The sequence below is a fragment of the Paenibacillus periandrae genome (assembly GCF_022458865.1).
Taxonomy (GTDB): domain Bacteria; phylum Bacillota; class Bacilli; order Paenibacillales; family NBRC-103111; genus Paenibacillus_S; species Paenibacillus_S periandrae.
On the sequence record NZ_JAJNMU010000011.1, the window covers coordinates 57,672 to 288,357 of the forward strand.

The window sequence follows — 230,686 nt, forward strand, 5'->3', positions numbered from 1 at the left end:
ATGTGCGCAATTACTTGATCATTCTACAGCACCGGATCGACCGTGAGTTTGAAATTGATGTCATTATCCCACCTTCGCTGCTGTTGGAAAAAATGGTCCGCTTAACCCTTCAGCCTGTTATCGAAAACTGCTTCCAGCATGCTTTTCCAAATGGGATTGAGGTTCATCACCGGATATCGATTGATGCCCGAAAGCAGCTGGGGCTGTTTCAAGTTATTGTTGAGGATAATGGGATTGGCATCCCGCCTGAAAGACTTCGGGAGCTGCAAGAGCAATTAAAGCTGAACCGGTTAGCGGAGCAGCAGACGGAATCAGGCTATTATCGCCGCGGCGGCATTGGGCTGATGAATGTGCATCGTCGCATTCAAATGGTATTTGGCGAGCAGTATGGGATGCAGATTGAAAGTGAATGGGGACAAGGAAGTCGAATTGTCTTATCGATGCCCGATATACCTAAACCTATAAAAATATAATACGGGATGATAGCAAAAACCCGTTGATAATCTGAGGAGGAAACACATAATGAACACACAGTTAAATGGGAAAATCGCTTTAGTTACCGGATCTAACGCAGGTATTGGACGCGCAACTGCTGTATTATTGGCAGCAAATGGGGCCAAGGTTGGTGTTAGCTATTTGAACAATAAAGAGCAGGGCGAAGAAACGGTAGCGATTATTCGCCAAGCGGGTGGACAGGCTGAGCTGTTTCAAGCAGACGTGACTGACGCTGCACAGATCGAAAGTCTGGTAAGCGGTGTGGAAAGTGCATTCGGCGGAACGATTGATATTCTGGTTAATAATGCAGGCCATATGGTACAACGTGTGCCGAATGTCGATATGACGGAAGAGATGTATGACAAGATTATGAATGTTAATCTGAAAAGCACGGTGTTTATGTGCAAACGCGTCATTCCGGGTATGAAAGCCAAGGGTGCAGGGCGTATCGTGAACATGGCTTCAGTTGCTGGACATAACGGAGGCGGTCCTGGAGCAAGTATATATGCAGCGAGTAAAGCCGCTATATCGGCCTACTCCAAGGGCTTGGCCAAAGAGATCGCAGGTGATGGAGTCACTGTGAATATCGTATCCCCTGGCTTCATTGGACAAACCGCGTTTCATTCTACATTTACGACCGATGCAGCACGTCAGGCTACAATTGGCGGCATCCCGTTAAAGCGTGAGGGAACGCCGGAGGATGTAGCAGGTGCAGTCTTGTATTTGACCTCAGAGCTGGGTGCCTATTTGACAGGTGAGACGATTGAAGTCAACGGCGGGATGTTCATGCGATGAGAATAGAACAGAAGCTGCAATCCACCTTATGGGCGAATGAAGCCCTGCAGAAGCTGAAGGAAGAGCTCGATGCTCTTCTTTCCAGCGATAGTCTCCATATTCCGAAAGAACCAGGCGGTTGGTGGCATCAATATGTGTGCCCAGAGCATCATGTCGAACTTCTGTTCGATCCTGCTGAGCGTGATGCTCATAGCTTCCAATGTCCGCATGGCTGCCGTATTGAAGGTGAGGCGTATCGCGGGGCATGGCTCGTGTTTAAGCACCAGTCCATGGCAAGGTACGCGCTGCAAGCAGCGGCCATATATGCAGGCATCAAAGAATCAAGCTACGCTGAGCTGGCCAAGCAAATTATTATTAATTATGCTGCACAATTTCCACAATATCCGGTGCATCCGGATGCTCAGCCCTGGATGTTGAAGGGGCGCGCCTTTCATCAGGCATTAACGGAGGCGATTTGGTCTACGACGATTTTGCGCGCCTATTTACTGCTTAAGGATGAAGGGGTTGGCTTTAACGAAACGGAAAAAGCGACACTGGATGTGTTTCTTTCCATGCTGGAAGAGAGTATGGTGCAATACCGCCATATCTTGATTCATGATCGTCAGAATGCGGAAAACAATTATACTGCGTGGCTAAATGCTTCACTTTCCTGCGTTTATGCCATTCGTGGACAGCAGGAGCTTCTACAAGGCTTGATTGATGGAGAAGGCGGTTGGAAGCACCATCTTTCCATTGGCGTAAAACCGGATCAATTCGAATTTGAAGGCAGCACTTATTATCATATTTTTGTATTGCGTGCGTACTTGATTTCAGCGGAGATGGCAGAACGGTTCGGTGTGGATTTATATCATATACAGGCGGAAGAGGGCCAATCCATGCGCGGGATGTTTGATGTGCTAGTAGGGCTGGCAGATGATCAAGGTATGCTTCCGGCACTGCATGATGGCCCGTTGGCGAGAGTTCCTTTTGCCAGAGAAATCGCGGAGATTATGGAAATTGGTCTTGCTTATTACGACAATGAGCTTTATGCTCCGTTGTTAGGTGAAGCCTATCGGCAAATGGATGGAGAGGCTCGTCGAATTTCATTGGAAGCACTTGTGTATGGAGTAGGTGATGCCACTCTCACAGATACTGGTCTATTAGCAGGAAGAAACACACTGCTGCTGAAGGATTCGGGATTTATTGTTGGACGGAAAGCGGGTAATCCCTTATCCTACCTTGCAGATTTTGGTCCACACGGTGGTTCACATGGGCATTATGATAAGCTGCATGTATCCATACAGTACGAAGGTGGGACATTTACACCGGATCTGGGTGTGGTTCCTTATGGATCTTCCCTGCGCAAGCAATGGTTTGCCGAGACGGTCAGTCATAATACGGTTTCGATTGATGGGCAATCCCAGGCTGAGCATTCAGGTCTATGCAAGCTGTTCACGGAGTCGGAGCAGGCTGTATATACTTGGCTGCAATCAGATGGAGCCTATGAGGGCTGTACATTAAACAGGCATCTGCTCTTAAGTGGAGAGTGGCTGGTCGATTGGTTTGAGGTTCAGCTGTCTGAAGAGCGTACGATCGATTGGTGGATGCATCCGCTCGTTAAGCCTCATGCTGCAGACGGAGCCTGGGTGAGAGACAGTGGGGACGATGATGGGTTTGGTGCATTGGGCTACGCTGGTCACGGATACGATCTGGTGAAGCTTACGGACTATTATGAAACAGAGGAAGGAGATTGCCTGGGGCTGGCGGAACAACTTGATTTGCTTCCGACTCCCAAGATTCTGACGCTCCAATATACGCCTGATAGCGATATAACGAAATTGCTGCATCAATCGATTGTTGCTTTTCCGGGAATGTCACTGCTGCGTGTAGAAACACCAGGGACCTCTATAGATCCGAGCCAAGCATTAAGTGGCTTGCTGCAGCGGCAGGTGGGCAAGCAAGCTAACTTTATACAGATTTATAAGCTGGGTCCAGCCGTTCATGTCAATTGGAAAGCAAGTGAAGCCACAAGTACCGTTGAAACGAATAACGAAGCTTCGACAATCGAACATGCACATGTAATCAGTATGAATTCTAGTAATGGACAACTGGTAATTAGCACTCAGTCGCAGGAAGCGGTTTGCGTGCTTGATCGTGAACAAGGGCTGGTTGTGACATGGAGGGACAAACATGAGTAAAGCATTATACCAACCTCAAAGCGGACTATTGACTGTACAATATGCACCAGATGAACAGACCGTTTTAATCGAGAATCCGCCGCGGTTTACTTGGATACCGGCTCAGCTTGAGCATGACCAGTATATACTGCAGTATTCAACATCCTCGCAATTTACATCAGAGGATACCGTAACGGTTCAACCGATTCCTTACAATTTGTATACACCTGATCATGTTTTCGCCGCAGGAACTTACTATTGGCGGTATGCGCTATTGCAGAGAGGAGAAGGACAACCTACAGAATGGAGCCACATTCGCAGCTTTACGGTACAGGAGGGTTTGCCGGAAACACCACTGCCGTCGCGTGGACACCGGTATACGGATATTTCCATGAAGCATCCCAGATTGTGGCTGCAAGCCGAAGAGCTGCCGGAATTTCGTCGCACGGTTCGTGAGCAGCCAACCCAATACGGTTGGGATGTATTCCTGGAACGCTCGGTACAACCATGGGCCGACCGTGAACTGATCGCTGAGCCCTTGCCATATCCAAACAATAAGCGTGTAGCCAACTTGTGGCGTCAAATGTATATCGATTGTCAGGAAGCTTTATACGCAGTGCGTCATCTTAGTGTTGCAGGCGTGATTCTTGAGGATGCCGATTTGATTGCACGGGCCAAAGTGTGGCTGCTGCACATTACCTCGTGGAATCCGGAGGGTACGACAAGCAGAGACTATAATGATGAGGCTTCCTTTCGTATTGCCGGAGCGCTTGCATGGGGCTATGATTGGCTCTATCAGGAGCTGACGGAGGAAGAACGCGAAGCAGTACGCACTAATTTGTTGGCTCGCACCCGCCAGGTTGCGTTCCATGTAATCGAACGTTCCAAAATCCACCATGTTCCTTTTGACAGTCATGCCGTTCGCTCTTTATCGTCGGTTATCGTTCCAAGCTGCATGGCTCTGCTTGGCGAGGCCGCAGTTGCAGAGGAATGGCTTGATTATACACTGGAGTATTATGCATGCTTGTATTCTCCATGGGGCGGGGTAGATGGAGGTTGGGCAGAAGGTCCAATGTATTGGACGACCGGGATGGCTTTTGTAACAGAAGCTATGAATTTGTTGAACAAATATACAGGAATTAACTTTTACCGTCGTCCTTTTTTCCAGCATACGGGTGATTTTCCGTTGTATTGCTTTAGCCCGGATACACTTCGTGCCAGCTTTGGCGATCAATCCACGCTTGGTGATCCGGTAAGCTTGAAAACAGGCTTCAATATTCGCCAATTTGCTGGGATTACCAACAATGGGTACCATCAATGGTATTATGAGCAGACTCGGGCGATCGATACGGATTCCGAGATGAAGTTTTACAATTATGGCTGGTGGGATTTCCGTTTTGACGAGATGATGTATATGCATGATTATCCGGCTGTGCAAGCCAAAGCACCTACAGACATTGAACCTGTAAAATGGTTCCGAGATATAGGCTGGGTAGCTTTTCACGCCCATATGGATCGTCCGGAAGACCATATCATGCTGTTGACCAAAAGTAGTCCTTACGGCTCAATCAGTCACAGCCATGGAGACCAGAACGGCTTCCTGCTGCATGCCTATGGGGAACCACTTGCGATTGAGAGCGGCTATTATGTTGCCTTCGGCAGCACGATGCACATGAATTGGCGCAAGCAGACAAGGTCTACCAATAATGTATTGATCGATGGTCTGGGACAATATGCAGGCACTAACAAAGTACTGAATATGTCGGCATCAGGCACGGTGGAAGCTGTCGAAACCCATAAGGGTTATACGTATTCCCGCTGTAATGCGACCCCAGCTTATCAGGAGCAGGTTCCTTACCTGGAGCGATATGTCAGAGAGCTGTATTTTTATGAGGATTCCTATATCGTAGTTGTAGATCAGATTGATCTGTCACAGCCGGGACGTGTCGATTGGCTGTTCCATACGCTGTATGAGATGGAACTGGATGGACAGTCCTTTAAGGTTCATGGGCAAAAGGCAGATATGGATGGGCGTTTTGTGTACAGCTCATCCGGCGATCTCTCGCTGTCACAGCATGACGAGTTTACAGAAGTAGACTCTGCAGAGATAGAAGGTCTGGACCGTCATTGGCATTTGACGGCTGCAACGCAATCAGCCCGTAGTCATCGCATTGCCACACTGCTGGTGCCACTCCGTAAGGATGAGCCCAAGTATGTATCCTACTTCATGGATGATCAAGGTCATGGTGTGCACATTTACTTTACGGAAGACGGCGTTACCCATAAGGTAGAGATTCCTAAGCCTTATTAAGCTGTTGAGAGAGAACGGCAGTTCATCCTTCGGGTTAGCTGCCGTTCAATTTTATGTGCTGATTAAGAGAAGTATCGGTACGATGAATGATTGACGGGTACACATTTTTTTTGTAAGATGGAAACTATAAAAACTATATCAGTTTCCTTGGTTTCAAGGTGGGGAGAGTATCATGGTGGATGAAGCTATGCGCATACGTATCCTACAGACAGCTGCCGATTTATTTCAAAAAAAAGGATATCGCTCTATGACTTTGAGTGAACTGTCGGCACAGCTTGGGATGAGCAAGAAAACCTTATACGTGTATTTCAATGGGAAGGAGCAGATTGCAGCAGGCGTGCTGGAGAACACGATGGCAGCGATCAGCGCCAGGATTGACGAATCGACGCGTCAGGAAGGAGATCCGCTTCATTTATTAAGAGACACACTTTATGGAGTCAAGCAAGAGCTTGTGAAGCTGAATCCGATGTTTCTGGAGGATATCCAGAAGTATATACCAGAGCTGTGGGAACGTATTGAAGCCTTTCGCGCCGGACAGCTTACTTTTATTGAGAAACTGCTGGTTCAGGCTCAACAGGCAGGATTGATTCGAGATGTCGATCCGCGAGTTGCTGCTGTTGTTATGTCAGAAAGTGTGCAGACCTTTTTGCGTCCGGATTTTGCCTCAAAGCATGGATTTACGACGATTGATGTAGCTGAAACCTTGCTTGTCATGTTTACAGAAGGTCTTCGAATCCATAACGATCATTGAGGAGTGTGTGTGATGAAAGGATACGTTCTTGACTTTGCACAGATCGATGAAACGAGTATATCCATTGTAGGTGGAAAAGGTGCGAATCTTGGCGTAATGACGAGAGCAGGCTTTCCGATACCTCCCGGATTTTGTGTAACGACTGGCGCTTACCGCGATTTTATCGGGCAAAGCAGTCTGATGGAAGCCTATTTTCACCAGCTGGATGGGATCAAGGCCGACCAATTGAATGCGATATCCGAGCTTGGCTTAAGTATCCGCAAGCATCTTGTCACGTTAGCCATTCCGGAAGCTATTACTGCTGAAATTATTGGCCGCTGGGAGCAATCAGCTAAAGATAATGCCTATGCGGTTCGTTCCAGCGCGACTGCTGAGGATCTTCCCTATGCCTCATTTGCCGGGCAGCAGGATACGTATTTGAATGTAAAAGGAAGCGAGCAGCTGCTGCTAGCCATCCGTCAATGCTGGGCATCACTGTTCACGGATCGAGCCATCTCCTACAGAGCCAAGAATGGATTCGATCACCGCTCGGTGCAGTTATCTGTGGTTGTCCAGCAGATGGTGTTTCCCGAAGTATCGGGTATTATGTTCACCGCTGATCCGATTAGTGGTCATCGGGGAATCCTTTCTATTGATGCCAGCTATGGACTAGGAGAGGCTCTCGTATCGGGTCTGGTCTCAGCGGATTTATATCAGGTGCATGCGGGAACGATTATTTCCAAGAAAATAGCCAAAAAGAAGCTTGCCATTTTCTCATTACCGGAAGGCGGTACTGTTACAAGGGAATTGCCAGAAGCTATGCAAGACAGACAGGCACTTGAAGATTCTCAAATTGAACAATTGGCATCTCTCGGTGCAAAAGTCAAGGATCATTATGGAACGGATCAGGATATCGAATGGTGTTACACAGGAGGTTCGATCTATATTGTCCAGAGCCGACCGATTACATCGTTATACCCGCTTCCCCAAGTGTGGACGGCAGCAGGAGAATCTCCCCGTATTCTGCTCTCGTTCGGGCACCAGCAGATGATGACAGATGCAATGAAGCCGATGGCGCTGTCGATCTGGCAGACGATGTTTCCCTTCGGGAAACCTGCCGTTCAAGTTGAAAGTAAGTTGACGTATCGTGCTGGCGGACGAATGTTTATTGATATCACCCCCATACTAACTCTTAAACCAGCAAGGAGCCTTGTACCCAAGGTTCTAAAAGGTGTTGACGAAATGATGGGCAGCGGTGTAGGTGAATACGTTCAACGGGATGTATTTATTCAAGGCATCAAGCGGCCTAAAGGACTTGCTATGCGGGTGGCACGATTTGTCTTTCCCTTGCTCGGGAGAGTCGTTAACAATCTGCTGTTTGCTGATACCTCACGGGCAGTTCACACCGTTAATACATGGCTAAGATCCTCGTTCCAATCGGGCAGGAATCAATTGACAGACGTGAGCGGAGCGAATAGGGTACTTGAAGTGCAGGAGCATGCCGGAAAGCTGCTGCGTTCCCTGTTTCAAGAATTGATGGCCTATCCGTTGTCGGGTGTTATTGCATCCAGACTAATTCAAGGACTTGCTGGAAGATGGTTGCATGACAATGAAGTCATTCACATTTTAAATAAATCGCTGATTGGCAACGTCACCAGTGAGATGGGACTGATGATCGGAGATTTGGCGGATATCGCCAGGCAGTATCCCGAGGTCACCGCGTTAATTCGTGAGGGCAGGGCATCAAGCTTTTGCGAGGATCTTTTGACGGTCGAAGGCGGTTCTGTCTTTTTACCCGCATGGGACCATTTTATTGAGTTGTATGGCATGCGCTGTGCAGGTGAAATCGATATTACGCGCCCGAGATGGAGAGAGGATGCCAGCTCGCTATTGCCCTCGATTGAAAGCCATATCAGAACGATGAGGCATAAGGAACACAGAGAGCGGTTTGCACAAGGCGCATTAGAGGCTCAAACGGCTGCTGACGACTTGTTGGATCGTCTCGGGAAGCTGCCCTTCGGATGGTTTAAAAAGAGATTAATGGGCCGCTTACTGCGAGTATTTCGCGATTTGATGTGCATTCGGGAGCATCCCAAATATTTGATGATGCAGCACTTCAGCTTGTTCCGGCAGGCTATTCTGAAGGAAGCGCAAAGTTTGGTGCAGCAAAGAGTATTGTCTGAAGAAGAGGATGCCTTTTACTTGACCTTGGATGAACTGCTGCACTTGACGCAAGGCAATTCGATCGAGCATCTCTCCCAAATAATAGTTGGTCGCAAACAGGAATATGAGCACTACAAGTCACTCACACCGCCGCGGCTGATGACAAGTGAAGGTGAGATGATTACGGGCCAACGCAGTCAGCAGGATGCACCAGAGCATGCACTGCTCGGAACCCCGGTGTCTGCAGGAATCGTAGAAGGGATTGCCCGCGTAGTATTACGTCCTGAGGATGCGAAGCTGAACAAAGGTGAAATCTTGATTGCCCCATTTACAGATCCGGGGTGGACGCCGCTGTTTCACTCGTGTGTAGGTCTGGTGATGGAAGTAGGCGGATTGATGACGCATGGTGCCGTCGTAGCGCGCGAATACGGGCTTCCAGCTGTAGTAGGCATAGATGACGCAACCAGGCTGATTCACGATGGTGACCTGATTCGTCTGGATGGTACGCGTGGATTTGTAGTAGTCTTGACTTCGAGTACGAGACCATAGTCAAAAGCCCTTCGAGGCATCACTTGGATGCTCAAAGGGCTTTTTTACTTCAAGCTTATTTGCCTGCTTTCACTTCATTTAACAGGGTTAAATCCACAAATTTGCTTAGATCAAGCTCTTCCTTTTTAACGTCTTTAATATAGCCAGCATCAATGGAAACCTTGGCCATTTCTTCAATGGCTTCCTTACTAACATCTGTGGTGAGGCTAAAACGGCCCAGGGAAGCTTTAATCAGGTTGATTTCCATTCCTTTGCCGCTCAAAGCTTTCAGACGATTGTTAATCAGCTCGTAGGATTTATCCGGGTTTTTCTTAATAAAGTCAACAGCCTCTGCATTGGCTTTAATCGCTTGCTTCGTCATTTCACGGTGATCCTTCAGGAACTTGTCGCTAACAGCCAGCAAGGTCAAAGGATAGTTACCATTATTAGGAGGGATTTTGTCCCAATCTACGATGATTTTGCCTACTCCTTCCTGTTCCATTTGTGTACCCCAAGGCTCTGGAACAAGGGTTGCATCAATTTCTTTTTGTCTCATGGCTACCATAGTGTCAGCAGGTGCACGTGCAATGATATTCACACCGGTTTTATCTGTAGTAATTTTCAAGTTATTTTGTTGAAGCAGCAGGCGCAAAGAAATTTCGTTTGTGCTGCCTTTTGTCGGGATCGCGACAGTTTTGCCAAGCAAATCCTTAGGGCTTGTAATTCCTGAATCCTTGGCTGCTACCAGGACAGCTCCACCATTGGTAGATCCACTAACGATCCGGAAATTTTTACTTTTAACGAATTGGTTGGTAGCGGGTCCAGGACCTGTGTACCCCAGATCAATCTGATCTGTAGCTAAAGCAGTAGAGAAATCGGAGCCGTTGTCAAAGCCGACAACCTCGATCTTAACTTTATCTCCCCATGCTTTTTGGAACAAGCCTTGTTCCAAAGCAACATAACCTGCTGCGTGCGTGACATTTTTGAATATACCTATGCGAACGGTTGATGCAGTTGGTGCTTGTGGAGCAGCTGCTCCGCCAGCGGCAGGTGCGGTAGTCTCTTCTTTTTTGCCGCATGCCGACAGTACCAATACGGTAACCAGCAGCAGGGCCAATAATAGTGATCCTTGTTTTTTCATCGTTTAACTCTCCCTTTTGTATAAAATGTCGCTATTTTTTATTTTTATTCTCGGCTAGGCCGTAGCGAATCAAAATCGTATCCTCCAACCGTTTGAAGCAAAAATGGTCGGAAAGAGTACCCAGAACAGCAATAATGATAACTACACACAGCATCAATGCGGTATCCGATAAGCTTCTCCCGTCCTGTAGAAGTTGACCCAGGCCAACGCCTTTGGCAATCAGCTCCCCTGATACTAATGCACGCCAGGCAAATGCCCAAGCTACACGAACTCCCGTGATCATATGAGGGAAGGCAGCGGGGACCATAACCTGATAAAACATTCGAAAGCCATTGCCTGTGCCCATCGTTCGTGCGGCCTTCAAATACAAAGGAGGAATATTCATAATACCGGTTCGGCTTGACATAGCCATAGTCCAGGTTGCCCCAAGTGTAGTGATAAATACGACAGAAAAGTCGTTCATTCCGAACCAGATGATAGCAAAAGGCAGCCAGGCGATGCTTGGGACGGTTTGCAAGGCTACGACCAGGAAGCCGATGGTATCGTCCAGAAAGCGGTATCTGGCGAATAAAAAGCCAAGTGTAACTCCAATCGATATGGCCAGCACAAAAGCTGTCAGCAGCCTGCGTATGCTCTGTAGCGTCGCTTCCAGCAGCTGTCCGTGCACAAAGCCATCATAGAATGCTTGCGCGGTCTGGACAACAGAGGGGAACTTCCAGCCCCAATCGAATATTCTAAATCCCGCTTCCCATGCTATTAGAACTACGATCAGAAAGAGTGTTCTTCTTAAGGCTGTACTCATCGCCCATCTCCTCCTTTACGACTTTTTCCAACTCATCGGCAAGAACTTCCATGATGTTGGTTTCCGTATGGTGAAGAAGGGGGTCAGATGCATCCCGCGGACGCTCTGCCTGAACGGGGAATTCTTTTTTTATGGTTCCAGGTCTCGTCGACATGACGAGAACACGGTCAGATAAAATGACGGCTTCACGTATATTGTGGGTGATGAAAAGAATCGTTTTCTTGGTCCGCATCCAGATTTCTTCCAGTTCTTTATGTAAAATAAGTCTGGTTTGTTCATCCAGTGCCGCAAATGGCTCATCCATCAACAGAATTTCAGGGTCCATCGCCAAAGCGCGGGCAATAGCCGCTCTCTGTTTCATCCCGCCTGATAGCTCATGCGGATAACGATCTGCAAATCTGCTTAAGTGAACGGATTTGATTTGCTCCATCGCAAGCTCCTCGCGTTCCTTTTTGCCCAAGCCTTTTTGCTTAAGCCCAAATGCTACATTGTCGAGCACGGTCAACCATGGAAACAAGGCGTGCTCCTGAAATACGACGACACGGTCGGGTCCAGGTGTGCTGCAGTCTTTACCGTTGACGGTTATAGTTCCCTGCTGCGCATGCTCAAGTCCTGCTACCAAATTTAAAAGCGTAGATTTGCCGCAGCCCGACGGTCCCAGCAAGGAGACAAATTCCCCTTTTTGAATGGTCAGTGACACGTTGTCAATTGCTGTGAATGTGCCGCCTGTACGCTGCTGGAATGTCTTGCTGATGTTCTTGATTTCAATCATGTGTTGCTCACTCCTTCATGAACTCCATACAAGTTAGTTTTCTTCTGAAAGATCATACTAAAAGTATATACCAACCTATTCTATCGGAATTAACATATTTGTCAATATAAACTTTATGAAGGAAAAAAGGGATATCGTGCCGAAGTAGTCTAACTCAAGGATTAACAGCTTTTCCCGATACCAACAATTCATGAACAAGAAAGGTTTGGATAGCGAATGAAACGATGGAAACGCGTGCTGATTACGGGGTCTCTATTGACAACTGCCTTCACGGCCGGCGTGTATGCTGAGGATGTGCTTCAACGGGTCGACGCCTATTTACGCCCTGATTTCAACGTGGTACTCGATGGTAAACAGATTCAATTGGAGAGTCCAACACTAGTGTATGCAGATAAAACCTACTTATCTTTGAAAGAGCTTGGCAATTTGTTGGGAGCTAGCGTTATTTGGAAAGATGTGAATAAGACGATCTACATCAACAGCCGGATTAATCCCGAGCAGCAGGTTGTCGAGAAGGATCAGTCGATAGAAGAATTCAAATTCCGCAACCCATATTCTATCAAGGTAAATTACCTTGGGGCTGAGTATCCATTGATGCTGGCCTATGCGGATGAAGGTACAGGTGTGAGAAATAATTTGATCTATTACCGTCTTTCCGATGTAAGGAAGATGGGGATTGATACGAACGGTTTGAAACAATCCAAAGAGAAGCTGACAGGAGCCTTATACATAAGCGAGCCTGAAATGAAAAAACGCCTGAAGCAAATGCCAACACCGATTTATAAAGGAAGTGAGCGGTATGTGGTATCTGGGGAAATTAATACGAATAAAATCAATGCTCTGCAAAATCATGTTAAAGAAAGTGCTAGTAATCGCACTGACGATATTCAATTCACCAACATACCAATTATGATTGAAAAGATAGGAACAGAGAACATGTATGAATATTTATTCTATCAAACCCGTACCTCTTCCAAATTTACGATTAGCCACTATGTCACAACCATGCTGATTTTAACTAAAATGGAGGAGAAATTAGTTGATGGTTCGGATGGTTATACCGTTAACAGTTATGGCTGGACAGATCTGGACGATAAATTAGAACGTGAAGTTACTCGTATAGAAGACGAAGCGAGAAAAGCCAAGGAAGAAGAAGCAATAAGACAGGCTTCCAAAAAATAAGGGAGTAGCCGCAACAAGGTCAGCTATAGTGAATCGTCTGGGCATGATCCTGGGCGATTTATTTATTTTCCAAAAAATAAATAACAATTAATTAATAAAGCAAGTTGCCAAAACATAGAATTCATAATAAAATAACAATAAGTAACTGAATCTTCTGACTATTTTATGGAAAATGAAGTCGTGGTGTTGTCATTGTTCGTGCATCATTCGTGCAGCAGCAAATTCACAGTGAGTGCCAAGCACATATTGGAGGGGATTGCCGTGAGTAAAAGTCATGAAGTTGAATACTGCAACCTTGAGTTACGATTTGACCGTCGGCTAATCCGTAATTTCATTAAGTCGCTTATCCAGGAAGGCTACTCATTGTATTGGAATGAAAGCGAGCAGCAATTTATCGTATCGATTCGAACCGGCAGAAAGCTCGTAAAGCTGAAATTCCAACGGCTGGGAGATCGTTATAAAATTGTTGGCAACTATTCCTTTAAGGATGAGAAGCTTGCTGAGCTGATGGAAAAAATGATCGGGGATACCCGTGGTCATGCAATCGTCAAACGCTTCAAGGACAGACAAATTTTGATCGAAAATATTATGTTTGGTGAAATTATCCGGATGGTAGAAATTTCGGGGGTGGAGCATAAGGTGCTATTCCAAAAGGAATCTGGAGTCACATTGGATGAAATGATGCAAGCTTTCCGATCGAAGCGTCTGGAAGAGCGTATCCCGGTTTTGCGAATGGAGCTCGATTACGAGCTGATGAGTCTACAGGATGCGCTTCAAGCCAAGGATACCGAAGCCATTCATACTAGCAAAGAAAGGTTGTTGGAGCTCAGGCATGAAATGTTGCAGCTGGAAATGTAAACATTTTGATTAAAATGGTCTGTGGAATTCTGCACAGGCCATTTTTCATGTATAGAAACAGCAAAAAGCGTGTATAGTGCGCAAAAATTGCTCGTTGTTAACGTGTGCAGCTATATGATATGATAAATTTTGAGGTGGTAGGATTGAGCGTTACAATCAAGGATATCGCCAAGCTGGCAGGCGTCTCTCATACAACGGTTTCCCGTGCTTTGAACGACAGTCCTTTAATCAACCAGGAAACAAAGGAAAAAATCAGACTGCTAGCGGCGCAAATGCATTATACACCAAATTATAACGCCAAAAGTCTTGTACTTGATCGATCTTATAATCTGGGCTTGTTTTTTTCAACTTTACACACGGGTACATCAGCGGGTTTTCTATATGAAGCCATTAAAGGTGTCAATGATGTGATTCAAGATCGATACAATCTGATAGTGCGTGGGATCGACGATTATACCAGCTTTCACAAGGTGAATCGCAAAAGCTATGATGGTATTATCGTCATGAGTCAAAGCGAAGCAGATCAACCATTTATTGAATATGCGGCTGGACTCGAGATTCCGCTTATTGTGCTGAACCGCCAGATTGAGCATGTTCAGGTTATGAATATGGTTCCAGATGACAAGCGCGGCGCTTATTTGATCGTGGAATATTTAATTTCCCAGGGACATCGGCAAATCGCGATAATAGAGGGGAAACAAAATTTCAAGTCGACACAAGCACGGCGCGAGGGTTATCAGGAAGCGATGGAAGCTTATCAGGTTCCGAAACGTCTGGATTATCAGCAGCAAGGGAATTATGATTTAGAAAGCGGTCATACTGCTATGAACCGACTGTTGGAGCTTGATAATCAACCGACTGCCGTTTTTTGCTGCAATGATGATATGGCGCTGGGTGCGATCAAAGCCATAACAGAAAAACAGCTGAGCGTTCCGGCGGACATCTCTGTGGTAGGCTTCGATGATCATATTTTTTCAGGCTTTATGACTCCGGCGCTGACGACGGTTCATCGGCCCATCGAACAAATCAGCAGAGAAGGCGCAGCCAAGCTGCTGTCTTTTATTGAGTCGAAGCAAGTAGAAAAAGAAACGATATTTTTTCATACGGAGCTTGTGATTCGGGATTCCGTGACCAACATATCAGGAGGTTTATAACGATGAGTATCTTAAGAGAAGTTCTCAAAGACATTCCGATTCCACAAATGGTGCGTATCCGTCAAAAGTTCGATGGCACCAAGCTCGACAATCTGGAGCAATCTCTGAAGCTTGAGCTGCAAAAGCCGGGCACGATCGACCGGATCAAGCCTGGACAGCAGGTGGCTGTTGCTGTTGGGAGTAGAGGCGTCGCCAACATCGATCTGTTTACGAAAATTACGATTGATGCCATTAAACAAGCAGGTGGTCATCCTTATATCGTTCCTTGTATGGGAAGTCATGGTGGAGCAACGGCTGAAGGGCAGAAGGATGTTCTGCATCATTTGGGCGTTACAGAGGAGTTGATGGGAGCCCCCATTCGCTCTTCGATGGAGGTCATTAAGCTTGATGAGCTTCCTAACGGATTGCCTGTTTATGTGGATCAAATCGCTTCGACAGCGGACGCGATTGTCGTAATTAATCGGGTGAAGCCCCATACGGCTTTTCGCGGGAGAATTGAAAGCGGGATTATGAAAATGATCGCGATTGGTCTGGGCAAACAAAAGGGGGCGGAAGCCTGCCATCAGCTCGGATTTAAATATATGGCTGAAAATGTGCCGGCTATGGCTACCATTATGATCGATAAGCTGCCGATTGTGTTCGGTGTTGCTCTTGTTGAGAATGCTTATGATCAAACCTGCCGCATTGAAGTGTTGCCTGCCGAACAAATCGAGGCACGTGAAGAAGAATTGCTTAAGGAAGCGAAGGATAGACTTCCTAAGATTTTATTTGATCAGGTCGATGTGCTGGTGATCGATTACATTGGCAAAAACATTAGTGGAGACGGTATGGACCCGAATGTAACAGGCAGGTATCCAACGCCTTATGCACATGGTGGCCCCGATGTTTCCAAAATGGTTGTATTGGATTTGACACCGGAAACCAAAGGGAATGCCAATGGGGTAGGAACGGCAGACTTTACGACGCAGCGTTTAGTCGATAAAATGGATTTGGCTGCAACTTTTGTTAATGGGCTGACTTCAACGGTATGTGCACCGACCAAAATTTCGACTACGCTCGATAACGACTTCTATGCAATCAAAGCCGCTGTCAAAACTTGTAATATTCTGGATTACACCAAATGTCGTCTTGTCCGCATTCAGGATACGCTGCACTTGGGTGAAATCGAAATTTCGGTGAACCTGCTGGAGGACGCTAAAAAGCATGCGGATATTGAGATTTTAAGCGAACCTTACGATCTCCAATTTGATAGTGAAGGGAATTTGGTACAATGAGTTTGTCGTCACAAAAGCCTTACATCATAGCGGCCGATCTCGGTACAACAAGCGCCAAGACGCTCGTTATTGACCGGGATGGCCGGGTGTTGGCTTCACATTCCGTAGAATATCCGATGTACACTCCGCGCCCGGATATGGCGGAGCAGGACCCGGATGAAATTTTTGCTGCGCTTTTAACCTCGGTCCAGGCTGTCATTGGCAAGTCAAGGATTTTGCCAAGTCAGATCTTGTGCGTTTCGTTCAGCTCGGCTATGCATAGCTTGATTGCGGTCGATAGTGAATTGAAACTTCTGACGCCTAACATTATTTGGGCTGATAATCGCAGTGTTGGCTATGTGAAGGTATTGAAAGAAGAGCTGGACGGTCATCAGATCTATATGAATACGGGTACGCCGATCCACCCGATGTCTCCACTGCTTAAGCTGATGTGGCTTCGGGACAATCAACCGGATGTTTTTGAGCATGCTCATAAATTTATCGGTATTAAGGAATATATATTTGCCAAGCTGTTCGGGCAGTATGTGATCGATTATTCGATAGCGAGTACGACCGGACTTTTCAATCTGCGAAAGCTGGATTGGGACGAGCAAGCTATGAAGGCCTGCGGGGTTCGCAGGGAGCAGCTGCCAGACCCGGTTTCAACGACGCATCATCTCGCAGGCATGAAGCAGCAGTACGCTCAGGCTATGGGACTTCACGCGGATACACCGTTTGTACTCGGTGCAGCTGATGGAGTTTTGGCAAACTTGGGTGTAGGCGCTTTTGAGGAGGGCATTTACGCGGTTACTATCGGTACGAGTGGTGCCGTTCGTGGTGTTGTGCGTGAGCCTATTACCGACCCAAAGGGGCGGCTGTTTTGCTATGCCCTCAAAGAAGACTTCTGGGTCGTTGGAGGAGCAATTAATAACGGCGGGATTATGTTCCGCTGGGTGCGCGATCAATTGGCTACAGCAGAAGCTGAGGAAGGTCGGCGTCGCGGGCTCGATCCTTACGACTATTTGACCTCTATTGCAGAGGAAGTTGCAGCAGGCTCTGACGGTCTTATTTTCCTGCCGCTGCTTGCCGGAGAACGGGCTCCTTATTGGAATGCCAACGCTCGAGGCGTATTTTTTGGACTGTCCTTGTATCACCAGAAAAAGCATATGATCCGTGCCGTTATGGAAGGGGTCATGTACCGGATACAATCCGTTCTTTCCGCGTTAGAGGAGCTATCAGGTCCTACGAAGGAAATACGCGCATCCGGCGGCTTTGCTCGGTCCAGCTTTTGGCTGCAAATGATGTCTGATGTAACAGGTAGCTCGGTTGTGGTGCCGAATACGATTGAAAGCTCGGGACTTGGCGCCGCTCAGCTCGGCTTACTTGCTATGGGCGAAATTAAAGATTTCTCGTTCGTTCACGACTGGATGCAGGTGCAACATAATTATTCAGCCAATCAGGAACATTTTGAGCTGTACAAGCAGCTGACCGGTATTTATGGTCGTGTCTACCATCAGCTGAAGGATGAGTTCGAATCGATCGCTGCTTTTCAACATGCGCATACGAAGTAATGAAAACTAATAATTTTTGACAAATTTGAGGAGGTTCATCATGAATTTATTTGATCTGACAGGAAAAACAGCAATAGTTATCGGTGGTAACAGTACTTTGGGCGGTGCTATGGCAGTAGCTCTAGGAGGACATGGAGCCAATGTTGCGATTGTCGGCCGTAATCAGGAAAAATCCGAAATCGTGAAACAAAGTATTTTGGAAGTTGGCGGCAAAGCAGAAATTTTTTCCGCAGACGCTACACTTGCTGAGGACTTACACAAAGTGCTGGCTGATGTGCTGGCATGGACAGGCCGTGTAGATATTTTGATGAATTGTCCTGGAAAGAACAGTCCAACGCCGTTTTTTGACTTGAAAATGGAAGAATGGGATTCGATCATGGACGTTAACCTGAAAAGTGTCGTACTAGCCAGTCAAGTATTTGGAAAGCATATGGTTGATAAAGGCGAGGGCGGCAGCATCATCAACATTTCGTCGGCTTCTTCACAGGTTCCTTTATCACGCGTGTTCACCTACTCGGCTTCCAAAGCAGCTGTTAACAGTGTAACCAAATTTCTTGCCCGTGAATTTGCACCTGCGAACGTTCGCGTGAATGCGATTATTCCTGGTTTCTTCCCGGCAGAACAAAACCGCAAGCTCTTGACTCCTGAGCGTACGGCGTCTATTATGGGCCATACACCGATGAATCGATTTGGGGAAGCGGAAGAGCTGCAGGGAGCGGCTGTATTTCTGGCTTCCGATAAGGCTTCGAGCTTCGTAACAGGCTCACTATTGACAGTTGATGGCGGCTTCACAGCAATGACAATCTAATAAAGGTTGTTAAAAAGTCGTCTTTTGATCACGAAGTCATACAGGAAGCTTACTCGGCATCGAATATTGCATTCAAGCTCGAAGTGTGGTGCTCATTTAGGTTTGCCTAAACTCCGCTCCTCCTTCTTCACAGCTTACGAAGTGAGTTTTCTAAGAAAACTTTAACTTCTCGGTGCTGAAAAGTCGACTTTTTGAACTCGTACTAATAATCTTTTGAAATTCATCGAGAAATGTTTATAATTACAAGTGAGTCGTAACGAAACTATATGCAGGAGAGGGAGAAAACAGATGTCTAAACAGCAAGTTGGCGTAATCGGATTAGCAGTTATGGGGAAAAACCTGGCATTGAACATTGAAAGCAGAGGATTTACTGTCTCTGTGTACAACCGTTCCCGTGAAAAAACGGATGCCCTGATTGAGGAAGCAGCAGGCAAAAACCTGGTTGGTACATACAGCATCGAAGAATTCGTAGCTTCTCTGGAAACGCCTCGTAAAGTACTGATCATGGTACAAGCAGGTGCTGGAACAGACGCAACAATCGATTCGCTTGTACCGCTTTTGGATAAAGGCGATATTATTATTGACGGCGGTAACGCATATTTCCCTGATACACAGCGCAGAAACAAAGACCTGCAAGCACACGGTCTTCGTTTTATCGGCACTGGGGTTTCCGGTGGTGAGGAAGGTGCTTTGAAAGGTCCTTCGATCATGCCAGGCGGCCAAAAAGACGCATATGAGCTGGTTGAACCTATCTTGACTGCAATTTCGGCCAAGGTTGGCGGCGATCCTTGCTGCACTTACATCGGACCTGATGGTGCTGGTCACTACGTGAAAATGGTTCACAACGGCATTGAGTACGGCGACATGCAGCTAATCTGCGAAGCTTACCAGCTGTTGAAGGATGTATTGGATGTTAGCACGGACGAGCTGCACGAAATTTTCTCCGAGTGGAATAAAGGCGAGCTTGACAGCTACCTGATTGAAATCACTACAGACATTTTCACGAAAAAAGATCCAGAAACCGGCAAGCCTATGGTTGATGTGATTCTTGATTCCGCAGGTCAAAAAGGAACCGGTAAATGGACAAGCCAAAGCTCTTTGGACCTTGGAGTACCATTGTCCATCATTACAGAATCCGTATTCTCACGTTTCCTCTCCGCTATGAAGCAAGAGCGCGTAGCTGCGAGCAAAGTATTGAACGGACCTAGCGTTTCCAAATATACAGGCGATCGCAAAGAGTTCATCGAAGCTGTTCGCAAAGCGCTGTATGCAAGCAAAATTTGCTCTTACGCACAAGGCTTCGCTCAAATGAGAGCTGCTTCTGTTGAATACAACTGGAGTCTGGATTACGGCAGTATCGCCATGATCTTCCGTGGTGGCTGCATCATTCGTGCCCGCTTCCTGCAAAATATCAAGGACGCTTATGACCGCGATCCTGAACTGAAAAACCTGCTGCTTGACGGCTACTTCCAGGATATTGTAAGCAACTACCAGGATGCATGGAGAAATGTAATAGCAACTGCCGTAACTCGCGGTATCCCTGCACCAGCATTCGCTTCTGCTCTGGCTTACTATGACAGCTACCGGACCGAGCGTTTGCCTGCAAACCTGCTTCAGGCTCAAAGAGATTATTTCGGAGCGCATACTTTCCAACGTCTGGATAAAGAAGGTTCTTTCCACTTTAACTGGATGGAGAACTAGGAGAAACGGGAAGAGATGGATCCGTCATTGGATCGGATTGCAATCCATAAACGGCTTCTGCTATCCAGGACTTAAGACGATCCGCCTCTTGATCGAAGCCGTTGCGCCGCTGAATCAGCATCAAAGATATTTCTGCAAAATAATGAAAGTTTTGCAGTAAGCGTGGCTGAGAGAGCTCAAGTAATTGAGGGTTCTTCTCGGCCACCTTTTTTTTGATAAATCCCAATATCCACACAATATCGTCTTTACACAGTAAATGAGCGGGATCGAGAATCTGCTCGATTTTTTGCTTTGATACATCAGATTTCATCATAACACTCCTTAGCTTGGGGGTGTAGGTACCATTCATCTTATGACTTTGTCCAAGTTTCTATTCATGGTGAGGTGTCACAATAATGATAGTAAAAAATATAGTTTTGATCGGTTTTATGGGAACAGGGAAGTCGACTGTAGGAAAAGCACTTGCGGGGAGGCTTGGCTGGCAGTTTGTTGACACCGACCAAAAGGTGGAAGAGCGTCAAGGAATAACAATTAGTGAAATGTTTGCGACACTTGGGGAATCGGCTTTTCGCCAAGTGGAGAGTGATACGCTGGATCGTGTTCTTGAACAATCCGCACAGGTTATATCTACAGGGGGCGGCGCCGTATTGGCAGAGCGTAACCGTCTGAGTATGAAAAAGGACGGCTATGTCATCGCTTTAAAGGCCGCTGAAGAAACGATCATCGAGCGGGTCAAGCATGACCAGAACCGTCCCTTGGTACAAGGTGACGTGGAAGAGCGTGTTCGCCAATTGTTGGAAACGCGACGAAATGCATACGATTTCGCTGATCTTATCATCGATACGACAGGCGTTTCTGTTGAAGAAATTGTGGAACAGATTGTAGCATCAACCCTGGATTGAGCTGACTCAGGACTCGTCCCAAGCCAGCATCCCGCCTGTCAGATTTTTCAAATTCGTATAGCCCTGTGCTTGCAAATAATCGTAAGCCTTTCCGCTGCGACCGCCACTGCGACATACAAGAATCGTTTCTTGATCCAGAGGAATTTCATCCAATCGCTCTGGTATTTGCATGAGCGGTATGAGTACAGCGCCTGGTATGACACCCAGAGCTGTTTCTTCTGGCTCACGTACATCAATAATGTGTAATTTTTCATTGTGATTCAAGCGAGCCTTGAGCTGTTCTGTCGTAATTGTTTCCATCTGTGTGACCCTCCTATGTGATTTTGATCTGAGTATGTCTATGATATCGATTATCGCAAGCCGGTGTCAACTTCACGGTTTGCAACCTCGAATCACTATGGTAAACTTATACTGACTGCGTCTTGATCAAAGTCAACAGGAATTATTTGCTGAACAGGAGAGATACATATTCATGAAAGCCATTGTAAAACCGACAAATTTATTAGAAGGTACAATAAATGCACTTTCCTCTAAAAACTACACAACGCGCTACCTGTTAATCGGCGCTTTAGCAGAGGGGACAAGCACGATATATTACCCGGCTCATAGCGAAGACAGTGATGCAATGCGTCGCTGTATCCGTGACTTGGGAGCTATCGTTGAAGAAGACGAAGAAAAGATGACCATTCAGGGCTTTGGCAGGAATCCTCGTGATGTATCCGAACTGAATGTTGGAAATGCGGGAGCCGTGCTTCGTTTCTTAATGTCTGTCGCTGCATTTTGTCCTAAAGTGACCTTTATTAATGCGTATCCGGATTCTCTCGGGAAAAGACCGCATAATGATTTAATCGATGCACTAAAACAGTTGGGTATAGAGGTCGACGATAATCAAGGAAAGCTGCCGATTACGATTGGTAAGGGAAAGCTGCACGGAGGCAAAATCCAGGTTTCTGGCAATGTAAGTTCGCAGTTTCTGAGCTCACTGCTGTTTATGACTCCACTGCTTGATGAAGATAGCGAGATCGAGGTGCTTCACGATTTGAAGTCCAAGGTCATTGTAGGACAAACACTGGAAGTCATCGCACAGGCAGGTATTCAGATTGAGGCTTCGGAGGATCTGATGCACTACACTATACGCGGTGGTCAAAAGTATCAACCGCAAAAGTATGTGGTCCAAGGTGATTATCCAGGCTCTGCCGCAATATTGGCTGCCGCGGCCGTTACTCAATCCGATGTCAAGGTACTCCGCTTGGAAGAGAACAGCAAGCAGGGTGAAAAGGCGGTTGTCGATGTTCTGCGTGCGATGGGTGTGAATTTGACACATGAGAACGGTGTTGTCCATGTTAAAGGAAACCAACAGTTGAAGGCTGGCGAATTTGATGGTGATCATTTTACCGATGGTGTACTGGCCATGGTGGCTGCTGCCGTGTTCGCTGAAGGGACATCCCGATTCTATAACGTGGAAAATTTGCGCTACAAGGAATGTGACCGTATTACCGATTTCGTAAATGAGCTTCGTAAAGCGGGAGCCGATGTGGAAGAAAGACAAAGTGAAATCATTATTCATGGTCGGCCTCAGGGAGTAACCGGCGGCGTTGAAATCAATGCCCATTACGATCATCGTGTCATAATGGCTTTGACTATAGTAGGTCTTCGTTCAGAGAAGGGACTAACGATTAACGATGCGCATCATGTAGCGAAATCATACCCTCATTATTTTGAGCATTTGATTTCCTTGGGCGCACATATTGAGTTTGTTGAATAATAAATATTCTAGACAAGTGGGTTGATGGTCATGCCTGTACTTTGGAAAGGAATCCAAGTTACATTCGGCTTTTTTCTCATACTGGGTCTCCTGTTTGCCAGTGGTGTTTTTTCGATGCTGCTGTACGCCAAAATTACCGGACAAGGCTGGTTCAACGAATCTTCGACGATTGCCTATGCGGATACTTTGGGTGCCAGACAGCCCATCATCACAACAGCTTCACCGCCTCCCCTGACCCCGATTCCGTTGGCCACTTCAGCTATGCTAAAGGCTCCGGCGATTCGTCAACATCCTGAGCTTCCATCAGGGTGTGAAATTACAAGCCTGACGATGATGCTTCAATATTACGGAGTAGCCAAAAGCAAGCTGGAGCTGGTGCCTGAGATGAAGCGTGATAATACGCCATTAAAGCGGAACAAGGATGGTTCAATCGCTTATTGGGGGAATCCTAACTTGGGATTTGTCGGGGAGGTTACAGGCTCTGCCAAAGGCTTTGGTATTTATCATGGAGCATTATTTGAATTGCAAAAAAAATATATTCCGACAGCTATGGATTTAACGAATCAACCCTTTGATATGCTCGAGCAGCAGCTTCGTGATGGCATTCCGTCGCTTGTCTGGACCACGATCAATTTTCAAGTGCCCGATAATTGGGTAGTTTGGGATACGCCGATAGGACCGATTGAGACAACTTTTATGGAGCATGCTGTATTGCTTGTCGGATTTGATGAGCACAATGTATATGTCAACGATCCTTCTACTGGTAAAAGCAATGTAAAAATTGATAAGGCACAGTTTCTCGAAACCTGGGAAGCGATGGGACGTCAAGCTTTAAGTTATAAACTATAAGTTTTCAAGCAATTTCAATTCGATACTATAAGGAGCTGGTCATTATGGCGTTTGAAAATCCTGCAAGAGATCGTATCAAGGAGCTGCTTAAAAATGCCGGTAACATCGCTGTCGTAGGTTTATCGGATAAGCCGGATCGTACCTCTTATATGGTAGCTGAGGCCATGCAAAGCAAGGGCTACCGGATCATTCCGGTCAATCCCAATGCGAAGCAAATCCTTGGTGAATTATGCTATCCTTCTCTCTCCGATATTCCAGAGCCAGTCGATATAGTCAACGTTTTTCGACGCAGTGACCAGGTTGTACCTGTAGCTGAAGAAGCTGTGAAAATTAATGCGAAAGTATTCTGGCTTCAATTAGGCATTTTTAATGATGAAGCGGCCGAGATTGCCAAAAGCGGTGGACTTGAAGTCATTATGGATCGGTGTATTAAGGTTGAAGATGCTATATTACTGCCTGGAGGGAAATAACGGTGTTTCAGAATCGCTTGCCACAGGATTTACAAGTTTATCTGGTTATGGGTCTGGATGGCTCCGGAGAACGAACCGCCCTTGAGATAGCTCAGGAGGCTTTGGCTGACGGAGTGACGATGGTTCAGCTGCGGGAGAAAAAGGCGCCATTAAAGCAGGTTTTGCAGCAGGGAGCCCAGTTAAAGGCTTTGTGCCGACAGTATAAGGTTCCATTCATTGTTAATGATCGGATCGATGTTGCCCTGCTGCTTGATGCAGATGGTGTTCATGTGGGCCAGGACGATATCCCGGGAATAGAAGCGCGTCGTTTGCTGGGTCCGGATAAAATTATCGGGATATCGGCGGGGACGATGGAGGAAGCGGATTGGGCAATGTCCAATGGAGCCGATTATTTGGGTGTTGGACCCATTTATTCAACTTCTACCAAGCTGGATGCGGGTAATGCCATTGGAGGAGGTTTAATTCGCGATATTACGGCCAGATGGTCAATCCCTATCGTAGGGATTGGTGGTATCGATGAGACTAACGCAATTGAAGTAATCAGTGCTGGAGCAAATGGGATTGCCGTAGTTTCGGCTATTTATAACCATCCAGACCCAGGTTATGCTGCACAATCTTTACTGCGTATGGTGCGGGAGTCCTCTGACAGAGCTTGATCGACTAACGGTTCCTATCTAATATAACGGCAGCAAAAAGACAAGAATTCCCGTTCTTGTCTTTTGTCGTTTCTAAGCGAATTCCAGCAGCTTCCATTCATAAAGCTCGTCAACCTAAGAGACAATATGAAAAGCTTCTGGAAAAGCAGGGCCTAGTCCTGATGGCTTCGGAAGACTTGTGGATTTCTAGGAGGAATTGTACATGTATCAAAACAATCAGCAAAATGCTTATCAAAATCAGTTCGGTTCATCCAACTCAGGCTCTCAATACCGTGGTTTGGAGACCAAGTACCAGCCAATAGGCAATGTGCAGTCTCAATATAATCAATCGCTTGGTATGGGGAACTCGAACAATTTTCAAACTAGTAACCCATACAACAATCAGTTTGCCAACATCCAAACTCAAAGCCAGGATGCATTCCATACGGCCAATTATCGTGGAAATCAGCAGGGTCATGATGCATACCTGAGATCAGATTCCACACAAACAGCACAAAGCCAATTTGGCATAGGAACAGGCTATAGTAATCAAGCATCTTCGTATGGAAATATCAATAATAATGCCTTGTATGGTTATCAAAACCAGTTTTCGTCAAATCAAACACAAAGCCCGAATTCCTTTCATACCGCAAATTACGTAGGAAATCAACAGGGCCATGACGCATATCTGAGATCGGATTCCACACAAACAGCACAAAGTCAGTATGGTATCGGAGCTTCAAGCATGAATGCATACAATGCAGGAAGCAGCAGCCAATATGGCTCCAATCAACAAAATCAGAACCAGCAAAATCAATCGTATAGTCAATTTCAAAGTCCACAATCCTACTACACAGCAAACTATCGTGGCAATCAACAAGGTCACGATGCTTATCTGAGATCAGACTCTACACAACCATCACAAAGCCAATACAGCCAGTCCAATAATTCGTTTAGCCGCTACCAATTTTAACTTAAGCTTAACAAGAGCGGGCCTTTGGCCCGCTTTTCCTTACCCAATTCAGAATGTGCACATAAGCAGTCCATTTGTTTGACAAAATCAGGCTTTACCTTTACCATCGAAATAGAAAGGAGGGGTTGGTTGGCTTGAACTTAATGGGTAGTTTGCAGCAGTTAGGCCGGTCGCTAATGCTTCCGACCATGATACTTCCCGTTGCTGCTATTTTGTTGTGGCTTGGAGCTCTTCCGTGGCAGGAAATACATATGTCTCAATTTGGGGAAATTTTGTTGTTCTGCGGGAATACCATCTTTACGTTCCTTCCTATGATCTTTGCTGTTGGGGTTGCTCTCGGATTAACGGAAAGTGCTGGTATTGCAGGGATGTCGGCACTCATTGGACACTTGATGTTTATACAGGCAACTCGGCATTACTTAGGTGCAGAATTTCATCTTGGTGTCCCTGGAGGTATATTAATCGGCTTAATTGCCGCGATTTTGTTTCATCGCTGTAAAAATATTCAGCTTCCGGAAGCGATACAATTTTTCGGCGGACCCCGAATGGTTCCACTACTGATGGGCCTTGCTATTTTCTTGCTTAGCTTGATAACCATTGAAGTAGGTCCATATATGGAAAAATTTATGGAATGGTTATCCACCGCCATTATCGGGCTGGGGGGCTTTGGCACGTTTGTAAACGGGGTGATTCACCGATTGCTGGTGCCTTCGGGTTTGCATCATGTGTTTAACAACTTTTTCTGGTTTCAACTCGGTGCCTTTCAGAAGCCAAGTGGTGAAATGGTGTTTGGGGATTTGCCGCGATATTTTGCAGGTGATCCTAATGCAGGCGCATACATGGCAGGTTTATATCCTATCATGATGTTTGCGCTGCCTGCTATCGCGTTGGCTATCATTCAAGAAGCTCGCGAGGATCTTAAACCCAAAATTCGCGCAACGTTTTTGACGGCTGCACTGGCTTCATTTCTGACTGGAGTCACAGAGCCGATTGAATTTGCTTTTTTGTTTGTTGCGCCCTATTTATTCGTTATTCATGCACTTCTTTCCGGGCTTTCCATGTGGATTGCGTATGCTTTAAACATTCATCACGGCTTTTCGTATTCGGCAGGAGCAATCGATTATATTATCAATTTTCACTTGTCGCATAACGGATGGATGCTGATACCTATAGGTATTGCGTATGGTTTGCTTTATTACTTTTTGTTTCGTTGGGCGATTCGCCGCTTTCGAATTCCGACACCTGGCAGGGAAGAGGGGTCCAAGCTTGAAGAGTGGGCAGGTGATATTCCTTACCGGTCTCCACTAATTCTGCAATCTCTTGGTGGCAAGGACAACATCAAGAACATTGAAGCCTGTATTACAAGGCTGAGACTTACCCTAACGAATGATCGATTGATGGACATTGCTGCGCTAAAGCATTTAGGTGCGGCAGGTGTCATCCGATTAGGTGGAGGTAATGTACAGGTTGTGTTTGGTACATACTCCGAGTTAATACGTGAGGAAATCAAAAAGCTGATACGCAAGGACTTGCAGCAAGTGCTGTTCAACGCGCCGATGCAGGGGCAGATGATTCCGCTCGAGGAGGTTCCGGATCAAATTTTTTCCGGCAAGCTTGTTGGGAATGGGGTTGCTTTTATGCCTGAAAAAGGAGAGCTGGTTGCTCCTGTAGCGGGTAAAATCATTATATTATACCCATCGCTGCATGCTATAGGCATCGAGACCGATGAGGGCCTTGAGGTGCTGCTTCACATTGGAATCGATACTGCGCAGTTGCAGGGCAAGTGGTTTACAGCTTTTATCAAGGAAGGCGATAGGGTGGAGGTGGGCCAATTGCTGGTGAAATTTAATCTGCAAAAGGTGAAAAAAAACTGCAAATCGCTCGCAACTCCTATGCTGATCACGAACGTGGACAAGGTCAGGTCATGGAGCTTCGCGCCTTATAAAGCAGTAAAAAAAGGACAGGCATCCGTGATGTCCGTAGTCATGAAAGAGCCAAGCATAAAGGGAGGAAATGCTCATGGTTGAGGGGATCGGAGCTGCATCAGGAATTGCGATGGGGAAAGCTTTTGTCATACCGACCTGGGAATGGGACTTCCCTGAAAAGCTGATTGATGTGAAGGACCTGGCATTTGAATTTGAGCGGTTGTATGATGGAATCAGGAACTCGAAGGATGAAATCGAATGTATCAAGCAGGAGTTCGTAACGGTACTGGGTGATGATAAAACGTCAATTTTTGATGCGCATCTGGCCATTTTGGAAGATCCGATTTTCATGAACGAAGTGCAGGGAATCATGCAGCGGCAGTATAAAGCGGCCGAGGTGGCGGTTAAAGAGGCCATTGAGAAGTTTGTGAATATGTTTGATTTGCTGGACGATCAATATATGAAGGAAAGAGCTCTAGACATCAAGGATGTCGGGAACAGGCTGTTAAAGCATTTGCTTGGAGCACTGGAAGAAACGTTACCACCTAAGGAGCAGCCTTATATTGTCGTTGCCAAAGAGCTCTCTCCGTCCGAAATGGTTCATCTGGATACGATTAATGCTTTGGGGCTTGTTACGATGCTTGGTGGACAAACCTCACATGTTTCCATCATGGCTCGCGCAATGGGTATTCCTTATGTGCTGGGTCTGGAGGGCAAGCTGGCTACGCCAATTCAAAATGGTGATTTTCTTATTATTGACGGCGATGAGGGGCAGGTATACATCAATCCTACGGAAGAACAGATTGAAATTTATAAAATACGTAAATCGAACTGGCTGAAAATGCGCGATAAGCTGCAGGTACTTGCCCATATTCCAACTCAAACCGAGGATGGTGTTGCCGTTCAACTGGCTGCTAATATCAGTACCGTTAAAGAGCTGGATCAGGTGTTGAGCAATGGAGCTTCAGGGGTTGGGTTATTCCGTACGGAGTTCTTGTATATGGATCGGGATAATTTACCGCTTGAAGAAGAGCAGTTCAGGGTATATAAGCAGGTAGCTGAAAAGCTTGAAGGCAAGCGGGTAGTGATCCGAACACTTGATATCGGCGGTGATAAAAGCCTCGATTATTTTGCACTTCCCGAGGAGGATAATCCTGCTCTTGGTTATCGCGCTATCCGAATCTCATTGGATCGTATCGACTTGTTCAAAACGCAGCTTCGTGCTATCCTCCGTGCCAGCTATTATGGCAATGTAAAAATTTTGTATCCGATGATATCATCCATCGAAGAGCTGGATAAAGCGAATGCTGTGCTGGAATCAGCGAAGGAAGAGCTGCGTTCAGAGCAGATTCCTTTTCAGGAACATATTGAAGTAGGAATTATGATTGAAGTTCCTGCAGCTGTCATTATAGCCGATTTATTAGCACAGAAAGTAAACTTCTTCAGTATCGGAACGAATGATCTTGTACAATACGTGATTGCGGTGGATCGCATGAATGAGACTGTAGCTCACTTGTATAACCCTTTCCACCCCGCTGTGCTAAGGATGCTTAAAAGCACAGTAGAGTCTGCGAAAGCGGCTAATATACACGTCAGCGTATGTGGTGAAATGGCAGGAGACATTCGGGCGCTTCCCATCTGGCTTGGTCTGGATGTTAAAGAATTGAGTATGTCGATACAGTCCATATTACGGGTTAAAAACAGCCTGCTGCAAAGCCACTTCAATCAAAGCTCGAACATATGGGAACAATTGCTTCGATGCAGTACAAGTACTGCCGTGATTGATTTGTTAAACAAGCACTTGCATGAGGATGTCATAGCGAAGTAATCGGTAAGTAGATCGATGACAAAAGGAGAGGTAGTGTTCGGATGGATCTCGGACTTGGCGGTAAAATTGCAATTGTTACAGGAGCAAGCGCGGGAATTGGACTTGCCTGCTCCAGGGCACTGTATATGGAAGGGGCCTCTGTCGTCATGGTGGCTCGGGATTCAGTTCGCTTACAGAAAGCCGCAGATTCCATTGTTGGCAATTCTGCTGCTTCGGAGATTCCTTCACGTATTGTAATGGTTGCTGGTGATATGGGTGATCCTGCTACAAGCAAAACGGTTGTTTCCACCGCCTTGGAGCACTACGGCCGGATTGATATTGTAATCAATAATGCAGGGTCCGCTAAAGCAGGAGCATTTTTCGAGTTATCCGAAGATGTATTCACAGAAGCCTGGAATTTTAAGCTGCTCGGCTACATACGCTTGGTCAAGGAGGCTGCGCCTCATATGATCGATCAAAAGGATGGTCGTATTGTGAATATTGTCGGTGGTGCGGGCAGAACGCCTAACCCTAATTTTTTGGCAGGCAGTACGGCTAATGCTGCGCTGCTTAATTTTACAAGAGGGATCTCAAAGGAATTGGCTAAGTCCAATGTCAGAATCAATGCCATTTCACCAGGTTCGACAGCTACGGAAAGAGCGGAGACATTAACCCGGCAGCATGCTCAGGCCAGCGGCATCAGTTATGATGAGCAAAAAACGCTTATGAACAAGTCAATACCGCTCGGGCACCTAGTTGACCCTGATGAAATAGCATCGATGGCTTTGCTGCTTGTATCTGACCGCGTGCCTTCAATCACGGGCACTGAAATCGTCATTGACGGCGGACAACAGCCGGGTGTATAAACATACATATGAAATCATGGAGGGATTCTTGCAATGGAATTACAAGGATATAAAGTGCTCGCTTTTGTTGATGAAGAATTTGAAGATTTGGAAATGTGGTACCCTGTACTGCGTCTCCGTGAGGCGGGAGCTGAGGTTCATCTTGTCGGACCAGCCGCTAATAAAGTATTTTACGGCAAATACGGAGTTCCTTTGACAACCGAATATGCTTTCAGCGAGGTTCAATCCAGTGATTATATCGGACTTTATGTTCCGGGTGGTTGGGCACCTGACAAGCTTCGTCGTTATGCTGATGTACTGCGCTTGACTCGAGAGTTCCACGAGGCTGTGAAGCCGATCGCCCATATATGTCATGCTGGATGGGTATTAGCTTCCGCCAAAATATGTGAGGGATATACAATGACATCGACACCGGGAATCAAGGACGATCTTGAGAATGCCGGTGCGATTTGGGTCGATGAGGAAGTCGTGGTTGATCGTAATATTGTTTCTGGCCGTAGACCTCCTGATCTGCCTGCATTTATGAAGGCTTATATTCAGGTGCTAGCCGAATATACAAAGAAGCTATAGTATGAGACTCACTGTTCGGTTTCTGCCTGCTATTGTGTGGATGGCAGCTATTTTTTACTTGTCTGCCAGAACAGGTGATGATATGGGGGGCTGGCTAAGCGAGTTTCAGCGTTTCATTCCATCTATGGAAGGGTTGGACTGGGGACATTTTCTTGCTTATTTTATTTTGTCCTTAACTTATGCCTGGGCTTTTGGAATTCATAGGCTGACCTGGGGTTACAAACTGATTGTCGTATTGTTGTGTGCGCTGTATGGCGTTACGGATGAGTTTCATCAATCCTTTGTGCCCGGTCGTACTCCAGATGTGATGGATATTCGCAATGATGCCATTGGTGCTGCTTTGGCAATGCTTTTCGTAACAATACCGAGCATTCGTGTTCGGTTTGAGAGATGGAAAGGTGCTAAATATTACTAGCCTGAATCGAGAAGGATTTTACCTCTGGAAGTAGAATAATTCTAGAAGGTCATAACAGCGTAAGGTCCTGCTGGAGCGATGAAGGAGTGGTATGAGTTGCATAAGGAATGCAAATGTGGCAGCACCATGAATATAAAGCTGCGTACTGTCATTTATAAAAACAAAGTTGAAATTGAGAATGTTCCGGTTTTTTCTTGTGAAGACTGTCGCCGAAGTGAAGTGCTTGCAGAGGTGAAGAGCGAGTTGACTGGAGTGATTGGAAAGCTGGAACAGACGACCAATAGGCAGCATATTCATTTTAATGATATTAGTGAAATTGCTCATCTGATGTTTAAAGTGACAGAGAAGCAGTATGCTGCAGATCCGGTCGAAAAAATTGTAGAAGAACGTATCAATGAACTGCTGGATCTGCTGCTGCTTGCTCAATCGTTACAGGATGAACCCTGGGTGGAGGATGTCCGCAAGCGGCTCGAGCAAATCTCCAAGCAATCATTATCACTGAATGATTCTCCATAATTAACGTAAAATGTGAAGTCAACTGCGGTGCAGTTGGCTTTTTTTGTGATTTTTTGTTACTATAAATGAAAGAAATCGTTCCTTTCATTGCGAAAAACCGTATTTTGTCGTATGATAAAATCAAATAAGTAAAGCACGCTGTTTTAATACACTTTACATACTGGAGAGAATGTCCGTGACTGTAACCATTTATGATGTAGCCAGAGAAGCAGGCGTTTCCATGGCAACCGTATCGAGGGTTGTGAATAACAATCCCAACGTGAAGCCGCAAACGCGCAAGAAGGTATTTGAAGCCATCGAACGTCTCGGTTACCGCCCAAATGCCGTAGCCAGAGGACTTGCCAGCAAGAAAACAACAACGGTTGGCGTTGTGATTCCCGACATTTCCAACACTATTTTTTCAGAGCTTGCTAGAGGTATTGAAGATATTGCGAACATGTATCACTATAACATCATATTGTGTAATGCAGATAAGAAGAAAGATAAAGAAATACGTGTTATTAACACATTGCTGGAGAAGCAGGTTGACGGTCTGCTGTTTATGGGCGGGGCTGTAACGGACGAGCATCTTCAAGCGTTCAAAACATCATCGGTTCCGATTGTATTATGTGCTACCAAGGATGACAATAATGCATTTGCTTCTGTAGACATTGACCATGAGCAGGCGGCCTTCGACGCAGTGAATTTATTGATCCAGAATGGGCACCGCAACATTGCTATGATCTCCGGTACGCTGCAGGATCCTGCTAACGGATTTGCCCGTTACCAAGGCTACAAGAGAGCGCTTGAGGCTGCCGACATTCCGCTTCGAGAGGATTACGTAAGAATAGGAAACTATCGTTATGAATCCGGATTGGAAGTTGCCAAGCATTTTCTGGAGCTGAGTGAGCGTCCAACGGCGATTTTTGCAGCGACGGATGAAATGGCGATTGGTGCTATGCACACGTTGCTGGATAGTGGTTTACGGGTTCCGGAGGATGTATCTGTCATCAGTGTAGATAACATTCGTATGGCTTCCATGGTAAGACCACAGTTGACTACGGTCGCAATGCCTATGTACGATATTGGTGCGGTGTCCATGAGACTGCTAACCAAGCTTATGAACAAAGAGACCAAGGATGCTTCGGAACTCATGCAGGTTATTTTGCCCCATGAGCTTATTCATAGAAATTCGGTGGCTCATCTCTAATATGAGCCTCCTTTCTTTTTATAGGCATTAAACAGTTCATAGAACAAGCAACGCTGCGGGAACCAGGGCATAGGCTATGCTTCACCAGGATGAAGCAAGTTTCTCATGGTCAACGGCAAAACTTTTTTAGGAGGATACCCGTTTGTCTTATGGTAAAATTGGCATTATAGGTGCTATGAAAGAAGAAATCGCATTATTTCTGGAGCATATGGAGCAGGTTGAGACTACGGAGAAGGCGGGGATTCAATTTCTGGAGGGGCTCTTGCATAACCAAAAAATCGTGCTGTGCAAATCCGGTGTCGGCAAAGTCAATGCTGCAGTGACCACACAAATATTGATTGATAATTTCGGAATCGATTCGATTATATTTACAGGTGTTGCCGGGGCAGTTCATCCGGATTTAAATGTTGGAGATATCGTAATCTCTTCCGAGCTGCTGCAGCATGATATGGATGTTACGGCGTTAGGGTTTCCGCGTGGGACGATTCCATATGAGGAAGTCTCGTTGTTTGTATCGGATGAACGTCTCAAGCAAGCGGCAATGGACGCCAGCAATGAGCTTTTCCCAGGTCGAGTACAAGTAGGGAGAGTCTTGTCAGGTGATCAATTTATTGCCAGCCGAGACACCGTTGCCAAACTCTATAGTGAGCTGCAGGGAACGTGCACCGAGATGGAGGGCGCCGCTGTTGCACAGGTATGCGCGATGAACAGTATCCCGCAGGTCGTAATCCGTTCAATGTCGGATAAAGCCGATGGATCGGCTGAAGTGAATTTTGCACAATTTACATTGCAGGCATCCGAGAATTCATATCGAATTGTCGATCATATGCTGAAGCATTTGTAACCATATAGAAGGAGAGAACGAATCATGACAGTTAGTATGGATCAGGTTGTAGCTTTAGCTAAGCATAGAGGTTTTATTTTTCCGGGATCAGAGATATATGGCGGATTAGCCAACACTTGGGATTACGGTCCGCTTGGTGTTGAATTGAAAAATAATATCAAAAAGGCCTGGTGGAAAAAGTTTATTCAGGAATCTCCATACAACGTAGGCCTGGATGCAGCTATTTTGATGAACCCGCAAGCATGGGTGGCCTCGGGTCACGTAGGTAACTTTAATGATCCTATGATCGATTGTAAACAGTGTAAAGCGCGCCACCGCGCAGATAAAATTATTGAAAATGCATTAGATGCAAAAGGGATTGAAATGGTTGTCGACGGCTTGTCGTTCGATCAAATGAGTGCTTTGATGGTCGAGCACCATATTGTATGTCCGGATTGCGGTGCTTTTGATTACACGGAGATTCGTCAATTCAACCTGATGTTCAAAACATTTCAAGGTGTTACCGAAGCCAGCTCGAATGTTGTCTACATGCGTCCGGAAACGGCACAAGGCATCTTCGTAAATTTCAAAAACGTACAGCGTACGATGAGAAAGAAGCTCCCGTTTGGTATCGGACAAATCGGCAAGAGCTTCCGTAACGAAATCACGCCTGGTAACTTCACGTTCCGTACTCGCGAGTTCGAGCAAATGGAGCTTGAATTTTTCTGTAAGCCTGGTGAGGATATGCAGTGGTTTGAGTACTGGAGAAACTATTGCTTCCAATGGCTGCTTAATCTTGGACTGAATGAAGACAATATCCGGATGAGAGATCATTCAGATGATGAGCTGTCCCATTACAGCAACGCAACATCGGACATCGAATTCAAATTTCCTTTTGGATGGGGAGAGCTGTGGGGCATTGCAGACCGTACCGACTACGATCTGAAGCAGCACATGCAGCACTCGGGCGAGGATTTTAACTATATCGACCAAGAGAGCAGTGACCGCTATGTTCCTTATTGTATCGAGCCTTCGCTTGGTGCTGACCGGGTTACTCTGGCATTTTTGATTGATGCTTATGAGGAGCAGCAGCTGGAAGGCGATGACAGCCGGACGGTATTACGTTTCCATCCTGCTTTGGCACCGATCAAGGCAGCAATCTTCCCGCTGTCCAAAAAGCTCTCAGAGGGTGCTCAGAGCGTGTTTGAGGGCCTGTCCAAACATTTCACGGTTGACTATGATGAATCAGGATCAATTGGCAAAAGATATCGTCGTCATGATGAGATCGGAACACCTTTTTGCATCACATACGATTTTGACTCCGAACAGGATGGTCAAGTGACTGTGAGACATCGTGATTCGATGGAACAAACGAGAATGCCGATCAGCGAGTTAAAGGGATTTATCGAGGAAAAGATCCAGTTTTAAATAATACGAATATGCATGTACAAAAGCCTGCCTCCATATTTGTGGAAAGCAGGCTTTTGTGTTACGTGTTTTACTTTGAAATGGCACATCCGACAGGCTCTGATTCTACCTGGTTAGGGGAAGAACACCGCGCTTCAGCATGCCCTGGTCATGGCAAATAAAGTGCAGCTAATTCTTTAATGTGTCGATTCTTTAATGTGATTTCATGACGGCGAGGCATGGGATCCCACTCATCTGTACAATCCAGCCATGTTGCAGGCAGCACGTCAGGGCACTCTTGCTGCCACTGATAGAGCCACGCTGCTGGCAGCTTTAGCGTTGGGTCCTGCTCAATCTGATCCAGTAGCGGATGATCGTTCATTTCAAGCCAGAGGAGACTCCAGGCACGAGGAACGACCCGCCAGATATCATACCCGCCGCCACCAAGCGCTACCCAACGTCCCTCGCAATACTGATGGGCAAGCTGATGAATCAGCCGCGGCATCGCTTTATAAATATTCATGCTGCAGTGGATGTGGGACAGGGGGTCATACGCATGCGCATCACAGCCGTGCTGGGACACGATCAGATCAGGCTTGAAATGGTCAATAGCCTTGTTAAGAATTTCCTCGAGACATTCCAGCCATGAGGCATCCTCGGTATAAGGCTCCAAGGGTATATTGATACAGGTTCCGAAAGCAATGCCTTCGCCTCGTTCATTTACAGCACCAGTCCCGGGAAACAAATATTTTCCGGTTTCATGGATGGATACCGTGCATACGTCCGGATCGGTATAAAAGCTCCATTGTACGCCATCGCCATGATGAACGTCAGTATCGATATACAGTACGCGCGCGCCATACTGCTTCTTGGCGTGCTCTATGGCTACAGACGCATCGTTATACACACAGAAGCCGGCACCTTTGTTTGATAATGCATGATGGAGTCCGCCTCCCAAGTGCAAGGCATGCTCGGAGCGTCCGCTCATCACCGTATCGACAGCCAGCAGGGAGCCTCCAACCACTGTGGAGGTTACGGCATGCATTCCCTGAAAATAAGGCGTATCCTCCGTATCCAGTCCGTAACGACTGGCCTGATGGATGGCCTCGGGATTCGGAACAGCTTCACTCAGTAATTTGACTTCGTTTATGTAGTCAGCACTGTGAACGGCCAGCAACTGCTCATCGAGGGCTGCGGTGGGCGATAGTATGGCTTGATCAGGCAGCGTATCGAGACTGCGCAGCAAATCAACGGTCACCTTTAACCGTTTTTGATTGAAGGGATGATCCTCATTAAAGCGATATCCCGTTTCACTTTCATCATAAATAAAAAATGCTGGAATCGTCATTATTTACGCCCCCGGGTATGAATACAATCAGTACATAAAACGTTGCTGAAATCGGACACGATCGAACTGCTCGACAGAAGCCAGGGGCACCTGTTTACCTACACGGACCATCAGACAGTTGGCAGGATGTGAGCATATTTCGGGATCATCTGTAGCAAACCAGACCATATCTACACTTTGCATCAGCTTTTCCATCATTTTGCGGTAATCCCACACATTCAACCCGCTTTTTTCCAAGTCCCAGTGCCAATAATATTCAGTAGTAAAAGTGATGACATTTTCCATTTGGCCATCCTCAAAGGCAAGTCGGATCATACGTTTTCCGAGTCCAAGTCCGCGATAATCATCGGCAACCTCAATAGCTCCTAACTCTACTAAATCCTCCATATGACCTTGCGACCAGCGTTCCATTTCGTCTGCATAATGAAAAGTTACATAACCAATGATAAGATCTTCAATTCGTGATACAATGATGCGTCCTTCTGGCAGCTCAGCGATTTCAACGAGAGCGATAAACTGCTCGGGAGGACGTCGAAATGCGTCCAGATCGGGGTGCATCCGGTATTGCGCTAATTGCTCAGGCGGAACAGGGCCTTCTACAACAATCGAAGAAGAATTGCTGCTCGGGACAAGCTGCGAATGGTATATTTTTATATGCTGCATGCCGTTCTTCTCCTTTCAGAGGATAAAGCGAGGTTCATAGGTTACCTTATCGCAGATTATAGCATGTGAGGCAGCTTCTTGGAAGCCGTCTGGTCCAGCCAGCTACCCGAAAAGGGTCAGCACACAGCTCAGCCGAAATTTTGTGCAAGAAGAGTTAGTCGGATAAAACGGGATATGGTATAATAGCCATTGTATAAAAGCTAACAGTTCGATAAAGGGCTTGTAAGCGTTTTATCGAGATCAATTGTTAAAATTCGGGAGGCACTTGATATGGATCATACGAACATTGAGAGTATTGAAGCGGTTTCGACATCATCGAATATGAAAGATTATGAACAGGAACGTGCAAATTTCAGCTGGGAACAGATTGAACAACAATTTACCTGGGCGACTACCGGAAAAGTAAATGCCGCATATGAGGCCATTGACAGACACGCCGAGTCCTCCAGAAAGGATAAAATTGCTCTTCATTATAGTGACGACAAGCGTGAAGAATCCTATACGTATCAACAGATGAAGGAGCAATCCAACCGATTTGGGAACGTGCTGCGCAAGCTCGGTATCACCAAGGGAGAGCGCGTATTTATTTTTATGCCGCGTACACCTGAGCTCTATTTTGCTTTGCTTGGCTCGATTAAGGTAGGTGCAGTGGTAGGTCCTTTGTTTGAAGCCTTTATGGAAACCGCTGTTAGAGATCGTCTGCAGGATAGCAGTGCCATTGCGATCGTAACAACTCCTCAGCTTGTATCGAGAATCCCTGTAGCTGATCTTCCCGATTTGAAGCATATTATTATTGTAGGCGACAATCTTGAGCTATCTGAGGGACAAGTCGACTTCCACAAGGAAATGGCGCAGTCAACGGATCAGTTGGATATCGAATGGGTGGACCGCGAGGATGGTTTATTGATTCATTATACTTCAGGGTCAACAGGCAAGCCCAAAGGCGTATTTCATGCGCATAATGCAATGCTGCAGCATTACTATACCGGCCGCGTAGTGCTTGATTTACAGGAAACGGATGTATATTGGTGTACAGCGGACCCTGGCTGGGTTACGGGTACTTCTTATGGGATATTTGGCCCTTGGTTGAATGGGGCTACCAATGTAATTCGCGGCGGTCGTTTCAGTCCACAGGACTGGTATCGTACCTTGGAGAAATTTGGTGTAACGGTCTGGTACAGCGCTCCGACTGCCTTTAGAATGCTAATGGGAGCTGGGGATGAGGTATCCACAAGCTTTGATTTATCCAAGCTTCGCCATGTACTTAGCGTTGGAGAACCATTGAATCCTGAAGTAGTTCGTTGGGGGTTAAAGGTGTACAATCAACGGATTCATGATACTTGGTGGATGACGGAGACTGGCGGACAATTAATTTGTAATTACCCATGCATGGCTATACGTCCAGGTTCCATGGGTAAGCCGCTTCCTGGTGTTGAAGCTTCCATTGTCGATGATTCGGGTAATATTCTGCCACCCTACAGAATGGGCAATTTGGCCATTAAAACACCTTGGCCATCCATGATGCGTAAGATTTGGAACAATCCTGCCAAATTCGAAGAATACTTCCGAATCCCGGGCTGGTACATTTCGGGAGACTCGGCCTACTATGACGAAGACGGTTACTTCTGGTTTCAAGGTCGTGTGGATGATGTGATCAATACGGCAGGCGAGCGTGTAGGTCCGTTTGAAGTAGAAAGCAAGCTGGTTGAACACCCGGCTGTAGCTGAAGCTGGAGTCATAGGCAAGCCAGATCCGATGCGAGGTGAGATTATTAAAGCATTCATCGCATTGCGCGAAGGCTACACACCTTCTGATGAGCTTAAGACGGAAATATCCAGGTTTGTAAAAGAAGGGCTGTCAGCACATGCAGCGCCTCGTGAAATCGAATTTAAAGATAAGCTTCCCAAAACACGCAGCGGCAAAATTATGCGTCGTGTTCTCAAAGCATGGGAACTGAATCTGCCTACCGGAGATTTGTCCACAATAGAAGATTAATATCATTTGCTTGATGCAGTTTAAAATTATAATAAAAAACACCCTCTCATGATCTAGCGTTCATCCATATGAACATTGATCGCGAAAGGGTGTTTTTTATATTTACTTTTTGAATCTGACTGCAGCTGACTGCTTCGATTCACCTAAATCGTTCGCAGCTGTTATCTTATAAAAACCATCATAGACAGCGGCGTAATAGCGGAATTCCGTACCGTTGCTAATAGTACCCAGTTTACTGTAAGTACCTGTTTCTTTGTCGCTGTAATAAATGGTGTACTGCTTAACCTTGTCTTTGGCTGGGTTGGCTTTCCAGCTTATGACTAGGCCAGCTTCGACCGCTTTAATAGACATGCCCGCAGGTGTGTCAGGAACCGCTAATGGCGGTCCTGGGGAGAATAAAGATTCTCCCTGATTCGGGGTACCTGGGGCAGCGCCATTATTGGTACCGTTGTTGTTCGAACCTGCTTCCGGCTTACCTGGGCCATTCGTACTGCCATTCCCTGTTGTGCCTGTTCCTGGCGCAGCAGTACCTGTGGCCGTGTTTCCACCTGTCGAAGCAGCTCCTGTAGGACTACCTGTCAATGGAGGTGGCAGAATTGCTCCAGACACATCGGGAATGAGCGACAATGGATCCACTGTAGAACCATCCGTAAAGGAGGCTTTGCTTGGAGCAGATTCTTGACCTCCAACGTCCACGGCAGTTACATAATATCCGAATACACCGTTTCCTGCAGCCTGATCTGTAAATTTGGTCTCTTCGCCAGCAAATGTGATTTTGCCGCCAAGACGCTCGAAAGGACCGCGATTGAGAGAACGGTATAGACGATAACCAACGGTGTCCGGACTGCTGCTAGCTTGAAATGTAATAACGCTTGTATCGCCTGCACGTGTTGCAACAACCGTAATGGGAGATACAGGTGGCTTGCCATCATCGACCCGAGGATCATTCTCTGTTGGAGCGTCATCTTCGTAATCGAGAGGGCGATAATGATCAATGGAACGACGACGATCAGGTGAAACCTTTTGCATAATCTCCTGTATTTGCTTGAGAATGCCGCTGACGGATTTTTCACGTTTGATTACCGTTTTTTCGGTCACAAATTCGGCAGGGGTCGATTCCTGAGCGATGTAGTTAATTCCGTTAAACGGAATAATTGATAAATTTATAAAAACATTATCCTCAACAGTAGGAATATATTTTCTGTTGAATATATCGGTAACCAGCTTCCCGGATTTGGAAGAGGCGGCGCTCGGAAGCTTTCCTGAATAACCGGAAACCGTCATTTCTACAATATTTTCAGGCCGCTTGAATGTCTTGGTTGGAAAGTATTCAGGTTTTTTATTCACAGCGTCATTCATAACTAACGCCCAGATGTTTTTAGCCCGCGAGGTGCCACCTGTACGGCTGCTTAGTTTGTGAACAGGAGAATCATAACCTGCCCAGACACCTAATGTAATATCCGGTGTGTAACCCATGAACCAAGCATCTGCATCATCCTGTGTTGAGCCTGTTTTACCAACAATAGCGATTTTTCCATACTGTTTAAATTTGCTCATCAAATCTGTTGCTGTACCAGCCGTAACCACTGTTCGCATCATATCTGTCATCAGATAGGCAGTCTGCTCAGAGAACAGGGGAGTCGGTTTGGCCTCATGCTCATAAATAACCTTTCCTGTGGAGTCGGTAATTTGTTGAATCATGAACGCTTCATTATGGACACCCTTATTGGAAATCGTGTTGTAGGCGTTCGTTAACTCCTTGACCGAAACTCCATTGCGCATCCCCCCAATAACTCCTGTTTGTGCGGAGTAATCTTCTTTGGCAATGGATGTAATCCCCATTTTTTTGGCTAAATCCCACGCATTCTCGATACCGACTACATCCAAAAATATTTTTATGGCCGGTATATTGTAGGATTGATTGAAGGCTCTGCGTGCTGTGATTAAACCATGGAACTGGTTATCCCAATTCTCCGGTATGTGATAGCTACCTCGGTCCTTCAATAGAATAGGAACGTCGTCAATAATCGAGCCAGGCTGTATCGCGCCTTTCTCCATAGCGGGAATGAAAGCAGCGATTGGTTTCATTGCCGAACCTGGTTGACGGTAAGCTTGAGTAGCATGATTCATTTGCTCCGTAAAGAAATCACGGCCTTCCATCATGCCAAGAATAGCGCCGCTCTTCGAATCCATCATAACTGCCCCGATTTGTTCTACGCCCTTAACAGGATCATCTGGAGTGAAATTGGCAGGGTTTTCAGCAATATCGCGCATGGACTCATAAATATCCTTGTCGAGCGTTGTGTAAATTTTGTAGCCCGCCCGCCCTAACTGGGCTTGGGTGTTTCTCAAAGCTTCGTTGTAAGCATCGGAGTTCGGCTGAGCGCTGAGCTTCGGATCCTGTACGGAGAGAATCGCTTTGGCTGCCGCTTTTTCCATTTCGATCATCAAATATGGATAGGTGGAGTAAGCCTTCTTGACCGGCTCAGCCAATGAGCCCTGCAGGTCAAAATCCAGTGCCTCCTGGTACTGCTGCTGATTGATCTTATTTTCCTCCAGCATACGCCGCAGTACGAGCTGTTGTCTTGTTGTGGCCCGTTTAAATGCAGCCCCGTCGAATTGTCCCTTACTGGAAAATGCAGAATAATTGCTTGGAAGCTGAGGGACTCCAGCTAAATAGGCGGCTTGAGCAATGTTGAGCTCCTTCAAATCGGTGATATTGAAAATCCCTTTAGCCGCCGCTTTGATCCCGTAGGCGTTGTAACCGGATGAACCATTTCCATATGGAATTTTGTTCAAGTAAGCGAGCAGAATTTCATCTTTCGACATCAGTCGCTCCATCCGCATCGCCAAAAAGATTTCTTTGGCTTTTCGGCTATCCTCGCGATCCAGCGTTAAAAACACACGCCGCGCGAGCTGCTGGGTTATCGTACTGCCCCCTGTTTGAATATCTTGTTTCATCAGCTTTTGATAAATGGCTCTTGCTGTTCCTTTAAAGTCTATTCCATTGTGCTCGTAAAAATTTTTGTCTTCAATGGCAAAGACGGCATCAATAACTTGCGGAGGAATGTCTTCAAGCTTGGCCATAAGCCTATCTTCTTCTCCGCGGAGCTGTCCGATAATGGAACCGTCATTGAAATAAACAAAGCCCGAGAGTGCGTTTTCCTGAACCTGAGCGGTCATGGATTCCTTGCTTCGGATAGGCTCTTCCTTGACGAGTGCGGAGACATAACCAAAGGCCACGCCGCCTCCCAAAAATCCGGCTATTACGCAAATAATCAGTATCCACTTGATGGTGATGAGCGTATATTTGACGATACTCCATATTACATGCCAAGCTGTAAGTTTCTTTTTCTCCATTTCCATCTCCATACCGATAACAATTCCTCCCGATTTTGGAACGACATACGTGGTTTATTATACCACAAAGGAACTCACGATGGACACTAGTGTTCGACAATTACTTCGGTATTATGTTTGACAACGCAAAGTGGTTGTGATATAAATCATGTAACCATATATGGAAAAATGCATTGATGGACTTTAAGTAGGGGCTCCTTTACAGAGCTGATACAGCAGTAGAATAGGGTACAAAGCTTGGCAGAGAGTCGGTGGATGGTGCGAACCGATACTTGATCTTATTCGAATTACCGTCCGGAGCAGGGAGAGGGAACGCATGGGATGTTGCTCAGCTTTTGTCGAGCCATTGTCAATGTCAGTAGCTTTCTGTCGGGTTAGACCCGTTATCGTTGTCGAGTGAAAGCTTAGGCAAAGCTGCGTTTGGTGCAAGCTTTAGTGCCGGCTTTAATTAGGGTGGTACCGCGAGCAATAGCCTTCTCGTCCCTTGTGGATGAGAGGGCTTTTTTTGTATGTATGGATATTATTGAGGAGGCGGCAGATTATGGCAAAATGGGAAGAGCTAACAGCAGAGCAGCAGCAGGAAGTGGAAAGGCAACTGTCGTGGATTCGTCGCGGTGTAGTTGAAATTGTACCGGAGGATGAGCTTAAACAAAAAATTATCGGATCTGTGGTCACAGGCAAACCGTTGAAAGTAAAGCTGGGCTTAGATCCATCCGCTCCCGATATTCACATCGGTCACACGGTAGTTCTGCATAAGCTTCGCCAGTTCCAGCAGCTAGGTCATCAGGTGCAGTTGATCATCGGGGACTTCACAGGACGTATCGGTGACCCGACAGGTAAATCGGAAACACGCAAGCAGCTGACCGAAGAGGACGTCAAACGTAATGCTGAGACCTATCAGAAGCAAATCTACAAAATTCTCGATGCTGATAAAACCCAGCTTTATTATAACTCCGAATGGCTTGGACCGATGAGCTTTGTAGATGTTGTCCAGCTGTCAGCGAAAGTTACCGTAGCACGTATGATGGAACGGGACGATTTTTCCAAACGTTATGCAACGGGACAAGCCATTCATGTTCATGAATTTTTCTACCCGCTGATGCAGGGCTATGATTCGGTTGCGTTGAAAAGCGATATAGAGCTTGGTGGAACGGATCAGAAGTTCAATTTGCTGATGGGACGTACGCTGCAAAAAGAATATGGCGTTGCTACCCAGGTAACCATTATGACTCCTCTATTGGAGGGGCTGGATGGTGTTAACAAAATGAGCAAAAGTCTTGGCAATTACATTGGAATCGATGAAGAGCCGAATCAAATATACGGAAAGGCCATGTCGATTCCCGACGAGCTGATGCCCAAATATTATGAGCTGGCAACTAGCATGAGTAATGAAGATCTGAAGCTGCTGCAAGAAGGACTGCTTGATGGCAAGGTTCACCCTCGTGATGCCAAGATGCAGCTGGCTCGCACGTTCGTAAGCATGTATCACGGAGAGCAAGCAGCAAGCGACGCACAGCAGCACTTTGTTACCGTATTTCAACAGCGTGCGCTGCCCGAGGATATTGAGGAATTTGTAGTAGCTGCAGATGCTCTGGAGGATGGTCAAATCGGTATCGTGAAGCTGCTGGTAACCCTAGGATTATCTGCTTCAAACAGTGAAGCTCGTCGCAGCATACAGCAGGGCGGAGTCAAGATTAATGAGCAAAAAATCGAGGATTTGAACACGAGTCTTACTTTGCAGGAAGACGATATCATTCAGGTGGGCAAGCGTAAATTTGCCAAAATTAAGCTGGGCTAATACAAGATGTCATGATCATACTGATCCTTCAGCAGAAGTGAATGGAGTTAGTATAAAAAATTGTGTGAGTAGAAGATACAAAAAACTGGATGCCGAGGCATCCAGTTTTTTGTATCTGATTGAAATAAAAAATTAACGGCTGTAGAACTCGACGATTTGCTTTTCGTCAATTTCTTGCGGAAGCTCAGAGCGATCTGGTAAACGAGTAAATTTACCTTCTTGAGCAGCTTCGTTATATTCAACATAAGCAGGCAGGTAGTTACGGTTAGTTAAAGCTTCTTTAACGGAAGCGATGTTACGGCTTCTTTCACGAAGGCTTACAACATCACCAACGCTTAATGTGTAAGAAGCGATGTCTACTTTTTTACCGTTAACTGTGATGTGACCATGAGCAACCAATTGACGTGCTCCTGCACGGGAGTGAGCAAAGCCCAAACGGTAAACAAGGTTGTCCAAACGGCTTTCCAACAGGATCATGAAGTTTTCACCTGAGATACCTTGTTGCTTGCTTGCTTTGTCAAACAAGTTGCGGAACTGCTTCTCGTTCATTCCATACATGTGACGAAGCTTTTGCTTCTCTTGAAGTTGAACACCATAACCGCTCAGTTTTTTGCGTTGTCCTGGGCCGTGTTGACCTGGAGGGAAAGGACGTTTCAATTCTTTACCGGAACCGCTTAGGGAAATACCCAGACGACGGCTTAATTTAAATTTAGGGCCTGTGTAGCGTGACATGTATACGAGCTCCTTCGTTCCATTAATGGATTTAATTTTTGTTTGGTTAGGTTTTCTTCGGGTGAAGCATGTGCCCAATTTCGTTTGAAGCCATGAGCGAATGGTATCGCTCGGCATCTGTCAGGAGTCACAGCCGCTGTCCTGCTAGCAACAAAATCAGTGAGGGTGTACACATGACTTCCACCATAAACGACTAACCTAAATACAATTTAGGCTAGTGCGTTCTCGACTTCTTATTTTATAAGACGATACCCCTCTATGTCAAGTGGTGCGTTGATTTATTTTAATTCAATAAAATGATACACTAGGCTGAAAAGGAGATGATGGCTTTGCGAGATCCGCGTTTGGAACTGTTGGCTCGAAACCTGGTTACATATTCTCTGGATGTTCAGCCAGGGGAGAAAGTGTTGATAGAAATGATCGGCTCGGAAAGAGAAATCGTTAGCTGCTTGGTAGAAGAGGTATACGCTAGAGGAGGTCTTCCGTATGTTGAACTGATCGACCCTGTCGTGCAAAGCGCGATGCTGCGTTCGATAACCCGTGAGCAGATTGAGCACTGGGCAGAGTTGGATCTGAAGCGCATGAAGGATATGAGCTGCTATGTGGCCATTCGTGCAGGCTCTAATGTAAGCGAGATGTCGGATGTGCCTGAGGAGCAGATGAAGCTGTATGACCTTTATTATCGTAAACCGATACATTTGGAGCAGAGGGTCAAGAAGACGCGCTGGGTCGTTCTGAGGTATCCGAATGCTTCAATGGCGCAGCTCGCCGGAATGAGCACAGCCAAATTCGAAAATTTTTATTTTGACGTATGCAATCTGGATTATGCTCAGATGTCGATGGCGATGGACCCGCTGCAGGCGCTTATGAACCGGACAGACCGTGTACGGATCGTATCGCCGGGTACGGACATTGAATTTTCGATTAAAGGCATCGGATCGGTCAAATGCTGTGGCCGACGGAACATTCCAGACGGTGAAGTGTATACGGCACCCATTCGCGATTCAGTCAATGGAACGATCACTTATAATACTCCAAGTGTAAAGTCGGGGGTTACTTTTGAACAAATTGTTTTTCGTTTTGAAAATGGCAAGATTGTGGATGCCACAAGCAATAATACCGAGCGCTTGAATCAGGTGCTGGACACGGACGAAGGGGCGCGTTATATTGGAGAATTCAGTTTGGGCTTCAACCCTCATATATTAACTCCAATGAAGGACACGCTGTTTGATGAAAAGATTGACGGGAGCTTACACTTCACCCCCGGCCAGGCTTATGAGCAGGCTGACAATGGAAATCGCTCATCCGTACACTGGGATCTTGTATTGATACAACGCCCTGAATATGGGGGCGGTGAGATTTATTTTGACGATGTGCTGATCCGTAAGAATGGTCGTTTTGTGATCGAAGAGTTGGAAGGGCTGAATCCTGAGCATTTGAAATAGTAGTTGCGATTTGCAGTTATCCAAGGTAAAATCAAAGAAAGAAAGCGATTTATTTTTAGTTGTTTTGATGTCGCTGATACATATGGAGGGATTCAAAATGTCAAGTGCCAATAACGCAGCAATCGTTGAAATTTCCCAAACTGCTAACAAATTCAGATCATCCATTGTTTTACAGTATGAGAACAAGTACATCGATGTTAAAAGTATTCTGGGATTGTTCACGACTTTGTTGACTAGCAGTGATTATGATCTGCATGTGCACGGTCCTGACGCGGAAGATGCTAAGAAAGCTATGGCAGAAGTGTTCGCTAAGCATAACTTGCAAATTAACAGTATCCAAGAATAATGGTAAAAAGCACTTCCATCTTAGGATGGAGCTGCTTTTTTCTTTTAATTGCTCCATTTTGGACGATTATCAGAGAAGATGATGGACGACTCTCTTGTGTATTGGGACATTTTCGACTAATATTAAGCTATGAAGTTCGTTCAGGGGGGAAGCTCGATGTCATCATCCGATTTGTTACTCAGCCTATCACAGAAAGCATTTCTTCTTCTTCAAGAGGATGCTGATAAAATCGAAAAGCTCATCGAAGTACAGATGGAGAATTTGACCACGCGCAAATGCCCTTTGTATGAAGAGGTGTTAGATACTCAGATGTACGGCTTGTCAAGGGAAATTGATTTTGCCATTCGTGCTGAACTGGTTTCAGAAATAACGGGGAAGCAAATTTTGATCAAGCTGGAAAGAAATTTGGCGGAACTGTACGAGGCATTAAGCAGAAAAGAGTAGCCTTCTTATACAGAAGGTTACTCTTTTTTTTGAAATTACTGCCATACAGCAGACTGGCAGATATATGTAAATTTTATACAAGGAAAAATGCGATGCCCAGTATACAATAAACGACTAACAGAAGCACGCCCTCATACCAGTTAGTTGACCCGTCCTGGGAAATCGATTTAGCGATAATCGCCGCAACTCCAATGGCAACGAGCTCGAATGTGGTGAACACAATGTCCATGGTTTTGCCAAAAAACAGGGAAATGAGCACTAGCACAGGGGCTACAAACAGGGCAATTTGCAAGGAGCTGCCGACAGCGATTTCTACAGCGGCCCCAATCTTGTTCTTGCGAGCAAGCATGACAGCTGCGCTATGCTCGGCGGCGTTACCGATAATCGCAATAACGAAGGCACCGACAAATAGTTCAGACAATCCAAATTGATGCGTGAAGACTTCCAGCGTTCCGACAAGCCACTCGCTCTGTACAGCAACCATTGCTGTTGCCAGAACCAGAAAGAAGATCGATAGTCCTTTGGACCACGCAGGCTCACCATGCTCAACAGCTTCATCGGCAAGCTCATTCTTGTGGGTAACCATCGAAAAATACAGCCAGAGCAAGTAAGCAGCTATCAACACAACTGCGACCGTGATGCTGAGGGTGGACATTTTCAAAGTTGTCAGGGAGCTTGCAAAAGCAGCTGGTACAAACAAGGCGATCACAGCCAGCAGCATCAAGGAACCATTATGACTCGCAAGCTTAATATTGAAGTTCTGTTCCTTGTACTTCAGTCCTCCGATTAACAGGCTAAGTCCGAGAACCAGCAGCAGATTGCCGATAATAGAACCGGTAATGCTTGCTTTGACAATCTCGAATTTACCTTCCTTGACCAGAAAAAAGGCAATGATTAGTTCCGCTGCGTTTCCAAAAGTGGCATTTAAAAAACCACCAACCCGTTCTCCTGCATAGTGCGCCACGCTTTCTGTAGCTTTACCGAGAAATCCCGCAACAAAGATGATAGCGATACAAGAAAGTGCAAGCTGCACGGCAGAAGGGAATATCCCTGAATAATGGGATACTGCGCTTAATAAAAAGCTCGCAATCAGCCCAATGCTAAACAAATGACGCTTCATGTTGATCCCCCCTTGTCTAAAGTATACCTGTTAACAATAAAACCTATTCTACTATACCCATTTAAAGGAATTCCGTAAACATAGCAACGTATAGGAACAGTGTGCAAAATAAGCCGAAGTTTGTCCGATTAAAGTTGCTTTCCCTATGGGAAGTCATTACAATATGAATATAACCCACTAAGGAGTGATCCATATGTCCGAAGAAATACAAACAGGTATTATCCGCATTTCAGATGATGTTGTTTCAACAATCGCAGGCTTAGCTGCGTTGGAAACTTCCGGGATCGCTGCGATGTCGGGAGGCATTTCTGAAGGGTTAGCTAAAAGACTGAGTGGTAAAAATGTGCAAAGAGGTGTCTCGGTCGAAGTAGGTCAAGTAGAGGCTGCCATCGATTTACGTGTCATAGTGAATTATGGCTCCAAGATTCAAGAAGTATGTAGCGAGCTTCAGCAGAACGTTCGTGATGCCGTTGAAAACATGACAGGATTATCCGTTGTCGAAGTTAATGTGAAGGTTGAAGGGGTTGCTTTCCGCGAGGAAGAAGTACATGTGGAAGAAGCACTTCGGGTGAAGTAATCAAATCGATCACTGGACTGGCATAGAAGCCGCACAAAAAGAGAGCCCTTGCACGAATCTAGGCTCTCTTTTTTGTTTCCTTTTCCGGTTTATTATATTCTCGGGATATACTAAGTAGAATGCCGAGGCTGATGAGCGTAACCAGCATGGATGAGCCTCCATAGCTGATTAAAGGCAAAGTAACACCTGTCAAAGGAATACTTCCCGTAACACCACCCAGATTGATAAGTGCTTGTATGGCAATCATGCCGATAATTCCAACCCCTGCCAACGTTCCAAATAGTTCATTACAACGAATGGCAATCAGCAGGCCTCTCCAGAGAAATGCCAAATAAATGAGAATAAACAGCGAGCTTCCAATAAAACCAAGCTCTTCACCAATTATCGAGAATATAAAGTCATTATGCGCTTCAGGAAGATAATGCAGCTTTTGAATGCCTTGACCGAAGCCTGCACCGGAAATACCGCCGTGACCGAAGGCGTATAAAGATTGTACAATCTGATAGCCGGTATCAAGTGGGTCTGCAAAGGGGTCCATAAAAGAAGTAAACCTGTCCAAAAGATAGCTTTGACCGCTTAATTTGGTTTTAATAACATAAATTGCAATACCGATCGACAGCACAAATGCACCAGCAGCGCCTAACAAAAAGATATGCTTTAAATTGGCTCCTCCGGCTATAATCACGATGGAAGCGCAGAGAACAAGAATCATTGTCGAGCCGCGGTCGGGTTGGAGAAGGATTAAGGCTGATACAAAGCCGACAATTGTCAACGCAGGAAGCAACCCTTTTTTGAAGCTGCGAAATTTATCCTCTTTTTTGCTGATTAACGCAGCCAAATAAAGAATGACTCCCAGCTTGGCAAATTCGGCCGGCTGTATCCCGAAACCGGCAATAACGAACCAGCTTCTAGCGCCGTTTACTTTATTTCCGAAAATAGGGACCAGCACCAGCATAATAACGACTACGATGAAGGCTGGGGCAATCCATTTTTTCAAAACATTATAATTAATATTCATACAAAAAAACATGGCTACCGTGCCCAATGCAATCGCGGCTGCCTGGCGGATCGCCAAATACGACGGATCATTGAGCATAGTAGCCGTAACGGAATCATAACGCGAGTAGGCCATGCTGGCACTAAAAACCATGGCTAGTCCGAAGCATACTAAGGAAAAGGCTAAAAAAAGCAACAGAAAATCCGGTGTTCCTCTTCGCTGGGAAGTCATGAGGCCCTGCCCATTACAAGGACAATTCGGTTTTTAGCTGTGTAAGCTTTTGTGTTGCAATTTTCATAATGCTATCCGGTACCGGGGATTGATAATCCAGACCGTGCGGGAATGTAGCTCTTCCAATATAAATATGCTCTATGTAAAGAATGGCATAGGGGGATTCGAGCTTGCCGGATTCTGTGCGTGTATTGATTCGCAGAAAATATTCGCTTTGATCTGTCTTGTCAACCAGCTTCAAATCATAAGTAGCGCGCGTATATTCCCACTGCCAGCGAACAAAACCTAATTTGGATGAAACCTCATCTAAATGAGCCAAATCGCTTTTAAGTCCTAATAAACCGTTTTTTTCAATAATCATTGTAAAGTCCTCCTAAAAGTTTTTCGCAGAAAAACGATCTCTATAATCCTTTATTCATGATAGTATGTTTCCCAAACTTGTGCAAGCCTATTGCTACTTGTGAAGGTTTCATGACAATAAAATTTGAAGTTCTTGTGACACATAGATGAAAGCTGTTGGCTTTTTTGTTAAAATAGGTACATCCTAACAAACCGGAGGTATCAGATGATGGAATCTTTATTGCAAGCTATAGATCTTATCGTTCCCCAGATGATCAGCTGGCGGCGTTATTTGCATCAGCATCCGGAGTTGTCCTATCATGAACGGGAGACAGCGGCCTTTGTGGCACGGCACTTGGAGCAGTGGGGACTCAATGTACGCACAAATGTCGGTGGGCATGGTGTCGTAGCTCGGTTAAAGGGAAATGGCAATGGTCCTACAGTGGCCCTGCGTGCGGATATGGATGCCCTGCCTATTCAGGATGAGAAGACCTGTGAATACGCATCAAAACATAAAGGTATTATGCATGCCTGTGGACATGATGCGCATACTTCTACTTTATTGGGTGTGGCCAAGGCCATGTCAGAAAATCAAGAGGTGCTGAAAGGTGACGTTGTTTTCATATTTCAGCATGCGGAAGAACAAAGTCCCGGCGGCGCAATTAATATGATCAAGGAAGGTGCATTGGACGGAGTTGATTATGTGTATGGAATTCATCTGTGGACACCATTTCCTGTGGGTACTGCGTATTCCAAACCGGGTCCCATGATGGCCGCGGCCGACGAATTTGAAATTGTGGTAAAAGGCAAGGGTGGTCATGGAGGGCTTCCGCATCAAACGATCGACAGTATCGTCATCGCTTCGCAGGTTGTCGTAAATTTACAAACCATTGTAAGCCGCAGCGTGAGTCCAACCGAGCCCTGTGTTGTTTCTGTAGGCTCTTTTCATAGTGGAAGCAGCTTTAATGTTATTGCCGAGTCGGCCGCTTTGAATGGAACCGTGAGGACTTATGATCCTGAACTACGTCTGGATGTAAAAGACAGGATGGAGCGGATTGTCGGACAAACCTGTGAGATGTATGGGGCGGAATACAGCTTTGATTATAAAATGGGCTATCCGCCGGTTGTCAACGATGAGGGTGAGGCGAGCCGGTTTTTGCGGGCCGGAGAAAAGGTTGTTCCTGTGAAACCTTCACCACTTATTATGGCTGGAGAAGATTTTGCTTATTACTTACACGAGCGTAAGGGCTGCTTTATGTTTGTGGGGGCGGGCAATCCTGAACAAGGAATTGTTCATCCGCATCATCACCCTAAATTTGATATTGATGAAAGCTCGATGAGAGACGCGGCGCGTTTATTTATTGCCATGGTTATGGACTGCCAGAATGGATAGAGGTTAATCGAATGGGAACGGACAGTTCGGGGAAATCTATGTCTGCGGCAAAAGCACGGTTATTTTGTTTGAACCGGCTTGCGTCAGACTATACTCCGGGAGGAAATTCGCATGGGTGCATCACTAATCAAGGATATCATGACAAAGCAATTTGCTACGGTCACTCTAAAAGATAACGTATATGAGGTTGCCGTAAAGATGAAGCAGGAGGACACGGGATTCATACCTGTCGTTGAAGGAACCAAATTAATTGGTGTCATTACCGACCGGGATATCGTCATTCGTGGTCTGGCCGAGAAAAAAGAAGGCTCAGCAGCAGTTGAAAACGTGATGAGCAGCACGCAAATTACAAGTGCAACTCCTCAAACCACAATCGACGAGGCTGCCAAGCTGATGGCCAAACAGCAAATTCGCCGGTTACCTGTTGTGGACAACGGAAAGCTGGTCGGGATCGTATCGATTGGTGACCTTGCAGTAAGAGACAAATTCGCGGATGAAGCTGGCGAAGCTTTAAACCAGATTTCTGAAAAAGAAAAAGTGAAGATCTAATTTAATTTCTGCTATTATCCTGCATGTAGTGAATATTTAAGTTCTCCCTGAACATTATGGGGGAACGTTTTTTTTGTTGTAATGTTAACGTGTGCAATGTATAATAAACGTGTGCAAGAAAATGCTTACAATTATTCTTTTTAATTTAAATGAGAGGCAGGGAAATACGAATGGATAAAGTACGCATCGGTATTATCGGTGTAGGCAACATGGGAAAAAGCCATATCGATTACTTGACCAAAGGCCAAGTAAATGGCGCCGAGTTGACCGCCATTGTGGATACAGACCCAACCCGACTCGAATGGGTTAGAACCCATCATGGCAATGCAAATATTCAATTGTTCGATAATGCGGAGGCATTTTTCGCATCCAAAGCATTCGATGCTGTAATAGTAGCAACTCCACACTATGACCATCCGACATCTGCTATTCAAACACTTGCTCATGGTTACCACGTTCTGGTCGAAAAACCGGCAGGCGTATACACGAAGCAAGTTCGTGAAATGAACGAGGCTGCGGCTAAATCCGATAAGGCATTTGGCATTATGTTCAATCAGCGTACGAATCCTCTATATCAAAAGCTGAGAGATTTAATTACTTCTGGTGAACTTGGTCAAGTTCGTCGTACGAACTGGATTATTACCAATTGGTACCGCTCCCAGAGCTATTATGATTCAGGCGGCTGGCGCGCTACCTGGGCTGGAGAAGGCGGCGGTGTTCTGATCAATCAGGATCCGCATCAGCTGGACTTGTGGCAGTGGACTATAGATATGATGCCGAAGCGCGTAAGAGCATTTTGCGGCTTTGGTAAATACCGTAACATTGAGGTTGAAGATGATGTAACGGCGTACGTGGAATATGAGAATGGCGCTACAGGGCTGTTCGTAACAACGACAGGTGAAGCACCAGGAACAAACCGTTACGAAGTTAGTGGCGACAACGGTAAAATCGTGATCGAAGATGACAAGCTGACCTTCTGGCGCCTGCGTCAATCCGAGCCTGACTTTAACCGCGAATTTAAAGGTGGCTTCGGTTCTCCTGAATGCTGGAAATGTGAAGTTCCTGTAATCGGAGCTCCAGGACCACAGCATAAAGGTATTACACAAAACTTTGTTGACCATATCCTAAAAGGAACCAAGCTGTTGGCTCCTGGTGAAGAGGGTATTAAAGGCTTGACACTATCCAATGCCATGCACTTGTCGTCATGGACTGACAATTGGGTAGATCTGCCAATCAATGAAGACCTGTATTATGAGAAGCTGCAGGAACGTATTAAAAACTCTACTTTGGTTAAAGAAACCAAAGAGCTGCAATTGGACGTAAAAGGTACGCATTAATCTACGATCTATACTTTCAATAACAAAAGGTGACTGGTGGGATTGCTCCCGCCTGGTCACCTTTTTTCAAACGCTGCCTCGTAATTTTGCCATAAGCCTTTTTGTTTTTGGCGTGCCTCCTCCTGAGCCTTTTTGAACAAGTCCACATACTTCACGTTAGGTGGAAAGGTTGCTATCCGTGCGTAGCCCTCGCTTACCAGCGTACGATTGAACAACTCGTCCTCAATCCACACATAGGCAAGCAGACGGTCGTACTGATCCTTGCGATCCACATCCCATTCCAACTCTACTGTTTTTTTATCCAGTCGTTTCTTCGTATAGCTTGAGGCTTCTTCTCCATAAAACATGACTGGTGTGTTCGGTTTTTTCGTCTCCGGCGTATCGATGCCTATCAGTCTTACCTTTTCTTTTTTGCCGTTTAGTTGAATCTCCAGTGTATCGCCATCCACCACGCGTTCGATTTTAACTTGCTGACGATTTTGCTTGGAGGAGGCCGCTTGCTCTTGCTGCTGGCATCCTGTGATGAGGATAAAAAAACAAAGTAATAAAGCCAGTATGATTGATCGTTGTCTCATGAGTCCCCCTATGCAGCTCGTATTTATTTAATTCCGCTCCGTTCCTCATTGTAGAACCTGAAGAAATGGCTTGTAAAGAGAAACAATGTTTATTTTACTCCCTTTATTTTCATACTAGAGGAGATGGGCTTTGGAAACGAAAGCCAAATGGACGTAAAACCGATGGAAATATTCCTGTAAAAAGCCAAGCAGATACTTATGAAGCAGGCTTTCTTGCGGAAAGCCCAGTAGATGCTTACGAAGTGGGCTTTCCGAAGGAAAGCCCTTAGGAGGGACCACATGAAGATAGATTCGAAAAAACCGCTTGTTGTGCAAAACGATTTTACGGTGCTTCTTGAAGCACGTCATCCTGATTCGGAGCAGGTTCGAATTGTATTGACCCGTTTTGCTGATTTGGTGAAGACTCCAGGGGCGATTCATACCTACCGGATGTCTGCGCTATCGCTATGGAACGCGGCAGCAGCGGGGATGACGACAGCGGAAATCGTTGATTTTCTGGAGCAGTATGCAAAATTCGGTGTCTCTGTCCATGTTAAGCAGGATATTCGAAGATTCGTTGAACGTTACGGTTTGGTGCGGATAGAAAGTTTGGGAGAGGATCTGCTGTTGGTTTCTGATGATGTGGATGCTATTAAAGAGATGGTGTCGTATAGATCGCTTCGCTCCTATGGACTGTGTCAGATTGATTCGCGAACCCTGCGCTTCTCTTCCACATTTCGGGGCGTTCTGAAACAGGAGCTAATCAAGCTGGGTTACCCTGTACAGGACTTGGCTGGTTATTCTCGTGGTGAAGAATTACCCATTAATTTAAAGCATTCCACTGGGCAGGGTCAGTCTTTTGAACTGCGGGATTACCAACGGGTTGCTGTCGATTCCTTTTATCAGGAGGGAAGTACGCTTGGAGGGAGTGGTGTGCTGGTGCTGCCTTGCGGGGCGGGAAAAACACTTATAGGTATAGCAGCAATGGGCAAGCTAAATTGTGCGACCTTGATTCTTACGACGAATAGTACATCAGTCAAGCAATGGAAGCGTGAAATTCTAGATAAAACGAACGTGACGGAGGATATGGTTGGGGAATACAGCGGTTTGATCAAGCAGGTTCGACCGATTACGATCGCCACCTATCAAATTTTGACCTACCGGAAGTCTAAGGATGATTTGTTTGTGCATATGGATCTGTTTAATAAACGTGACTGGGGATTAATCGTCTATGATGAGGTGCATTTGCTGCCGGCTCCGGTTTTTCGTGTTACTGCAAATATTCAAGCTACAAGAAGGCTTGGTCTTACGGCTACTCTCATTCGAGAAGACGGCAGAGAAGAGGATGTGTTCTCACTCGTGGGTCCCAAGCGATACGACATGCCTTGGAAGGAACTGGAGGGCAAGGGCTGGATTGCATCTGTAAACTGTTCGGAAATCCGTGTCGAGCTAACTGAGGCCGAGAGGAACCGGTATGATGTCTCAGGGCCGAGGCAGCAAATGAGATTGGCCAGCATGAACAGTGCCAAATATGGTGTTATTCAAGAACTATTAAAGAGGCATTCGACCGAACAGGTTCTTATTATCGGGCAATATATCGAACAGCTCAAGCAAATATCTGATGTCCTGCAGGTTCCTTTGATTTACGGTGAAATTTCTCAGGAAAGACGTGAGGAGCTGTTTGAAAAGTTTCGAAATGGTAAGATAAGGGTGCTTATTGTATCGAAGATAGCTAACTTTGCCGTCGATTTGCCGGATGCAGCGGTTGCGATCCAAATTTCGGGCAGTTTCGGCTCGCGGCAGGAGGAGGCGCAGCGGCTCGGTCGGATTTTACGACCCAAAGCAAATAGGAATGAGGCTTTCTTTTATTCGATTGTTTCAGATAACACCAAGGAGCAGGATTACGCGCTGAACCGACAGTTATTTTTGGTCGAGCAGGGGTATCGTTACCGGATTCAGTCCTGGCAGTCTGTGCAATCCGAGGTCGTTCGATTATGAACCATGCCTATTTTCTGGGTCGAATGGAGCCGGGTTTTATAAAAAAGCTGGAGACCGAACGCATTTATGCACCATGGATACAGCAAGGATACCAACTTGTGACCATTTGGAACGATATCGAAATCATGAAATCGATATACGGACATTTGTCCGAAAGGGAACGCCGTTTACTGCAGCTGCTGGTTATTCATGTAGGCTGTGTGCCTTTTGAGTGGCCCAAGCTTGAGCGGCTTACGCATTCTTTAATGTCTGGAGCTGAAGCTCGGGTTGGACTGCTGCTGCTTGTTGAAAAGGGATTTCTGTACGTATTGCGCAAATCTTGGGGAGAGCAGCTGTACGTTATGGCTCATGATGGGCTCGCGATGTGGCAGCAGATCTTATGGCCTCAAGGTGAAGGGCGTTATACAGCAATGAATAGAGAGCCGTTGAAATATACGGATATCGAACTGACAGATCAAGGTAGGACTGGACTTGTTCACAATATATTTCAGTCTATGGTGTATATAAGCCAGAATGACATGAAACTGACCAGAAGCGGAGCATTGCCCAAAAGAACCCTACTCAAATGGAAAAAAGTACTTTTCCTCGATGATGATGCATTCAAAGCATGCGGAATTCAGTATGCTTATATGAATGTGTATAGTGAATCGATTGCGGTTGTGTTGGATTTCATGATCAGGCTGCAAATCGTCAGGTATCAGGACGAGGAGCTCGTGCTTCAGGTTGAGGAAAGCAGGCGTTGGCTGTGTTTGAGTGAAGCGGAGCAAAATGAACGACTGTATCTGTTGTGGAAGGAGTTGATGTTCCCGACAGAGACGTGGCTGCAGCATGCCGTTCTTGTGCTGGAACATCTGCCGAATGAGGAATGGATAAGTGGAGATCATATTTTAAGTTGGCTAAGAGATTGTGAAGTTATACCGGCTACCTCATTGCTTCATGACGAAATGCTGGTGGAACAATTGGAAGTTCTTTGGCTTAATCCATTGCTCGCGTTCGGCTGGTTGGAAAAGGGTATTAGCATGTCTCAAGAAGAGACTTATTGCTATCGTTGGAGTCAGCACCCACTGGCTGAAGCTGTGAAGAAGGAGGATACGGCACGGTATTTGTATATTCAGCCGGACTTTGAAGTGCTGGTTCCGCCTGATGTCGGATTTGCCGTACGCTGGGAGCTTGCAGCCGTGGCTGATCATCTTTATACGGATTCAATGTCACTTTATCATATAACCAAGAAGAGCTTGCAGCGTGGTATCCAAACAGGGCGAAGAGTGGAATATATACTTGCATTTCTTGAACAACATGCCGTTGATGGTATTCCAGAACATGTTCAATTTACGATAGATCAGTGGTCTGCAGAGCTTGGTTTTAAGGCAGGTGTGTTTGACATCGATAAGGATAGTACCATAGTTATGGACACATCGGAGTCTGACATGCCTAAGGTGGAAGCATGCCAACAGCTGGCCCATAGAAAAGGGCTGTTGGATTCACGTCATTCATTTATCCAATTGGAAATGGAGCGGCAGCTCCCTTCTTTATCAGAGCTGTATTCGGAGCTTCGTACGGTTCCAGCCGCATGGATGAAGGAATATCGTTCCTATCATTCGAGTACACGAAGAGAAATCACGCTGAAGGCTATGGAATGGAAAACAGAACTGCAGATCCGCGGTAATGGAATAGATCGCGTAATCATTCCAAGAATGCTGCAGGAAATAGATGGAAATTGGGGTGTATCGGGTTATGACGCGTTGCATGGTAAAGAAATTAGCTTGTTAATCAGTGATTGTGATGAAATGCGGATCATTGTACCAGGAATATACGAGAAATATTGATCTGCATAAGGGCCTTTTGTGTGTTATGATAGTAGAGAATACAACAATCATAAACATTCGAAAAGGCAGGTGCGGTGATGGCAGTAACAGAAGCGCAAACCTTGGACATGTCTGCTATTCTCATGCAGGCGTATGATTTGGGGGACATGATAAAAAGTTCCGCTGAGACAGCGGAGTTTCTATATTGGAAGCAGCGATTAGATCAGGATGCGCAAGTAAGCGGTTTGGTGCGTCAGTTTGACAAGAAGAAAGAGTTGTTTGAGGAGTGCCAGAGGTTTGGGCATTTTCACCCTGATTATCATGCCGCACTGGGACAGGTACAGGAAATTCAAAATCAGTTAGATAGTCTGGAGTCCGTTAGAAGGTTCAAGCTGGCTGAGGAGAGACTAGACAATTTATTGTATTCCGTATCGCAAACGATAGCGCACAGTGTTTCGGATACGATCAAAGTACCAAGTAATGATCCGCTTGCAAGCGGTGGAAGTTGTTCAACGGGCAGCTGCTCTACAGGAGGAAGCTGCAGCGGTGGCTGCAGCTAATCTTTAGACCTGAAGGAAGCAGTTATGATCAACGTTATTTCCAGTTTGAGAGCTTTAATCGTGATGCCATTTAAACGTAGCATTCGGCTGGATACTGCCTACGATATGATCATGACAGTTCTTGATAGCCGGATGATGAAAAGAACGCAAGGCTTCAATTTCCTGATCCTGCAGCAGATTTAGTTGAATTAACGTTTCCATGACAGCTGGATATAGGGCACGTTTGGCGCCATCTTCAATCTTGAGTGCAATTCCCCAGCTCTTCTCGGGTATGGTGAGGGTGAACAAGCCCTCAGCGCCCATTTTTCCAATGATACGTCCATTAGTGACCTCAATCAGTCGAGTGTCGAATCGATCACTCCCTGCGATATAATAGGGCTCACTGGATATGGCCCTGATAATACGGCTGCAAGCCTCCTTACGGGCAGAACTCAGATTAACAGGGTTCCCGAGCTGTGCATAGGCAAAGGCCAATGCCTCCAGAGGCATTGCAAATACGGGAACGCCACAGCCATCTGTGCCAAGTGTAATCTGCTCCGGCAATAAATTGCTCATCTCCGCGATGACGTGAAGCATAAGCTGTTGAACGGGGTGCGTGATCTCGATATAGGAGTGATTGGATATTCCAAGCATTTGAGCTAAAGCCAACATGCCTGTATGCTTTCCTGAGCAATTATTGCGCAGCGGTGTGAATGGCTGGTTAGCCTGCTTTAAACGTTCTGCTGTAGGTTCATGAAACGGTTCATGAATCCCGCAGCATAATGCGGTTTCATCAAGATTAAGTTGACGCAGAGTACGATCAACCCATCTGGCATGTTCATCCTCGCCATTGTGGGAAGCGCATATCAAGGTGATTTGCTTATCATCAAGATGTAAGCGCTCTGCTCCACCAGCTTCGAGCAGTGGAATTGCTTGGAGCAGCTTGGCTGTTGAACGTGCAAATGTATAAAAAGATGGATTTCCCGCGGAGACAATCAGCTTGCGGTTTATATCCATGACAGCGAGATGAACGATGTGCCGGCTTTCCGTTAGGGTACCTCGTATGATGTGAATATTTAATTCTCCGTTGTCCACAGTCCATCATCCTTTCATTTGACTCTATAGAAAGTAGGTAATGCTGATGTTAACCGATCGAAGCGGTCTTATTGTTTGGGTGACAGATCTCAAAGCAGCGAACAAGCATTTGGAGCGTTATGGAAGTGTGCATTTTATTTCCAAAAGGTTACATTATGCGGCCATGTATGTCCATGCAAGTAAGCTGGAGGAAACGATGAAGCAGCTGCAAAAGCTGGCATTTGTCAAAAAAGTCGAACGGTCCTATCGGAATGAAATTCAAACCGAGTATACTAACAACGGGGCTGATAAATCAAACTTTTATACCCTATAAATGGTATGTAATTTTTTGTTTATATAATGAGGTATATGGGTTTATTATATACATGTTCGGAGGAAAAGCTTCTGATGTCGGAGGCTTTTTTTGCTGTGAAGTATCAAGTTTACAAGATTTAACTAAAGAATAATTTATTTGTCAATCATTCTTCAGTAATGTAAAATATACAGAAGAACTATGCTGTACATAGGTTTAAAGGACTATTTACATAGGCGGGAGGTTATGATTTATGAGGGATAGAACGATAGAACGATCAAATGGTTGTGAACCGTTTTTTGTTTCATTAGGTAACAAAAGCATTACGGATATCGTTATCACGAATCATGCCCAAATCCGCTGGAATGACCGTGTTGAGCATGAAAAAACGGGTTTTGAAGATATTTGTGCCTTTTTATGGAACCGCTTAAAAGCGGGCCAGATCAAGTCTTATTACAAGAATGGTGAAGATGCTTATCTGGTGGATGACGATTTGGTTTTGATCGCTGAATTCACAGATATGGAGAACATTAGCGAGACGGGTCCAAAGCTGCATCGGATGGTCATTGTCACTTTTTTAGGACGTATGTCGGAAACGATTGAGCTTAGGGATTTGAAATCTTATTACTCTTGGCTGCGTCATTCACGTCGAATGACTTTGATCAAAAACAGCCGGAAACGCCGATAATAAAGGATTCCAAAGAGTATTCTGCGTAGATGCAGCATGCTCTTTTTTTATTTGCTATAATAGGTCTACCAAAGCATGTTGGAGGTACGCAGATCATGGCACTTAATTTTCATCAGCTTCATATTTTTTATACAGTCGCGGAGAAAGGCAGTTTTTCATATGCGGCACAAGCCCTTCACATGACTCAGCCCGCTGTTACGATGCAGGTGCAATCGTTAGAGGATTATTTTGGTACCAAGCTGTTTCATCGTTCCACGAAAAAGATTGAACTCTCGGAAGCAGGCAGAACCTTAATGCCATTTGCCAAACGGAGTATTGACCTAATAAAAGAAACGGACATCAGTATGTCCAAATTTACACATATGCTGGAAGGAAGGCTTCACTTAGGGGCCAGTATGACTGTAGGGGAATATATATTGCCTCGCTTGCTCGGGCCTTTTGGAAAGGAATATCCGAACATTTCAATTAGCATGAAGGTCATCAACACGAGACAAATACTTGATGAAGTGCTGAACCACCAATTGAATTTTGGTATTGTGGAAGCAGAGGTGCATCACCCGGATGTGCATGTGGAAGCTGTGATGAATGATGAATTAATGCTTATTGTTTCAAAAGACCATCCGTTGGCTGACATGCCGATCGTTACATTGGAAGAGATGCTAAAGTATCCTTTTATTTTAAGAGAACAAGGCTCGGGGACGAGAACGGTTATGGAGGAAGAGCTTGCTCGTGCAGGCTGTGATCCGGGCGATATGAAGATCGTTATGGAGCTTGGCAGTACCGGTGCTGTTAAATCGGCTGTAGAAGCTGGCCTGGGTATCTCCATATTGTCCCAATCCTCTCTCAAGCATGAAGCGGCGCTGGGTGTATTAGTCGTAAAAAAAATCGAAGGCGTTTGCTTTACTCGCAGCTTCCATGCGATTTATCTGAATTCAACCATTTTGCCAATATCGGCCGTCACCTTTTTGACCTTTTTGCGCGAACGGGATTTGAGTCAATGGCTATAAAAGCAGGTTGACCAATTGTCGAGGAATGGTATATTCTGGATTATTGGAGTTATTATCGAATCAGAATCAGGAAAAGAGGGGTCATATGATGTACGCGGATTTGCATAGTCACACTTTGGCGTCGGATGGGATGCAGCCACCAGCTGAAAATGTACGGCTTGCTGTGGCGGCAGGACTCGGGGCTATAGCGATAACTGATCACGATACAGTAGCAGGGCTTCAGGAAGCGATAGCTGCGGGTGAGCAATATGGAATTCAGGTTGTCCCTGGCGTTGAGATCAGCACGATAGCTGGCGGCGAGGATATCCATGTTCTTGGGTATTGGATGGATTACGAAAATGAGCTGTTTTTGGAGCGGTTGGCGAATCTGAGGAGTGTTAGGGACAAACGGAACGAAATGATGCTTGAGAAGCTGAATGAACTGGGTGTTCCACTCACGATGGATGAAGTACGTGCATCTCTGCAAGCATCGAAAAAAGTCGATGAAACGCTCGGTAGGCCGCATATCGCCGATGCCATGCTGCGCAAGGGATATGTCGGCACTATTGCTGAAGCATTTGACCGATTTCTTGGAAAAGAAGGTGCTGCTTATGTCAATCCGCCGCGGATTGAGCCTGCAACTGCAATTGGATGGATTCGGGATGCTGGAGGGGTTCCCGTGCTTGCCCATCCTGGTCTGTATGGACAGGATCAATTAATCGGTGAGCTTGTCGAAAGCGGTTTAGCGGGCATCGAGGTATATCATGCGGATCATACGGTCGAGCAGGAGCAGCATTATTTGTCTATCGCCAAGCAGTATCAGCTGATTGTGACGGCAGGATCGGATTTTCATGGTGAGCGGGGCGGAGTTGTATTCCATTCGCCTATAGGCTCAAAAAAAATCGAAATATCTGTTGTTCAACAGCTTATTGAGGATAAACAAAAGCTGTGAATAAGGAGAAAGGTAGAAGTTCAGGAGGATTAGGATGAAAATACGTAAAGCAATCATACCAGCCGCAGGTCTGGGAACCCGGTTTTTACCTGCGACCAAAGCCCAGCCCAAAGAAATGCTGCCGATCGTCGATAAACCGGCGATTCAATATATTGTTGAAGAAGCGATTGCTTCCGGCATTGAAGATATTATGATAGTGACCGGTCGTAATAAAAGAGCGATTGAGGATCATTTTGACAAATCCGTTGAGCTGGAAATGATGCTGGAGGAAAAAGGGAATCTGGAGCTGTTAAAGCTCGTGCAGGATGTGTCGAACCTTGCCGATGTTCATTATATTCGCCAAAAGCAGCCGCTTGGTCTCGGGCATGCCGTATTGTGCGCACGTAAATTTATAGGCAATGAACCGTTTGCCGTGCTGCTTGGCGACGATATTATTCAGGCAGAGCCGCCGTTCTTGCAGCAAATGATCGAGCTGTATGAGCATACGGAAACATCCGTAATCGCAGTATCAGAAGTGCCGTGGGAGGATGTGGACAAATACGGAATCGTTTCACCTTCCTCTGTGGTCCACCCTTATTATCGGTATATCGAGGATTTGGTCGAAAAACCGGACCGCGGCCATGCACCATCGAACCTGGCTGTCATCGGCAGATATATCATTCAACCGGAGATTTTCAACATACTGGAAAATTGTGAGCCTGGCAGAAACGGTGAGATCCAACTGACCGATGCGCTGCGCATACTGAACAGTCAGAGCCCTATGGTCATCTGCCCGGTCCAAGGCAGACGTTATGACGTCGGAGATAAGATCGGCTATCTCGAAGCAACCATCGAAATCGCACTTCAGCGCGAAGACCTTCAGGACGCCCTAAAGGCATATTTACAAAAGCTAACAAGCACCTGGCACTCTTAATAAAGTGTCTTAAGTAGCACCAAGCGAGTCCCGTAGGGACGATGCGTCTTAATCCCACAAAAGCCCGCCCCACTCGAAGTCACCACACTGCAGTCAAGCGTGTCCCACAGGGACGAAAAGCGTCCCGAGAACACCAAGAGTCCGCATCCACTCGAAGTCACTCACCGCAGTCAAGCGTGTCCCACAGGGACGAAAAGCGCCCCGAGAACACCAAAAGTCCGCACTCAGCAAAGGGAGTCCAGAGGGCAGCGCCCTTTGGGGCCCTCCCTATAGGGAGGGTTTGGGAGGGTCCGCTCTACTTGATACTCATAGGCAGCTGTTTGATCCCATCAGCATCAGGGGTAATGAACAAAGTTTTCTGATGATCATAAATCACAAATCCCGGCTTGGCGCCGCTCGGCTTGCGGACATGCTTGATCATCGTATAATCGACTGGCACCTGACTGGATGCCTTGGCTTGGCTAAAATAAGCGGCAAGCTGGGCAGCCTCATGCAGGGTTGCATCTCCAAACTGTATGCTGCGAATAACAACGTGAGAGCCAGGAATATCCTTTGTATGCAGCCAGGTATCTGCGGACTGAGCCAACCTATTCGTTAAGTACTCATTCTGTGTATTATTTTTCCCGACATAGATCGGAATACCTTCACTAGAAGTAAAGCAGGACAGCAGAGGACGCTGATTTTGCTTCTTTTTGCGTGTTTTTTTACTGCGGTCGCGAATGTATCCTTGATCAATGAGTTCATCACGAATTTCGGCGATATCGCTAAGTGAGGCTGTACCCAGCTGCTGCAGCAAGCTGTCCAAATAGAGAATTTCCTCGTGAGTCTGCTCCATTTGTACTTTTACCGCAATGAGACTGTTTTTGCTTTTGGTATACTTTTTAAAATAACGCTGTGCATTTTCTGAAGGGGTGAGCAGAGGATCGAGTGGAATGGTAATCATACGCTGCTCTTCATCATAATAGTTGATGACTTCAATTGCGGAAGTGCCTTTCTGAATCTGATGCATGGAAGCTGTCAGCAAGTCGCCAAGTACTCGCAATTTGTCAGCGTCCTGCGCCTCGTCGAGCGTTTCCTGCAGCTTTTCCAGCTTCTTCGCATTTTTGTTTCGTTCATTTTGAAGAAACTTCAGTAAATCGGACACCCGTTGCTTGACGGTATCGCGCTCTGCTTTATCTCCGTAAAAGGCTTCAAGGCATTGGCTCACCGTATCATAATATTGGATTTCTCCTTGCAGATGGGTCAGCTTAATAACGGAAAAATAAGCTTTTCCCGTGTCCGTTTGCTCACAAATATTAGGTGCGCCACTGCCTGACCGCAGTTGATTAATGATGGAGAAGAAGGGCTCCCACAGATGAGAGGCGCTCTCAGCAGGTGTGTGCGCAACGGTTATCTTGGGCTGAGTCCGGTGTACGATTTCTTTGGCTACCAGAGGACTGAAGCCGCTAAACCGAGCGACAAGACGCTGCTCCCAGGTAAGATCATCCCAAGGCTGAGCAGACTTGGCAGGTGCCTTAAAGGGGTCATCCTGCTCAGTTTGGACAGAGGGCGCCTGCGTCATCAGCTCAATAAAGGAGTCGCGTTCAATGTGAAAAGGCTGCTCCTTATGCTGCTCGGGAGGTGCAGTATAACGGCTGCCAGGCATAATGATACGATAACTACTGATCGCAGGGGTTACATGATGGATTCCATCAATGATCGTATCTGTAGATGGATCCAGTAAAATGATATTACTGTGCCGTCCCATGATCTCAATAATGATCGTTTTGTTGCTCACATCCCCAAGCTCATCGCGCTGTCTCAGGCCTATATGGATGACCCGCTCCAGACCAGGCTGTGTAATGCTCTCGATAATACCACTTTCGCAATGCTTGCGCAGCAGCATACAGAACATGGGCGCATCCAGCGGGTTAGCATAAGATTTGTCGGTAAGATGCGCGCGGGGATAAGTTGGATTGGCAGACAACAGCAGCTTTAGATTACTGCCCTGAGCGCGAAGCTGCAGTATGATATCATTGCCTGAGGGCATATGAACTTTATTAATTCGGCCGCCCACGCAGGCTTGAAGCTCTTGTACCAAACTATGGACGACGAGACCGTCTAACGACATATTGATTACAACTCCGTTCGTACTAATAATTTAAATGAACTTATAGTTCACCCTCTATCATGCCATACTTTGGACAAAAACTTAAGCGACTTTTCATTTGTGCTATTTCGCAGCTTGTCTGAATACATTTACTCATGAGGAATTTGTAATGAAAATTGAGCTTTGCAGCCTTTCGCAAGGCGGTATCAGAGCAACCTTATGGGAGGTAATACGGAATGAGTCAGAAGAAGTGGTATCAAATGACAAGCGAGGAAACGATGGAAGCCCAGAACATGCAGACCTTGCTGGGATTAACCTCGTTAGAGGCAGAGAAGCGATTGGAGCAAAATGGCAGAAATGAACTATCAGACGGTCCCAAGCTGTCTCCAATTACTTTATTTCTGGGCCAGTTTAAAGATTTTATGGTGCTGGTTCTCGTTGGAGCAACTTTAATTTCAGGTCTGCTTGGGGAATATCTGGATGCAATTACAATTGTTGCGATCATTATTATGAACGGTATTCTTGGTTTTATTCAAGAATATCGGGCTGAGCGCTCCTTACGGGCGTTAAAAGAATTGTCCGCTCCAAACGCCCGTGTCCTTCGTGATGAGACGATATTGCAAATTCCAGCCCGCGAACTGGTCCCGGGAGATATAGTCCTGCTTGAAAGTGGAGACCGAATCCCCGCAGATCTACGATTTATTGAAACAAACAGCCTATATGCCGAAGAATCGGCATTAACAGGTGAATCCGTGCCGGTTAATAAGCACACCGAAGCTTTGAAAGGTGATGAGGTTTCGCTAGGCGATCAGCGCAATCTCGGGTTCATGGGTACGATGGTCACACGTGGAACAGCGAGGGCTGTAGTGATTAGAACCGGGATGCATACGGAAATGGGGAAAATTGCTGATCTGATCCAAAATACAGAATCGACCGAGACGCCACTACAGCATCGGCTGGAGCAGCTTGGGAAAATATTGATTATCGTTGCATTGGTGCTAACCCTCCTCGTTGTAGTAGCTGGCATATTGCATGGGCAGGAGCCCTACAGTATGTTTTTGGCGGGAGTCAGTTTGGCGGTAGCAGCAATTCCGGAAGGGCTGCCGGCTATTGTAACAATCGCACTGGCTATGGGAGTTCAACGGATGATCCAGCGTAAAGCGATTGTTCGCAAGCTGCCTTCGGTGGAGACGTTGGGCTGTGCCTCCGTGATCTGCTCGGATAAAACAGGAACTTTAACTCAAAACAAAATGACCGTTACCCATTTATGGCTGGGTGGAAATATTCTTGAGGTTACAGGGGAAGGTTACGAGCCGCAGGGGGATATCAAGCTGAAAGGCGAACGTATCGATATGCGCAACCATTTGATGCTGCGCAAGCTGCTGCAAGTATCTGTATTGTGCAACAATGCACAGCTCACCGAGCAGACAGAAGTGACAAAGCGTAAAAAACAGACTGCGGATGAGACGAAAAGTGTTTGGAGCCTGCAGGGGGATCCAACAGAAGGCGCTCTTATCGTATTGGGAGCCAAGGCTGGACTGACCGTTCCTTCCTTATCAGGTTTGTTCAATCGTACGAGCGAATTTCCCTTCGACTCTGAGCGTAAACGCATGTCGGTGCTTGTAGAGCATCAGGGAGGGCGCATGGCTTGCACCAAGGGGGCACCCGATGTGCTCATCATGCAGTGCAGCTATGTATTGTGGGATGACAAGGTGATTCCGTTTACTCCAACGCTCCGACAAAAGGTGCTTGCTGCCAATGAAGGTATGGCGAACAACGCATTGCGTGTTCTGGGACTTGCTTATCGCGATCTGAAGCCAACTGAGAGCTGCACGGAGGAAGCTGAGGTTGAGAACGGTCTGGTTTTCATCGGTTTGACAGGAATGATTGACCCGCCGCGCAAGGAAGTCAGGGATGCCATAACGAAATGCCGCAAGGCTGGCATCAAAACTGTGATGATTACCGGTGATCATCAAGGAACAGCCGAAGCAATAGCCAAGCAGCTGGGGATCATGCCTGCATCAAATGGATTAACCTTAAACGGACAGCAGTTAACGGCGCTAAGTGACGATGAGCTTGACAAACTGGTCAATGATACAAGCGTCTATGCACGAGTGTCGCCAGAACATAAGCTGCGCATTGTCAAGTCATTGCAGCGACAGGGCCATGTGGTTGCGATGACCGGGGATGGTGTTAATGATGCACCGGCTATTAAAGCGGCAGACATTGGAATTGCGATGGGAATTAGTGGAACGGATGTGTCCAAGGAAGCGGCTTCGCTTGTATTAAGTGACGATAATTTTGCTTCGATTGTTTCCGCTATTGAGGAAGGGCGCGGTATTTACGAAAATATTCGCAAGTTTATCCGGTATTTGCTGGCATCCAATGTCGGCGAGATCATGACGATGTTTTTTGCGATGATGGCGGGCTTGCCGCTGCCGCTCGTTCCGATTCAGATTTTATGGGTCAATCTGGTTACAGATGGACTTCCGGCCATGGCGCTTGGCGTCGATCAAGCTGAAAAGGATTTAATGCAGCAGAAGCCGCGTGGCGCGCGTGAAAATATTTTTGCCCGGCGGTTGGGCTGGAAAATTATTTCTCGAGGCATGCTGATCGGCATTTGCACCTTGGCGGCATTCCTGATTGCTCTGCAGCAGGGGCTGCATGATGATGCAGCAACATTGATTAAAGCACAGACGGTTGCTTTTGCCACCTTGGTTATGGCGCAGTTGATCCATGTGTTCGATTGCCGCAGCTCACGTTCTATCTTTCATCGCAATCCGCTGCAAAATCGTTATCTGGTTCTGGCGGTACTGTCCTCATTGCTGCTGATGCTGGCGGTGCTGTACATCGAGCCCTTGCAGCCTATCTTTAAAACCGTTCCACTGGATATTATGGATTGGATCGTTGTCCTCGTATTCGCAGGAATTCCAACTTTCCTAATGGGATTTGGCAGCTTAATGAGCAAGCCGTCCAAACGCAAGCCCGTTCGTTATGGAACGACTAAGCCTGTTATTCGTTAATAGTTTGATTCGTGCCGAGGCCTGGGGTTAAATTCCAGGTTTCGGCATTTCGTATTTTGTACATTTATAGTAAACGGAATTTTGCCAAAAAACTATGCATACCTGTCATTTTGCGTTATGATAATGGCTATCAACACTATAGGGATCAGGGTAGAAAGTAGGGAACGGCTATGAATTTCACAAAAATGCATGGGCTTGGGAATGATTTCATTGTCGTTGCAGGTCAGCAAGAGCTGCCTGTCGATGCAAATGAGCTTGCTATCCGTTTGTGCAGTCGTTTTTTTGGCATTGGAGCGGACGGGCTTGTATATATACTTCCTTCAAAAATCGCCGACTATCAGATGAGGATCATCAATTCCGACGGTTCGGAGTCCGAGCAGTGCGGGAATGCCATTCGTTGTGTCGCTAAATATATTTATGAGCATGGTATGATGGATGCCTCAGCAACTGATTTAACGGTGGAGACGATCGGTGCGGGCGCACAGCAGGTGCAGCTCACTGTAGCTAAAGGTAAAGTAACTGCGGTGCGTGTCGATATGGGTGAGCCGATTCTGCAGGGGGCCTTAATTCCTACGGTATTGGACCAGGAACAGGTGCTCAATCATCCGATTGAAGTGGATGGACAACAGTTTCATTTTACTGCCGTTTCGATGGGCAACCCACATTGTGTAATCTATGTTGATGATGCAGTTGGATTTGATTTGGCGGAGTGGGGGCCAAAGCTGGAAAAGCATCCGATGTTCCCGCGGCGTGTAAATGTGGAATTTACAACAGTCAAGGCTCGGAACGCGATGGATATGCGCGTATGGGAACGTGGAGCTGGCCCCACGCTTGCCTGTGGTACCGGAGCTTGTGCATCATTGGTAGCCTCGGTGTTAAATGATGTATCGGATCGTTCAGCGACGGTTTCCTTAAAAGGCGGCGACTTGTTTATTGAATGGAGCTTAGTCGACAATCATGTATATATGACAGGACCTGCAGAGCAGGTTTACGAAGGCTGCATATCTATATAAAAGTATAAACGAATGATAGTCATATAGAAGGATCGCAGCTTAGTGGAAAGGGCGGACAAAAGCAAATGAAGCTTGACTTAAGGGAAGCACTTCATCACGATATTTTGGTTGGTGATGGAGCGATGGGTACTTTTTTATATCAGATGGGATTTCCGGTCGGGATTTCGTACGAGGAATTGAATCTGCTCAAACCGGAGGTTATCGCTGATGTGCATCGCCGTTATTATGAGGCAGGCGCACGCGTGATCGAAACGAATACATTTTCGGCAAACCGTGAGAAGCTGTCCAAATACGGCTTGGAGCAGGAAGTGGAAGCGATCAACCGGGCTGGTGTGGAATTAGCTCGCAGAGCAGTAGGCAGCGATGCTTATGTTGTTGGGGCGATGGGATCTATCCGTGCAGGTAAACGCAAAAATGTGCGTACAACCAAGCTCAAAGAAGATTTGCGTCAACAAATCGAGGTTTTACTGGATACGCAAGTGGACGGCCTGCTGCTGGAATCCTTTCTGGATCTGGAAGAAATGCTGCTGGCTTTGAAAATTATACGTAAGCTCAGCGATATTCCGGTAATTTGCCAATTTGCAACAGAAGGCGCAGGCACTACCGAGGATGGTATTTTGTTGTATGAAGCCTTTGCGAAGCTTAAGCACCATGGAGCCGATGTAGTTGGATTTAACTGCCGCAGCGGTCCTAATGGGTTATTACGTTCCTTGGAAAAAGCTGCAGCATCCGGACCTGAGCTTCCATACTCTGTATTCCCGAATGCGGGAATTGCCGATTATGTTGATGGCCGTTTTACCTTTGCAGCGACACCAGAATATTTTGCCGAGACGGCTTTGAAATTTGCTGATTTAGGTGCGAGAATCATCGGAGGCTGCTGCGGTACGACACCTGAGCATATCGCTTTTATGGCGAAAGCATTGAATGGCTACAAGCCGGATCCATCACGGATTGACAAATTGCAGTCCGACATAAGGGATACAGGCTTACCAACTGTTGCAAAGAGCGCTTCAGTCGAATCCATTACTGATTCGGTGTCTGAGGCAGCTAATGCTGCTGGATTACCGCCTGCTGCTGAACCGAATATCATTGAATTGGTCAAACAGCGTCATACTGTTATTGTTGAGCTGGATCCTCCCCGTGATCTCGATATTGATAAATTTATGAAGGGTGCACGTGCGTTAAAGGAAGCGCGTATTGATGCCTTAACGATGGCCGACAATTCATTGGCTGTTACGCGAATGAGCAACTTGGCTTTGGGATACCTGGTGAAAGAGCAGACTGGACTACGTCCTCTTATTCATATCGCTTGCCGAGACCGCAACATGATTGGTACACAATCTCATATGATGGGACTGCATGCTTTGGGCATTGACCACGTATTGGCTGTTACCGGAGATCCGGCACGTTTTGGCGATCTGCCTGGCTCCAGCTCTGTCTATGATTTGACTTCGTTTGAGATCATCCGAATGATCAAGCAGCTGAATGAAGGAGTTGCTTTCTCGGGTAAGCAGCTGAAGAAGAAGGCTAATTTTATTGTCGGAGCAGCTTTTAATCCCAATGTTAAATATTTGGAGAAGGCTGTGCAGCGTCTGGAACGGAAAATCGAAGCAGGTGCAGATTATATCATGACGCAGCCGGTTTATGATGCCAAGCTGATTGAACGAATATATGAGACTACCAAGCATTTGAATATCCCGATTTTTCTCGGTATTATGCCGCTGGCAAGTGGTGGTAATGCAGAGTATTTGCATAATGAGGTTCCAGGGATTCAACTGTCGGATGATGTGCGTCAGCGTATGAGTGACCTGAAGGGTGAAGAAGGCCGGGCGATGGGCGTACAGATCGCGAAGGAGCTTTTGGATGCGGCAATGCCATACTTTAACGGAATTTATTTGATGACTCCTTTCTTATCCTATGAGATGACAGCAGATCTGACCAAATATGTATGGGAGAAATCAGAAAGCGCGATTTCCACTTGTACCCTCTAGCAAAATGAATTAAAATAAGCTAATGGATGTGAACAGCTTGATGAAAAGTATGACCGGATTCGGACAAGCGAGCTGCAGGTTTGCCGGTTATATCGTGCAAATGGATCTGAAATCGGTCAATCATCGTTATTGCGAGGTTAATGTGCGAATCCCTCGTGAATATTTGAAATTTGAGGATTTGCTCAAAAAAACCGTGCAGCAGCATCTGAAGCGCGGCAGAGCCGATTTGTTTGTAACGATTGAGCGAAATACCGAGTCGTCTCGTACGGTAGAACTGAACTGGCAGCTGCTGGAAGCCTATCAGGTGGCAGCCGAACAGCTTGTAACAAGATTCGGTTTGAAATCATCAATGGATGTACGGGATTATATGTCCATTCCAGATTTGATTACCTTTAAGGAAGCTGCTCTAGTAACGGATGAAGAGTTTCAAAGCGAATTACTGGCTTGTGCGGAAGCGTCAGTTCTGCAATTAACCCAGATGCGCGAATCCGAAGGTGCCCATTTATGTGTGGATATCAAGCAGCGAATCGAAACCATGAATCGTTATCTGGAACAAGCGCAGAAGCTGGCTCCCCAGGTGGTACACCAGTATGCGTTCAAGCTTCGCAATCGTATACAGGAGCTGCAGCAGCAGCCTATATTGGATGAAGCACGGATAGCTATGGAAGTCGCTTTATTAGCGGATCGTTCGAATATTGACGAAGAATTAGTGCGTCTGCAAAGCCATATTCAGCAATGCGCTCAGCTTATAGGTGAGTCAGAACCGATCGGTAGAAAGTTTGACTTCCTCCTTCAAGAAATGAATCGGGAAGTGAATACGATTGGATCAAAAGCGAATCATGCAGAACTCACCACGATAGTCGTTGAGATGAAGGCTGAAATGGAAAAATTGAGAGAGCAGATTCAAAATATAGAGTAGTTATAATAATATTCAGTTAGCCGCTTTCATAGGAGAGCTAGTTGAAATTCAAGTGCTTGCGAAGTAGCTTTGCAGAGCAAAGTCCAAGATTATGCTTACGATGCAGCTTTCCAAAGGAAAGCTTGTGGGAGGAAACCAGATGGCTATCAAACTAATCAATATTGGCTTCGGGAACATTGTGTCTGCCAACCGAATCATTTCCATCGTTAGTCCGGAATCGGCGCCAATCAAAAGAATTATTCAGGAAGCACGTGATCGGCATATGCTGATCGATGCAACCTATGGACGTCGTACACGGGCGGTTATCATTACGGATAGCGACCATGTTATTTTATCTGCGGTGCAGCCCGAGACGGTGGCCCATCGACTTTCCAATAAGGACGATGATCATGACGAGTAAGGAAAAAGGAATATTAATCGTATTATCGGGGCCTTCCGGTGTTGGTAAAGGCACTGTTTGTAAGGCTCTGCGTGGGTGTGCTCCTGACCTGGTATATTCTGTATCGGCTACAACTCGCGTTCCTCGCGAAGGCGAAGTAGATGGTGTGAATTATTTCTTCAAAACTAGGGAACAATTTAAGAAGTTGATCGATACTGATCAAATACTGGAATGGGCGGAATATGTAGGTAATTACTATGGAACCCCACGTCAATTCGTGGAGGAAACGTTAAATTCCGGTAAAGATATCATTCTTGAGATCGAAGTACAGGGCGCGCTTCAGGTTAAACAAAAATTTCCTCAAGGTGTATTCATATTTTTGCTTCCTCCTTCATTAGATGAATTGGAAAGCCGAATTGTTGGCCGCGGTACCGAATCTGAGGAATCGATAAGGAGCCGGATGTCAGTAGCTATGGACGAATTCCGATTAATGGATTATTATGACTATGCGATTGTAAACGATAAGGTGGAAAATGCCTGTTCACGTATTCAATCCATTATTGTAGCCGAGCACTGTCGCAAGGATCGAGTATTCAGTAAAATAAAACAGTGGATGGTTGAGGTGAAATAAGATGTTGTATCCTTCGATTGATGAGCTTTTAGAAAAAGTAGATAGTAAATATTCCTTGGTAGTAGCAGCATCCAAACGGGCAAGATTGTTACGTGACGGTTCTAAATCGGAAATTCGCAACAAAAAGTCCTACAAGCAGGTAGGTCTCGCGCTTGAAGAAATTTATGAAGATTTTATTTCTTACGAGAAGCTGTACAAAGAAACCTAAGGAACATTTAAACGACAACCCTTGTGGTTGTTATTTTTTTCTCGATAAATGGGGAGGGATCGACTATGCTGCAGGGTAAAACGATTATTCTTGGTGTCAGTGGAGGCATTGCAGCCTATAAGGCAGCTGCGATTTGCAGCAAGCTGGTGCAAGCGGGAGCGGATGTTCGTGTCATTATGACAGAATCGGCAGTCAAATTTATTGCACCTTTGACCTTTCAAACCTTATCCCGGCACGACGTTATTGTTGACACATTCGATGAAAAAGATGCATCGGTCGTTTCCCACATCGATTTGGCGGATCGTGCTGATTTAATGATCGTTGCCCCTGCAACAGCTAACATCATTGCCAAAATGGCCCATGGTCTTGCTGACGATATGCTGAGCACGACATTGCTGGCAACGATGGCACCGGTGTGGATAGCTCCTGCCATGAATGTTCACATGTATGCACATCCTGCAGTTCAGGCCAATTTGGAAGTGCTTGCTGCTCGTGGAGTTCAGTTCATTGAGCCTGGTACCGGCCAGTTGGCTTGTGGTTATGTAGGCAAGGGAAGATTAGAAGAGCCTGAGCATATCGTAGCAGCCATTATCCGATATTTCGGCGAAAAAAAATTGCTTGAGGGCAAGAAGATAGTAATCACAGCTGGTGGTACCGTGGAGCGTATAGATCCTGTGCGATATTTAACGAATGATTCATCGGGTAAAATGGGCATAGCCCTTGCGGAAGCAGCTCAGAGCATGGGCGCTGATGTCACGCTGATCGCGGGCAAAACGTCTGTACCTGTACCCTCAGGCATACGTGTTGTGAAGGTTGAATCTGCGCAGGATATGCTGGAGGCTGTCTTGGAGCGGTTTGACAATTCCGATGTGATTATTAAAGCTGCTGCGGTTGCCGACTATCGTCCTTTGGAGCGTGCTCAACAAAAGATCAAGAAAAAGTCGGAAGAAATGACTTTAACTCTGATTAAAAATACAGATATTTTGCAAACTATCGGTCAACGTAAAACGAAGCAGTTCATCGTTGGATTTGCAGCTGAAACCGAGAATGTTGAAGAGCATGCCCTGGACAAGCTGCGACGGAAGCATTGTGATCTGATTGTCGCTAACGATGTTACGCAGGAGGGTGCAGGCTTTGGCACGGATACGAATGTAGTAAGGATATATGATGCGGGTGGCTTGGTCGATACTTTGCCAATCATGAGTAAGCTTGATGTGGCACGTGAGCTGTTGTTACGAATTGCAGAACGGATGGTGAAAGGAGCAGAATCGCGCTGATGTATGCAAAAGTTATTGTGGATGTTCCATCCAAGCACACAAACCGCGGTTTTGATTACCTGATACCCGAATCGATGCGGGAGTGGGTTGCGATTGGAAGTCGGGTAGGCGTCCCTTTTGGCCCGAGAAAGCTTCAGGGGTTTGTCGTTGAGCTGCATGATCGTCCGGACTTTGATCCAGCGAAATTAAAGCCGATTTCAGAGGTTATGGACTTGTATCCTCCATTAACTCCCGACTTGGTGGAGCTCGCTCAGTGGGTAAGCAAAACCTATCTTTGTCACGAAATTACAGCGCTGCAGGCGATGATTCCTGGTGCCTTGAAAGCCAAATACGAACGTCACATCAAGGTGAGCGATATTCATACGAATGGTGATTATGGTAATTTGCTTTTACAAGGCCAGCGTACAATGCTGCTGCCGATTCAGGAGGAAATCGCTGCTTTTATCCGCGATAAGGGCTCAGTAGAGATTGGGGCTTTATTAGAAAAATATACGGATCAAGGCGGCCTGATCAAGCAGATGATCACGCAAGGGCAGCTTTTTGAAGTACAAATGATTAAAGACCGGATGTCCGCGAAAAAGGTACTCACGGTTTTTCCATCCGGGCAGCCGGAGCAGCTGAGACAGTGGGCTGAGCTGCTTGCAGCCCGATCCATGAAGCAGAAGGAAGTGCTGCTGTATTTGGCGGAACAGCCTTATCCGATCAAGCTGACGGATCTGCTCAATGAGCTGGGGATTAGCGCCAGTACGGTCAAAAGCTTGGCAGACAAGGATCATCTCACAATTAAGGAAGTTGAGGTTTTTCGTGACCCGTATGCGGAAAGGAACTTCCCGCGTACCAAGCCGTTGACACTAACACCCGAGCAGAGTCAGGTATTTAATCGAATTTCCGAAGCTGTCCAGAAGCGGAATCATCAGGTATTCTTGCTGCACGGGGTGACAGGAAGCGGGAAAACAGAGGTTTACCTGCAGTCGATTCAAACCTGTCTGGATCAAGACAGAGAGGCCATTGTGCTGGTACCGGAAATTTCTTTAACACCTCAGATGGTAGAGCGCTTCAAAGGCCGTTTTGGCAATCAAGTCGCGGTGCTGCACAGTCGCCTGTCTCATGGCGAGCGGTACGATGAGTGGCGTAAAATCATGCTCAAGCAGGTCAGTGTCGTAATCGGTGCCCGCTCTGCCATTTTTGCTCCATTTACCAAGATTGGGTTGGTTATTATTGATGAGGAGCATGAATCCTCATACAAGCAAGAGGAGAGTCCGAAATACCATGCGCGTGATGTTTCTGTAGCAAGAGCTAAGCAGCACGGAGCTGTAGTTATATTAGGATCTGCCACTCCATCGCTCGAGAGTATGTACGGGACATTGCCTGAGGCGACACAGGGCATATCTGGTCGTGCACCGATTGAGCTTTTGACGATGAAAGAGCGCGTTGAAGGGAGGCCTTTGCCTAAGGTCAACATCATAGATATGCGAGAGGAGCTTAGCAAAGGCAACCGATCCATGTTCAGCCGTGGCTTACATAAAGCGATCGAGGACAGGCTGGCAAAGAAAGAGCAGATTGTACTGCTGCTGAATCGTCGTGGTTACGCGACATTTGTGATGTGCCGCAGCTGCGGGTTCGTGGCAGGCTGTCCACACTGTGATATTTCGTTAACTTATCACCAGTCCGCTCGAACGCTGCGCTGCCACTATTGTGGGTACACAGAACGTGAAGCGACGACCTGTCCAAGCTGTGGAAGCGAGCATATACGTCATTTTGGCACCGGAACCCAACGAGTAGAAGAAGAATTGGGGAAGCTGTTCCCTGGCATTCGTGTGATTCGGATGGATGTGGATACGACGACAGAGAAGGGTTCTCATGAGAAATGGCTAACTCTTTTTCGAAACCAGCAGGCGGATGTGCTGTTAGGGACACAAATGGTGGCCAAAGGCCTCGATTTTCCGCAGGTTACGCTTGTTGGTGCTCTGGCAGCAGACACAGTACTGAATTTACCGGATTTTCGCGCAGCGGAACGAACCTTTCAGTTGATGACTCAGGTAGGCGGACGTGCTGGACGGCATGAACTGCCAGGTGAAGTATTTATTCAGACCTATACACCAGAGCATTATAGTATTATTAGTGCCAGCAATCATGATTATAAAAGTTTTATGGAAAAAGAGATGACTTTTCGTAAATTCCATGATTATCCACCTTTTCATAGACTTATACTAATAACGTTGTCACATGAACAAATACCGCTGCTTATGCGCTCGGCAGAGACGTTAGCATCCAAATTGAAAGAGCTCGCCAAGGCTATGGCGCCTACGCCCATTGACATTCTTGGACCGGTAGCTTCACCTATTTCACGAATCAAGGATAGATATCGGTTTCAATGCATGGTAAAATATCGTGAAGAAGTTTCGATAGCGGGACTTGTTCAGCAAGCAGCGGACACTCTTGGTGATGTAGTAAAGCAGCATAAGCTGACGATCAGTATAGATGTGGATCCGCAGGTGTTGATGTAATTCAACATAAGCTGCAGCAGATTCCGTCTTCTAATTGGATGAAAAATCCATATAAATTGGTTATCCCTATTAACGAAAGGTGTGCTCATCCAATGGCTATTAAATTAATTGTAAAAGATCCAGACCCTGTGCTGCGTGAAATATGCAAGCCAGTTAAGAAAATTACTCCCAACATTCATAAGCTCCTCAAGGATATGGCTGATACGATGTATGATGCCCAAGGCGTCGGCTTGGCCGCGCCACAGATCGGTATATTAAAGCGGGTTATTGTGATGGATGTCGGCAATGAGCAGGGCTTGATTGAACTTATTAATCCAGAAGTGATTGAAGAGGAAGGCGAGCAGTTTGGGTCCGAAGGCTGCTTGAGTATTCCTGGTATGAACGGAGATGTTCGCCGCGCTATGCGAGTTGTGGTCAAAGGCCTTGATCGTGACGGCAAAGAAATTGTTGTAGAAGGGACGGAATTGCTGGCACGCTGCATCCTTCATGAAGTTGATCACCTTAACGGCGTATTATACACGGATTTAGCGGAAAAGATGTATCGTAATGAGCCTCAGGGCGGTGAAGTATGAGAATCGTTTTCATGGGCACACCCGAATTTGCCGTGCCTGCTTTACAAGCATTGATCAACTATTCTGGAATTGAAGTCGTTGGGGTGGTCACCCAGCCGGATCGTCCGGTTGGGAGGAAGCGGCTGTTAGCGCCAACTCCGGTTAAAGAAGAGGCCCTCAAGCATGGGATTCCAGTCCTGCAACCGGAAAAGCTGCGCCGACCTGAGTCGGTGGAGGAGCTGCGGGAGCTTCAGCCTGATTTGATCGTGACAGCCGCCTACGGGCAAATATTGCCAAAGTCGGTACTGGCGATTCCACGGCTCGGATGCATTAATATTCATGCATCGCTGCTGCCACGTTATCGTGGAGGTGCTCCCATTCATCATGCCGTGATGAATGGAGACACGTCTACAGGTGTGACGATTATGTATATGGCAGAAGGCTTGGATACCGGAGATATGATAAGCAGCGTCGAGCTTGCAATTGAGGATTCGGATACGACAGGCACTATGTTTAATAAGCTGAGTGCTGCAGGTGCTCAACTACTTCTGGATACATTACCTGATCTGCTTGCTGGTCGTATTCAGGCCGTTGCCCAAAATCATGAGGAAGCGGTCTATTCACCGAATGTCAGCAGGGAACAGGAGCGAATCGATTGGAGCAGACCTGCTATCTCCTTATGGAATCAGGTGCGTGGTCTCAATCCAAGACCGGGAGCTTATACGACATGGAATGGTGAGGTTTTGAAAATCTGGTCCTGCGACAAGCCTAATCAGTCAGAGATTGCGAATACACCTGGTACGGTTGTTGCTATTAGCGAGCAGGGGATACAGGTGGCTACAGGCGCCGGTATACTGACGATTACTGAGCTGCAGCCTGCTGGCAAGAAGGCGATGCGGGCAGCGCAATTTGTGCTTGGTGGCCGACTTGTGGCTGGTACTGTGTTTGTGTAAGCTCGGTAGCTAAGGGTATCTAATAATGGGGGCTACAACAATTGGAGCAAAGTTTTGATCATACGAACAACGGTAGTGGAAATGCTGGTAAACCGAAGAGAAACAATGGCAGTACAAGCAGTACAAAAACAAACAAATATCATTCAAATAAGTCTGGTACGCATACTCAATTTGCAAACAAATCTCAAAACAAGGCAAGCACAGCCAAGATCAAGGGCAGTGCCCGAGAGGCTGCGCTTGAGGTGCTGGTACGTACGGAGCAAGATCATTCGTACAGCAATCTGCTCCTGAATCAAATTTTGCAGCAATATCATCTGGACAAGCAGGATGCAGGATTAACGACTGAAATCGTCTATGGCACCATACAACGGTTGAATACGATCGATTATTTTTTGAATCGTTTTGTTGCCAAAGGCCTCGCTAAGCTGGAGCCATGGGTTCGAAGCCTGTTAAGGCTGAGCTTTTACCAGATGTTATACCTGGATAGGGTACCAGATCATGCTATTGTGAACGAAGCAGTCAACTTGGCCAAAAAAAGGGGACATTCCGGCATTTCCGGCATGGTTAACGGGGTTTTACGGAATGTGATTCGTCAAAAAGAAACCTTGCTGATTCCAGCCGATCTGCCTGCTGTGGAACGTATTGCGTTGACACACTCCCATCCGCAATGGATGGTCAAACGCTGGATAAACCAAATCGGTGAAGCCCGAACAGAATTACTGTGTGAAGCCAATAACAAACCACCGCATGTCAGCATCCGCACGAATACGATGAAGCTGAGCCGAAAAGAATTGATCGTTATACTGAATGAAGCAGGAGTGGACGCAGCTCCTTCGGAGCTAGCTGACGATGGAATTTTGGTCAAAAACGGCGGCAATATGGCTTTGACGCCTTGGTATGAAGCCGGACTGTTTTCCATTCAGGATGAGAGCTCCATGCTGGTAGCTGAGACTCTTCAGCCCAATCCGGGCGAAAGGATTCTGGATTGCTGTGCAGCTCCTGGCGGCAAAACGGCTCATATAGCAGAAAAAATGGGCAACCATGGAGACATATGGGCTTGTGATATTCATGAGCATAAAGAAAAGCTGATCCGTGAGCAGGCGGCACGGTTAGGATTAACTTCCGTGCATACACTTGTTTCCGATGCTCGGGATTTGCCGCAGCATTTTGCGAATGAAAGCTTTGATCGTATTTTGCTTGACGCGCCCTGCTCGGGCCTGGGAGTAATCCGTCGTAAGCCGGATATGAAGTGGAATAAGCGTGAACAGGATTTAGACGAGGTTTGCCTGATCCAGAAAGACCTTTTGAACAGCATTCACCCTTTGCTAAAAGTCGGGGGCGTACTCATTTACAGCACATGTACTTTGGAATATAACGAAAATGAAGGCCAGGTTCGGGAGTTTCTGGACAAGCACCCTAATTTCGAATGGGACCAGCCCCAACCGATCGAAATATATCCTTATGAGCATTTATCGGATGGTTTTTTTATTGCAAGGCTCCGGAAACGAGCGTAAGTTCTGGAACTATGTTAAAATTAAACCTATGTGCCGTGTTTGTGTATTATAATCAAGCACGAATTAACCAAACAGGTCGTGATGATGGATGAAATTAATAGATCGAGATCAACAAGCCGGAACCAAGCCTTATGTATATGATTTAAGTCTTGAGGAATGGCAAGAGTGGATTAAATTGAACGGTGAGCCTGGATTCCGTGCGGGACAGATTTTTGATTGGCTGTATGTGAAAAGAATTTCAAGCTTCGATGAAATGTCCAATTTACCTAAAACGCTGCGGGATAAGCTCAGCCAGCATTTTGATTTTGTGACAATGACTGAGGTGGCCAAGTACGCATCGAAGGACGGAACTGTCAAATTTTTATTTGAGCTGTCTGATAAAAATGCCATCGAAACCGTCATCATGAAGCACAGCTATGGTAACAGTGTTTGTGTAACGACTCAAGTAGGCTGTCGCATCGGCTGTACCTTTTGCGCATCTACACTGACGGGATTAAAGCGGAATCTGACACCGGGCGAGATCATTGCACAGGTTGTGAAATCCCAACAGCTGCTTGATGCAACAGGCGAGCGGGTCAGCAGTATCGTTATTATGGGAATTGGCGAGCCGTTTGAAAATTATGACGCCATGATGACCTTTTTGAAGGTGATGATCCATCCTAAGGGCTTGAATATCGGTCAGCGGCACATTACCGTATCAACGAGCGGTATCGTACCGAATATTTATCGATTTGCTGATGAGCAGACACAGGTGAATCTGGCGATTTCGATCCATGCACCCAACGATACGCTTCGCTCGAAGCTGATGCCGGTTAATCGGAGGTTCCCTTTTGCACAATTGATTGAAGCCTGTCAATATTATGTGGCCAAAACGGGACGGCGGATTACATTCGAATATGCCTTGATGGGTGGAGTTAATGATCAGCCGGAGCATGCAGAAGAACTCGCACAGGTGCTTAAGTCTTTTCCCATGGCTCACGTAAATTTAATTCCTGTTAACTTTGTAACGGAGCGTGATTATGTGCGAACTCCGAGGGATGATATCTTTACGTTTCAACGTATTTTGGAACGAAACAAGGTCAACGCCACAATACGCAGAGAGCAAGGCAGCGATATCGCGGCGGCTTGCGGACAACTGCGGGCGAAGCATATGGAGTCAGGTGCGAGGTGAAGCGAAGGATGTTAAAAACAGCTGCTTTAACAGACGTTGGACGCGTTCGTTTGGTTAATGAGGACCGGGCGGTTGTTCAAGAGGATATAAATGGAGTTGCGCTTGCTATTTTGGCAGATGGTATGGGAGGACATCAGGCTGGCGATATCGCGAGTCAGATGGCGGTTGATATTATTCATCAACACCTGCAGTCCTTAGCGGCTGAGGCATCTGTACATGATCGCAAAACATGCCTGAAGGATGCAGTGGAGCTAGCTAACGAGAAAATTTTTGAGTTCGCCTCCCAAAGGGAAAACTACCATGGCATGGGAACGACAGTTGTGGTAGCTATGGCTGACGAAGATACGGTTGTAATCGGGCATGTCGGGGACAGTCGCGTGTATCGGATTAACCAAAGTGGGATTGAACAACTGACGGAGGACCATTCTTTGGTCAACGTTCTTGTGAAAAGTGGTCAAATTACGCGAGAAGAAGCTGGACATCATCCACGTCGAAACGTATTAACGCGTGCACTCGGCACCGAATCGACGATTGAAATTGATATTCAGGATCTGAGCTGGCAGCATGGGGACACTTTGCTATTATGCAGTGACGGGCTTAGCAGCTTGATCAGTACCGAGCAGATTGTAGCGCCCATTCAGCAGGAAGCAGCATCGTTGGAGGAAATTGCTCAGCAGCTTGTTAATGAAGCTTTGACAGCAGGCGGGGATGATAACATTACTGTGGTACTGGTCAGTAATGAGTCCGAGTCTGATACCCAGAAGGCAGCAGATGATGTTAATGATGAAAAGAGGTGATGATGAATGAAGGGCAAGCAGCTGGGAGGCCGTTACGAAATTCTGGATCGCGTAGGCGGAGGCGGAATGGCCATCGTATACAAGGCTCTGGATATTTTGCTGCACCGGCACGTTGCCGTTAAAATACTCCGTCTGCAATATGTGCATGATGAGGAATTTATAGAAAGGTTCCGTCGTGAAGCACAAGCAGCGGCTTCATTATCACACTCGAATATCGTTAGTATTTATGATGTGGGACAAGAGGAAGAAATCCATTATATTGTGATGGAATACATTGAAGGTACAACGCTAAACGATCTGATCAAAGATAAAGCTCCGCTGCAGGTGGAGGAAGCCATTCGGATAGCGAGTCAAATATGCGAAGCTCTTGAACACGCCCATCATAATCAAATCATTCATCGTGATATCAAACCTCATAATATACTTATCGGCAAAAATGGCAGGGTAAAGGTTACGGATTTTGGAATCGCACGTGCTGTTACCTCGGCTACCATTACACAAACAGGCTCTGTCATGGGCTCTGTTCATTATTTTTCCCCTGAGCATGCAAAGGGAACCTTTACAGGGGAGCAATCAGACCTGTATTCACTCGGAATTGTTATGTATCAGATGCTGACTGGTAAGCTGCCTTTTATCGGTGAAAGTCCGATTAGCGTAGCCCTTAAGCATTTACAGGAAAATGTTGAGGACCCACGTCTTGTCAACCCGTTAATTCCGCAAAGTGTGGAAAATGTGATCTTACGTGCAGTTCGTAAAGATCCGTCCGATCGTTACAGCTCTGCGAGCCAAATGCTTGAGGATCTGGAAAGCTGCTTGCTTCCGCATAGACGGAACGAAGCCAAACTGATTTTCAAAGATATTGATGAACTGGATGAGGAAAAAACAAGAGTGATATCAGCCATACGCCCGGGTCAGTTTGTACCTGTGAATGAAGATGATGATGATAGCTACTCCAATCCAGACTCGTCATACAATGAAAAAAAGAAACGTGTATGGGTCAAGCCTGTTATTTGGATAGTTGTCTTGATTGGGCTGCTGGGTGGTATGTGGTATATGGTGGGGTACGTCAAGGCAAGTATGAAGGTTCAAGAGGTCATGGTGCCTAATGTAGTAGGCAAACCTCTGGCAGAAGCCCAACAGATGCTAAAGGATGCTCAGTTGGATAACGATGTGATAAGGGAAGATTCCAAAGATGTACCCAAAGATGTCGTTATCAGCCAAAGCTCCAGCAATATGAAAAAATTAATAAATAGCAAAATTACACTTCATGTAAGTAAAGGTATAGAATTACAGAAGATGCCCAATTTGGTTAACTCCAATCTGGCAGATGCCAAAACGGCTTTAATGGCCATGGGTATAAATCAAGAACGAATTGCCGTGGATCAGCAATTTGAAGAAAAGGATCCTGGAACTGTATTACAGCAGACGCCGGCACCTAATGAACAGATCGATCCGCTGAAGGCAACTGTAAAACTCGTCATAAGCAAGGGCAAAGAGACGTTCAAAATGAAGGATCTGATCGGTTTAACCGAGGAAGCTGCAAGAGCCTGGATTACGGCTAACAAGCTGAAGCTGGCAGCCAGTAATGTGACGACGGAAGCAAGCTATAAGCAACCGAAGGGAAGAGTTGTCAGACAATTCCCGTATGAGCATGATGAAGAGGTTTCTCCAGGTTCCGAGATCACCCAATTGATTATTTCCTCAGGTTTTCCTGAGAATGCGGGTCCTATGACCATTAAAATTCCGTATAAGCCGGCTGTTGAAGGGAAAGCGAGCACGATTAAGATTAATTTGACCGATGCCCAGTATGATGAATTTGATTACAAATCGATTCCTAATGTAACAAAGCCTTCAGAGGTTGAGGTCAAGCTGGTTGTTGCACCTGACAAAAATGCGATTATTAAAGTTAGGCAGGACAATGAGCTCGTCGACCTGATTACAGTTACGTATCAGGACTATCTGGCTCAGAAAAACGGTAAGCCGTTTAGCCCGCCACCGTCAGGTTCAGCGGGAACTCCGACGCAGACTCCAGCAGGAAGCGGCAGTGGCACCAATAAGCCAACAACACCACAAGCTCCAGGCGCCGGTACGCCGGACACCGGGGCAGGAGCGAAACCGGGTACAAACACAACTCCAGCGAATCCTGGTACACCGGCTTCCGGAGGCACCGGAACAGGGACTGGCAATGGAACAACTACGCCAACAGGGGGGACTCCTGCTCCAGGTACTCCGGCGCCCAATCCGACAGCTCCAACCAATGTCAAACCAAGTAATCCAACTAATACAGGGGGCTAAGATAGATGCCATCCGGCTTAATTATCAAAGCACTAAGTGGTTTTTATTATGTCCTTCCTGAAGACGAGCACAACATGGTATCAATTCAGTGTCGTGCTCGTGGAATTTTCAAAAAACGAGGCGAATCTCCCCTTGTAGGGGACCGTGTCAAGTATGAGCTGACTGAAAATGGAGAAGGCACTGTAGATGAAATTTTGCCGCGGATCTCGGAGCTGGTACGTCCGCCGATTGCCAATGTGGAGCTGGCTGTTCTTGTATTTGCTGTACAGGAGCCAGCTTTGAATTTGCAGCTGCTGGACAAATTTCTTGTGCATACCGAAAGCTCCGGGCTGCATACGATCATTTGCTTAACAAAGCAGGATTTGATTGAAGAAGCTCCTTGTCCCGTTGTTTCGATGGAAGAAGACAGCTCGGAAAATTTGCTGGAAGATAAGGATATCCCACAAACGATGCAAGAGGTCGTTCGTATGTATGAAGCGATTGGCTATCAGGTTGTAGTTACAAGCGCCAAGCTGGGAATAGGCATTGATACCGTTTTGGAGCGCTTGGCAGGCCATATCAGCGTGTTTGCTGGCCAATCTGGTGTCGGCAAATCCTCATTGCTGAACGCTATGGTGCCAGGGCTGCAGCTGGAAACGAATCAGATCAGTATGAAGCTTGGCAGAGGAAAGCATACAACTCGTCATGTAGAGCTGATCCGGCTGCATAATGGTGGGCTTGTCGCAGATACACCGGGCTTTAGCTCGCTTGATTTTATGCAGGTGAAGGAAGCTGAGGATCTGAGCGACAGCTTTAAGGAGTTTAAGCCATACTCTGCTCAATGCAAGTTTCGAGGCTGTGTGCATTTGCATGAGCCGGAATGCAAAGTGATTGAAGCCACACAAGCAGGGCACATCGCGCCTTCGCGTTACAAACACTATCTGCATTTTTTAGGGGAAATTAAAGAGAGAAAAAGGAGGTACTGATATGCTGATTATTGCACCGTCCATATTATCCGCAGACTTTGCCCGATTGGGAGCCGAAATTGCTGATGTGGAAAAAGGGGGGGCAGATTGGATTCACGTAGATGTTATGGATGGACATTTTGTTCCTAACATCACAATTGGCCCTCTAATCGTTCAAGCGATTCGCCCACATACACAGCTTCCTCTCGATGTCCATTTGATGATCACGAATCCGGATGCGTATATTCCTGCATTCGTCCAAGCGGGAGCCGACCATATCTCCGTTCATGTAGAAGCCTGCACGCATCTGCATAGGACTTTGAGATTTATTAAAGAACAAGGAGTTAAGGCGGGAGTCGTGCTGAATCCGGCAACACCGTTATCTTCAATTGAGTATGTAATGAATGAGAATCTGGATTATGTGCTGTTAATGACCGTTAATCCTGGCTTTGGCGGTCAACAATTTATTGACGGGATGCTGCCCAAAATTTCCAAGCTGCGTGAAATGCTCAATGAGCGGGGGCTTCACCATGTTCATATTCAAGTGGATGGCGGTGTGAATGCTGAGACTGCGCGTCAGGTTGCAGCTGCCGGAGCTAATGTTCTTGTAGCAGGCAATGCGGTGTTTGGACATGCAGATCGTGCTGAGGCGATCAGGTTAATACGAGGCAGGGAGTGATTGTTCTTTGAAATTCCTGATCGTATTGATGTACAGTTTGCTGTGCGCAGTGCTGCTCAATCTTTTTTCGCAAATTCAAGACTTGCTTAAATATTTATTCTCTTTAGGTGCCTTGTATCTGGGTATTCAATTTTTCAAAAAGCATGATGAAAAATGGATGCGAATAACATTTGTCATTTTGACGATTATTCTGTATTTTATTGCAGCCGTTGTATATGCTTTTTATCGATACATACAATATGGGGACGTCCCTGCCCAGAGCTAGAGAATCCGGATGACGTTCAAAGGTTTTGTCATAAATCGGCATGTTGCCTCATAAACTGGTTACAAAAGTTACGGCTTTTGTGGCCTTTTTTTGTTTTATTTTGGACTTGGTTAAATGTTAGGCACTTTTTCCAAGCTGCGGAATATAATGGAGTATGATGAGCCATGTTCCTGGTCAAATGAGGAATGCAATGTCAGGAAAACGAACAATCGAGTGAGCTGAAGGAGGGGTAGAAGTGAAATTTTATACAATCAAGCTACCAAGGTTTTTGGGCGGTCTTGTAAAGGCTGTACTTCATACATTCAGCAAAAATTGATACATGGAAGCGAATAGAACTCGTGGACGCCTCTGTATGAGCACCAAAAAAAGCACCTGACAGCAGGTGCTTTTTGTACGTGGAAGTGAAACTACACACGTGCGATTTTGCCGGATTTCAAAGCCCTTGTGCTAACATAAACGCGCTTTGGCTTACCGTCCACAAGAATACGAACCTTTTGAACGTTAACACCCCAAGTACGTTTCGCCTTGTTATTCGCATGAGAAACGTGGTTGCCTGTTCCAGGTTTTTTGCCAGTAATGAAACATTTGCGGGACATTGTACTACACCTCCTTAAAAGCCTCGAAGACCATAAGCCTTGTCCTCAGAAGCGATCTCTCTATAAGCAAAGAGTATTCAAAAACATACTAGATTATCATATCACAGCACAATTAATGCCGTCAATCTCACATTGATGATTTGTGAGGGCAATTGGCGTATTTATTTATTTATTCATGTTAATATAGTAGAATGAGACAAGGATAACTTGTAAACCAAAGGGGCTGGAAAGATGACGATTGAGCTGAATGCGGAATATGGAAAAATATATGTAGCAGATGAGGTCATCGCCATGTTGGCGGGTTCGGCTGCTTTGGAATGCTATGGGCTTGTTGGTATGGCCACACGTAATCAATTAAAGGATGGAATAGCTGAATTGCTCAGACGTGACAATTCGAGCAGAGGCGTCGTCGTTCATCGCCATGGTCAGGAAGCTCCGGTCATCGATCTCTACATTATTGTAGGGTATGGTACTAAAATATCAGTTGTCGCCCAAAATGTACAAAGAAAAGTTAAATATATATTAAACGATGTTGTTGGACTCCAGGTAGACGTTGTGAACATCTATGTACAAGGAGTACGTGTCATTCAGTAGCTTGAAAAGGCGGTTAGGCGTCGGGTGCTGAGCAGGGTACTTGTGGCAGAAGGAGGGAATCAATTGAGTAAGCGCTTAAATGTATTGAACGGAACGGATTTTATTCGAATGGTCGAAATGGGTGCGGAGCAGCTCCGTCAAAATGCGGATAAGGTCAATGCACTGAATGTATTTCCTGTTCCTGATGGGGATACGGGAACGAATATGAATCTGACTTTTACATCCGGTGTTGAAGAGCTGCGTCGACGTCCTTCATCCCATATTGGTAAAGCGGCAGAAGCTCTGGCGAAGGGGCTGTTGATGGGAGCCAGAGGAAACTCGGGAGTTATTTTGTCTCAGCTGTTTCGTGGGTTTGCCAAGTCCGTCGCGAATATGGATGAGGTCAATGCAGAGCAACTGGCGGCCGCTTTTCAGCAAGGTGTAGATATGGCATATAAGGCCGTAGTTAAGCCCGTAGAGGGTACCATTCTGAGTGTAGCGAAGGAAGCGGCCAAACAAGGCGTACACCATGTCAAACGGCACTCTGATATCCAATCACTGATGAATGAAATACAAAATAAAGCTACTGAAGCCTTAGCTCACACGCCAGAGCAATTGCCTGTATTAAAGCAGGTTGGTGTGGTTGATGCCGGAGGGCAGGGGCTGTTGTATATTTACAATGGTTTTGTGCATGCATTGTCGGATGCGGATATTGACATGACATACACTGTCGTTGAGCGTGTACCCAGCAGCGTACGGTACTTAGCTGTGCCGCCAAAAGTTATTGGTCGTGCCAGCAATAATGACAAGCAGCCGGGGCAGCATGAGCCAGTGAGCGCACAAGCCAAGCTTGCAACCGAGGACATCGTATACGGTTATTGTACCGAATTCATGGTTACGTTGAACGCGCACAAGACGAAAGCACGCCCGTTTGAGGAACACGATTTCCGTGAACGTCTGTCTGCCTTCGGTGATTCGCTGCTGGTTGTTTCAGATGATGATTTGGTTAGAGTCCATATTCATGCGGAATATCCGGGAACGGTGATGAATGCGGCTATGGAGTATGGCGAACTGAGCCGCATCAAAATCGAGAATATGCGTGATCAGCATACACATATTTTGATGGAAGAACTGGAACTGGCAGAGCAAAGTCATCATGTGGATGATACAGCCTCAGCTTCCCTTCTAACCCCTCATGTTCTACAGGAAGCTGTGAAGCTGAAGCGTTTTGGTTTCGTGGCGATATCAGCGGGTACAGGTATAAGTGGAATTTTTAAAAGCTTAGGTGTAGATCAGGTGATTCACGGTGGTCAGTCGATGAACCCCAGTACGGAGGATATCGTTCAGGCTGTGAACCAGATTGATGCACTGACTGTATTTGTTTTGCCGAACAACTCTAATATTTTGCTGGCGGCGGAGCAAGCTGTCCAACTTATTGAAGGAAAAACTCTTGTAGTTATTCCAACCCACACTATTCCGCAAGGCATAGCGGCGATGATTGCTTTTCAGGAAAATGAAGAGCCTGAGATTAATGTAAAGCTTATGCAGCAGGCAGCGGATCAGGTTGAATCGGGAGCTGTTACTTATGCGGTTCGTGATACGACATTGGATGATCTCGATATTAAGCAGGGGGATTACATTGGGCTCCATAATAACAAAATTATGACGGCAGATAAAGATTTGCTCACAGCCTGCAGTGCGTTAATTGACAGCTTGCTTGCGAGTGGCGGAGAAGTGGTTACGATCTATACCGGGGAAGAAGCGAACGAAGAACAGAGCCAACAGCTGGTACAGTACATCGAACAAACTTACAGTGACGTGGAAGTGGAAATTCATCGGGGCGGCCAGCCTGTTTATTTCTATATTGTTTCTGCAGAATAAATATCGTTTTTAATATGAAATTGTACAGAATGGGGGATATCGATTGAGACAGGTTCGCATCGTTACGGACAGCACTTCGGATATTCCGGCAGAGCTGCAGCATACACTTAACATACACGTGGTCCCTTTGAAAGTTCATTTTGGAGCAGAAACCTATCAGGATGGTGTGGATATGGGATCAGAGGCTTTTTTTGAAAAGCTGGTCGCTTCCCATGTACTGCCCACTACCTCTCAACCGTCTCCGGTAGAATTTCTCGAAACCTTCAAAAGGCTGGCGAAGGAGTCGGACGCACCCATACTTTCCTTTCATTTGTCATCGGCATTAAGTGGTACGTATCAATCGGCTATCCTGGCCCAAAACATGCTGGAGGTGCCGGTGGATGTAACTGTGATTGACTCCAAATTGTGTTCTTACGGATTCGGCATGCACGTTGTGGCAGCGGCAGAGGCAGCAAGGGAAGGCAAGAGCAAGGATGAGATTATACAGCTCGTAGATAGAATGCGGGAAGAAATGAAGCTTTATTTTCTGGTAGATACACTGGAGTACCTGCAAAAGGGTGGTCGTATCGGAAAAGCTGCAGCACTGCTTGGTTCTCTATTGAATATTAAGCCGATTTTGTCAATGAATGCAGAGGGTGAGGTGTATTCTGTGGACAAGGTCCGTGGTCATAAAAAAGCAGTGGCAAGAATCGTCGAGCTGCTGAAGCGTGATTTTGGTGATCGACCTCTGCAAATCGGAATTGCAGATGCAAACAGTAAAGCAGGAGCGGAAGAATTCAGCTTGATGATGGAACAGCACTTTAATGTGAAGCATCAGCAGCTTACGCAAATTGGTCCTGTTGTCGGCACACATACCGGTCCGGGAACCGTAGCTGTGTTCGTTTGCCCGGTTTAATATGAAGCTGAATGTGTATGAAATTCCAGTTAAACAGGTACAGGGAGTCAGAGGGAAAAAGCCTGAAGAGTTATTGGCGCTTGGCATAACAACAGTGGGGGAGCTTCTCGACTATTACCCATTTCGATATGAAGATTATACGCTTCGTGACCTCACGGAGGTAAAGGATGGAGACCGGATTACCGTCCAGGGTACAATCGTTGGAGTGCCGCAGGTGCAGATGTATGGTCGGATCAAGTCTCGTCTTACTTGCAAAATCGTTGTTGACCCTTTATTTATTACAGCTGTCTGGTTTAACCGCCATTTTATGAAGGACCAGCTGGTAGCGGGAACCGAGGTTGTACTGACCGGGAAGTGGGATCAAAAAAGATTGCATCTTACCGTATCCGAGTCTGAATTTCCAGGTAAAGGAGCTTCACAGACAGGTACGCTGCAGCCTGTTTATTCGATTGCGGGACCTATTACGCAAAAGTGGATGCGCAAGACCACCAGACAGGCAATGGAGCAGTATGGTGATCTTCTGATTGAGGTGCTGCCGCAGGAGCTGCTGGATCGCTATGAGCTGATGTCTCGTAAGCAGGCGGTTGCGCTGCTGCATATGCCGGGCTCCGTTCAAGAGGGAGTGCGAGCACGTAAACGGATGGTATACGAGGAGCTGTTTTTATTTCAGCTGAAGATGCAGGCTTACCGTGCCCTGAATCATGAAAGAGCGGATGGCGTAGCCCATCCTCTGGATTTGCCGGAGGTACGCGCTTTTGTCAGAGCGTTGCCGTTTGTGCTCACCGATTCACAAAAGAACGTACTGGCTGAAATCCTCCACGATTTACAGCAACCGTTCTGTATGAGCCGGCTGCTTCAGGGAGATGTAGGTGCAGGGAAAACCGTAGTAGCCGCTACAGCGCTGTTCGCAGTGGTCAAGGCTGGCTATCAGGGAGCACTCATGGTCCCGACAGAAATACTGGCCGAGCAGCACAAACGTTCTTTGGATCGCTTATTTGAGCCCTATGGCATTCAGGTCGGTCTATTGACCGGAAGTGTTTCGGACAAAAAACGACGTGATCTACTGGCGTCCCTACAAATGGGACTGATCGATATCGTCGTGGGAACACATGCATTGATTCAGGAGGATGTGTATTTCCGCAGTCTTGGTCTTGTCGTTACGGACGAGCAGCATCGGTTTGGTGTTAATCAACGGAGTATACTGCGACGCAAGGGCATGAACCCCGATGTGCTGACGATGACAGCAACTCCAATTCCACGAACGCTGGCAATCACGGCATTTGGCGATATGGATGTGTCAACATTGCGCGAGCTTCCGAAGGGGCGTAAGCCGATCAAGACGTATGCGGTTACCCATGATATGCTGGAAAGGGTGCTCGGGTTTATTCGCCGTGAGGTATCGGAGGGGCGGCAGGCTTATATCATTTGTCCACTAATTGAGGAATCCGAAAAGCTGGATGTGCAGAATGCCATTGATGTTCATGCGCAGCTGCAATTTGCTTTTCCCGATTATCAGGTTGGTTTGTTGCATGGTCGTATGCCCGCAGCAGATAAGGAAGGAGTTATGCGAGAGTTTAGCGCTAATCGATTTCAGGTGCTCGTGTCGACTACCGTTATCGAGGTCGGTGTAGATGTCCCTAATGCAACACTGATGATCGTGTACGATGCGCACCGTTTTGGACTTTCCCAGCTGCACCAGCTGCGTGGTCGTGTCGGCCGCGGAGAGCACCAGTCTTACTGCGTACTCATCGCTGATCCCAAGAATGAGATCGGGAAGCAGCGAATGAAGGCGATGACAGATACGAATGATGGATTTGAAATTGCCCGCCGCGATCTCGAGCTGCGTGGTCCCGGAGATTTTTTTGGTACGAAGCAGAGCGGCTTGCCCGACTTTCGGCTTGCTGATATGGTGGCTGATTTTGAGACGATGGAGCAGGCTCGCGATGATGCAGCCGAGCTTGTAAAACGGCCCGATTTTTGGACGGGTGCATCTTACAGTACATTGCGTGAATTTTTGCGTCGTGAGCACATATTTGACAGCGAGCTATTGGATTGATGCTTAACTTATTTTAAAAGCACATATTCGTTGCCTCCGACATAGACTTACTATGGGTTCTATTTTCTCGGTCGGAGGTGTTCGCAGGAATGAGCTATCAAAAATATGGGTTTGAGCCGGCTTTTGTAGAACGTGTTAAGCTGAAATTGAAAAATCCTGACACCAAGGAACGAATCAAAATGATGCTGCAAGGTGTAACCAAATATGATTTGCAGGATCGCTCCAAGGTGAGGCGGTTTGTTGGTATGCTGTCCAAGGTGCTTGGTGAGAAGCTGACAGACAAGCAGACAGAGAATATGATCAGCTTTGTGATTGCACAAAAGATAGATCCGAATAGTACACTTCATTTAATTAAGCTGTGGAGCATGTTCCGCTAAGAAGGTGAGCTGCTTAGAGTAGGGAAGATCGTAGTGAAATGTTTGCATGGGTTGCCAGAGTGATCACTCCCAAGTTATAATCTGGGTAGATTGCTCAGGGGGAGGAAACTTCATTGCTGCCATTGGAACCTACAGATATGGACAAACATACGAATAAACCGATAACCCGCAGGCAACTGCTGGCAGGCTTAAGCGCTGCAGGTGTTTTACTTGCTGCAGGTGCCGGATTTCCGTGTGAAGCTCAGGCCGCCGCGACGGTACCTGTTGGGAATACGAATACATGGTGGTATAACGTTAAAGATTTTGGCGCTCAGGGAAATGATCGCATTGATCAGGACGATAGCCCGTTCATTCAGGCTGCTATCAATGCAGCGGCTGTTACTGGAGGAACGGTCTATTTGCCTGCCGGTAAATATATCATCAAAACGGCTTTGTTGCTGCGTTCCAAGGTTCATCTGCTTGGAGCAGGGGCCGAAGCGTCGATTATCAAAGCTGGATTGATTAACCTGCAGATGGTAATGTGTCCGGCTCAGGGGAAACAGATTTCTGTTGAAGGCTTGACTTTGGAAGGGATTGGATATTCTACCAACTCTGCCAATTCAATGGTAGAGCGAGGTATTTATGCTATCGAATCTTCATTTATCCGCATTAGCAGGTGTTCATTTAAAGGAATAGCTAATGGTGTGCATCTGGTTCGTTCCGAGCATGTCTCTGTTCAAGATTGTTCATTTATATCTCTTGTCGCTGGCGACAACGTGTATGAGGGATATGGGGTGACGGCAGAAGGTGGAGCAAATCATATCATTCAAGGGAATCATTTTAAAAGTCTGCCCAGATCCTGCGTTCAACTAACGGCAGGCTGCTCTTACTCATTAGTTGCGGGCAATGTAATGGAGGCTTGTATTGAGGCAGCTATTACACTTTCTTCCAAGCTTTCTGTTTGTATGTACAATGTAATAGAGGGCAATGCTGTTACGGCCTTTGGTTTGATTGATAAGGAGACAAGCAGTGCTTACGGAATCAGGCTCAAGGATGCTTGCAGCTATAATCATATCGTGAACAATTCGATCACACGTACCACATTCGCTGGTATACAACTGGAGGCTGTTGAGAACGCCGGGGATGATCGGCCGTACGGAAATGTAATTACGGGTAATAAAATTGATTTTAGTGTGAGAGGAATAGCTGTACTTAATGGAGCTGCCAATTCGTTAAAGGCAAACGAGGCGCGCCGAGTTGAGGTCGGTATCCTGATCGATACGGTCGGTGAAGGGAATGCTTCTACTGCCAAACAAAATGTGGTTACCGGTAATAGCTTGTTTCAATGTTCGACTTCAGCTGTGAAAATTGGCTCCAACCGCTGCCAGTCCAATATGGTTCATAGTAATTCAGGATTTGACAATACAGCTGGCCTCACTGACAATGGAATGGAAACAGTAACCATAGGGTTTTAAAAAAAAGCGGGTTGTCCTTTGAATAGGGCAATCCGCTCATTTGTTGTTACATTGTTAAATCAGATATCGCAAATAAATATACATACTGGATATAACAATTGAAAGAAGCATCAACGGAAATCCGATCTTCAAGAAGGCTACAAAAGTAATCGGGCGGCCTTCTTTGGCAGCCATTCCAGCGACAATCAGGTTGGCACTGGCGCCAACCAATGAGCCGTTTCCTCCCAAACAAGCACCTAAGGCAAGACTCCACCACAAGCTGTTCAGGTTGGTGACTCCCATCGTACCCATATCCTGAATCAAGGGAATCATGGTTGCCACAAAAGGGATATTATCGACAAAAGCTGAAGCAATAGCACTGAGCCATAAGATCAGCATCGCGGTCGCTACTTCATTTCCACCTGTAAGCTGAACGGCCTGCTTGGCGAGGCTGGCAATAACTCCGGTTTCAACGAGCCCAGAGACAATGACGAACAGTCCGATAAAAAAGAAGACGGTAGTCCATTCTACTCGGCTCAAGGATTTCTCCAGGTAATGCTCGCCTGTTAAAAGCAGCAGCAGGAACGCACCCGTTAACGCAACTGTAGCAGACTCCACATGAATAATTTGATGAATAAAAAAACCGCCAATCGTTAATGCAAGCATGCTTAAGCATTTTTTGAGTAAAAGTGGATCCGTGATCTCGCTTTTTTCATCCATAAGCATAATCCCGGCTTTCAAATCCGGTGTCGTTTGTATCTGCTTGCGATAAATAAGTACAAAGATGACTAAAGTAACGATCAAGATAAATATAGAAATGAGAGACAGGTTATTAATGAATGCCATAAAGGTGAGTTCCTTGACGGCACTCCCGATCATAATGTTGGGTGGGTCGCCGATCATGGTCATGGTGCCGCCGATATTGGAAGTTATAATGATGACAATCAAATAAGGCAGTGGATTAACCCGTAATTGACGAGTTATACTAAAGACAATTGGGACCATTAACAGAACGGTGGTTACATTATCCAATAAAGCCGATCCAAAAGCTGTGATCAGAGCCAAATAGATCAGGATGGTTACGGGTTCACCTTTGCCTTTTTTGGCAGCCCATATAGCCAAATATTTAAAAAGACCCGTCTCAGAAGTGATCGATACCATAATCATCATGCCTATGAGCAAACCCAATGTGTTGAAGTCAATGTGATGTAGAGCCGTTTCCTGAGTAACGACCCCCAGAATGATCATCACGACTCCACCCAGCATCGCGGCAAGGGTGCGATGAATCTTTTCCGAGGTAATGAGCGCATAACTAATTAAAAAAATGCCAATTGCTAGTAATGCCTGATTGTCCATGTTGCCCTCCTTGAGATAGTGCGATCCAGACTCCATGCACCTGCCACAGCCCACTCAGAACCCCAAAAAAGACAAAAAGAAGCCTGCAGTGGCAGGCTCCTCCGGGTCATGCATTATCATATTATAGATTATACTATAGCTTATTATACAATTGATGTAAATGGAAATGGAATACATATACATATCAAGCTGAATGCGGCTCTACGAAAATCTACCCATAATGGAGACTGAACTCGTGACATTCGAACACATATATACAACTTATAAGCCCCTGCTATTATCTATTGCCTACCGAATGCTGGGATCGATAACAGACGCTGAGGATATCGTTCAGGATGTATTTGTATCCTTACAGCAGACAAGCCTGAAGGATGTGCATCATCTCAAAGCGTATTTGGCTAAAATCACGACCAATCGCTGCTTAAATTTGTTGAATTCATCTCGTAAGCAAAGAGAAATCTATATGGGTCCATGGCTTCCGGAACCGGACATCGAGATGAATGAGCCAGGTCCGGAAGACAGAATCGTGCTGGAGGAAACCGTTAGTTATGCATTGCTTGTGCTGCTTCAGCAGCTGACTCCCACGGAGCGGGCTGTGTACGTGCTAAGGGAGGTTCTCGGATTTGATTACAAGGATGCAGCCGAGATATTGGGTAAAAGCGAGGTAAGCTGCCGCAAGATGATGAGTCGTGTGAAGCAAAAGCTTGATCGGGATCAAGCGGCGGCCACTGCGCCTCTAAACGGGGATCAGATGCAAACGTTCGTTCAAGCTTTTATCGAGGCTTCAAGAACCGGCAGCTTTCAAGCTTTCATTCAGATGCTGATCGAAGATAGCACGCTGCTTACCGATGGAGGTGGCAAAGTACGGGCTGCGCTTAATCCCATTTATGGAAGAGCTCGGATTCAAGCTTTTTGGGAAGGCATATTCCAGAAGGGAGCTCTCGCAGGTGAATACCGCCCGGTTCAGATCAATGGCGAGCTTGGGATTGTGTTATTTCAACAAGGGCAGCTTAAATGCTCGATATGTTTCGAGATGACAGAGGATCTCACGGCTATTCAAACCATTTACAAGGTCTCCAACCCAGATAAACTCAAGCACTGCCGATAGTACTCGGGATATCGGAATACAATCTTTTCATTTGGTCACAGAATCATGCCTTTATCGGTCTTATTAGTGTAGTTCCAATAAAAGAGATTACTGAAGGAGAGATTTGTATGCAAACCCGATTAAATTATCGTGAGGTCCAACCCCAAGCCCTACAGGCGATGTTGAAAATGGAAGGCTTCATCCAAAGCAGCGGTTTGGATAAAAAGCTGTATGAGCTGATCAAAATTAGAGCTTCACAAATAAACGGATGTGCCTTTTGCCTCAATATGCATACTGCTGATGCACGTTCAATGGGCGAGACAGAACAGCGTCTCTACTTGCTAAGTGCTTGGCGTGAAGCACCGTTCTACACAGAGGCCGAACAGGCTGTTCTGGCATTGACTGAAGCTGTAACACTTATTTCCAAAGAAGGAGTAACCCAGGAATTGTATGAAAAGGTTCGGGAGCATTTTGATGAAACCGAGTTTGTTAATTTGATTATGGCGATCAATACGATCAACAGTTGGAACCGTATAGCAATATCGACGGGTATGTTTCCAACGGCTTAAGTACTGCTGCATGCGTTGGATTGCAGGTTGATTGCTGACAGCTGGACGGATATTAAGGAGTCTTTACCGGGTAAGTGGGTGGAGGCTCTTTTGTTTTGGAAGAAATATGCAACCTTTTTGTTAAATAAACGTTATATTTAGAAAGTGTTAAATATAGCCATGAGCGAGAGGAGAATCAGGAAATATATGAAAACAATCGGAATTGCCAGTATCGCAAGCGTGCTGCTCCTGTGTTCCGTTGCTCCTGCCTCGGCACAACCTGTATATGCCAATCATGTGTATCCATACGCAGAAGCAAAGACTGTGGCCGATAAGGAAGCTGAACTGCTTGATTTAGAGCTTGACGGCAGCGATGAGGCACCTGAAGATACAAAAATTAAGCGTGAGCGGGCCATCGAGTTGGCCAAACAATATGTCACTATCCCAAGCGGCTACATACTTGACGGTATAGTTTATCAAAGCAATTATTACACAATAAGTGCCAGCCGCGGCTCCTGGATCATTTCCTTTGTAAGCAAGGATCAGAAAAGCTATGGAGATATAAGCGTGACCATAGAGTCGGATACCGGTAAGCTGCTCTCCTTTTATATTAATGAAATGAACACTGATAAGAAATTTACGTTCCCGCCCAAGATCGATATGGAGCATGCCAAGCAAACGGCTTTAGATTACATAACCAAGACCAATCCGCAAGAAATAAGTCAGCTTCGATATGATGAGGATTATGAGAAAAGCTTCCGTAAACCGCTTGACGGCAATGTAGAATATCCAATTTGTTATTTGAGAGTCGTGAACGGAATCGTATTCCCGCAAAATTATGTTGTGATGACTGTAAATGGCGAAGGGAAAATTCTTTCTTACATGCAACAGTGGGACGAACTGCTTACTTTCCAGGTACCAGGTAATTCGATCTCACCGGGACAAGCTGCTGAGCAATTCAATAAATTGGCAGAGCCTCGTCTGCAATATATCGTTCCTAATACTCCAAATGGATTTGCAGCACCAGCTGTGGCGTATGAGACGGATGCTTTCCTGCTGGATGCCGAGACCGGGGAAGCACTTCTGCCATCAGGATTAAAGAAGGAGAAGCAGTCCAAAGCGATACCGGTCAGCGACAAGCGTATTACGAATGGCATACCTAAAGCGCAGAAACTGACGAAGGAACAGGCTGCAGCACAAGTATCAGCAGTGATCCCTCTTCCGGCCAGCGCCAAGCTTCAAGCAACGGATTATCTGGAAAATACCGATCCCATCACAGGTGTGACTTCATATGAGTGGGATTTAAGCTGGTCAATTGCTTCAGATAAGAGACACGACGATTCTTCGATATATGCGACAGTTGACAGCAGTACAGGCGCTGTGCTGCGATATTCCAGGTATGCATTTAATTATGCGGACTCAAAGGTGACTTCCCAATCAGGGACACCCAGCTATGACCAGCTAAAAATCAAAGCACTGGAATCGGTCAAACAACTGCTGCCGGATTATGCTCATGAATTGTTCCTGGATTCCCAATATGGCGGGTATACACAAGATGAGCTCCAAAACATGCAAACCTTTGAGTATTATTTCCGACGCAATATCAATGGAATTGATGTTCCCAATGATTCCGTAACGATCAGCTTTGATCGACAGACGGCAGAGATTCAGGAATTTAACAGCAATTTGTTGACTTCGTATTATCCGGCGGAGCCGCCAAAAGTTATCTCCGCCCAGAAGGCCAAAGATATATGGATGTCTCAGTATAAGGTGGAGCAGCAATATATGGTTGTGGATAAGGAAAATGAAAATGCTCAGCAGCAGGAGCTTAAGCTTCCGATGGCACAAACCGAGACCAAGCTTGTGTATAACCTGAAGCCAATCTTTCAATTCCGTGAGCTGACTTATCTCGATGCAGGTACCGGAGAATGGAAAAATAACGAAACCAACCAGATTGTACATCCGCGTATTACCGATCCCGTTGATTTGAAAGGAAATTGGGCGGAAGAAGCTTTAAAGCTTATGCTCGATTATGAGGTACTGGATTTGGTGGATGGCAAGGTACAGCCGGATGCTTTGGTTACGCGTGGTGAATTGGTGCAAATGTTCATTACGACTCTAAATGGCGGCTATTTCCCGGTTGCTTCTGATTATGCCGATCGTTCGGCCAGCTTCTCAGATGTAACCAAGGATTCAAAATATTTTCCTTACGTTGAGAATGCAATTGATTATAATCTGATTGACCGGGCATCGGGCACATTTGATCCTGATGCTGCAATGACCCGTTCTGAAGTAGCCGATCTGATTGTGAAAGCACTTGGTTATAGTAATCTGTCCAAGGTTAAGGGCTTGTTCGCGACCAAGGCAACAGATGTGAATGAGCTGCCTAACCAGGGAGCGATTGCAATCGTCAGCGCTTTGGAGATCGTCACGTTGAATGGTGAAACTTTCTCTCCTTATGAGAAAGTAACCCGTGCGCAAGCTGCTACGTTCTTTTACAACTTTTTGAAGGCTCATTCTCAACTGCTGGATGCACCTCGTTAAGACATTAGGCAATCATTCATTTATAATAACTCACTAAAAAGCACGTACTCCCATAAAAGAGAGTACGTGCTTTTCGGTTTATTTTACAATCAATACAGGTACCTTAGCATGGTGAGCAATATGATGACTTACACTGCCCAGAAAGAATTCTCTTATTGGTCCCAAGCCCCGGCTGCCGGTAATAATGAGATCGTGATGCTTCTCTTCGGCATATTGAAGTATCGTTGCAGCAGGAGGACCTTGAAGAAGAACATACTTGACAGATAGATCAGCGGGTACGAAGGACTTGGCTTCTTCTATAATCGCTTTCCCCTGCTCAATAATGTAAGTGCTTGCAGTCGCATCCACAAAGTAGGGGGTGCTCGCAACCGAAGGGTAATGATAAACATGGATAATATCTAAGTGTGGTGCTTGAGAAACACGGGATTGCTCTTGTACCAAGCTGACTGCTTTTTCGAGTGCTTTTTTAGAAAGATTAGAACCATCAAACGCAACAAGGATTTTAGTAAATAGCACTTTAATCACCCCATCTGCGAGATTGGCTTACAAGCTTATTATAGCATAACTTCAGATCAAATAGTCAGAATATTCGTACTGTAGGGATATGTGTGATTTAAAAATAGTCAATCTAATTAGAGACACCTTGTGTATGTGAAGCCTTCTTTTGCAAACTTATAAGGCTTTAAAATGAACGACCGCGCTATATAGCATTTTATTGTGAAGCGGGTTAAAAACGATATTATGGCTAATGGAATGGACGCCTAACAGCAAGGCTTTATTATTATCTATCTGCTCAGCAATTTTTCTTTCCAGCGTTTTGAGATCGTATGCTTCAAAAAACTCGATCTTGTTTTCCATTTTATCCAGCATAAAGCTCATGGGGTTTCGCTCCTTTGTGATCATCATCATTCAATTTATAGTCTGAGTAAAGATTGACGCTCTGCAAGCGGTCTGCAAGCTTTACATACGCCAACTACCTTCTCATGGCCGGAATAAAAAGCGAGTTCTTTCGGGTTAACTTTGCGTTTGCAGTAAGAGCAGCTTTGCTGCTGACTTGTAGAAGATTTGCTTGATGCATCTGGATGTCTCTGCTTTCGTGATGAATTTTTTGCATGAGCAGCGAATGGATTCTGATTTTTACGCCGGCGTTTTATGATCAACAGGACAATGCCGACGATCACAATCACCACAACGATACACAATAAAATGGAGGTCATCTTATCAAAAGTCATATTGGGGAGGCTCCTTTTGTATACTTTCATCAGAATACCATAGAGTCCGTTTTATTTGTACTGAAAATCGATTCACAAGGGACATCAATTAAAAAAACCTAGAGTGAACAACCACTCTAAGTTTCTTAGTCTGCTATAAAGATGCAGCAGCTTATTTTCTTTTATAGTTAAGTGAAATCTGACGCAGATCATTTAATAATTCGTCTAATTCGTGCTGCAGTTGATGAAGCTCGCGATAATAGCGGCCTTGCACAGCAGCTAGTTCTGATGATGAGAGCTTAGTGAACTGGTTGTAATCAGCCAAACAGCTGTTAGAAGGATGGATCTCAATTTCCTCTACTACAATGTTCATAGTATGACCTCACTTTTATTTGAATGTAATTTTAGAGTAGCATCCAATTGTAAAATATTAACTGGTTTTGTGTTAAAAATTTGTAGATGGTTGAGAACGTTTACAAAATTATAATGTGGTATCCATATTCCACAAAACTAGCGCTACGGTTAATATACCTAGTAATCCTACACTCCAGGTTTGGCTGAAGCTTAATGTGAAATTTATTGAAAAAATGGCGAACCATAGTCCAGTAAGTAACGTTAACCAATTTTCTAAAATATTTAGCTTTGACTTCTTAAGAGCTAACAGGGAAGCACACAACTGCAGCATGCCTAAACAAAGAGAAGTCCAAACAATGACAGGGTGGATAGTTAGGCCAAGAACCCATGGGGAGATCACAAACCAAAAGCCGAATAGGGCAGTTAATACATTTCTTGTTTTCATCGTACACCTCCAATAAATTTAATGCGACCATATTGGGGCACATTATATTTATATGCAAGTGCTTACATCATTGATCATACCTGCTCAATTAATATTTTTGAAAAATATACCAACTTACGACCAAATGGAGTAAAACGCCTTAAATGAAGCCCAAACTTTATATTCATTTATTTCATACTATGATTATGTTTCATAACTTTATGATTTGGATGGAAAGGAGGTGCTGACATTGGGTGAAATTGCTGAACGCAGATTTACTTCCACTGGTGCTATTCTGGTCTTGTTTATACTTTTAGTTATTATTAGCACTACCTTTTTGTACTAATCGATTCTTATTGAGAAGCAGCATGTGCAGTCTAAATGTTAACAACAAAAATTTAGGACCCTTCGCAGGGTCCTAAACAATGGGAGAGGAGAAACCGGATGAAGAGCTTATGGGGAACGTAAGTCTTCTCCGCGGTTGTCTACGACATTTCGGATGCCGATAATCCAAGTATTCACAGCTAAAGAAACAAATATACATAAAGTAACAAAATTTTGTGCAAAAGTTTCCGTTTATGGTACGATAGGATCACTATTGAGCAGAAGGTGGATTTACATGAGAGTAATTTCAGGCAGTGCAAAGGGCAGACAGTTGAAATCTGTGCCCGGTACAGGGACGCGTCCAACGACCGATAAGGTTAAGGAGGCGATTTTTAGCATGATCGGTCCTTATTTTGAAGGGGGACAGGTACTCGATTTATTCGCAGGAACGGGCGGTTTAAGCATTGAGGCGCTCAGCCGAGGCATGGAGCATGCAGTCCTCACGGATATAGATAAAAAAAGTATCGACATAATAAAACAAAATTTGCAAGCAACCGGCTTTATAGAGCAGGCAGCTATTTACTGTACCGACGCGCGTCGCGCGATGAAAGCTCTAGTGAAGCGTGAAGAAAGATTTGATCTTGTATTTTTGGATCCGCCCTATCGGATTAAGCTCGTACAAGAGCTGCTAGAACAACTGGATCAGCACAATTTGTTGAATCCACTAGCTACGATCGTTGTGGAACATGATATTGAGGATACATATCAGGATACAATTGGACGTTTACAATGGATTCGGCGCGCTGAATACGGTGATACGGCTATAACCATTTATAAAAATAATGACGCGGATGCAGCTGAGTAATATTCTATTTCAGAAGGAGGTCAATACAGAATGAGCATTGAACATTTTGGAGTCAAGATTGCGGTATACCCAGGCAGCTTTGATCCGGTGACGAACGGTCATTTGGATATTATTCGCCGTTCTGCCAAGGTTTTTGATAAATTAGTGGTTGCCGTATTGAACAATTCGAGTAAAAACCCGCTATTTACAGTAGAAGAGCGTGTAGAGATGCTGAGAGAGGTCACCAGTGATGTTCCCAATGTGGAGATCGACAGCTTTCGTGACCTTCTTGTTAATTATATGAAGCAAAAAAATGCACATCTGATTGTTCGCGGATTGCGTGCGGTTTCCGATTTTGAATACGAGCTCCAAATGGCATCAACGAATCAGAAGCTGGACGAAAACATTGAAACCTTTTTTATGACATCTACGCCCAAATATTCCTATCTGAGCTCTAGTATTGTAAAGGAAATCGCGCGTTTCCATGGCCCTGTCGTCGATTTGGTCCCAGATGTGGTTGATAAGGCTATGCGTGCCAAGTATGAAAAGGCAATGAGCAAATGACTTACCGCTTGTTGTTCGTTGCGCTTCGTCCCATGGATTGTACAATAAATGCGATAATAACAGACAGCAGCAGCAATAACAGCAACACAATAGCGAGCCACATCATAATCGGACTCATAAGCATCCAAACATCAAAAGCTTGACTGCCATGAATCAAACGAACGTCAGTCTGACCGGATTGAACCGCTTGGGTAAGCATTGGATGCGATAAAAATACAGGGGATGCAATTCCTGACAGCCATTGATTTAGCGGGTTCCAGAGCGCAGCTGTCAAAATAAAAGAGATAGCGGCATGCAGCAATCGCGAGCGCAGAAATACCGGATAACGGATATCTGTCGACAGGGTAAAGCTTTTTACCTGCGCGTGTGCGGATAATCCTCCCCATCCAAGTAATGCACTCAGTATAGCGTACTGCCAGTTGCCAGCAAGCAAGTTGTTCTGGCCCATAGCGAATGCGCCTAAATGGATTTCGAGTACACCAGACAACAAGGCGTTTATTAGCAAGGTTGCCTCATGTAAAGGAAGCCAGTCTCTTTTTGCAAGAACTGTTGCCACATATTCGGTTATTGAGCTGATGGAAATTACCTGTGCAAGCACGGAGAAGATGATCATAACTCCGCCGATGACCATTAATTGCTGGATAGCGTGAGTTACTGAATCACCAAGCAGCTTACCGAAAGTTCGTCCGTCGTCGGCATGGGCGGTTCTTAATGCGGTTATACTCTTACTTACAATGCTGTTTGTCGAATGGACAGAGCGGCTAGAGAGACGGTTCGCTGCAACCACAGGCTCCTCATCAGCCGCGCTTGCTCGCTTCAATCGCTCTAGAAGTCCCATAACCAGTACAGCCCCGTAATGAAGCAGAGCCAGCGCCATGCCTAGTTTGGCATTGTTCATAAAACCGACCCCAATCACGGTGACAAGCATCATGGGGCTTGCTACGTGACTTAAGGAAAGCAGTCGCTCAGCCTCACCTCTCGTTACCAGCTTATTGCGCCTTAACTCCCCTATAGCGATCGCTGCAGAGGGGGCGCCTGCTGTGAGTCCTATAGAAAGGGGCCAGCCACCTGCGCCTGGAAGGCGAAACAGGTAACGAAGCAGCGGCTCAAGCAAGGTGCCGAGTGCATGTAGAAAGCCCAGCCCACGGAGGATTTCCGTTATAATTAGAAAAGGCAGCAAAGCTGGAAATACCAGCTTCCACCAGATGGATAAGCCCTGCAAGGAAGCTTGAAATATGCGGTCAGGAAACACAATCATACAAAAAACCAACAGCATTGCCAGACATCCCAGCAAAAGAGTTGTCAAGCGTTTCGCGGTAAACATCGGCCTCACTCCGGAACACAGGATGGTACATGTTTACGCGTTTTCCGTATGGTTTAGACCAAGCAGGTCAAACCTGATGAGATGCCGGGAAGTGACGATTCGAACAAGCATACTCGGCCCAGGGGGAATCCATTATGCAAGACATGAGACCAAGTAAACGTATTTCTAGAATAGTTGTTTCAGTATTTATTGCCATTGTCATTGTATATGTTGTGTACTTGATGCCGCTGCCGATGTTTATTTTCTCGGCTGGAACTGCCGAGGTCATTCATCCCATGGTTCAAGCCAAAGAGGCGGGCGAGCCGGATAAGGGAGTGTTTATGCTTACAACCGTACGCGTTTCGGATGCGACTATTTTCAGTTATTTGATGACGTTTGTTCGGCCTTATGATGAGCTGCGTATGAAGAAGGAGCTGCTGCGCAAGGATGAGACTGAACAGGAGTACTCACAGCGGCAGGAGGTCAACATGCTGTCCTCGCAGTCCAGTGCTCTTCAAGCTGCCTATCACAAGCTCGGTATTCCTTATAAAATTATGAACGATGGTGTAGTTGTCGTGCAGGTTTTCAAAAATTATCCGGCTAACGAGGTGCTTCAAGCTGGAGATTTCATTGTGAAGGTGGACGATACGCCCATTGAACAAAGCCAGGAGCTGCAGAAGCTGCTGCAAAGCAAAAAGGCCGGTGACACTGTTGCGGTTTCTTACAAAAGGAAACAAGTAACGAGAGTAGCCCAGATCAAGCTCGCGGCACTTCCGGCCGACGAGGGAGCGTCTGCGACTAAACCAGAGGAACGACGTCCGGGCCTAGGAATTGTCCCGGCCACAGTGCAAACCATAAAAACAGATGATGAATCCAAGCAGGTCACCATTAAAGCTGGGGAAATCGGCGGGCCTTCAGCAGGATTTATGTTCTCAATGGAAATAATTAATCGCCTGCTGCCGGAGGATATCACGAAGGGGTATACGATTGCAGGTACAGGTACTATTAATGAAAAGGGTGCAGTGGGCGTAATCGGGGGTATTCAGCATAAAATCATTGCAGCCGATAAAGCTGGGGCGGACATCTTTTTTGCTCCCAAGGATGAAGTATCTGCAGCAACGGGAAATATTCCAAATTATTCGGATGCGGTTAAGCGGGCTGAGGAAATTCATTCACGAATGAAAGTAATTCCTGTTGCTACGCTTGATGATGCGATGAATTATTTGAGTACATTGCCACCTAAAGCAGCAGCATCCCAGCCGGCCAAAGCCAGCTAGGACCCTATACTCACTTATCCGATTGACTTAATTGTACAGGCGGCTCATAATAGTCGCGAAACAAATCATGTTCAGTTGCAGCATGATAACCAAGTGCGTATACGGAGGTAGCCTGTACGTCCATATGCAATAGCGGGTAGGCTTCTGATGAAGCCGTATTCACATTCGTAATAATGGGCACCTTAGAGACATGCTTCATTTGTTTAAGCAAGTGCCTGCCAGCCGGGCTAAAGCCCAGCACGCGCAAATAAGGTACACCTTGGCGAAGCACGGAGGGTGATAGCTGTGTTTTTGTCTGATTGAGCAGGATGCGCACCAGCATTCGCTGGAGCTTGGTACGCGTATAGCGTTTGGTTTTGAGCAGTCCGATGAGCTGCTCGACAATGCGTCCCGATTCTCCAGATAAGGAGAGCTGGGGCAGCACATGCTTTATACGATGCTCCAGCCCTTCGGTTACTTCATGGAGCTCTGCAAGCTGCGGGGCGTTGTTATGCAGGAGTTGGAGTAGAAGCGGCTTTGCATAGTGCTCCCATTCGATAGGCGCCCGGCCAACAGCTGTTTCGCGCTGCAGCACCTTCATAGTGCCAGAGGGCACGAAGGAAACAAGCTCTTCAAGCTTACCCTGTTCAAACAGTATCCGACGAAGGGCTGTCGCGCTTGCTATGGATTGATCTGTAATTTCAGTTTGATTGTAACCGGATTTTTGCCTGGTAATCGTCAATGGCTTGATGCCGCTGTTCAACCGTTGAAGCGCGATCAAATAATGCAGCCCGAGTGTGTTGTTGGGCTTGGCCAGCTCGGACGGGTCCACTTCAGGCAGATGACGGGCAATGGCTCTGCTGTAGGCGGCAGGGTAAGGAAGGCCTGTTTTTAATTCGTCCTGAAGTGCGCTTTGAAATGCTTCTGGTTCGTCACACATAGCATCGGCTACAGTCTGCAGCCAGTGGATTTCACCGCTCTCACTGCCGAAGCAAAGACTATCGACGACTCCAGTTGCATGGAGTGCAGACACGGCTCCGTATGCGAACCATTCCGCAGGCTGCGTCGAATAAGCTACCGGAAGCTCCAGGACGAGATCAACGCCCATTCGAAGTGCCATTTCGGCCCTTGCCCATTTGCCTACCATCGCAGGCTCGCCGCGCTGCAGAAATTGACCGCTCATGACAGCGATTGTCCCCTCGGCACCGGAGACTCTTTTGGATTCAAGAAAGTGATATTCGTGTCCGTTATGTAAGGGATTGTACTCGACAATAAGACCTGTTGTTTTCATGTCACCGACTCCTTTAGAATTATTTTACTATAACACGTCCTGAAAATGTTGACAAAATACAGGTATTATCGATATAATAATCTTTGTTTGTTTGGGGTGATTATTGTGTTCATTCGTTTAAAAGAGTTGGCGCAGAAAGCCGACGCGGTACATTTTGATGAAACAGTTGATCTGTCCGATGCTTTGAAGGAAAGCAATGATATACTCGATGCGAGTCCGCTCCATGTTAGCCTCAAAGCGCTGCATCAAGATGAGGTTGCTGAAGTGACGGGACAATTGAGTATTGACGTGGAACAGCCTTGCTCCCGCTGCTTGAATCCGGTAAAGCAAAAGCTGGTAATTCCTTTTCATGAAACGTTCGCCCGAGCTGCAGATGAATCGGAGTCTGATGACGAGGATGAGGAGACTCATTACGTTAAGGACGACAAGATAGAATTGCTGCCCTATTTGATCGAAAATGTAATGTTGGCTTTACCGTATGTCCCTTTATGCGATGAAGAATGCCTTGGCTTGTGTCCTGTTTGTGGAGTGGATCGTAATGTACAGGCTTGCAACTGCAACCGGACTAGTATCGACCCCAGACTTGCCGGACTCGCTGATTTTTTCAAAGAATAAAGTGAATTGTAACAATTTAGGTTGATTTCGTTGAAGGAGGTGGGGAATATGGCAGTACCACAAAGAAGAACGTCCAAAACTCGTCGCGATAAGCGCCGTACTCACTTTAAATTAGTAGTACCAGGCATGGTTAAATGTGACAGTTGTGGTGAATTGAAATTGTCTCACCGCGTTTGCAAAGTTTGCGGTTCGTACAAGAGCAGAGAAGTTATCAAGCAATAGTTCTCTAATCACAATGAAAAGATAGTACTTCATCCTTTGGTGAAGTGCTATTTTTTTGCTCTTCCCTTTTCGTAAACAATCCATTATACTATCTCTTATTACTTGGTCATAAGATCTAATGAGTATGAATGGTGTACATATCAAGCTAGAAATCGTGGAAATTCAGATCATAGATAAAGGCGGTGTTTGGTATCGAACGCCTTCCTAAACGTCAGCGTCAGCAGCAGTTGACCGGAGCAATTGAGGACAATCCTTTTATTACGGACGAAGAGCTAATGCGAGTTTTTCAGGTCAGTATCCAAACCATTCGCTTGGATCGGTTGGAGCTTGGCATTCCGGAGCTGCGAGAGCGGATCAAGCTCATGGCGGAGCTTTCCTATGACCAGGTTCGGTCATTGCCGCTGCATGAGGTCATCGGTGATGTGATTGATTTGCAGCTCGACAAAAGCGGCATATCGATGTTTGAAATTAAGGACGAGCATGTTTTTTCGAGAACGAAGATTGCCCGCGGGCATCATATTTTTTCTCAAGCCAATTCGTTGGCGGTTGCCTTGATTAATGATCAGATCGCATTGACGGCTGCAGCGGATATTCGATTTGTGCGGCCTGTTAAGCTGGAGGAGAAGTGCATAGCCAAAGCTTATGTGCGTTCAATCACCAAAGGTAAAGCCAAGGTTGAAGTGTTTACTTACGTTGGTGATGAGATTGTGTTTCAAGGTAACTTTATTATTTATCATTCAACAAAGGATCGTTCAGAGGGAGGGGAGCCTGGTGCGGATAGCGATTGATGCAATGGGTGGAGACCATGCCCCCGATGTAGTGGTGGCCGGGGCGCTGGAAGCGGTACGGGAATGGAAGGATACGACGGTCATTTTGATCGGAGACAAGGCCCGGATTGAACCGCTTGTTCGTCAGGCTGGCGATCAACCAAGCAATTTGGAAATTGTTCATGCCTCTGAAGTGATCGAAGCCGATGACGAGCCTGTCAAGGCTGTTCGACGGAAGAAAGACGCCTCCATGGTCATAGCAGGTCGAATGGTGCAGGAGCGCACGGCGGATGCTATGATCTCGGCAGGTAATACAGGAGCATTGATGACTACAGGTTTATTGATAGTAGGTCGAATTGAAGGGATTGATCGTCCGGCCCTGACCTTGACGATTCCTTCCATGGATGGCAAAGGCATGGTAGCTCTCGATATGGGAGCCAATATGGACGCATCTCCGGAGCAATTGGTTCAATATGCAATTATGGGTAGTATATACAGAAAAAAAGTGCATGGTGTTGTAAGTCCGAGAGTAGGTTTATTGAATGTAGGTACGGAAGCACTCAAAGGTAATGAACTGACAAAGGCTGCGTATCCATTGCTCAAGGAAGCGCCTATTCATTTTGTCGGGAATGTGGAATCGCGTGATTTGCTATCAGGTCCTTGTGATGTACTCGTATGTGATGGCTTTGCCGGCAACATTATGTTGAAATCACTTGAAGGTGCGGCGGCAACGATTTTTACAGCCTTGAGAACCGAGTTCACCCGAAATTTGCTGACCAAGCTGGCAGCAGCTGTTTTAAAGCCGGGATTAACGAAATTTAGGCGTCAGCTCGACTATACCGAGTATGGTGCTGCCCCGTTGCTTGGGATTAATGGGATGGTATTGAAAAGTCATGGCTCATCGAATGCTACGGCGATCAAAAATGCGATTCGTCAGGCTCGTATTTCGATCCAGAGCGATGTGCTTGCAACTATAAAATCGGAAATAAATAACGGAAATAAGTAAACGGAAGAGAGTTGTTACTATTATGAGCTTACGACCGGTTGGCATCATTGGGTCTGGTAAATATGTGCCTGATCGTGTTTTGACGAATCAAGAATTAGAACATATGGTCGAGACCAATGATGAATGGATCGTATCCAGGACGGGTATTCGTGAACGAAGAATCGTGAGTCCCGAACAGGCTTCTTCCGATTTGGCTTACGAAGCGTCTCTCAGGGCGCTGGAAATGGCAGGAATTAGTGCCGAACAGCTGGATTTAATTGTAGTGGCAACGATAACGCCAGATATGGCATTTCCATCGACAGCCTGTATTTTACAAAATAAGCTCAGTGCGAAGAAAGCTGCAGCCTATGATCTGTCGGCGGCATGCTCAGGCTTTATATATGGATTAGCGAATGCTTCTAATTTTATTGCTACAGGCATGTATCAATATGCCTTGGTTGTGGGTGCAGAATGTTTATCTAAAATTACGGACTACACTGACCGTAATACATGCATATTGTTTGGAGATGGAGCAGGAGCTGTAGTCATCGGTGTGGTACCGGAAGGGCGAGGCTTCAAATCCTTTGAGCTGGGTGCTGATGGATCCGGTGGAGAATTGTTGAAGGTAGCCGGTGGTGGTTCACGTTGTCCTTCTTCCGCACAAAGTATTGAGGCTAAGCAGCATTTTATATATATGGCAGGAAGTGAAGTTTTTAAATTCGCTGTGCGTATTATGGGTAACGCTGCCGAGGAAGCCTTACGCAAGGCCGACATGCAGAAAAGTGATATTGATTTGCTCGTACCCCACCAAGCGAATATTCGGATTGTTCAGTCAGCGTTGAATCGACTTGAGCTTAGTGAGGATAAATGTATGATCAATCTTCACAAGTATGGCAACGTATCTGCTGCTTCTATTCCAATCGCATTAGCTGAAGCTGTTGAACAAGGAAGATTAAATGAAGGCGATTGCCTGGTTATGGTCGGCTTCGGTGGCGGTTTGACTTGGGGGGCTTCTGTAGTCATTTGGTAAGCTCCGTTCCGTAATTCTGTTTTCTATGAAAACTCAGTGAATGCTTAAAAAGTCAGTTTTCTACGAAAACTTTAAGGAGAATCTAACATGGGTAAAATCGCATTTGTTTTCCCGGGACAGGGTGCCCAGGCTGTTGGAATGGGCAAGGATATTTTTGAAACAGATGAGGCTGCTGCACGCATATTTAAAAGTGCGGACTCAGCTTTAGGGTATTCCTTGTCTTCGATCATTTTTGAAGGACCCGAAGCCGAATTGAAATTAACCTATAACACACAACCCGCACTGCTGACCACGAGTATTGCCTATCTGGAGGTTCTCAAGGCCAAGGGCTTACAGCCGGATTTTGTAGCCGGTCACAGTCTGGGTGAATATTCAGCACTTGTTGCTGCAGGAGTACTTAGCTTTGAGGATGCTGTGCGTACGGTTCGTGCGCGTGGTGAATTTATGGAAGCAGCTGTACCCAGCGGGCAAGGAGCAATGGCGGCAGTGCTTGGAGCGGAACGTGAGGCACTACAGCAATTGTGTCAAATCATCTCCAATGAGATTGGCGTTGTAGAACTGGCAAACCTGAATTGTCCTGGACAAATCGTGGTGTCAGGCAGTGTAACAGGGGTACAGGCCCTAGTGGAACGAGGTAAAGAAATCGGCGCCAAACGTGTCATTCCTTTGGAGGTCAGTGGGCCTTTTCATTCCTCACTGATGAAGCCGGCGTCTGAGCGGCTGTCAGCTGTATTGTCAGCTGTTTCCATGAACAATGCCAGCGTACCAGTCGTGGCCAATGTAACCGCGCTACCGGTTACGGAGCCAAGTGAGATCCGTGCCTTGTTGGTTGATCAGGTTCATTCCTCCGTACTTTGGGAAGACTCGGTGGTATGGCTGATTGAACAAGGAGTCGATACCTTTGTAGAAATCGGCTCTGGCACTGTGTTGGCCGGCTTGATTAAGAAAATCGACCGCTCTGTAAAAGTTATCGGGATCAACAGCAAGGAAACGATAGAACTGCTTCCATAGTGCACGACTGGACAAAAATCCAACTTTCTACAGAAGCTTAGAAATACTGAATATCAAGTAAGTTTTCCTACAGAGAACTTTTAGGAGAGGAATTACCATCATGCTAACAGGTAAAACGGCACTCGTAACCGGAGCTTCACGCGGTATTGGCCGGGCGATTGCCTTGTCACTGGCTGAGGCTGGAGCTGACGTTGCAGTTAATTATGCTGGAAGTGAGGCGTCTGCAGCTGAGGTTGTCAGCTTGATTGAAGCTATGGGTCGCAAAGCTTTTAAGGTTAAGGCCGATGTAAGCTCAGCCCAAGAGGTAGATGACATGTTCAAGCAGGTACTGGGAACGTTTGGTCAGCTTGACATTCTGGTTAATAATGCAGGAATCACCAGAGATAACTTGATTATGCGTATGAAAGAAGATGAGTTCGATCAGGTGATTGCAATCAACTTAAAGGGCGTGTTCAACTGTATCAAAGCAGCCACACGTCCGATGATGAAGCAGCGTTCAGGTCGTATCATCAACATTTCATCCGTGGTTGGTGTGCTTGGCAATCCAGGTCAGATCAATTATGTCGCCGCCAAGGCAGGTGTAATTGGCATGACCAAGGCCAGCGCGAAGGAGCTGTCATCCCGTGGTATTACCGTTAACGCGGTAGCACCAGGTTTTATTGAGACGGATATGACCGATAAGCTCTCAGAGGATACGGTTGCAGGACTGCTGCAGCAAATCCCTTTGGCTCGTCTTGGGAAACCGGACGATATAGCCAAAGCCGTTCGTTTTCTGGCTTCTGACGATGCAGCCTATATGACAGGCCAGACCATTCATATTGATGGCGGCATGTATATGTAGGCTTGGCAGAATAGCTCAGAAACGGTTAACAAACAAGGATTTGGTTTTTTTAAGGTGGAGCTTGCGCTAGCTATGGCAATTTGTCCATAAGTCCAGTATAATACCATGGAGGAGGTGAACCGGATGTCCGATGTTTTGGAACGCGTAAAACGTATCGTCATCGATCGTCTTGGTGTTGAAGAGGCCGAAGTTACCCTCGAAGCATCTTTTAAAGATGATTTAGGCGCTGATTCTTTAGATGTCGTAGAATTAGTAATGGAGCTTGAAGATGAATTCGATTTGGAGATTTCTGACGAAGATGCAGAAACAATTACTACGGTAGGTCAAGTAGTTGAGTACATAAAATCTCATACTTAATTGACTGTAAGTCCCGTTTAATTATTTGGCGGGACTTATCTCCTTTCAAGCCGCTCACTGAAACGGCTGATGTATACATGACCAGAATATGACTTATCATACATAACGATATTGTTATTTCAGATAGAGGTGGGTTACAATGAATCAAAGAGTTGTTATAACGGGTATGGGTGTCATGACATCCCTTGGACAAGATCTGGAAACTTTTTGGGGAAATTTACTCGAAGGCAAATCAGGTGTTGGTCAGATTGAATTGTTTGATGTATCCGAGTATCCAACACATATCGCTGCCGAAATCAAAAATTTCAACTACGAGCCGTTTTTTGACAAAAAAGAAGCACGCCGTATGGACCGATTTGTACAGTTCGCAGTGGTTGCGAGTTTATTGGCTTTGCGGGATGCGAAGCTTAACGTCAAGGAAGATACAGATCCGGAGCGTGTTGGTGTATATGTCGGGTCAGGCATTGGCGGCTTATCAACCTGGGAAGAGCAGTTCAAGATTTTGCTGGAAAAAGGCCCCAAGCGTGTAAGTCCGTTCTTTATTCCGATGATGATTGCGAATATGGCTTCTGGCCAAATTTCAATGATGACCGGAGCCAAAGGACCTAACAGCACAGCGGTAACTGCTTGTGCAACAGGAACGCATTCCATAGGTGATTCCTTTAAAATGATTCAACGCGGGGACGCGGATGTTATGATTTGCGGCGGTGCCGAGGCGACGATTACTCCTACAGGAGTCGCAGGCTTTAGCGCGCTGCGCGCCATGTCAACCCGCAACGATGATCCAACCCATGCTAGCCGACCGTTTGATATAGATCGCGATGGATTTGTTATGGGTGAGGGTTCTGGCATTCTTATTCTGGAATCTCTGGAGCATGCGACCAAACGTGGTGCTCAAATCTATGCTGAAGTGCTAGGTTATGGAATGAGCGGTGACGCTCATCATATGACTGATCCTGATCCTGATGGCGCTGCTCGATGTATGGTGAAAGCGATTAAGGATGCTGGGATTACGCCGGAGCAGATCGATTACATCAATGCACACGGTACGTCTACTCCAGTTGGTGATCGTTCCGAAACAACAGCTATTAAGAAGGCTTTTGGCGATCACGCTTACAAGCTGGCTGTTAGTTCAACCAAATCAATGACGGGCCACTTGCTGGGTGCAGCAGGCGGTGTCGAGGCTTTAATCTGTGGACTTGCCTTGAAGAACGGGATGATTCCGCCAACGGCTAATTTGGACAACCAGGATCCATTATGTGATTTGGATTATGTGCCGAATACACCAAGAAAAGCGGACCTCAACATTGTAATGTCCAATTCATTTGGCTTTGGTGGACATAATGCCACGATTATTTTGAAGAAGTTTGAACAATAAATATATTCATGATGTTGGATAATCATGAAAATGAACCATAAACGGATGTTCGAAGTAGGTGGTGAGGATATGCATCGAAACCTGAAACAGCTGCAAACCGCGTTGGACATATCGTTTCGCAAACCAGAGCTGTTAAGGCAGGCGTTTACACACTCTTCCTATGTGAACGAGCACCGTATAGGTAATCATAAGGATAACGAGCGGTTGGAATTTTTGGGCGATGCTGTGCTTGAATTAACCGTCTCTGAGTATTTATTCGAAATGTATCCACAGCGGCCTGAGGGAGAACTGACGAAGCTAAGAGCATCAATTGTTTGTGAGCCTTCATTGGTAAGCTTTGCCGAACAGCTGGATTTTGGATCCTATGTACTTTTGGGCAAAGGTGAGGAATTGACAGGTGGCAGAACAAGGCCTGCTTTACTGGCAGACGTGTTTGAATCGTTTGTTGGTGCTCTTTATCTGGATCAAGGTCTTGAGGTTGTCAATACGTTTTTACGCAAGCATCTTTTTCCGAATATTCCGAATCAGGGCAAGCTGCTGACCGTAGATTTCAAAACCAATTTACAAGAGTACACACAACAGCACAGCTTGGGCACGTTGGAATACAAAATTATCGATGAGCGCGGACCTGCGCACGAGCGGGAATTTGTGGCCCAGGTTCAAATCAACGACAGGCTTTTGGGGCAAGGTGCCGGTCGGTCCAAGAAGGAAGCTGAACAGCAGGCCGCAGCCCAGGCTTTGGAAGCGTTGAAAGTTGATTTTGGTAACACAACCAGAGGTTTTTGACGAATGCATCGGGCAGCTGAGAGGCTGCTGCCGATGCATTTTTCTATGGGGTGCCAAGGGTTCTTCTACGATTCTATGAATAGGAATTGTATGGTACAATAACGTAGAGGTGAGACGATGTTTTTAAAACGTATTGAACTGACCGGATTTAAATCGTTTGCCGACAGGACAGAGCTTGAATTTGTCCAGGGAATTACAGCGGTAGTAGGGCCGAACGGCAGCGGCAAAAGCAATATATCCGACGGGATTCGTTGGGTACTGGGAGAACAGAGCGCCAAAAGCTTACGCGGCGGCAAAATGGAAGATATTATTTTCGCCGGGAGCGATAACCGCAAAGCAGTTAACTTTGGTGAGGTTTCCTTAACACTTGATAATACAAGTCAATCGCTTTCGCTTGATTTTAATGAGGTCACGGTGACCCGTCGGGTGCACCGCAACGGCGACAGTGAGTACTTAATAAATAAACAGCCTTGTCGGCTTAAAGATATCACCGAGCTGTTCATGGATACAGGGATTGGAAAAGAAGCGTATTCGATCATTGGACAGGGACGTATTGAAGAAATTTTAAGCACCAAGTCTGAAGACCGACGCGGGATTTTTGAAGAAGCATCGGGTATTGTCAAATACAAATCGCGCAAACGGGAAACAGAAAAAAAACTGCAGGAAACTGAGCAAAATTTGCTGCGTATTCACGACTTGGTATCGGAGCTTGAGGATCAGATTGAACCACTTCGCAAGCAATCAGAGAAGGCGATCCGTTATAAGGAGCTAAGGGAACAGCTGAAAAGCAGCGAAATTTCCATGTATGTATATCAGATCGAGCAAATCTACATAGCCTGGACCGATACCAACAAGAATCTGGAGCGCTTGAAGAAGGAACAGGAAGGGTTATCCACGATTGTGAGTCAGCATGATGCTCATCTGGAAAAGCACCGCTGGGAAACGCGCCGGTTAGAAACGGATATTGAGCGTCTTCAGGAGCAGCTGCTGCAGCTGAGTGAGGATTTTGAAAAGTGTGAGGGTCAAGGCGAAGTACTGAGAGAGCGCAAGAAAAATTATGTAGGCAATCAGACACAGCTAAAACAGACGGCCGCCCAACAAAGCCAGCGCATGGTTGAGAAGGAAGCGGAGCTGCTCCAATTCAGAGATAAGCTCACACTCATATCAAACGAGCTGATTCAATATCAGGCGAAGGTGTTGGCTGAGGAGACCCGACTGCTTGGTGTCGCTGGAGGGGTAAGCAGTGGTGACGAGGATCGATTGAAAAGCGATCTGTTAGAAACATTGAATCGGATGGCCAATGCACGCAATGAAATCCGCTATACCGAGCAGCAGACCGAAGGGTTGACACGAAGACTGGACAGGCTTGGTGACGAGCATCGTAAGTGGAAGGAACAAGCCGATACGATTACAGCACGTAAGCAGGAGCTGGAGAAACGCCTCGCGGTTACTTTAAAGAAAGTCGACGATATGCGTAATCAATATCTCGATCTGAGTCAGAGCTTGAAAACGAAGCAGCAGCTCTCGGAGGAAGCCAATAACGCCGTTCGCAAATGGGAGCAGAAGCTGGATGCTTTAGTCTCCAGACGCGATACGATGCGTGAGATGGCAAACGATTATGACGGTTTTATACATGGGGTCAAGGAAGTATTAAAAGCGAAGGATCGCAATGAGCTTCGTGGTATTCGCGGAGCAGTTGCCGAACTGATGAAGGTGCCTGCGCATGTAGAGACAGCATTGGAAACAGCGCTTGGCGGCGCGTTGCAGCATATAGTGGTCGATAGTGAAGGTAACGCGCGTGAAGCGATTGCTTTTCTAAAGCGGCGACAGCTTGGACGCGCTACATTTTTACCTTTAGATGTTATTCGGGGACGATCTCTTCAGGAATCCGAAAAAAGATCGATCGAATCGATGGAAGGCTTTGTTGGGATTGGTATAGATTTAGTTCAATATGATGAACAATATCGTCAAATTGTCGGCAGTTTACTTGGCAATGTGATCATTTCCAGTCAATTGGACATGGCCAACCGGATTGCCGCGAAGATCCAGTACCGTTACCGTGTGGTCACCCTGGAAGGGGATATCGTCAACCCAGGTGGCTCGATGACAGGCGGGAGCCAGCAGAAGCGAACCTCAAGCCTCCTCGGCCGTCAGCGGCAGATTGAAGAGATGGACGAGGAAATTCAGGAGTCTGGCAAGCAGCTCCAACAGGTGCGCAGCAGGGGAGAGCTGGTGCGTAAGGAAATTGTATCAGAGTCACAAGCCTTGGAGCAATTGCGTCAAACAGGCGAAAATTTGCGGGTTGAAGAGCAGCAAATTCGGGCCAGCCTTCTGCCGCTTGATCAGGAATCCAGACAAGTCGCCGATCAGCTTGCGTTGTATAATCAGGATGGTACCGCAATGGATACGGAACGGCGGGAGCTGCAGGCTCGGCGGGAAGCGGCACAGCAATCGCTGGAGCAGCTTCTGGAAGAAGAAATTGTGATTCAGCAGGCTATACGTGAGGCAGCGACGGCACGCAAAGCGGGTGAACTGGAGAAGGAAGAGCTGCAGACACAGCTTACGGATCTGAAAATCAAGGTGGCTTCACTCACCCAGGAGAAGCAATCCTTGCTGGATCAGGAAAAGCGTTTCAGGACAGAGCTTTCAGAGCTTCACACGGAGCTTGACTTGAACCGCAGTATTTTGCAGCAGATGGATCAGGATATGACAGGGCTTGAAAAGGAATCCATACTTCAAATTGAACAGCTTAATAGCCTGTCTCTGAAAAAGCAGCATTGCTCCGAGCAATTGGATCTTAAACGTGCTGAACGCGCAGAATGGCAGGGCAAGCTGGAGAAGGAAGAGTACAAGACCCGTGAGGAGCGCAATCAGCTGCGGCAAGCGCAGGAACAGCTTCATCAAACTGAGGTTCGTGTGACGCGTCTAGATGTAGAGCTTGAGAATCTGCTGAAAAAGCTTGCAGATGATTACGAGCTAAGCATAGAATTGGCTAAGGAGCGTTATCCAGTACCGGAAGACGTGCTGGGCACGCAAAACAAGGTAAGGGAGCTCAAACGTGAAATTGCTATATTGGGTGAAGTAAACCTTGGAGCGATAGAAGAGTTTGTACGCGTGAACGAGCGCTATGAGTTTCTAAGTGAGCAAAAAAATGATTTGGTGGATGCCAAAACGACACTTTACCAGGTTATTCATGAAATGGACGAGGAAATGTCCAAACGATTTAGGATCACCTTTGATGCGATCCGTACCCATTTTGTGATTGTGTTTGCCAAGCTTTTTGGAGGTGGGCGCGCAGATTTGATTTTATCTGATCCCGATAATCTGCTGAGTACGGGAATTGAAATCGTCGCACAGCCGCCTGGGAAAAAATTGCAGAATCTGCAGCTATTATCCGGTGGAGAGCGCGCATTGACGGCAATTGCATTATTATTTTCTATCATTCGAGTTAAACCGGTACCGTTCTGTGTGCTGGATGAGGTAGAAGCAGCTTTGGATGAAGCGAATGTGACGCGTTTTGCTGAATATTTGCGGGAGTTCTCGCAGCAAACACAGTTTATTGTAGTTACACATCGCAAAGGAACGATGGAAGAAGCTGATGTTCTCTATGGGGTAACTATGGAGGAAGGCGGCGTCTCCAAGCTGGTGTCCGTTCGTCTGGAAGAGGATGAAGCGATTATTGCAAGTTAGAACCCAAAGCCCAAGAGGAGGTCACAACTGGAATGAGTTTTTTTAAGAAGCTAAAAGAAAGTATTTCCTCTAAAGCGGAGGCAGTGACAAATAAGTTCAAGGAAGGTCTGACCAAAACACGTGATGTGTTTGTCGAGCGTGTAGAGGATTTGTTCAGCCGTCGTAAAAAGATTGATGAGGATTTCTATGAGGAATTGGAAGAAATTCTAATTGGTGCCGATGTTGGTGTCAATACGGTTATGAAGCTTGTGGAGGGTCTTCGCGCAGAGGTGCGTAAACGAAAAATTGAACAGCCAAGCGAGCTGCAGCCGATTTTGTCGGAGATGATTATTGCCTTGTTGAAGGGTGACGAAAACTCCTCTTTGAAAATGGCTAGTTCCGGTCTGACTGTTATATTGTTTGTTGGTGTGAATGGTGTAGGTAAAACAACGACAATCGGCAAAATGGCTAACCTTTTAAAATCGCAAGGCAAAAAGGTGATGCTGGCTGCCGGAGATACCTTCCGTGCCGGAGCGATCGAGCAGCTGGAGGTTTGGGGGCAGCGTGCTGGTGTTGAAGTGATCAAGCAGCAATCCGGCTCAGACCCTGCAGCGGTCATGTTTGATGCACTGCATGCAGCGAAAAGTCGTGGTGTCGATGTGCTATTGTGTGATACGGCAGGCCGTCTGCAGAACAAAGTGAATTTGATGGAAGAGCTCAACAAAATTTATCGTGTCATCAGCCGCGAGGTTCCTGATGCTCCTCATGAGGTTCTGCTTGTACTAGATGCAACGACAGGGCAAAATGCTTTAAGTCAAGCCAAAATGTTCGATGAGAAGTCAGGTTTAACTGGTCTTGTGCTCACGAAGCTGGATAGTACTGCCAAGGGCGGGATCGTGGTTGCGATTCGGCAAGAGCTGAAGCTGCCGGTTAAATTCGTCGGTTTGGGTGAAAAGATAGATGATTTGCAGCCGTTTGACTCGGATCAATTCGTGCATGCCTTATTCAGCAACTGGATCAAGGATACGGATACGGCCAGCTAGGAAAGCCTGTATTCATTTTGGCGACAAAAATGAAGAAATACAGTGACAAGGAAAAAGACTTGACATCGTATTCCGTTTTCAGTATGATAAGTACTGTTGTTACTGTAAAGGGTTTTACCTTAACGGAGGCTTAGCATGATGATGGAAGAAAATATGCTCGCCAAAACAAATCGTATGAATCTGTTAATTGATTTTTACGAGCTGCTCCTGACGGAGAAGCAACAGATGTTTGTTAAGCTTTATTTTCATGATGACTACTCACTTGGTGAGATTTCAGCGGAGTATCAAATCAGCCGTCAGGCTGTTTACGAACACATTAAACGTGCTGAATTAATGCTGGAGGAATACGAATCCAAGCTGCAGTTGCTGAGCAAGCACGAACAAAGAAAAGTATATATACAGCAGCTCGAGGCTCTGATGTTTATGTGGCATTCCGAAACCAAGGAGCAGGCGCGATCAGTACTCGAGCAGTTGTCAGGCATAGAATAACAGGTTAAATTGGCTTCATTCAAAGATTCACAGTAACGCTCAAGAGGTGATGTTTGTATGGCGTTCGAAAGTTTAGCGACTCGGCTTCAGAAGGTGTTCAGTAAGCTGAGAGGTAAAGGAAAGCTAACAGAAGACGATGTTAATGAGGCGTTGCGTGAGGTTCGTCTGGCGCTTCTTGAAGCGGATGTCAATTTTAAAGTGGTCAAGGAATTTATTGCGAAGGTCAAGGAACGCGCGATTGGTCAGGAAGTGCTGGAAAGCTTTACCCCTGCAATGGTCGTTGTAGACATCGTTAATAAAGAACTAACCGAGCTTATGGGTGGTACACAGAGCAAGCTCGCCAGGTCCAACAGACCTCCAACCGTTATTCTAATGGTAGGTTTGCAGGGTGCTGGTAAAACGACTGCAACCGGTAAGCTGGCTAAAATGCTTTTGCAGCAAAATCATCGTCCGTTGGTCGCTGCCGGAGATATATATCGACCAGCCGCGATCAAGCAGCTGCAAGTGCTCGGTGAGCAGATCAAGGTACCCGTGTTTACTATGGGTGACCAGGTCAGTCCGGTAGAAATCGCCAAAAATGCGCTGCAGCATGCCAAGGATCACGGTAATGATTATCTCATCATCGATACTGCAGGCCGTTTGCACATAGACGAAGCATTGATGGACGAGCTAAAGCAGATTGTTGATGCGGTCAAGCCGGATGAGACGCTATTGGTTGTTGATGCCATGACCGGTCAGGAATCTGTTAACGTAGCAGAAAGCTTTCATAGTCAATTGACGCTAACAGGTGTTGTACTTACCAAGCTAGACAGCGATACGCGCGGTGGAGCTGCTATCTCGGTTAAATCCGTAACTGGATGTCCGATCAAGTTTGTCGGTGTTGGTGAGAAAATGGATGCGCTCGAGCCGTTCCATCCAGAAAGAATGGCTTCGCGGATTCTTGGTATGGGTGATATGCTTACGCTGATCGAGAAGGCACAAGAAGGCATTGATGCAGAGAAGGCTAAGGAAATGGAGCGCAAAATGCGCACCGCTGAATTTACCTTTGATGACTTTTTGGATCAAATGGAGCAAGTCAAGAAGATGGGTCCACTTGATCAGATTCTGGATATGCTTCCAGGTGCCAACAAGATGAAGGGTATCAAGGATATCAAGGTTGATGATAAGCAAATGGCTCGTGTCGCGGCTATCGTGAAATCGATGACCAAGCAGGAACGCCAAAATCCGGATATGCTGACTCCAAGCCGTCGCAAGCGATTGGCAGCAGGGAGCGGAAATTCGGTGCAGGATGTCAATCGTTTTATCAAACAATTTGACGATATGCGCAAGATGATGAAGCAATTTTCCAGCATGATGGGTCCTAAGGGTCCCAAAGGGCTTAAAGGCTTAAAGGGCAAGATGGGCAAAGGTATGAAGTTTCCATTTGGTTAATATCTGCAGTGTTTCAGCTTGTTTATTCTATGTAGGAGGTGATTTTTAAATGGCAACACGTATTCGTCTAAAACGTATTGGTGCTCATAAAGCTCCTTTTTACCGTCTCGTAGTTTCGGATTCCCGTTCTCCGCGTGATGGTCGCTTTATCGAAGAAATTGGTACTTACAACCCGATTACTAAACCGGCAACTGTAAGCATTGATGAAGAAAAAGCGTTGAAATGGCTTCAAACCGGTGCACAAGCTTCTGATACTGTTCGCAGTCTTTTCAGTCAAGCGGGCATTCTGAAGAAGTTTCACGAGTCCAAACTGCAGAAGTAATCTGCCGATTCGGAGGGTGTTATGCAGGATCTAATAACCGTTATCGCTAAGGCGTTGGTTGATCATCCCAATGATGTTCTGGTCAATGCGGTAGAGGACGAACGCAGCATTACGTATGAGCTATCCGTGCATCCTGACGATGTTGGGAAAGTAATTGGTAAGCAAGGACGTATTGCCAAGGCGCTTCGAACCGTAGTGACTTCGGCTGCAGTCAAGACAAGTAAACGAGTTTCGGTTGAAATTGTTTCTTAATGGATACCATGAGGGTTAGGAGAAATCCTAGCTCTTTTTCTTATAAAGATACAGCCTAAACAATTTGATGCTTCATTTTCGGAGGGGCCAAGGTATGAGCGATAAATTATATACAATCGGTAAAATAGTCAATACACATGGTCTTCTGGGAGAATTGCGGATTTTTCCGGAAACGGATTTTGCTGATGAGCGTTTTGCTAAAGGAAGCCAATTGGTATTTGTTGATCCCAAGTCGAATGTTCAGATTCCGGTGAAGGTTGCATCGGCTCGAGAGCACAAAAAAATGTTTATAGTTAAATTTAACGGGTTTCAACACATCAATGAAGTTGAGAAATACAAGGGCTGGCTGCTGAAAGTGGAAGAGAAGTATATGCTCGAGCTGCCTGAGGATGAGTTTTATTATCACGAGATTATCGGCTGCCGCGTGGTAACAGATGAAGGTGAAGAGCTGGGAACCATCAGCGAGATCCTATCACCAGGAGCTAACGATGTATGGGTGGTGGATCGGCCATCCGGCAAGCCTGTATTGCTGCCTTACATCGATGATGTGGTACTGGATGTCGACGTTGATAACAAGCTGATCAAGGTTCATGTACTGGAAGGCTTGCTGGATTGATGAAAATAGATGTGCTTACCTTATTTCCACCGATGTTTGAAGGTGTGTTCTCAGCCAGTATATTGGGCAAGGCTCGTGATAAAGGAATCGTTGATTTGAATACGGTTAATTTTCGTGATTTTGCCAATAATAAGCATAATACGGTTGACGATTATCCATATGGCGGCGGTGGCGGCATGGTCTTAAAGGCAGAGCCGATCTTCTCTGCAGTTGAGTCGTTATGGGATCCTGCTCAGACAGAAGCACCCAAGCCCCGAATTATCCTTATGTGTCCACAAGGTGAGCCTTACTCGCAGCGAAAGGCTGAGGAATTAGCGCAGGAGCAGCATCTAATTTTCATTTGCGGACATTATGAGGGCTATGATGAGCGGATACGGGAGTATTTGGTTACTGATGAGCTGTCTATTGGAGATTATGTGTTAACCGGCGGAGAGCTGCCTGCAATGGCTGTAATTGATAGTGTCGTGCGTTTGCTGCCCGGTGTGCTTGGAAACGAGAATTCAGCTGTAACGGATTCCTTTAGTACCGGACTACTGGAGTATCCGCATTATACAAGACCTGTGCAGTTTCGCGATTGGCTGGTGCCTGATATTCTGATTTCAGGACATCATGCTAATATTGAGCAGTGGCGCAGAGAGCAGGCGATCCTGCGAACGTGGATGAAACGACCTGAGCTGCTTGACAGCTTCCCTTTGACCCCGAAGGAGAAGCGTTGGCTAGCAGAGCTGGAACTGAAGAACCATCAGTCTGATTCGAGCCTATAGCAGTTGGATGAATACTATGCATAGGTCCTACTAAAAAGGCTGTTGTAATCCACTATTAAGTATGATATTATGTATAACGTTGTGGCAATATTGCCCGATTACGGTGGTCCTCTACGCACAACTACCAAAGTATCGACATCAGAGGCGGAATGAACACCTGTGTGGAAGGAGGAAGTAAATTATGAGTAATTTAATTCAAGAGATTACCAAGGATCAAATTCGCCAGGATCTGCCTAAGTTTCGTCCAGGCGATACAGTGAAGATTCACGTTAAAGTTATCGAGGGTACTCGCGAGCGTATTCAGCTATTTGAAGGTGTTGTTATTAAACGCCACGGTGGTGGAATCAGCGAAACTTTCACTGTAAGAAAGATTTCTTACGGTGTAGGCGTTGAAAGAACGTTCCCTCTTAACTCCCCGAAGATTGATAAGCTTGAAGTGGCTCGTCGCGGTAAAGTTCGTCGTGCGAAGCTGTACTACTTGCGTGGTCTTCGTGGTAAAGCGGCTAGAATTCAAGAGATTCGATAAGAAGAGAACAAACGGGGGCTTGTTTACCAAGCTCCTTTTCGTTTTTTACAGAACGAAGTATCGGGAAGGCAGGTCTCTAATGGAGCAGGAAAATACCATTGAAAAATCAAGTCCACTCAAAAAAGAAGCTTGGGAATGGGCTAAAGCGCTTTTGATCGCAGCGGCTCTCGTCTTTATTATTCGCTGGTTGATTTTTGCTCCTTTTATTGTGGAAGGGCCGTCCATGGAGCCGAATTTTTATACGAGCGAACGATTGATCGTCAATAAAATTATTTATTCGATGCGGAAGCCCGAGCGTGGAGAGGTCATTGTATTCCATGCAACCAAAGACAAAGATTACATAAAACGAGTTATCGCGCTTCCTGGAGAAACCGTAAAAGTAGAAGGCGACAAAGTGTACGTCAACAATCAGGTGCTGGATGAGCCCTATTTGAAAAAAGCTTTGGAGGACGCAGCCAAAAAAGGAGTCCCTTATAATACAAGGAACTTTCCTGAAAAGAAGGTTGCTGACGGTACGATCTTCGTCATGGGGGACAACCGCTCGAACAGTGCGGATAGCCGTGATATCGGATTTATTGAATATGAGAAAGTGGTAGGAAGGGCCGATTTGATTTTCTGGCCGTTTAATAAAATCAGTCTGATTCATTTTTAATAAAGAATACAGGCTTGGTATAGAAGCTGAGGTGACCGTATGACGATTCAATGGTTTCCAGGTCACATGACAAGAGCTCGCCGTCAGATTCAGGAGAAGCTGAAGCTGATTGATGTCGTGATTGAGCTGTTGGACGCACGTATTCCGATGTCCAGCAGAAACCCGATGATTGATGAAATATTGCAAAACAAACCACGTTTGGTGCTGTTGAACAAGCATGATTTGGCAGACCCAGCAGTAACAGCTGAGTGGGTAGCTTATTTTGCTGACAAGGGACTTCAGGCATTACCTGTGGATTCCGCAAACGGCAATCAAACGAAGGATATCATGATTCGCTGTAAGGAGCTTTTTGGAGACAAAATTGCCACACAGGTTCGTAAAGGTATAAATCCGCGGCCGGTTCGCGCATTGATTGTCGGTATTCCTAACGTAGGTAAATCGACTTTGACCAATCGTTTGGCTGGCAAAAAAATTGCGGCAACCGGCGATCGCCCTGGAGTGACCAAGGGACAGCAGTGGATCAAGGTTGGCTCTGAGATGGAGCTGCTGGATACGCCCGGAATTTTATGGCCTAAATTTGAGGATCAAATGGTCGGTATGCGGCTTGCAGCCACAGGAGCTATAAAAGAGGAACTGCTCAATATCGCCGATATTGCCTTGTATGTGGTCAGATATTTAACCGTACATTATGGTGCTTCCTTGCAGGAGCGGTTCAGCATTGACAAATTGCCGGACGATCCACAGGATACTGATGCTATGATCGAGGTTATGGAAGCAATTGGCCGCAAGCGTGGTGCTTTAATAAGTGGTGGACGTGTAGATCTCGAGAAAGCTTCATTTACCATATTGCGCGAGCTGCGGGCAGGTAAAATGGGCCGAATCAGTCTTGAGTCGCCAAGTGATGTCAGTCAGTCTGGTGCACGATAACAGGAAGTCACTCTGATCCGGGTGGCTTTTTTTCGTTCCCGCATTAGCCGATTTCGAGTATAATAAGCCATACATGCACGTCCGCAGGAGAGGAAACGATATCAGCTATGTTAGAATATGAACGGTCATTATGGGATCAAGGCTATCAGCGTATTGCTGGTGTCGATGAAGTGGGGAGAGGCTGCTTGTTCGGTGATGTTGTGGCAGCAGCGGTTATTTTGCCGCCGGGTCTCATTTTGGAGGATGTGAATGATTCCAAGAAACTATCTGCCAAAAAGCGTGAGCAGCAGTATGAGCTAATTCAGCAAGAAGCAGTAGCTATCAGTATTGGCATTGTGGATGTAAGGATGATTGAGCAAATTAATATTAAGCAGGCCTCACGTTTGGCTATGAAGCTAGCAGTCGAAGGTCTTGATCCTGCTCCTGATTATTTACTGGTAGATGCAGAGCAGGTAGAGGTAGAATTCGCGCAGCAGCCCATCATTCATGGAGATGCGGTAAGTCAATCGATAGCCGCCGCTTCAATAATTGCCAAGGTCACGCGTGATCGAATGTGCTTGGAATGGGACAAAACATATCCAGACTATGGCATCGCGCTTCATAAAGGATATGCGACGAAGCTGCATAGGGAGAAGATTTTGGAGCTGGGTTCGACAACAATGCACCGTAAAACGTTTCTCAAAAATATTTTACTGGAATCTCAGCAGCTTGAATGGTTTGAATAAGACTTTATGTGTGAAAAGTGACGGTCCTTATGCCGATATATATACATAGCTTGATTAATTCCCATGAGGAGGTGCCCACACTTGAATATCAGCGGATTAATCAGAAGCGTTCTAAACGACATGCAAGCGTCCGAACCGAAAGTATTAGAGCTCAAGGTGGGAGAGGTCGTTAAAGGAATGGTATTGCAGCTTCTGTCCGAAACAGATGCTATCATCAACATAGGTGGTGTACAAGTACGCGCCAAGCTGGAAACTCCTTTGAAGCAAGGAGAAGTCACTTTGCTTCAGGTGCAGCCCGAGAACAGCTCCGGACAAATGGTTTTAAAACCTTTGGGTGCATCTGTCGTACAGATCGCCGACGGTTCGCTGGCTGAGGTATTAAAAAATGTCGGACTGCCGGACGATGCCATCAACCGTCAAATCATTCAAACCCTCCATCAATCGGGAGTGCCACTTTCCAAGGAAAATGTACAGGCTTTTTCCCAGCTTCAATCTCAGCTTCCTCCTGCAGTTTCCCAGGATGATTGGATTCCAGCAGCCGTGGTTGCTTTTCAAAAAGGAATTCCACTTACAGGAGAAACCGTCACGGCGTTAAAGCAGGTGATAACGGGTCCTGCTTTTCATGAGACTCTGCAGCAATTGGACGATCAGATGACCAAGCTGTTATCCGATAACCAGACCTTATCAACTAAGACGAGATCAGCTATAGATGCCTTTAAAGGTGTTGTAGCAGTTGTAAAGGAGGCTTCCAGTGAGCTGATGCCCAATGTGGCTTCTCTGCTTTCGGACACAGAAGTTGAGAATATGTTAACCGCGACCAAGGAGGCGGGGCGTCAGCAGAATGCATCACAAGCGTCTGCAGCCGTTTCAATTGATATTGAAGGAGATACTCAACAAGCTGCTAAAATGCCCGGTACGAGCCCTTCTGTTGCGTCTGTAGGCTTAAATCAGACTGGATCTACATTAATAACAGGTGAAGCAAGCTCGACAAGCCCCAAATCTTCATTGTTGCAAGCTGAGACTTTATTAACCAAGGCTGATCCGGCTCTAAATACTGCTGCAGAAGACGGCCCTACGAATTCAGCAATTTTATCAAAAGCAGGTTCACAGAGCCTGGGTGTAGAACAGGCCTCAACGTTAGCCAAATCAGCTGCAAATCTCACACAGGCCCAGACTGTGACACCATCTCAACTCGGGTCAGGTGCTGGCATTCTAACGGATAATTCCGGTCGTGCTGTTGAGGTTCCCGCCGTGTTCCCTACTGTTAATAACAATGCAACAACAGCCGCAGCTTTGAACAACACATTCAAGATAAATCCTGAGCAGCTAACTTCGGAGCAGCTGAGGGAAACTGCCAATCGTCCTAATCTGACGCAATCGACGGTGAATAATGGGACAGCTCCCGCTTTATCTACAGACATTCAGAAGGATACAGGTGAACATTGGATCTCCAAGCTGATTAAGGCGGTAGGGGTAGAGCATGAGCAAGCGATATTTAAGCTGCCGGAAAAAAACGGTCTTGATAGTCAGCTATTGACTGCAGCAAGCTTAAGTGATCAAAGCTCAGATTTACAAGCACCCGCTGGTACACAGCAGGATCCGTTGAAATCCGTAGATACTCTGAAGAGTGCACTTCTTCTGCTCGTGCAATCCGATGATACCCCAACTGCATTGAAAGAGACTGCACAGCAGGCAATTCAACAAATTACGGGACAGCAATTGCTGCTGAATACGGACAGAACCTCGGCTTTTTCCAATATTACGATGTTTATTCCGATTATCAATGCCAATGGGGAACAAACAGCAGCTATTCATATCCAATCCCGAAAAGGTGCGCGTGGTCAAATTGATGCGAATAACTGCAGAATTGTTTTTGACTTACGAATGAAAGCATTAGGGGATACGATGCTCGATGTACAGGTGGTAGATCGGATTGTCAGCCTGCGTGTGTTAAATGACCAGCCTTTTATACAGCCATTACTGGAATCCCACCGTGAGGAAATAGCAGCAAGTTTATCGAAGATTGGTTATCAATTTATTTCTCTGAAATGCAGCCCTTATCCGGAAAAGGGTCAACCTTCGGAGGAAAAAGCAGCTGGCAGCAGCACTGAATCCAATCTATCGAGCCAGATAAAATCGTTGTATGGCAAGAAACCTTACAAGGGAATGGATGTACGCGTATGAAGCCTAAAAACCCCGATCCATTAAAAAAAGCGATTGCTTTGAAGTATGCGCCGGGAGAGAAAGGGGCTCCGGTGCTTGTAGCCAAAGGCAAAGGGCATATGGCTGAGGCTATCATGAGAAAAGCCAAAGAAAACGGAGTCCCTATTCAGGAGGACTCATCACTTGTTGAGGTCCTATCCAAACTGGAATTAGATCAGGAAATTCCTCCAGAGCTCTACAAGCTGGTGGCTGAAATTTTAAGCTTTGTTTATCGGTCTGATGGACGAGCTAAGCAAATAAAGGTTAAATCCTATGAATAATCAGCTGACTCGCAAACAACTAGGAGCTATAGGAGAAGAATTGGCTTGGAGGTATCTAGAGGGTCTGCAATATGAGCTCATCGAGAAAAACTGGCGCTGTAGAACCGGGGAAATTGATCTGATTATGAAGGATGGCAGCTTCCTGGTATTTGTAGAAGTGCGAACACGCAGCGGCAGCTTGCAATTTGGGACACCTCAAGAATCGGTTAATGCCAAAAAGCAGCAGCAGGTGATGGAGACCGCGCAGTTCTACGTTCATCGTTATCAGAAACAGCAGCTTCAGCTTCGATTTGATGTTATAAGTATTGTAACAACAAAGACAGGTGATCAAGTTTCTTTGGATCATCTGCTGAATGCATTTTAATTGAGAAATCAATTTCGATTCAAAAAAAGCCGATCAGCGCCATCCTTTAGGTTGGGTTTTCGGCTTTTGGTTAAATATTCGTTGAACAAACGTTCGGTGTTTTTTGGTTTCCATAATCCGATTGATTTCCTCCATCACCAATCTCAATCGTTCATCCTCTGTACTGACCTTGCGCAATTCCGAATATGCGTATTTACTCACGGTGAGTATCCTTTCCAAAAACAGTTTTCAGAGACAAGTACACGGTGGCGGCAAGAAAAATAAAACCTAATGCATTCCATAATCCCAGCATCATACATGTTCACTCCTATACTATCGGGTAATGCTATTATACTACATCACTGTTGAATAATGTCGGAATTTGAATGAAAATTTAGGTAATTAGTATTAATATTTGATTTTTTGTAACAAAAAAAGACAAATCTATATAGACTTGTCTTTTATAAGGCAGGATGAGAGACCTATACAGTTGACTGGCGGCTGCTGGTCGGTGAATGAGATTTTTTATCCAGACTGCGATATTGCAGCGCTTCAGCCAAATGAGGAATCGCCAACTGTGGACTACCATCCAAGTCGGCAATGGTGCGGGCAATTTTGAGAATGCGATCATAGGCTCGCACACTTAAGCCAAGGATTTCAAACGATTTTTGAAGTAACTGCTCGGCTTCCATACTCAGCTGGCAGTGCTGCTTCAACATTTTTCCGGAAAGCTCACTATTAAAGGTGATGGATGCATGTTGAAATCTGTGAAGCTGAATGTGACGAGCTTGTTCGACTTGAGCTTTCATTTCCTGCGAAGAGAGCTGAGCTGTTTTTTCAATGATTTGACCATATTCAATACGCGGTACTTCGATCTGTAAATCGATTCGATCCAGCAGAGGACCCGATATTTTAGATCGGTAGTGCTCAATCTTAAGTTCACTGCAAGTACATTCATGAGCCGGTGTTTCGGCGCCCCAGTAACCGCACGGACATGCGTTCATTACCAAATCAACATAATAGAAAACACCTTAAACCGTATCGTTTTCCTAATCGGAAAATAATACGGTTTTTTTAATTTCCTGAAAGGAGGTGAGGACAATGCAATTGACTGCAAAGGATATTGATTTTCTTCTTAGTCTTGTTCGTCAGGACAAAATTCAAATTGATCTAATGAAAACAGATGATTTCTTTGGAATTAACTTCGAAAAAGTTCAAAGATTGCAGAAACAACTTCTTTCTTATAACGAAGATATTCAAAACAAGTTGTTGACTTTGAAAGAAAAAATATCGGAGGAGTAACGATGGCTAGATTTTATCTTTTGGCTTTGTACTGGGAACACGAGTTTTTGCTGAATAGGTATGCCGACAGTATGAATAACTGGCACCTAGATAAGGACAAAAAAGAAGATTGGTTTCGTGTTAGTAATTTCTACAGGGACGTTATTCTTTTCAAAAGAGAGGAACTTTCATTTGAAAAAATACGGTTTTTTGTGAGGGAGATAAAACCCTAATGGATTATGTGATTGGTGTTTTTTGTTGGATTGGTGTTGTTGTGTTTGCATACCCTTTGGCAATTTTCATTTTTGTTCTTTATCGGTTTAGTGCCAAAACTTACACCATGTTTTTATACATACAGTTTTTCTTTCTAGGTTTTCTCTTTGTTCAACCTAATCGCTTTACCATTTGGATTCTTTTCACCTTTGGTATTGCTAATTGGTTTGCAAGAAGATTAATCAAATTAGGTCAATATTCAGAGGAGGATAATTTAGATGATTAGATTGTATAAAACCCTTATGCAATTAGAATTGGAAGTTGTTCTTTATTTGAAAACTGTGTTTTTAGAGGATTATCTAAAGCAACCTACTGAAGAAGGTGCAGAGGCTATTAGAGTCTTTGAACAAGTCATTTTGGAAAGAAAATCATGATTTGCTGAGGGGAGTAATCCCCTCTTTTTAAAATGCAGGAAGTTTATCGGAAAAATTTAAAGATGAGAGTAGAGCCTTTGGTTTCTAAACTTGGGGGCTAGGTAGAGTTGTTTGTTTACTCTGTGGCTGTTTAGTAAGTTTTGTCTTTGCTTTGGAGATGGTCAGAGCGATAAAAGTTACTCCAGCTACTAGCCTCTAATTGACTTGATATATTACTAATATCTCGGCTCGCACTTTAAAGAAGAGGAGGAAGATAGGAAGGAGGTTTTTAAAGTGTCTAATTTAAGTAAAAAACAGGTTTCGAATATGCGAACTTTAAAATCTCTACGTATCAAAAAAGTTTCGCTTAAAAATATGTTGGAGTATATTGAACATAATGAAAGGATTTATCATTACTACTTACGGCTTCATAAGGAATATAGATTCCGTCCTGAATACTCTAAAATCCTTAAATCAAAAAAACAATTGGTTGCTGAGTATATCGACGAATACTTACAAGATGAAGAAACAGATGACATCATCGAAAAAGAATATATTTATCATCCTGATAGTGGTTCGTATGAGACTTATAAAGTCGAACAATTTGATACTCTTCAAAAACATTTTGATGGGGATATGATTGAGGAGTTTACAGAAAAAGCAAAAAAGAAAATCCCTAGAGGTACGGCAACTTATGATCAACTTGCTAATAAAATCAAGTTTTGCAATTGGAAATGGGAGGTTAACAAATACGAGCAAAATAAACTCAAAGAACTAATAAAAACGAACCTCTGCAATGATAAGTTTTGTAACAATTGCAAGAAAGTTAAACAAGCAGCGAGAATGGCTAAATTTATGCCAAAACTTGATAAGTATCGTGGTAGGATGTATCAAATAACGCTTACTGTTCCTAATGTCAGAGAGGAAAAATTAATCGATAGTATTAAGTCTATGTTTAAAGCATTTGCAACATTGATTGAGTATTTGAAACTCAAAAAGAAGATTGCTGGTATTACAGATAAATATTTAATTGGTTTAGATTATCAAGGTGCTTTAAGAAGTTTAGAAATTACATATAAAGATGTTTTTGATCCTAAGAAAGGCGAATGGGTTACAATGTATCATCCCCATATTCACGCTATCTTGGTTTTAGATGGTTTTGTTCCTAAAAAGAAAAGGGTAACAAATGATTATTCTTATCATCTTGAAAAGAAAACGAATAAGAAAGTTTTAAGACGGGAATTTACTAAATTGGAAGAAGTCATACAAAAAATTTGGAGGATTCTCAACGAAAAGGAATTTGTAGAAGAAAAATATCAGGAAGGGGAAATTGTTAAATATAGAGTTATTGACCCGATTGAATACATAAACGCAAATACTCTGTCAGTTTTTGTAAATAAACTTAAAGCAAATATGATACGAAGTGATATTGATATGAACGAATTCTTGAAAGAAAAGTTTGAATATTCTGTAGATTTCGTATACGAGATATACAAAAGAAAAGTTACTAAAACTACAATTGATCAGATGGAGATTGGTTATTCTTGCACATTAGATATTCCACGAACTGATAAGGACTACATAGAAATTTTCAAATATCTTACAAAGTCCACGTCTGGCGAGGGTAAGGGAGGAGAACCTATTACTTATTGGCAGTTCAAAACATTATGGTTTGCTCTCCATCGTTGTAGACAAATTCAAGGATACGGTTGCTTGTTTGACGTCGACGACAATGAGGAGATTACAGAAGAAGATGTTGAGTTATCAAGAAAAATGCTCCAAATAATAAACGAAGAGTCTCCTATTCAGACTAGAGAGACCCTTAAAGAGATATATGAGAACAAAGAACGCTACTTCTATTTCTCAAAGAAAAAGATTACAGCAATTATTAAGAAATATAACCTATAAAAAAGTCACTTGCGAAGAACGTCAAAACTTCGTAAGTGACAAAGGTAAAAATTGACGGAACAAGTTTCTAGCGAACAACTTGTTGTAGGTCTTCTGACAATGTATGCACCTTATATTTTAGAGATATTTAGAAAATATCCTGCAAAATTATAAAGGTAATTTATTGTAATTGTTTAAATGATAAGTGTGTTCCATGTTCCTCCTTACTTAGACAGAAACTATAATAACGAAGAAGAAACCTTGTTAAAAACAGGGTTTCTTCTTTTTTAGTTCAAATGTAAATGTAGATAACTTTTTTCTGTCACAAGACATTTAATATATACACAAGACAACTAAAATCTCATGAAAGGGAGGAAAACTTTAAATCATCTAATTTATTCATTATGTGGCTAAGTCCTAAACAGATGGGTTTAGGCAAATTAAAAAGGAAGGTTATCCTCTGCATGGTGTGTTCCTATGTAAGATAACAAAATCAAGTTAAGGTTTTACCCTGTGCAGTTGTTTATCTTGGCGGGGCTGTTGTTTGTAGGTGAATCAGTTGCAAAGTCGTTATAGTCGGTATTATTTCCTTGGCAGGGTTGGGGGCACCTTTTGGGCGGTTTAGTTGCTCAAATGTATCATGACGCTCTATCTGGTGGTCAAGCACCGGTTGAATAAAAGTGACAGTTAGCAGAGACAGTTCGTTTTAAAAGCATAAACCCGAACGGATAAATGCGTAGCCGTAGTTGGCATAGGCGGGTTTTCCTATGCCATTACGTAGGCTGCATTCGCAGTTATCCGTTCGGGAGGTCCCGGAGGGGTAGACCCTCTGGGCAAGGTTTTCCCATTTGGGGGTCTTGAGGCGATTTTTTACTAATGATACATCGGGGAATTACATACCCGGAAAGGGGGCGCTATTTTTATGGCAAAAAAGAAAAGCATTGATTCACAGGTTTTATCTTCGATTCATGCTATTGATTTGGCAAGTGATGAAAGGGAAGATTCCTTTGAAGCACGAAAAGCCTTTTACGAAATGCGGTTTGATAAGGAATTTCAAGGAGATTCCATAGGTAAGCGTGCTTTTAAAGAGCAAGGGAATACAAAGGGGTTAATTTGGAGCCATGAGGGAGTTAAACAGGCTGTTTCTATTGGTAAACAGTTTGCAAATTACTGTAAGGAGACCTATGGTATTTCTCATCTGTCAGAAATAACTCCCACTATGGCCATAAGTTGGTTGGATGAAAAGAAGTTTGAAGGTTGTGCTGCTTCTACACTGAAAGGATACAACTATGTGTTAGACAAGTTGTCTTCTGGCATTGAATCTAAATATGGTACAGATGGTTTTTATTCAAAAGAGGTCGCTAAATACGATGCTGGAAAGTACGAATTTACTTCGAGGTTTTGGACGAATGAAGAGGTTGTTTCAATACGTGATTACTTCTTAGAAAAAGGTGAAATGAAGCATGCGCTTGCATGTGATCTAATGTTAAATTGCGGACTTAGAGGTTGCGAAATAGACCAGATTAAGCCTGATATGATTAACCTTCAAGCAGGTTTATTGGAAGGGGTAATAGGTAAGGGGGGGCGAGTTGACGATATTGATATTTCAAGACAAATTGACTTCTTCACTAACATCAAAGAGAATTTTGAGGGGAATAAACCATTATTACCAAACTTCAAAATAGATACTCTCGGTTCTGCAATTTATAGAGCAAGCAAGAAATTAGGATTGGAGCAGCACAAAAGTCTACACGAATTTAGAAAGGCCTATGCTCAAACAAGCATGTTGGAGATGTTTGAGGAGAGGGGCTTGACGCAGGAGTATCTAGATTCTGAATTGTACGCTAAAGAAACACTAACTTATCAGGATTTAAAAGATTTTAAAGAACAACATCCAGCACTATATGAGGTATGCAATTCTGTAATTAAGAATCTAAAACATGGTTCAGACCGCTTTTCTTTGATGAGAACTTATCTATTTAATAAATAACGGTTAACATTTGATGTTAACCGTTATTTTATATATATTCATTATTAATCATTAGATTTAATATTAACTTTTCTCAGTAGGTAATAACTGTTCAGAGTTAATGATAACAAAAAAAACGTAGGCTTATGCCTACGAACAATAAATTACCTCGATATTTTTTGTACGAGCAAAGTCATTGATTGAATTTCTCTCTTCATTACTTAGAACCTCAGGCGAGGAAAAGACAATTGCTTTATGGTCTTCCACAAAAGATAATTCGTTGGTGCTGTTAAAAACAGTAATGTAAGACTGGAATCCTTTGTTCTTGCAGAACTGCTTTATCTTCGCTTCTTGTTCTTTCAAGTCAAGATGGGGTCTCAAAAGTCCAAGTACTTCCATTTCAACACCTCCAAGTTCAAGAAGTCTATTATACTACTTCTCACATACTGGGTAAAGAATTACTATCTCAATTATGCTATAATAAGAAATCATGTTCGCATTAGTTGGAGGTCGCAATGAAACAGAGGAAAAAACCTTTTGATAAAAGTATTTTTAAGTTTATAGATTTGTTTGCGGGGATTGGTGGAATCAGGATCGCTTTTGAAGAGGTGGGCGGGGAATGTGTTTTCACGTCAGAATGGGATGTAAAAGCGCAGGAAACCTACGAACACAATTTCCATGAAAAGCCGTTTGGTGATATTCGTCAAATCACCGAGCCCAAAATTCAGATTCCAAAGTTCGATGTTTTATTGGCAGGTTTTCCATGCCAACCGTTTTCAATCGCGGGTGTATCTAAAAAGAAAAGTTTGGGTAGGGAACATGGATTCCTCGATGAGACTCAAGGAACACTCTTCTTTGATGTGGCAAGAATTATCAAGGATTGTGAGCCACAAGCATTCCTTCTGGAGAACGTAAAGAATTTGAGAAGCCACGATAAGAAAAAGACTTTTCAAGTCATAAAGAGTGTTTTAGAGGACGAATTAGGATATACCGTATACGATATGGTTCTTGATGCAAAAGGATTAGTTCCGCAGCATCGCGAAAGGATATATATCGTTGGGTTTAAGGACCCGATTAAGTTCGAATTTCCTAGTTTGCCATCGCAAGGACCAAAACTTCGTGATATACTGGAACCTGAGGTTCCAGAAAAATACACTTTAACTGACAATTTGTGGGCATATCTCAAAAACTATGCTCAGAAACATAAGGAAAAAGGGAACGGGTTCGGCTATGGCCTTGCTGACCTAGATGGACACACGAGAACATTGAGTGCACGTTACTACAAAGATGGCTCGGAAATTCTGATTCCGCAAGGCGATGATAAGAACCCGCGGCGGCTTACACCAAAGGAATGTCAGAAGTTACAGGGGTTCCCCGATTGGTTCGAAATTCCGGTGAGTGATACGGCTGCGTACAAACAATTCGGAAACAGTGTTGCTGTTCCTGTAGTTAAAAAAATTGCAGAACAAATGCTGGAAGCGATGTTGAGAAGAGAGCCGATTGAAAGCACTGATGAAAATACAGAGAAGGAACGAAGAGTAGATGCCAAGTGAAACATTAGATAAAGCGATAAATACTGCGAGTAAACAAAAACAGTTTTTTTGTAAATTTATTGCGCTAAATGATGTTGGAATGACAGGGGGGCACCAAGAAGGGATTTATCTTCCCGTCAAGGCCGCACCTCTTTTCTTTGATGAGCAGGGTTTACGTGGAGAAAACACTGAGCGATGGGTAAACTTCCACCTTCAAGATGGTAGTGTAGTACAACCTAAGGCAAAGTGGTACGGGAACAAAACGAGAAAGGAATATCGTATCACGCGCTTTTGGGCACACACTCCATTTGATAAACAAGAGCAGTTAGGAAATCTGATTATCATCATTAAAGAATCATTCGATGATTATCACGTATTTGTCCTAAATAAAGAAAAAGATATTGAAACATTCCTTAATACATTTGGTATTTCGTTACTGAACAATAATGCAGTTTATGGTGTGGATGGTTTTGAGGGAGATAAAGAAGACAAATTAAGTAAAGAGATAAAGAAGTATGCCGCTCTCCAAGATGATTTCCCTGTTACTACTGATGTAGCCTTAAAAGCAAGAGAACTATATCTCAATGTCTTAAAGAAAAGAGAATGGCATCCTGATACGGCGTTGCTTGATTGGATTCAGATTGAATATACAATCTTCAAAGAAATTGAGAATGTAATCTACACGCCGCAATTACAAGGTATAACCGGTAATATGGACTTATTCGCGGATTTTGCTAACAGTGTGTTAAACAGAAGAAAAAGTAGGGCAGGAAAATCGCTCGAACACCACGCTCATTTTATCTTTGACCAATTCGAATTGCCATTTGCCCATCCCGGAAAAACCGAAGGGAATAAGAAACCGGATTTCCTCTTTCCATCAAATAAGGCTTATAAAGACATGCAGTTTCCTGAGCATCTGTTGACCTTCCTTGGAGCAAAAACCACTTGTAAAGACAGATGGCGCCAGATATTAAACGAGGCTGACCGGATTCCTCAGAAGCATCTTCTAACTCTCCAACAAGGAATATCTGAGAATCAGTTGGAGGAAATGAAAGCGGAGAATGTTGTTCTTGTTGTCCCGAAGCCGCTGCACAAGACATATCCTCCTAAGTATCAGAGTGAACTGTTGGACCTGAATACATTCATAATGAGCCAAATGGAAAAATATAGTTGATTTTCCGACAGGCTTGTATTATACTGGAAACAAATCCGGAAGCACCGGTTAGAAGAAGGCCTTGTAGGGAAGCACCCTCAAGGTCTTCTTTTGCTATATATAAAAAGAGCCGAACAGTTAATTTTTAGTTTTTGATGATTGACGGATTCCGATGTTCTGTTGTAAACTGTATATACACTTACGTAAATACATTTACGTATATACACTATTAGGGAAAGGGACAGGGGATTAATTTGAATAATAAAAGTGTTACAGTTAGTGTTCGTGTTCCTAAACATCTGAAACAAACTTTTGATTTACTAAAAGAGCGAGGGCATATTCAAGAAACAATGTCCCAATTAATGTTAAAAGGACTAGAGGAAAAGGTTGAGGATCTTCTTAAGTCTCAATTTACACCTGCTTACACTATATCCCCGCCTATTTCTATTGAAGATGCGGGTATTCCACCGGAGAAGATAATTAAAAAGATGGAGGAGTTGAGTTAATGGCAGCAGAGATAACTTGCATTGCATATATTCGTGTATCTCGTATGGAATTAGATGACGAACAGAAACAATCACCTGATTCACAATTACATAGTATAAGGGATTATTGTAACCGTAAGGGTTATGTCTTATTAGAAGAACATGTTTACAAGGATTTAGATGTTTCGGGTGGCAAAGAAAACAGACCTGCATTTCAACAAATGTTTAAGGACATTGAAGAAGGAAAAGTAAAACCCGATGTTTTGGCTGTTTTTGATTTAAGTCGTTTTGGTCGGAATTTATTCCATATTCTAAAGTATCTAAAACGGTTGGAAGAAAAGGAAATTGCATTTAACAGTACACAAGAGGAGTTTTTGAACACAAATAGTATTTACGGAAAATTCCTTATTCATATCTTCTCAGCAATAGCCGAGTTACAACGGAATCAAATTATCACAACAGTTAAAACGAACATGGTAAATATGGTCCGACATGGTGGTCAAAAAGGTTTCGGGGGAGGGCTAATTCCAGACGGTTATCTATATGAGAAGACAAATAAGGTTATCACGATTGACCCTGTTCGTTCTTTGATAATTTAACAGATTTTTCAAATGTATGTTCATGAGGGTCATTCAATCCGTTCAATAACTCAATTTTTAAATGACTCAAATGTTCCTGTTCGTAGTGACTTGGATACGACAAAGTATCGGAAAAGGGATACTGGAAAACCAATTACATGGAATATGTCTAAAATTAAACGTGTTTTAATTGGGGCTGATTACCTCGGAGTGCATGTATGGGGAAAAAGATATAAAACACTAACTGAAACGGGTGCTGATACTCACAAGGCTAATCCTCCTGAAAAGTGGATATGGTCTGATAGCATAAGTATTATGCGAAATGAAGAGAATTTTTGGGACTCGTCATTTGAAGTCCTGCAGTATGATTATCCTGCAATTATAGATATAGATACCTATATCAAGGCTCAAAAGAAGTTAATTGCAAATGCAGAGTTCTTAAAGGTTAATAAACCTGCACATGCAAGCGAACGAACACAATATGCGTTGACTGGATTACTTCTGTGCGGCCACTGCGGTCGAAGTTTAAATGGTCGAAAAGATTCTGATAATCATAATAATCGATATTACTATTGTCATACGGCAAAAGTAAGTAAACAACATTGTATGTCTCAGAATGTGAGATGTGACCATGTAGAAAATTATGTGTTCTCGACATTATCGAATGCTTATGTATTAAATCGGTTAATAAATGCAGTTGCAGAAGAAAACAGACGGAAAATAGATGTGCAAACGAAGTATCATAGTCGGATTAATCATTATAATTCTGAAATTGCTCGATTGACTGGTGAGAAAGAATATTTGTTCTCGGTTATAAAAGAAAAGAAAACACGACATGCAGATATGTTCTTATCACAAATTGATGATATTCAGGACGAGATTTTTAAGTACGAAAGAGCATTAGTAAAGGTCAAGCACGAAATGGAGCAGGAAGAGAATGCTTTTATTAATGTAGATGACTTTGTTCTTAATCTTAATAATCCGGATTTGATCTATGGAAATCTTCCTGTATGGGAAAAAAAGCATTTTTTCAAAAAATACATAGATAGGGTCGAATATTACAATAAAGATGATATTCGTGTTTATCTGAAGTTCCATAAAGAGCCGTTTACTGGAAAAGATATGGACGAAAAACTAAATAAAGAAGAAACCAAAACCGAAGAAAACGAGTCGGATTTTTTAAATGGTGTTGACTGTCGATTTGGTAACGAACCCACAAGGGTTCATCGACGCTGCGAATATAAAATTAGACGGGAAGCGATAGGTGGCGCGTGCCCTTCCTATTGTAACGTAGCGTTCCTCCAACGGTTGACGCAGAACCTCAAGAACGTTTCGGGAAAACTCAGGCAGTTCATCCAAAAATAATACGCCGCGATGTGCCAGACTAATCTCTCCAGGTTTGGGAATACCGCCACCACCGACCAGACCGGCTGAAGAAACAGAATGATGCGGCATGCGAAATGGACGCTCTCGTATCAAGCTGCTGCGGTCGGCAAATTTACCAGATGCACTGTAAATTTTCGTTACCTCGAGCGCTTCCTGATCGGACATGACAGGTAGTATCGAAGGCAGTCTTTTGACAAGCATGGTTTTGCCTGTACCTGGAGGGCCAAGAAGCAGGATGTTATGCATCCCGGCTGCACAAATCATCAGTGCGCGTTTGGCTTGCATTTGACCATGGACATCCGCGTAATCTTCATTAGATACAGAAATCCTGGTAGCGGATGTATTTGATTTAGATGGCGAATAGTTAGTTGTATTAAATAGTGGGGCAATCCCACTGTGAAGATCATTCAAATGCGAAAGACAACCAATCTCAACATCCGGGATTAATGATGCTTCCTGATAATTAGCTCTCGGGATCAGAATGCGGCGTATGCCTTGCTCACTGGCTGAAACGATCATGGACAACACACCCGGAATCTCGCGCACCGTTCCGTCCAAAGCCAGCTCACCTAATATAAGGACTTGTTCGGGTAATTCCAATTGCAGCTGGCCGCTCGTATATAAAATGCCCATAGCTATTGCCAAATCGAATGCCGAGCCTTCCTTGCGTACATCAGCTGGAGCAAGATTTATCGTTATGCGCTGCAAAGGAAACGTATATCCGCAGTTTTTGATGGCAGCTCTTACACGTTCTATGGACTCCTTAACTGCGCTGTCCGGCAGCCCGACGATATTCATTTGCGGCAGCCCATTGCTTAAATCCACCTCAACCTCAACAAGCTTACCTTCAACACCATGCAGGCAGGCACTCATTACTTTTCCATACACGAAATAACACCCTCCCTCATCATCATTCCATTAGGGCAAAAGGTGCTTCCTCATCGTCCATATGATTTTTCCTTATTGTATCATAAATCAGCTTGAAGGCAATTGAATTGTAGGTAGCTACATGCTTTAATATTTCCTCGGGAATAATATAATACGGGATTTTTTTCAGTACCATAAAAAAGTTTAATTGAAAAATGACAGTTTTCCGTGAAAAAAGAAGGAAACTATCGAAAAATAATGGTACAATGGTTAAGGTTTTGTTGAGTTGTCTGCACTCGGCAGGATTTTGTATGCATCACAGCGAATATTTCCTTCGTTTGATGAGGAGCTTGCACATTCGCTGCAGTTCTTGCTTATATAGAAATTGGCAAGCTATTACTGATAGGAGGATTTTGCTAAATGAATATCCATGAGTATCAAGGCAAACAGTTGCTGAAGCAATACGGAGTTGCCGTCCCTAATGGGAAGGTTGCTTTTACAGTGGAAGAAGCGGTTGAGGCTGCACAACAACTCGGAACTCCAGTCGTTGTCGTTAAGGCACAGATTCATGCAGGCGGACGCGGTAAAGCAGGCGGCGTTAAAGTAGCCAAAGGCTTGGACGAGGTTCGTACATATGCGGAACAGATCCTGGGCAAAGTTCTGGTTACTCATCAGACAGGTCCCGAGGGTAAGGAAGTCAAGCGTCTTTTAATTGAAGAAGGCTGTGACATTAAAAAAGAATATTACATTGGGGTCGTTGTTGACCGCGAAACTGGACGCGTAGTTATGATGGCGTCTGAAGAAGGCGGCACAGAGATCGAGGAAGTAGCCGAGCATTCCCCTGAAAAAATCTTTAAAGAAGTTATTGATCCAGCTATTGGCTTGCAAGCATTCCAGGCACGTAAGCTTGCTTATGCCATCAAGATTCCTAATGAATTGGTTAATAAAGCCGTGAAGTTCATGGTTGCCTTATACACTGCGTTTGTTGATAAAGATTGCTCCATTGCAGAAATCAATCCGTTGGTAGTAACAGGCAGCGGAGATGTGATGGCACTTGATGCTAAGCTTAATTTTGATTCCAATGCTTTGTATCGTCATAAAGATATTTTGGAGCTTCGTGACCTTGAAGAAGAAGATGAGAAGGAAATTCAGGCTTCCAAATATGATCTGAGCTATATTGCACTAGAAGGAAACATCGGTTGTATGGTCAATGGTGCAGGTCTTGCCATGGCAACAATGGATATTATTAAATATTATGGCGGAAATCCGGCCAACTTCCTAGACGTAGGGGGCGGTGCAACAACAGAGAAGGTTACAGAAGCGTTCAAAATCATCCTTTCCGACGAAGCAGTTAAAGGTATTTTCGTAAATATCTTCGGTGGTATTATGAAATGCGATATTATCGCCAATGGTGTTGTTGAAGCTGCCAAGCAATTAGGCCTGACGCGTCCGCTTGTGGTTCGTTTGGAAGGTACTAACGTTGAGCTCGGCAAAAAAATCTTGAATGAATCCGGTTTGAATATCGTAACAGCTGACTCGATGGCGGATGGTGCGCAAAAAATCGTGGCTCTGGTTTCCTAATCATAATTAATTAATCAAGGGATGTGACCTATACCAAATGAGTATTTTAGTAAATAAGGATACAAAAGTTATCACTCAAGGGATCACTGGCTCCGTAGGTATGTTCCACACTAAGGGTGGTCTTGATTACGGAACACAAATGGTTGGCGGTGTAACACCGGGTAAGGGCGGAACGAAGATTGATATCGAATTGGAAAATGGCACTACCGCTTCCCTTCCTGTATTTAATACTGTAGTCGAAGCTCAAAAAGCAACAGGCGCGACAGTTTCCGTTATTTATGTACCTCCTGCTTTTGCGGCAGATGCTATTTTGGAAGCTATCGATGCCGAGCTGGAATTGGTTATTTGTATCACTGAAGGTATTCCGGTACTGGACATGGTAAAAGTAGCACGTTACCTGGAAGGCAAGAAAACTCGCTTAATCGGTCCTAACTGCCCAGGCGTAATTACACCAGGTGAATGCAAAATTGGTATCATGCCAGGATACATCCATACACCAGGTCACGTAGGCGTTGTTTCCCGTAGTGGAACATTGACTTACGAGGCTGTTCATCAATTGACAACACGTGGTATTGGTCAATCGTCAGCTGTTGGTATCGGTGGAGACCCTGTTAAAGGCTCCGAGTTCATTGATATTTTACGATTGTTCAATGACGATCCAGATACGTATGCCGTTATCATGATTGGTGAAATCGGTGGAACAGCTGAAGAAGAAGCAGCTGAATGGATCGCGGCTAATATGACGAAACCGGTTGTAGGTTTTATCGGTGGTCAAACGGCTCCTCCAGGAAAAAGAATGGGCCATGCAGGTGCAATCATTTCCGGTGGTAAAGGAACAGCAGCTGAAAAAGTAGCAACCATGGAGCGCTGCGGACTTAAAGTAGCCCCAACCCCTTCTGAAATGGGTTCTACTTTAGTCAGTGTTTTGGAAGAAAAAGGACTTTTGGAAAAATGCATCACCAAATAATAAATATCGAGAAATAGGCAAGAAGCCTTCTACTCCTTAACGGGATTAGGAGGCTTTTTTGTATACCAGACAGACCAAAAGTTGTTCTCAATGGAGGAGTGATATATACTATGGACAATCGAACCCTACTTATCATGCTGCATCAAGCCGATGCGATAGGCTGGAAAACCATTTTACGGATCGTCAGTCTTTATGCTGAATTAATCGAGGCTGTGCATGTAACACCTGCTGATTGGGTGCGGCTGGGGCTTACAGAAGCCAGAGCCAACGCTGTTGCAAAAGCTTTTATGGAAGCAACGGCGGAGCGGGTAGAGGAAGTAATGGACAAGTATCGGTGCAGACAAATTGAGATTATTACGATATTTGACGCCGGTTACCCCTATTTATTGAAGCAAACGTCCGAACCGCCTTGGGTTCTTTATGTTCGAGGACGTTTAGAATTATTAAATTCGCCAAGTATAGGAATAGTAGGAACACGAAATCCGACTGTATACGGCCGTAAAATCGCAGAGCAATTTTCTGAGGAGCTGTCTGCTGCACATGTATGCGTGATCAGCGGATTGGCCAGAGGGATTGACAGTTCAGCACATGTGGGTGCTCTTCGCCAAAAAGGCAGTACGATCGCAGTGTTGGGATGTGGTATTGATCACATTTATCCTCCCGAGAATAAGTCGCTTTATGTGAGGATAGCCGAGCAAGGCTTACTGGTAAGTGAATACCCGCTCGGCACCAAATCACATCCCGGGATGTTTCCGCAGCGAAATCGGATTATTGCCGGCTTGAGCTTTGGCATTGTTGTCGTAGAAGCAGCACTCAAAAGCGGTTCACTCATTACAGCTGACCAGGCTTTGGAAGAATCACGTGATGTGTTTGCGATTCCTGGTCCCGTATCTTCACCCAAAAGCCAAGGTACTCTCGCGCTCATTAAGCAAGGTGCCAAGCTCGTCAGCTGTGTAGAGGATATCTTGGAGGAATACCGTCATCGGATAACATCAGACCCGACGAGACATAGTAAGCATGAACAGGAAGAACCGCAAAAGCTGTCAGTAGATGAACAAATCATTACGAAGCTTCTGCAGCAAAGGCCCTTAAGTATTGATGAACTGCTAGCGGGAAGTCAATTTACCTTTGGACATTTGCACGCAGTTCTGTTAAATTTACTATTGACTAAGCGCGTGGAACAATTACCAGGTTCTCTATACGCTATTTGTTAAATATATATATCAAAATTGAGGGGGGAAGGACGCTTATGGCAGATTCTTTAGTCATTGTGGAGTCACCCGCAAAAGCCAAAACAATCGGCAAGTACTTAGGCAGCAAGTTTATTGTAAAAGCATCAATGGGCCATATACGTGATCTTCCGAAAAGCCAAATTGGTGTTGAAATAAATAATAATTTTGAACCTAAATACATTACGATCCGCGGAAAAGGCTCAATTCTTAAAGAACTTAAAGATGCCCGAAAAAAAGTGAAAAGAGTTTATCTCGCAGCTGACCCGGATCGTGAAGGTGAAGCGATCGCTTGGCATCTGGCTCACTATTTGGAGTTGGATGAGGCAGAAGAGTGCCGAGTTGTATTTAATGAGATAACTAAGCAAGCAGTCAAGGATGCTTTTAAAACACCACGTAAGATCGATCTTGATCTTGTTAATGCCCAACAGGCCCGCCGTATTCTGGATCGCCTTGTTGGTTACAAAATCAGTCCGCTGCTCTGGAAAAAGGTTAAAAAAGGCTTGTCTGCCGGACGGGTTCAATCTGTAGCCGTAAAGCTTATTTTCGATCGTGAAAATGAAGTAAAAGCATTTGTTCCTGAAGAATATTGGTCCATCACCGCAAAGCTTTTAGCTGGTACCAGCGAGTTTGAAGCCAAGTTTCATAGTATACATGGTGAAAAGAAAGAACTGAATAATGAGCAAGAAGTGAATGAAATCCTAAAAGGCTTGGAAAAAGCCAAGTATGTGATCCAAGAGGTTAAAGAAAAAGAGCGCTTGCGTAATCCGTCGCCTCCTTTTATTACGAGCTCCTTGCAGCAGGAAGCTGCCCGTAAGCTGAACTTCCGTGCATCCAAAACGATGTCGGTAGCTCAACAATTATATGAAGGTATAGAACTCGGGAGTGAAGGAACAGTAGGTTTAATTACTTACATGCGTACAGACTCAACTAGAGTTTCGCCAATTGCTCAAGAAGAAGCCAAGGAATTTATTATGAACAAATATGGGGAAGCTTTTTATCCGGAAACACCCCGTGTATATATCAAGAAAGCAGCTAATGCCCAGGATGCGCATGAAGCGATCCGCCCCAGCTCTATATTGCGGGAGCCTGATCAGATGAAAGAGCACTTGAGTCGTGATCAGCATCGTTTGTATAAGCTTGTCTGGGAACGATTCATAGCCAGCCAAATGGCTTCAGCCATTCTCGATACAATGACTGTGGATATCTCTGCAGGTGATGCTGTGTTTCGTGCAGCAGGATCCAAAATGAAATTTCCCGGTTTTATGAAAGTATATGTTGAAGGCAACGATGATGGTACGACAGAAGAAGACAAGCTGCTTCCCCCATTGCAAAAGGGAGATAAGCTGAAGAAGAATCAACTTGAGCCTAAGCAGCACTTTACACAGCCTCCCCCGCGTTATACAGAAGCGCGATTGGTAAGGGCTCTGGAAGAGATGGGAATCGGTCGGCCAAGTACATATGCACCGACGCTGGAGACGATTCAGAAGCGCGGCTATGTAGCCATTGATGAGAAGAAGTTTGTTCCTACGGAGCTTGGTGAACTGGTCATCCAGCAAATGATTGAGTATTTTCCTGAGATTCTGGATATCGAGTTTACAGCTCACATGGAAGGTGAGCTTGACAATGTTGAAGGTGGAACTGAGAACTGGGTCAAGGTACTCGGAGATTTTTATGAATCCTTCGAAAAACGGCTGGAATTTGCTGAAGAAGAAATGGAAAAAATCGAAATCAAAGATGAAGTCTCGGATGAAATTTGCGAAAAGTGTGGGCTTCATCTCGTATATAAAATGGGGAGATTTGGAAAGTTCCTTGCTTGCTCGGGTTTCCCTGACTGTCGGAATACGAAACCCATTGTGAAGGACATCGGGGTGATCTGTCCAACCTGTAAGGAGGGTCATATCATTGAACGCCGCAGTAAAAAAGGTAGAATTTTTTATGGCTGTGACCAATACCCTACCTGTGAATTCGTTTCCTGGGATAAGCCAGTGGAGCAACCTTGTCCCAAATGTGGTTCCATGCTGATCGAAAAAAGAAACAAGAACGGTGTTTTTCATCAATGTGTTCAGTGTGATTTTAAAGAAGAGATTCAGGAAAATGATTAATTAATCGCTCTATTGGCGTATTCAATTTCGAAAGATAATCGTAGGAGGATTTTATTGTGTCAGAATTACCAAGTGTTACCGTAATCGGGGCTGGCTTGGCTGGCAGTGAAGCTGCTTGGCAAATTGCTAATCAAGGCGTCCCTGTTATTTTATACGAAATGCGTCCTGTGAAGAAAACACCTGCTCATATTTCGGATCAGTTTGCTGAATTGGTATGCAGCAATTCACTTAGAGCAAATGGGCTAGCTAACGCTGTAGGTGTATTAAAGGAAGAAATGCGTCACCTTAATTCGTTGATCCTTCGTTGTGCCGACAAGCATGCGGTTCCTGCTGGCGGGGCGCTGGCTGTGGATCGTGATGGTTTCTCAGGGGAAGTAACCTCCTTGCTGCGCAATCATCCGCTGATTGAGGTGCGGAATGCAGAGCTGGAATCGCTGCCTGAGGGGATAACAGTAGTGGCAACAGGCCCGCTGACATCACCATCGCTTTCTGCACATCTGCAGCAGCTGATGGGGGAAGAATATCTATATTTTTATGATGCTGCCGCTCCTATCATCGAGAAGGATTCCATTGATATGAGCAAGGTATATCTGGCATCTCGCTACGATAAAGGAGAAGCTGCTTATCTGAACTGTCCCATGACTGAGGAAGAGTTTAATATTTTTCATGATGCTCTTGTGTCAGCAGAGGTAGCGCCGATCAAAGATTTTGAAAAAGAGATTTATTTTGAAGGCTGTATGCCCATAGAGGTCATGTCACAAAGAGGCAAGCAAACGGCATTATTCGGCCCTATGAAGCCGGTAGGTTTGATCAATCCGCACACAAATGAGCTTCCGTATGCTGTCGTTCAATTACGTCAGGATAATGCCGCAGGAACCTTATACAATATGGTTGGGTTTCAAACCCACTTAAAATGGGGAGAGCAAAAACGGGTGTTTTCGTTAATCCCCGGATTGGAAAATGCGGAGTTTGTCCGTTACGGTGTGATGCATCGCAATACTTTTATTAATTCTCCCAAGCTGCTGAAGCCAACCTATCAGTTCGTCAACAGGGACAATTTGTTTTTTGCAGGTCAGATGACCGGTGTTGAAGGCTATGTTGAGTCTGCAGCCTCCGGATTAATTGCGGGAATAAATGCAGGACGTTTTGCAAAAGGTAAAGAATGTGTGGTATTACCGCTGGATACGACACTGGGCAGTATGGCTAATTATATAACTACTGCAGATTTCAATCATTTTCAACCGATGAATGCCAATTTTGGACTTTTGCCGCTTTTGGGTGAACGATTTAAAAGCAAAAAGCTTAAAAATGAAAAAATTGCTCAGCGTGCTATTGAGAAAATTCAGAATTTTTCACAAAACGAATACAATTTAACTTGAATCGAAAAGCGGTACTATGATAATATAAGTTTTGGGCTTATTTAAATAAGATAATATCGTGAATACATGAACCTCTTATCGCGGCTGCCTGATTTTATGCGACTCGATCGAGGTTTTTCTATTGTATGATCCTGGTTTAAAGTTTACTTTCTGGAGGTAGGTTTTGGATGGAGCAAACCTTTCATGCAACAACGATTTTTGCTATTAAGCATCAAGGTAAAGGTGCGATTGCCGGAGATGGACAAGTAACTTTCGGTAATAGCATGGTCATGAAAAATTCAGCAAAAAAAGTGAGAAGACTGTACCGTGGCAAGGTGGTAGCAGGTTTTGCAGGAAGTGTTGCGGATGCGATTACTTTATTTGAAAAGTTCGAAGCCAAGCTTGAGGAGCATCAAGGCAATCTTCAACGGGCTGCTGTAGAGCTTGCCAAGGAATGGCGGTCTGACCGTGTGCTGCGCAGGCTGGAAGCGATGATGATCGTAATGGATGCCCATTATGTACTTTTGATTTCGGGGAATGGTGAAATTATTGAGCCTGATGACGGGATCTTGGCAATTGGTTCAGGCGGCTCTTTTGCGCTGGCGGCTGGACGTGCGCTTCATCGTTATGCTCCTCAAATGAGTGCTAAGGAAATTGCGCAGGCTGCTTTAACCATGGCTGCTGAGATATGTGTGTTTACCAATCACAACATTATAGTGGAAGAAATCGAATAGGATGAGGGAGGTATTCTCTTGAAGCATACAGCTTTGACCCCCAGAGAGGTGGTCGCCAAGTTAGACCAGTACATTATAGGTCAAAAAAATGCCAAAAAATCGGTTGCTGTCGCTCTTCGTAATCGGTATCGCCGTAGCTTGCTTGATGAATCCATAAAGAACGAAATTGTGCCTAAAAACATTTTAATGATTGGACCTACAGGAGTCGGTAAAACAGAGATTGCCAGACGTTTAGCCAAACTGGTCAATGCTCCCTTTGTTAAAGTCGAAGCGACCAAGTTTACCGAGGTTGGTTATGTTGGACGTGATGTTGAAGCGATGGTCAGAGATTTGGTTGAGACTTCGATTCGCATTGTCAAAGCTGAGCGCACTGAGAAATTAAAAGATAAAGCGGAACAGATGGCAAATGATCGGATTGTTTCTATTTTAATACCAGGAACCAATAAGCAGAAAACACAACGTAACCCTTTGGAAATGTTATTTGGCAATGCCGGAAACTCGGAGCCGCAGGAACAAGAAGAAGATTATAATGTGATTTCCCGCAAGCAGGAGCTAAAGGAGCAGCTGCTGAAAGGTCTTCTTGAAGATAAGACAATAGAGATTGAAGTGGAAGATAGTGCACCGAATATGCTGGATATGTTATCGGGTCAGGGAAATGAGCAGTCCGGAATGAATATGCAGGAAATGTTTGGAAGCTTGATGCCCAAGAAAATGAAAAAACGTAAGCTGACCATCAAGGAAGCCAGAAAAGTATTGACACAGGAAGAAGCCCAAAAGCTGTTGGAAATGGATGAGGTCATACAGGAAGCGATCCTGCGTGTCGAACAGCTTGGGATTATATTTATAGATGAAATCGATAAGATCTGCAGCTCCGGCCGCGGCAGTGGTCCTGATGTTTCACGGGAAGGTGTGCAGAGAGATATACTGCCTATCGTTGAAGGGTCTACAGTAATGACCAAATACGGCCCGGTTCAAACCGATTATATTCTCTTTATTGCTGCTGGTGCTTTTCATATTGCCAAACCGTCCGATTTAATTCCTGAACTTCAAGGGAGATTTCCGATTCGGGTGGAATTAAGCAGCTTAACCGAGCAGGACTTTATACTCATTTTAAAAGAACCGCAATACTCATTAACAAAGCAGTATACGGCTCTTTTGGAAACCGAAGGTATCCAGGTCAATTTTTCTGATGCTGCAATTGAAGAAATTGCTCGTATTGCCGCAGAGGTTAATCAGAACACAGACAATATCGGGGCCAGACGTTTACACACCATACTTGAAAAATTACTGGAGGATTTGTCCTTCGAAGCTCCAGAAATCACGCTTGAACAAATTCTTATTACTCCGGAATATGTAAGAGAGAAGCTTTCGGATATTGTCCAAAACCGAGATCTGAGCCAATACATTTTATAAACATTTATTATAACCGTTGGACGCACTGGGAGGCAGTTTCATGACATTATTAGAAAAAACACGAACCTTGAACAGATTACTGCAAAAAGAAGCGGGGAATCCCGTCAGTTTTCTGAATATGGCGAGTGTGCTGAGTGACATTCTGCATGCCAATATATATGTAGTTAGTCGTAAGGGCAAGGTTCTGGGCAGAGCATTCGATACGGATGTTCAGGATGAAATATTGTCCGCAACGCTTGGCAGTGAGAACCGATTTCCGGAAGATTATAATCAATTATTGCTCAAAATTAACGAAACTTCATCGAATATGGGCGCGGAAAGTGAATATCATGTTTTCGGCGAAGAGGCATCCGCGGCGAATATCTTCATTACCATTGTACCTGTCATAGGGGGCGGTGAAAGATTGGGCACCTTGATTTTGACTCGCTGGAACCATGCGTTTATTGATGATGATCTCATATTGGCTGAATATGGCTCAACCGTAGTAGCGATGGAAATCCTGCATGAAAAAGCAGAGCAGATAGAGGTAGAAACTCGCAGCAAAGCGGTTGTACAGGTCGCTGTTGGTTCACTCTCGTTCAGTGAACTCGAAGCAGTTGAACATATTTTTGAGCAATTGGAAGGAAGCGAGGGGCTCCTTGTCGCAAGTAAAATAGCGGATCGTGTCGGAATAACAAGATCTGTGATAGTGAATGCGATGAGAAAACTCGAAAGTGCCGGGGTTATTGAGACGAGATCCTTAGGTATGAAAGGCACCTATATTCGTGTTCTTAATGATCAATTGATGACCGGATTGCAAAGTATAAAGTTATAGTTAAATTACAGGTTTTAAGCCCTATATCTAAAATATAGGGCTTTTTTCTCATTGTAATAATTCCCAAATATCATCAATATAGTTATAGGTCTCTTTTACTATGATTATCAACGAAATTTGTTATATTTTATTTCGATTAATATGTCGAGAAAAGGAGGAATATGTATTAGACTTGTTGAATAGTACAATTTAACATTACCGAAAAAAGGTAGGAACCAACATGGATATTCTTAATAAGGCCGGCTTTAATCAAATGGAACGATCTTTGGACGCTGCAACAATACGCCATCGTGTCATCGCTGATAATGTGGCTAATGCAGATACTCCGTATTTCAAAAAATCAGAGGTGCGTTTTGAAGAGTTATTGCAGCAGGAATTGAACGTTTCTTCTTTTGAAGGGTATAGAACGAATCCTAAACATTTTTATATCGGGCGCCCAGCCGGAATAGAACCGCAGATTGTCAAAGACAAGCAACTAACGATCAATAACAATTTAAACAATGTGGATATTGATGCGGAGATGTCTTTAATGGCTAAAAACCAACTGCGTTACAATGTGATGATTCAACAGGTTAGCAATGATATTAAAAAGGCAAGAACGGCAATTCAAGGGAGAGGGTAACCAATGAAGCTTACTAACGGGTTTGATATTAGCTCCTCTGCATTAACGGCGCAACGATTCCGAATGGATGTTATATCTTCTAACATCGCCAATGCGGACTCTACAAGAGCTAAACTAGTCAATGGGAAATGGGTGCCTTATCAAAGGAAGCTGGTTACTATTGAGCCAAAGAAGCCTTCGTTTGAGCAAGCTCTCCAAAATGCAAAAACCAATGCCGCTGGAGAAGGAGTTAAAGTGACACAAATTATTGAGGATACTTCTCCCTTTAAGCAAGTTTACAACCCGACGCATCCCGACGCAGACGAGAACGGATTTTTAATGATGCCCAATGTTGACGTGCTTAAGGAAATGGTAGATATGATTTCTGCTTCCCGTTCTTACGAGGCGAATGTAACTGCACTCAATGCATCCAAATCATTGATCGCAAAAGCGTTGGAAATAGGCAGATAACATTTATTTTATAGAAAGGGGACTTCGCCATGATAGAAAAAATAGGGCTCCAGCCTTTGCAAGCCGTCGTTCCTCAATCTGCTGCTAAAGGCTTGAGTGCATCAGAAGTGACCGACCAGTTTGGGAGCTTCTTATCCGATGCAATTACCAAGCTCAATACTCAACAGCAGCAGGTTGATCAGTTGAATGAACAATTTGCCAAAGGTGAGATTTCTGATGTACATCAGTTGATAATTGCTTCAGAGAAGGCATCCCTTGGATTAGAGCTGACAGTGCAATTACGTAACAAAGTGATTGACGCATATCAGGAAGTCATGAGGATGCAAGTATAAAAGCACTTTGAATCTTAGCTTGAGTCTTTAGATGGGGTGGAAGAGTGAATGAGAATCTAACCCAGTTTTGGAGCAAGATAACCCAATACTGGAATCAATTTAGTAAAACACAGAAAATCACTTTTGTTTCAACAGTTGTTCTGGTTTTACTAACGATTGGAATTATTAGCTATAACTTTTCAAAAACAGAGTACGCCCTAGCTTATACGGATTTACAAGCTACTGATGCTGCTGCAATCAAAACTTACTTGGATGGGGCTAAAATTCCCTATCAGCTTAGTGAGGATGGGAAAAGTATTGGGGTTCCGCGTAGCGAGGTCGCCAACGTGAAATTGGCTGTTGAATCGCAGGGGATCAACAAAAGCGGAAATATCGGATACGGGGTTTTTAATCAAAACAGCACGTTTGGAACAACGGACAAAGAGTTTAATGTTAAATATGTGAATGCAATTCAAGGAGAGCTTCAGCAGCTTATTAACTCCAACAGTGCAGTGAGCAGCTCCAAAGTGTTGATTAGCTTGCCGGAAGAGACGGTGTTTTTACCCAAAGGAGCTGAGAAAGAAAAGGCGACAGCTTCAGTTGTCTTAAATTTGAAGACGGGGTACAGCCTGGATCAGGCCAAAGTAGACACGATGTACAATCTCGTATCTCACAGTATTAAGGGATTGCCGATTGAGAACATCACTATTTCCGATCAAAATGGGGAGTTGCTGGAGTTTTCCAAAGGTAAGGGGAAAATCAACAACACTAGCATGGCAACACAAAATTTTGAAATCAATAATCAATTCAAAAATGATATCCAAAAGAATGTTCAACAAATGCTGGCTACCCTGCTTGGAAAAGATAAGGTGATTGTTCAGGTATTTTCTACCATGAATTTTGATCAAACCAATACGAAGCAGCAGCTTGTGACTGCACCTAATGTGGTAGATCAAAAAGGGTTGGAAATTTCAGTTCAAGAAATACAAAAAAATTATAACAGTGATGGCAGTTCGGCTGCTGCTGGCGTTCCGGGTACAGGGCAAACTGATGTACCAGGTTATCCTGGCAGCAACAATGGGGGTACAGCCAAATCCGAGGAGCTTCAAAAGACAGTCAATTATGAAGTTAACCGGATCACGAATGACATTGTCGCAACTCCTTACATTGTTAAAGATTTAACCATAAATGTAGGAATTGAACCACCTAATCCTGCAGATCCAAATTCATTAACTCAGGAAACCAAGGATGCCGTACAACGCATATTGGTGAACGTGGTCAGAGCGGCACTTGCTGATAACAAGCAAACTTTGACTGACGAAGACTTGACTAAAAAAGTAACCGTATTTGCACATAATTTTGCAAGACCTAATGCAACAGCTGTCAGCTCCAACGAGATGCTGTTATATGGTGGTTTAGGTGGACTCGCGCTTGCTTTGTTAGTTCTGGGCGGGTACTTGCTTGTAAGACGTCGGAGATTGAAGCGTGAAGCTGAAGAAGAATTGGCATTAGAACCGGCTAAGGTGGAATTCCCGACCATTGATATTGATAATGTGACTAATGATAATCAAGTGCGTAAGCAACTCGAAACCCTGGCCAAAAGAAAGCCGGAAGAATTTGTTAATTTGCTTCGTACATGGTTAGTAGACGAATAGGGGTGTGCTTTTTTGGCTAAAGTTCAGCAACAAGGGTTATCAGGTCGTCAAAAAGCAGCTATTCTGTTGATAAGCCTGGGACCGGAGGTTTCTGCTCAAATTTTCAAGCATCTTCGTGATGAAGAAATCGAGCAGCTAACTTTGGAAATTGCCAATGTTAGAAAAGTAGACAATATAGAAAAAGAATCAATATTGTCCGAGTTTCATCAAATATGTCTTGCTCAGGAATTTATTTCCCAGGGTGGTATCTCTTACGCCAAAGAAATACTTGAGAAAGCACTGGGTTCGCAAAAGGCGCTTGATATCATTAATCGTTTAACGGCAACCTTGCAAGTAAGACCTTTTGATTTTGCCAGGAAAGCCGACCCTGCTCAAATTTTGAATTTCATTCAAAATGAGAATTCTCAAACGATTGCCCTGGTACTGGCCTATCTTCAGCCTGAGCAATCTTCCATCATTCTTTCTTCGCTTCCTCAGGACAAGCAGGCTGATGTGGCAAAACGTATTGCATTGATGGATAGTACCTCACCAGAGGTTATTAGTCAGGTTGAACGGGTGCTGGAGCAGAAGTTGTCAGCTACCGTAACTCAAGATTACACCAATGCAGGTGGGATATCAGCTATCGTTCAGATTTTGAACGGAGTTGACAGAGGAACTGAGCGGACGATTCTGGACTCTCTTGAAATCCAGGATCCAGAGTTGGCCGAAGAGATCAAGAAACGAATGTTTGTGTTTGAGGATATTGTTAATGTGGATAATCGTTCTATTCAGCGCATCATACGCGACATTGAAAATGCAGATCTGCAGCTGGCGCTTAAAGTGGCGAGTGAGGAAGTACGAGAGGCTATTTTCAAAAATATGTCCAAACGCATGTCCGAAACATTTCGAGAAGAGATGGAGTTTATGGGGCCGGTTCGATTGCGCGATGTAGAGGAAGCACAGACACGTATTGTGGCTACCATACGTCGTTTAGAAGAATCAGGAGAAATTATCATTGCACGTGGTGGAGGAGATGATATTATTGTCTAATGTCATCAAGATTTCCCAATATGTATCTTTGGAAGAGAAGAAAATTGTGGAAATTGCTGTTCAGCCTAAGCCCTTTGATGAACCTTCGAATGGTGAGGATGAGCTTTCCCAGGAAGAATTAGAAGAGCTGGCAACAGCTTCTCAAATTAAGGAGCAAATTCTTCAGGATGCAGAAGCTTTTGCCGAAGAGCAGGTCAGAGCAGCGATGGATGAAGCAGCAGCTATAAGGCAGCAGGCACAAGCCGAAATCGAGCTGTGGTGGAATGAACAGCGACAGCATGATGCTGATTTGCAAACACAGCTGAAGGAAGAAGGCTATCAAAAGGGCTTCGAAGAAGGAGCCGCACAGGCAGAGCTTGAGCTTCGTAATCAGTATAATGAAATGCTGCAGGAGTCATCCACAATATTGGAGCAATCGTATTTGCTCAAACAGCAAATTATACAAGAGGCAGAGCCGTTTCTGATCGAAATGAGTTGCTCCATAGCAGAGAAGATTGTTTCCAGACAGCTGACAGTCGAATCCGAATGGGTGACTGACTTAATTAAAACCGTTCTGGCCAGAAGAAGAGAAAAAGGTATTATCACCCTTTGCGTATCACCTTCACAATTTCCTTATATTCAGGATGCGCGTGAAGAGCTTATTCTGCACATTGATTCACAAGCGGAATTGCAGATTATCCCTGATCCTTCTGTACATGATCATGGTTGTGTTGTCAGATCAACGTTTGGAAGTATTGATGCGAGAATTGATACCCAGTTAAAAGAAATTAAAAATGCGCTACAACATCTTGCAGTTCAAAGCGAGGGGTCGTAGATGATGCAGGTACCAAATGTTTCTAAATATATTGAACATTTAAGACAGCTGGATCCGATTCGAGTTAACGGTAAAGTTACTCAGGTAATTGGATTGACCGTTGAATCAGAAGGTCCGGATGCAAGCATTGGTGATGTTTGTTATATTTATCCATTTAAATCAAATAAACCCTTAAAGGCTGAGGTTGTTGGTTTCAAGAACAACAGAGTGCTGCTTATGCCATTGGGTGAGCTAACATCCATAGGTCCCGGCTGCGATGTTGTTGGAACCGGAAAGCCGCTTACCGTACAGGTGGGGCATGAATTGCTGGGAAAAGTTTTGGATGGTCTTGGTCAGCCTTTGGATGGTACCTTCCTTCCCTCCAGAATGACACAGTATTCAACTAACAACATACCTGGTAATCCATTGAAACGACCAAGGGTGTTGGATCCTATTAGTGTAGGTGTCCGTTGTATTGACGGCTTGCTAACGATAGGTAAGGGTCAGCGGGTTGGGATTTTTGCAGGTTCGGGTGTCGGAAAAAGTACCTTGATGGGCATGATTGCCAGAAATACTTCTGCTGATGTCAATGTAATCGCGCTTATAGGTGAACGTGGGCGTGAAGTATTGGATTTTATCGAACGTGACTTAGGGACAGAGGGACTTGCTCGTTCCGTAGTGATCGTGGCAACATCCGACCAGCCTGCTCTGATTCGTATTAAAGGAGCTTTAATTGCAACGAGTATTGCCGAATATTTCAGAGATCGTGGTCTGAATGTCATGATGATGATGGATTCAGTGACAAGGTTTGCCATGGCGCAGCGTGAAGTTGGACTTGCAGTTGGTGAGCCGCCAGCTACAAGAGGATATACACCTTCAGTCTTCGCCATGCTGCCCAAATTGTTGGAACGATCTGGCACCGGACCCAAAGGTTCGATTACAGCATTTTATACCGTTCTCGTTGATGGGGACGATATGAATGAGCCCATTGCAGATGCTGTTCGTGGTATTTTAGATGGACATATCGTTCTGGATCGTTCAATTGCCAATCGTGGTCATTATCCAGCTATTGATGTATTATCCAGCGTGAGTCGGGTTATGAAGGAAATTGTAACTTCTGAGCATATGTCAGCAGCAGAAAATTTGAAACGCTTGATGTCCATATATAAGGATTCGGAAGATCTCATAAATATAGGGGCGTACCAAAAAGGTTCCAATCCGGATATTGATCGTTCTTTGGAATATATTCAATCGATTTGGGATTTCACCAAGCAAAAAGTCAATGAGAAGCTAACCTTCAGTCAGGCTCAGGAAAGTTTAATCCAACAATTTTATAAAGGATGAGATTAAATGAGACGCTTTAAATATGCTTTTCAAAAAATCGTTGATTTAAAAGCAAATGAAAAGACACAAGCGGAATGGATGTTGTCTGAAGCGATTGGTAAAGTGCGTGAGGAGGAATCCTCGATGTCCGTGCTTTGTTCCGAAAAGGATGGGCTGCAAGAGAAGCTGCATACGACTTCTGTAGGCAAAACAACCATATCAGAAATTATGCTGCTGCAGCATTTTGTGGATACAGTCAGTAATCAGATTGAGATGAAAAGTAACGATCTGGAGCGAGCCAAACGCATTGTAGTGACCAAGCAGGATGTATTGGCAGGTAAAGTGCTTGAAGAAAAAATTTGGAGTAAAGCCAAAGATAAGGCTCATCAAAGCTTTGCAGCCACTGTGCTGAAAAAAGAACAAGAGCAGCTAGACGAGATGGCAACGAACCGATTCAGGAGATTGTCATAGAACAGCAGAAGACAGGAGGCGATGATGATGGCAAATGTTGATGTGGAAGGAAGCTCCTCGTATGGGGGAATGGAACGGTTTTTAATTTGGTTTCTGATACCGTTTGTATTCACTGCTGTTCTGCTTGGCGTTTTACTTACCATTTTCGATTATGATGTCATGAACAACGTGCTTCGAACGGCGAAGAACATACCGGTAATCAGCAGTATTGTACCTGAACCTAAATCCAAAGCTACGGATGGCAAGCCTGTTGATAAGAAGGCATCAACTGGACAGGCGGCTGCACCAACGGCTGAAGAAAATGTTCAGGCTTTAAGTGCGCAGTTGGAGCAAAAGGATCAGGAATTGAAGAAGAGCGATGCTGCAGTTGTTCAGCGTGATCAAACCATTAAAGAGCTGCAATCCAAAAACAGTTCTCTGGAAGAGCAAACCAAATCCAAAGCTCTTTCTGATGAAGAATATACAGCACAGATTCAACAGCTTGCTACGATGTATGCCAAGATGTCTCCATCCAAATCAGCGCCCATCATGGAGAATCTGACGATCCCTGAAATGGTGCTTGTCCTGAGTTCAATGAAAACAGATGATAAGGTTAAGATTTTGGAGAAAATGGATCCAAAGAAGGCTGCTGAGGCTTCTATATTGTTAAAGGACCAATCAACGGCCAAGGACAAACAAATTGCCGCTTTGCAGGAACGTCTTAAGCAGGTCGTTGTTCCCGACACTAAAACTTCACAAAAGCTGACTAAAGATGATTTGGGAGCAACGTTTTCCAATATGACTCCCAAAAGTGCAGCTATTGTCTTGATGGAAATGCAAAATGCAAATCCAGATAAGGTGATTTCTATTCTAAGTTCAATGGAAAGTGCAGGGAGGTCGAAAATTATTACAGCAATATCCGAACAATCTAAAGAAGTGGCTGCACTCATATCTGCTCGTCTGATTCAATAGATCATATGAAGGGAGGTGAAAAAAATGGAAATCCAAGCACAAACCCAAATTCCGCTTACTTCATCAGGTAGTTCATCTACTACTGCTTCTACAACCAGTGGCAGTTTAGGTGCGGGCACTTCCAATTCTTTAAATGGACAAGCCACGGGAGGCTTCTCGTCAACATTAAATGGGTTGCTCACAGGTTCAGCGTCGGCTGGTAATGCATTATCCAATCAGGCTGCATCAACAGGTCTAAATGTATTGGTCCAATTATTAGGAGCTGTAAACAACGAATCTGTTCTAAGCAATGAAGAGATTAAAGGCTCCGCACAGCAGTTGGACGCTTTAATTAAATTATTGGGCTCTGATTCGGAAGATGTAACAGATCTTTTAGATAATCCGGATGTTCAATCATGGTTAGCAGGACTTCAAGCGATCATGCTGTTGCAGCCTTTAGCAGTTGCAGACCAGACTCAATTGCAGCCAACAGTGTCCGAAGATGATAGTTCCGTAGTGTCCGAGCTCATCGAGGTCAGTAACAACCCAACAGCTGATAATGAGCTTAATCCTTTGTTGTTTGTTCCTATCGAAGCGAGTAATGCTACAAATGAAGCCTCAGATACGAAAGCTGGCATTACCCACAAAGTAATTGCCAAGGAAGAAGCTGTTAAGCTGTTGGAGAGCTTTAATCAATTACTACAAGTAAATGGTGACAAAGCAGCTTCTCCACAGGTTGAGAAGGTTGTACAGGCTGCTTTGAATGATCTGCAAAAGCTGATGGCTACCGTAGTTCAGCAACCGACTGCCGCCCAAGTCAATACTACTATCATGACAGAGCAAGCAGTGAGCATTGACAGTAAAGCTCCTATCGTTACCGAAAAGCCCACTGCTCGTGTTGTTGGAAACTTGGCAGCTGGTGTTAGAACTAGCTCGCATAAAGGCAGCAAAGTTGAAGAAACTGTTCCGGTTTTACTGCCAACAGCTAATTCCAAGCTTGAGTTTTTAGCGGCCAAATCGATACAACCTAAATTAATTGTGGATAGCAATGGATCAGAAAGTCCGCTGTTTGAACCTTTGGTGGATTTGCCAAATGATTCTTCAAATGAAACGCCAGCCATACCGATGCACGAATTTTTGAAACATGTACAAAATACGCAAGCTGTAACCAAGCCCCCTGTGATTTTGATGCAGGCGCCTAATTTTGTAGAAGAAATGACGCAACTAGTCGTCAAGTCCTTTACATTGGAAACGAAACAGGATGGTTTTACAGAAGCTAAGCTTTCTTTGTACCCTCAGAATTTAGGTCAGGTTGATGTGAGATTGACTATGCACAATGGGCAGCTTATTGCACAGTTTATGGCAGATAGCTCCTTAGGCAAAGAAATGCTCGAAAGTCAGCTATCCCAGCTTAGAACAACGCTGCAAAGTCAAGGCATTCAAGTCGAAAAGCTGGAAGTATCCCAGAATCAGGCCTTTCAATCCGGTATGTTTCAGGAACAGCAGCGACATCAGCAATCTCAACAATCCAGTAAACAGCAAAAGGGAAATAGCGTCGATTCAATTACCTCTGTAGATGATGAAGCTTTACAGACTCAATTGAATACAAGTCCTACAGCCAATGGGTCAGGCAGTACTTCTATCGATATTACCGCCTAGGAGATGCAACCATAATTGGGAGGTGATAATATGTCAGATTCACCAGTAAGCACGAAAAATATTTATCCGTATTACGCTAAAAGTAACGTGGACAAAGCGGGAAAAGATACGGAAAAAAAAGGGCAATTGGGTAAGGATGAATTTTTAAAAATTCTGATGACTCAATTGAAAAACCAAGATCCTACGGACCCTTTAAAAGACAAAGAATTTATTGCGCAAATGGCCCAATTCACTTCTGTTGAGCAGTTGAGCAATATGAGCTCGGAATTAAAGCTTATGAGGCAATCATTGGGTTTAGCTTCGTCTTTGATCGGCAAAGAAGTTCAATGGTCGATTCCAAGCACCAAGACCAATGAAGAGCCAAAAATAGGAACTGGTGTTGTAGAATCCATCATTATGAAAGAAGGTTCTCAATTTGCTCTAATAAAAGATGAGCAAATCAATCTGGATTCAATCTTGAGAATTTCGAATCCGGTACCGGAGGCGGTCAAGGAATGAACCAACCCATATCTGTCGGTCAGTTGTATCCTGGCAGTATTCGTGCATCTCAGCTCAAGCGTAACGACCTTGCTGTTCAGAGCAAGGAAAGCTCTTTCCAGGATGTTTTGCAAACTAAGCTCGTCAAATTTAGTCATCATGCCGAAGAGAGATTACGTCAAAGAGGCATTGAGTTTCAACCGGAGCACATTGCGAAAATTGATGCGGCCATTGACAAGGCAGCTTTAAAAGGTGCAAAGGATTCATTGATGTTAATTAATGATACTGCATTGATTGTAAACATAAAGAATCGTACCGTAGTGACTGCTATGGATGAAGCATCTATGAAAGACAACTTGTTTACGAAGATTGATAGTGCGGTCATCATATCGTAATATCGGGCTGGACCGTAATGGAAGCCCATGGTTGTGGATTGACCGAAGCAACCAACATAATAAGGCAATTACCCATAGGGAGGCAATTATTAATGCTAAGATCACTATATTCAGGCGTTTCCGGTATGAGAGGTTTTCAAACAAAGCTGGATGTTATCGGAAATAATATCGCGAATGTAAATACGGTCGGCTTTAAAGGCGGGCGCGTAATGTTCAAAGATATTCTGAGTCAGACTGTGGCGGGTGTGACACCTTCTATAGATGGAACAAAGGGTGGTGTCAATGCTAAACAAATCGGATTAGGTGTTTCTATCAGTGCGGTTGATACGATTCACACACCTGGTAGTGCGATGACAACTAATGTGGTAACTGACCTTCGTATTGATGGAGATGGATTCTTTGCTATTAAAGCCACACCGGATCAAGAACAGCCATACTTGACCCGTGCAGGTAATTTCACTATAGATGCTAATAACCAACTGGTAACTTCAGATGGCATGTATGTAACAGATAGCGGTGGCGCAATCATAGATTTGGACAATATCGGCAATGTAACGGCTTTTTCAATATCCAACTCGGGTGAGCTTATTACGGTTGATGATACAGGCGCTACTGCCAATTCAGGTATCTTCATTGGTGTGGTTAAGGTTCCAAATCCATCCGGTCTTGAAAAGATAGGCGGCAATTTGTATCGCCAATCACCTAACTCCAATGATTCTGGAACACCGATTTCTGATTTCCTTGGACTTGCTAATGATGCTGCCAGAGGGACCGGGGCGATTGTTTCCGGCCAATTGGAAATGTCCAATGTTGATTTGACAGCAGAGTTTACTGAAATGATCGTTGCTCAGCGTGGTTTTCAATCTAATGCCCGTATCATTACGACATCCGATGAAATTTTGCAGGAAGTTGTTAACTTGAAACATTAACACAGCTTAAGGTAAGGGGGAGCTAATCTCCCCCTAAATTTTTAAATCGGAGGCTGACAATGATCAGACTTACCCGCTTAAATAGAAAACAATTTATAGTGAATGCATTATTGATTGAAGGTATAGAAGAAACACCCGACACTATCATTACTTTAATAACTGGTAAAAAAATTACTGTTTTGGAGCCAATGACGGATGTGGTCCAGCTTGTGACCCAATACATGCAAACGATAGGGTCTATTGCTGGAACAATAAAGAGTATCGATTCGGAGGGGTCTTAGTTGTTTAAAAGCAAAATGTTTTTAATGGTAGTTGCTATACTCATTGCTATAACCTTGATTTTAACAGCAGCATTTGTTTTATGGAATTATATGGACAAAAACAATCAGGATCCACAGGAGTTAGCGCAAAGCTCAGCCAAAGAAGTTAAACAGGCTAAAAAATCGACACCGGAAGAAACGAAAGCCAATACCGTTATCCTAAAAGATATTTTGACAAATCTTGCAACTAATAATAGATTTATTAAAGCAAGTTTTGCTATTGAAATGGAAAATGCGAAGGCGAAGGACGAATTTGAAAAGCTTGATTTTAAAATGAAAGCTATTATTGTACAAACACTCTCCGATATGACACCAGAGCAGGTACAAGGCAGCAAAGGCTTGGATAATTTGACTTCGACCCTTATGAATAAAATGAACCCATTACTAACCCTCGGGAAGATCAAACAAATTTGGATCACGGATAATGTGCTTCAATAATGATTTTCTTACATTGAGCCGTACGAAGGAGGTGACGTTAAATGGTAGATGTACTTTCGCAGAATGAGATCGATGCCCTGCTGGCAGCTCTTTCATCCGGTGAGATGGATGCTGAAGAACTCAAGAAGGAAGAAACGCAGAAAAAAGTGCGAGCATATGACTTTAAAAGGGCTGTTCGTTTTTCCAAGGATCATATACGAAGCTTAACAAGAATCCATGAAAACTTCGCCCGCTACCTAACTACTTACTTTTCAGCACAATTAAGAACTTTTGTGCAAATAAATGTGGTACAAGTCGAGCAATTGCCGTATGATGAGTTTATTCGTTCTATTCCCAAAATGACAATTCTCAATATTTTTGAAGCGGAGCCTTTGGAGGGCCGTATGGTTCTTGAAGTACATCCTAACGTAGCGTTTGCAATGCTGGACCGACTACTTGGGGGTGCAGGGACATCGCCATCAAAAATAAATGCTTTAACTGAAATTGAAACTATTGTGATGGAACGTATTTTCAGCAGATGTTTTGAAAGTCTTCAAGAAGCCTGGAGAAGTGTTGTTGATTTGACCCCTCGTCTCGAGGCGTTGGAAACAAATCCACAATTTATGCAAATCGTATCTCCGAATGAAACAATTGCATTAATCTCTCTAAGCACCAAAATTGGTGACACCACGGGAATGATCAACCTTTGTATTCCTCATGTCGTCATCGAGCCCATTATGCCGCGTTTATCCGTGCATCATTGGTTTGTTTCTCAGAAAAAAACGATAGCACCTGAAGAAGTTATGGCTTTACAATCTCGCTTACATAAAGCTAAGCTTCCCATTATTGCTGAGTTAGGTGAAACTCAAATATCGGTCAGGGAATTTTTGAACTTAAGTGCTGGCGATGTAATAACGCTGAACAAACCGGTTGATGAGCTGCTAAATATCAGAATCGGAGAAAAACTGAAGTTTTTGGGCAGTCCCGGCAGCATCAAGGGAAAACTGGCTATGCAAATAAGCGAGATTGTTAGTGAAGGAGCAGAAGACAATGACGAATAATAGGGATTATTTGTCTCAAGAAGAAATTGACGCTTTGTTGAGACAATCTTCAGGTGACAGCTCGGAGAGCTCAAGTGTTGATGTCCATGTTGATAATTATTTAACCTCTTTGGAACAAGATGCACTTGGCGAAATTGGAAACATTACCTTTGGAAGCGCGGCAACAGCTTTATCCACTTTATTAGGAAAGAAAGTAGACATTACCACACCGAAAGTCTCAGCTGTTGCAAAGAATGAATTAGTTAAAGAATTCCCCCTGCCGCATGTTGCGGTCCATGTCAATTATGTGGATGGATTCCATGGTATTAATCTGTTAGTGATCAAAACTCGCGATGCACAAGTAATTGCTGATTTAATGATGGGTGGGGACGGAACGGCCTACGCGGAAGAATTGTCTGAAATTCATATTAGTGCAGTTCAAGAGGCTATGAACCAGATGATGGGTTCTTCAGCAACATCCATGTCGACGATTTTTAATCGATTCGTCAATATATCTCCGCCAGGAATCGATATATTGAATTTATCGGATGGTGAAGGTGGGGCTTCGCTTCCGCCAGAAGAAGTATTCATTAAAATCTCTTTTCGAATCATCATAGGGGATTTAATTGATTCAACACTTATGCAGCTTTTACCGGTGTCATTTGCTAAGGACATGGTTTCCATTCTTATGGGAGGCGGGGAGGACCCGCAAGAGGCGCCAGCGCCGGCACCAACACCTGCTCCTGCGGCTCAGCAGCCACAACAGCCACAACAGCCTATAGCTCCGCCAATGGGACAACCAGATCCTTACGCTCAGCCGATGTATCAGCAACCGCCTATGCAGCAGCAGCCCATGTACGAGCAGCCGATGTATCCGCCACAACAGCCGATGTATCAGCAGCCCATGTATCCACCGCAGCAACCGATGTATCAGCAACCGCCAGCGGCATATGGAAATGGACTTGGGCGCGATGTCAATGTTCAGCCAGCCCAATTTTCAAACTTTGCACCACACCAATTAACACCTCCAGAGGATACGAATCTGAATTTGTTGTTGGATATTCCTTTGAAGGTAACAGTTGAGTTAGGTAGAACTCAAAAAGTAATTAAAGACATCCTTGAATTGTCTCAAGGTTCAATTATTGAATTAGACAAGCTTGCAGGTGAGCCTGTTGATATTCTTGTTAACAATAAGTTGATTGCGAAGGGTGAGGTTGTCGTTATTGACGAGAACTTTGGTGTACGCGTTACAGACATTGTTAATCAATGGGATCGCATTCAAAAACTACAGTATTAATTAAACTTGGGAGGATTGTTTACACATGGCAAATAGAATATTAATTGTAGATGATGCAGCTTTTATGAGAATGATGATTCGGGATATTTTGACCAAAAATGGTTATGAAGTCTGTGGAGAAGCTAATGATGGAGCACAAGCCATTGAAAAATTCAAAGAAGTACGTCCCGATCTGATCACAATGGATATTACAATGCCAGAAATGGATGGTATTGCTGCACTAAAGGAAATTAAAAAAATCGACGCTTCCGCCAAAGTTATTATGTGCTCTGCGATGGGTCAGCAAGCGATGGTTATAGATGCTATTCAAGCGGGTGCTAAAGACTTTATCGTTAAGCCGTTTCAAGCTGACCGTGTTATTGAGGCGATTAAGAAAACTTTGGGATAATAAGATTCAAGGGGAGTCTGGCATAGACCGAAAGGAATGTGAAACTTGAAAAGACTCTTTACCAAATTGTCTTCTCTTATTGCAGTTGGAAGTATACAAATCGCCGGTTTCTCAAAGATTTGCTTCGGGGAAACCGGTACCTCCCCTGATCAAACAACGAAGGGGATATCGGATTTAAATTATTCGGGTGTTAGTACTTCGGAAACTATATGGATGATTATAAAAGTTATATTCTTTCTTATTCTTATTATCGGATTATTTTTTATTATTATTAAGTTTCTTTCCCAGAAAAATAAATTTTTATTTGGTCGTTCCATGCGTTCATTAGGAGGCGTGCCACTGGGTCCCAACAAATCGATTCAGGTCGTTGAAATCGGTCGTTCTCTCTACATAGTAGGAGTTGGGGAAAATGTGCAGCTGCTGGAAAAAATTGAAGATGAGGATGAAGTTTCCTATATATCGGATATGTTAAATTCTTCGAATGCCAAAACCGCGGCAAGCTTTGAAACGTTCACAGGCTGGGTATCCAAGCTGAGAAAAAAGCAAAGTGTCATTGAGGAGTCAGACGAAGAGGTAACAGCTTCTTTTCAGCAAATTTTCCATAATAAAATGCACCATTTATCAGACCGAAAGAAAATGGTGGAGGATCTACTGATGGATGACAAAAATAAAGATCGGTTGAATGATAAACAATGAAATGGAAGGCTATGATCTACACGGTAGTATCCTTGCTGGCAATGATTGTGTTGTCAACATCCCATGCCTATGCGGCTGATCCTATCCCTGGCATTAATATTGATTTTGGATCTTCGAGCTCTGCAGCTGGAGCATCCAATACAGTTAATATTATTATTTTAATCACGATCCTGAGCATTGCTCCCGCCATCCTGGTGTTAATGACCAGCTTCACGAGAATTATTATTGTTCTGGGCTTTGTAAGGACAGCGCTCGGTACACAACAAATGCCCCCTAACCAGGTTCTGGTTGGATTAGCGCTATTCATGACCTTTTTTATAATGGCACCGACGCTTGGTGATTTGAATGAACAAGCGCTGCAGCCTTATCTTAAAGGTAGCGTGAACCAAACAGTTGCTTTGGACAAGGCAGCGGTCACTATGAAAAAGTTCATGTTTCAACATACAAGACAAAAGGATCTGAAGTTGTTTCTTGATTATTCCAAGGCTCAGCCACCGAGTGGAGTCGAGGATACGCCATTAACGGCTTTGGTACCTGCATATGCCATCAGTGAATTAAAAACGGCTTTTCAGATGGGTTTTATGATATTCATTCCTTTTTTGGTTATCGACATGGTCGTAGCCAGTACCTTAATGGCAATGGGGATGATGATGCTGCCGCCCGTCATGATATCACTCCCATTTAAAATACTGCTGTTTATTTTAGTGGATGGTTGGTATCTGGTAGTGAGATCACTGTTACTTAGCTTCAACACATAATGAGAATTGATGACCATGCAGGAGGAGAATAAACCTTGGGCTCGGAGTTTGTTATTCGCTTGGCCGGTGAGGCTGTATACACGGTCTTGAAGGCCAGTGCCCCCATGCTGGTTCTTGCATTGGTAGTGGGGTTGGCCATTAGTATCTTTCAGGCAACAACACAAATCCAAGAGCAGACGTTGGCTTTTGTTCCTAAAATAGTTGCCGTATTATTAGCTTTTTTAATATTTGGACCATGGATTTTGACTACATTGATAGATTTCACTTATAACATTTTGAACAACCTTTATAAATTTGTGGGCTAGGTAGTGAAGGTATGGAATGGATACAGCAATATTTCCCTAGCTTTTTGCTCTTTTTTTGTCGGATTTCATCGTTTTTTGTTGTCGTTCCTGTATTTTCAGCCAAAAATGTGCCGGCACACTTTAAAATCGGGCTTGCTTTTTTTGTTACCTTGATGGCTTTCAGCGTTGTAGGCTCTTCAACCTTGGCTACATTTGATTCACTGTATTTCCTATCTATTGTTAGAGAAATACTGGTAGGCATATTTCTTGGCTTCATTGCTTATTTGTTTTTTACTGTCGTGCAGATTGCAGGTTCGTTTGTAGATATTCAAATTGGCTTCGGTATAGCGAATGTATTTGACCCTTTGACGGGCGCTTCCAGTCCAATTCTTGGCAACTTGAAGTATATGATCGCGATGCTGCTCTTTTTATCCTTAAATGGACATCACCTATTGTTAAAAGCCATTATGGAGAGCTATGAATGGATACCATTATCCAATGAGCTGTTCGCCAAAATATATAATGGACAAATTAGCGAGTTTGTTCTTAAATCGTTTTCGACTGTATTTGCTCTTAGCTTTCAAATGGCGGCACCCCTTATTGCTGCGTTGTTCTTGACCGATGTCGGTCTTGGATTGCTGGCTAGAGTAGCTCCACAATTCAATATTCTCGTTATTGGAGCACCGCTCAAAATGTTAATCGGGTTCTTGCTTTTAATATTGTTATTTCCCGCTTATGAATCCATTTTTAAAGGATCCTTTGTATCCATGTTTGACTATATGCAAAAGTTTATCGGCATGTTTACTGGTTAATCGGGAGGAATTGAAGTGGTTTCATTAAGAATGCAGCTAGATTTGCAGATGTTTTCTCAAGAAAAAACAGAACAGGCTACCCCTAAAAAAAGGCAGGACTCAAGAAAAAAGGGTCAAGTAGCCAAAAGTATGGAATTACCTGCTGCATTCATTTTGTTTTTTTGTTTCCTGTCCTTCTACATATTTGGCGGTTACATGAAAAACCAGCTTACGCTAGTGTTCCGGTCTATCTTTTACGACTATTTGCTGATGGACATTACTATGGCCAATGTGAATCTGCTTTTTCAACAGTTGTTTATACAAAGTATCATGATTATTGTTCCTGTCCTCATGGTAGCGATGGTGACAGCTATATTCAGCAATTATCTACAAATTGGGGTCATGTTTACAGGGGATCCGCTTAAGATGAAATTTAGTAAACTGAATCCAGTTGAGGGAGCCAAGAAAATATTTTCGGCACGCACCTTGGTGGATTTTGTGAAATCCGTATTGAAAATGTCGATTATTGGCTATGTCGTATATGATACTCTTTGGGCAGAAAAAAGTTCCTTAATGGATTTAGCTCGATTACCCTTGGAAAATATTTTTGTTTTTATGGCTTCCATTACTTTGAAATTAGGATTGAAAATTGGTTTGATATTAATTGTTTTGGCACTATTTGATTATATGTATCAGAAATACGAGTTTGAAAAAAGTATAAAGATGTCCAAGCAGGATATTAAAGACGAGTACAAAAAATCGGAAGGCGATCCCTTGATAAAAGGGAAAATTCGTGAAAAGCAGCGGAGAATGGCTATGCAGCGTATGATGCAGGAGGTTCCTAAAGCGGATGTCGTAATTACAAATCCTACCCATTTTGCCGTAGCGTTAAAGTATGATTCCAACAATATGCAGGCTCCGACGGTAATTGCAAAAGGAACCGAATATATTGCATTAAAAATCAAACAAATCGCTAAGGAAAACCGTATTGTGACTATAGAAAATAAACCTTTGGCTCGGACCTTGTATGCACAAGTAGAAATTGGCGAAGCCATTCCAGCAGACATGTTCCAGGCTGTGGCAGAGGTTCTAGCATATGTATATAAAATGAAAGGTAAAGCCAACTAATTAAGAGAGGAGGACATGTGCTATGAAAGTTAAAGATCTGGTTGTACTCATCGGTATTATTGGTATCGTATTGATGATGGTTGTGCCGGTTCCAATCTGGTTGATAGATGTTCTGTTGATTATAAATATTTCTATTGCTCTCTTAATTATTCTCGTAGCCATGAATACACAGGACCCTTTAGAATTCTCTATTTTTCCTTCACTTCTATTGATTACTACCCTTTTTCGGCTAGCGTTAAACGTCTCGACTACAAGAAACATTTTAGCGAATGCCGATGCCGGTAATGTGGTCAAAACCTTTGGTTCGTTTGTCGCACAAGGGAACATCGTTGTAGGGTTTGTCGTCTTTATTATTCTTGTGCTCGTTCAATTTATCGTTATTACCAAAGGTTCTGAGCGCGTTGCCGAGGTAGCTGCACGATTTACATTGGATGCAATGCCAGGTAAGCAAATGGCTATCGATGCAGATTTGAATGCAGGCTTAATTAATGAGATCCAAGCCCGGGAGCGAAGAGAAAAAATTTCTAAGGAAGCTGATTTTTATGGAGCGATGGATGGTGCCAGTAAATTTGTTAAAGGTGATGCCATTGCCGGAATTATCATCCTGTTTATCAATATCCTGGGTGGACTAATAATTGGTATGACCATGAAAGGTATGGGCCTTGCAGAAGCGGGAGCGCTGTATTCGATTCTTACGATTGGTGACGGATTGGTCAGCCAAATACCAGCTCTGTTAATTTCTACGGCAGCAGGCTTAATCGTTACTAGAGCAACCTCAGAAGGTAATCTGGCACATGATTTATCCAAGCAGATTTTACTTTATCCGAAATTGCTTTACATTGTTGCAGGAACAATCACTTTGCTCGGTATTTTCACGCCTATTCATCTCATAACCACACTGCCTATCGCAATTTTACTTGCTTATGCCGCTATGAAAATGCAGCAGAGTCTGGTGAAGAAGCAGGCCAAGGATGAGTTGATGGAGGAAGAGCAGCAAATTGAAGAGGTTCGCAGTCCGGAAAGTGTTATTAGCTTATTGCAGGTCGATCCTATCGAATTTGAATTCGGTTATGGACTGATTCCATTGGCGGATACACAGCAGGGCGGCGACTTGTTGGATAGAATTATATTAATCCGTAGACAATGCGCTCTGGAGATGGGTGTTGTCGTACCGGTGATTCGGATTCGAGATAATATTCAATTGAAGCCTAATGAATACGTCATCAAGATCAAAGGGAATATGGTTGCTCGCGGAGATTTGCTGTTGAATCATTATTTGGCCATGAGTCCGGGAATCGAGGACGATTCCATCAGCGGGATCGACACCTTGGAGCCTGCATTTGGGTTACCGGCTTTATGGATTGATGAAGCTATGAAAGAAAGAGCGGAATTGTCCGGTTATACAGTAGTTGATCCACCATCAGTAGTTGCCACTCACTTAACAGAAGTCATTAAGAAACATGCGCATGAGCTTCTTGGACGTCAGGAAACAAGAGGGTTGATAGAAAATGTCAAGGAAAGTTATCCGGTTCTGGTGGATGACCTCATTCCAAGCGTATTGTCCATAGGTGATGTGCAGAAGGTTCTGGTTAAATTATTAAAAGAAAAAATATCGGTTCGCGATTTGGTCACTATATTAGAAACGTTAGCGGACTACGGTACTTATACTAAAGATCCAGAAATATTGACTGAATATGTGAGGCAGTCGCTCTCCCGTCAGATTACGCAGCAATTTGCTGTAACTGGCGATTCTCTCAAAGTAATTACGGTAGGACCAAGCCTTGAAAAGAAAATAGCCGAGTCCGTTCAGCAATCCGATCAAGGCAGCTATCTGGCTTTGGACCCGAGCTCTACCCAAATCATTTATCAGCGTATTACGGATCAAGTAACGAAGTCGATACAGTCAGGGCAACAGCCAATTGTACTGACCTCTCCAACGATCCGCATGTACCTGAGGCAGCTTTTGGAACGAACGATGCAGGATATACCGGTTCTTTCTTACAGTGAGCTCGAACCCAACGTTGAAATTCAAAGCATGGGGGTAGTTAATTTATGAGAGTGAAACGATATATTGTCGATTCAATGCCAGATGCTCTGCAAAAAATCAAAACCGATCTTGGCAAGGATGCTGTTATTTTAAATACGAAGGAAATTCGTTCTGGTGGATTTCTTGGGATGTTTTCCAAAAAGAAAATCGAGGTTATCGCTGCTATAGACACGTCTGCAGCAGCGGCGCCTTCACCTGTAAAGATAACGGCACCTATAGACAGACCACAGCCTGTAAGTACGGGTTTTAACACACCACAGACCGCTAAAAATGCATATGCAAGACCAACCGGGATATCAGCTCAGCAGCAAGCTATCGATTTGAAGCGGGATGCACTTGTTTTTCCCGAAGTACCTGATGTAATTGTTCCAAGTCCACCTGTACCTGCAAAAGTTCCTGCTGCAGCTGCTGTTGTGAAAGAAAGAGAAGACATGCTGCTAGAAGAATTGAAACAGATGAAAGAGTTCATGCATAAGCTTTCTGTTCAAGGAAGCCAACAAGTTAATGATCCTTCTTTAATCGTTCTGAAGCAACGAATGATAGAGCAGGAAGTAGAGCCTATGCTTGTGGATGAGATCATTGCCTCTATCACTCAGGAAGCGCAGGATGCTGGACTTGCGATAACCGATGATTCAGCGATGGAATCAGCAAGAAAGAAGCTGCTCGAATTGTTCAGTCAGGGTCAGTCCAATGCAATGGCGGCAGATACGCGAATTGCACATTTTGTAGGACCGACTGGTGTTGGGAAGACAACAACTATTGCCAAGCTGGCGGCAGAGCAGGTGCTCAAATACCATCGCAAGGTAGGCTTTATTACTTCGGACACTTATCGAATCGCGGCTGTGGAACAGCTCAAGACGTATGCCACTATTTTGAACGTACCTTTAGAGGTCGTGTTCTCGCCTCAGGATTTGTCCAAGGCATTCGAGCAGCTTAAAGATCGCGATATCATATTTATGGATACGGCAGGGCGCAATTTCCGTAATGAAATGTACGTATCGGAATTGAATACGCTGCTGCAGTACGGTGGTAAAAGTGAAACGTATCTGGTGCTGAGCTTGACGACTAAATACAAAGATATGAAAGCAATTACAGAAAATTTCTCGAAATTTAAGCTCGATAAAGTGCTGTTTACGAAAATGGACGAGACCGATTCATATGGTGCGGTCGTCAATCTGGTGCATGATTTCAAGCTTCAACTTTCCTATGTGGCAAACGGCCAAAGTGTTCCAGATGATATTAATTTGTTGGCGGAGCAGCATATTGTCGACCTGATACTGGGGGTTGATCATTATGAATGATCAGGCACAAGGACTTCGCAATCTGGTATCCAATCAAAATGTCCAGAAGTCTAAGCCAACTCGCATACTTACAGTAACCAGTGGCAAAGGTGGTGTAGGGAAATCCAATTTTACACTGAATTTTGCACTTACTTTACAAAAAAAAGGCTTTGATGTATTGGTTTTTGACGCTGATATCGGACTGGCGAATATCGACGTGCTTATGGGTGTCAGCGCCAAATATAATTTGTACCACTTACTGAAAAAAGAAAAAACGATCTGGGAAATTATCCAAAGAGGACCACACAATCTGCAATTTATTGCAGGCGGCTCTGGATTTAATGATTTGATCAGACTTACCGACGATCAATTGGAATACTTTGCAGATCAGGTTAATCAATTAAATGGCACTGTGGATTTCATTATTTTTGATACAGGTGCGGGTTTGTCAAAGGAAACGTTAAAATTTATATTGGCAGCAGAAGAAACCATTGTGGTCACCACACCAGAGCCGACTTCCATTACCGATGCATACGCGATTATTAAGATGGTTAATTCCATGAATGAGCCAGTAAATTTCAAGTTGGTCGTTAATCGAACTACGGACAGCAAGGAAGGCAAACAAACAGCTGACAAAATTATTATGGTTGCCAAACAGTTTTTGCATATAGATATCCCAACCTTGGGCTTTGTAGATGACGATAACAATGTGTCCAAGGCTGTGAAAAGACAAATTCCTTTTACGGTCGCTTATCCTACCAGCGCAGCCTCTCAGTCGATCTATCGTTTAGTCGATGATTTTATTGCCAGACAAACTCCTACAGAAGAACAGCAGGGTGCAGTAAAAGGCTTCATGTCGAAAATGATGAGACTTTTAAGACACTAGCGTCCTCTTACTTAGTGAAACAGACAACTTGGAGGAGTGAATATAGATGAACCCTTATAAAATATTGGTTGTTGACGATTCGATCTTTATGAGGAAAATGATTACAGACATGATTTCGGAGGATCCTCAATTTCAAGTGATTGGCACAGCCAAAAACGGCAAAGAAGCAGTGAATCAGGTTAAAATACTGAAGCCGGACGCCATCACCATGGATATTGAAATGCCGGAGATGAATGGTCTGGACGCCCTGAAGATCATTATGGATATACAACCCACTCCAGTGATCATGTTAAGCAGCTTAACTCAGGATGGGGCCAGAGAAACGATCGTAGCGCTCGAAAGAGGAGCAGTTGATTTTGTCGGTAAGCCTTCAGGCTCGATTTCATTGGATTTACACCGGGTAAAGGAATTGCTGCTTGAAAAGCTCCATATCGCAGTTAAAACGAATGTGTTGAAATTTCGTTCTAATCCCATGTGGACACCACCAATTCCCAGACCTAAAGCGGTACCTAGGATTGAGGAGCTGCCTAAGGTAAACAAGGAACGTACAGCATTTGAATCGAATTCTGTAAAACCTGTTCCAGCAGAGCCCCAAACGGCTCATCAACAGGGATCGAGTCAGGTTCAGCAAATCGTGGCCATAGGCACTTCTACCGGCGGACCAAGAGCACTTCATCAGGTCGTCTCTCATATTCCGGGACATCTTCCTGCTCCAGTTGTTATTGTTCAGCATATGCCACCCAATTTCACTAAATCCTTGGCACAGCGATTGAACTCTGTCTCGGAGCTGCATGTGGTGGAGGCGGAAGAGGGTATGATTTTGCAAAATGGACATGCCTATGTGGCCCCAGGTGGTTTTCATATGACAGTAGCACGCAATGGTCCTGGAGTTTACAAAATTCATATAAGCAAGGAAGAGGCCAGAGGAGGGCATAGACCTTCTGTAGACATACTTTTTGAGTCACTTCTGCCTTTGAAGGAGCTAAAGCGACATATCGTGCTCATGACTGGAATGGGAGCCGATGGAGCAAAGGGGATGCTGGCGCTTAAGAATGCCGGCGCTGTTACGACTATTGCTGAATCCGAAGAAACCTGTATTGTATATGGGATGCCTCGGGCAGCAGTAGAACTCAAATGTGTGATGCATGTTCTGGCACAGCAAGAAATAGCTCCAAAGCTAGCACAGGCCGTGTGTAAGTAGCATAGAGACATCAGTATTACAAATCATCCATTGATGGAGGTGTGAGGTTATGGACTTAAATCAATACCTTTCGATGTTTATTGATGAATCCAGAGAGCATCTGCAAGCCTTAAACGATAATTTACTGGCTTTAGAAGGCAGTCCTGAGGACATCAGCATTGTACATAATATTTTTCGTTCGGCCCATACCCTTAAGGGTATGTCAGCGACGATGGGCTTTGAAGATTTGGCTTCGTTGACCCATGAAATGGAAAACGTACTGGATCTCGTTCGTAATGATAAGCTGAAGATGGACGCATTTATTTTCGACTGTATTTTCAAGAGCCTGGATGCCTTGGAATCCATGGTAGAGGATATTATTCAAGGCGGCACTGGTAAAGCGAATGTAAGCGACATAGTCTTGTCTCTGAAATCCATCGTAACAGGGGATTACTTAAAAGCAGGTAATGCTGCAGGAGCTCAGGCAGGCACTGCGGATGACAATACAGCAGGTTCGTCCATCCTGGATGAATTCCAATTGTCGATCATACAGCAATCGATAGATGCCGGGATGCAGGTTTTTTATATTGAAGTCGGCGTTCGTCAAGATTGTGTATTGAAAGCAGCCAGAGCATACATGGTATTTAATGTGTTAGAGCAAAATGGTGAGGTCATTAAATCGGATCCACCTGTAGAAGACATTGAACAGGAAAGGTTTGACAATAATTTTTCAGTCTTCTTTATTTCTGGTACAGATCAGGAATCTTTGCAAAAACAAGTTGCTAATGTATCAGAGATCGATAAAGCAGTCGTTACCTTGTTGACTCACGAAAAGCTTGAGGAGTTATTGAAGCCGGCGATGGCGGCGGTACCTGAAATTGCTACAGCTGCAGCCGTTCAAGCTGGTGCACCTGTTCAGGCACCAACGGCAGAAGTGAAGAAGCCGGTGGCTGCCGCTAATGCTCCTGTAGCGAATCGAACAATTCGTGTGGACATAGAGCGGCTCGATGCATTGATGAATCTGTTCAGTGAACTGTTGATTGATCGTTCCAGATTAGAGCAATTGGCCAGCGAAATTAGAAAAAATGATCTGACAGAAACCGTCGAACACATGTCGAGGGTCAGCAGTGACTTACAAAATATCGTACTCAAGCTGCGGATGGTTCCCATTGATACCGTATTTAATCGATTCCCGCGTATGATTCGTGATGTTGCCAAAAACCTCGACAAAAAAGTCGATTTGATTATTACTGGCGCTGATACTGAGCTCGACCGCACTGTCGTAGATGAGATCGGTGATCCGTTGGTCCATTTACTGCGAAATGCAGTGGATCATGGGGTTGAACCTACAGTTGATAGAATCGCAGCGGGCAAGCCTGAAACAGGATCGATCTACTTACGTGCTTTTCATAGCGGGAATCATGTATTTATTGAAATTGAAGAGGATGGCCGCGGCATCAATCGCGATGGGGTTCTGAATGCTGCTATTAAAAAAGGAGTCGTCACACCTGAGCAGGCTTCCAAGTTATCCGATAATGAGGTATACCTGCTGCTGTTTGCTTCTGGCTTCAGTACTGCTGACAAGATCTCTGATATATCCGGACGTGGTGTAGGCTTGGATGTCGTTAAGACGAAGATAGAAAGTCTTGGTGGCCGTGTTCAGGTCGAATCCAAATTTGGTAAGGGAACCAAGTTTTCCGTGCAGCTACCGCTAACCTTGTCGATTATTTCTGCAATGCTCATCCGTGTAGGCTCAGAAAAGTATGCGATACCTTTGTCCTCCATAGTAGAGACATCAGCATTTGCAACTGATCAGATTCTTACCGTACACGGTAGTCGGATGGTGAATTACCGTTCGAATGTGATTCCTCTTGTTTCACTAGCCAAAGTATTTAGTGTTCCTAACAAAAATGGCAATGAAGCTGAAAAAGAAACCCAAATCGTAGTGATCCGTAAAGGCGAAAAGCTCGCCGCGCTTATTGTCGATGAGTTTATTGGGCAGCAGGAAATTGTTTTGAAATCGTTGGGCAAATATTTCACGAATTTGTTTGCTATCTCCGGTGCCACCATTCTTGGTGATGGACAGGTCGCGCTTATTATTGATACAAATGCTTTAATTAAATAAGTTTTAACTATTTTACATAAGGATTTCAAAGGGAGGCACGGGAATATGGGCGAAGAAATAAAGGTTATTGTTTTTGCATTGGCACATGAGGAATATGGAGTAGAAGTGGAAAAAGTTCGAACAATCGAGCGGATGCAGCCAATGACACGTGTTCCAAGAACGCCAGAGTTTGTTAAAGGCGTCATTAATCTGCGTGGTGTCGTTACCCCTATAATTGATCTGCGTGGAAGATTCGGTTTTGCAGAAAGTGAATATACAGACAATACTCGTATTATTATCGTTGCTGTAAAAGAATTGGAAGTAGGTTTAATTGTAGATTCAGCAAATGATGTTACGGATATCAACACGGATAATATTGATGATCCTCCAGAAGTGGTGGGCGGAATCAAAGCTAAATATTTACAAGGCATTGCCAAGATTGGGGATTCGCGTCTTTTGGTGCTTTTGAATTTAGAAGAAGTTCTGAACAAAAGTGAAATTATTCAATTAGAAAATCAAGAGGAGTAACCGTGTGGAATCATTTAAAGGGTTTGCCGATTTTCAATTGGATGTTCTCAAGGAAGTAGGTAATATCGGGGCTGGTCATGCAGCCACCGCACTATCCAGACTATTGGATAAACCGGTTGATATGCTCGTTCCCAAGGTTCGTATGGTAGAATTTGAAGAAATAGCTGAAAGCGTCGGTGGGGCTGAACGTGTCGTAATTGCCATCTTCCTTCGAGTTGAAGGTGAAACGCCTGGGAATCTATTTTTCATACTATCTCTCGAATCTGCAAAAAAATTATTGCGTAATTTGGTAGGGATTGAGGTAGTTGATGACGAACATTATACAGATATGGAGCTTTCTGCCTTAAGTGAGATTGGTAATATTTTGGCAGGCTCGTATTTGTCTTCATTGGCTGATTTTACGCAATTGTACATGTCACCAACCGTTCCGGCACTTGCAATTGATATGGCAGGGGCCATTCTAAGCTACGGTCTTATTCAATTCGGTCAAATGGGAGATCATGCTTTGTTAATAGATACCAAGTTTTTGGATGGGAATGACGAGATTGAAGGACACTTCTTCCTGATCCCGGACCCCGAATCTTTTAACAAAATTTTCATTGCCTTGGGAGTACAAGCTCCATGATTCCAGACAATTTTATAAAGGTAGGAATGGCCGATCTCAATGTTACGCATTTGACCGGGGTGCTAAAGACAACAGGATTAGGCTCATGTGTCGGTATTACACTGTATGATCCCAAAACATTGGTTGCAGGAATGGCGCATGTCATGCTTCCAACCTCGGATATTGCAAGAGAAGGTAATTTAAATGTAGCAAAGTATGCGGATACTGCGATTCCAGAGATGATTGAGCGAATGCTGAAATTAGGTGCCGTTCTCAGACGAATGGAAGCTAAAATGGCAGGTGGGGCACAAATGTTCGCCTTTGCCGGCAACTCTGATACGATGAGAATCGGTCCGCGGAATGTCGAATCATGCAAAATTATGCTGAGCAAGTATTCGATTCCGCTAAAGTCGGAGGATACGGGTTCCAATTACGGGAGAACAGTTGAATTTAACTGTGAAACAGGTATTCTTTTAATCCGCAGCGTTCAACAAGGAGTGAAGGAACTGTAGACTATGATGGGAACTATTCGTTGGAATTTACTTGTAGGTGCCGTATCTTTTGTCGTTACACTGTCAACCTCCTTAATTAATAATATTTGGAGCACAGCACTCATTCGAAGCTGTTATAGTTTTGTCCTTTTGTTTCTTCTCGTTTTTCTAGTCCGCTGGATTCTGGGTACTTTCGCTGGAATTGATAAAATCATCGATACCGACGCAGCGGCGGATGATAGTAAAGGTACTACCCTTGATATGACTACACCAAACGACGACGAGTCTTTAAATCAAATGTTAAAGGGTTCAAGAGACCCTCATGCGTCTGAGGGTGAGAGCGGATTTGCGCCTTTGAATCCTCCGAAGCTTACGAGTAAAGTCAATTTGGAAACCGGGGATATGGTTCAAGCGCTGCGTCAGATGTCCGAAGAATAAAGGTGGTGGCAACGGTTCATGATTCAACAAAAGTCGCATTTGACCAACATGGATGTTTGGAAGCAATGGAAAGAATTCGGCTTACTTGAAGCAAAACAGTCGCTCATCGAAACGTATTTACCTCTGGTTGAATATGTTTCGAACCGTTTAGCAATCGGTTTACCCAAAAATGTATCGAGAGATGATCTATCGAGTTTTGGCGTTATGGGACTTATCGATGCTATAGAAAAGTTTGATTACCTTCGTGGTTTGCAATTTGAAACCTATGCTTCCTGGCGTATTCGTGGGGCTATCATCGATGGCCTGCGTCAGGGAGATTGGGTTCCAAGATCAGTTAGAGAAAAATCAAAAAAGATAGAAGAAGCGTATCAAAAGCTTGAGCAGCAATATTTAAGATCTGTTACAGATGATGAAATTAGCGAATATTTGCAAGTAACTGAACATGATTTTCGCCAAATGGTCCAAGAGATCGCAATTACAACAGTTTGTTCCATTGATGATCCCATTCGTGAAGAAGATTCTGAGACTCGGTTGTCTTTGTTGATAGATGAAAAAGCCAAGAATCCTGAATATAAAGTTAATGAATTTTATTTGAAAGAAACGTTAGCCAAAGCGATTGAAAGATTAACCGATAAAGAAAGAACGGTTGTATCCTTATTTTACTTTGAAGAGCTGTCATTAAGTGAAATTGCAGAAGTTATGAGTTTATCGCCTTCACGTATTTCACAATTGCACTCCAAAGCGATATTGCGGCTTCGCGGCTCGCTTGGTAGGCATAAATCACAGTTGTTTGAAGACTCTTGAACCTGGAAAGTGGGGGGAATAATGAGCGAGCAGGCTGTTCCGCTTAGTTTTTATATGGAGGTTACTTTATCCGAGGATAAGCTTAACGCCTATTTACAGTTTAAAAATAGTGATGATAAATTAAGCTTTAGCCTGGCACAACTAGAGGAAGTATTGGAATCATATAAAATTACACACGGAATCAATCGCAGTAAATTAAGTGAAATTGTAAAGAGTCCCCAATCATTTTTTCTAACTAAAACACTTATTGCTACTGGAACTGCACCTGTTAAAGGCGTGGATGGCAGCGTTAAATTTTTATATGATTTGAGTAATGATGCCAAACGGCCAGTGGAAATGCACGATGGTAAGGTTGATTTTAAAGAAGTAACTTCCATCAATAATGTTAGAAAAGGTCAATTAATTGCTGAGCGTATTCCAGCTGCGCCTGGCACACCAGGTCAAGCTGTAACAGGCGAGCTGATCAATACGAAGGATGGTAAGGAAGCAAGAATCAAAGTAGGAAAAAATGTAGTTTTGGATCCTTCCCAGAACTCCTTGTATGCAGCGATGGATGGCATGGTAGCCAAGACGGATCGGGATAAAATCAATGTATTTCCGGTTTATGAGGTCAACGGAGATGTTGATTACAACATTGGGAATATTGATTTTGTCGGTACTGTAGTCATTAGAGGAAGCGTTCTCTCCGGATTTAGAATTAAAGCTTCCGGTGATATTCGAATTACGGGTACTGTGGAAGGTGCAGATTTGGAAGCGGACGGGTCTATTGAAATCAGTGCAGGAATTTTGGGTCACAACAAAGGCGTAATCCGTGCCGGTAAGCATGTCAAGAGCGCATTTATTCAAGATGCAACCGTGTATGCAGAAGAGGTCATAGTTAGTTTAAGCATCATGCATTCCAATGTACATGCCATTCATAGTGTGGTCTGCAAAGGTTCAAAAGGACTTATTGTCGGTGGCGTTATCCAGGCCGGAGAGTCAGTAGTGGTACGTACCGTGGGCAATTCGATGTCCACAGTAACCATAATTGAGGTTGGTGTGCTGCCGGAGATGCGTAATGAATTGGTACAGCTAAGAGCTCAGCTGCGCTCTATTAACGATAATCTGGAGAAGACGGATAAGGCTCTGACCATGCTGGATCAATTGGCAGCTATAGGTCAATTAGGGCCGGATAAAGTATCGATGCGCATCAAGCTTAATCATACCAAAAAACAATTCACTGAAGAACGGATTACGTCCAGAGAACGTATTTTTGAAATAGAAAAATCATTAGAGGATTCTGAAAAAGCAAAGGTCGATGTGGCATCTACGATTTACAGTGGTTCGAAGATTGTGATAGGCCGCTACACCAAATTTGTCAAGGATGCGGTATCGCATGTCAGATTTCAGCTGGCAGATGGGGATATCGCGGCAATTCCATTAGTTTAATCGTAAATGTCGCCGGGAGGGCTGGATGTTATGAGTTTAAGGCCGGTAGAGCTGCAATTTGCACTGCACAAAAATGAGGAAGTTGGTCTCAAGCAGAATCAACTGAATAACAAACCGCATCAGGATCAAACCTTGCTTGCCGGTGCTGCCGCCAAACAAACGGAAAAGGAACGTCATGTGACTGGAAAAGCCGATGACGTTACTCAGTCCTCCATACGCGACCAAGAGAAGGAAAACTCCAAGCAAAGTAAGAACAAGACAAGAGCAAAAAGCAATTCCACTGATAACGAAGGGGAGAAGTCGTCGACGGAGAGGCGAGTACACCCTTTTAAAGGAAAGCATATTGATTTATCCCTGTAAAGGCTGTTCAAAAAGTCCTCATTTGATCACGAAGTTTCACAGAAAGCTTAATCGGCATCGAATCTTGCATTCAGGCTCGAAGTGCGGTACTCCTAAATGGTTCTGCCTAAACACCGTTCCTCCTCCTATACCTTCTTGCAACCTTCTCGGTGCTGAAATGTCGACTTTTGGAACTTGCACTTGTAATCAGGGGAATGATAGATTTCGGAAAAAGGTGAATCAAGTGGATCAACACTGGGTTTATATTGTATTATTTGGACTCGTTTTCATTATTTATGCGAAAATCATTCCGAAAGCAAGCGGAGCAAAAGGTCAGGGCAGCCCGACCGTTCAAGAGATTGAGGAAGCAATGGAACACTTTACGGCAGAGCTGGACGAGCAGAACAAAGCCTTGATCCAGTTGCTTGCAGAAACCAAACGAGATTATGAAGTACAAACTGCCAAGTTAACGTCACGGCTTGAAATTGTTGAGAAACAATCTGCACTAACTAATCAGGAGCTCAACAAGCTTGGTTTTGCATATGAGGAGCTTCAGAAGAAGATTGCTCATCCACCCGAGAAGGTTCCTGTAATCGAGCTGCAGAAACCAAGGATCGAAGAGAAAATTATTGATGATGAAGCCCCACCTATTGCAATGAACTTGAAGTCTCGTTACGAGGAACTGTTTTCGTTATTTGAACAAGGGAAATCGGTAGAGTATATTGCCAAAAAGCTGAATATGAATAAAGGTGAGATCAATTTGATCTTTCAGTTGGCGAAGCAGGAGGAAAAACTCAATGCTCACTAACAAATCGTTATTGTACGGTTTAGGAATTGGCTTAATTGTAGGTGCCTCCTTGCTCCAGCTGATGAACGCTGCCAAACCATCGGCAGTCAAAGCAGATCTAATGAAGGGCGCGGCAATAAGTGAGATGGACCATGTTCAATTGAAGGAAGCGGCCTCCAAGTACTTTCAGGTTTTTGACAACGATCAGAAGATGCTGAGCCAGACACAGGTGGATGCTCTTGTGCTGCAGAAGGTGAAAGAGGAGAAGGACAAGCAGCCCGCAGAACAACCGCCTGCGCCTGTGAAGGAAGTCGTTAAGGAAACCTATATTTATGTGTCCAGTGGGCTAAATGCTGGCAATGTGGGCGATTTATTAGTGACCAGCGGTGTCATTACAGACCGTAAAGCATTTGAGGATATGATGTACCAGCAACAATTAAATGAGAAGATTGTATCCGGCGTTCATGTTTTCAAAGGTCCCATGGAGCTTGCACGTGTGGTTTCAAATATAACAACCCGTCCATAAGCCAAGCCTGACAATAGGTTTGGTTTCTTTATAATATCAGATTTTATAAGTTTTCAGCAGAGCTGAATATTCTGATATCGCAAGAAAAGCAACCTGTTGGACACGAATGTATCTTCACCGAATAGGCTTCGATCAGGAGCTTTTCTTATATCAAAAAATATTTTTTATCATAGGAATAATAGCAATGACTGTTGCATACCTATTTCAGTTGTGGTATAGTTATTGACGGTGTTAAAACGCACGCTGGTCAATTCGCATAAGGGTGCTTCCCGGCGGGAAGTTTTATGTCGAAGATGCGACTATAGCGGAGGAGACCCAAAACCAATTTAGAGGAGGTGTGTGAAGATGGCAGTAATCTCCATGAAACAGCTTTTAGAAGCTGGAGTTCACTTCGGTCACCAGACTCGTCGTTGGAATCCGAAAATGGATCGTTACATCTTCACTGAAAGAAACGGAATTTACATTATCGATTTACAAAAAACGGTGAAAAAGGTTGAAGAAGCTTATAACTTCGTTAAATCAGTAGCCGACCAAAACGGTACAATCTTGTTCGTAGGAACAAAGAAGCAAGCGCAAGATTCAGTTGCAGAAGAAGCAGCTCGCTGCGGTATGTTCTACATTAACCAACGTTGGTTGGGTGGAACATTGACCAACTTCCAAACGATTCAAAAGCGTATTGATCGTTTGAAGCAATTGGAAAGATGGGAAGAAGACGGTACTTTTGAAGTTCTTCCTAAGAAAGAAGTTATCATCCTTCGTAAAGAAAAAGATCGCTTGGAGAAATTCCTTGGCGGTATCAAGAATATGAAGGGCCTTCCAAGTGCATTGTTCATCATCGATCCTCGTAAAGAGCGTATCGCGGTTGCAGAAGCTCGCAAGCTGGGTATTCCAATCGTAGGTATCGTAGATACAAACTGCGATCCAGATGAAATCGATTATGTCATTCCTGGTAATGACGATGCAATCCGTGCAGTTAAGCTGTTAACAGCTAAAATTGCCGATGCAGTGGTTGAAGCACATCAAGGCGAACAAACTACAGCTTAAATAGTGAATAGAAAGGGGTGGTTAAAAGGTGCAAAATCCTTTCACCGCCCCTTTTTTAAGGACCAAGGTTCAACATATATGAGGGAGGCCAAGTTCATGGCGGTTAATGCAGCATCAGTAAAGGAATTACGTGCAAGTACAGGAGCAGGTATGCTCGATTGTAAGAATGCGTTGGAAGAAGCAAACGGTGATTTGACAAAAGCGGCTGAGCTTCTGCGTGAAAAAGGATTGTCTGCAGCAGCTAACAAAGCAGGACGTATTGCTACAGAGGGTGTTGTTGAATCTTATATCCATGCTGGTGGCCGTATCGGCGTATTGGTTGAAGTAAACTGTGAAACCGATTTTGTTGCCAAAACAGATCAGTTCAAAGATTTTGTTAGAGATGTAGCTATGCAAATTGCTGCTGCTAACCCGTTGTATGTTCGTCGTGAAGAAGTGCCGCAGGAAGCTCTTGACAAAGAACGCGAAATCTTGACGAACCAAGCATTGAACGAAGGCAAGCCGGCTAACATCGTTGAAAAAATGGTTGATGGTCGTATTGGCAAATATTACGAAGAATATTGCTTGATGGAGCAAACGTTCATCAAAGATCCTGACAAAAAAATCAGCCAATTGATCAACGAAAAAGTTTCCAAAATTGGTGAAAACATCACGATCCGCCGCTTTGTTCGTTTTGAACTAGGTGAAGGCTTAGAGAAGAAAACAGAAAACTTCGCAGAAGAAGTTATGGCACAAGTAAAGAAATAAATTCATAGTCCATGATCAGATAGCGGGAACACTTTGTGTTCCTCTTTTTTACACAAACATCAATAGCTGCTTTTTCGAACAGGGGGGATAAGCTTGGAACGTCCTATTTACAAACGGGTTATTCTGAAATTGAGCGGAGAAGCTTTGGCAGGACAGCAAGGATTTGGTATTGATTCTGAGACGATTTCCTCAATAGCTCAGCAGGTTAAACAAGTCGTGGAATTAAACGTTGAAGTCGCAATCGTTGTGGGCGGCGGCAATATATGGAGAGGCATAGCTGGAAGCGAAAAAGGTATCGACAGAGCTACAGCCGACTATATGGGAATGCTGGCAACAGTCATGAATTCATTGGCTCTTCAAGATGCGCTTGAAACCATTGATGTTCCAACTCGTGTACAATCCTCCATTAACATGCAGCAAGTAGCTGAGCCTTACATACGTCGAAGAGCTATTCGACACTTGGAAAAAGGTAGAGTTGTCATTTTCGCGGCAGGGACAGGCAATCCGTTCTTCTCGACGGATACGACTGCGGCACTGAGAGCTGCAGAGATTGAAGCTGAAGTGATTCTCATGGCCAAAAATAAAGTTGATGGTGTATATTCGGCAGATCCTTTCAAAGACTCAAGCGCGATCAAATATGAAACGCTTACGTATTTGGAAGTTTTAAATAAAAATTTAGGTGTTATGGATTCAACAGCTTCATCACTTTGCATGGATAATAATCTTCCATTAATCGTATTTTCGATTACGGAAAGTGGTAATATTAAACGTGTGGTATTAGGTGAAAAAATTGGAACGATTGTAAAAGGGAGTGTCTAACGATATGCCTCAATCGATAAAGAAAAATGCAGAGGACCGTATGGAGAAAGCCATTGGTTCTTTAAAGAAAGAGCTTTCCAGTTTACGTGCTGGAAGAGCTGTACCGGCCCTGCTGGATCGCGTTCAAGTGGAATATTACGGGGCTATGACACCTGTCAACCAATTGGCTAATATCAGTACACCTGATTCTCGTACCCTGATGATCCAGCCTTGGGATAAGAGCTCGATGTCGGCCATCGAAAAAGCCATCATGAAATCAGATTTGGGATTGACTCCATCTAATGATGGATCGATGATTCGCATTATGATTCCGGCGTTGACTTCAGAACGCAGATCAGAATTGGTGAAAATGACTCGCAAATTTGGTGAAGAAGCCAAGGTTGCGATTAGAAATGTTCGCCGCGATGCGAATGATGATATCAAAAAGCTCGAGAAAAATGGTATATCTGAGGATGAATCACGTAAATATCAAGAGGATATCCAAAAATTTACCGATAAGTACATTTCGGAAGTCGATAAGGTTCTTGTGGCTAAAGAAAAAGAGATTATGGAAGTATAATCATAGAGACCCCCTTGTAAGGGGGCTTTTAGTCTTTCCTTATTGGAGGAAGCAATAGATGATACCTTTCAAAAAATGGTTTGGAAGCAAGCCACTGAGCGCCGAGCAAATGGAACGGTTAGATGCCGATAATGTACCAAACCATGTAGCAGTTATCATGGACGGCAATGGCCGATGGGCTCAGAAGCGCGGATTACCGCGTGTTGCAGGGCATCACTCAGGTATGAAAAATGTAAAAAAGATTACAATGGCTGCGAACTCCATTGGCGTCAGTGTATTAACGTTATATGCATTTTCTACGGAAAATTGGAAAAGACCAAAAGAAGAAGTGGATTATTTGATGAAGCTTCCAATTGAATTTTTTCCAAAAGAGATCGAGGAATTAATTGCAAATAATGTTCAGATTCGCATGACGGGCTGGCATGAAGGCTTGCCGGATTATACGTTAAAGGCGATTCAAGACGCAATCGAACAAACCAAGAACAACGACGGTCTCATTTTGAATTTTGCTTTAAATTACGGTAGTCGTAAAGAGATGTTATCCGGTGTGAAGCAAATTGCCCAGGATGTGCAATCCGGTAAGCTCGATGCGGATGAGATCGATGAAACTATGTTTTCGAGGTATATGTTAACCCATCCACTTCCGGATCCTGACTTATTAATTCGCACGAGTGGTGAGCTGCGCATTAGCAATTTTATGTTATGGCAATTGGCTTACTCTGAGCTGTGGTTTACTGAGTTGTGCTGGCCGGAATTTACCGAGCAGGATTTTTTTGATGCTGTTCAAGAATATCAGCGGCGGGCCCGCAGATATGGCGGCCTGTAGCAGGCGACGGAGGTATAGACTTGAAGCAGCGAATAGTAACAGGAATCATAGCAGCGATTGTTTTCTTGACCCTTTTATATTTGGGCAGTTATTGGTTTACCGGCCTGATTGTCATTACCTCATTAGTCGGTTTTTATGAATATGTGAAAATGAACAAACTCAACCCCTTTTCTTTAACTTCATTTGTTGGTTATTTGGGGGTTGGTTTATTATGCTTGCCTTGGACCTTAACTGCGATTTCAGTTATAAGCTCTTCAACAAATTTGATATGGCTGTTACTATTTGTTTTATTATGCATTACAGTACTTTCCAAGAATAAAGTAACCATTGATCATATATCTACCTTGTTTTTAGGTGTCGTTTATATTGGTATTGGCTTTCACTATATGATAGAAACAAGAATGATGGAGCAGAATGGGCTATTTTGGACCCTGCTGATTTTTTTCTGTATTTGGGCTACGGATTCTGGCGCGTATTTTACCGGATCACAATTTGGTAAAACTCCGTTATGGCCCACGATCAGTCCGAAAAAATCGATAGAAGGCTCAGTTGGCGGCATTATCATCTCGGTAGTGGTCGCTATTTGCTTCTCGCTATTGCATTCTGAATTGCTATCGTGGAAGCAGGCAATTGTCATTGGAGTGATCATTGCTGTTGTCGGTCAGATGGGAGATCTGATCCAATCTGCATACAAACGTATTAAAGGTATCAAGGATACAGGAACGATCTTACCAGGCCACGGTGGGGTGCTGGATCGTGTAGACAGCTGGTTGATTGTGTTTCCGATGGTCCAGATCCTAGCTCTGCTGCCGCACGCATAAATAGTTAATTGAGGTGAATCATGAAGCATATCGCCATACTCGGTTCTACAGGGTCCATAGGGACGCAAACCCTGGATGTACTGGCACATTCTCCCGAGCAGTACAAAGTGGAGGGACTTGCAGGTGGGTACAATTTGCCTTTATTGCTTGAGCAAATCAAGCAGTTCAAACCCAATAAAGTATCAGTAGCCACCAAAAGCTTGGCGGATGAGCTAAGGCTCCATGTTTCAGCACAAACCTCTGTTTTCTACGGGGATGAAGGTTTAATGGAGATCGCGGCTGGAACGGATGCGGATTATGTAGTTACTGCATTGGTAGGCAGCCAAGGATTGCGTCCAACACTTGCAGCGATTGAGGCAGGCAAGGACATCGGACTCGCTAATAAGGAAACGTTAGTCAGCGCAGGCCACTTGGTGACAGAACTCGTGAAAAAACGTGGGGTCAAGCTGCTTCCTATAGACAGTGAGCATTCTGCGATCTTTCAGTGCTTGAACGGAGAATCAGTACAGAATATTAACAAAATTATTTTAACAGCATCAGGCGGTTCATTCAGAGACCGCACTCGCGAACAGCTGCAAGGCGTTACAGTCGAACAAGCTCTTCAGCATCCGAATTGGTCGATGGGGGCCAAAATTACTATTGATTCAGCTACTATGGTTAACAAAGGGCTGGAGGTCATTGAGGCACATTGGTTGTTTGGGTTGCCTTACTCGCAAATTGAAGTGCTGATCCATCCGGAAAGCATTATTCATTCCTGTGTTGAGTTTGTTGATAATAGTATTATCGCCCAGCTCGGGAACCCTGACATGCGTGTTCCTATTCAGTATGCGCTTACGTATCCCCAGCGACTAGCAACTCCATCAAAGCCTTTGAATTTAGCCCAAATTGGAAAGCTGAACTTCCGTGAAATGGATTATGTGAGATTTCCATGTTTAAAAATGGCTTTTGATAGTGGAAAAGCCGGAGGCACTGCTACCACGGTGTACAATGCAGCTAACGAAGTTGCAGTAGCCAGGTTTTTGAAGGGCACTATTGATTTTCTGCAAATTGAGCGGACTATTGACAGTGTGCTGAATCAGCATGAGGTTGTGGCGAATCCCAATCTGGAAGAAATTATGGCAGCCGACACCTGGGCAAGAGCTGCAGCAGAAAAAATAAATGATTAATGATGTCTGTCCAATTCTGTAAGCATCATTCCACCAGCAGGATAATATGTTCATTACATGGAGCGGCTTGTATTTGTGTCGCAAAAAATGTTAATCTTAATCAAAAGATAAGCATAGCCATGGAACATAAACTTGACTAACCGATGCTTAAGGGAGGACGTTGCGAATTGGCTACGTTGCAAAATGCGTTTCAAATTGTGCTTTTATTTTTTGTCCTGGTTACGATTCATGAATGGGGACATTTTTATTTTGCCAAAAGAGCAGGCATTCTGGTAAGAGAATTTGCTATAGGCTTCGGACCCAAAATCCTCTCTTTCAAAAAGGATGAAACCAGATTTACGCTTCGCTTACTGCCGATTGGCGGCTTTGTGCGTATGGCAGGTGAAGACCCGGAGATGGTTCAAATCAATCCAGGTCAGCGTATTTCGGTGGCTTTACAAGATGATCAGGTCAGCCACATTTACACGGGTGATTTTGACAAGAGAATGGACAGCTTGATTGGGGTTGTGGAAGAGATTGATTTGGAGCGTAAGCTTTTTGTCAGACTCGATTTGGATGGGGAGCAGCGTCAATTTGCCATTCATCCCCAAGCTTTACTCATCGTAAAGGGTAAGGAAACGCAGATTGCTCCACTCGACAGACAATTTGCTAGTAAAACAGTGACACAGCGCGCACTTTCGATTTTTGCTGGTCCCATGATGAACTTTATTCTTGCATTTATTTTGTTTGTGACTGTAGTTTTGATGGCAGGTGTACCTGACAAAATCAAAATACGCAGTACAGAGCCGGGTACTCCCGCAGATAAAAGTGGGCTGATTGCTAATGACATTGTTCTTCAAATCAATGATGAGGTTATCGGAGCAGATGCCAACAAGCTGAAAAATTTAATTAAACAATCAGCCAATAAACCGATGCTTTGGATCATTGAGCGCAATGGTGAACAGATACGCAAGGAGGTTACTCCGCAAGATAAAGACGGCGGTATCGTCGGAGTGACCCTGATGCCTGAAAATCGTAAAGCTACCGTTTTGGATGGCGTTAAAAGCGGCTGGAGCAGCTTCTCCATGGCTACTGTCTCGATACTGGACAGCTTTGGCAAACTGGCAACACTGCAGTTCAAGATGGATGACCTGGGGGGACCCGTTCGTATCGTGGAATTTACAAGTGAGCAGGCTAGTGCAGGCTGGGCACAATATATTTTCTGGACAGCTTTAATGAGTTTGTATCTCGGATTGTTTAATTTGCTTCCATTTCCTGCTTTGGACGGCAGTCGTTTGGTATTCCTTGCCTTTGAGGCGGTACGAGGCAAACCCGTGGATCCAAGCCGCGAAAGCATCGTCCATTTCGTCGGATTTGCGATGCTGATGCTGTTAATGATCGCTGTTACTTATAATGATATACTGCGCTTGGTTAAGGGATAAGCAAAGTTTAAGTTAATGCTTACGAAGTAGCTTTGCTGAAGCAAAGCTTGTAGGAGGATCACTCATGTCAAAAGAAAAGCAATTCGTAAAAGAGATTACTCCACAAAGTGAGGATTTCTCCAGATGGTATTTGGATGTTATCAAAAAAGCAGACTTGATGAGCTATTCGCCGGTTCGGGGTTGTATCGTATTTAAACCGGACAGCTATGAAATCTGGGAAAATATTCAAAAAGAATTGGATAGCAAATTCAAGGAAACAGGTCATAGAAATGCCTATTTTCCACTATTCATCCCTGAAAGCTTTTTTCAGAAGGAAAAGGATCATATTGAAGGCTTCAACCCTGAGCTCCCTTGGGTAACTGAGGCAGGCGGCGAGAAGCTGGAGGAACGGCTGGCTATACGACCAACTTCTGAAACGATGGTTGGGCACATGTATGCCGAATGGATTAATTCGTACCGCGACCTGCCGCTCTTGATCAATCAGTGGGCTAACGTAGTTCGTTGGGAGAAGAGAACGCAGCCGTTTTTGCGGACGAGTGAGTTTTTGTGGCAGGAAGGCCACACGGCTCATGAGGACGAAGCCGATGCACGTCGTGAAACGATGCAGATGCTAGATATTTATAAGGATTTTGCCGAAAATTTCCTGGCGATTCCGGTTATTCTCGGTGCAAAGACACCTTCGGAGCGGTTTGCCGGTGCTGTAGACACCTTCTCGATAGAAGCGATGATGAAGGATGGCAAAGCGGTTCAGGCAGGAACCTCTCACTATTTGGGTACTAAATTCGCTGTTGCTTTTGACATCAAATATTTGGACCGCGAGAATCAGCATCAATTTTGCCATACAACCTCCTGGGGTGTAAGTACACGTCTGATTGGAGCCTTGATCATGGTCCATGGAGATGACAGAGGATTGGTTATGCCTCCAAAGGTTGCACCAACGCAACTGATTATGATTCCTATTGGACCACCGAAAACAAGAGAACCCGTCGTAGCCCGTGTAAATGAGCTGTTCCAGCAGCTGAAGAAAGCCGGAGTCCGCGTTAAAGTGGATGATCGTGCTGACCAAAGCCCTGGCTGGAAATTTAATGAATACGAAATGCGCGGCGTGCCGATTCGCCTTGAGCTCGGACCTCGTGATATGGAAAATGGACAAGTTGTTCTAGTATCCAGAGTAACTGGTGAAAAGAAAATGGTTGCGCAGGAGCATTTGGTGGAAGAAGTGCAAAACATGCTGGCAGAAATTCATCAGCAGATGTATGATAAAGCGAAGCAGTTCCGCGATGATAATTTCAGTTCGGTCGACACCTTGGATGAGTTTAAGGCATTTCTGGAAGAAAAGCGCGGCTTTGCATTAGCAGGCTGGTGCGGTTCAGCAGCATGTGAAGCACAAGTCAAGGAAGAGACGGGAGCAACGAGCCGTAATATTCCATTCGAACCTGCAGAGCATAAGGAAACTTGCTTTGTTTGTGGAGATAAAGCACAGCATACCGTCGTTTTTGGTAAAGCTTATTAATGTAAAGTGACAATAGGGCAAAGCGGAGAGCTACCAACTTCCTTTTGCCCTTTGTATGTTTTTAGGAGGATGTTCATGAGCGAAACGGCAGAAAAAAGACAGCGTTTTGAGATGCTGATGGAGCAAGCGCGTGTACCTCAGGATGTAGTCAGTTCTTTTTTTGTGGATGGCTACATTGATAAAGTAGAAACCAGCCACAAAAACAAGGAGTGGACACTTTATATCGGGAAAAGCAGCATCGTTCCCAGGGAAGTTTACGTTTCCTTTTGTAAATTAATACGTGATAAATTTGCACATATTGCGGCTATTCGTTTTATTCTAAGATATACAGATCAAGTAACAGCCGAATCGATTGCCCATGAGTACTGGTCGATGTTTGTTGAATGGGTTCAGCGAGAGGAAACGTCGGTTAACGGCTGGATGAATAAGGCGCATATTGAAGTACAGGGCAATGTGTTAACGCTAGTGATGCTCGATTCAATGGGTCTGGAGATGGCCAAGAAAAAAAATATCGGGCAGTGGGTTCAAACCTATTACCATACGTATTTTGGCGCTGATTTCCAGGTTCGCTATAGCAAAAATGAGAAGCCTGAAGAAGAAATCAAAAAGTTTGAGCAGCAGATTAAAGAAGAAAATAAAATGGTTACGGAAGAAATGATGACATCCATCGAAGCTGAGCAGGAAGCTGATTCACTGAATGCGGCTGAAATCAAGCTGATGGTTGGTTATGATATTAAGGACGCTCCGGTTCCTATTCAAATGGTGCAGGATGAGGAAAAGAAAGTAACACTGCAGGGCGCAGTTTTTGGGCTGGATTCCAAAGAGCTTAAAAACGGCATGACCTTGTTCACGTTTAATATAACAGATTTTACTGATTCCATGATGGTTAAAGCATTCGCCAAAAATAAAGAGGATGTTAAAATTTATAGTCTGATTCAAAATGGCACTTGGCTTAAACTGCGGGGGAAGGTGGAATATGACCGGTTTATGCAAACCCCAGAGCTGGTTTTGATGCCTAATGATATCAACGAGGTTATGGCGCCGCCGGACCGTAAGGATGATGCTGAAGAGAAGCGGGTCGAGTTTCATCTTCATACAACAATGAGTACAATGGACGGCATTACTTCCGTCGATCAGTACATAAAAACTGCCGCCAAATGGGGACATAAAGCAATTGCCATCACAGACCATGCCGGTATTCAATGCTTTCCCGAAGCTGACAAAGCTGCCAAGAAAAATGGAATCAAACTTATTTATGGGCTGGAAGCCAATGTGGTGGATGATGCTGTACCCGTTGTAGTGAATCCACGCAACGAGGACTTACGCGAAATTGAATATGTTATTTTTGACATAGAAACAACCGGTTTATCCATTATTAACAACAAAATTATCGAATTAGCCGGCGTTAAAATGAAGGACGGCAAGGAAGTTGACCGATTTGCCAGCTTCGTTAATCCACATGAAAAAATTCCTTATAACATTCAACAATTAACGAATATTACAGATGATATGGTTGTCGATGCACCAGAGCTGGAAGAGGTATTGCCTAAATTTATCGATTTTATTGGGGATTGCGTGCTGGTTGCTCATAATGCGCGGTTTGATATGGGCTTTATTCATGCGAATTGTAAAAGGCTTGGCTTGGCGCCGGTACCAAATCCTTCGTTGGATACGTTGGAGCTGGCAAGACTGTTATTTCCAACGATGAAAAACCATCGCTTGAACACATTAGCCGATAAGTTCAAGGTTGGTTTGGACAACCATCACCGAGCGATTGATGACTCGATAGCACTGGGTTATATTTTATTCCATTTGATCAAAGAAGCAGTTGAACGCGGGTTAATTCATATGCCGCAGCTTAATGATAATGTCGGTAAGAGCTTAAAAAACCAGAGACCGTTTCATTGCTGCATCTATGCGCAAAACGCGATAGGCAAGAAAAATCTGTTTACTTTGGTTTCACTCTCCCATACGGAGTATTTTCAGAGAGTGGCCTGCATTCCGCGAAGCAAGCTTGTCGAACTGCGTGATGGGTTAATTATTTCTTCTGGCTGCGAAAAAGGCGAGTTTTTCGAAGCAGTGCTGAATAAGTCCATGGAAGAAGCTGAGCAGGTAGCCGAGTTTTATGATGTCCTAGAAATTCAACCGATCGGCGTCAATTTGCATTTGGTGGATAAAGGCTTGGTGGGCAGCAAGGAACAGCTGGAGGATGCGAATCAGCGGGTGTTACAAATCGGGCGTAAGCTGGACAAGCTTGTGATCGCAACCGGTAATGTTCATTATTTACACCCTAGACTAAAAATTTGCCGTGATATTGCAATCAATGGCATAACCGGATTCAGTCCTTTGAAGGATATGAAGAAGCCGGAAGTCCACTTTCGGACGACCAAGGAAATGCTTGCTGAATTTCAATATTTAGGGGCAGAGACCGCACATGAGGTTGTAGTCAAAAATACAGTGGAGCTTGCTGATCGCTTTGAGGAAATAGAGCTGTTCCCAAGTAAACTGTTTACACCGATTATCGAAGGCGCCGATGAAGAGATTCGTCAAAAATGCTATGATACAGCCAAACGTATTTACGGGGACGAACTCCACGAGGTCATTACGGCAAGGCTTGAAAAAGAACTCATTCCAATTATTAAATATGGTTTTTCTGCCAACTATCTTATTTCGGAGCGTCTCGTTAAAAAATCTAATGAAGATGGATATCTGGTAGGATCACGGGGATCAGTAGGTTCCTCAGTTGTGGCAACCTTTTTGGGAATATCCGAGGTTAATCCGTTACCACCCCATTATATATGCAGCTCCTGCAAGTATAGTGAGTGGATTCTGGATGGGAGCTTGATGAGTGGATTTGATTTACCGGACAAAAGCTGCCCAACCTGCGGTGAGAAATTGAGGGGCGAAGGTCAGGATATTCCTTTTGAAACGTTTCTTGGCTTTAAGGGGGATAAGGTTCCCGATATCGATTTGAACTTCTCAGGTGAATACCAGGCTGTAGCCCATAATTATACCAAGGAGCTATTTGGTGAAAAATGCGTGTTTCGTGCAGGTACGATCGGTACGATTGCTGAAAAAACGGCTTTTGGTTACGTGAAGAAGTTTGAAGAGGAGCAGGGCAAAAAATGGCGTGGCGCTGAGATCAGCCGTCTTGCCTCAGGCTTCACAGGCGTAAAGCGCAGCACGGGCCAGCATCCAGGCGGTATCGTCGTCGTTCCTGATTATATGGATGTGAATGATGTGACACCTGTCCAGTTTCCAGCTGATGACACGAATGCCGAATGGAAAACGACCCATTTTGACTACCATGCATTTGAAAGCAATTTACTGAAGCTCGATATATTAGGTCATGATGATCCGACCATGATGCGTATGCTTCAGGACTTGACAGGGGTGGACCCGACGACCATTCCAATGAATGATCCGAAGGTTATGAGTATTTTTAATTCAACCAAATCACTCGAAGTCACACCAGAGCAAATACGTACTCCTGTTGCCACTTATGGTGTGCCGGAAATGGGTACCAAGTTCGTACGCCAAATGCTTCAGGAAACACAACCGTCCACGTTTGCCGATTTACTGCAAATCTCAGGGCTATCCCACGGAACAGGGGTATGGCTTGGAAATGCGCAGGAGCTGATCCGCAAAGAAACATGCACGATTAAAACCGTTATTGGCTGCCGGGATGACATCATGCTTTATTTAATTTATAAGGCGGGAATGGATGCCGGATTGGCGTTCAAAATAACCGAAAGCGTACGTAAAGGAAAGGGATTAACTGCGGAGTGGAAGGAGGATATGAAGAAACATAAGGTACCGGGCTGGTATATCGAATCGTGTGAGCGTATTGAGTACATGTTCCCAAAAGCCCATGCGGCTGCCTATGTTATTTCTGCTGTACGTACTGCCTTCTTTAAGCTGTATTACCCGATAGCTTATTATGCAACTTATTTTACGGTTCGTGCAGAGGATTTTGAAGTTGAACTGCTGTGTCAGGGCTATGATGCTATATTACGTAGATTGATCGAGATCGAGGACAAGGGCTTTCAGGCTTTGCCTAAGGAGAAGGCCATGATTTCCATCCTGGAAATGGCTCTGGAAATGACGGCACGAGGCTTTTCCTTTAAAGGCATCGATTTGTTCAAGTCAGATGCCACTAAATTTCTGGTCGATGGCGACTCACTAATCGTACCCTTCTCTGCACTTGGAGGAATCGGGGAAAATGCGGCCAAAAACATTGCGGCTTCCAAGAATGATGGGCCTTTTCTGTCGATAGAGGATTTTCAAACCCGCAGTAAAGCGTCCAAAACAATTATTGAGCTGCTGAACTCCATGGGCTGCTTCCGTGGACTGCCGGAAACGAACCAATTGTCGCTTTTCTAAACAAAGTGGATGGCTGCCGAACGCAGACCTCATTGCATAGATATGAGCCTTATGGTATAATCTTCTTTGGCAACAATGTTATAGATTTCGATCTTAGAGAGTGGGGAAACCCACTCTTTACATTTTGTTATAGACCTGAGAGCATTCTGACTCTCGTTTACGATAGGAGGAAACGGATTGAGCGCACAAATAAAATCCGTAGTAGAATCACTTATGCAGGCTTTCATGGATGAAAATGGATTCGAACTGGTAGATGTAGAATACGTCAAGGAAGGCAGCAACTGGTTTCTGCGGTTGTATGCTGACAAAGAAGGCGGCATCGACATTGACGATTGCGGCCGGATTAGTGAATTCTTAAGTGAAAAATTAGATGAAAATGATCCGATTCCAACAGCCTACTTTTTGGAAGTTTCTTCACCCGGTGCTGAACGTCCTCTGAAAAAGGTACAGGACTATTACAAAGCTGTTGGAGACAACGTATTTGTAACGACCTACGAAACTTTTGATGGTTTGAAGGAATTCGAGGGAAAGCTGCTTTCATTTGACGAGCAAACGATTGAAATTGAATCGGGTAAAAAAAAGCATGCGATTCCCTTTAACAAAGTAGCCAGCGCCCGTTTGGCTATCATTTTTTAAAAGCTGTACAATTATTGGGATTATTTGAGAGGGGGAACTCCATCCGATGAATATGGATTTTATTGACGCACTATCGGAAATCGAAAGGGAGAAGGGAATCGCCAAGGAAGTGTTGATCGATGCAATCGAAGCGGCTCTGATTTCCAGCTATAAACGCAATTTTAATACCGCACAAAATGTCCGTGTTGACATTAATCGTCATACCGGATTGATCAAAGTATATGCACGCAAAACCGTTGTGGATGATGTGCTCGATGTGAGAATGGAAATTTCGCTGGAAGCAGCCAGGGAAATCAGCCCAAACTATCAGCTGACGGATATTGTGGAAATCGAAGTCACACCTCGTGATTTCGGGCGTATTGCTGCACAAACCGCCAAGCAGGTTGTTACACAGCGGATACGCGAAGCAGAGCGTGGACTCATCTATAATGCCTTTGTCGATAAAGAAGAAGACATTGTAACAGGAATTGTTCAGCGTCAGGATTTACGCAACGTGTATATCGATTTAGGCAAGATCGAAGCCGCTCTGCCCTTGACTGAATTGATGCCGACGGATAAATTCAAGCAGGGTGACCGGGTTAAAGCTTATATTACCAAGGTAGAGAATACGACCAAGGGCCCGCAAATTATTTTATCCCGTACGCACCCTGGACTTCTAAAAAGATTATTCGAGCTGGAAGTTCCTGAAATTTTTGATGGTGTTGTTGAAATTCGTTCTGTCGCTCGCGAAGCCGGCTTTCGTTCCAAAATTGCGGTTCATTCCCGTAATACGGAAGTGGATCCGGTGGGTTCATGTGTAGGACCCAAGGGAATTCGCGTACAGACGATTGTAAATGAGCTTAAAGGTGAAAAAATAGACATCGTTCGTTGGATGGAGACGGTAGACGAATACGTCGCAAATGCACTTAGTCCTTCGAAAGTAATAGAAGTCAATGTATTTGAAAATGAAAAAATGGCTCGAGTGATCGTACCCGATTATCAGCTTTCCCTGGCTATTGGAATCAAAGGTCAAAATGCCCGCTTGGCGGCCAAATTGACAGGCTGGAAAATTGATATCAAGAGTGAGACTCAGGCTGAGCAGGAATATGGTCGTCAGAAAACCTACAGCGAAGAAATGCATCAGGATTCTATCAGTATTGATTAATAAGTGCAATTGGCATATATAGAGGGTGATACCGGATGAAGCCAAGAAAAATTCCTCTTCGCAAATGTGTGGCTTGCCAGGAAATGAAAGCGAAGAAAGAACTGATCCGCGTTGTAAAAACGCCGAATGATGAGCTGTTGATCGATCTGAGCGGTAAAAAGGCAGGACGCGGAGCTTACCTGTGTGGCAAGCAGTCGTGCTTTAAGCTCGCCAAAAAAAGCCGCGCACTAGACCGTGCGCTCAAGTCTCCGGTAAGTCCGGATATCTACGATGCGTTGGAGCAGGATTTCATCAAAGTCGAAGATGAGTTTATTGCCGGCAAGGAAACGATGGTGGATGATGAATAACAAATTTTATAACAATCTGGGTATGGCCATGCGAGCAGGCAAAATTGTTACTGGTGAGGAATCCGTCATTGATTCTGTACGCAAGGGTGAAGCCAAGCTTGTCATAGTTGCGGAAGACGCCGCGGTTAATACCTGTAAAAAAGTAAGTGATAAATGTACGACCTTTGGAGTTCCGGTCATCCAGTTTGGAAGTCGGGAACGTTTGGGGGCGAGTATTGGGAAAGAATCAAGAGTCACTATTGCTGTTGCCGATGCGGGTTTTGCAAGAATGCTAAAGAAAAGTCTGGAAAATCGTACGGAGGTGGACGGTATTGAATAAACAAGACAATAATAAAGATAAGCTTCGGGTTTACGAATATGCCAAGTCTTTAAACATGAGCAGTAAAGAAATTATTACCATTTTAAAAAGACTGGATATACCCGTTAACAACCATATGAGCGTAATGGAGAATGATACAGTGAGCAGTGTAGAGAAGTTTTTCAAGGATGTAAAGGCGAACGCGGCAGCTAAGCGTACAAGCGATACAGGCAGCAGTTCAAGCAATACGAATTCGGCTCCCAAGGAGGCAGCTTCCATCAAGATGGAGTCTAAGCCAGCCCCAACCACGCAAGATCAGGCTGCATCTGTCAGTACCTCAAGCAGCAGTACTCCACAAGGACAGTCATCAACGTCAGCAGCAACGACTTCAACAACAGGAAGCAGTGCACCACGCAGATCGGATCAGGCTGGTTCTAATCGCCCGTCACAAGATCAGAATCGTCGCCTACAGGGTCAAGGGTCGCAGGGTGGAAGCAGCAGCTACAATCAGCGTCCAAGCAGCGGAAGCAGTCAAGGCGGAGGGTATCAGAACCGCAGTTCACAATCTGGCGGAAGCTCGCAAGGCGGATACCAAAACCGCAGCTCTCAAGCTGGTGGAAGCTCACAAGGCGGAGGATATCAGAACCGCAGCTCTCAAGGCGGCAGCAGCCAATCCGGTGGACAAAGCCGTCCAGCAGGTAGCGGATACCAAGGCAATCGTAATGGTTCTACAGGCAGCACAGGTGGCAGCAGCCGTCCCGCTACAGGCACCAGCAGTGCAAGCAGCCGACCGGCAGAGCAGCGCACACAGCGTCCGGCTACTTCATCAGCTGATAGAAAACCGTTCAGCTCTAGCGCCCCGAGTTCCTTTAATAAATCAGCAGGTGCTGGACCTCAAAGAACGTCATTAGACAATGAGGATAACAGAAACAAGCCAGTGAAAAAAAATAACGCTGGTCCTAATAAACGTTTTGATGATGGCAGATCCGGCGGATCATCCAGAGGTCCACAAAATAGCCGCGGCAGCAACAGAAATCAACAACGCGGCAAGTTCCAGGAAGTGAAAAAAGAAAAAATCGACAATACACCGAAAAAGATTATCGTTCGAGGAACGATGACGGTTGGTGAGATGGCGAAATCGTTGCATAAGGATGCATCTGAAGTTATCAAAAAGCTGTTATTCCTTGGAGTTATGGCAACAATCAACCAAGAGCTGGATCTGGATGCGATTCAATTGCTTGCAAGTGACTACAACGTTGAAGTCGAGCTGAAGATTCCTGTTGCGGAAGATCGCTTTGAAACCTTTGAAGAAATCGACGATGAGGCTGATCTGATCGAACGTCCTCCTGTAGTTACGATTATGGGGCACGTTGACCACGGTAAAACGACATTGTTGGATGCTATTAGAAAAACAAGTGTCACTGAAGGTGAAGCCGGCGGTATTACCCAGCATATCGGAGCTTACCAGGTTGAAACTCATAATAAGAAAATTACGTTCCTGGATACACCAGGTCACGAAGCGTTTACTTCCATGCGTTCACGTGGTGCACAGGTAACAGATATTACAATTATTGTTGTTGCCGCAGACGATGGTGTTATGCCGCAAACCGTTGAGGCTATAGCACACGCAAAAGCAGCGAAGGTTCCGATCATCGTAGCAGTCAATAAGATTGATAAGCCGGATGCGGATCCTGAAAAAATCAAACAGGCGTTGACCGAATATGAGCTTGTACCGGAAGAATGGGGCGGAGATACCATTTTCTGCAACATTTCGGCTAAGCAGCGTATTGGTCTTGACAATTTGCTTGATACTATTCTGCTTGTAGCTGAAGTTCAAGAGCTCAAAGCTAACCCGAACAAGCGTGCCAGAGGAACGGTTATCGAAGCTGAGCTGGATAAAGGTAAGGGTCCAGTAGTTCGTGTATTGATTCAGCACGGTACATTGAGTGTTGGTGATAGCTTCGTAGCCGGTGTTAACTTTGGCCGTGTACGGGCAATGGTTAACGATAAAGGCAAGAGACTCAAGGAAGCAGGTCCTTCCACACCGGTAGAAATTACAGGGTTGACAGAGGTTCCGCAAGCGGGCGATCCGTTTATCTGCTTCGAGGATGAGCGTAAAGCGAGAATTATTGCAGAGAAACGCTCAGTTACGTTAAGACAAGCCGAAATGGGCGCCAATGTCCGCGTAACCTTGGATGATCTGTATAAGCATATTAAAGATGGTGAGATTAAAGATCTTAACGTAATCATAAAAGGTGACGTTCAAGGATCGGTTGAAGCTCTACGAGGTTCACTTGCCAAAATTGAAATCGAGGGAGTTCGCGTCAAGATTCTTCATCATGGCGTAGGTGCTATTACGGAGTCTGATGTTATTTTGGCCTCTGCTTCCAATGCCATCGTGATTGGTTTTAACGTTCGTCCTGAGCCGCAAGCTAAAAATACAGCAGAATCGGAAAAGGTTGACATCCGCCTGCACAGCATTATATACAAAATAATTGAGGAAATTGAGCATGCTATGAAAGGCAAGCTTGATCCCATCTTCAAAGAAGTTGTGCTTGGCCAAGCGGAAGTACGTCAAGTTATTAAAGTTACCAAAGTCGGTGTTATTGCAGGCTGCATGATCACATCCGGGAAAATTACTCGTAATGCAAAAATGCGTTTGATCCGTGGTGGTATCGTTGTGTTTGAAGGCAACATCGATTCGTTGAAACGCTTTAAGGATGATGTCAAGGAAGTTGCGCAAGGCTACGAGTGTGGTATATCCCTTGAAAAATTCAATGATATTAAGGAACTCGATATTATTGAAGCTTTCATCCTGGAATCAGTCGAGAGGTGATCTGAATGGCGCGAGTTAGAGTAGGAAGAGTCGGTGAGCAAATTAAGAAGGAATTGAGTCAAATCATCCAATCCGAGCTTAAAGATCCGCGAATCGGTTTCATCACCGTAACCGGTGTGGAGGTAACGAATGATTTGTCTCAGGCCAAAATATTTTTAAGTGTTCTCGGTACCGACGAGCAGAAGGTGGAAACTCTTAAGGCGCTGAGCCGCGGCAGTGGATTTATTCGCTCTGAGCTTGGCAAACGAATTCGTCTTCGCAAAATACCTGATCTGATTTTTGGGTTGGATTCTTCGATCGATTATGGCAGTCATATTGAAAAGCTGCTTGGTCAGCTCAATTTGGAGAATTCCCAGCCATGACCGTGTTCACTCATTCGGATTCTTATTCCGTCCAATTGAATGAAGCGGCACAATTTATTCAAACAAAGGATGATTTCCTGGTGGTATCCCATATCCAACCGGATGGGGATGCCGCTGGTTCCACCTTTGCAGTAGCCTGGATGCTGTCATCACTTGGCAAACGGTTTACACTGGTTAATGAAGGGGAAATGCCTAAGAAATATATGTACATGGCAGGCTCCCAACAGACGATTCTTAATTATGATGCCGACGCGATGCCGTTAACATATAAGTATGTGATAAGTGTGGATTGTGCTGATTTTTCAAGAATAGGCCGTGTAAACCAATTGTTTGCCGAGGATGCAGTAATCCTCAATATAGATCATCATGCTACAAACGATCTTTTTGGCAGTGTGAATCTGGTATTGGCGGAAGCCGCAGCTACCGTTGAGGTGCTTTATGATCTTGGCAAGGTGTTGGGTATTTCTTTTTCCAATGAGTTGAATATTTGCATTTATTCAGGCCTTTTAACGGATACCGGAGGGTTTCGTTATGCCAATACATCACCCAAGGTGATGCAAATTGCTGCGGATATGCTGCAGCGCGGTGTGAAAGGTCATGAACTTGCAGAGCATTTATTGGAAAAGCTATCCTACCCCCAGATATCCTTAATCAAGCGCAGCTTGAACACGCTCACATTTGATTCCAGCAAGAGAATTGGCTGGCTCGCAGTTTCACTGGAGGATCTTCAGGACAGCGGGGCTTCCAATGACGATCTGGATGGACTCGTCAATTATCCGAGAAATGTGGAAGGCGTTGAAGTTGGGTTATTGTTCAAGGAACGGGCCGGAGGCTATGTCAAAGTCAGTTTACGTTCAGGTGGTACGGTTGACGTTGCGCATATTGCCAAATCCTTTGGTGGTGGAGGTCATATACGTGCTGCAGGTTGTACGGTCAAGGGATCTCTTCATGAGGCAATCGAAAGTGTAGTTAAGGAAGTAGGTTTGGCACTGGAATGACAGAGAAATTGTTTGAAGGCATATTGCCTGTCTGGAAACCACAAGGCTTTACCTCTCATGATGTAGTTGCTAAATTACGCGGGATCTTAAAGATCAAACGGATTGGCCACACTGGAACCTTGGATCCACAAGTCACAGGTGTACTGCCGCTTTGTATCGGACGGGCTACACGTCTTGTGGAATATATTCAGGAGCTTCCTAAGGAATATGAAGCGACGATTAAGATAGGACTTGCTACGGATACAGAAGATGCTGGGGGTCAAGTGATCGATCAGGTGGACAATGTCCAATTGAATGAAGAACAAGTGGCCGCAGCGATGATGTCGTTTATAGGTGATATCAATCAAGTGCCGCCTATGTATTCAGCTGTCAAGGTAGACGGTAAACGTCTCTATGAGCTGGCCCGTCAAGGTTTGGAAATTGAGCGTAAATCACGTGTAGTTACGATTCACGACATCCGGATTTTACATATGAATCTTGAGCTGGATCATCCAGAAATTCGTTTTCGTGTGCGATGCTCCAAAGGAACGTATATTCGCACCTTGTGTGTAGATATTGGAAAGTCCTTGGGCTACCCTGCGGTAATGTCACATCTTGTCAGAACTTCTACAGGAAGCATCGAGCAGGAGCAGTGTTTAACCTTTGAACAGATTGAACAGCTTCACAGCGAGGGAAAGCTTGTCGATAAGCTTGTTCCCGTCGAAAAGGCTCTTGCGCATATTCCAGCTGTGCACTTGAATGAAACGCAAACCCGTAAAGCGCTTCTGGGTCAAAAATTTATTCTTACTTCAGAAAATAATTCATTGTACGCGGCACATGCACAACAATTGGTTACAGCTTATTCGGCTGACTCCCGATTTCTGGGCATTTTTGAGTGGGATCCGGATACATTGCAGCTGCAGCCAGTAAAAGTATTCTCATAGTGTGTTGTCGTAATGATAGAATGTAGGTGAACGTTGTATTTATGTTGTCCACAGAATTGAACTACCCTATAACCAAGTCGAATCATGCGTTAGCGATAAAACCTCAGGTACTGGCTATCGGGGAGTTTGACGGTGTTCATTTAGGTCATCAGGAAGTGATCAAGCGGGCCAGGGAAAGAGCAGACAGCTTGCATATTTCAGCTTCTATTATGACCTTTCATCCGCATCCCAGGGAAGTGCTTGGACAGTGTAAATACACGAACCTGCTAACACCCGTCAGTTCCAAATTGCAAATTTTAGAGCAATTGGGCGTGGATGATACATATTTGGTCTCCTTTAACCCTGAATTTATGAAAGTGACACCTGAGCAGTTTGTAGAAAATATGCTTATTCCTATGCAGGTGGAAACCGTCATCGTTGGTTTTGATTTTACTTTTGGTCATCGTGGAGCGGGAACACCTGACGATTTGTGCGAGCTGGCACAAGGCCGTTTTGCCGTGGAGATTATTCGCCCCTTTCATCAAAATGGATACAAAGTCAGCAGTACGATGGTCCGTCAGCATTTGCATGCAGGAGAAATCGATAAGGCCAATGCACTGCTGGGACGGCCTTATTCAATTACGGGCACGGTTGTAACGGGTGACGGCAGAGGAAGAACGATCGGATTTCCAACTGCCAATATCGAGTTGTCGGAAGCGTTTGTTACGCCTGCGCTTGGTGTGTATGCCATTCGTTTTCATGTTGATGGCCGCAGCTATAATGGTGTGATGAACGTTGGCAAGAAGCCAACTTTTGTTGAGGATCTGCTTAAACCTACGTTCGAAGCACATGTGTTTGATTTTTCCGGATCGATATATGGGCGAGAGGTTTCGGTGGATTTGATTTCGTATATTCGTCCTGAACGCAAATTTGCTTCTGTCGGTGAACTGATAGAGCAGATTCATAGAGATGCTGATACAGCGAAGCAGCAGTTGGTTTCTATTTTTCAATAAAGGTATCGCCTTTACATTGTATCAATCTTTGTGCTATAATAACGAAGTTGTCTATTAGACAAACATTTTAGAACCTTGGCATGGATAATTGAGAACTCCGACTTTTCTCTGGGCCAATGGGGATATACAAACTATGGAGGTGGATGAACAATGGCATTGACACAAGAACGTAAACAGGAATTGATTCAAACGCACAAGACTCACGAATCCGATACCGGTTCTCCTGAGGTACAAATTGCGATTCTTACAGAAAACATCGTAAATTTGACAAATCATTTAAAGACTCACAAGAAGGATCACCATTCTCGTCGCGGTCTTTTGAAGATGGTAGGCCAACGCCGTAAGCTGTTAGCTTATTTGAAGGGTAAAGAAGTTCAACGTTACAGCGCACTGATCGAAAAGCTTGGTCTTCGTCGCTAATAGGATTGATTACAAAGCAACCATGGTTGTCTGCTGTTCGGGTCCGGATTGGACTTGGGCAGAGACAGCAAGGTTGTTTTTTCATAATGTCGGCTTTTATGCTTGAACATCATGATATTACTAGCAAAAGGTCGTTTAGGATGCAGGTATGTGGGTGGGACCAGCATGGAAGAACTGGTAATCATGATATGTCGACAGATTTATTTCATAAAAGAAGGAAATACTAAGCAGTATGCAGAAATGATTAGATAGATAATTTAGCAGAGGTTTGAAAGTAGGATTCAATCAAGCAAATACTAACCGATTTCATGAAAAGGTACAGGAGGATTTTATGGAAAATAGAGTACAAATGGATTTGGGCGGTCGTCCGTTCATCCTAGAAACAGGCCGTTTGGCCAAACAGGCAAATGCCGCAGTAACCGTACGTTATGGGGATACGGTGGTATTATGCACAGTAACAGCATCAGCTGAGCCTAAGGATCTGGATTTCTTTCCTTTAACGGTTAATTATGAGGAGCGCTTGTACGCAGTAGGCAAGATTCCAGGCGGATTTATCAAAAGAGAAGGTCGTCCTAGTCAAAAAGCAATTTTGGCAAGCCGCTTGACGGATCGTCCGATTCGTCCTTTATTTCCTGAAGGCTTCCGTAACGATGTTCAAGTCGTGGCAATTGTAATGAGTGTGGATCAGGAATGTTCACCTGAAATCGCTGCGATGATCGGAGTATCTGCATCCCTGAGTATTTCCGATGTTCCATTTAACGGACCTGTTGGCGGTGTTATTGTAGGCCGTGTCGGTGGTCAATTCGTAATTAATCCTACTTTGGAGCAAGCGGATAAGAGCGACGTGCATTTGGTTGTTGCAGGGACCAAGGATGCGATCATGATGGTTGAAGCAGGCGCTGACGAAGTGCCGGAAGAAGTTATGCTTGAAGCGATCATGTTTGGTCACGACGAAATCAAGAAAATCGTTGCCATTCAGGAACAGCTTGTTCAAGAAGTTGGTAAACCTAAAATGGAAGTTAAACTTCACCGCGTTGATGATACGGTGAACAGTGAAGTTCGTGCTTTTGCACAAGCCCGACTGGTCGATGCTGTCAAAATTGCTGAGAAGCATGCCAGACAAGAAGCTATCGATGTAGTTAATGCGGATACAGTTGCACATTTCAAAATCGAATACGCAGAAACTCCGGAGAAGCTCGGTGATGTGAAGGAGACGTTGTACGATATCGTAAAAGATGAAGTTCGTCGATTGATCACTCATGACAAGGTGAGACCGGATGGACGTGCTTTGGATGAAATCCGTCCTATTGAATGCGACATTGATCTGCTTCCTCGTACCCATGGTTCCGGATTATTTACACGTGGACAAACGCAAGCATTGAGTATTTGTACGCTTGGTGCGCTTGGCGATGTGCAAATTCTGGACGGGCTGGATCTCGAAGAAACCAAACGTTTTATGCATCACTATAACTTTCCTCCGTTCAGCGTGGGTGAGGCAAGACCACTTCGTCCTCCGGGCCGTCGTGAAATTGGACATGGTGCATTGGGTGAACGTGCTTTGGAACCGATTCTTCCATCAGAAACGGATTTCCCTTATACGATCCGTCTTGTATCCGAGGTGTTGGAATCGAACGGTTCAACCTCGCAAGCAAGTATTTGCGCTAGTACTTTGGCGATGATGGATGCAGGTGTGCCTATTAAAGCTCCTGTTGCCGGTGTAGCGATGGGTTTAATCAAGGACGGCGAGCATTTTTCGATACTGAGTGATATTCAAGGGATGGAAGACCATCTTGGCGATATGGACTTTAAAGTGGCGGGAACTGCGAAGGGCGTTACAGCCTTGCAAATGGACATCAAAATTGACGGTATCGACCGTGATATATTGAATCAAGCCTTGGAGCAAGCCAAAGTAGGGCGGATGCATATCCTTGGTAAAATGCTTGAGCGTATCCAACAGCCTAAGAAACAGCTTTCCCAATACGCACCTAAAATTCTTACAATGTTTATCAATCCGGATAAAATCCGTGATGTCATCGGCGCTGGCGGTAAAATTATCAATAAAATCATTGAAGAAACAGGCGTAAAAATCGATATCGAACAAGATGGCCGTGTGTTCATTGCATCCTCCAATCAAGAGATGAACGACAAAGCGCGTGCTATTATTGAAGGTATTGTAAAAGAAGTTGTGATTGGTGAAATCTATCTGGGTACGGTTAAACGGGTAGAGAAGTTTGGTGCATTTGTAGAGATTTTGCCGGGCAAGGAAGGTTTGGTACATATTTCTCAGTTGTCTTCAGAGCGAGTTGCCAAAACAGAAGATGTTGTGGCCGTAGGCGATACCATAACGGTAAAGGTTACTGAAATCGACCAGCAAGGCCGTATCAATCTGTCTCGTAAAGCAGTATTAACAACAGAAGCTCCTGCACAATCCTAAGAAGCCCAAGGTAAGCAATGAAAAGAGAGGCAGCATCGTCTGTCTCTTTTTTTTGGTATATTCTTGTCCCACCCTGCATATGTATCGGACAAACGATCTAATGATGGGAGCGGGTTCATGGAACGTTTACAGGTTGTTATCCTCTGTGGATTGTTCGTAACAGCGACGCTGATGCTGTACAAATCCGACAGTATTGGTTCATTCGTCCAACACAGTAAACAGCAGTATACACATGTCTCCGCGGCTGATCCTAGCAGGAAATCGGTCTCGTCTGTTAATGCGATGAAAGAGGTGCAGCCAAGCGGAGAACGGGAAGAGCTGCTGAAGCAAATTCAAGCCGAGGCAGCCAAAAGAAATATCGCTCCTGTCGATGCCAGATTGGATCGGGTATGGAAGGCCATTCCAGGCTATAACGGTCTGGAGGTCGATGTGGAAAAATCTTTGGCATTAAATGAACAGCTTTTATTCAGAAATCAGCTTCGTCTGGCTATGCGAGAGGTGGAACCAGCTATACAATTGGAGCATCTGGGCTCGCATCCGGTTTATAAAGGCAATCCGATGAAGCCGATGGTTTCACTGATGATTAATGTTGCTTGGGGAAATGAATATTTGCCCAAAATGCTTAAGGTGCTCGAGGATGAGCAGGTCCACGCAACCTTTTTCTTCGATGGAAGCTGGTTAAAGCAAAATATCCCTACAGCTCAGCTCATCAAAGAAAAAGGACATGAGCTATCCAATCATGCTTATTCCCATAAAGATATGAGTAAGCTTTCCAAAGCTCAGGCCACAGCGGAAATCATCAAAACCGAACAGCTGCTGAAGGAACAACTAGGGGTAACGAACCGTTTGTTTGCTCCTCCTTCAGGCGATTTTAATCAAGCGACGGTGGACATCGCGCGAGAACTCAAGCTTACAACGATTTTGTGGACCCTGGATACCGTGGATTGGCAAAAGCCGCAGCCATCGTCAATAATTCGAAAAGTAGCTGCTCGTGTGGAACCAGGAGCTCTGATTTTAATGCACCCAACCTACTCATCGAGTGAAGCATTGCAGGAAATCATCCGGACGATCAAGCGAAAAAAAATGAAGCTGGGAACCGTAAGCGAGCTCATCTCAACAAATCGGGTTGACGAAGTTGAGTCTACTAACCAATAGTGGTAAGATCATAAAGTTACATAAAGTTACTAACCGAACATCTTTACAAGGAGGCTCCTTTTATTGAATAAACATATTTTAAGCAATGGACTGCGGCTTGTTGTGGAGCCTATTCCCACGTGCCGTTCTGTAGCCTTTGGAATTTGGGTCAAAACAGGCTCTCGCAACGAGCAGCAGCATAACAACGGAATTTCGCATTTTATCGAGCACATGTTATTTAAAGGGACAGATAAGTATTCGGCCAAAGATATTGCAGAATTGTTCGATGGCATTGGTGGTAATGTGAACGCTTTTACCTCAAAAGAATATACCTGTTATTATGCCAAGGTGTTGGATGAGCATCTGCCCATCGCAGTGGAAGCACTAGCCGATATGTTCTTTCGTTCAACGTTTGATCCAACCGAGCTTGAAAAGGAAAAAAATGTTATATTTGAGGAAATCTCCATGTACGAAGATACGCCTGACGATATGGTTCATGATCTTATCGCAAGTGCTGCGTATGAGGACCATTCGCTCGGCTATACGATTATTGGAACCGAGCAGAATTTGACGGCGATGAATTCGGATACCTTAAAGCAATATATGAAAAATCAATATACAATTGAAAATACAGTTATTGCGATAGCGGGTAATATTGATGATTCGATTGTGCAGCTTATGGAGCAGCACTTTTCCGGCTTTCAGAACAAGGGGTCAGAAGTCTTATATACACCGCCAGCCTTTCACAGCAATCTGAAATACCACGAGAAGAAAACGGAACAAAACCATATTTGCTTGTCATTACCAGGGTTATCTGCCAAGGATGATCGCGTGTATGCTATGGTGCTGCTGAACAATGCCATTGGCGGCGGTATGAGCTCCAGATTATTTCAAGAAATTAGAGAAAAACGCGGTATGGCGTACTCCGTCTATTCTTATCATACTTCTTACCAGGATGGCGGGATGTTCACGATTTATACCGGCACAGCACCCAAACAGACTGAAGATGTATTGAAAGTGACGATGGAGCTGTTAAGCGAGCTTAAGGACAAGGGACTGACGGCTGCTGAGCTCAGAAAAGGCAAAGAGCAGATGAAAGGAAGCTTGATCCTGAGTCTGGAGAGCACCAGCAGTCGCATGAACCGGTTAGGCAAAAATGAGCTGATGCTTGATCGTCATTATGATATGGATGAAATTATTGAGCGTATCGAAAGCGTTGAGCTTGATCAGATACAAGAGCTTACACTGGAAATGCTAGCGACTCCTTTTGCACTTTCGATGGTCGGACAAACGGATAAAGTATTGGAAGGCTTCAGGAGGGATCAGCTTGTTTAATGTGCAATTGAAGCGGCTGCCAGGGAATGAGGACGTACAGCTGCCACAAAAAATGTCACTCTCAGCCAGTGGCTTCGATCTATATGCGGCCGTAACGTCACCTGTTGAAATTGGACCGGGTCAAAGGATATTGATTCCTACAGGGCTGACACTGGCCATGCCGCCCGAACTCGAAGCGCAGATTCGACCGCGCAGCGGCTTGGCTTTAAAGCATGGAATCACATGTTTAAACTCACCGGGAACGATCGATGCAGACTATCGCGGCGAGGTGAAGGTACTGCTGATCAATCATGGATCGGAGACCTTTACGATTCAAAGAAACGAACGGATTGCCCAGATGGTATTCCAGATCGTACCTTCCGTTCAACTTATAGAAGTGGATGTTCTTACAGACACAGAACGTGGTGCCGGTGGCTTCGGACATACAGGCACACAATGACAGCCAAACCAAAAACACCTTTTTGCCTTGATGTTTCATCGGGCGAAAAGGTGTTTTTTGCGTACAGTAACCCATCATTAGGCCAGCGCATAAGATGAGTTAGCGACAGCGATTAGAAAGAGGTGAGAACGCATGCTTACAGGAATTCAAGTGGCTTTGATCGGCGGTGACGCCAGGCAGCTTGAAGTCATAAATAAATGCACCGAGTTGGATGCTTCCGTTGTTCTAATCGGGTTTGATAATTTACAAAACGTTTTCAGCGGAATTACCAAAGCAGAGCTGAGTCCGAAGGTACTGGAAACGATGGACGCGGTTATTTTGCCTGCTGTAGGTACGGATGACAAGGGCTATGTCGAAAGTATATTTTCCACATCCGAGCTGCAGCTAACAGAGCAGCATATTCAGGCGCTGCCGAAGCATGCCAAAGTATTCACAGGTATGGCAAAGCCGTATTTGCGTAATTTGTGTGCTCAAGCCTCGATCCAGCTCATAGAGCTATTCGACTTGAATGAGGTTGCCATTTACAATTCCATTCCGACAGCTGAAGGCGCCATTATGATGGCGATTCAAAATACCGATTTTACGATTCACGGATCGGTTTCGATGGTGCTCGGTTTCGGAAGAACCGGTATCACACTCGCCAGGACACTGCATGGACTTGGCGCCAAAGTTAAGGTCGGTGTCAACAAACCGGAGTATTTTGCAAGAGCTTTAGAGATGGGATTTTTACCTTTTTACACCCATGATTTGTACGCTCAGGTAGCTAATATTGACTTGCTTTTTAACACAATTCCGTCTATGATAGTCACAGCGCAAATTATTGCCAATATTCCACATCGAGCTGTGATCATTGATTTGGCTTCCAAACCCGGAGGAACGGATTTTCGTTTTGCCGAGAAGAGAGGTATCAAAGCAATGCTCGCACCTGGACTCCCCGGAATTGTTGCACCGAAAACAGCCGGTCGCATCATTGCTGATACCTTGAGTCGTATGATTCTTGAGGATGCAGGACAAGGGAGGAAAGCGGAATGAATTGGCAAGGGAAAACGGTAGGCTTCGCTTTAACGGGATCACATTGCACATTTGAAGAAGTCATGCCGCAAATCAGACGGTTTGTTGATGCAGGTGCGCGGGTCATTCCCATCGTTTCCTACACCATACTTACAACGGATACACGATTTGGCAAGTCTGAAGATTGGCAGAAGCAGTTGAAAGAGATTACAGGTAATGATATCATTACTTCAATTGTGGATGCTGAACCGTTAGGACCTTCAAAGCTGCTTGATGTGCTTGTTATTGCGCCTTGCACGGGCAATACGACCAGCAAGCTGGCCAATGCAATGACGGAAAGTCCTGTATTGATGGCCGCCAAAGCACAGATGCGCAATCTCAGACCGTTGGTTTTGGCGATTTCCACCAATGATGGCTTAGGGCTCAATGCCATGAATATTAGTAAATTGTTAATTACCAAAAACATATATTTTGTTCCATTCGGTCAGGATGCGCCTGCTTTAAAGCCGAACTCACTCGTAGCCCGTATGGATTTGATTATGGAAACCTGTGAGGATGCGCTTCAAGGAAAGCAGCTTCAACCTATGGTGATTGAACGCTTTAATTATTAATAATTCATAACTGCTTATTATGCACAGGGGAGAGACGAACAGATGTCGAATCAGAAATTATTCAATGTTGCTGTTGTTGGAGCAACAGGTGCCGTAGGAGAACAAATCCTTCGTTTGTTGGAAGAGCGCAATTTCCCCATTCAAACACTAAAATTACTTTCTTCTCCACGTTCCGCTGGAGTCAAGCTTAATTTTAAAGGCAATCCCGTTGAAGTGGAAGTGGCTACACCTGACAGCTTCGAAGGTGTTGATATAGCTTTATTCAGTGCCGGTGGAAGTGTCAGTCTGGATTTAATACCAGAAGCGATTAAACGCGGTACGGTTTGTATCGATAATACGAGTGCTTATCGGATGGACGCAGAGACTCCACTTGTGGTTCCCGAAGTGAATATAGATAAAATCAGCGAGCATAAAGGTGTTATTGCGAATCCGAATTGCTCAACCATTCAGATGGTAGTCGCATTAAAGCCATTATATGATCGTTATGGCATTTCACGGATTATTGCATCGACGTATCAAGCTGTATCGGGTGCAGGTGCGCTTGCGATTGAAGAAACACTTCGTCAAACTAAAGAAGTATTGGAAGGGAATGCGGTTGATCCGAAGATTTTACCGGCAGCCTCTTTACCTGTGAAGCACCAAATTGCTTTTAATGCGATTCCGCAAATCGACAAATTTACGGATAATGGCTTTACCTATGAAGAGATGAAAATGATCAATGAAACGAAAAAAATTATGGGTGACGATACTTTGGAGGTTACAACAACCTGCGTACGTATCCCGGTTATTTATGGTCACTCGGAATCTGTATATGTAGAACTGAAGCAGGATTTTGATATCGAAGAAGTAAAGCAGCTGCTTGCTGATGCTCCTGGAGTGGTATTGGTTGATAATCCGGCTGAGCAGCAATATCCGCTAGCTACAGATGCAGCAGGTAAGCTGGATACTTTTGTTGGGCGCGTTCGTCGTGACTTAAGTAATCCACGCGCACTTAATATGTGGATTGTTTCCGACAACCTGCTCAAAGGTGCTGCTTGGAATGCTGTGCAGATTGCTGAATATATTGCAATCGAACAAAACTAAATGTGAGATGGCTTCTTAAGGGAAGCCTATTTTCATATATAAATCTATAATTAAGTTTCCAACGGAAAAGGGGACCTCATGAAAATTCTCGTGCAGAAATTCGGAGGCACGTCCCTTTCCAGCGTCGAAGCCAGAGCACACGTCATTGAACATATCCAGGATGCATTGAAACAACAATTCAAACTAGTAGTCGTTGTATCGGCGATGGGGAGAAAAGGCGAGCCCTATGCAACAGATACATTATTGGATTGGATCCACAATAACGGGAACCAGCTGCCTCCAAGAGAACAAGACATGCTGCTCTGCTGTGGTGAACTTATTTCGGCTGCCACTTTATGCAGCTTGCTGCGAGCACACCATATAGCGGCTACAGTTCTTACGGGTGCACAGGCAGGAATTATTACTAACGACAACTTCGGCAATGCGCAAATTGTGTCTGTACAGCCAAGGCGAATCCTGGATTTGCTGGATCAGGGAAACGTTGTCATAGTGGCCGGCTTTCAAGGTCAAACGTCCAATCAGGACTTTACGACTCTCGGAAGAGGTGGTAGCGATACTTCGGCAACGGCACTCGGTGTAGCACTTCATGCAGAGTTCATTGATATTTTTACCGATGTGGACGGGATTTTAACAGCAGACCCAAGAATCGTTAAAGAAGCGCGTCCCTTGACTCAGGTATCCTATATGGAAATATGTAATATGGCTCATAACGGTGCCAAAGTTATTCACCCAAGGGCAGTAGAAGTTGCCATGAGTGGCAATGTGCCTGTCCGTGTTCGATCTACATTTAGTAAATCACTCGGAACACTGGTGACCCATCCTTCGGCAATAGTACCTGATACGGATTGTATTGGGGATCGATTAATAACGGGAATTGCCAATTTCGCTAACCTCACGCAAGTGCAGGTTTTTGCTGCGGAAGGCATTTATGATTTACAGCTTACCGTATTTAAAGCTATGGCCAAGCATCATATTAGTGTGGATTTCATCAATGTAAATCCATCTGGAGTTACTTACACCGTCTTTGACGATGAGGCTACAAGAACCAAAGCCATACTGGGCGAGCTGGGCTATCAGCCCGTGTTAACGTCCAATTGTGCCAAAGTTTCAATCATTGGTGGCGGTATGAACGGTGTCCCTGGCATTATGGCTCATATCGTTGAAGCTTTGACAGAGGAAGATATTCAAATTTTACAATCAGCGGATTCCAATACGACGATATGGGTGCTCGTACAAGGATCGGATATGGCTACATCGATTCGTGCGCTGCACAAGAAATTTCAATTGCATCTATAATAAACCTAGGAGGAGTTTGCCGTGGATTTCGGAAGATTAATCGCAGCAATGGTCACACCCTTTGATTCCAACTTGCAAATCGATTGGACTCAAACTGGAATTTTAATTGATTATTTACTAGAAGAGCAAAGTAACGACAGTTTGGTTATTAGTGGGACAACAGGTGAATCGCCCACGTTAACAGAAGAAGAAAAGCTGGAGTTATTTTCATTCGCTATCAAGCGTGCCAATGGGCGCTGCAAGATCATTGCCGGAACAGGCAGCAATGATACAGCTCATTCCATCCATTTATCCAGGGAAGCCGAGAAGCTTGGAGTGGACGCATTATTATTAGTGGCTCCGTATTACAACCGTCCATCTCAGGAAGGTTTGTATCAGCATTTTAAAGCCATTGCCGAGTCGGTTTCGATTCCATGTATTTTGTACAATGTTGAAAGCAGAACAGGTATTAATATTGATGCCGATACAACGATTCGACTATCGCAAATACCGAATATTGTAGCTACCAAAGATTGTGCAGATCTGGATCAGATCACAAGAATTGTTAGCGGTGCCGCACCTGGATTTCTGGTGTACAGTGGTGACGACACGATGGCATTACCTGTATTGTCCGTTGGTGGACACGGTATTATCAGCGTAGCCAGTCATGTAATTGGTAAAGAAATGAAAAGTATGATAAACTGTTACTTACAAGGCGATACTCGTGAAGCGGCAAAAGTTCATGCTAAGATACACCCCGTAATGAAGGGGTTGTTTAATTGTCCTCACCGAGTTCCGAATCCTGCCCCCGTTAAATATGCTTTAAACAGCAAAGGTGTGGAGGTAGGCGGAGTACGTCTGCCATTATTGAACGCAACCGAAGAAGAAGGAAGATTCATTGACTCCTTGTTAAAATGAAATTCTTGAAATCGGTGCTTTCTTTAAGCATCGGTTTTATTTATTTAGGCAATAATTGATGATGCAAACGCGGTAGCTTGTATTTGTACTTTTTGTTCATGTATAATGGTGGCAAGTGACTGGTGCGGTTTTGGTTTAGGTTAAAGGTTCATACAAATTCGTCGTCAATCTTAAAATAGGAGGTATTTTTAATTGTCTAAGAAAACTGTAGATAAACTCTCGATCTTTGCCCTGGGCGGCGTGGGTGAAATCGGAAAAAATATGTATGTGGTTCAGTATGCTAATGACATTGTTGTTATTGATTGCGGTTTGAAATTTCCCGAAGAGGACATGCTCGGCATCGATATTGTTATACCGGATATTAGTTATTTACTTGAGAATCGGGACAAGGTTAGAGGCATTATTATCACACACGGACATGAGGATCACATCGGTGGTTTGTCGTATGTGCTAAGACAGCTGAATGTTCCCATCTATGCAACCAAATTGACTTTGGGTCTTATCGAAACCAAGCTAAGGGAAGCCGGTTTATTGGGAGATACCAAACGAAACCTGATCAATTCAGAGTCTGAATTGGTACTTGGATGTATGACTGCGTCGTTCTTCAAAACGAATCATAGTATTCCTGATTCTGTCGGTGTATGCATCGCGACACCTGAAGGCAATGTAGTTCACACAGGTGATTTCAAGTTTGACCAGACTCCGGTTAATGAACAATATGCGGATATCCATCGTATGGCTGAATTGGGAAGCAAGGGAGTTCTTGCGCTGCTATCCGACAGTACGAATGCAGAGCGTCCTGGTTATACTGGATCAGAAAGAAGCGTAGGTACCGAGATTGAGGATGTTTTCCGTAAAGCCAAGCAAAGAGTAATCATTGCTACATTTGCTTCTAATATACATCGGATTCAACAGGTAATTGATGCAGCTGAAGCTACGAAGAGAAAAGTAACCGTTATCGGTCGCAGCATGGTGAACGTCGTTTCGATTGCTGGGGAGCTGGGCTACTTGAGAATTCCTGAAGGCATGCTCATTGAGCCTGAAGAAATTAATAAAATGGCTGCAGATCGTGTTGTCGTATTGTCGACAGGCTCGCAGGGAGAGCCGATGTCGGCACTAACCCGTATGGCACGGTCCACACATCGCAAGGTTGATATTTTGCCTGGAGATACTGTCATTATTGCAGCAACACCAATTCCTGGTAACGAGCGGTATGTCGGAAGAACGGTTGATGAATTGATGCGTATAGGCGCTCATGTTATCTATGGCCCTGGTTCAATTACAGGAGTTCATGTATCCGGACATGGTTCACAGGAAGAATTGAAGCTGATGCTTAATTTAATGAAACCGAAATATTTTATCCCTATCCACGGTGAGTACCGGATGCTTCGTCAGCATGCGCTGCTTGCAGAATCGGTTGGAATTCCTAAAGAAAACATTTTTGTTGTAGATAACGGAGATGTTGTGGAGGTTCTTGACGGCGCTGCTCGTAAAGGCTCGAAGGTAACGGCTGGGAACATTTTGATCGATGGACTGGGTGTTGGCGATGTTGGTAATATCGTACTCAGAGATCGCAAACTGTTGTCACAGGATGGTATTTTGGTTGTAGTCGTTACATTAAGCAAGCAAGATGGCGCTATTTTGTCTGGACCTGATATTATATCCAGAGGATTTGTATACGTTAGAGAATCCGAAGGCTTGCTGGATGAAGCCAACCGTATTGTAGCTAGTACGCTGAAACGGTTAATGAGCGAAAATGTAAATGAATGGGCTTCGCTGAAGACTCATGTCAAAGATGCTTTAGGACGATTTTTGTATGAACAAACCAAAAGAAGACCTATGATTCTTCCAATTATCATGGAAGTTTGATCCAAGACCACCAGTCTATACTTGATACCTTTCACAATAAACCAATTATTGAAATCCATTGTATGCGCGAAATATTAAAACCACTTAAGACGTCGATTACGGCGACTTGAGTGGTTTTTTTGCATGTTTTCGGTAGCATTCATCCATACTAAAAAAGATCAACAGAATTTGAAGGGGGTATCCCAAGTTGGACAATTTCAAGCAGCAAGAGCAGGAGCCTGTAAATCCTGGTCCGAATGAAGAACTGAAAAAACCGTCTGTGTTGGATACGATTCAGCAGCTTGGCCAAACGGCGGTACCTGCAAGCGAATCCAATATATTTTGTATGACAATTATTGGACAGGTAGAAGGGCATTTGGTGCTTCCACCCCAAAATAAGACTACCAAATACGAACATTTAATACCGCAGCTTGTCGCAGTTGAACAGAATCCCAAGATTGAAGGCATTTTTATCGTGCTGAACACGGTAGGTGGGGATGTCGAAGCGGGCCTTGCAATTGCAGAAATGATCGCCACCTTATCCAAACCTACGGTTACTCTCGTATTAGGTGGAGGGCATTCCATAGGTGTTCCGATTGCGGTCTCTTCAGATTTTTCGATCATTGCGGAAACAGCCACAATGACGATCCATCCTATCCGATTGAACGGACTTGTCATCGGCGTCCCACAAACCTTTGAATATCTGGATAAAATGCAGGAAAGAGTCATCAGGTTTATAACTAGCCATTCCGAAATTTCCGAACAAAAGCTGAAGGAATTGATGTTCAAAACCGGTGAATTGACCCGGGATATCGGAACGACGGTTATTGGTGCTGATGCTGTTAAATACGGTCTTATTGACACCATAGGTGGTGTAGGTGATGGAATCAGAGAGCTGAACCGACGCATTGAGGCAAACAGGAAGCAAATTCCAGGAGGAGTGGTACAATGACACTATATACGGTCATGCCTGTGGAGGTCGTGATGAACGGCTTGGAATCTATGAAAGTTGCCAGTATGGACATTAAGGTTAACGGAGTTGAACTGGAGGTTCAGCAGTTGAATGCTACACAGGCGACCATTGTTAGATTAAGGAGCGGAAATCCGCAGGATTATTTGAATCCAAACTACAGTCCTGGCAAAATTGTCGAATTTCGACCTGTCTTTTAGTTCTGAAGTCCGATTTTTACAAGACGATTAAGCTTATCCCCAAAGTATGGTATACTTTATTCTTGGGGGTGAGCCGTCTTGGCCAGGCCAAAAAAGAAACGTAAGGCGTCTGTAAAATCGATAAAAACTAATTTAAAGTATGAGCTCTATGGAATTATAATATTAACGTTATCGGTAATCGCACTTTCCCGGGAAGGTCCGGTTGCTCGTGCTTTAAGCTATTTGTTTCGATTTTTAATCGGGACGTGGGATTTCATCATTCCGCTTGTTTTTATTTATGCAGGCTTGTATGTAATGGTGAAACGGAAATGGCCGAATTGGCGAACATCCCGCAAGACGGGAATTTTGTTGATGATTATTGCCCTTCTTATTATGAGTCACATCAGCTTGTTTGAGCAGCTCTATCCAAAAGGCGCATACACAGCCGGTATGATTTGGTCACAAACGTGGGCCAGTATGGTGGATGGCTTCAGTGCGACTGACAAAGGACAGGCTATTCTTACGCATCAGGTTGGCGGCGGAATGCTCGGAGCCGCGTTATATGGAACCTTATATTTTCTATTCGTAAAAATAGGTGCTCAATTGATCCAATATACGCTTTTCATTATCGGGTTTATTTTGCTTACCGGTCTTACTTTAGGCGATATGATGGGAAAAATAAAAGGAAAGAAAACGTTCGCAGACACAGCACTTGGCCAATACATAAATCGTTGGTGGGAAGAACGTAAACAGAAGGCGACGACAGCGGCAGAAACAGTTGCAGTCAAGAAAAAAGCCTATGTGGCTCCTCTCATGCCGGATGATAATGAATTTGATGAAGAAACGTTGAAGCCGGAGCGTAAAGTTAAAAGGCCGAATAAAGCCTTTACTTCATTCATGGATCGGGTGCATACGAAGCCGAAGTCAACTATTCCTAAGGGATTTGAGCCGGAAGTCTTTGAAGATGAACTTCCATTATCAGCTAAGCAGCCTGAACCTGAGAGCGAACCGGAAATTGTGGAAGAGACGGTTTACAAAAGAGAGGTCGAGCAGGAGTCTCCAATTCCGATTATTCGTGATTTTCAAGAGCAGGTCCAGCAGGAAATATCGAGCATACCACCAGCAGCTGTTACTGCTGCTCCTTCAATAGACCAATCCCCAGCCAGCGAAAACGATGAAATCGCAGAGGAATTAGGGGAGATAGGGAATATGGATATACCCGTTAAACCTCAGAAGCCGTATGTACTGCCTGCTCTGGATTTGTTGGCCAAGCCAAGCCTTCTCAAGGGTGCCGATTCACTCGATTATAAAGCGGTTGCCCGCAAGCTGGAGGCTACACTGGAAAGCTTTGGCGTGAAGGCGAAGGTGCTGGAGGTTGTACGCGGACCCTCTGTAACTCGATATGAAATACAGCCGGATGTTGGTGTCAAGGTAAGTCGGATTGTAAGCCTTACGGATGACATTGCGCTAGCCTTGGCGGCTAAGGATATCCGGATGGAAGCGCCTATTCCAGGCAAAGCTGCAATCGGGATTGAGGTGCCGAATGCTGAGGTGTCGATAGTAACGATGCGAGAGGTTATGGAAACCGCTGTTTTTCAGGATTCGAGTGCCAAGCTGTCGATCACATTAGGGCGTGATATTGCCGGACAGCCGATAGTCGGAAACCTGGCGCGTATGCCGCATTTGCTCGTAGCTGGAGCAACAGGCTCAGGTAAATCAGTCTGTATTAACGGGATCATTACAAGTATTTTGTACAAGGCAAAGCCTAACGAGGTACGCTTCTTGATGGTTGACCCGAAAATGGTGGAATTGAACGTCTATAATGGAATTCCCCATTTGCTTGCCCCTGTTGTTACAGATCCGAAGCGGGCCTCGCTTGCTTTGAAAAAGGTCGTTGTTGAAATGGAAAAACGATATGAGCTGTTTTCCAAAAGCGGAACGCGTAATTTAGAAGGCTACAATGCGATGCTGCTGGAAACCAAGTCCGGAGCTCCGCTCCCTTATATTGTCGTTATCGTAGATGAGCTTGCTGATTTAATGATGGTGGCTGCGAATGATGTGGAGGATGCGATCTGCCGTTTAGCACAAATGGCGCGTGCCGCAGGGATACATCTGATTATTGCCACACAGAGGCCGTCAGTTGATGTTATTACAGGAGTTATTAAAGCTAATATTCCTTCTCGTATTGCATTTGGTGTATCATCTAATGTGGATTCCCGTACGATATTGGATATGGCTGGCGCCGAGAAGCTGTTAGGTCGTGGAGATATGCTGTACCTTCCGATGGGGGCTTCCAAGCCTGTGCGCGTGCAGGGTGCCTTTTTGTCCGACAATGAAGTGGAAGATGTTGTTAACTTCGTGAGAAATCAAGAGCAGGCCAATTATGTAGAAGATATGGTACCTCAGGTCGAGGAGCAGGCTGAAGGAACTAATCAGGTCGAGGATGAGCTATATGACCAAGCAGTACAAATTATTTTGGAGGCCAAGCAAGCATCGGTATCTTTGCTTCAGCGCAGGATGCGGGTAGGCTACACACGTGCTGCCAGGTTGATTGACTCCATGGAAGCCAAGGGTGTTGTAGGGCCATATGAAGGTAGTAAGCCACGTGAGGTGCTGGTTTCCTTGGAACAGTATCAGGGCAGAATGAGTTCGTAAAAGTGAGCATGTCGGATGATGAATCCGGCATGTTTTTTTGTTCATTTTGCTTTTCAGCTTCCGTATGCATATAAGCGTGCCGCCTTTCTCATAATAACCATAAATGTTTACCATTATGAAGTGGGAGTGTGCACGCAATGCAAATGAATAAAAGACTAGTGCTTATAACTGCAGCTTTATTAATCGTGCTGTTTACAGGCTATCAATTAAAACAGAAGCTTGAAACCGAGCAAACCTTCAGCAAGAATGATATTGCGTATGGGGCAGCAGGGAAAGATGTGTATGAGCTGCAGGGACGATTAAAATTTCTCGGCTTTTATAACAGCGCTGTAGATGGAGATTTTGGATACAATACTCTGCGATCGTTAAAATGGTTTCAATCTGAATTCGGCATCAAGGTTGACGGTATAGCTGGCTCTAAAACGAAGCTGAAGCTATGGGAAGCGACGAAGGATTACAAGCCGACAGCCAATGAGCTGCCACCCTCCAATACTGCAGATGGTGGAGGTAATGCCGAGCCGGCCCCGGATAAGAATGCGAACCTGGCACCGACCAATCATTTGGGCTTATCCACAGAAGATTTGAATTTGATGGCCAATGCGGTATATGGAGAGGCAAGAGGCGAGCCCTACATAGGACAAGTCGCTGTAGCTGCTGTCATATTGAATAGAGTCAAATCGGCGAGCTTTCCTAACACCGTGTCAGGAGTCATATTTCAGCCTGGAGCATTCACAGCTGTAGCAGATGGACAAATATGGCTGACACCTAATGAAAATGCCAAGAAGGCTGTACAGGAAGCGTTAAATGGCATGGATCCATCGGGAGGCTGCATATACTATTTTAATCCGGAAACTGCCACCTCCAAATGGATATGGGGGCGTCCGCAAGTCAAAACCATCGGTAAGCATATTTTTTGCAAATAAAATGGATAATTCATTTAGAGGATGCAAACGAAGTTCGTTTGCTTCTTCTGTTTATGAAGGAATATAATGGTATGGAGTTCGATTACAGGCTGAAAGGAGCTGCTCCCTTTTGAAAAATGTTCAATTTCAACGTGGTACGGTTCATAATATCAGGGTGCATGTGCTGCCCACAGAGCAATTTAAAACGTATGCCATATCGGTTTATATCGGAAGTCGCTTACAGGAGGAAACGGTAACACCGACAGCATTAATCCCATTTGTATTGCGTCGCGGTACTAAGGTTTATCCAGAAACCAAGCAGTTCCGGGAACGTTTGGACGATTTATACGGTGCGGGCTTTGGGTTTGATATTTATAAGCGCGGCGATTATCAGATGGTACAGTTTCGGATGGACCTGATACAGGATGACTTCGTGAACAGTACCGAATCGCTTTTGGAGCAGGGCATGCGTTTTGTCGGAGAGGCGATTACCCAACCGGCTGCCCAAGATGGCGAATTTACCTCCAAATACGTCGATTCCGAAAAAACAACATTGCAAAAACGTATCGAATCGATCATTAACGATAAGGTAAAATATGCAGCAGAGCGTTGTATAGAGGAAATGTGTAAGGGTGAGCCCTACCGTCTGCACCCGCTCGGTACGATTGAAGCCTTAAAGCAGCTGACCAGCAAGGAGCTGTATACGTATTACAAGCAATGGCTGAAAGAATCGCCTATCGACATTTATGTAGTGGGCAAAACCACGCTTAAGGAAGTCATGGCTCTTGTGGATAGCAGCTTTGGTGGAGAAAGGGAGATTGCTGGAGACTATTCCACCCTTCAAGGTCAATCCAAAGCAGTAGAGGTTCGCGAGGTTATAGAAGAGCTTGACGTCAAGCAGGGCAAGCTTAATTTGGGATTGCGAACTCATACCACCTATGCGGATGCGGATTATCCGACGATGCTTATGTATAATGGCATTTTAGGTGGATATCCGCACTCCAAGCTGTTTGTCAATGTGCGAGAAAAGGAAAGTCTTGCTTATTATGCTTCTTCAAGGCTGGATGGGCATAAGGGAATACTTACAATACAATCAGGCATTGAACTTGAAAACTATGAGAAGGCCGTGGCGATTATCCGTCAGCAGCTGGACGCAATGATTGCGGGTGATATCAATGATATCGAGCTGCAGCAAACCCAGGCCATGATTACGGGACATCTGCGTCAGCTTCAGGATTCCGCGTTCGAACTGATTTCTTTTGATTTTAACAATATATTATCGGGTGTAGAGCGTACGGTACCTGATTTGATTAATGATGTTCTTGCTGTCAACAAAGCGCAAATTCAAGCCGCAGCAAGCAAGGTCAAGCTCGATACGATTTACTTCTTACGTGACCGAAAGGAGGAGGTGTAGAATATGAAGGCGATACCGTATCCTCATGTGAAGGAAACTATTTATACAGAGCAGCTTCCTAACGGATTGACCGTTTTTATACTTCCTAAGGAAGGATTTTCCAAAACCTTTGCTACCTTTTCCACCCACTATGGATCGATTGACAATCATTTCCGTGTGGAGGGTGCTTCCGAGATTAAAGTTCCTGATGGAATCGCCCACTTTTTGGAGCATAAAATGTTCGAGGAGCCGACTGGCGATATTTTTTCCGTATTTGCTTCCAATGGTGCCTCTGCCAACGCGTTTACCAGCTTTGACCGGACAGCCTACTTATTTTCGGCAACAGAGCATGTCCTTGAAAATTTGACTACCTTGTTAAATTTTGTGCAAAATCCATACTTTACCGATGAGAACGTAGATAAGGAAAAAGGAATTATCGGTCAGGAAATCAAAATGTACCAGGATAATCCGGATTGGCGGGTTTATTTTGGTTTGATAGAGACGATGTATCACTACCATCCGATACATATTGACATCGCCGGTACCGTAGAGTCCATTGCCAAGATTACCAAAGAACTGCTGTATGATTGCTACCACACCTTTTATCATCCCAGCAATATGAGTTTGTTTGTGGTCGGTGGCGTCGATCCCGAGGAAACGATGGAGTTGATCAGGAGCAATCAGGCTGCTAAGGAGTATAAGCCTCAGGGTGAAATTCATCGTTTATTTGAGCAAGAGCCAACCACCGTCAAGAACAAGGAGAAAGTAACCGTACTCCCGGTTTCTCTTCCCAAATGCTTGTTTGGCTGCAAGGAACGGAAGCAGGATGCTAGTGGCAAGGAGCTGCTGAAGCGGGAGCTGGTTATGAAGGTTTTACTGGATATTTTGCTCAGTCCAAGCTCGGCTATTTATCAAAAGCTATACGAGGAACAAATCATTTCTGACAGCTTTGGAAGTGAGTACAATATTGCAGAAAATTATGCCTTTTCTATCATCGGTGGCGATACACCAGACCCTGACCAATTGGTTTCACGAGTTCGTGAGGAAATCGATAAGGTGAAGGAGAACGGGATTGCGCCAACCGATTTTGAGAGAAGCCGTAAAAAGAAAATTGGAGGTTTTTTGCGGCAGTTGAATTCTCCAGAGTCCATTGCCAATGAATTCACCAAATATCGTTTTAAACAAATCGATTTATTTGACATATTGCCTGTGTATGAGCAATTGACAATTGAAGATGTAACGACAATGCTGAACGAGCATTTTGACTGGAACCAGCTGGCCGTATCCATTGTCAGAAGTGAAGCGTAATGAATGATCCGATCCGTCCCTTTAACGAGCAAACCGTACTTGTTACGGGTGGCAGCCGCGGTATTGGTGCTGCAATTGCCGAAAGATTCGCTTCCGTAGGTATGAATGTCGTGATCCATTATATGCAGTCCCATGAAGCGGCTAATGATACGGCACGCAGATGTATGAAAACAGGTGCAAAGGTGCTCACGGCTACGGCCGATCTGCGCAGCAAGGAGCAGATTTTGCGGCTGCAGGAGAAACTGGATCATCATGAAATGACACCAGATATTATCGTCAACAATGCGGGGGTTTCCCATTACGGGATGCTCTCCGATGTGAGCGAGGAGCTCTGGGATGATGTCATGAGCATCAATTTGAAAGGTTCATTTTTGATCAGCCAGCAGTTCATGAAACCGATGATCCGGCAAAAATATGGAAGAATTATTAATGTGTCCTCGATATGGGGAATTTCCGGCTCCTCCTGTGAGGTGTTATATTCCACTACCAAAGGCGGTATCAATGCCTTTACGAAAGCTTTAGCCAAGGAATTGGCTCCTTCCGGTGTTACCGTGAATGCGGTGGCACCTGGCGCGGTTGACACACTGATGATGGCCAACTTTGATTCACAGGAAAAAGCGGCTATCGAGAATGAAATTCCTGCCGGCAGATTTGCTCAGCCGAATGAAATTGCGTCCTTGGTTTATTTTCTGGCGCTTCCGGAATCCGGTTATATTACTGGTCAGATTATTAGTCCCAATGGCGGTTGGTTAACTTAAGCATGGTATAGTAGACCTCAATTTGGCGAATAGTAAAAGTGGTAATACACTTTGACTCACCAAGGAGGCTATGAGCAATGGCAACTGTACTGAAGGTATTTGACCGTTGGAAGCAATTTTTGAATGAACGCATCGATCAGGCAGAAAAAGCTGGCATGAAGGATGAAACGATAAACAAGCTGGCCTTTCAAATCGGGGAGTTTCTATCTGATAAGGTGGACCCGGAAAATAATGAAGAGCGAGTGCTTAAAGAGCTCTGGGATGTTGCGGATGAGCAGGAAAAGAGAACAATCGCCAAGTTGATGGTAAAGCTGGTTACACCGGGAACCTAAATGCAATTGACAGCAGCCTCCTTCCAAGGGGGCTTTTCGTTACTTTTGTGGTATACTTAACTTAATTTGATTGGAAAGGCGGCTAGAGGTAGTTGAGTAAGAAGAGATGGACAACTGGGCTCTTTACTTTATGCATACTATTTGTGCTTGGAGGCTGTGGTAAAAACATTCCCGCAATTGACCCCGCTGTACTGGAATCCAAAGTTTCCGTTTTAATCATTTCCAAAGAACATATATCGGATGCTGCAAAATCAACTTTACAAAATACATGGATATCATGGCGTGACAGTCATCATATTGCCTTTGAGTGGATGGCGGATACAGCAGTGCTCAAGGAACCGCAGATTACCGCTCTGAAAACGAGACCCTATACCTACATAATTGTTATTGGAAACGAGCTTACTCGACAAGTAGCACCTATTGCTTCGACACTTCCCGACAAAAGGTGGGTTTTACTCGATGATACGGTATCGGTTGATAATCCGCCAGTCACGGATAAACATATCGTATGGAAACAGACGGGACAAGGCTTTATGGACAAGCAATGGGACGAGTGGGTTAAGCAGCAGCAAATATTGGGTAAATCGATTGAATGGGTGACAGTCGGCGCTAGGCCGATACCTTCATTGTGGGCACCTTCCGAGGAAGCTGAAACGATAGGAATATCCGATGCCGAAGGCTGGTTCCCTCAGTTTCAGAATCAGGTTAGGAGGCATGGACCGAGTTGGATAGCTGTTTATTCACCTTTGGATGCCAGCACCCTGCAGCGGGTTAAAAACCTAAAGGTGCCTGTAATTGATATGACAGCCGTTTCCATTGAACTGCAATGGAGTACTTTATTGTCTTCTATCTTGCAATCCATAGAAACAAGGACATGGGTGAATGGAAATCAGGAATATACTTCTCAGGAAATACAAATCATCAAGCCTTAATTAAGAATAATAAAGAAATCTTTAAGAAGCAGGAAGGATTTTCTCGAAAATTGTAGAATATTTTTGTAACATGCTCCAAAAATTTGAGTTGATGTGTGATTATCATCGATATGAGGTGCCTATAATGGAAACAAAGCAGTGGTACATGGAATACAGAATACATAAAAATCGTCCTGGTCTATTAGGGGATGTAGCTTCTCTGATGGGAATGCTGGATATTAATATTGTAACGATTAACGGGGTGGAAGATCGGACCCGAGGTATGCTGCTGCAAACCAATGATAATGAAAAAATTGACTTGATGGGTAAAATGCTGCGTAAAGTGGATAATATAACTATAACAGCACTCAGAGAGCCTAAGCTGGTTGATATATTAGCTGTTCGTCACGGCAGATACATTGAAAGAGATTCGGATGATCGTAAAACATTTCGCTTCACGCGCGATGAGTTGGGACTTTTGGTCGATTTCCTCGGTGAAATTTTCAAGCGTGACGGCAATCAGGTCGTAGGACTAAGAGGCATGCCGCGCGTAGGCAAGACGGAATCGATCATAGCCGGAAGTGTTTGCTCCAATAAACGTTGGAACTTTGTGTCCTCAACACTATTGCGCCAAACGGTTCGCAGTCAATTGTCTGAGGAAGAGATGAACCCGAACAATATTTTTATTATTGACGGTATCGTATCGACCATCCGATCCAATGAAAAGCATCACTCTCTGCTGCAGCAAATTATGAGTATGCCCTCTACAAAAGTTATCGAGCATCCGGATATTTTTGTGCGGGATTCTGAATATACGTACGATCATTTCAATTATATTGTTGAGCTGCGCAATACACCTGATGAAGAAATTAATTATGATGCCATAACAAATGGTATCAATGATTATTAATAATCCATACACAATAAATATCCGAAAGGGGTGAGAACATGTCTGATCTTGGGCAATTGTTGCGAAAAGCACGGTTGGAAAAAAAGATTTCATTAGAAGATTTGCAGGAAAGCACAAAAATTCGTAAGCGCTATTTGGAAGCGATTGAAGACGGTAATTACAAAATTTTACCGGGAAATTTTTATGTTAGAGCATTTATCAAAAGCTATGCCGAAGCGGTGGGGCTGGAGCCTAATGAAATATTAAGCTTATATCAAAATGTGATTCCCGCGGCGGAACCAGACCATATTGAACCTACTCGCTCCAAGAGAACGACGCGAAATACCGAAAGAATGGGCAAATGGGTTTCCACTGTCATGATGATTGCCTTTTTTGTTCTCATCCTGGGGATCATCTATTATTATTTAATCATGAATTATAATAGTAAGCCGAATGAAGCCAATCCTGTAAACGAACCGAATCGGGTCACGGATAAAGTGGATCCAAATGTCAATAGCGGCACTGTAACCACACCTGTTTACGACAAAAAGGCACCGACGGTGCCTGCTCCCCCGACTGTTCCTGTAGCTAAAACAGAGGTGAAGCTGGTCAAAAGTCAAGGAGGTACCGATTATTACGCGGTTACCAACGCAGATAAGCTAATGATCTCAATGAAGATTGTCGGCGACGCTTGCTGGATGCAGATTGATTCATTAGGAGAACCACGCGAAATGCTTGAGCAAGGCACCTTCACCAAGGGTAAGGAGCAAAGCTGGGAGATTGCCAATTCGGCTTTTATGATATTTGGCCGTTCCAATGCAGTTGAGCTGAATGTGAATGGTACCCTTATCGTATTAGGGGACACACCCAATGCCAAGCGGGTTCAAATCGATTTGCAAAAAGCGTAAGTCATTAATTATATAAAAAGGAAGTGTAACCATGGCTGACGAAAGTTTTTTTGATATTGCCTCGAAAATGGATATGCAGGAATTGAACAATGCGATTAATCAAGCGGAGAAAGAAATTATGACCCGATTTGATTTTAAAAATAGCAAAAGCAGTATCGCAGTTGAAAAAGATGAATTAGTTATTATCTCCGATGATGAGTTCAAGCTGCAAAACGTAATCGACATTTTACATTCCAAGATGGCCAAACGGGGAATTTCCTTGAAAAATCTCGAGTATGACAAAATTCAACCTGCTTCATCTCAGACCGTTCGGCAAAAGGTAAAGCTCAAATCCGGAATTGATCAGGATAATGCCAAAAAAATTAATATCATGATCCGGGATTCCAAGCTTAAGGTGAAAAGCCAAATTCAGGGCGATCAAATCAGAGTTTCAGGCAAAAGCAAGGACGATTTACAGCAGGTAATCCAGCTTCTTCGCAAGGCAGATCTGCCCCTCGATTTACAATTTTTAAATTTTCGCTAATATACATTTTTGACACTATTCATTCGGTTCGTTTATACTTGACCCATAGGCTTGATTTACTATTGGAGGATATGGATATGACAGAGAAAGTAAAAGTAGTTACGCTCGGCTGCGAGAAGAACCTCGTTGACTCCGAAATCATGTCAGGACTTGTTTTTGGACGTGGCTACGAATTAGTATCGGATAAGGAAGAAGCAACTGTAATTATAGTGAATACCTGCGGGTTCATTGATGCAGCAAAGGAAGAATCCGTTAATACCATACTGGACATGGCTGATTTGAAGCAGACAGCTAATTTGAAGGCATTGATTGTTTCCGGATGCTTGACTCAACGCTACAAAAAAGAGCTTTTGGAAGAAATGCCTGAAATAGATGGGATCGTAGGCACAGGGGATTTTGATAAAATCAATGAAATTATTGATGAGGCACTTGCTGGGAAAAAGCCGGTCTTGGTGGGGAACCCGGTTTTTAACTATGACAAGCCGCTTCCACGGCGTGTGACGACTCCTCGTTATACCGCTTATGTAAAAATTGCCGAGGGCTGTGACAATGCCTGTACGTTCTGCAGTATTCCAATCATGCGCGGTAAATTCCGCAGTAGAAGCATGGAATCCATTATTGCGGAAATTGAGCAATTGGCCTCACAGGGCGTTCGTGAAA

Annotated in this window: 228 protein-coding genes and 2 pseudogenes (2 of these 230 only partly in view); 201 read left to right on the forward strand and 29 right to left on the reverse strand. The window is 44.6% G+C overall.

All coding sequences use genetic code 11. The annotated features are described in order from the left end of the window. The 6 genes from LRL21_RS19160 to LRL21_RS19185 all read left to right on the forward strand — a co-directional run. Window positions 1-473, forward strand: the final stretch of a protein-coding gene (locus tag LRL21_RS19160) for a cache domain-containing sensor histidine kinase (protein ID WP_338044645.1). The gene continues 1,381 nt to the left of window position 1, outside the view; the window shows 473 of its 1,854 coding nt (coding positions 1,382-1,854); its start codon lies beyond the left edge, outside the window; it ends in the stop codon at window positions 471-473. Between the two features lie 49 nt (window positions 474-522). Then, window positions 523-1,290 (forward strand): SDR family NAD(P)-dependent oxidoreductase, encoded by a 768-nt coding sequence (locus LRL21_RS19165; protein WP_240417414.1) that lies wholly within the window; start codon window positions 523-525, stop codon window positions 1,288-1,290. Further along, on the forward strand, window positions 1,287-3,467 hold the full coding sequence (locus tag LRL21_RS19170) for a heparinase II/III domain-containing protein (protein ID WP_240417415.1): 2,181 nt from the start codon (window positions 1,287-1,289) through the stop codon (window positions 3,465-3,467). The genes LRL21_RS19165 and LRL21_RS19170 overlap by 4 nt, the downstream gene beginning before the upstream one ends. After that, window positions 3,460-5,757 carry a DUF4962 domain-containing protein gene (locus LRL21_RS19175; RefSeq protein WP_240417416.1) on the forward strand — a complete coding sequence of 766 codons (2,298 nt, stop codon included), beginning with the start codon at window positions 3,460-3,462 and terminating at the stop codon, window positions 5,755-5,757. Before LRL21_RS19170 ends, LRL21_RS19175 begins: the two co-directional genes overlap by 8 nt. Before the next feature lie 172 nt (window positions 5,758-5,929). Further along, complete coding sequence (locus LRL21_RS19180; protein ID WP_240417417.1) at window positions 5,930-6,508, forward strand: TetR/AcrR family transcriptional regulator; 579 nt, start codon at window positions 5,930-5,932, stop codon at window positions 6,506-6,508. A gap of 12 nt (window positions 6,509-6,520) precedes the next feature. Further along, window positions 6,521-9,199 (forward strand): phosphoenolpyruvate synthase, encoded by a 2,679-nt coding sequence (locus LRL21_RS19185; protein WP_240417418.1) that lies wholly within the window; start codon window positions 6,521-6,523, stop codon window positions 9,197-9,199. A gap of 55 nt (window positions 9,200-9,254) precedes the next feature. On the opposite strand, the gene LRL21_RS19190 is transcribed toward LRL21_RS19185, so the two are convergent. Genes LRL21_RS19190 through LRL21_RS19200 form a run of 3 tightly spaced genes read right to left on the reverse strand, consistent with a single transcriptional unit; the run spans window position 9,255 to window position 11,893 of the window. Then, the gene (locus LRL21_RS19190; protein WP_240417419.1) at window positions 9,255-10,319 is read right to left on the reverse strand and encodes an ABC transporter substrate-binding protein; all 1,065 of its coding nucleotides are present in this window, start codon (window positions 10,317-10,319) and stop codon (window positions 9,255-9,257) included. A 31-nt stretch (window positions 10,320-10,350) separates the two neighbouring features. Next, window positions 10,351-11,121 carry an ABC transporter permease gene (locus tag LRL21_RS19195; RefSeq protein WP_240417420.1) on the reverse strand — a complete coding sequence of 257 codons (771 nt, stop codon included), beginning with the start codon at window positions 11,119-11,121 and terminating at the stop codon, window positions 10,351-10,353. Beyond that, window positions 11,054-11,893, reverse strand: coding sequence for an ABC transporter ATP-binding protein (locus LRL21_RS19200; protein ID WP_240417421.1), 840 nt, complete (start codon window positions 11,891-11,893; stop codon window positions 11,054-11,056). The genes LRL21_RS19195 and LRL21_RS19200 overlap by 68 nt, the downstream gene beginning before the upstream one ends. A gap of 216 nt (window positions 11,894-12,109) precedes the next feature. On the opposite strand from LRL21_RS19200, the gene LRL21_RS19205 reads away from it, so the two are divergent. The 7 genes from LRL21_RS19205 (at window position 12,110) to gndA (ending at window position 20,420) form a co-directional block, all read left to right on the forward strand. Further along, window positions 12,110-13,075, forward strand: a complete 966-nt coding sequence (locus LRL21_RS19205; RefSeq protein ID WP_240417422.1) for a copper amine oxidase N-terminal domain-containing protein — start codon at window positions 12,110-12,112, stop codon at window positions 13,073-13,075. 261 nt (window positions 13,076-13,336) lie between these two features. Beyond that, on the forward strand, window positions 13,337-13,933 hold the full coding sequence (locus LRL21_RS19210) for a hypothetical protein (protein ID WP_240417423.1): 597 nt from the start codon (window positions 13,337-13,339) through the stop codon (window positions 13,931-13,933). A gap of 143 nt (window positions 13,934-14,076) precedes the next feature. Continuing rightward, window positions 14,077-15,087 carry a LacI family DNA-binding transcriptional regulator gene (locus tag LRL21_RS19215; protein ID WP_240417625.1) on the forward strand — a complete coding sequence of 337 codons (1,011 nt, stop codon included), beginning with the start codon at window positions 14,077-14,079 and terminating at the stop codon, window positions 15,085-15,087. Window positions 15,088-15,089: 2 nt separating this feature from the next. Beyond that, a complete protein-coding gene (locus tag LRL21_RS19220; RefSeq protein WP_240417424.1) occupies window positions 15,090-16,361 on the forward strand; it encodes a nickel pincer cofactor-dependent isomerase, group 22 in 1,272 nt (423 codons plus the stop codon). Then, window positions 16,358-17,911 carry a gluconokinase gene (gene gntK / locus LRL21_RS19225; RefSeq protein WP_240417425.1) on the forward strand — a complete coding sequence of 518 codons (1,554 nt, stop codon included), beginning with the start codon at window positions 16,358-16,360 and terminating at the stop codon, window positions 17,909-17,911. Before LRL21_RS19220 ends, gntK begins: the two co-directional genes overlap by 4 nt. A 40-nt stretch (window positions 17,912-17,951) precedes the next feature. Next, entirely contained in the window at window positions 17,952-18,719 is a 768-nt protein-coding gene (locus LRL21_RS19230; RefSeq protein ID WP_240417426.1) for an SDR family oxidoreductase, read from the forward strand. A gap of 288 nt (window positions 18,720-19,007) precedes the next feature. After that, window positions 19,008-20,420, forward strand: a complete 1,413-nt coding sequence (gene gndA / locus LRL21_RS19235) for an NADP-dependent phosphogluconate dehydrogenase (protein ID WP_240417427.1) — start codon at window positions 19,008-19,010, stop codon at window positions 20,418-20,420. Here gndA and LRL21_RS19240 read toward each other — a convergent pair. Continuing rightward, window positions 20,401-20,733, reverse strand: a complete 333-nt coding sequence (locus LRL21_RS19240; RefSeq protein ID WP_240417428.1) for a hypothetical protein — start codon at window positions 20,731-20,733, stop codon at window positions 20,401-20,403. The two genes, gndA and LRL21_RS19240, sit on opposite strands and share 20 nt — an antisense overlap. 82 nt (window positions 20,734-20,815) lie before the next feature. Between LRL21_RS19240 and LRL21_RS19245 the strand changes: the two genes are divergently transcribed. Continuing rightward, complete coding sequence (locus LRL21_RS19245) at window positions 20,816-21,322, forward strand: shikimate kinase (RefSeq protein WP_240417429.1); 507 nt, start codon at window positions 20,816-20,818, stop codon at window positions 21,320-21,322. 6 nt (window positions 21,323-21,328) lie between these two features. On the opposite strand, the gene LRL21_RS19250 is transcribed toward LRL21_RS19245, so the two are convergent. Beyond that, the gene (locus LRL21_RS19250; protein ID WP_240417430.1) at window positions 21,329-21,622 is read right to left on the reverse strand and encodes a rhodanese-like domain-containing protein; all 294 of its coding nucleotides are present in this window, start codon (window positions 21,620-21,622) and stop codon (window positions 21,329-21,331) included. Between the two features lie 172 nt (window positions 21,623-21,794). Between LRL21_RS19250 and aroA the strand changes: the two genes are divergently transcribed. The 14 genes from aroA (at window position 21,795) to LRL21_RS19320 (ending at window position 35,553) form a co-directional block, all read left to right on the forward strand. Beyond that, complete coding sequence (aroA, locus tag LRL21_RS19255; protein ID WP_240417431.1) at window positions 21,795-23,087, forward strand: 3-phosphoshikimate 1-carboxyvinyltransferase; 1,293 nt, start codon at window positions 21,795-21,797, stop codon at window positions 23,085-23,087. A gap of 30 nt (window positions 23,088-23,117) precedes the next feature. Next, window positions 23,118-23,936, forward strand: a complete 819-nt coding sequence (locus LRL21_RS19260; protein WP_240417432.1) for a C39 family peptidase — start codon at window positions 23,118-23,120, stop codon at window positions 23,934-23,936. Window positions 23,937-23,980: 44 nt separating this feature from the next. Next, complete coding sequence (locus LRL21_RS19265; RefSeq protein ID WP_240417433.1) at window positions 23,981-24,406, forward strand: CoA-binding protein; 426 nt, start codon at window positions 23,981-23,983, stop codon at window positions 24,404-24,406. Window positions 24,407-24,408: 2 nt separating this feature from the next. After that, window positions 24,409-25,062, forward strand: a complete 654-nt coding sequence (gene thiE, locus LRL21_RS19270; RefSeq protein ID WP_240417434.1) for a thiamine phosphate synthase — start codon at window positions 24,409-24,411, stop codon at window positions 25,060-25,062. 202 nt (window positions 25,063-25,264) lie between these two features. Then, window positions 25,265-26,014 (forward strand): hypothetical protein, encoded by a 750-nt coding sequence (locus LRL21_RS19275; protein ID WP_240417435.1) that lies wholly within the window; start codon window positions 25,265-25,267, stop codon window positions 26,012-26,014. A gap of 134 nt (window positions 26,015-26,148) precedes the next feature. Next, window positions 26,149-28,041, forward strand: a complete 1,893-nt coding sequence (locus LRL21_RS19280) for a glucose PTS transporter subunit IIA (protein WP_240417436.1) — start codon at window positions 26,149-26,151, stop codon at window positions 28,039-28,041. After that, window positions 28,034-29,767: a phosphoenolpyruvate--protein phosphotransferase gene (gene ptsP / locus LRL21_RS19285; protein ID WP_240417437.1), complete on the forward strand. Its 1,734-nt coding sequence runs from the start codon at window positions 28,034-28,036 to the stop codon at window positions 29,765-29,767. Before LRL21_RS19280 ends, ptsP begins: the two co-directional genes overlap by 8 nt. Window positions 29,768-29,808: 41 nt before the next feature. Beyond that, complete coding sequence (locus LRL21_RS19290; protein WP_240417438.1) at window positions 29,809-30,612, forward strand: SDR family oxidoreductase; 804 nt, start codon at window positions 29,809-29,811, stop codon at window positions 30,610-30,612. Window positions 30,613-30,645: 33 nt separating this feature from the next. Further along, window positions 30,646-31,182 carry a type 1 glutamine amidotransferase domain-containing protein gene (locus LRL21_RS19295; RefSeq protein ID WP_240417439.1) on the forward strand — a complete coding sequence of 179 codons (537 nt, stop codon included), beginning with the start codon at window positions 30,646-30,648 and terminating at the stop codon, window positions 31,180-31,182. A 1-nt stretch (window position 31,183) separates the two neighbouring features. Further along, the gene (locus LRL21_RS19300) at window positions 31,184-31,597 is read left to right on the forward strand and encodes a VanZ family protein (protein ID WP_240417440.1); all 414 of its coding nucleotides are present in this window, start codon (window positions 31,184-31,186) and stop codon (window positions 31,595-31,597) included. Window positions 31,598-31,723: 126 nt separating this feature from the next. Then, window positions 31,724-32,113, forward strand: a complete 390-nt coding sequence (locus tag LRL21_RS19305) for a hypothetical protein (RefSeq protein WP_240417441.1) — start codon at window positions 31,724-31,726, stop codon at window positions 32,111-32,113. Window positions 32,114-32,282: 169 nt separating this feature from the next. Further along, window positions 32,283-33,302, forward strand: a complete 1,020-nt coding sequence (gene ccpA / locus LRL21_RS19310) for a catabolite control protein A (protein WP_240417442.1) — start codon at window positions 32,283-32,285, stop codon at window positions 33,300-33,302. A 142-nt stretch (window positions 33,303-33,444) separates the two neighbouring features. Next, entirely contained in the window at window positions 33,445-34,146 is a 702-nt protein-coding gene (locus tag LRL21_RS19315) for a 5'-methylthioadenosine/adenosylhomocysteine nucleosidase (RefSeq protein ID WP_240417443.1), read from the forward strand. A 24-nt stretch (window positions 34,147-34,170) separates the two neighbouring features. After that, a complete protein-coding gene (locus LRL21_RS19320) occupies window positions 34,171-35,553 on the forward strand; it encodes a glycine--tRNA ligase (RefSeq protein WP_240417444.1) in 1,383 nt (460 codons plus the stop codon). A gap of 148 nt (window positions 35,554-35,701) precedes the next feature. Here the strand turns inward: LRL21_RS19320 and LRL21_RS19325 are convergent, their stop codons facing one another. Both LRL21_RS19325 and LRL21_RS19330 read right to left on the reverse strand, forming a co-directional pair. After that, window positions 35,702-36,880 carry an acetoin utilization protein AcuC gene (locus tag LRL21_RS19325; protein ID WP_240417445.1) on the reverse strand — a complete coding sequence of 393 codons (1,179 nt, stop codon included), beginning with the start codon at window positions 36,878-36,880 and terminating at the stop codon, window positions 35,702-35,704. A gap of 27 nt (window positions 36,881-36,907) precedes the next feature. Next, entirely contained in the window at window positions 36,908-37,543 is a 636-nt protein-coding gene (locus LRL21_RS19330; protein WP_240417446.1) for a GNAT family N-acetyltransferase, read from the reverse strand. Between the two features lie 270 nt (window positions 37,544-37,813). On the opposite strand from LRL21_RS19330, the gene acsA reads away from it, so the two are divergent. Further along, on the forward strand, window positions 37,814-39,538 hold the full coding sequence (acsA, locus tag LRL21_RS19335; RefSeq protein WP_240417447.1) for an acetate--CoA ligase: 1,725 nt from the start codon (window positions 37,814-37,816) through the stop codon (window positions 39,536-39,538). Window positions 39,539-39,640: 102 nt separating this feature from the next. On the opposite strand, the gene LRL21_RS19340 is transcribed toward acsA, so the two are convergent. Beyond that, window positions 39,641-42,898 (reverse strand): transglycosylase domain-containing protein, encoded by a 3,258-nt coding sequence (locus tag LRL21_RS19340; protein ID WP_240417448.1) that lies wholly within the window; start codon window positions 42,896-42,898, stop codon window positions 39,641-39,643. 541 nt (window positions 42,899-43,439) lie between these two features. Here LRL21_RS19340 and tyrS point away from each other — a divergent pair. Continuing rightward, window positions 43,440-44,696, forward strand: a complete 1,257-nt coding sequence (gene tyrS, locus LRL21_RS19345) for a tyrosine--tRNA ligase (protein WP_240417449.1) — start codon at window positions 43,440-43,442, stop codon at window positions 44,694-44,696. 132 nt (window positions 44,697-44,828) lie between these two features. Here the strand turns inward: tyrS and rpsD are convergent, their stop codons facing one another. Then, on the reverse strand, window positions 44,829-45,428 hold the full coding sequence (gene rpsD / locus LRL21_RS19350; RefSeq protein WP_240417450.1) for a 30S ribosomal protein S4: 600 nt from the start codon (window positions 45,426-45,428) through the stop codon (window positions 44,829-44,831). 329 nt (window positions 45,429-45,757) lie between these two features. Between rpsD and LRL21_RS19355 the strand changes: the two genes are divergently transcribed. The 3 genes from LRL21_RS19355 to LRL21_RS19365 all read left to right on the forward strand — a co-directional run bounded on the left by LRL21_RS19355 (window position 45,758) and on the right by LRL21_RS19365 (window position 47,663). Beyond that, window positions 45,758-46,873 (forward strand): aminopeptidase, encoded by a 1,116-nt coding sequence (locus LRL21_RS19355; RefSeq protein WP_240417626.1) that lies wholly within the window; start codon window positions 45,758-45,760, stop codon window positions 46,871-46,873. 97 nt (window positions 46,874-46,970) lie between these two features. Further along, window positions 46,971-47,219: an HPr family phosphocarrier protein gene (locus LRL21_RS19360; RefSeq protein WP_076235998.1), complete on the forward strand. Its 249-nt coding sequence runs from the start codon at window positions 46,971-46,973 to the stop codon at window positions 47,217-47,219. 156 nt (window positions 47,220-47,375) lie between these two features. After that, window positions 47,376-47,663, forward strand: a complete 288-nt coding sequence (locus LRL21_RS19365; protein WP_240417451.1) for an Fpa/YlaN family protein — start codon at window positions 47,376-47,378, stop codon at window positions 47,661-47,663. A 73-nt stretch (window positions 47,664-47,736) separates the two neighbouring features. Here LRL21_RS19365 and cax read toward each other — a convergent pair whose 3' ends face one another. After that, window positions 47,737-48,783 carry a calcium/proton exchanger gene (cax, locus tag LRL21_RS19370; RefSeq protein ID WP_240417452.1) on the reverse strand — a complete coding sequence of 349 codons (1,047 nt, stop codon included), beginning with the start codon at window positions 48,781-48,783 and terminating at the stop codon, window positions 47,737-47,739. A gap of 193 nt (window positions 48,784-48,976) precedes the next feature. Between cax and LRL21_RS19375 the strand changes: the two genes are divergently transcribed. Then, window positions 48,977-49,360 carry an Asp23/Gls24 family envelope stress response protein gene (locus LRL21_RS19375; protein ID WP_076236001.1) on the forward strand — a complete coding sequence of 128 codons (384 nt, stop codon included), beginning with the start codon at window positions 48,977-48,979 and terminating at the stop codon, window positions 49,358-49,360. 58 nt (window positions 49,361-49,418) lie between these two features. On the opposite strand, the gene ftsW is transcribed toward LRL21_RS19375, so the two are convergent. Then, window positions 49,419-50,588: a putative lipid II flippase FtsW gene (ftsW, locus tag LRL21_RS19380; protein WP_240417453.1), complete on the reverse strand. Its 1,170-nt coding sequence runs from the start codon at window positions 50,586-50,588 to the stop codon at window positions 49,419-49,421. A 13-nt stretch (window positions 50,589-50,601) separates the two neighbouring features. Beyond that, on the reverse strand, window positions 50,602-50,949 hold the full coding sequence (locus LRL21_RS19385; protein ID WP_240417454.1) for a YugN family protein: 348 nt from the start codon (window positions 50,947-50,949) through the stop codon (window positions 50,602-50,604). Between the two features lie 207 nt (window positions 50,950-51,156). Here LRL21_RS19385 and LRL21_RS19390 point away from each other — a divergent pair, with 207 nt between their 5' ends. The 3 genes from LRL21_RS19390 (at window position 51,157) to LRL21_RS19400 (ending at window position 54,206) form a co-directional block, all read left to right on the forward strand. Then, window positions 51,157-52,320: an amidohydrolase gene (locus tag LRL21_RS19390; protein WP_240417627.1), complete on the forward strand. Its 1,164-nt coding sequence runs from the start codon at window positions 51,157-51,159 to the stop codon at window positions 52,318-52,320. 111 nt (window positions 52,321-52,431) lie between these two features. Next, window positions 52,432-52,869, forward strand: coding sequence for a CBS domain-containing protein (locus tag LRL21_RS19395; RefSeq protein WP_076236004.1), 438 nt, complete (start codon window positions 52,432-52,434; stop codon window positions 52,867-52,869). 170 nt (window positions 52,870-53,039) lie between these two features. Then, entirely contained in the window at window positions 53,040-54,206 is a 1,167-nt protein-coding gene (locus LRL21_RS19400) for a Gfo/Idh/MocA family protein (protein WP_240417455.1), read from the forward strand. A 56-nt stretch (window positions 54,207-54,262) separates the two neighbouring features. Here the strand turns inward: LRL21_RS19400 and LRL21_RS19405 are convergent, their stop codons facing one another. Further along, window positions 54,263-54,781 (reverse strand): thermonuclease family protein, encoded by a 519-nt coding sequence (locus LRL21_RS19405; RefSeq protein ID WP_240417457.1) that lies wholly within the window; start codon window positions 54,779-54,781, stop codon window positions 54,263-54,265. 65 nt (window positions 54,782-54,846) lie between these two features. Between LRL21_RS19405 and LRL21_RS19410 the strand changes: the two genes are divergently transcribed. The 4 genes from LRL21_RS19410 to LRL21_RS19425 all read left to right on the forward strand — a co-directional run bounded on the left by LRL21_RS19410 (window position 54,847) and on the right by LRL21_RS19425 (window position 59,123). Then, the gene (locus LRL21_RS19410) at window positions 54,847-55,050 is read left to right on the forward strand and encodes a hypothetical protein (RefSeq protein WP_240417459.1); all 204 of its coding nucleotides are present in this window, start codon (window positions 54,847-54,849) and stop codon (window positions 55,048-55,050) included. Window positions 55,051-55,060: 10 nt separating this feature from the next. Continuing rightward, window positions 55,061-56,758: a DNA repair helicase XPB gene (locus tag LRL21_RS19415; RefSeq protein ID WP_240417460.1), complete on the forward strand. Its 1,698-nt coding sequence runs from the start codon at window positions 55,061-55,063 to the stop codon at window positions 56,756-56,758. Further along, window positions 56,755-58,584, forward strand: coding sequence for a helicase-associated domain-containing protein (locus LRL21_RS19420; RefSeq protein ID WP_240417461.1), 1,830 nt, complete (start codon window positions 56,755-56,757; stop codon window positions 58,582-58,584). The genes LRL21_RS19415 and LRL21_RS19420 overlap by 4 nt, the downstream gene beginning before the upstream one ends. 77 nt (window positions 58,585-58,661) lie before the next feature. Then, the gene (locus tag LRL21_RS19425; RefSeq protein ID WP_240417462.1) at window positions 58,662-59,123 is read left to right on the forward strand and encodes a YlbF/YmcA family competence regulator; all 462 of its coding nucleotides are present in this window, start codon (window positions 58,662-58,664) and stop codon (window positions 59,121-59,123) included. A gap of 54 nt (window positions 59,124-59,177) precedes the next feature. Here LRL21_RS19425 and LRL21_RS19430 read toward each other — a convergent pair whose 3' ends face one another. Next, complete coding sequence (locus LRL21_RS19430; protein ID WP_240417463.1) at window positions 59,178-60,197, reverse strand: asparaginase; 1,020 nt, start codon at window positions 60,195-60,197, stop codon at window positions 59,178-59,180. Window positions 60,198-60,243: 46 nt separating this feature from the next. On the opposite strand from LRL21_RS19430, the gene LRL21_RS19435 reads away from it, so the two are divergent. From LRL21_RS19435 to galU, 5 genes are all read left to right on the forward strand, one after another. Beyond that, the gene (locus LRL21_RS19435; RefSeq protein WP_240417464.1) at window positions 60,244-60,510 is read left to right on the forward strand and encodes a YlbG family protein; all 267 of its coding nucleotides are present in this window, start codon (window positions 60,244-60,246) and stop codon (window positions 60,508-60,510) included. A 232-nt stretch (window positions 60,511-60,742) separates the two neighbouring features. Continuing rightward, window positions 60,743-61,177, forward strand: a complete 435-nt coding sequence (locus tag LRL21_RS19440) for a hypothetical protein (RefSeq protein WP_240417465.1) — start codon at window positions 60,743-60,745, stop codon at window positions 61,175-61,177. 95 nt (window positions 61,178-61,272) lie between these two features. Then, window positions 61,273-62,184, forward strand: coding sequence for a selenium metabolism-associated LysR family transcriptional regulator (locus LRL21_RS19445; RefSeq protein WP_240417466.1), 912 nt, complete (start codon window positions 61,273-61,275; stop codon window positions 62,182-62,184). A gap of 85 nt (window positions 62,185-62,269) precedes the next feature. Then, complete coding sequence (locus tag LRL21_RS19450; protein WP_240417467.1) at window positions 62,270-63,115, forward strand: PHP domain-containing protein; 846 nt, start codon at window positions 62,270-62,272, stop codon at window positions 63,113-63,115. A gap of 34 nt (window positions 63,116-63,149) precedes the next feature. Continuing rightward, window positions 63,150-64,028 (forward strand): UTP--glucose-1-phosphate uridylyltransferase GalU, encoded by an 879-nt coding sequence (gene galU, locus LRL21_RS19455; protein ID WP_240417468.1) that lies wholly within the window; start codon window positions 63,150-63,152, stop codon window positions 64,026-64,028. A gap of 295 nt (window positions 64,029-64,323) precedes the next feature. Here galU and LRL21_RS19460 read toward each other — a convergent pair whose 3' ends face one another. After that, window positions 64,324-66,138, reverse strand: a complete 1,815-nt coding sequence (locus LRL21_RS19460; RefSeq protein WP_240417469.1) for an Rqc2 family fibronectin-binding protein — start codon at window positions 66,136-66,138, stop codon at window positions 64,324-64,326. Window positions 66,139-66,353: 215 nt separating this feature from the next. On the opposite strand from LRL21_RS19460, the gene LRL21_RS19465 reads away from it, so the two are divergent. The 19 genes from LRL21_RS19465 (at window position 66,354) to spoVM (ending at window position 87,550) form a co-directional block, all read left to right on the forward strand. Beyond that, a complete protein-coding gene (locus LRL21_RS19465) occupies window positions 66,354-69,140 on the forward strand; it encodes a calcium-translocating P-type ATPase, SERCA-type (RefSeq protein ID WP_240417470.1) in 2,787 nt (928 codons plus the stop codon). A 170-nt stretch (window positions 69,141-69,310) separates the two neighbouring features. After that, window positions 69,311-70,153, forward strand: coding sequence for a diaminopimelate epimerase (gene dapF, locus LRL21_RS19470; protein ID WP_240417471.1), 843 nt, complete (start codon window positions 69,311-69,313; stop codon window positions 70,151-70,153). A 65-nt stretch (window positions 70,154-70,218) separates the two neighbouring features. After that, window positions 70,219-72,144, forward strand: a complete 1,926-nt coding sequence (locus tag LRL21_RS19475; RefSeq protein ID WP_240417472.1) for a bifunctional homocysteine S-methyltransferase/methylenetetrahydrofolate reductase — start codon at window positions 70,219-70,221, stop codon at window positions 72,142-72,144. Between the two features lie 37 nt (window positions 72,145-72,181). Further along, on the forward strand, window positions 72,182-73,063 hold the full coding sequence (locus tag LRL21_RS19480) for a YicC/YloC family endoribonuclease (protein ID WP_240417473.1): 882 nt from the start codon (window positions 72,182-72,184) through the stop codon (window positions 73,061-73,063). A gap of 139 nt (window positions 73,064-73,202) precedes the next feature. Continuing rightward, the gene (remA, locus tag LRL21_RS19485; protein WP_009672664.1) at window positions 73,203-73,463 is read left to right on the forward strand and encodes an extracellular matrix/biofilm regulator RemA; all 261 of its coding nucleotides are present in this window, start codon (window positions 73,203-73,205) and stop codon (window positions 73,461-73,463) included. After that, the gene (gene gmk, locus LRL21_RS19490; protein WP_076232578.1) at window positions 73,453-74,073 is read left to right on the forward strand and encodes a guanylate kinase; all 621 of its coding nucleotides are present in this window, start codon (window positions 73,453-73,455) and stop codon (window positions 74,071-74,073) included. Before remA ends, gmk begins: the two co-directional genes overlap by 11 nt. Before the next feature lies 1 nt (window position 74,074). Next, window positions 74,075-74,281, forward strand: a complete 207-nt coding sequence (rpoZ, locus tag LRL21_RS19495; RefSeq protein ID WP_240417474.1) for a DNA-directed RNA polymerase subunit omega — start codon at window positions 74,075-74,077, stop codon at window positions 74,279-74,281. 65 nt (window positions 74,282-74,346) lie between these two features. Further along, window positions 74,347-75,558, forward strand: a complete 1,212-nt coding sequence (gene coaBC / locus LRL21_RS19500) for a bifunctional phosphopantothenoylcysteine decarboxylase/phosphopantothenate--cysteine ligase CoaBC (RefSeq protein ID WP_240417475.1) — start codon at window positions 74,347-74,349, stop codon at window positions 75,556-75,558. Then, entirely contained in the window at window positions 75,558-78,065 is a 2,508-nt protein-coding gene (gene priA / locus LRL21_RS19505) for a primosomal protein N' (protein ID WP_240417476.1), read from the forward strand. Before coaBC ends, priA begins: the two co-directional genes overlap by 1 nt. 92 nt (window positions 78,066-78,157) lie before the next feature. Beyond that, window positions 78,158-78,637: a peptide deformylase gene (gene def, locus LRL21_RS19510; RefSeq protein ID WP_076232587.1), complete on the forward strand. Its 480-nt coding sequence runs from the start codon at window positions 78,158-78,160 to the stop codon at window positions 78,635-78,637. Continuing rightward, entirely contained in the window at window positions 78,634-79,569 is a 936-nt protein-coding gene (gene fmt, locus LRL21_RS19515) for a methionyl-tRNA formyltransferase (RefSeq protein ID WP_240417477.1), read from the forward strand. Before def ends, fmt begins: the two co-directional genes overlap by 4 nt. Window positions 79,570-79,610: 41 nt before the next feature. Continuing rightward, the gene (gene rsmB / locus LRL21_RS19520) at window positions 79,611-81,083 is read left to right on the forward strand and encodes a 16S rRNA (cytosine(967)-C(5))-methyltransferase RsmB (protein ID WP_275900813.1); all 1,473 of its coding nucleotides are present in this window, start codon (window positions 79,611-79,613) and stop codon (window positions 81,081-81,083) included. An 88-nt stretch (window positions 81,084-81,171) separates the two neighbouring features. Beyond that, window positions 81,172-82,254 carry a dual-specificity RNA methyltransferase RlmN gene (gene rlmN, locus LRL21_RS19525; RefSeq protein ID WP_240417478.1) on the forward strand — a complete coding sequence of 361 codons (1,083 nt, stop codon included), beginning with the start codon at window positions 81,172-81,174 and terminating at the stop codon, window positions 82,252-82,254. An 8-nt stretch (window positions 82,255-82,262) separates the two neighbouring features. Next, complete coding sequence (locus LRL21_RS19530; RefSeq protein ID WP_240417479.1) at window positions 82,263-83,051, forward strand: Stp1/IreP family PP2C-type Ser/Thr phosphatase; 789 nt, start codon at window positions 82,263-82,265, stop codon at window positions 83,049-83,051. A 6-nt stretch (window positions 83,052-83,057) separates the two neighbouring features. Continuing rightward, entirely contained in the window at window positions 83,058-85,346 is a 2,289-nt protein-coding gene (gene pknB / locus LRL21_RS19535; RefSeq protein WP_240417480.1) for a Stk1 family PASTA domain-containing Ser/Thr kinase, read from the forward strand. Window positions 85,347-85,351: 5 nt separating this feature from the next. Beyond that, window positions 85,352-86,311: a ribosome small subunit-dependent GTPase A gene (gene rsgA, locus LRL21_RS19540; protein WP_240417481.1), complete on the forward strand. Its 960-nt coding sequence runs from the start codon at window positions 85,352-85,354 to the stop codon at window positions 86,309-86,311. Window position 86,312: 1 nt separating this feature from the next. Then, window positions 86,313-86,969, forward strand: a complete 657-nt coding sequence (gene rpe / locus LRL21_RS19545; RefSeq protein ID WP_240417482.1) for a ribulose-phosphate 3-epimerase — start codon at window positions 86,313-86,315, stop codon at window positions 86,967-86,969. 28 nt (window positions 86,970-86,997) lie between these two features. Continuing rightward, a complete protein-coding gene (locus LRL21_RS19550; protein ID WP_240417483.1) occupies window positions 86,998-87,234 on the forward strand; it encodes a hypothetical protein in 237 nt (78 codons plus the stop codon). Window positions 87,235-87,469: 235 nt separating this feature from the next. After that, window positions 87,470-87,550: a stage V sporulation protein SpoVM gene (gene spoVM, locus LRL21_RS19555; RefSeq protein WP_076232607.1), complete on the forward strand. Its 81-nt coding sequence runs from the start codon at window positions 87,470-87,472 to the stop codon at window positions 87,548-87,550. Window positions 87,551-87,641: 91 nt separating this feature from the next. Here the strand turns inward: spoVM and rpmB are convergent, their stop codons facing one another. Beyond that, the gene (gene rpmB, locus LRL21_RS19560; protein WP_076232610.1) at window positions 87,642-87,830 is read right to left on the reverse strand and encodes a 50S ribosomal protein L28; all 189 of its coding nucleotides are present in this window, start codon (window positions 87,828-87,830) and stop codon (window positions 87,642-87,644) included. A gap of 231 nt (window positions 87,831-88,061) precedes the next feature. On the opposite strand from rpmB, the gene LRL21_RS19565 reads away from it, so the two are divergent. The 6 genes from LRL21_RS19565 (at window position 88,062) to LRL21_RS19590 (ending at window position 95,066) form a co-directional block, all read left to right on the forward strand. Beyond that, entirely contained in the window at window positions 88,062-88,424 is a 363-nt protein-coding gene (locus LRL21_RS19565) for an Asp23/Gls24 family envelope stress response protein (RefSeq protein ID WP_240417484.1), read from the forward strand. Window positions 88,425-88,487: 63 nt separating this feature from the next. Then, on the forward strand, window positions 88,488-90,284 hold the full coding sequence (locus LRL21_RS19570; protein WP_240417485.1) for a DAK2 domain-containing protein: 1,797 nt from the start codon (window positions 88,488-88,490) through the stop codon (window positions 90,282-90,284). Between the two features lie 43 nt (window positions 90,285-90,327). Further along, the gene (locus LRL21_RS19575) at window positions 90,328-91,179 is read left to right on the forward strand and encodes a DegV family protein (protein ID WP_240417486.1); all 852 of its coding nucleotides are present in this window, start codon (window positions 90,328-90,330) and stop codon (window positions 91,177-91,179) included. 1 nt (window position 91,180) lies between these two features. Next, on the forward strand, window positions 91,181-93,235 hold the full coding sequence (recG, locus tag LRL21_RS19580; RefSeq protein ID WP_240417487.1) for an ATP-dependent DNA helicase RecG: 2,055 nt from the start codon (window positions 91,181-91,183) through the stop codon (window positions 93,233-93,235). Window positions 93,236-93,324: 89 nt separating this feature from the next. After that, window positions 93,325-93,612: a stage VI sporulation protein F gene (locus LRL21_RS19585; RefSeq protein ID WP_240417488.1), complete on the forward strand. Its 288-nt coding sequence runs from the start codon at window positions 93,325-93,327 to the stop codon at window positions 93,610-93,612. 113 nt (window positions 93,613-93,725) lie between these two features. Further along, window positions 93,726-95,066: a glycosyl hydrolase family 28-related protein gene (locus LRL21_RS19590; protein ID WP_240417489.1), complete on the forward strand. Its 1,341-nt coding sequence runs from the start codon at window positions 93,726-93,728 to the stop codon at window positions 95,064-95,066. A gap of 54 nt (window positions 95,067-95,120) precedes the next feature. On the opposite strand, the gene LRL21_RS19595 is transcribed toward LRL21_RS19590, so the two are convergent. Continuing rightward, window positions 95,121-96,401 (reverse strand): ArsB/NhaD family transporter, encoded by a 1,281-nt coding sequence (locus tag LRL21_RS19595; protein WP_240417490.1) that lies wholly within the window; start codon window positions 96,399-96,401, stop codon window positions 95,121-95,123. Window positions 96,402-96,636: 235 nt separating this feature from the next. On the opposite strand from LRL21_RS19595, the gene LRL21_RS19600 reads away from it, so the two are divergent. From LRL21_RS19600 to LRL21_RS19610, 3 genes are all read left to right on the forward strand, one after another. Continuing rightward, the gene (locus LRL21_RS19600) at window positions 96,637-97,509 is read left to right on the forward strand and encodes an RNA polymerase sigma-70 factor (protein ID WP_240417491.1); all 873 of its coding nucleotides are present in this window, start codon (window positions 96,637-96,639) and stop codon (window positions 97,507-97,509) included. Between the two features lie 107 nt (window positions 97,510-97,616). After that, a complete protein-coding gene (locus LRL21_RS19605) occupies window positions 97,617-98,057 on the forward strand; it encodes a carboxymuconolactone decarboxylase family protein (RefSeq protein WP_240417492.1) in 441 nt (146 codons plus the stop codon). Window positions 98,058-98,243: 186 nt separating this feature from the next. Next, window positions 98,244-100,580, forward strand: coding sequence for an S-layer homology domain-containing protein (locus LRL21_RS19610; protein WP_240417493.1), 2,337 nt, complete (start codon window positions 98,244-98,246; stop codon window positions 100,578-100,580). 78 nt (window positions 100,581-100,658) lie between these two features. Here the strand turns inward: LRL21_RS19610 and LRL21_RS19615 are convergent, their stop codons facing one another. The 5 genes from LRL21_RS19615 to LRL21_RS19635 all read right to left on the reverse strand — a co-directional run bounded on the left by LRL21_RS19615 (window position 100,659) and on the right by LRL21_RS19635 (window position 102,590). Next, window positions 100,659-101,096 (reverse strand): universal stress protein, encoded by a 438-nt coding sequence (locus tag LRL21_RS19615; protein WP_240417494.1) that lies wholly within the window; start codon window positions 101,094-101,096, stop codon window positions 100,659-100,661. 156 nt (window positions 101,097-101,252) lie between these two features. Further along, window positions 101,253-101,459, reverse strand: coding sequence for a DUF2536 family protein (locus tag LRL21_RS19620; protein ID WP_076232636.1), 207 nt, complete (start codon window positions 101,457-101,459; stop codon window positions 101,253-101,255). A 35-nt stretch (window positions 101,460-101,494) separates the two neighbouring features. Further along, complete coding sequence (locus LRL21_RS19625; RefSeq protein ID WP_240417495.1) at window positions 101,495-101,812, reverse strand: hypothetical protein; 318 nt, start codon at window positions 101,810-101,812, stop codon at window positions 101,495-101,497. 151 nt (window positions 101,813-101,963) lie between these two features. Continuing rightward, window positions 101,964-102,164 carry a hypothetical protein gene (locus tag LRL21_RS19630; protein WP_240417496.1) on the reverse strand — a complete coding sequence of 67 codons (201 nt, stop codon included), beginning with the start codon at window positions 102,162-102,164 and terminating at the stop codon, window positions 101,964-101,966. 108 nt (window positions 102,165-102,272) lie between these two features. Then, window positions 102,273-102,590, reverse strand: a complete 318-nt coding sequence (locus LRL21_RS19635; protein WP_240417497.1) for an SPW repeat domain-containing protein — start codon at window positions 102,588-102,590, stop codon at window positions 102,273-102,275. Between the two features lie 223 nt (window positions 102,591-102,813). On the opposite strand from LRL21_RS19635, the gene LRL21_RS19640 reads away from it, so the two are divergent. The 3 genes from LRL21_RS19640 to coaD all read left to right on the forward strand — a co-directional run bounded on the left by LRL21_RS19640 (window position 102,814) and on the right by coaD (window position 104,301). Continuing rightward, a complete protein-coding gene (locus tag LRL21_RS19640; protein ID WP_420832466.1) occupies window positions 102,814-102,915 on the forward strand; it encodes a YjcZ family sporulation protein in 102 nt (33 codons plus the stop codon). 273 nt (window positions 102,916-103,188) lie between these two features. Continuing rightward, the gene (gene rsmD / locus LRL21_RS19645) at window positions 103,189-103,758 is read left to right on the forward strand and encodes a 16S rRNA (guanine(966)-N(2))-methyltransferase RsmD (protein ID WP_240417499.1); all 570 of its coding nucleotides are present in this window, start codon (window positions 103,189-103,191) and stop codon (window positions 103,756-103,758) included. Between the two features lie 30 nt (window positions 103,759-103,788). Continuing rightward, window positions 103,789-104,301 carry a pantetheine-phosphate adenylyltransferase gene (coaD, locus tag LRL21_RS19650; RefSeq protein ID WP_240417500.1) on the forward strand — a complete coding sequence of 171 codons (513 nt, stop codon included), beginning with the start codon at window positions 103,789-103,791 and terminating at the stop codon, window positions 104,299-104,301. A 1-nt stretch (window position 104,302) separates the two neighbouring features. Here the strand turns inward: coaD and LRL21_RS19655 are convergent, their stop codons facing one another. Beyond that, the gene (locus tag LRL21_RS19655; RefSeq protein WP_240417501.1) at window positions 104,303-105,625 is read right to left on the reverse strand and encodes a nucleoside recognition domain-containing protein; all 1,323 of its coding nucleotides are present in this window, start codon (window positions 105,623-105,625) and stop codon (window positions 104,303-104,305) included. A gap of 134 nt (window positions 105,626-105,759) precedes the next feature. Between LRL21_RS19655 and LRL21_RS19660 the strand changes: the two genes are divergently transcribed. Beyond that, the gene (locus LRL21_RS19660; RefSeq protein ID WP_240417502.1) at window positions 105,760-106,881 is read left to right on the forward strand and encodes a SepM family pheromone-processing serine protease; all 1,122 of its coding nucleotides are present in this window, start codon (window positions 105,760-105,762) and stop codon (window positions 106,879-106,881) included. Between the two features lie 10 nt (window positions 106,882-106,891). Here LRL21_RS19660 and LRL21_RS19665 read toward each other — a convergent pair whose 3' ends face one another. Next, on the reverse strand, window positions 106,892-108,151 hold the full coding sequence (locus tag LRL21_RS19665) for a nucleotidyltransferase (protein WP_240417503.1): 1,260 nt from the start codon (window positions 108,149-108,151) through the stop codon (window positions 106,892-106,894). 105 nt (window positions 108,152-108,256) lie between these two features. Here LRL21_RS19665 and LRL21_RS19670 point away from each other — a divergent pair, with 105 nt between their 5' ends. The 25 genes from LRL21_RS19670 to LRL21_RS19790 all read left to right on the forward strand — a co-directional run bounded on the left by LRL21_RS19670 (window position 108,257) and on the right by LRL21_RS19790 (window position 130,406). Further along, complete coding sequence (locus tag LRL21_RS19670; RefSeq protein ID WP_240417504.1) at window positions 108,257-108,766, forward strand: YceD family protein; 510 nt, start codon at window positions 108,257-108,259, stop codon at window positions 108,764-108,766. Window positions 108,767-108,814: 48 nt separating this feature from the next. Then, the gene (gene rpmF, locus LRL21_RS19675) at window positions 108,815-108,988 is read left to right on the forward strand and encodes a 50S ribosomal protein L32 (protein WP_076232660.1); all 174 of its coding nucleotides are present in this window, start codon (window positions 108,815-108,817) and stop codon (window positions 108,986-108,988) included. Window positions 108,989-109,170: 182 nt separating this feature from the next. Beyond that, window positions 109,171-109,776 carry a transcription factor FapR gene (fapR, locus tag LRL21_RS19680; RefSeq protein ID WP_144026495.1) on the forward strand — a complete coding sequence of 202 codons (606 nt, stop codon included), beginning with the start codon at window positions 109,171-109,173 and terminating at the stop codon, window positions 109,774-109,776. Continuing rightward, a complete protein-coding gene (gene plsX, locus LRL21_RS19685) occupies window positions 109,760-110,761 on the forward strand; it encodes a phosphate acyltransferase PlsX (protein ID WP_240417505.1) in 1,002 nt (333 codons plus the stop codon). The genes fapR and plsX overlap by 17 nt, the downstream gene beginning before the upstream one ends. A gap of 22 nt (window positions 110,762-110,783) precedes the next feature. Further along, window positions 110,784-111,770: a beta-ketoacyl-ACP synthase III gene (locus tag LRL21_RS19690; RefSeq protein ID WP_240417506.1), complete on the forward strand. Its 987-nt coding sequence runs from the start codon at window positions 110,784-110,786 to the stop codon at window positions 111,768-111,770. Window positions 111,771-111,857: 87 nt separating this feature from the next. Beyond that, window positions 111,858-112,781: an ACP S-malonyltransferase gene (fabD, locus tag LRL21_RS19695; RefSeq protein WP_240417507.1), complete on the forward strand. Its 924-nt coding sequence runs from the start codon at window positions 111,858-111,860 to the stop codon at window positions 112,779-112,781. Window positions 112,782-112,881: 100 nt separating this feature from the next. Further along, window positions 112,882-113,622, forward strand: coding sequence for a 3-oxoacyl-[acyl-carrier-protein] reductase (gene fabG, locus LRL21_RS19700; protein WP_240417508.1), 741 nt, complete (start codon window positions 112,882-112,884; stop codon window positions 113,620-113,622). Window positions 113,623-113,745: 123 nt separating this feature from the next. Continuing rightward, window positions 113,746-113,979, forward strand: coding sequence for an acyl carrier protein (locus tag LRL21_RS19705; protein ID WP_076232675.1), 234 nt, complete (start codon window positions 113,746-113,748; stop codon window positions 113,977-113,979). A gap of 139 nt (window positions 113,980-114,118) precedes the next feature. Continuing rightward, window positions 114,119-115,357, forward strand: coding sequence for a beta-ketoacyl-ACP synthase II (gene fabF / locus LRL21_RS19710; RefSeq protein ID WP_240417509.1), 1,239 nt, complete (start codon window positions 114,119-114,121; stop codon window positions 115,355-115,357). 69 nt (window positions 115,358-115,426) lie between these two features. Further along, window positions 115,427-116,143, forward strand: coding sequence for a ribonuclease III (rnc, locus tag LRL21_RS19715; protein WP_240417510.1), 717 nt, complete (start codon window positions 115,427-115,429; stop codon window positions 116,141-116,143). A gap of 117 nt (window positions 116,144-116,260) precedes the next feature. Then, window positions 116,261-119,833 carry a chromosome segregation protein SMC gene (smc, locus tag LRL21_RS19720; protein WP_240417511.1) on the forward strand — a complete coding sequence of 1,191 codons (3,573 nt, stop codon included), beginning with the start codon at window positions 116,261-116,263 and terminating at the stop codon, window positions 119,831-119,833. A 32-nt stretch (window positions 119,834-119,865) separates the two neighbouring features. Further along, a complete protein-coding gene (ftsY, locus tag LRL21_RS19725) occupies window positions 119,866-120,855 on the forward strand; it encodes a signal recognition particle-docking protein FtsY (protein ID WP_240417512.1) in 990 nt (329 codons plus the stop codon). A 138-nt stretch (window positions 120,856-120,993) separates the two neighbouring features. Continuing rightward, on the forward strand, window positions 120,994-121,344 hold the full coding sequence (locus LRL21_RS19730; RefSeq protein ID WP_240417629.1) for a putative DNA-binding protein: 351 nt from the start codon (window positions 120,994-120,996) through the stop codon (window positions 121,342-121,344). A 57-nt stretch (window positions 121,345-121,401) separates the two neighbouring features. After that, window positions 121,402-122,775, forward strand: a complete 1,374-nt coding sequence (ffh, locus tag LRL21_RS19735) for a signal recognition particle protein (protein WP_240417513.1) — start codon at window positions 121,402-121,404, stop codon at window positions 122,773-122,775. A gap of 49 nt (window positions 122,776-122,824) precedes the next feature. After that, window positions 122,825-123,097 carry a 30S ribosomal protein S16 gene (gene rpsP / locus LRL21_RS19740; protein WP_240417514.1) on the forward strand — a complete coding sequence of 91 codons (273 nt, stop codon included), beginning with the start codon at window positions 122,825-122,827 and terminating at the stop codon, window positions 123,095-123,097. A 21-nt stretch (window positions 123,098-123,118) separates the two neighbouring features. Beyond that, window positions 123,119-123,349, forward strand: coding sequence for a KH domain-containing protein (locus LRL21_RS19745; protein ID WP_076232689.1), 231 nt, complete (start codon window positions 123,119-123,121; stop codon window positions 123,347-123,349). A 94-nt stretch (window positions 123,350-123,443) separates the two neighbouring features. Further along, a complete protein-coding gene (gene rimM, locus LRL21_RS19750; RefSeq protein ID WP_240417515.1) occupies window positions 123,444-123,965 on the forward strand; it encodes a ribosome maturation factor RimM in 522 nt (173 codons plus the stop codon). Continuing rightward, a complete protein-coding gene (gene trmD / locus LRL21_RS19755) occupies window positions 123,965-124,729 on the forward strand; it encodes a tRNA (guanosine(37)-N1)-methyltransferase TrmD (protein ID WP_240417630.1) in 765 nt (254 codons plus the stop codon). The genes rimM and trmD overlap by 1 nt, the downstream gene beginning before the upstream one ends. 181 nt (window positions 124,730-124,910) lie before the next feature. Then, window positions 124,911-125,255, forward strand: a complete 345-nt coding sequence (rplS, locus tag LRL21_RS19760; RefSeq protein WP_076232696.1) for a 50S ribosomal protein L19 — start codon at window positions 124,911-124,913, stop codon at window positions 125,253-125,255. 79 nt (window positions 125,256-125,334) lie between these two features. After that, window positions 125,335-125,907, forward strand: a complete 573-nt coding sequence (gene lepB, locus LRL21_RS19765; RefSeq protein ID WP_240417516.1) for a signal peptidase I — start codon at window positions 125,335-125,337, stop codon at window positions 125,905-125,907. Window positions 125,908-125,946: 39 nt separating this feature from the next. Then, window positions 125,947-126,834: a ribosome biogenesis GTPase YlqF gene (gene ylqF, locus LRL21_RS19770; RefSeq protein ID WP_240417517.1), complete on the forward strand. Its 888-nt coding sequence runs from the start codon at window positions 125,947-125,949 to the stop codon at window positions 126,832-126,834. Window positions 126,835-126,896: 62 nt separating this feature from the next. Continuing rightward, window positions 126,897-127,559: a ribonuclease HII gene (locus LRL21_RS19775; RefSeq protein ID WP_338044650.1), complete on the forward strand. Its 663-nt coding sequence runs from the start codon at window positions 126,897-126,899 to the stop codon at window positions 127,557-127,559. An 81-nt stretch (window positions 127,560-127,640) separates the two neighbouring features. Next, the gene (locus LRL21_RS19780) at window positions 127,641-129,743 is read left to right on the forward strand and encodes a hypothetical protein (protein ID WP_240417519.1); all 2,103 of its coding nucleotides are present in this window, start codon (window positions 127,641-127,643) and stop codon (window positions 129,741-129,743) included. Then, entirely contained in the window at window positions 129,740-130,042 is a 303-nt protein-coding gene (locus LRL21_RS19785; RefSeq protein WP_240417520.1) for an EscU/YscU/HrcU family type III secretion system export apparatus switch protein, read from the forward strand. Before LRL21_RS19780 ends, LRL21_RS19785 begins: the two co-directional genes overlap by 4 nt. Continuing rightward, the gene (locus tag LRL21_RS19790; RefSeq protein ID WP_240417521.1) at window positions 130,035-130,406 is read left to right on the forward strand and encodes a YraN family protein; all 372 of its coding nucleotides are present in this window, start codon (window positions 130,035-130,037) and stop codon (window positions 130,404-130,406) included. The genes LRL21_RS19785 and LRL21_RS19790 overlap by 8 nt, the downstream gene beginning before the upstream one ends. 33 nt (window positions 130,407-130,439) lie before the next feature. Here LRL21_RS19790 and LRL21_RS19795 read toward each other — a convergent pair whose 3' ends face one another. Next, window positions 130,440-130,607, reverse strand: coding sequence for a hypothetical protein (locus LRL21_RS19795; protein ID WP_240417522.1), 168 nt, complete (start codon window positions 130,605-130,607; stop codon window positions 130,440-130,442). Between the two features lie 260 nt (window positions 130,608-130,867). After that, window positions 130,868-131,389, reverse strand: a complete 522-nt coding sequence (locus LRL21_RS19800) for a magnesium chelatase subunit ChlI family protein (protein ID WP_240417523.1) — start codon at window positions 131,387-131,389, stop codon at window positions 130,868-130,870. 97 nt (window positions 131,390-131,486) lie between these two features. Here LRL21_RS19800 and LRL21_RS19805 point away from each other — a divergent pair, with 97 nt between their 5' ends. From LRL21_RS19805 to LRL21_RS19825, 5 genes are all read left to right on the forward strand, one after another. Next, window positions 131,487-131,687 (forward strand): hypothetical protein, encoded by a 201-nt coding sequence (locus LRL21_RS19805; protein ID WP_240417524.1) that lies wholly within the window; start codon window positions 131,487-131,489, stop codon window positions 131,685-131,687. A gap of 211 nt (window positions 131,688-131,898) precedes the next feature. Next, on the forward strand, window positions 131,899-132,165 hold the full coding sequence (locus LRL21_RS19810; RefSeq protein ID WP_240417525.1) for a hypothetical protein: 267 nt from the start codon (window positions 131,899-131,901) through the stop codon (window positions 132,163-132,165). Further along, window positions 132,158-132,313, forward strand: coding sequence for a hypothetical protein (locus LRL21_RS19815; RefSeq protein ID WP_240417526.1), 156 nt, complete (start codon window positions 132,158-132,160; stop codon window positions 132,311-132,313). The genes LRL21_RS19810 and LRL21_RS19815 overlap by 8 nt, the downstream gene beginning before the upstream one ends. 273 nt (window positions 132,314-132,586) lie before the next feature. After that, the gene (locus LRL21_RS19820) at window positions 132,587-134,200 is read left to right on the forward strand and encodes a protein rep (RefSeq protein ID WP_240417527.1); all 1,614 of its coding nucleotides are present in this window, start codon (window positions 132,587-132,589) and stop codon (window positions 134,198-134,200) included. 901 nt (window positions 134,201-135,101) lie between these two features. Then, a complete protein-coding gene (locus tag LRL21_RS19825) occupies window positions 135,102-136,169 on the forward strand; it encodes a site-specific integrase (protein ID WP_240417528.1) in 1,068 nt (355 codons plus the stop codon). A gap of 129 nt (window positions 136,170-136,298) precedes the next feature. Here LRL21_RS19825 and LRL21_RS19830 read toward each other — a convergent pair whose 3' ends face one another. Then, complete coding sequence (locus LRL21_RS19830; RefSeq protein ID WP_240417529.1) at window positions 136,299-136,547, reverse strand: hypothetical protein; 249 nt, start codon at window positions 136,545-136,547, stop codon at window positions 136,299-136,301. Window positions 136,548-136,663: 116 nt separating this feature from the next. Between LRL21_RS19830 and dcm the strand changes: the two genes are divergently transcribed. The 5 genes and pseudogenes from dcm to LRL21_RS19855 form a co-directional block, all read left to right on the forward strand. Further along, window positions 136,664-137,701, forward strand: coding sequence for a DNA (cytosine-5-)-methyltransferase (gene dcm / locus LRL21_RS19835; RefSeq protein ID WP_240417530.1), 1,038 nt, complete (start codon window positions 136,664-136,666; stop codon window positions 137,699-137,701). After that, entirely contained in the window at window positions 137,691-138,854 is a 1,164-nt protein-coding gene (locus LRL21_RS19840; protein WP_240417531.1) for a type II restriction endonuclease, read from the forward strand. The genes dcm and LRL21_RS19840 overlap by 11 nt, the downstream gene beginning before the upstream one ends. Before the next feature lie 233 nt (window positions 138,855-139,087). Beyond that, window positions 139,088-139,339, forward strand: a complete 252-nt coding sequence (locus LRL21_RS19845) for a hypothetical protein (protein ID WP_240417532.1) — start codon at window positions 139,088-139,090, stop codon at window positions 139,337-139,339. Then, entirely contained in the window at window positions 139,339-139,917 is a 579-nt protein-coding gene (locus LRL21_RS19850; protein ID WP_240417533.1) for a recombinase family protein, read from the forward strand. The genes LRL21_RS19845 and LRL21_RS19850 overlap by 1 nt, the downstream gene beginning before the upstream one ends. Before the next feature lie 12 nt (window positions 139,918-139,929). Next, window positions 139,930-140,544, forward strand: a pseudogene (locus LRL21_RS19855) (recombinase zinc beta ribbon domain-containing protein); the annotation flags it as partial. 567 nt (window positions 140,545-141,111) lie between these two features. Here LRL21_RS19855 and LRL21_RS19860 read toward each other — a convergent pair. Continuing rightward, window positions 141,112-142,170, reverse strand: a pseudogene (locus LRL21_RS19860) (YifB family Mg chelatase-like AAA ATPase); the annotation flags it as partial. 22 nt (window positions 142,171-142,192) lie between these two features. Then, the gene (locus LRL21_RS19865; RefSeq protein ID WP_240417534.1) at window positions 142,193-142,345 is read right to left on the reverse strand and encodes a hypothetical protein; all 153 of its coding nucleotides are present in this window, start codon (window positions 142,343-142,345) and stop codon (window positions 142,193-142,195) included. A gap of 224 nt (window positions 142,346-142,569) precedes the next feature. On the opposite strand from LRL21_RS19865, the gene sucC reads away from it, so the two are divergent. The 88 genes from sucC to rimO all read left to right on the forward strand — a co-directional run. Further along, window positions 142,570-143,730 (forward strand): ADP-forming succinate--CoA ligase subunit beta, encoded by a 1,161-nt coding sequence (sucC, locus tag LRL21_RS19870; protein ID WP_076232713.1) that lies wholly within the window; start codon window positions 142,570-142,572, stop codon window positions 143,728-143,730. Between the two features lie 37 nt (window positions 143,731-143,767). Next, window positions 143,768-144,697, forward strand: a complete 930-nt coding sequence (gene sucD, locus LRL21_RS19875) for a succinate--CoA ligase subunit alpha (protein ID WP_076232716.1) — start codon at window positions 143,768-143,770, stop codon at window positions 144,695-144,697. 110 nt (window positions 144,698-144,807) lie between these two features. Beyond that, window positions 144,808-145,911, forward strand: a complete 1,104-nt coding sequence (gene dprA / locus LRL21_RS19880; RefSeq protein ID WP_240417535.1) for a DNA-processing protein DprA — start codon at window positions 144,808-144,810, stop codon at window positions 145,909-145,911. Window positions 145,912-145,946: 35 nt separating this feature from the next. Further along, window positions 145,947-148,031 carry a type I DNA topoisomerase gene (topA, locus tag LRL21_RS19885; RefSeq protein WP_240417536.1) on the forward strand — a complete coding sequence of 695 codons (2,085 nt, stop codon included), beginning with the start codon at window positions 145,947-145,949 and terminating at the stop codon, window positions 148,029-148,031. Between the two features lie 56 nt (window positions 148,032-148,087). Next, entirely contained in the window at window positions 148,088-149,410 is a 1,323-nt protein-coding gene (gene trmFO / locus LRL21_RS19890) for an FADH(2)-oxidizing methylenetetrahydrofolate--tRNA-(uracil(54)-C(5))-methyltransferase TrmFO (RefSeq protein WP_240417537.1), read from the forward strand. Between the two features lie 167 nt (window positions 149,411-149,577). Beyond that, window positions 149,578-150,123 carry an ATP-dependent protease subunit HslV gene (gene hslV, locus LRL21_RS19895; protein ID WP_240417538.1) on the forward strand — a complete coding sequence of 182 codons (546 nt, stop codon included), beginning with the start codon at window positions 149,578-149,580 and terminating at the stop codon, window positions 150,121-150,123. An 18-nt stretch (window positions 150,124-150,141) separates the two neighbouring features. Next, window positions 150,142-151,536, forward strand: coding sequence for an ATP-dependent protease ATPase subunit HslU (hslU, locus tag LRL21_RS19900; protein ID WP_240417539.1), 1,395 nt, complete (start codon window positions 150,142-150,144; stop codon window positions 151,534-151,536). Between the two features lie 40 nt (window positions 151,537-151,576). Next, the gene (gene codY, locus LRL21_RS19905; RefSeq protein ID WP_240417540.1) at window positions 151,577-152,350 is read left to right on the forward strand and encodes a GTP-sensing pleiotropic transcriptional regulator CodY; all 774 of its coding nucleotides are present in this window, start codon (window positions 151,577-151,579) and stop codon (window positions 152,348-152,350) included. Between the two features lie 220 nt (window positions 152,351-152,570). Continuing rightward, a complete protein-coding gene (gene flgB, locus LRL21_RS19910; RefSeq protein WP_240417541.1) occupies window positions 152,571-152,972 on the forward strand; it encodes a flagellar basal body rod protein FlgB in 402 nt (133 codons plus the stop codon). Between the two features lie 3 nt (window positions 152,973-152,975). Continuing rightward, window positions 152,976-153,422, forward strand: coding sequence for a flagellar basal body rod protein FlgC (gene flgC / locus LRL21_RS19915; RefSeq protein ID WP_240417542.1), 447 nt, complete (start codon window positions 152,976-152,978; stop codon window positions 153,420-153,422). Window positions 153,423-153,451: 29 nt separating this feature from the next. Next, window positions 153,452-153,754: a flagellar hook-basal body complex protein FliE gene (gene fliE, locus LRL21_RS19920; RefSeq protein WP_240417543.1), complete on the forward strand. Its 303-nt coding sequence runs from the start codon at window positions 153,452-153,454 to the stop codon at window positions 153,752-153,754. 44 nt (window positions 153,755-153,798) lie between these two features. Then, window positions 153,799-155,388 carry a flagellar basal-body MS-ring/collar protein FliF gene (gene fliF / locus LRL21_RS19925; RefSeq protein WP_240417544.1) on the forward strand — a complete coding sequence of 530 codons (1,590 nt, stop codon included), beginning with the start codon at window positions 153,799-153,801 and terminating at the stop codon, window positions 155,386-155,388. A 12-nt stretch (window positions 155,389-155,400) separates the two neighbouring features. Continuing rightward, complete coding sequence (fliG, locus tag LRL21_RS19930; RefSeq protein WP_076232739.1) at window positions 155,401-156,417, forward strand: flagellar motor switch protein FliG; 1,017 nt, start codon at window positions 155,401-155,403, stop codon at window positions 156,415-156,417. Continuing rightward, window positions 156,401-157,231: a FliH/SctL family protein gene (locus tag LRL21_RS19935; RefSeq protein ID WP_420832467.1), complete on the forward strand. Its 831-nt coding sequence runs from the start codon at window positions 156,401-156,403 to the stop codon at window positions 157,229-157,231. Before fliG ends, LRL21_RS19935 begins: the two co-directional genes overlap by 17 nt. 3 nt (window positions 157,232-157,234) lie before the next feature. Next, window positions 157,235-158,554: a flagellar protein export ATPase FliI gene (gene fliI / locus LRL21_RS19940; protein ID WP_240417631.1), complete on the forward strand. Its 1,320-nt coding sequence runs from the start codon at window positions 157,235-157,237 to the stop codon at window positions 158,552-158,554. 6 nt (window positions 158,555-158,560) lie between these two features. Next, window positions 158,561-159,004, forward strand: coding sequence for a flagellar export protein FliJ (gene fliJ, locus LRL21_RS19945; protein WP_240417546.1), 444 nt, complete (start codon window positions 158,561-158,563; stop codon window positions 159,002-159,004). Window positions 159,005-159,031: 27 nt separating this feature from the next. Continuing rightward, a complete protein-coding gene (locus tag LRL21_RS19950; protein ID WP_240417547.1) occupies window positions 159,032-159,955 on the forward strand; it encodes a MotE family protein in 924 nt (307 codons plus the stop codon). 24 nt (window positions 159,956-159,979) lie between these two features. After that, a complete protein-coding gene (locus LRL21_RS19955) occupies window positions 159,980-161,593 on the forward strand; it encodes a flagellar hook-length control protein FliK (RefSeq protein ID WP_240417548.1) in 1,614 nt (537 codons plus the stop codon). A 30-nt stretch (window positions 161,594-161,623) separates the two neighbouring features. After that, window positions 161,624-162,091, forward strand: a complete 468-nt coding sequence (locus tag LRL21_RS19960) for a flagellar hook capping FlgD N-terminal domain-containing protein (protein WP_240417549.1) — start codon at window positions 161,624-161,626, stop codon at window positions 162,089-162,091. Beyond that, on the forward strand, window positions 162,088-162,465 hold the full coding sequence (locus tag LRL21_RS19965; RefSeq protein ID WP_240417550.1) for a TIGR02530 family flagellar biosynthesis protein: 378 nt from the start codon (window positions 162,088-162,090) through the stop codon (window positions 162,463-162,465). Before LRL21_RS19960 ends, LRL21_RS19965 begins: the two co-directional genes overlap by 4 nt. 92 nt (window positions 162,466-162,557) lie before the next feature. Continuing rightward, on the forward strand, window positions 162,558-163,394 hold the full coding sequence (locus LRL21_RS19970) for a flagellar hook-basal body complex protein (RefSeq protein WP_240417551.1): 837 nt from the start codon (window positions 162,558-162,560) through the stop codon (window positions 163,392-163,394). 59 nt (window positions 163,395-163,453) lie between these two features. Next, complete coding sequence (locus LRL21_RS19975) at window positions 163,454-163,675, forward strand: flagellar FlbD family protein (RefSeq protein ID WP_240417552.1); 222 nt, start codon at window positions 163,454-163,456, stop codon at window positions 163,673-163,675. Beyond that, window positions 163,676-164,152: a flagellar basal body-associated FliL family protein gene (locus LRL21_RS19980; protein WP_240417553.1), complete on the forward strand. Its 477-nt coding sequence runs from the start codon at window positions 163,676-163,678 to the stop codon at window positions 164,150-164,152. It abuts the gene before it with no gap. 41 nt (window positions 164,153-164,193) lie between these two features. After that, window positions 164,194-165,192, forward strand: a complete 999-nt coding sequence (gene fliM, locus LRL21_RS19985) for a flagellar motor switch protein FliM (protein ID WP_240417554.1) — start codon at window positions 164,194-164,196, stop codon at window positions 165,190-165,192. Then, window positions 165,182-166,468 carry a flagellar motor switch phosphatase FliY gene (fliY, locus tag LRL21_RS19990; protein ID WP_240417632.1) on the forward strand — a complete coding sequence of 429 codons (1,287 nt, stop codon included), beginning with the start codon at window positions 165,182-165,184 and terminating at the stop codon, window positions 166,466-166,468. The genes fliM and fliY overlap by 11 nt, the downstream gene beginning before the upstream one ends. Window positions 166,469-166,493: 25 nt before the next feature. Beyond that, on the forward strand, window positions 166,494-166,856 hold the full coding sequence (locus tag LRL21_RS19995) for a response regulator (RefSeq protein WP_076232770.1): 363 nt from the start codon (window positions 166,494-166,496) through the stop codon (window positions 166,854-166,856). Between the two features lie 213 nt (window positions 166,857-167,069). Then, entirely contained in the window at window positions 167,070-167,552 is a 483-nt protein-coding gene (locus tag LRL21_RS20000) for a flagellar biosynthetic protein FliO (RefSeq protein ID WP_240417555.1), read from the forward strand. A gap of 11 nt (window positions 167,553-167,563) precedes the next feature. Next, complete coding sequence (fliP, locus tag LRL21_RS20005; protein ID WP_420832468.1) at window positions 167,564-168,310, forward strand: flagellar type III secretion system pore protein FliP; 747 nt, start codon at window positions 167,564-167,566, stop codon at window positions 168,308-168,310. 35 nt (window positions 168,311-168,345) lie between these two features. Further along, window positions 168,346-168,615, forward strand: a complete 270-nt coding sequence (fliQ, locus tag LRL21_RS20010) for a flagellar biosynthesis protein FliQ (RefSeq protein WP_076232777.1) — start codon at window positions 168,346-168,348, stop codon at window positions 168,613-168,615. An 11-nt stretch (window positions 168,616-168,626) separates the two neighbouring features. Then, the gene (fliR, locus tag LRL21_RS20015; RefSeq protein WP_240417557.1) at window positions 168,627-169,406 is read left to right on the forward strand and encodes a flagellar biosynthetic protein FliR; all 780 of its coding nucleotides are present in this window, start codon (window positions 168,627-168,629) and stop codon (window positions 169,404-169,406) included. A gap of 30 nt (window positions 169,407-169,436) precedes the next feature. Continuing rightward, entirely contained in the window at window positions 169,437-170,513 is a 1,077-nt protein-coding gene (gene flhB, locus LRL21_RS20020) for a flagellar biosynthesis protein FlhB (protein ID WP_240417633.1), read from the forward strand. Between the two features lie 22 nt (window positions 170,514-170,535). Beyond that, complete coding sequence (gene flhA / locus LRL21_RS20025; RefSeq protein WP_240417558.1) at window positions 170,536-172,569, forward strand: flagellar biosynthesis protein FlhA; 2,034 nt, start codon at window positions 170,536-170,538, stop codon at window positions 172,567-172,569. After that, complete coding sequence (gene flhF / locus LRL21_RS20030) at window positions 172,566-173,861, forward strand: flagellar biosynthesis GTPase FlhF (RefSeq protein WP_240417559.1); 1,296 nt, start codon at window positions 172,566-172,568, stop codon at window positions 173,859-173,861. Before flhA ends, flhF begins: the two co-directional genes overlap by 4 nt. Next, window positions 173,854-174,726 carry a MinD/ParA family protein gene (locus tag LRL21_RS20035; RefSeq protein WP_240417560.1) on the forward strand — a complete coding sequence of 291 codons (873 nt, stop codon included), beginning with the start codon at window positions 173,854-173,856 and terminating at the stop codon, window positions 174,724-174,726. The genes flhF and LRL21_RS20035 overlap by 8 nt, the downstream gene beginning before the upstream one ends. Before the next feature lie 46 nt (window positions 174,727-174,772). Continuing rightward, a complete protein-coding gene (locus LRL21_RS20040; RefSeq protein ID WP_240417561.1) occupies window positions 174,773-175,927 on the forward strand; it encodes a protein-glutamate methylesterase/protein-glutamine glutaminase in 1,155 nt (384 codons plus the stop codon). A 49-nt stretch (window positions 175,928-175,976) separates the two neighbouring features. Then, the gene (locus LRL21_RS20045) at window positions 175,977-178,031 is read left to right on the forward strand and encodes a chemotaxis protein CheA (protein ID WP_240417562.1); all 2,055 of its coding nucleotides are present in this window, start codon (window positions 175,977-175,979) and stop codon (window positions 178,029-178,031) included. 45 nt (window positions 178,032-178,076) lie between these two features. Further along, window positions 178,077-178,538 (forward strand): chemotaxis protein CheW, encoded by a 462-nt coding sequence (locus LRL21_RS20050; protein WP_240417563.1) that lies wholly within the window; start codon window positions 178,077-178,079, stop codon window positions 178,536-178,538. Between the two features lie 4 nt (window positions 178,539-178,542). Further along, complete coding sequence (locus LRL21_RS20055; protein ID WP_240417564.1) at window positions 178,543-179,163, forward strand: chemotaxis protein CheC; 621 nt, start codon at window positions 178,543-178,545, stop codon at window positions 179,161-179,163. After that, window positions 179,160-179,654: a chemotaxis protein CheD gene (locus LRL21_RS20060; protein ID WP_240417565.1), complete on the forward strand. Its 495-nt coding sequence runs from the start codon at window positions 179,160-179,162 to the stop codon at window positions 179,652-179,654. The genes LRL21_RS20055 and LRL21_RS20060 overlap by 4 nt, the downstream gene beginning before the upstream one ends. A gap of 3 nt (window positions 179,655-179,657) precedes the next feature. Beyond that, window positions 179,658-180,071 carry a hypothetical protein gene (locus LRL21_RS20065; protein ID WP_240417566.1) on the forward strand — a complete coding sequence of 138 codons (414 nt, stop codon included), beginning with the start codon at window positions 179,658-179,660 and terminating at the stop codon, window positions 180,069-180,071. 18 nt (window positions 180,072-180,089) lie between these two features. Beyond that, on the forward strand, window positions 180,090-180,875 hold the full coding sequence (locus tag LRL21_RS20070) for a FliA/WhiG family RNA polymerase sigma factor (RefSeq protein ID WP_240417567.1): 786 nt from the start codon (window positions 180,090-180,092) through the stop codon (window positions 180,873-180,875). Between the two features lie 21 nt (window positions 180,876-180,896). Next, the gene (locus tag LRL21_RS20075; RefSeq protein WP_240417568.1) at window positions 180,897-182,303 is read left to right on the forward strand and encodes a FapA family protein; all 1,407 of its coding nucleotides are present in this window, start codon (window positions 180,897-180,899) and stop codon (window positions 182,301-182,303) included. 30 nt (window positions 182,304-182,333) lie between these two features. Then, window positions 182,334-182,663 carry a hypothetical protein gene (locus LRL21_RS20080; RefSeq protein ID WP_240417569.1) on the forward strand — a complete coding sequence of 110 codons (330 nt, stop codon included), beginning with the start codon at window positions 182,334-182,336 and terminating at the stop codon, window positions 182,661-182,663. A 223-nt stretch (window positions 182,664-182,886) separates the two neighbouring features. After that, the gene (locus LRL21_RS20085) at window positions 182,887-183,450 is read left to right on the forward strand and encodes a hypothetical protein (RefSeq protein WP_240417570.1); all 564 of its coding nucleotides are present in this window, start codon (window positions 182,887-182,889) and stop codon (window positions 183,448-183,450) included. Beyond that, window positions 183,440-183,955 carry a hypothetical protein gene (locus tag LRL21_RS20090; RefSeq protein ID WP_240417571.1) on the forward strand — a complete coding sequence of 172 codons (516 nt, stop codon included), beginning with the start codon at window positions 183,440-183,442 and terminating at the stop codon, window positions 183,953-183,955. The genes LRL21_RS20085 and LRL21_RS20090 overlap by 11 nt, the downstream gene beginning before the upstream one ends. Window positions 183,956-184,300: 345 nt before the next feature. Then, a complete protein-coding gene (gene rpsB / locus LRL21_RS20095; RefSeq protein ID WP_076232822.1) occupies window positions 184,301-184,999 on the forward strand; it encodes a 30S ribosomal protein S2 in 699 nt (232 codons plus the stop codon). A 96-nt stretch (window positions 185,000-185,095) separates the two neighbouring features. After that, window positions 185,096-185,746 (forward strand): translation elongation factor Ts, encoded by a 651-nt coding sequence (tsf, locus tag LRL21_RS20100; RefSeq protein ID WP_076232825.1) that lies wholly within the window; start codon window positions 185,096-185,098, stop codon window positions 185,744-185,746. Window positions 185,747-185,839: 93 nt separating this feature from the next. Next, the gene (gene pyrH / locus LRL21_RS20105; RefSeq protein ID WP_240417572.1) at window positions 185,840-186,565 is read left to right on the forward strand and encodes a UMP kinase; all 726 of its coding nucleotides are present in this window, start codon (window positions 185,840-185,842) and stop codon (window positions 186,563-186,565) included. 4 nt (window positions 186,566-186,569) lie between these two features. Continuing rightward, window positions 186,570-187,124 carry a ribosome recycling factor gene (gene frr / locus LRL21_RS20110; RefSeq protein ID WP_240417573.1) on the forward strand — a complete coding sequence of 185 codons (555 nt, stop codon included), beginning with the start codon at window positions 186,570-186,572 and terminating at the stop codon, window positions 187,122-187,124. A 58-nt stretch (window positions 187,125-187,182) separates the two neighbouring features. Continuing rightward, window positions 187,183-187,950 carry an isoprenyl transferase gene (locus LRL21_RS20115; RefSeq protein WP_240417574.1) on the forward strand — a complete coding sequence of 256 codons (768 nt, stop codon included), beginning with the start codon at window positions 187,183-187,185 and terminating at the stop codon, window positions 187,948-187,950. A 20-nt stretch (window positions 187,951-187,970) separates the two neighbouring features. Further along, on the forward strand, window positions 187,971-188,771 hold the full coding sequence (locus LRL21_RS20120) for a phosphatidate cytidylyltransferase (RefSeq protein ID WP_240417575.1): 801 nt from the start codon (window positions 187,971-187,973) through the stop codon (window positions 188,769-188,771). Between the two features lie 20 nt (window positions 188,772-188,791). Beyond that, entirely contained in the window at window positions 188,792-189,937 is a 1,146-nt protein-coding gene (locus LRL21_RS20125; RefSeq protein ID WP_240417576.1) for a 1-deoxy-D-xylulose-5-phosphate reductoisomerase, read from the forward strand. Window positions 189,938-190,104: 167 nt separating this feature from the next. Next, window positions 190,105-191,358: an RIP metalloprotease RseP gene (rseP, locus tag LRL21_RS20130; protein WP_240417577.1), complete on the forward strand. Its 1,254-nt coding sequence runs from the start codon at window positions 190,105-190,107 to the stop codon at window positions 191,356-191,358. A gap of 64 nt (window positions 191,359-191,422) precedes the next feature. Next, a complete protein-coding gene (gene proS, locus LRL21_RS20135) occupies window positions 191,423-192,871 on the forward strand; it encodes a proline--tRNA ligase (RefSeq protein ID WP_240417578.1) in 1,449 nt (482 codons plus the stop codon). A 75-nt stretch (window positions 192,872-192,946) separates the two neighbouring features. Continuing rightward, a complete protein-coding gene (locus LRL21_RS20140; RefSeq protein ID WP_240417579.1) occupies window positions 192,947-197,254 on the forward strand; it encodes a PolC-type DNA polymerase III in 4,308 nt (1,435 codons plus the stop codon). A 177-nt stretch (window positions 197,255-197,431) separates the two neighbouring features. Next, window positions 197,432-197,890, forward strand: coding sequence for a ribosome maturation factor RimP (gene rimP, locus LRL21_RS20145; RefSeq protein WP_275900817.1), 459 nt, complete (start codon window positions 197,432-197,434; stop codon window positions 197,888-197,890). Window positions 197,891-197,936: 46 nt separating this feature from the next. After that, on the forward strand, window positions 197,937-199,034 hold the full coding sequence (nusA, locus tag LRL21_RS20150; RefSeq protein ID WP_240417580.1) for a transcription termination factor NusA: 1,098 nt from the start codon (window positions 197,937-197,939) through the stop codon (window positions 199,032-199,034). A gap of 35 nt (window positions 199,035-199,069) precedes the next feature. Beyond that, on the forward strand, window positions 199,070-199,381 hold the full coding sequence (gene rnpM, locus LRL21_RS20155) for an RNase P modulator RnpM (RefSeq protein ID WP_240417581.1): 312 nt from the start codon (window positions 199,070-199,072) through the stop codon (window positions 199,379-199,381). After that, window positions 199,371-199,700 carry a YlxQ family RNA-binding protein gene (locus LRL21_RS20160; protein ID WP_240417582.1) on the forward strand — a complete coding sequence of 110 codons (330 nt, stop codon included), beginning with the start codon at window positions 199,371-199,373 and terminating at the stop codon, window positions 199,698-199,700. The genes rnpM and LRL21_RS20160 overlap by 11 nt, the downstream gene beginning before the upstream one ends. After that, window positions 199,693-202,515, forward strand: a complete 2,823-nt coding sequence (gene infB / locus LRL21_RS20165; protein ID WP_240417583.1) for a translation initiation factor IF-2 — start codon at window positions 199,693-199,695, stop codon at window positions 202,513-202,515. Before LRL21_RS20160 ends, infB begins: the two co-directional genes overlap by 8 nt. A gap of 5 nt (window positions 202,516-202,520) precedes the next feature. Further along, window positions 202,521-202,877 (forward strand): 30S ribosome-binding factor RbfA, encoded by a 357-nt coding sequence (gene rbfA / locus LRL21_RS20170; protein ID WP_076232862.1) that lies wholly within the window; start codon window positions 202,521-202,523, stop codon window positions 202,875-202,877. Further along, window positions 202,874-203,875 carry a DHH family phosphoesterase gene (locus LRL21_RS20175; RefSeq protein ID WP_240417584.1) on the forward strand — a complete coding sequence of 334 codons (1,002 nt, stop codon included), beginning with the start codon at window positions 202,874-202,876 and terminating at the stop codon, window positions 203,873-203,875. Before rbfA ends, LRL21_RS20175 begins: the two co-directional genes overlap by 4 nt. Then, window positions 203,872-204,798 carry a tRNA pseudouridine(55) synthase TruB gene (truB, locus tag LRL21_RS20180; protein WP_240417585.1) on the forward strand — a complete coding sequence of 309 codons (927 nt, stop codon included), beginning with the start codon at window positions 203,872-203,874 and terminating at the stop codon, window positions 204,796-204,798. The genes LRL21_RS20175 and truB overlap by 4 nt, the downstream gene beginning before the upstream one ends. 41 nt (window positions 204,799-204,839) lie before the next feature. After that, entirely contained in the window at window positions 204,840-205,790 is a 951-nt protein-coding gene (locus LRL21_RS20185; RefSeq protein ID WP_240417586.1) for a bifunctional riboflavin kinase/FAD synthetase, read from the forward strand. A gap of 150 nt (window positions 205,791-205,940) precedes the next feature. Next, window positions 205,941-206,210, forward strand: coding sequence for a 30S ribosomal protein S15 (rpsO, locus tag LRL21_RS20190; protein WP_240417587.1), 270 nt, complete (start codon window positions 205,941-205,943; stop codon window positions 206,208-206,210). A 331-nt stretch (window positions 206,211-206,541) separates the two neighbouring features. Beyond that, on the forward strand, window positions 206,542-208,644 hold the full coding sequence (gene pnp, locus LRL21_RS20195) for a polyribonucleotide nucleotidyltransferase (protein ID WP_240417588.1): 2,103 nt from the start codon (window positions 206,542-206,544) through the stop codon (window positions 208,642-208,644). A 117-nt stretch (window positions 208,645-208,761) separates the two neighbouring features. Then, on the forward strand, window positions 208,762-209,799 hold the full coding sequence (locus tag LRL21_RS20200; protein ID WP_240417589.1) for a polysaccharide deacetylase family protein: 1,038 nt from the start codon (window positions 208,762-208,764) through the stop codon (window positions 209,797-209,799). A 63-nt stretch (window positions 209,800-209,862) separates the two neighbouring features. Further along, window positions 209,863-211,113 (forward strand): M16 family metallopeptidase, encoded by a 1,251-nt coding sequence (locus LRL21_RS20205; RefSeq protein ID WP_240417590.1) that lies wholly within the window; start codon window positions 209,863-209,865, stop codon window positions 211,111-211,113. Further along, window positions 211,106-211,552 carry a dUTP diphosphatase gene (gene dut / locus LRL21_RS20210; protein WP_275900818.1) on the forward strand — a complete coding sequence of 149 codons (447 nt, stop codon included), beginning with the start codon at window positions 211,106-211,108 and terminating at the stop codon, window positions 211,550-211,552. Before LRL21_RS20205 ends, dut begins: the two co-directional genes overlap by 8 nt. 132 nt (window positions 211,553-211,684) lie before the next feature. After that, a complete protein-coding gene (dpsA, locus tag LRL21_RS20215; RefSeq protein ID WP_240417591.1) occupies window positions 211,685-212,584 on the forward strand; it encodes a dipicolinate synthase subunit DpsA in 900 nt (299 codons plus the stop codon). Then, on the forward strand, window positions 212,581-213,174 hold the full coding sequence (locus LRL21_RS20220) for a dipicolinate synthase subunit B (RefSeq protein WP_076232884.1): 594 nt from the start codon (window positions 212,581-212,583) through the stop codon (window positions 213,172-213,174). Before dpsA ends, LRL21_RS20220 begins: the two co-directional genes overlap by 4 nt. 42 nt (window positions 213,175-213,216) lie before the next feature. After that, window positions 213,217-214,257, forward strand: coding sequence for an aspartate-semialdehyde dehydrogenase (locus LRL21_RS20225; RefSeq protein ID WP_240417592.1), 1,041 nt, complete (start codon window positions 213,217-213,219; stop codon window positions 214,255-214,257). Window positions 214,258-214,335: 78 nt separating this feature from the next. After that, window positions 214,336-215,553: an aspartate kinase gene (gene dapG, locus LRL21_RS20230; RefSeq protein WP_240417593.1), complete on the forward strand. Its 1,218-nt coding sequence runs from the start codon at window positions 214,336-214,338 to the stop codon at window positions 215,551-215,553. 21 nt (window positions 215,554-215,574) lie between these two features. Further along, window positions 215,575-216,450 carry a 4-hydroxy-tetrahydrodipicolinate synthase gene (gene dapA, locus LRL21_RS20235; protein ID WP_240417594.1) on the forward strand — a complete coding sequence of 292 codons (876 nt, stop codon included), beginning with the start codon at window positions 215,575-215,577 and terminating at the stop codon, window positions 216,448-216,450. A gap of 192 nt (window positions 216,451-216,642) precedes the next feature. After that, a complete protein-coding gene (locus tag LRL21_RS20240) occupies window positions 216,643-218,319 on the forward strand; it encodes a ribonuclease J (RefSeq protein WP_240417595.1) in 1,677 nt (558 codons plus the stop codon). Window positions 218,320-218,506: 187 nt separating this feature from the next. Then, window positions 218,507-219,250 carry a ClpP family protease gene (locus tag LRL21_RS20245; protein ID WP_275900820.1) on the forward strand — a complete coding sequence of 248 codons (744 nt, stop codon included), beginning with the start codon at window positions 218,507-218,509 and terminating at the stop codon, window positions 219,248-219,250. Beyond that, complete coding sequence (locus LRL21_RS20250) at window positions 219,247-219,468, forward strand: YlzJ-like family protein (RefSeq protein WP_240417596.1); 222 nt, start codon at window positions 219,247-219,249, stop codon at window positions 219,466-219,468. Before LRL21_RS20245 ends, LRL21_RS20250 begins: the two co-directional genes overlap by 4 nt. A 78-nt stretch (window positions 219,469-219,546) precedes the next feature. Beyond that, on the forward strand, window positions 219,547-222,102 hold the full coding sequence (locus LRL21_RS20255) for a DNA translocase FtsK (RefSeq protein ID WP_240417597.1): 2,556 nt from the start codon (window positions 219,547-219,549) through the stop codon (window positions 222,100-222,102). A gap of 143 nt (window positions 222,103-222,245) precedes the next feature. Beyond that, window positions 222,246-223,025: a spore cortex-lytic enzyme gene (sleB, locus tag LRL21_RS20260; protein ID WP_240417637.1), complete on the forward strand. Its 780-nt coding sequence runs from the start codon at window positions 222,246-222,248 to the stop codon at window positions 223,023-223,025. Between the two features lie 109 nt (window positions 223,026-223,134). Continuing rightward, window positions 223,135-224,418 carry an EF-P 5-aminopentanol modification-associated protein YfmF gene (yfmF, locus tag LRL21_RS20265; RefSeq protein ID WP_240417598.1) on the forward strand — a complete coding sequence of 428 codons (1,284 nt, stop codon included), beginning with the start codon at window positions 223,135-223,137 and terminating at the stop codon, window positions 224,416-224,418. A 3-nt stretch (window positions 224,419-224,421) separates the two neighbouring features. Then, the gene (yfmH, locus tag LRL21_RS20270; protein ID WP_240417599.1) at window positions 224,422-225,705 is read left to right on the forward strand and encodes an EF-P 5-aminopentanol modification-associated protein YfmH; all 1,284 of its coding nucleotides are present in this window, start codon (window positions 224,422-224,424) and stop codon (window positions 225,703-225,705) included. Further along, window positions 225,705-226,463: an elongation factor P 5-aminopentanone reductase gene (gene ymfI / locus LRL21_RS20275; protein WP_240417600.1), complete on the forward strand. Its 759-nt coding sequence runs from the start codon at window positions 225,705-225,707 to the stop codon at window positions 226,461-226,463. The genes yfmH and ymfI overlap by 1 nt, the downstream gene beginning before the upstream one ends. 77 nt (window positions 226,464-226,540) lie before the next feature. Further along, complete coding sequence (locus LRL21_RS20280; RefSeq protein ID WP_076232906.1) at window positions 226,541-226,795, forward strand: DUF3243 domain-containing protein; 255 nt, start codon at window positions 226,541-226,543, stop codon at window positions 226,793-226,795. A gap of 92 nt (window positions 226,796-226,887) precedes the next feature. Next, complete coding sequence (locus LRL21_RS20285; RefSeq protein ID WP_240417601.1) at window positions 226,888-227,727, forward strand: type 1 periplasmic-binding domain-containing protein; 840 nt, start codon at window positions 226,888-226,890, stop codon at window positions 227,725-227,727. Window positions 227,728-227,851: 124 nt separating this feature from the next. After that, entirely contained in the window at window positions 227,852-228,616 is a 765-nt protein-coding gene (locus tag LRL21_RS20290; RefSeq protein ID WP_240417602.1) for a DUF3388 domain-containing protein, read from the forward strand. 38 nt (window positions 228,617-228,654) lie between these two features. Then, on the forward strand, window positions 228,655-229,503 hold the full coding sequence (locus tag LRL21_RS20295) for a helix-turn-helix domain-containing protein (RefSeq protein ID WP_240417603.1): 849 nt from the start codon (window positions 228,655-228,657) through the stop codon (window positions 229,501-229,503). A 31-nt stretch (window positions 229,504-229,534) separates the two neighbouring features. Continuing rightward, on the forward strand, window positions 229,535-230,026 hold the full coding sequence (locus tag LRL21_RS20300) for a YajQ family cyclic di-GMP-binding protein (RefSeq protein WP_240417604.1): 492 nt from the start codon (window positions 229,535-229,537) through the stop codon (window positions 230,024-230,026). A gap of 77 nt (window positions 230,027-230,103) precedes the next feature. Next, window positions 230,104-230,686 carry the start of a 30S ribosomal protein S12 methylthiotransferase RimO gene (gene rimO / locus LRL21_RS20305; RefSeq protein ID WP_240417605.1) on the forward strand. Its footprint extends 746 nt past the window's final position, so only the first 583 of its 1,329 coding nucleotides appear in the window; it begins with the start codon at window positions 230,104-230,106; its stop codon lies beyond the right edge, outside the window.

Excerpts from the sequence above, each read along its gene's own strand:
- LRL21_RS19165 (WP_240417414.1), top strand. The coding sequence starts at position 523 with ATGAACACACAGTTAAATGGGAAAATCGCTTTAGTTACCGGATCTAAC.
- LRL21_RS19170 (WP_240417415.1), top strand. The coding sequence starts at position 1,287 with ATGAGAATAGAACAGAAGCTGCAATCCACCTTATGGGCGAATGAAGCC.
- LRL21_RS19175 (WP_240417416.1), top strand. The coding sequence starts at position 3,460 with ATGAGTAAAGCATTATACCAACCTCAAAGCGGACTATTGACTGTACAA.
- LRL21_RS19180 (WP_240417417.1), top strand. The coding sequence starts at position 5,930 with ATGGTGGATGAAGCTATGCGCATACGTATCCTACAGACAGCTGCCGAT.
- LRL21_RS19185 (WP_240417418.1), top strand. The coding sequence starts at position 6,521 with ATGAAAGGATACGTTCTTGACTTTGCACAGATCGATGAAACGAGTATA.
- LRL21_RS19190 (WP_240417419.1), bottom strand. The coding sequence starts at position 10,319 with ATGAAAAAACAAGGATCACTATTATTGGCCCTGCTGCTGGTTACCGTA.
- LRL21_RS19195 (WP_240417420.1), bottom strand. The coding sequence starts at position 11,121 with ATGAGTACAGCCTTAAGAAGAACACTCTTTCTGATCGTAGTTCTAATA.
- LRL21_RS19200 (WP_240417421.1), bottom strand. The coding sequence starts at position 11,893 with ATGATTGAAATCAAGAACATCAGCAAGACATTCCAGCAGCGTACAGGC.
- LRL21_RS19205 (WP_240417422.1), top strand. The coding sequence starts at position 12,110 with ATGAAACGATGGAAACGCGTGCTGATTACGGGGTCTCTATTGACAACT.
- LRL21_RS19220 (WP_240417424.1), top strand. The coding sequence starts at position 15,090 with ATGAGTATCTTAAGAGAAGTTCTCAAAGACATTCCGATTCCACAAATG.
- gntK (WP_240417425.1), top strand. The coding sequence starts at position 16,358 with ATGAGTTTGTCGTCACAAAAGCCTTACATCATAGCGGCCGATCTCGGT.
- LRL21_RS19230 (WP_240417426.1), top strand. The coding sequence starts at position 17,952 with ATGAATTTATTTGATCTGACAGGAAAAACAGCAATAGTTATCGGTGGT.
- gndA (WP_240417427.1), top strand. The coding sequence starts at position 19,008 with ATGTCTAAACAGCAAGTTGGCGTAATCGGATTAGCAGTTATGGGGAAA.
- LRL21_RS19240 (WP_240417428.1), bottom strand. The coding sequence starts at position 20,733 with ATGATGAAATCTGATGTATCAAAGCAAAAAATCGAGCAGATTCTCGAT.
- LRL21_RS19245 (WP_240417429.1), top strand. The coding sequence starts at position 20,816 with ATGATAGTAAAAAATATAGTTTTGATCGGTTTTATGGGAACAGGGAAG.
- LRL21_RS19250 (WP_240417430.1), bottom strand. The coding sequence starts at position 21,622 with ATGGAAACAATTACGACAGAACAGCTCAAGGCTCGCTTGAATCACAAT.
- aroA (WP_240417431.1), top strand. The coding sequence starts at position 21,795 with ATGAAAGCCATTGTAAAACCGACAAATTTATTAGAAGGTACAATAAAT.
- LRL21_RS19260 (WP_240417432.1), top strand. The coding sequence starts at position 23,118 with ATGCCTGTACTTTGGAAAGGAATCCAAGTTACATTCGGCTTTTTTCTC.
- LRL21_RS19265 (WP_240417433.1), top strand. The coding sequence starts at position 23,981 with ATGGCGTTTGAAAATCCTGCAAGAGATCGTATCAAGGAGCTGCTTAAA.
- LRL21_RS19275 (WP_240417435.1), top strand. The coding sequence starts at position 25,265 with ATGTATCAAAACAATCAGCAAAATGCTTATCAAAATCAGTTCGGTTCA.
- ptsP (WP_240417437.1), top strand. The coding sequence starts at position 28,034 with ATGGTTGAGGGGATCGGAGCTGCATCAGGAATTGCGATGGGGAAAGCT.
- LRL21_RS19290 (WP_240417438.1), top strand. The coding sequence starts at position 29,809 with ATGGATCTCGGACTTGGCGGTAAAATTGCAATTGTTACAGGAGCAAGC.
- LRL21_RS19295 (WP_240417439.1), top strand. The coding sequence starts at position 30,646 with ATGGAATTACAAGGATATAAAGTGCTCGCTTTTGTTGATGAAGAATTT.
- LRL21_RS19300 (WP_240417440.1), top strand. The coding sequence starts at position 31,184 with ATGAGACTCACTGTTCGGTTTCTGCCTGCTATTGTGTGGATGGCAGCT.
- LRL21_RS19305 (WP_240417441.1), top strand. The coding sequence starts at position 31,724 with ATGAATATAAAGCTGCGTACTGTCATTTATAAAAACAAAGTTGAAATT.
- ccpA (WP_240417442.1), top strand. The coding sequence starts at position 32,283 with ATGTCCGTGACTGTAACCATTTATGATGTAGCCAGAGAAGCAGGCGTT.
- LRL21_RS19320 (WP_240417444.1), top strand. The coding sequence starts at position 34,171 with ATGACAGTTAGTATGGATCAGGTTGTAGCTTTAGCTAAGCATAGAGGT.
- LRL21_RS19325 (WP_240417445.1), bottom strand. The coding sequence starts at position 36,880 with ATGACGATTCCAGCATTTTTTATTTATGATGAAAGTGAAACGGGATAT.
- LRL21_RS19330 (WP_240417446.1), bottom strand. The coding sequence starts at position 37,543 with ATGCAGCATATAAAAATATACCATTCGCAGCTTGTCCCGAGCAGCAAT.
- acsA (WP_240417447.1), top strand. The coding sequence starts at position 37,814 with ATGGATCATACGAACATTGAGAGTATTGAAGCGGTTTCGACATCATCG.
- LRL21_RS19340 (WP_240417448.1), bottom strand. The coding sequence starts at position 42,898 with ATGGAGAAAAAGAAACTTACAGCTTGGCATGTAATATGGAGTATCGTC.
- tyrS (WP_240417449.1), top strand. The coding sequence starts at position 43,440 with ATGGCAAAATGGGAAGAGCTAACAGCAGAGCAGCAGCAGGAAGTGGAA.
- rpsD (WP_240417450.1), bottom strand. The coding sequence starts at position 45,428 with ATGTCACGCTACACAGGCCCTAAATTTAAATTAAGCCGTCGTCTGGGT.
- LRL21_RS19360 (WP_076235998.1), top strand. The coding sequence starts at position 46,971 with ATGTCAAGTGCCAATAACGCAGCAATCGTTGAAATTTCCCAAACTGCT.
- LRL21_RS19365 (WP_240417451.1), top strand. The coding sequence starts at position 47,376 with ATGTCATCATCCGATTTGTTACTCAGCCTATCACAGAAAGCATTTCTT.
- cax (WP_240417452.1), bottom strand. The coding sequence starts at position 48,783 with ATGAAGCGTCATTTGTTTAGCATTGGGCTGATTGCGAGCTTTTTATTA.
- LRL21_RS19375 (WP_076236001.1), top strand. The coding sequence starts at position 48,977 with ATGTCCGAAGAAATACAAACAGGTATTATCCGCATTTCAGATGATGTT.
- ftsW (WP_240417453.1), bottom strand. The coding sequence starts at position 50,588 with ATGACTTCCCAGCGAAGAGGAACACCGGATTTTCTGTTGCTTTTTTTA.
- LRL21_RS19385 (WP_240417454.1), bottom strand. The coding sequence starts at position 50,949 with ATGATTATTGAAAAAAACGGTTTATTAGGACTTAAAAGCGATTTGGCT.
- LRL21_RS19390 (WP_240417627.1), top strand. The coding sequence starts at position 51,157 with ATGGAATCTTTATTGCAAGCTATAGATCTTATCGTTCCCCAGATGATC.
- LRL21_RS19395 (WP_076236004.1), top strand. The coding sequence starts at position 52,432 with ATGGGTGCATCACTAATCAAGGATATCATGACAAAGCAATTTGCTACG.
- LRL21_RS19400 (WP_240417455.1), top strand. The coding sequence starts at position 53,040 with ATGGATAAAGTACGCATCGGTATTATCGGTGTAGGCAACATGGGAAAA.
- LRL21_RS19405 (WP_240417457.1), bottom strand. The coding sequence starts at position 54,781 with ATGAGACAACGATCAATCATACTGGCTTTATTACTTTGTTTTTTTATC.
- LRL21_RS19410 (WP_240417459.1), top strand. The coding sequence starts at position 54,847 with ATGGCTTGTAAAGAGAAACAATGTTTATTTTACTCCCTTTATTTTCAT.
- LRL21_RS19415 (WP_240417460.1), top strand. The coding sequence starts at position 55,061 with ATGAAGATAGATTCGAAAAAACCGCTTGTTGTGCAAAACGATTTTACG.
- LRL21_RS19420 (WP_240417461.1), top strand. The coding sequence starts at position 56,755 with ATGAACCATGCCTATTTTCTGGGTCGAATGGAGCCGGGTTTTATAAAA.
- LRL21_RS19425 (WP_240417462.1), top strand. The coding sequence starts at position 58,662 with ATGGCAGTAACAGAAGCGCAAACCTTGGACATGTCTGCTATTCTCATG.
- LRL21_RS19435 (WP_240417464.1), top strand. The coding sequence starts at position 60,244 with ATGTTAACCGATCGAAGCGGTCTTATTGTTTGGGTGACAGATCTCAAA.
- LRL21_RS19440 (WP_240417465.1), top strand. The coding sequence starts at position 60,743 with ATGAGGGATAGAACGATAGAACGATCAAATGGTTGTGAACCGTTTTTT.
- LRL21_RS19445 (WP_240417466.1), top strand. The coding sequence starts at position 61,273 with ATGGCACTTAATTTTCATCAGCTTCATATTTTTTATACAGTCGCGGAG.
- LRL21_RS19450 (WP_240417467.1), top strand. The coding sequence starts at position 62,270 with ATGATGTACGCGGATTTGCATAGTCACACTTTGGCGTCGGATGGGATG.
- galU (WP_240417468.1), top strand. The coding sequence starts at position 63,150 with ATGAAAATACGTAAAGCAATCATACCAGCCGCAGGTCTGGGAACCCGG.
- LRL21_RS19460 (WP_240417469.1), bottom strand. The coding sequence starts at position 66,138 with ATGTCGTTAGACGGTCTCGTCGTCCATAGTTTGGTACAAGAGCTTCAA.
- LRL21_RS19465 (WP_240417470.1), top strand. The coding sequence starts at position 66,354 with ATGAGTCAGAAGAAGTGGTATCAAATGACAAGCGAGGAAACGATGGAA.
- dapF (WP_240417471.1), top strand. The coding sequence starts at position 69,311 with ATGAATTTCACAAAAATGCATGGGCTTGGGAATGATTTCATTGTCGTT.
- LRL21_RS19475 (WP_240417472.1), top strand. The coding sequence starts at position 70,219 with ATGAAGCTTGACTTAAGGGAAGCACTTCATCACGATATTTTGGTTGGT.
- remA (WP_009672664.1), top strand. The coding sequence starts at position 73,203 with ATGGCTATCAAACTAATCAATATTGGCTTCGGGAACATTGTGTCTGCC.
- gmk (WP_076232578.1), top strand. The coding sequence starts at position 73,453 with ATGACGAGTAAGGAAAAAGGAATATTAATCGTATTATCGGGGCCTTCC.
- rpoZ (WP_240417474.1), top strand. The coding sequence starts at position 74,075 with ATGTTGTATCCTTCGATTGATGAGCTTTTAGAAAAAGTAGATAGTAAA.
- coaBC (WP_240417475.1), top strand. The coding sequence starts at position 74,347 with ATGCTGCAGGGTAAAACGATTATTCTTGGTGTCAGTGGAGGCATTGCA.
- priA (WP_240417476.1), top strand. The coding sequence starts at position 75,558 with ATGTATGCAAAAGTTATTGTGGATGTTCCATCCAAGCACACAAACCGC.
- def (WP_076232587.1), top strand. The coding sequence starts at position 78,158 with ATGGCTATTAAATTAATTGTAAAAGATCCAGACCCTGTGCTGCGTGAA.
- fmt (WP_240417477.1), top strand. The coding sequence starts at position 78,634 with ATGAGAATCGTTTTCATGGGCACACCCGAATTTGCCGTGCCTGCTTTA.
- rlmN (WP_240417478.1), top strand. The coding sequence starts at position 81,172 with ATGAAATTAATAGATCGAGATCAACAAGCCGGAACCAAGCCTTATGTA.
- LRL21_RS19530 (WP_240417479.1), top strand. The coding sequence starts at position 82,263 with ATGTTAAAAACAGCTGCTTTAACAGACGTTGGACGCGTTCGTTTGGTT.
- pknB (WP_240417480.1), top strand. The coding sequence starts at position 83,058 with ATGAAGGGCAAGCAGCTGGGAGGCCGTTACGAAATTCTGGATCGCGTA.
- rsgA (WP_240417481.1), top strand. The coding sequence starts at position 85,352 with ATGCCATCCGGCTTAATTATCAAAGCACTAAGTGGTTTTTATTATGTC.
- rpe (WP_240417482.1), top strand. The coding sequence starts at position 86,313 with ATGCTGATTATTGCACCGTCCATATTATCCGCAGACTTTGCCCGATTG.
- LRL21_RS19550 (WP_240417483.1), top strand. The coding sequence starts at position 86,998 with ATGTACAGTTTGCTGTGCGCAGTGCTGCTCAATCTTTTTTCGCAAATT.
- rpmB (WP_076232610.1), bottom strand. The coding sequence starts at position 87,830 with ATGTCCCGCAAATGTTTCATTACTGGCAAAAAACCTGGAACAGGCAAC.
- LRL21_RS19565 (WP_240417484.1), top strand. The coding sequence starts at position 88,062 with ATGACGATTGAGCTGAATGCGGAATATGGAAAAATATATGTAGCAGAT.
- recG (WP_240417487.1), top strand. The coding sequence starts at position 91,181 with ATGAAGCTGAATGTGTATGAAATTCCAGTTAAACAGGTACAGGGAGTC.
- LRL21_RS19585 (WP_240417488.1), top strand. The coding sequence starts at position 93,325 with ATGAGCTATCAAAAATATGGGTTTGAGCCGGCTTTTGTAGAACGTGTT.
- LRL21_RS19595 (WP_240417490.1), bottom strand. The coding sequence starts at position 96,401 with ATGGACAATCAGGCATTACTAGCAATTGGCATTTTTTTAATTAGTTAT.
- LRL21_RS19605 (WP_240417492.1), top strand. The coding sequence starts at position 97,617 with ATGCAAACCCGATTAAATTATCGTGAGGTCCAACCCCAAGCCCTACAG.
- LRL21_RS19610 (WP_240417493.1), top strand. The coding sequence starts at position 98,244 with ATGAAAACAATCGGAATTGCCAGTATCGCAAGCGTGCTGCTCCTGTGT.
- LRL21_RS19620 (WP_076232636.1), bottom strand. The coding sequence starts at position 101,459 with ATGAGCTTTATGCTGGATAAAATGGAAAACAAGATCGAGTTTTTTGAA.
- LRL21_RS19625 (WP_240417495.1), bottom strand. The coding sequence starts at position 101,812 with ATGACTTTTGATAAGATGACCTCCATTTTATTGTGTATCGTTGTGGTG.
- LRL21_RS19630 (WP_240417496.1), bottom strand. The coding sequence starts at position 102,164 with ATGAACATTGTAGTAGAGGAAATTGAGATCCATCCTTCTAACAGCTGT.
- LRL21_RS19635 (WP_240417497.1), bottom strand. The coding sequence starts at position 102,590 with ATGAAAACAAGAAATGTATTAACTGCCCTATTCGGCTTTTGGTTTGTG.
- rsmD (WP_240417499.1), top strand. The coding sequence starts at position 103,189 with ATGAGAGTAATTTCAGGCAGTGCAAAGGGCAGACAGTTGAAATCTGTG.
- coaD (WP_240417500.1), top strand. The coding sequence starts at position 103,789 with ATGAGCATTGAACATTTTGGAGTCAAGATTGCGGTATACCCAGGCAGC.
- LRL21_RS19655 (WP_240417501.1), bottom strand. The coding sequence starts at position 105,625 with ATGTTTACCGCGAAACGCTTGACAACTCTTTTGCTGGGATGTCTGGCA.
- LRL21_RS19660 (WP_240417502.1), top strand. The coding sequence starts at position 105,760 with ATGCAAGACATGAGACCAAGTAAACGTATTTCTAGAATAGTTGTTTCA.
- LRL21_RS19665 (WP_240417503.1), bottom strand. The coding sequence starts at position 108,151 with ATGAAAACAACAGGTCTTATTGTCGAGTACAATCCCTTACATAACGGA.
- rpmF (WP_076232660.1), top strand. The coding sequence starts at position 108,815 with ATGGCAGTACCACAAAGAAGAACGTCCAAAACTCGTCGCGATAAGCGC.
- LRL21_RS19690 (WP_240417506.1), top strand. The coding sequence starts at position 110,784 with ATGAGCTTACGACCGGTTGGCATCATTGGGTCTGGTAAATATGTGCCT.
- fabD (WP_240417507.1), top strand. The coding sequence starts at position 111,858 with ATGGGTAAAATCGCATTTGTTTTCCCGGGACAGGGTGCCCAGGCTGTT.
- fabG (WP_240417508.1), top strand. The coding sequence starts at position 112,882 with ATGCTAACAGGTAAAACGGCACTCGTAACCGGAGCTTCACGCGGTATT.
- LRL21_RS19705 (WP_076232675.1), top strand. The coding sequence starts at position 113,746 with ATGTCCGATGTTTTGGAACGCGTAAAACGTATCGTCATCGATCGTCTT.
- fabF (WP_240417509.1), top strand. The coding sequence starts at position 114,119 with ATGAATCAAAGAGTTGTTATAACGGGTATGGGTGTCATGACATCCCTT.
- rnc (WP_240417510.1), top strand. The coding sequence starts at position 115,427 with ATGCATCGAAACCTGAAACAGCTGCAAACCGCGTTGGACATATCGTTT.
- smc (WP_240417511.1), top strand. The coding sequence starts at position 116,261 with ATGTTTTTAAAACGTATTGAACTGACCGGATTTAAATCGTTTGCCGAC.
- ftsY (WP_240417512.1), top strand. The coding sequence starts at position 119,866 with ATGAGTTTTTTTAAGAAGCTAAAAGAAAGTATTTCCTCTAAAGCGGAG.
- LRL21_RS19730 (WP_240417629.1), top strand. The coding sequence starts at position 120,994 with ATGATGGAAGAAAATATGCTCGCCAAAACAAATCGTATGAATCTGTTA.
- ffh (WP_240417513.1), top strand. The coding sequence starts at position 121,402 with ATGGCGTTCGAAAGTTTAGCGACTCGGCTTCAGAAGGTGTTCAGTAAG.
- rpsP (WP_240417514.1), top strand. The coding sequence starts at position 122,825 with ATGGCAACACGTATTCGTCTAAAACGTATTGGTGCTCATAAAGCTCCT.
- LRL21_RS19745 (WP_076232689.1), top strand. The coding sequence starts at position 123,119 with ATGCAGGATCTAATAACCGTTATCGCTAAGGCGTTGGTTGATCATCCC.
- rimM (WP_240417515.1), top strand. The coding sequence starts at position 123,444 with ATGAGCGATAAATTATATACAATCGGTAAAATAGTCAATACACATGGT.
- trmD (WP_240417630.1), top strand. The coding sequence starts at position 123,965 with ATGAAAATAGATGTGCTTACCTTATTTCCACCGATGTTTGAAGGTGTG.
- rplS (WP_076232696.1), top strand. The coding sequence starts at position 124,911 with ATGAGTAATTTAATTCAAGAGATTACCAAGGATCAAATTCGCCAGGAT.
- lepB (WP_240417516.1), top strand. The coding sequence starts at position 125,335 with ATGGAGCAGGAAAATACCATTGAAAAATCAAGTCCACTCAAAAAAGAA.
- ylqF (WP_240417517.1), top strand. The coding sequence starts at position 125,947 with ATGACGATTCAATGGTTTCCAGGTCACATGACAAGAGCTCGCCGTCAG.
- LRL21_RS19785 (WP_240417520.1), top strand. The coding sequence starts at position 129,740 with ATGAAGCCTAAAAACCCCGATCCATTAAAAAAAGCGATTGCTTTGAAG.
- LRL21_RS19790 (WP_240417521.1), top strand. The coding sequence starts at position 130,035 with ATGAATAATCAGCTGACTCGCAAACAACTAGGAGCTATAGGAGAAGAA.
- LRL21_RS19800 (WP_240417523.1), bottom strand. The coding sequence starts at position 131,389 with ATGAACGCATGTCCGTGCGGTTACTGGGGCGCCGAAACACCGGCTCAT.
- LRL21_RS19805 (WP_240417524.1), top strand. The coding sequence starts at position 131,487 with ATGCAATTGACTGCAAAGGATATTGATTTTCTTCTTAGTCTTGTTCGT.
- LRL21_RS19810 (WP_240417525.1), top strand. The coding sequence starts at position 131,899 with ATGGATTATGTGATTGGTGTTTTTTGTTGGATTGGTGTTGTTGTGTTT.
- LRL21_RS19815 (WP_240417526.1), top strand. The coding sequence starts at position 132,158 with ATGATTAGATTGTATAAAACCCTTATGCAATTAGAATTGGAAGTTGTT.
- LRL21_RS19825 (WP_240417528.1), top strand. The coding sequence starts at position 135,102 with ATGGCAAAAAAGAAAAGCATTGATTCACAGGTTTTATCTTCGATTCAT.
- LRL21_RS19830 (WP_240417529.1), bottom strand. The coding sequence starts at position 136,547 with ATGGAAGTACTTGGACTTTTGAGACCCCATCTTGACTTGAAAGAACAA.
- dcm (WP_240417530.1), top strand. The coding sequence starts at position 136,664 with ATGAAACAGAGGAAAAAACCTTTTGATAAAAGTATTTTTAAGTTTATA.
- LRL21_RS19840 (WP_240417531.1), top strand. The coding sequence starts at position 137,691 with ATGCCAAGTGAAACATTAGATAAAGCGATAAATACTGCGAGTAAACAA.
- LRL21_RS19850 (WP_240417533.1), top strand. The coding sequence starts at position 139,339 with ATGGCAGCAGAGATAACTTGCATTGCATATATTCGTGTATCTCGTATG.
- LRL21_RS19865 (WP_240417534.1), bottom strand. The coding sequence starts at position 142,345 with ATGGTACTGAAAAAAATCCCGTATTATATTATTCCCGAGGAAATATTA.
- sucC (WP_076232713.1), top strand. The coding sequence starts at position 142,570 with ATGAATATCCATGAGTATCAAGGCAAACAGTTGCTGAAGCAATACGGA.
- sucD (WP_076232716.1), top strand. The coding sequence starts at position 143,768 with ATGAGTATTTTAGTAAATAAGGATACAAAAGTTATCACTCAAGGGATC.
- dprA (WP_240417535.1), top strand. The coding sequence starts at position 144,808 with ATGGACAATCGAACCCTACTTATCATGCTGCATCAAGCCGATGCGATA.
- topA (WP_240417536.1), top strand. The coding sequence starts at position 145,947 with ATGGCAGATTCTTTAGTCATTGTGGAGTCACCCGCAAAAGCCAAAACA.
- hslV (WP_240417538.1), top strand. The coding sequence starts at position 149,578 with ATGGAGCAAACCTTTCATGCAACAACGATTTTTGCTATTAAGCATCAA.
- codY (WP_240417540.1), top strand. The coding sequence starts at position 151,577 with ATGACATTATTAGAAAAAACACGAACCTTGAACAGATTACTGCAAAAA.
- flgB (WP_240417541.1), top strand. The coding sequence starts at position 152,571 with ATGGATATTCTTAATAAGGCCGGCTTTAATCAAATGGAACGATCTTTG.
- flgC (WP_240417542.1), top strand. The coding sequence starts at position 152,976 with ATGAAGCTTACTAACGGGTTTGATATTAGCTCCTCTGCATTAACGGCG.
- fliE (WP_240417543.1), top strand. The coding sequence starts at position 153,452 with ATGATAGAAAAAATAGGGCTCCAGCCTTTGCAAGCCGTCGTTCCTCAA.
- LRL21_RS19935 (WP_420832467.1), top strand. The coding sequence starts at position 156,401 with ATGATATTATTGTCTAATGTCATCAAGATTTCCCAATATGTATCTTTG.
- fliI (WP_240417631.1), top strand. The coding sequence starts at position 157,235 with ATGCAGGTACCAAATGTTTCTAAATATATTGAACATTTAAGACAGCTG.
- fliJ (WP_240417546.1), top strand. The coding sequence starts at position 158,561 with ATGAGACGCTTTAAATATGCTTTTCAAAAAATCGTTGATTTAAAAGCA.
- LRL21_RS19950 (WP_240417547.1), top strand. The coding sequence starts at position 159,032 with ATGGCAAATGTTGATGTGGAAGGAAGCTCCTCGTATGGGGGAATGGAA.
- LRL21_RS19955 (WP_240417548.1), top strand. The coding sequence starts at position 159,980 with ATGGAAATCCAAGCACAAACCCAAATTCCGCTTACTTCATCAGGTAGT.
- LRL21_RS19960 (WP_240417549.1), top strand. The coding sequence starts at position 161,624 with ATGTCAGATTCACCAGTAAGCACGAAAAATATTTATCCGTATTACGCT.
- LRL21_RS19965 (WP_240417550.1), top strand. The coding sequence starts at position 162,088 with ATGAACCAACCCATATCTGTCGGTCAGTTGTATCCTGGCAGTATTCGT.
- LRL21_RS19970 (WP_240417551.1), top strand. The coding sequence starts at position 162,558 with ATGCTAAGATCACTATATTCAGGCGTTTCCGGTATGAGAGGTTTTCAA.
- LRL21_RS19975 (WP_240417552.1), top strand. The coding sequence starts at position 163,454 with ATGATCAGACTTACCCGCTTAAATAGAAAACAATTTATAGTGAATGCA.
- fliM (WP_240417554.1), top strand. The coding sequence starts at position 164,194 with ATGGTAGATGTACTTTCGCAGAATGAGATCGATGCCCTGCTGGCAGCT.
- fliY (WP_240417632.1), top strand. The coding sequence starts at position 165,182 with ATGACGAATAATAGGGATTATTTGTCTCAAGAAGAAATTGACGCTTTG.
- LRL21_RS19995 (WP_076232770.1), top strand. The coding sequence starts at position 166,494 with ATGGCAAATAGAATATTAATTGTAGATGATGCAGCTTTTATGAGAATG.
- LRL21_RS20000 (WP_240417555.1), top strand. The coding sequence starts at position 167,070 with ATGATTATAAAAGTTATATTCTTTCTTATTCTTATTATCGGATTATTT.
- fliP (WP_420832468.1), top strand. The coding sequence starts at position 167,564 with ATGATCTACACGGTAGTATCCTTGCTGGCAATGATTGTGTTGTCAACA.
- fliR (WP_240417557.1), top strand. The coding sequence starts at position 168,627 with ATGGAATGGATACAGCAATATTTCCCTAGCTTTTTGCTCTTTTTTTGT.
- flhB (WP_240417633.1), top strand. The coding sequence starts at position 169,437 with ATGCAGCTAGATTTGCAGATGTTTTCTCAAGAAAAAACAGAACAGGCT.
- flhA (WP_240417558.1), top strand. The coding sequence starts at position 170,536 with ATGAAAGTTAAAGATCTGGTTGTACTCATCGGTATTATTGGTATCGTA.
- flhF (WP_240417559.1), top strand. The coding sequence starts at position 172,566 with ATGAGAGTGAAACGATATATTGTCGATTCAATGCCAGATGCTCTGCAA.
- LRL21_RS20035 (WP_240417560.1), top strand. The coding sequence starts at position 173,854 with ATGAATGATCAGGCACAAGGACTTCGCAATCTGGTATCCAATCAAAAT.
- LRL21_RS20040 (WP_240417561.1), top strand. The coding sequence starts at position 174,773 with ATGAACCCTTATAAAATATTGGTTGTTGACGATTCGATCTTTATGAGG.
- LRL21_RS20045 (WP_240417562.1), top strand. The coding sequence starts at position 175,977 with ATGGACTTAAATCAATACCTTTCGATGTTTATTGATGAATCCAGAGAG.
- LRL21_RS20050 (WP_240417563.1), top strand. The coding sequence starts at position 178,077 with ATGGGCGAAGAAATAAAGGTTATTGTTTTTGCATTGGCACATGAGGAA.
- LRL21_RS20060 (WP_240417565.1), top strand. The coding sequence starts at position 179,160 with ATGATTCCAGACAATTTTATAAAGGTAGGAATGGCCGATCTCAATGTT.
- LRL21_RS20065 (WP_240417566.1), top strand. The coding sequence starts at position 179,658 with ATGATGGGAACTATTCGTTGGAATTTACTTGTAGGTGCCGTATCTTTT.
- LRL21_RS20070 (WP_240417567.1), top strand. The coding sequence starts at position 180,090 with ATGATTCAACAAAAGTCGCATTTGACCAACATGGATGTTTGGAAGCAA.
- LRL21_RS20075 (WP_240417568.1), top strand. The coding sequence starts at position 180,897 with ATGAGCGAGCAGGCTGTTCCGCTTAGTTTTTATATGGAGGTTACTTTA.
- LRL21_RS20080 (WP_240417569.1), top strand. The coding sequence starts at position 182,334 with ATGAGTTTAAGGCCGGTAGAGCTGCAATTTGCACTGCACAAAAATGAG.
- LRL21_RS20090 (WP_240417571.1), top strand. The coding sequence starts at position 183,440 with ATGCTCACTAACAAATCGTTATTGTACGGTTTAGGAATTGGCTTAATT.
- rpsB (WP_076232822.1), top strand. The coding sequence starts at position 184,301 with ATGGCAGTAATCTCCATGAAACAGCTTTTAGAAGCTGGAGTTCACTTC.
- tsf (WP_076232825.1), top strand. The coding sequence starts at position 185,096 with ATGGCGGTTAATGCAGCATCAGTAAAGGAATTACGTGCAAGTACAGGA.
- frr (WP_240417573.1), top strand. The coding sequence starts at position 186,570 with ATGCCTCAATCGATAAAGAAAAATGCAGAGGACCGTATGGAGAAAGCC.
- LRL21_RS20115 (WP_240417574.1), top strand. The coding sequence starts at position 187,183 with ATGATACCTTTCAAAAAATGGTTTGGAAGCAAGCCACTGAGCGCCGAG.
- LRL21_RS20125 (WP_240417576.1), top strand. The coding sequence starts at position 188,792 with ATGAAGCATATCGCCATACTCGGTTCTACAGGGTCCATAGGGACGCAA.
- proS (WP_240417578.1), top strand. The coding sequence starts at position 191,423 with ATGTCAAAAGAAAAGCAATTCGTAAAAGAGATTACTCCACAAAGTGAG.
- LRL21_RS20140 (WP_240417579.1), top strand. The coding sequence starts at position 192,947 with ATGAGCGAAACGGCAGAAAAAAGACAGCGTTTTGAGATGCTGATGGAG.
- nusA (WP_240417580.1), top strand. The coding sequence starts at position 197,937 with ATGAATATGGATTTTATTGACGCACTATCGGAAATCGAAAGGGAGAAG.
- rnpM (WP_240417581.1), top strand. The coding sequence starts at position 199,070 with ATGAAGCCAAGAAAAATTCCTCTTCGCAAATGTGTGGCTTGCCAGGAA.
- LRL21_RS20160 (WP_240417582.1), top strand. The coding sequence starts at position 199,371 with ATGATGAATAACAAATTTTATAACAATCTGGGTATGGCCATGCGAGCA.
- rbfA (WP_076232862.1), top strand. The coding sequence starts at position 202,521 with ATGGCGCGAGTTAGAGTAGGAAGAGTCGGTGAGCAAATTAAGAAGGAA.
- LRL21_RS20175 (WP_240417584.1), top strand. The coding sequence starts at position 202,874 with ATGACCGTGTTCACTCATTCGGATTCTTATTCCGTCCAATTGAATGAA.
- truB (WP_240417585.1), top strand. The coding sequence starts at position 203,872 with ATGACAGAGAAATTGTTTGAAGGCATATTGCCTGTCTGGAAACCACAA.
- LRL21_RS20185 (WP_240417586.1), top strand. The coding sequence starts at position 204,840 with ATGTTGTCCACAGAATTGAACTACCCTATAACCAAGTCGAATCATGCG.
- rpsO (WP_240417587.1), top strand. The coding sequence starts at position 205,941 with ATGGCATTGACACAAGAACGTAAACAGGAATTGATTCAAACGCACAAG.
- pnp (WP_240417588.1), top strand. The coding sequence starts at position 206,542 with ATGGAAAATAGAGTACAAATGGATTTGGGCGGTCGTCCGTTCATCCTA.
- LRL21_RS20200 (WP_240417589.1), top strand. The coding sequence starts at position 208,762 with ATGGAACGTTTACAGGTTGTTATCCTCTGTGGATTGTTCGTAACAGCG.
- dpsA (WP_240417591.1), top strand. The coding sequence starts at position 211,685 with ATGCTTACAGGAATTCAAGTGGCTTTGATCGGCGGTGACGCCAGGCAG.
- LRL21_RS20220 (WP_076232884.1), top strand. The coding sequence starts at position 212,581 with ATGAATTGGCAAGGGAAAACGGTAGGCTTCGCTTTAACGGGATCACAT.
- LRL21_RS20225 (WP_240417592.1), top strand. The coding sequence starts at position 213,217 with ATGTCGAATCAGAAATTATTCAATGTTGCTGTTGTTGGAGCAACAGGT.
- dapG (WP_240417593.1), top strand. The coding sequence starts at position 214,336 with ATGAAAATTCTCGTGCAGAAATTCGGAGGCACGTCCCTTTCCAGCGTC.
- LRL21_RS20250 (WP_240417596.1), top strand. The coding sequence starts at position 219,247 with ATGACACTATATACGGTCATGCCTGTGGAGGTCGTGATGAACGGCTTG.
- sleB (WP_240417637.1), top strand. The coding sequence starts at position 222,246 with ATGAATAAAAGACTAGTGCTTATAACTGCAGCTTTATTAATCGTGCTG.
- yfmH (WP_240417599.1), top strand. The coding sequence starts at position 224,422 with ATGAAGGCGATACCGTATCCTCATGTGAAGGAAACTATTTATACAGAG.
- ymfI (WP_240417600.1), top strand. The coding sequence starts at position 225,705 with ATGAATGATCCGATCCGTCCCTTTAACGAGCAAACCGTACTTGTTACG.
- LRL21_RS20280 (WP_076232906.1), top strand. The coding sequence starts at position 226,541 with ATGGCAACTGTACTGAAGGTATTTGACCGTTGGAAGCAATTTTTGAAT.
- LRL21_RS20290 (WP_240417602.1), top strand. The coding sequence starts at position 227,852 with ATGGAAACAAAGCAGTGGTACATGGAATACAGAATACATAAAAATCGT.
- LRL21_RS20295 (WP_240417603.1), top strand. The coding sequence starts at position 228,655 with ATGTCTGATCTTGGGCAATTGTTGCGAAAAGCACGGTTGGAAAAAAAG.
- LRL21_RS20300 (WP_240417604.1), top strand. The coding sequence starts at position 229,535 with ATGGCTGACGAAAGTTTTTTTGATATTGCCTCGAAAATGGATATGCAG.